We start from the raw sequence: 224,868 nt of genomic DNA, 5'->3' as shown, positions 1-224,868 counted from the left end.
GAAGATCAACCCGCTGGTGCCGGTCGACCTCGTCATCGACCATTCGGTCATCGTCGACGAGTTCGGCACGCCGATGGCCTTCAAGCGCAACGTCGATCTCGAATACGAGCGCAATGGCGAGCGCTACCGCTTCCTGAAGTGGGGCCAGCAGGCCTTCCAGAACTTCCGCGTCGTGCCGCCCGGCACCGGCATCTGCCACCAGGTCAACCTCGAATATCTCGGCCAGACCGTCTGGACGAAGGACGAGGACGGCGAGACGGTGGCCTATCCCGACACCTGCGTCGGTACCGATTCGCACACCACCATGATCAACGGTCTCGGCGTGCTCGGCTGGGGCGTCGGCGGCATCGAGGCGGAGGCGGCCATGCTCGGCCAGCCGGTCTCCATGCTCCTGCCGGAGGTCATCGGCTTCAAGATCACCGGCAAGCTCAAGGAAGGCGTCACCGCCACCGATCTCGTGCTCACCGTCGTGCAGATGCTGCGCAAGAAGGGCGTGGTGGGCAAGTTCGTCGAGTTCTACGGCGAGGGCCTCGCCAACATGACGCTCGCCGACCGCGCCACCATCGGCAACATGGGTCCGGAATATGGCGCCACCTGCGGCTTCTTCCCGGTCGACAGGGAGACGCTGAACTACCTCACCGTCTCCGGCCGCAAGGCCGACCGCATCGCCCTCGTCGAGGCCTACAGCCGCGCGCAGGAGATGTTCTGGATGCCGGGCGCCGTCGAGCCGGTGTTCACGGATACGCTGGAACTCGACCTCGGCACGGTCGTGCCGTCGATGGCCGGCCCGAAGCGTCCCGAGGGCCGCATCCCGCTCGAAGACATCGCCTCGGGCTTCGCTCAGTCGCTGGTCAAGGAGTACAAGAAGGACGCCTCCGAGGCCGACAGGCGCTGGAAGGTCGAGGGCGAGGATTTCGACCTCGGCCATGGCGACGTCGCCATCGCGGCGATCACCTCCTGCACCAACACGTCGAACCCCTCGGTGCTGATCGGCGCCGGCCTGCTCGCGCGCAACGCCAACCGGCTCGGCCTCAAGCAGAAGCCCTGGGTGAAGACCTCGCTCGCCCCCGGCAGCCAGGTGGTCGCCGAGTATCTCGAGAAGTCGGGCCTGCAGAAGGAGCTCGACCAGATCGGCTTCAACCTCGTCGGCTTCGGCTGCACCACCTGCATCGGCAATTCCGGCCCGCTGCCGGCGCCGGTATCGAAGACCATCAACGACAAGGGCCTGATCGCCGCCGGCGTGCTGTCGGGCAACCGCAACTTCGAGGGCCGCATCTCGCCCGACGTGCAGGCCAACTATCTCGCCTCGCCGCCGCTGGTCGTGGCCTACGCGCTCGCCGGCACCGTGGCGAAGGACCTGACCACCGAGCCGATCGGCCAGGACCGCGACGGCAAGGACGTCTTCCTCAAGGACATCTGGCCCTCCAACCAGGAGATCCAGGAGTTCATCCACAAGCACGTCACGCGCGATCTGTTCGAGCAGAAATACGCCGAAGTGTTCCAGGGCGACGAGAACTGGCAGGCCGTGCAGGTGCCGGCCGGCGAGACCTATGCCTGGGACGACGACTCGACCTACGTGCAGAACCCGCCCTACTTCGTCGGCATGGGCCAGAAGGCCGTCGACGTCGGCGACATCAAGGGCGCGCGCATCCTCGGCCTGTTCGGCGACAAGATCACCACCGACCACATCTCGCCGGCCGGTTCGATCAAGGCCGCCTCGCCGGCGGGCAAGTACCTGACCGACCACGGCGTCGGCGTCGCCGACTTCAACCAGTACGGCACGCGGCGCGGCAACCATGAGGTGATGATGCGCGGCACCTTCGCCAACATCCGCATCCGCAACTTCATGCTGGGCGAGAACGGCCGCGAGGGCGGCTACACGATCCACTATCCCTCGAAAGAGGAGATGTCGATCTACGACGCCGCCATGCAGTACAAGCAGGAAGGCGTGCCGCTGGTCATCTTCGCCGGCGTCGAATACGGCAACGGCTCCTCGCGCGACTGGGCGGCCAAGGGCACCAACCTGCTCGGCGTCAAGGCGGTCGTCGCGCAGTCCTTCGAGCGCATCCACCGGTCCAACCTCGTCGGCATGGGCGTCATCCCCTTCGTCTTCGAGGAGGGCACCTCCTGGGCCTCGCTCGGGCTGAAGGGCGACGAGACGGTGACGATCGACGGGCTGGAGACGATCAAGCCGCGCCAGACCATGGCGGCCAAGGTCACCTATGCGGACGGATCGACGCGCGAAGTGCCGATCGTCTGCCGCATCGATACGCTGGACGAGCTCGACTACTACCGGAACGGCGGCATCCTGCAGTACGTGCTGCGCGATCTCGCGGCCTGACCGGCCGAAACGTCGGGACCATCGCGGCCGCCGGGAGCAATCCCGGCGGCCTTTTCTTGTGCTGCGGTCAGGCTGCAGCCGGCACGCGGTCGGCGGCAGGGCTGCCGCCCGGCCGGCCGTAGCGGGCGACCGAGGCGAGCAGCACGCCGAGCATCAGCCCGTTCAGCAGGTGCCAGAGGAAATGCGTGCCGATCGGCAAAGCCTCGCACAGGGCGGCGTCCACCGAGCGGAAGGCCGCCGAGACGACGAAGATCGCGGCGGCGGCGAGGTCGTACCATCCGGCCGGGTGGCCCCTCAGCACCAGCAGGACGCCGAAGAAGGCGAGCGCCAGGAAGGCCGGCAGGTAGCCCGACGTGCCGTTGCTCGCCTCCCGCACCCCGTCCGGCAGCGCCGCGGTCAGAACTGCGGCCACCGCATAGAAGGCGACGAAGGCGAAGAGGGTCGCCGGGCGCGACAGGCCGACGAACCGGCGCAGGTTGAAGACGGTCAGCGCCAGGGTGAAGACGGCGATGGGCACCACGTCCATCCACACGGTCAGCACGTTGGCGAAGGTGTGGAACAGCGCCGACCCGACGCCGATGGCGATCACCCACCAGGCCAGCACCTCGGCGAACGCGCCGGCACGGTGCCGCCGAACCTCGCGGAGCCCCCACAGGCCGGCCAGGATGAAGGCGAGGTTGGAGACCGCGTTGAGCGGTTCCGACCAGATTTCCGGGCCGGTTCGCTCGCAGTAGGAATCGATAGCCGTGAGAAGCGTTTCCATCCGGTCCTCGCCACGTGCGGGCGCAGTATGCCCGATCATCGTCTCACCGCAACGTGACTTCCTGTTGAACTTGCCCGCCGACTATTGTCTGAATGCGCTGGAACGGGACAGCGATCGTCCCGGAAGCACCGAGATCGACATGACACTCAGCCGTCGCCTCAGGCTGGCGCTTGCCGCCGCCACCCTGCTCGTCACGCATTCCGCAGCAGCGGAGGCTGGCGAGAGGCAGCGCGGCGTCGTCGAGCTCTTCACCAGCCAGGGCTGCAGTTCCTGCCCGCCGGCCGACGCCAATCTCGCCGGCTACGCCCAGCGCGACGACGTGATCGCGCTCGCCTATCACGTCGACTACTGGGACTATCTCGGCTGGAGCGACACACTGGCGAGCCCGGAGAACACGCAACGCCAGCGCGATTATGCGACGGCGCTGGGAAACCGCACCGTCTACACGCCGCAGGTGATCGTCAACGGCATGGCCCACCGCAACGGCGCCGACGGACCGGCCATCGAGCGGCTGCTCGCGGAGACGACGTCGCAGTCGATGCAGGTCGACGTGTCGATCCGCAAGAGTGACGACAGCATCGTCATCGAAGCGAGGGAGGGCGCGCCCGGAACCGCTGCCGCGGTCAAGGCGAACCTGCTCCTCGTGTTCTTCGAAGCGAAGACGGTGGTGAAGATCCTGCGTGGCGAGAATGCCGGCCGCGATGTCGTCTACTGGAATGCGGTGACCGGCATCCAGGCCGCCGGCATGTGGCACGGCGAGGATCTTCGTCTCGAGATCCCGATGAGCGAGGTTCGGCGCAAGGGCTCCGGCGGCTGCGCGGCGCTGCTCCAGACGCTCGGAAAGGACGGCACGCCGGGCCGGATCATCGGTGCTGCCGTCCTCAGGAACCCCGGCATGTAGCCTGGAAGAGGGCGGGCCCGTCGGCCAGAGCGCCCGAAAATGGGTTGTTGCCGAGTGGTTCGGCCCGACGAGGGCACCGTGGGCGGGGGGCTTGGGGGTTACGGAACCACCGCCGAACCGAACCGTCTCAGGCAACGATCGGATGTTCGCCCCGCATTGGGGCTGCAAGCGGGACAATTCGGGGCGGGAATGTGGCGGTCGATCACCAATTCGGTCCCTGTGTCCTCCAACGTGACCGAAGGTCCCCCAGTCCTCTCTTGCATCCGGAGAAGCGGCTTCCCAGAGCGGAGGGACGCCATGCGCCGGTCGTTCGGCGCAGGGGTTGAAATCGAGCACCGAAAGGGCAAACTTCGTCCTGTCGCAGAACTGTCATGGAAGGGTGCCGCATGGTCGATCGCGCGAACGGGTCGGAGGACGGCGAGGGGTCCGCGATGCTGATCCCGCTGCAGGCCGTCCGCCGCGAGCGGGAGGCTGTTGCGGTGACCTTCGACAGGCGGGAGCTCGACCAGATCCTGCGCATCTACGGGCGCATGGTGGCTGCCAACGAGTGGCGCGACTATGCGATCGACCACCTGCAGGACCGGGCGGTGTTCTCCGTCTTCCGCCGCACCAGCGAGGTGCCGCTGTTCCAGATCGTCAAGGACCCCAAGCTCGCACGCAAGCAGGGCGCCTATTCGGTGGTCGCCGCCAGCGGCCAGATCCTCAAGCGCGGGCACGAACTTGCCCGCGTGCTCAACGTCTTCGAACCGACGCTGCGGCTGGTCGGCGCCTGACCACGCGGCTATCTGCCCGCGGCAAAACTGCGCTCGGGCAGGGAGAGCGGGTCGGGCGGCGCCGTCGTGCCGCCGTTGAGCGACAGCTGCATGAAGACCGTGTCCAGCCAGCGGCCGTGCTTGTAGCCCGAGCCTTCGAGCAACCCGGCATGGCGGAAGCCGGTCGCTTCGTGCAGCCGCACGGATGCCTGGTTGCGCGCGCCGTCGCCGATGACGGCGACCAGCTGGCGGAAGCCGAGCCGCGTGCATTCCCCGATCAGCGCCGACAAGAGCAGACGCCCGGTCCCGCGGCCCTGCGCGGCCGGGGCGAGGTAGATCGAATCCTCCACCATGAAGCGATAGGCGCGGCGCGGGCGGAAGGGTCCGGCATAGGCATAGCCGACGACGCCGTCCGGCGACTCGGCCACGAGATAGGGAAAGGAACCGGCGGCGAGCGCGTCGAAACGGGCGGCCATCTCCGCCTCGGAGGGCGGGTCGAGTTCGTAGCTCGCGGTGCCGGTCGTCACGGCGTGGGCGTAGATGACCGTGATGGCCGGAACGTCGGCGCGCGATGCGGGACGGACTGCGATGAGGCTCATGGGCTTTCGGACAGGCGTGTCGACGGCCAAATGTGACGCGGAAGGACCCCCGACGAAAAGGGGCGGCCCGAAGGCCGCCCCCGACATTCCGTTGGTCCAGGACCCGTTATTCGCGGTTGCCCAGGAACTGCAGCAGGAACATGAACAGGTTGATGAAGTCGAGATAGAGGCGCAGGGCGCCCATGATGGCCTTGCGGCCGGCGACGACGTCGTCGTCACCCTCGAAATACATCTCCTTGATGTTCTGCGTGTCGTAGGCGGTGAGGCCGGCGAAGACCAGCACGCCGATGCCCGAGATCGCGAACTGCAGCGCCGACGACTGCAGGAAGATGTTGACCACCATCGCGATGATGATGCCGAACAGCCCCATCACCATGAACGAGCCGAGACCGGTCAGGTCGCGCTTCGTCGTGTAGCCGTAGAGCGACAGCGAGCCGAAGGCGGTGGCGGTGATGAAGAAGGTCTGGACGATGCTCTCGCCGGTGTAGACGAGGAAGATCGTCGACAGCGACAGACCGACCAGGGCGGCATAGGCCCAGAAGGTCGCCTGGGCGGCGGCGACGCTCATCTTGTGCACGCGGAACGACAGGAAGAAGACCATCGCGAGCGGGGCGAGGATGACGACCCAGCGGAAGGCGCTGGCGTAGATCAGCTGGCCGAAGCCGGTCAGCTGCCCGTCGGCGACGGCCAGGTTGAAGCTCCCCCAGGCGGCCAGGCCGGTGATGGCGAGGCCGAGCGCCATGAGGTTGTAGACCTTGAGCATGTAGCTGCGCAGGCCTTCGTCGATTCCGGCATCGGCGCGGGTGCCGGCCCCGGCGACGCGCGCATTGTAGTTGCGGAAGTCAGCCATGTTTACCTCTTACAGCCTCTCGTCCCGTCCGGTGTCGGGCGGCCCCGGCTCTCGCGCAGGACCCCAGGCGCCGCTGGCGGGACTCCAGCTTGCCTGCGCATGAATATGATAGCAGATGCCAACCGGGACAAGGCCCGTTTCGGCCCCCAATCCGTCGTGAGGCAATCCGGCGGAGCGGGAAGCCCCCGCGGTACGGCGCCGGGGCGGTTCTCCTAAAGATTGCGCAGGACCGGCGCGGCCTTGTGGCCGAGGACGCGCCAGGTGCCGAGCAGGCCGAAGCCGACCGTCAGCACCAGCGCGATCACGACCGTCGAGGCCGCGACCTCGGGCAGGAAGCTCGCCGGCAGGCTCATGATGCGCGCCACGACGAACCAGGCCGCCACACCGCCGGCCGCGAGCGCGAAGGTGGCGGTGGCGAGGCCGATCAGCATGTATTCGAGGGTGAAGGCGCCGATGAGGGTGGTCCGCGTTGCCCCCAGCGTCTTCAGCACCACCGCATCGTGGACCCGCGCGCGGTTGCCGGCCGCGAGCGCGCCGGAGAGGACGAGCACCGACGCGATCAACGCCACGGCGGCCGCCGCCCGGATGGCGGTGGCGAGCTGGCCGACGAGCTGGTTGACGATGTCGAGCGCGTCCTTCACGCGCACCGTCGTCACCGCCGGGAAGGCCCGCGTCACCTCGTTGAGGATGCGCGCCTCCTGCTCTGCGGTCGAGCCCTGGTCGAGCAGCGTCGCCAGCCAGGCGTGCGGGGCGCCCGCAAAGGTGTTGGGCGAGAACACCATGACGAAGTTGATGCCCATCGATTCCCACTCGACGTTGCGGAAATTGGCGATGCGGGCGGTGATGTTGCGGCCGAGCACGTTGACGGTGATGGTGTCGCCGAGCTTCAGGCCGATCTCGGCACCTTCCTCAGCCGAGAAGGAGACGAGCGGCTCGCCCGTATAGTCCGCCGGCCACCATTCGCCTTCCGAGAGCGTCGAGTTCTCGGGGACGTTCTTGGCATAGGTGATGCCGCGGTCGCCGCGCAGCACCCAGCGCCCCTCCGGCGGCACCTCGATCTTCTGCACGTCGACGCCGTTCAGCGCCATGACGCGGCCGCGCAGCATCGGCACTTCGACCAGCTTGCCGTCGGGCGCGAGACCCTCGACGAGGCGCGAGAAATCGTCGATCTCGCCATTCTGGATGTCGACGAAGAAGAAGTTGGGCGCGCGCTCGGCCAGGCTGCCGCCGATCTGGTTGCGCAGGTTGCCGTCGACGAGCGCCAGCGTCACCAGCAGCGTCAGGCCGAGACCGAGCGACAGCACCACCGACGGGGTGAGCGCGCCCGGGCGATGGATGTTGCCGATGGCGAGCCGGAGGGCGGTGGACCGCACGCGCGGGCTGCGGCGGGCGAGCGACTGGACGAGCGAGGCCACCACCCGCAGCACGAGGAAGGCCGCGGCGGTGGCGACGATGAAGATGGTGGCGATGCGGCGATCGGTGGAGAAGCCGATCGCCAGACCGGCGAGCGCGAGCGCGATGACGCCGGCGGCGGCCATGTAGGCGAAGCGGGGCAGGCCGCTCGCCTCGAAGCCCATCTCGCGGAACAGCGCCGTCGCCGGCACGTCGCGGGCGCGGCCGAGCGGCAGAATGGCGAAGGCCAGCGTCACGAGGAGGCCGAACAGCGCGCCCATGCCGAGCGCGTCCCAGTAGATCGACGCCTGGGCGGGCACCGGCAGGACGCCGGCCAGCGCCGCACTGGCCGCAAAGGGCAGCAGCGCGGCCAGCACGAGGCCGACGACGATGCCGACGGCGGCGATCAGCAGGATCTGCACGAGGTAGACGGTGAAGACGAAGCTGCCGGAGGCGCCCAGGCTCTTGAAGGTGGCGATGACGCCGCGCTTGCCTTCGAGATAGGCGCGGACCGCGTTGGCGACGCCGACGCCGCCGACGACCAGGGAGGTGAGGCCGACCAGCGTGAGGAACTGCGAGAAGCGCTCGATGTTGGCCGACAGCGCGGGCGCGGCGTTGGTGCGCGAGCGGATGCTCCAGCCGGCCTCCGGGAACTCGGCGGCCGCGCGGTCGCGGATGTCCTGGATGACGCCTTCGCCGGCACCGGCGGGGAGCCTGATCTTGTAGGCATATTCCACCAGGCTGCCGGGCTGGACGAGGCCGGAGGCGGTCAGGCCCTCCATCGACACCATCAGGCGCGGCGCGAAGCCGAAACCGTCGGAGACGAGGTCCGGTTCGGTCCCGATGACGGCACGCAGCTCGAAGACCTCGCCGCCGAGCCGGATGCGGGTGCCGGGTTCGATCCCCAGCCGGTCGAACAGCAACTGCGGCGCTACCGCGCCCCAGGCGCCGTCGCGCTGCCCGAACAGCGCCGCATGGTCGAGCGCGGGCGTGGTCTCGAGGCTGCCGTAGAGCGGGTACAGGCCGTCGACGGCCTTGACCTCGACGAGCGTCTGGTCGGACCCGTCCTCCAGCCGCGCCATCGAACGCATGTTGGCGCTTTCGGCGACGGGACCGAAGCTGCCGAGGAAACCGGCCTCGGTCTCGGTGACCTGCCGGTGGACGAGCTCGAAGCGGACGTCACCGCCGAGCAGGGTCTGGCCTTCGCTGGCGACGCCGGTGGTGATGGAGCGGGCGACGGAGTTGACGCCGCCGATCGCGGCGACGCCGAGCGCAATGCAGGTGAGGAAGATCAGGAAGCCGGAGAGGCCGCCGCGCATCTCCCGCAGGGAGAAGCGCCAGGCGAGATCGAGGGTGCGCGTGACGCTCATCGCCGCCGCCTCACGCCGGAACGGCGGGGATCTGGCCGCTCTCGATGCGGCCGGACCGCATGGCGATCTGGCGGGCGCAGCGGTTGGCGAGCGCAGGGTCGTGGGTGACGAGCACCAGGGTCATGCCGCGCTCGGCCGCCTTGGCGAAGAGCAGGTCGGCGACCTGCCGGCCGGTGGCCTGGTCGAGATTGCCGGTGGGCTCGTCGGCGATCAGGATCTTGGGGTCCGGCGCGAGCGCGCGGGCGATGGCCACACGCTGCTGCTCGCCGCCGGACAGTTCGCCCGGGTAGTGGGTGACGCGCTCCTTCAGGCCGACGGCCGCCAGTTCGCGCGCGGCGACCTCGAAGGCGTCGCGGCGGCCGGCGAGTTCGAGCGGGACGGCGACGTTCTCCAGCGCCGTCATGTTCGGGATCAGGTGGAAGGACTGGAAGACGATGCCGACGTTGCGGCCGCGGAAGGCGGCGACGGCATCCTCGCTGCGGCCGGTCAGCACTTCGCCGGCGATGCTCACCGTTCCCGAGTCGGTGCCCTCAAGACCGGCGATGACCATCAGCAGGGTGGACTTGCCCGAGCCGGACGGGCCGACGATGCCGGTCGTCTCGCCGGCCGCGACCTGCAGGCTGACCTCCTTCAGCACGTGGACGCGCGAGGCGCCCTGGCCGAGCGTCAGCGAGACGTTCTTCAGGTCGATCACTGCTTTTGTCACCGGAAGCGGACCCTATATGGTTGGAGAAGACGTGGTTCGGATGCGGCGGCGCGAGCGGTCGGCCCGGTCAGATATGGGTGGTCGTCAATGGCTTTCAAACAGATGCTACGCGTTTTCGCCGCTGCCGGATTGGTCTGGGCGGGTTCGGTTCTCGCGGCCGCGGCCGAACCGGTGGAGATCGTCGGCTTCGGCGACAGCCTGATGGCGGGGTACCAGCTCGATGCCGGGCAGTCCTTTCCGGAGAAGCTGGAAGCGGCGCTGCGCGCGAAGGGCCATGACGTGACGGTGGCCAATGCCGGCGTCTCGGGCGACACGACGAGCGGCGGCCTGTCGCGGCTCGACTGGTCGGTGCCGGACGGGACCGATCTCGTGATTCTCGAACTGGGGGCCAACGACATGCTGCGCGGGATCTCGCCGGAGATCACCGAGCGCAATCTCGACGCCATGATCGCGCGCCTGAAGGAGCGCGGCATCGCCGTCCTGCTCGCCGGAATGGTGGCCGCGCCCAATCTCGGCCAGGACTTCATCGCCTCCTTCAACGGCATCTTCCCGCGGTTGGCGGAGAAACACGGGCTGATCCTCTACCCGTTCTTCCTCGACGGCGTCGCAGCCAACGGGTCGCTGCTCCTCGACGACGGGATGCATCCCAATGCCGAAGGCGTCGACCGCATGGTCGAAAAGGCCCTGCCCACCGTGGAGCAGGCGCTGGCGGCGCTCGACTGACGCATCGCCGCCGCCGCGGCTTGTGTGGAGCGACGGGGAAATCCGGGACAGCTTTGGTACCGAATTCGGGCGAGGGGGGCCGGCGATCCGGATGGCGCTGAACCGAGGGGGAAACGCAGGGACGTTTTCTCGAATTCGGGCGCCGGGGGCTGCCGTTTCCGACGGACGACCCCCAATTCCGGAAACCGTCCCCGCTTTTTCGCCAACACCTGCGGGCCGGGAGGCGGCTTTGCCGCCCGGCCTGTCGGGGTGCGGGGATCTGCGGGGCTGCCGGCGCAGGGACGGTCATGGCCCTGGCCGCGGCGCGGCCGGCGCAAGGACGTGTCGGGCGCCCGCGGCGGAACGGCTCGCCTTACGACGTGTCGGGTGCCCGCGGCGGCAGGACGGGCGCGCGTTCGAGCGTGAGCGCGCCGGTACCCGGGCCGCAGGCGGTCCGGCCGGGCACCCGGTCGCGGCCGCCGGAGCGTTCGAGCAGGGCGCCGAGCACCATGGCGAGCCAGCGCAGGCGCCAGGCCATCAGGACGGCATCCATCGGGCCGGCGTCGCCGGGGCCGGCCGCGGGCGCGAGTTCGGCCGCCAGAACCGCCGGCTTGACGCCGAGCTCCCAGGCGACGTGGTCGAGCGCGACGCGTTCGCCGCGGCGCAGGAAGAACAGCACCAGCCAGCGCACGGGATGGGCGCGGCCGGCGGCGGCGTCGGCGAGGCCGGCCAGCGCGACCAGCGTCGCGATGATCCGTCTCAGCTTCCGTCCATCCCCCCGCGACCCGCCCACGTCGTCGTCCTCCTTCGACCGGGGTGCAGTATGGGGCCAGGGGTCGGGGGTGTGGAAAGAGCGGCCGAAATTTCGTGCAAGCGGTTGATTTCGCTGGCGGTGACGCGGACGTTTCTTCCTGCACGCCACGTCCGTCGTGCCGGACGTCGACCGTCCCGGACTGGTCCGGCGCGGTCCCCCCCTCCGCCTCGCTGCGCTCGGCACCTCCCCCCCACTGCGTGGGGTTGGAGGATGGGCGGCAGCGCTGGCGGCGGGCTATCCTCCACCCCACGCAGTGGGGGCGGAGGTGGCGTCGCGCAGCGACGACGGAGGGGGGGCGCGAGGCTGGCGGATGCGGCGACGACGGTGACCACGGCGACGACCGTGGACGGCGCCGGCGGTCGGCGGCGTATGCCTCGTCGTGCACCGGATCGCGGGGCGCGGCCGGCGAGGCATGGATCCCGGATACGGCGTCCTGCGCTGCGCTTGGACGCCGTTCCGGGATGACGAAGGTGGGGGGTGTTGAGGGCCTTGGGTCACGGGACGGCGGGGCGGCGGTGGGGGAGTGGCGTGTGCGGTGCAGCATGAATCGCTGCGCGGGGCGGGGGCGGGGCTTGCCGTGGGGGGCGATCGGTGGTTCGCTGGGTCGACGGAGCGATTCGAGGAGGCTGCCATGCCGCGACTTTTCACCGCCCTCGAGATCCCGCGCGACGCGGCTCTCTCCCTGTCGCTGCTGCGCGGCGGCCTTCCCGGAGCCCGCTGGATCGACGTCGAGAACTACCACGTCACGCTGCGCTTCATCGGCGACGTCGAGGGTCACGTCGCCGACGACATCGCCAACGGCCTCGACCGGATCAGCCGCGCCCCCTTCGAGATCAGGCTGTCGGGCGTCGGCGCCTTCGGCAACAGGAAGCCGCATGCGCTCTGGGCCGGCGTGGCTCCCTCGGCGGAACTCGCCGCGCTGCAGGGCGAGATCGACCGCATCTGCCTGCGCAACGGCGCCCCGGCCGACGCGCGCAAGTTCACGCCGCACGTGACGATCGCACGGCTGCGCAACATCAGCCCGGCCGAACTCGCGCCCTACCTCTCCGGGCATGGCGGTTTCGCCAGCATGCCCTTCAAGGTCGGCAGATTCGTGCTGATGTCGTCGCGCGATTCGGTGGGCGGGGGTCCCTACGTGGTCGAGGAGGCCTGGCCGCTCGACGGCGCCCGGTCGGGAACCGGCAGCGCCCATGCCGGGGGCGAACCCCATCAGGTGTGGCGCTGAGATGGCGTCCGCCCGGCTGGACGACGCCGCGATCGTGCAGGCGCTCACCGAACTCGACGGATGGAGCCTGGTCGAGGGGCGATCCGCGATCACCCGGACCTTCACCTTCCGCACCTTCAACGAGGCCTTCGGCTTCATGAGCCGCGTGGCGCTGGCGGCGGAGAAGATGGACCACCACCCGGAGTGGTCGAACGTCTACAGGACGGTTCAGGTAACGCTCTCCACCCACGACGCCGGCGGGATCACCGAACTGGACGTCAGGCTCGCACGCAAGATGGACGGATTCGCCCGGACCTGACGCCCCCGTTCTTGCGCGCGAAATGCGGCGTCCCCACATCATCCGCATGACCGGGACCCTTGATCAGGAGCGCATCGCCGACATCCTCGCCCCCGTGCCTGCCGCCGAGGAGCGCAGGCGCGAACGGCGCGTCCGCGAGGGGCTGTGGCGCACCGTGCGCCGGGCGGCCGGCCGCATCCCCTTCATGGACGAGGTCGTGGCGGGCTATTTCTGCGCGCTCGACGAACGGACACCGACGCGGGTGCGCGGAACGCTGCTCGCGGCGCTCGCCTATTTCGTGCTCCCGCTCGATTTCCTGCCCGACTTCATCCTCGGCCTCGGCTTCACCGACGACATGTCGGTCCTGCTCGCCGCGCTCGGCGCGATCCGCGCGCACATCCGGCCGGCCCACCGGACGGCCGCGCGCGATTTCCTGGAGGATCTGGCGCGGGACGAAAACCCCGGCAGCGGCCCGCGGTAGCGGATCAGGCGTCGACGTCGACCCTGGGATCGGCCTCGATCGCCTTGCGCAGCCGGCCGAAGGCGAGCCGGATGCGCGACTTCACGGTGCCGAGCGGCAGGCCGGTCTGGTCGGCGATCTGGCTGTGGGAGAGCCCGACGAAGAAGGCGAGCCGGATCAGCTCGACCTGCTCGCCCGGCAAGGTGGCGATGGCGACGCGCACGCGCTCGTCGCGCATGCCGGCGTCCATGGCGACGTCGGGCGCCTCCTCGCCCTCCGGGTGGAGGATCGGGTCGTCGGGATCGATCAGGTGCGAGCGGTCGCGGCGCAGCCCGTCGATGCGCCGGTTGCGGGCGATCCGGAACAGCCAGGTGGCCAGCGAGGATTTCGACGGATCGAAGAGATGCGCCTTGTGCCAGAGCACGGCCATCACCTCCTGCGCGACGTCCTCCGCCGAGCCGCCGTCCATGCCCAGCCGCTGCAGATAGCCGTTGATGCGCGGCGCGAAATGATCGAACAGCGCGGCGAACGCCTCGCGGTCGCGCCGTTCCGCAACCAGGGCCGCAAGGCGTGCATATTCTTCTCGCGGCCCAGTCATCGTCCTCAGGCTCTTGGCCCGGTCGCCGGGCAGTCGTTTCGCCTGAAACTACGTAGCTCGACGCCGCGGCGCAATACGGCTTCTCCGAGCGGACCGGAATCGGGGCCGGTCACCGGCCCGGCGCGGGGACAAACTGTTGCCGTTTTCATCCGTTTCACATTTCGTGAAGGCCGTTCAGCCCGTGCGCATCCTGCGCCAACCAGGCACCGGCAATCGCGGAATCGGGATGATGAGCATGAAGTTCACCATTTGGTAACCGCGATTAATTCAATATGAAGCGAGTCGGTCCCGGGGGGACGCCTTCGGATTCGCTCGATCAGGACACACCAGAACAACGGCAGGACAAAATGCGTGCACTGATTTCGATCACAGCTGGCATCGTGGCGATGGCCGTGGCGGGGCCTGCCCTGGCGCAGTCGGCCACCAAGGTCGGGCAGTACAACGACTGGGGCACCTATTCGTACCAGGCCGACGCGGGCAAGGTCTGCTACGTGCTTTCGGTCCCGAAGGAGAAGCAGCCGTCGACGCTGGACCATGGCGACATCTTCTTCTTCGTCAGCCAGAAGCCCGGCCAGAACGTCGCTTTCGAGCCGCAGTTCATCGCCTCCTACGCCTTCCGGGAGAACTCGAAGGTGACGGTCAAGGTGGGCGACAAGTCGTTCCTGCTGTTCACCAAGGGGAAATCGGCCTGGCTGGAGAATGCCGCCGAGGAGCCGCAGCTGGTCGCGGCCATGAAGTCGGGCTCCGCCATGCAGGTGAGCGCCACGTCCGGCCGCGGCAATCCGACGAACTACTCCTTCTCGCTGCGCGGAATCTCCGCGGCGCTCGATTCGATCTCGGCCTGCAAATAGGCAGCCGGCCGCCCCGGCGCGGGCGAGCGGTCGGGCGCCGCGGCTGGCGACCGGCCCGTCCGGAAGATGAGCGGGGCCCGCCCGACCCATGTCGGCCGCCTCGGCCGAGCGCCTGACCGGAATCCTCCCCGACGTGGCGCAGGATCGGCCTCGGATCGCGAAAGCGAACGCGCGTGACCGGAACCGGATGAATCGAGGCCGACGGGCTGCCTCCGGGCGGCGCCCGAGCGTCGTCCGCGGCGGGCGTGACCGGCAGGACATTTCCTGCTAGAAGGCCCGCCACATTGGCATTCGGCTGCGGCCGACCTTATCTCAGCGCGACCATGGCCCTCTCGTTCGACCTCACTTCCGCCGAGACGCGGAACGCCCTTCGTCCCGCCACGAAGGAGAAGCCTCCGCTGATCGGCCTGTCGCGCCAGGAACTGGCCGACACGCTGGTGGCCTCCGGAATCGTGCCGGAGCGCCAGGCGAAGATGCGCGCCAGCCAGCTCTGGCACTGGCTCTATGTGCGCCGCGTCTCCGACTTCTCCGAGATGTTCAACATCTCGAAGGATCTGCGCGCGGCGCTGGATGCGCATTTCTCGGTCGCCCGTCCGGAGATCGTGGAGGAGCAGATCTCGTCCGACGGCACGCGCAAATGGCTGTTCCGCTTTCCGCCGCGGGGGGCGGGGCGCCCGGTGGAGGTCGAGACGGTCTATATCCCCGAGGAGGGGCGCGGCACGCTGTGCATCTCGAGCCAGGTCGGCTGCACGCTCACCTGCTCGTTCTGCCATACCGGCACGCAGAAGCTGGTGCGCAACCTGACGGCCGAGGAGATCCTGACCCAGCTGATGACGGCGCGCGACCGGCTCGGCGACTTTCCCGACCGCGACACGCCGGCCGGTGCGATCGTGCCGGCGGAGGGACGCCGCATCACCAACATCGTCATGATGGGCATGGGCGAGCCGCTGTACAATTTCGAGGAGGTCAAGAAGGCGCTGCTGATCGCCTCCGACGGCGACGGGCTGTCGCTGTCGAAGCGCCGCATCACGCTGTCGACCTCGGGCGTGGTGCCGGAGATCGCCCGCACGGGCGAGGAGATCGGCGTCATGCTGGCCATTTCGCTGCACGCGGTGCGCGACGACCTGCGCGACATGCTCGTGCCGATCAACAGGAAGTATCCCCTGAAGGATCTGATGGACGCCTGCCGCGCCTATCCGGGCCTCTCCAACGCGCGGCGCATCACTTTCGAATACGTGATGCTGAAGGACGTCAACGACAGCCTGGCCGACGCACGCGAACTGGTGCGGCTGCTCAGGGGCATCCCGGCCAAGATCAACCTGATCCCGTTCAACCCCTGGCCCGGCACCAACTACCAGTGCTCGGACTGGGAGACGATCGAGAAGTTCGCCGACGCCGTCAATGCGGCCGGCTACGCATCGCCGATCCGCACGCCGCGCGGTCGCGACATCCTCGCCGCCTGCGGGCAGCTGAAGTCGGAATCGGAGCGGATGCGCAAGAGCGACCGGCTCGCGCTCGAGGCGATGATGATCGCCGGGCACGGAGAGGCTTGAGCCGCATCGGGCTCGTCCTCGTCCGTCTCTGCCTCATCGTCGCCGGCTATGGCTGCGCCGCAGTCGCGGCGAGCGCCGTGCTCCACGTCGCGCTTTTCGCCGTCGCCGGCTTCGGGGTCGCCGAGGCGCCCTGGGTGGCGGCAGGCAGCGTCGTCTTCTCGGTGCCCTTCGTCGCGCTGTTCGTCGCCTATGTCGCGTTCGTGCCGGCGGCCGTGGCCATCGGCGTGGCCGAGGTCGCGGGCTGGCGGAGCCGGACGATCCATGCCCTCGCCGGCGGTGTCGTCGCGATCGTCGCGCTGCCGGCGTTCTGGAGCGCCCGGCTCGGCGAACGCCCGGACGGTCCGGGAGCGCCGCTCGGGGCCGCCGACGGCGTGTCGGAACCGCTTCTGGCGGCAGCCCTCCTGGTGGCCGGAATCGTCGGCGGCCTCGCCTACTGGCTCGTCGCCGGTCGCACCGCCGGCGGCTGGCGCCGGAGCCGCCGTCCGCAGTCCCCGCGGGCGTCTTGACCGCGCCGGTCGCCGGCGCCATACCGCAGCCATGCCGACCGAGCCCCGCCCGCCCCGCCCGACGCCGATGCCGCAGCGCGGGGGGATGCGGCGCGCATGCCCGTGGCTGCGGGGACGACCGACGTCGACGGGCAGTGGTTTCAGGCTTGCCGCTTCGGCGGGATCGCTCGCGGACCGGGAGGCGTCATGAGTCAGGTCCTCGCCCTGATGGGGCGGCTCTTCGCCATCCTGATCGGTTATGCCGCCGCGACCTTCGCGGCGAGCGCTTTCCTGCATCTGGTCTGGTCCAGCGGCGCGGACCTCGGCGGCGAGGCCTCGGGCTTCGTGATCGGTTCGCTCGCCGTTTCGGCCGGCATCCTGGCGGTGATGTTCGCCAATTTCGCCTTCTTCCCGGCAGCGGTCTTCATCGGCCTCTCGGAACTGGCCGGCTGGCGGGACTGGCTGGCCTATGCGCTGGCCGGTGCCGCGGTCGCGATCCTGGTGACGGCGGCGGGCCGTTACGGGGTCGATGGCACCGTCTTCATCGAACCGCCCGGGCCGCCGCGGCCGCGCGAAGGCCTTCCGGGCGGACCCGGAGCCCTCGTGGAGACGGTTGCGGCCGGCATGGTCGGCGGCATCGCCTACTGGCTGGTCGCCGGCCGCGGCGCGGGGAGCTGGCGGCGCCCGCCGCGTGCCCGGATCCCGCCCCTGCCTTGACCCGGCCGGCTGCGGGCGGCATATCGCCAACATGCCCAAAATGCCCAAACCGCCTCGCCAGATGCCGCTCGTGACGCCGCTGGCGGCGATGAAGCTGAAGCCCGTCGCCGTCGACCGGAGCGGAGCGCTCGTCCGGCTCCAGACCCTGCGCGCTGACGCGGTCACTCCCGGCATCGCCGAATGGCTGAGCGATCCGGCGATCATGGAGGGTCTGAACGCCCCACAGAGCGCCATGGGGCTGGATGCCTTCCGGGCCTATGTGGCCAGCTTCGACAACCTGCGCCGCAATCTGATCCTCATCAGCGACCTGGCCGGCGGCAAGCCTCTCGGCCTGCTCTTCGTCGACGTCGACCTCCGCCACAGGCTGGGATCGGCACATGTCGTCATCGGCGAGGGAGAGCACCGGCGGATGGACGTCGTCTACGACGCGACGCGGGTGCTGATGTGGCACGTCTTCACCGAGCGCAAGCTGGAGAAGCTGACCTTCGCGCCCCTGTCGCGCAACCGCGCCGCGGTCGCCGCCTGCCGGATCGGGATGCTGCGGCTGGAAGGCGAGCTGAAGTCGCACCGCATCGACGGGCGGACGGGAGAGCGGGTCGACCAGATGCTCTTCGCGATGACGCTCGACGAGTTCCGGCAGCGCATGACCGCCATGGTCGAGCCGCCGGTGTTCACGGGACCGGGGGTGGCCTCCCGCCACGTCGTCGACCATCTCACCGCGGCCGGCTGGAAGCCGGCCGGTTCCCGCTGAGGCCGCGGCCTCAGAATCGGCAGGGATGGCCGAACTTCACCAGCGGTAGGCGAGGCCGAACTTCACCGCGTCGAGCTTCGGATTGAAGACGGTGTCGGGGACGCCGTCGCCACCGAAGGTGAACGACTCGAATTCGTAGTGGAGATACTCGACCTTCAGCGTCCAGTCGTTCGGGAGCGCGTAATCGATGCCGGCACCGAGGACGCCGCCCAGCTTGACGCCGGAGTAATCCGCGGCCGAGGGCGAGCCGAAGGTCGGGTAGGAATAGCTCGTCGCCTCGAAATGCCCTGCCGCCATGCCACCGGTGCCGTAGATCAGCAGGCGCTCGGTCGGCGCGTAGCCGAGCCTGGCGCGGGCCGTGGCGACCCAGTCCATGTCGTAGGTGTAGGCCTCGCCCTTGCCGCCGGTGAGCGCATCCGGATCGCCGAAGGCGAGATCAGCCGAATGGACGGCATCGACATCACCGACCAGACCGTAGACGAAGCGGCCGAACTGCCAGTCGTATCCGGCGAAGACGCCGCCGATCATGGCGTCCCCGTCATGATTGCCGGCGTAGTCGGTAGCGGACGCATCGAAGCTGACCGCCGAGCGGCCTGCCCCTATTTCGGCGCCCAGATAGAGGCCGCTCCATTCGTAGCTCTGCGCCTGCGCGCCCGAGGCGAGCGCGACCAGTGCCGCCGAGGCACACAAAAGTTTCAGCATGTTAACTCCTCGAATCCCGCCGCAGGTCGTTGGTAGCAGGACAGCGGGCGTCCAACAAGTTGCATGACTGCAACATGTGCCGGGGACGGGAGAACGCTACCGCGCCTGGGCGGTCAGGATCTTCAGCGCGAAGGCCGAAAAGACGCCCGCGAAGAGCCAGTCGATCACGCGGGTGACGCGCGGGCTGCGGGAGAGCAGGCCGGCGAAGCCGTCGGCCGCAAGCACCATGGGGATGGTGACCGGCAGCGAGAGCGGGATGAAGGACAGGCCGAGGAACAGGAGCTTTCCGGCCGCGTGCGGGTCGTCGGCCGAGACGAACTGCGGCAGGAAGGTCATGAAGAACAGGATGATCTTGGGGTTGAGAAGGTTGATGCCGATCCCCGTTGCCCAGTTCCGCCAGAGCGGCCGCGCCTTCCGCCGGTGCATGTCCGGCGAGAAGGCCGAGCCTTTGCGGATCGCCTGCCATGCGAGCCAGATCAGATAGGCCGCGCCGACGATCTTCAGGACGAGGAAGGCCTGCGGCGACGCGACGATGAGCGCGGAAAGGCCGAGCGCCACCAGGGTGGTGTGGATGGCGCAGCCCGTCAGCGCGCCGGCCATGCAGGCGAGACCTGCGGCCCGGCCCTCCGACAGCGCCCTGCCGACGAAGAGCGTCATGTCAGGGCCGGGCGTGATGGCGATGATGAAGGTGGCGACCGCGAACTGGGCGAAGACGGCGGCATCCGGGAGAAAGGCCATGGCGAAGGGTGCTCCTACTCACAAAGCGCGGAATCGGGAGAAAGCCTCTGGATCAGGAACGACGTCTGGCGGGTGTAGGGCAAGAGCGGCGCCCACCAGTCGACGGTCAGCTCCTCGTCGGGGAGGAGCGGAAGTCCGCGGCCGGCCATCGCGTCGGCGAGCCGGTCCTGTCCGCGCGACGTCGCCTCCCAGACCAGAAGACAGTCGCCGCCGCCGCGGGCGGGCGGGCGGTAGGGATGCTCCTCCAGCGGCAGGGTGCGTGCTCCCGGCACCGCAGCCCGCAGATAGCCGGCGTCGACGGCGGAATAGCCGACCAGCGTGGGGGACGGCCCGTAGCGGGCCTCGAGCGCATCGCCGAGCTGCTGGTAGGGGATGCTGGGGCGGCAGCTGCCGCAGAGCGCCTCCGAGGGCGCCAGCCGCGACCCGACGTAGATGGCCACGACGACGCCGGTGATGACGGCCGTTGCCGTCAGGAACGACCGGAAGGCGCGCGGCGGATGGGCGGTACGGTCGAGCAGCATCATGAAGAAAAGCGGCGCCGGCAGCCAGACGCCGTGCATGTAGCGCGACCGCAGCTGCGTGCTGCCGACGACGAAGGCCCAGACGATCATCGCGAACATGGCGATGAGGAGCATGATGCCGAGCAGGCGCAGGAAGGGATCTCCGGGTCGGTGCGGCGAGGGCGGCGCGGTGTCCCGCAGGAAGAACGCGCCGCCGTAGACGACCAGAAAGGGCAGCAGATAGCCGACCAAGGCGGCGGCAAGCGCTGCCAGCTTGTCGATGAAGGGGGCCTGCGTTCCCGTCTGGACGACCCCGTCGACGGTGGTGGCGATGGTTCGAAGCTCGTCGGCGTAGAGGCTCGCCAGGACCGCGAAAGGCGTCGCCGCGACGAGGAGCGTCAACAGGAAGCGCGGATCGAGGATCACGCGCCTGTAGTGGCTCTCCAGCAGGGCTGCGGCGACCAGTGCGCCGAAGAACACGCCATAGGCATATTTCGCGAGCATGCCGACGACGAAGAGCAGGCCGAGCAGCAGATATCCCGCCACCGTCCGTTTCCGTCCCAGCGCGTGGAGGGTGAGGAGCGTGGCCGCGATGACGACGATGTTGAGATTGGTGTGGGTGAGGATGCGATGGCTGTCGTAGGCAACGACCCACAGGAGCGCCAGGGAATAGACCGAAAGCGCCTGCAGGCGCGGATCGGCGAGCACGTGCCGGGCGAGCCTGTAGAGCAGGAGCGCGCAGGCCAGTATGGAGGCGTAGTTGAGAATGGCGACCGACACGAAGGGCGATCCGGTGGTGCCGTTCAACCCGTAGAGCATCCAGTCGTAGAGCGCGGGGTTGCGCGCCCGGTAGAAGAGTTCCAGCGACTGCGACTGGTAGACCTCGAGTGCATCGTCGTTGCCGATGTTCGACCGCAGGATCGTCGCGATGAACAGGAAGGCCCCCGTCCAGAGGCCGGCGAAGAACACCACGCCCGACGGGCGAGCCCAGAAGGGAAGCGCGATCGGGGAATCGGCGGTACCGCCCGTCGCCGTCATGACACGACCGCCCCGCGGTCTGCACGCACATCCGCCACGATGTTCGCCGTTGCGCCGGTCCCCACGGGCGGTCTGCAGGACAGTGCGAATGGAGGCAGGACCATGGCGACGGCTTTCGATCGCAGGGAGCGCCGTCTCTCCTACCGTTTCGCCGGCACGAGCGCCATCGCTAACCGGCGGCGGTCGATCGGCCGGCGCGTCGGCGGCAAATCCGCTGCCACCGTAATCCGGCCATCATCCCGATGTCATCGGTGTCTCCTATCGTTCAGTCGAACCGGGGAGAATGCGTGTTGGCGGATGAGGGTGTCGTCGAACCATCGAAGCCATCGTTCGCCCGGATTCCATCCGGCGGCGGGCGACGCATCCTCCACGACTGGGGGGTAGGTCTTCGGCGGCAGGCCGTTTCCATCCGCGACGGCGTCCTGCGCGAGCCGGTGCGTTTCCTGGCCTACGGACTGATCGCGGCGAGCTTCCTCTTCGTCGCCCTGCCGTCGATCGATCTTGCCGTTTCCAGCTGGTTCGCCTCCCCGAGCGGTGCCTTCCCGCATGCCCGGGACCCGATCCTGATCGCAATCCGCGACATCAACCGGCAGATCCCGCACATCGTCCTGACGGCGATGGCGGCGATCCTTCTCGCCCGCGCCTTCGGCGCGCGTTCCATCTGGCTGCCGAGATCCCACCTCGCTCTCTACGTGGTCGGCGTCTACGCCATCGGCTCGGGCCTCGTCGTGAACCTGCTCAAGGAGGTCGTCGGTCGTGCCCGCCCGCAGGACATCGTCCCGTTCGGTGGCGCGCAACCCTACACCCTTCCCTGGCAGATCGTCGATGCCTGCGCACGCAACTGCTCGTTCTCCAGCGGCGAGGCGGGTTCGGCGGCCGCGATGCTGTCCTGCGTGATGCTGGCGCCGGCCTCGATCCGCACGCCGCTGTTCTGGTCGCTGGTTCCGGTCGCCATCCTCTTCTCGATGCTGCGGGTCGCGTTCGGCAAACACTTCCTCTCGGACGTCGTCGTGTCGTGGCTCATCGTGGCGCTGGTCGCGGTGGCGCTGTGGCGGTGGATGCGACGGAATGCGCGCGCCATCGACCGCAGGATCGAAGGCAGCGGGCTGCCGCTTGCGCAGGCCGCGTCGCGGTGGGTTCGACGGCTCGTCGGCATGTGATCGCGCGCGGTGGCAGGCGTCTGCCCGCCGGTCCCGGTGCGGGCGGCGCCTGCGGCTTCGCCAGGCGACCGGCATCCGCAACCTTGCCCGGCGCCGCTTTCCTGCTATTAGTTCCGGCGATTTCAACGGGCGCGACGGGCGCCCTCATCGCGAGCGACCGGCAGACCCATGAGCAAGTGGAAAGACGTCAAGAAGGTCGTGCTCGCCTATTCGGGCGGGCTCGACACCTCCATCATCCTGAAATGGCTGCAGACCGAGCTCGGCGCCGAGGTGGTGACCTTCACGGCCGACCTCGGCCAGGGCGAGGAGCTGGAGCCGGCGCGCCGCAAGGCCGAGATGCTGGGCATCAAGGAGATCTTCATCGAGGACGTGCGCGAGGAGTTCGTGCGCGACTTCGTCTTCCCGATGTTCCGCGCCAATGCCGTCTATGAGGGCGTCTACCTGCTCGGCACCTCGATCGCGCGGCCGCTGATCTCCAAGCATCTCGTCGAGATCGCGGAGAAGACCGGGGCCGACGCGATCGCGCATGGCGCGACCGGCAAGGGCAACGACCAGGTGCGCTTCGAACTGTCGGCCTATGCGCTCAACCCCGACATCAAGATCATCGCGCCCTGGCGCGACTGGAGCTTCAAGAGCCGCACGGATCTGCTCGATTTCGCCGAGAAGCACCAGATCCCGGTCGCCAAGGACAAGAAGGGCGAGGCGCCGTTCTCCGTCGACGCCAACCTGCTGCACTCGTCCTCCGAGGGCAAGGTGCTCGAGGATCCGTCGGTCGAGGCGCCGGAATACGTGCACATGCGCACGATCTCTCCGGAGGCCGCACCCGACCGGGCCACGGTCATCAAGGTGGGCTTCGAGCGCGGCGACGCGGTGTCGGTCGACGGACAGCGGCTGAGCCCGGCTGCGCTGCTGGCCAGGCTCAACGACCTCGGCCGCGACAACGGCATCGGCCGCATCGACCTCGTCGAGAACCGCTTCGTGGGCATGAAGAGCCGCGGCGTCTACGAGACGCCGGGCGGCACCATCCTGCTTGCCGCCCACCGCGCCATCGAGAGCATCACGCTCGACCGGGGAGCGGCGCACCTGAAGGACGAGCTGATGCCGCGCTATGCGGAGCTCATCTACTACGGCTTCTGGTTCTCGCCGGAGCGCCAGATGCTGCAGGCGGCCATCGACCTGTCGCAGAAGGACGTCGAGGGCGAGGTGACGCTGAAGCTCTACAAGGGCAACGTCATGGTGATCGGCCGCGAGAGCCCGAAGTCGCTCTATTCCGACAAGCTCGTCACCTTCGAGGACGACCAGGGCGCTTACGACCAGAAGGACGCGGCCGGCTTCATCAAGCTCAACGCGCTGCGCCTGCGCACGCTGGCGGCGCGCAACCGCCGCGGCTGATCCGCGTTTCCCCGGGCGGCTGGACCAAAGGGTTTGGCCGCCCTTGTCTTTCGCTGCGATCTAAATCGATTTAAAGAAGCTGCGACCTACGGAGCCCTTCCTCATGACGCCCGACGATCGCATGCAACAGGCCATCCGCGGCCGGTGGGCCGTTGCCGCCGTGTTCCTCGTCAACGGCTTCCTGATCGGCAGCTGGGCGCCGCAGATCCCGGTGACGCGCGACCGGCTGGAGATCAGCGAGTTCTCGCTCGGGCTGCTCATCCTGGGATTCGGACTCGGTGCGCTGATCGCCATGCCGGCCTGCGGCTATCTCATCGGCCGCATCGGCTCGCGTGCCACCGTGAAGCTGTTCGGCCTCGCCAGCACCTTCGGCCTGCTGGTCGTCGCGCTGGCGCCGGGCATCGGGACGGCGGCCGCCGCGCTCGTGCTGCTCGGCGCGCTGATCGGCGGGACCGACGTGGCGATGAACGCCAATGCGGTGGAAGTCGAAAAGCAGATGCGCCGCGCCATCATGTCGTCCTCGCACGGCTTCTGGAGCGTCGGCGGCTTCATCGGCGGCGGCGCGGGCGGCGCGGTCATCCAGGCCACCGATCACCGCGTGCATGCCGTGATCGTCACGGCGATCGCGCTCGTGGCGATGCTCGCGGCAGTCCGCTTCATGGTCACCGAGCCGCGGCCGGAGTCGCATGCCCCGCACCGGTTCTCGCTGCCGCGCAATCCCGTCGTCTATCTCGTCGGGCTGATCGCGCTGTTCTCGATGATCCCCGAAGGCGCCGTGCTCGACTGGGCCGCGATCTATCTACGCGAGGAGCGCGGCGCGGATCTCGCAACGGCCGGGCTGGGCTTCGCCGCCTTCTCGGCGACCATGGCGGTGATGCGCTTCGTCGGCGACAAGGTGCGCAACCGGTTCGGCGCAGTGCGCACGCTGCGTGCCTCGAGCCTCGTCGCGGCTGCGGGCATGCTGGTCGCCGGCTTCTCGACGGAGCCGTGGATCGCCATCGCCGCCTTCGGCTTCGCCGGTCTCGGCATCGCCAACATGGTGCCGATCGCCTTCTCGGCGGCGGGAAACCAGCCGGGAAGCTCGTCCGGTGCCTCCCTCAGCACGGTGACGCTGATGGGCTACTCGGGCATCCTCGTGGCGCCTTCGGCGATCGGCTTCGTCGGCGAACGCTTCGGCTTCGCGCCGGTCTACGTCGCCGTCTCGGTCCTGCTGGTGGTGGTCTGCCTGATGGCGGGTCTGGCGCGGGCCGCGGAGTTCGAGGCAGCCGGCGAGAGCGGACGCCCGGCGCAGTAGGCCTTCAGATACTCCATCAGGAAGTCCGCGACACGGCGGATGCGCACGCTCGACCGCAGGTCGCGGTGCATGGCGATCCAGCACGGCAGCAGCGGTATCTCCAGTTCGGGCAGGAGAATCTCGACCTCGGGGGCCCGCTCGACGATCGGCCGCTGCTGGAAACTGACGCCCGCGCCGGCACGCGTCGCCTCCCAGATCACCGCGTGCTGGTCGCAGCGGATATGGAAGGCATGCCTGTCGATGGGGATGCCGGCATTGCGGAAGCCGTTGATGATGTCCATCGCGCGATCGAGCCCGATCATCTGGTGCTGCAGCAGCTGCGAGGGATCTTCGGGTCTGCCGCGGCGCGCGATGTAGCTCTTCGCCGCGCAGACGACGATCGGGATGTCGGCCGCCTTCCTGGCGACGAGATCGAGCTGCGACGGCTCGATCATCCGGATGGCGATGTCGGCATCGCGGCCGAGCAGGTTCTCGACGAGGTTCGAGGCGACGATCTCGATCTCGATGCCCGGTTCCTCGGCGGCGAGGAGGGCGAGCATCGGCGGCAGCACGTAGATGGCGACCATCTCGCTCGCCGCGATCCGCACCGTGCCGGCGACTTCTTCCGTCGCACCGAGCGCGAGCCTCGAGAAGGCTTCCGCCTGTTCGCGCATCTCCAGGGCGCGGCCGAGAAGCTCGACCCCCTGCCTGGTGAGCTTGTAGCCGGCGCGGCCGCGGCGGAAGAGCGTCACGTCGAGCACCTGCTCCAGCTCCGTGATGTGCCGGCCGAGCGTCGGCTGGCTCGCCCGCAGTTTCCGTGCGGCAGCGGACAAGCTGCCGGTCTCCGCCACGGCGGCGAAGCTACGGATCAGGTTCCAGTCGATGTCGAGCATGACCCATTCATTTCTGAACATCCAAGATGCATGATTGGGACATTATCATTCAGGAGCGAAAAGACTACCACTCCCCGTGTGTGCGCGGGAAAAGGGAAAGTTCGTGAAGACGATCGTCATCCTGGGAGCTGCCGGCCGTATCGGCGACGCTGCGAGCCAGGCTTTCGTTTCGGCCGGATGGCAGGTCAAGGGTCTCGCCCGGGGCCGCAAGGGCGCGCAGCTGCCCCTGGACGTCGAATGGATCAGGGCCGACGCGGCGGATCGCGCCGCGCTCATCGAGGCCTGCGCCGGCGCCGACGTCGTCCTCAACGCGCTCGACCCGGACAATACGGACTGGGAACAGAAGGCGATGCCGCTGGCGGAGAACGTCATCGCCGCCTGCGAAGCGACGGGCGCCACCCATCTCCTGCCCGGCAACATTCACAATTTCGGCCATGGCCTCCGATTCGGGATGACGGAGGAGATGCCGCAGGTCGCCTCGACGTCGAAGGCGCGTGTGCACATCGCGATGGAGAACCTGTTCCGACGCCGTTCCGAAGCGGCGGGCGTGCAGACGCTGGTTCTGCGCGCGGGCGATTTCTATGGCGGGACGAAGCTGGGGAACTGGCTCGAGCTCTTCATCCTCGGGAAGCTGCAGAAGGACGTCTTCACCTGGCCGGGCCCGATGGATGCGCCGCGCGCCTTCGCCTACCTGCCCGATCTCGCCCATGGCTTCGTGCGTCTGGCACAAGCGAGGCGCAGACTACCGGCCTTCGACGTCTTCCATTTCGCCGGGCACACGTTGAACGGAGCCCAGGTGATGGCAGCCACCGAACTCGCGCTGGGACGGCGCCTGCAGCGGCGCGGCGTTCCATGGCCGCTGCTGCGGGCAGGGGGACTCTTCATGCCCATGCTGCGCGAGGTCGCGGCCGCGTCCTACCTGTGGACCACGCCGCATTCTCTGGACGGACGCAAGTTCGAGGCGCTCGTGGGTCGTTTGCCCGTCACCGATCCGGTGCAGGCGATCCGCCGAGGGCTGGTGGAGCAGTATCTCGACGGATCGCCGGTTTCGAGCGCGGCCTGACAGCCGTCGGCGCGGCGCGCCGACGGCCGCCGCCGTCAGATTCTGCCCATCAGGAGCAGGATCAGCAGCACGATCACGACCACGCCGAGCAGGCCGGAAGGTCCGTAGCCCCAGCTGCGCGAGTGCGGCCAGGTCGGGATCGCCCCGAGCAGAAGCAGGATCAGGATGATGATGAGAATGGTGCCGAGCGACATGACTTGAGCCCTCCGGGACAGCGGTGCAGATGCTGCCCGGAAATGCGCCAGTAACCTGCGGGTTCCATTCGTCCGCCGCTTCGAGCGGGTTTATTCCGCGGCCTTCGGGAAGCTGCCGCGGCCGTCCGCTCCCGCTGGTTCCTCGTCGGGGCGTCCTTCCGGTGAGGCGGCCGAACGCCTCCGGCGCCACGGCAGAATCCGGCCGAGCCTTGCCGACAGGCGCGACTCGTTGCTTCGGGTGACGATCATCAGCAGGGACGGGGTCACGACGAGCGTCAGCACCGTGGAGAAGGCGAGGCCGTAGACGATCGCGCTGGAGAGCGTGATCCACCACTGTGTGGACGGCGCGCCGTAGGTGGTCTCGTGATTGAGGATCTCCAGATTGAGCCCGAAGGCGATCGGCAGGACGCCGAGGATCGCGGTGACGGCGGTGAGCACCACGGGGCGCGCGCGTTCGCGGCAGGTCTGGAGCACCGCCTCGAGCTTGTCCATGCCGGACTGGCGCAGCACGTCGTAGGTCTCGATCAGAACGATGTTGTTGTTCACCACGACGCCAGCGAGCGCGATGATGCCGATGCCGGTCATGACCACGCCGAAAGGCTGTCCCATGATCATGAGTCCGAGGAACACGCCGATGGTGGACATGACCACCGCCGATAGAACCAGCGCCACCGACATGAAGCTGTTCAGGAGCGCGAGCAGAACAACGAAGATCAGGAAGATCGCGGCGCCGAAGGCCTTCGACAGGAACTCGCCGGCCGCCTGTTGCTCCTCGTCTTCGCCGGCCAGCCGCCAGCGGATGCCCCGTTCGTCGAGGTTCATGCCCTCGACGTTGGCGATCACCTGTTCGCGGACCGGATTGGCCTGAACGCCCTCGCGGATGCCTGCGGCGACGATGACGGTGCGAACGCCGTCGATGCGGCTCAGGGTTCCGGTGCGCGGCGCCGGATTGCGCTCGACGAAGTTCGAGATCGGCACGGCGCCGAGCGCGGTCTGCACCCGGAGCTGGTCGAGTTCCGACAGCGTGCGCCGGTCCTCCGGAAGCCGCAGCCGGATGTCGACCGCATCGTCGGATCCCGCGGGCCGGTATTCGGTGAGCTTCAGCCCGGTGGTCACCAGCTGGACGACGGTTCCGACGGAGCCGGGGCCGATGCCGTACTGCGCGGCCCTCGTGCGGTCGACGTCGAGTTCCCAGTCGATGCCGGGCGGCGGCAGGCCGTCGGAGATGTCGATGACGTCCGGGACGGTCTGCAGCATGGCCGCCGTTTCACGGGCGGCCTCGTCGAGTCCTGCGGGATCGACCGCCGAAAGGCGGAGCTGGATCGCCTTGCCGGTGGGCGGCCCGCTCTCGGGCACCGAAACCTCGATCTCGGCGCCGGGAATGCCGGTCATGGCGATGCGAAGGTCGTCGAGAATCTGGCTCGCGGGCTTGCGCTCGCGCCAGTCGACGAACTCGTACTGGATCACTCCCACCACGTCCTCGTCGAGCTGCGCCCCGCCGCCCTGGGTCTGGCCGACGCGGGTGTAGACGGTCTCGATGCCCGGCCAGCCGAGGATGCGTTTCTCCGCCTGACTGACGATCGCATCCTGCTCGGCGAGCGAGAGGTTGCCGCGGGCGTGGACGTAGAGCAGGCCGTATTCCGGCTCGACGCTGGGGAAGAACTCGACGCCCTTGCCGAACTGGACATAGGCCGCCGGAACGGCGACGAGCGCCGCCAGCGTCGCGAAGGTGACGATGAAGGGGTGGCGCACCGCATGGCGCACGAAGCGCATGTACCAACCGTCCCGGTGCTCCGCCTCGACCGTCGGCTTGGCGATCAGCGCGCCGAGCGCGGGCGTGAACAGCAGCGCGTAGATCAGCGACGACGACAGCGTGACGATCAGCGTGATCGGCATGTACTTCATGAACTCGCCGACGATGCCCGGCCAGAACAGCAACGGCGAGAAGGCGGCGACGCGGGTGGCGGTGGCGGCGACCACCGGGCCGGCCATGCGGCGGGCGGCGAGCGCGAAGGCCTCGCGCTTGTGCATGCCCTCCGACATGCGGCGCTCGGCGAATTCGGTGACGATGATGGCGTCGTCGACCAGCATGCCGACCGCCAGGATGAGGGCGAACAGGACGACGATGTTGACCGTGTAGCCGGCGAGCGACAGCCAGAGAATGCCCATCAGGAAGGAGGCCGGGATGGCCATGCCGATCAGCATCGAGGCCCGGCCGGACAGCGAATAGAGGATGACCACGAAGACAAGGATCACCGCGGTGAGAACGCTGTTCTCGAGATCCCCCAGGAGCTGGCGGATGACGGTGGACTTGTCCTGGCTGAAGGCGACGGTCGCGCCCTCCGGCAGGAGCCGCTGGAAATCGGTCGCGGCCGCCTTCACGGCGTCGACGGTCTCGACGAGATTGGCCCCGGTGCGCTTCGACACCTCGATGGCGATGGCGGGCTTGCCGTCGAGGCGCGTGATCGTCACCGGGTCCTTGAAGGTCGAGCGGATGGTGGCGAGGTCGCGCGCGCGCGCCACCGCATTGCCGCTGGCGACGATCGGCAGGTTGGCGACGTCCTCCACCGTCTCGATCAGGGCGGGGATCTTGACGGCGTAGCGGCCTTCCTCTCCCTGAAGCTGTCCGGCCGCGACCAGCGAGTTGCTGGCCGCGACCGCGCCGACCAGCTGGTCGAGGCGCAGGTCGTAGGAGGAGAGCTTCACCGGATCGATGATCACCTCGACGAGATCGTCGCGGGCACCCTGGAGGGCTGCGTCGAGCACACCCGGCACCTCCTCGATGCGGTCGCGCAAGGCGCGGGCGGCGGTCGTCAGGGCGCGCTCCGGAACGTCGCCGGCGAGCGTCACGACCAGCACCGGGAATTCGGAGATGTTGACCTCGTTGACGCTCGGCTCGTCGACGCCCTGCGGCAGATCCTGCTCGGCGTCCGACACCTTGTTGCGGACGTCCTCCAGCGCCTTGTCGAGATCGGCGCCGGCCTGGAACTCGACGATGACGTTGCCGCCTCCCTGGTAGGCGGTGGAGCGCATCTCCTTGATGCCGGTGATGGATTTCAGCCGCGTCTCGACCGGCCGCAGCAGCAGTCGCTCGGCATCCTCCGGCGAGATGCCCTGGTAGGAGAGGCTGACATAGATGATCGGGATCTGGACGTCCGGCTCGGCTTCCTTGGGGATGCCGCGATAGGCGAGGGTGCCCGCGATCAGGAAGAACAGCAGGATGGAGATCGTCAGCCGCGCATGGCGTATGGAGTACTCGACGAGGCCCATGGTCAGCGCGCGTCCGTCAATTCGTCGTTCCCATGGCCTCGCCGACCAGGCGGCGAACGGTCTCGGCGTCCGCCTCCACGGGCTTGACCGTCTCGCCTTCCACCACGAGATCCTGTCCCGCGACGATGATGCGTGCGTCACGGGGCACGCCGCCGAGCACCAGACCGCGCGGCGTGTCGTCGATCAGGTCGATCGGCACGAAGCCGACCACGTCGTCCGGGCCGACGATGCGGATGCCGAGATCGCCCGCCTGCGACAGGGTCACCACGGACCGCGGCAGGAAGACCGCATCGACGGGATCGGATCGCAGCGTGATCTCGGTGGTCATGCCGGCCGGGATCGAGCGGTCGGCGTTGGGCACCGACACCTCGATGGCATAGGTGCGAGTCTGGACGGAGGCGTCGCGGCTGACATAGCGCAGGGTGCCTTGCACCACCTTGCCTCCGACCAGGCGTATGTCGGCCGCTTCGCCAAGCTTCAGGTCGTCCAGATCCTGCTCGTTCACCTGGCCGACTGCCAGAACCGGATCCAGGTCGAGGACGGTGGCGACCTCCGCCCCCTGCGCGATCGCGCTTCCCTCCTCGACCGAAACGCGATCGACGAGGCCGTCGAACGGCGCGCGAAGGAAATATCTGTCGAGTTCGGCATTGGCGGAATCGAGCTGTGCCTGAGCGGTCGCGAGGGCCGCGCGGGCGCTGTCGAGCTGCAGCCGGGCCACGTTGCCGGTCGAGGCGAGCCTTTCGGCGGCATCGAGTTCGGCCTGTCGCTGTGCCAGGACGGCGGTGGCCATCTCGACCGCCGAACGCTTGTCCTCGCTGTCCAGACGCATGACGATGTCGCCTGCGGATACCATCGTCCCCTGACGAGCAGGCAGTTCCGCCACGATGCCTGCGGTGCGCGACGCGAGCGTGGAGCGGCGGTTTGCCTCCGTGGTGCCGGAAATGCGGATGGCACGCGCATGCTCGCGACGTGGCGGCGTGACGACGCCGACGGTGCGGATGGGGCGCTGTCCTGCGTCCGGCGTGTCGGGGCTGCCCGCCGCCGGGGGCGAGTTCCCGGACTGGGCGCTTCCGACGGAGGAGAACTCACCGGTCAGGATCCACGCGGCGGATGCCCCCAGGACGACGAGCGCCGCCAGTTTGTGCAGACGTACTTTCGGCATGTCCCGTTCCTGCGCGGCCTGCGCAACCGGCGTTCCTTCGACGCATGCGCCGCCCTCATGTGGGGCCGAAGACAGTCGCGTTCAATCCGCAACCGCCGCGGTCACTTTCGTGGCGCTGTGTACTCCAAAGTGGAGACGGGAAACAGTCAGTTTTCTTGATCGAATACTCATTCGACCGGGCAGGGCGCTCCGGCCGCGTTCCATCGCTCCAGCGCGGCGAAGGTTTCCTGCGCCGAACCAGGGGCCGGTTCACGACCCGGTCCCGGCGCCCAGCCCCAGCCGACGAGGGCGTCGTCGCGCACGTGCACGGCCACGTCCGCCACGGACCGGCCGCCATTGCGCTGCGGGTCCTTGATCTGGGCGCAGATCTGAGCCGAACTCTTGCCGAACCAGGCCATTTCGACCGGCGCCAGATGCCAGCCCGGGGCTCCCGGCGGGCCGTGCAGGACGCTGGAATTGCTCTCGAAATGGCAGGTCGTGCAGCGCAGGCCGGGATTGCCGAAGCCGGATCCGTCGGCACCGCGCATCACGTTGAAGGCATGCACGCGGGTCGCGCCGTAGTGGGCGCCCGACCAGCGCGGACGCTCGTCCTCGACGTGGCAGTTGGCGCAGCGCGGATGGGACAGGACGGCATGGATCTCTTCCCAGGCGGCAAGTCCGGCGGCAGGATCGACGGGGGACGCCTCGACGGTCGGCATCGGCGCGGGTGACGCCGCTTCCTGGGCGCCGGCAGCGCCCGCGAGCAGGATGGCAGTGACTGTCAGCAATATCGCGCGCCTCATGCGAAGGCGACCTCCTTCGACAGCGGCAAGCTGCGGATGCGTTTGCCCGTCAGGGCGAAGACGGCATTGGCGAGAGCAGGGAGAGCCGGCGGCGTGCCGATCTCGCCGACGCCACCCATCCTGTGGAAGTTCTCCAGGATCGCGACCTCGAAGTCCGGGCACTGGTGCATGCGCATGGCATCGTGGTCGTGGAAATTGGACTGCTCGACCATCCCGTCGGCGAAGGTGATCTCCTGGCCCATGGCGGCCGAGAGGCCATAGACGGCGCCGGAGACGAGCTGCGCCTCGATGATGCCCGGGTCGAGTGCGGTGCCGACGTCGGCCGCGATCCAGACCTTGTCGATGCGCAGTCCGGCGCCGGTCTGCGACACCTGGACCACTTCGGCCACCCAGGAGCCGAAGGACAGGGTGAAGGCGAAGCCCTTCGCCGTGCCTTCAGGAAGCGGTGCGCCCCAGGCCGACATCGCTGCCGCCTTGTCGACGACGGCGATCGCAGCCGGGAAATCCTTCATCAGGCGTCGGCGCAGTTCGACCGGGTCGAGGCCCCCCCGAACGGCAATCTCGTCCATGAAGCACTCGTGGAAGAAGCCGTTGAAGGAGTTGCCGACGGCGCGCCAGAAGCCGACCGGCACGCCCAGTTCCGCCTCGATGCCGGTCACGCGGTAGTGCGGGATCGTGTAGGGCTGGTTGCAGGCGCCGTCGACGATCGCCTTGTCCGGTCCCATCGGCGAGATCGACGGGAAGGTGCGCCGCAGGATGCCGGCGATGACGGAGGGCGAAGCGATCCGCATGTCGACCGCCTCGGGCAGGCCGTCGGCGCCGAGGCGGGCGCGGAAGCGTCCGGCTGCGGCCGGACGGTAGGCATCGTGGCGGGTGTCTTCCTCGCGCGTCCAGGTGACCTTGACCGGACGGCCGTCGGCCTCCCGGGCGAGGGCGGCAGCGTAGAGGGAGAAATCCATCTCGCCGCGCCGGCCGAAGCCGCCGCCGAGCGAGGTGGTGTGGATGTTGACGCTTTCGGTCTCGACACCCGCGACGGCCGCGCAGAGCTGCCGCGTCATCGTCGGAAACTGGTTCGGCGACCAGACATCGAGAACGCCGTCCTTCAGGCGCGCCGTGGCATTCATGGGCTCCATGCACATATGGGCGAGGAACGGCACCTGGTACTCGGCCTCGACCAGCCGCTCGCCCGGCGCGTCGGCGAAGGCGGTGTCGACGTCGCCATCGTCCCGGGCGGCGTTTCCGCCGGGGCTGGCGAGCGCCTCGATCAGGCGTGCGGTCATGGCGGCGCCGTCGACCGGGTAGTCGGCTTCGCCCCACTCCACCTCGATCGCCTCGGCAGCCTTGAAGGCGGCCCAGGTGTTGTCGGCGATGACGCCGAACCCGCTGCCGTAGGTGGTGTCGATCGGCACGATCCTGACCACGCCCGGCATCGCCTGCGCCTTCGACAGGTCGACGCGCGTGGGTTTCTGCCAGAAACGCGGGCTCATGCGCACCGTGCCGAAGAGCATGTCCTGCTGCATGACGTCGACGCCGAAGATCGGAGCGCCGGTGACCTTGTCGCGCATGTCGACGCGGTTCTGAGCTCTGCCCAGGATCGTCCAGTCCGCCGGCCGCTTCAGCACCACGTCCGCAGGCGGGTCGAGCCTCGCAGCCGCGACCGCCACATCGCCATAGCCGAGGGAGCGGCCCGAGGCGGCATGGGAGATGCGGCCGCCGCCGGTGGCAAGGTCGCGGGCGGGGACGCCGAGCGACGTCGCAGCGGCCGCGACAAGCATCTGGCGGGCGGCTGCTCCCGCCTGCCGCATCCGGTCGAACCCGTCGCGCGTGGAGGAGGAGCCGCCGGTGCCCTGCAGGCCGAGCACCTTGCCCACGCCACCCATGGCCCCGCGAACGGCCTCGGACATGATGCTCTCGTCCCAGAAGGGGAAGGGTCCGCCTTCCGCCAGCATCTCGGAATTGTAGTAGGCATAGGAGGCGGGACCATGCTCGACGGTGACCGCCGCGAGCGGCACGTCGAGTTCTTCGGCCACAAGGGCTGCCAGGGTGGTGGAGATGCCCTGACCCATTTCTGCGCGCGGAGCGATGACCGTGATGCTGCCGTCCTGCGCGATCTTCACATAGGGGTTGAACGTCGCCTCGCCCGCGGCGAGGTCGTCTTCCAGCGGATTGGGATAGGGTCGCCGGTAGTAATAATAGCCGACGGCGATGCCGCCGGTGACCGCGGCGGCGCCGATCAGGAAGGCGCGGCGGGTGATGGTGCCGAGGCTCGCCATGGTCAGGCCCTCGCCAGTCTGGTCGCCGCCGCGCGCCTGATGGCAGCGCGGATGCGCGGATAGGTGCCGCAGCGGCAGAGATTGCCCGACATGGCGTTGTCGATGTCCTCGTCGGTCGGGTTCTCGATCTCGTCGAGGAGCGCCGTCGCGCTCATGATCTGGCCGGCCTGGCAATAGCCGCACTGGGCGACCTGCTCGTCGAGCCAGGCCTGCTGGACCACCGAAAGCGTGCCGTCCCGCGCGAGCCCCTCGATCGTCGTGACCTCGCCCTCGACGCTGCCGACCGGCAGGACGCAGGAGCGGACGGGCGATCCGTCGATCAGGACGGTGCAGGCGCCGCAGGCCGCGATGCCGCAGCCGAACTTCGGGCCGAGCACGCCGGCCAGGTCGCGCAGCGCCCAGAGAAGCGGCATTTCCGGGTCGGCATCGATCTCGATCGGTCTGCCGTCGACTGTCAGGCGCATGAGGGATACCCTTCGTTGTCGTCTCGTGCGGGGCCGTTCTCCGGCCCTGGATGAGGATACATGTTGACAAAAATCGTCATTTTGTCAATGAGGGTCATGGACGATCAGGGAACGTGATGGACAGCAGTGCCGGCCCGCCGGAGACGGGCAATCGCGAGGCCGACAAGCGTGCCCGCATCCTCGACGGGGCGATGTCGGTGTTTCTCGCCTACGGATACCAGCGCACGACGATGGACGACATCGCGCGGGCAGCCGAGATGTCGCGCCCGGCGCTCTACCTCTCCTTCCGCAACAAGACGGACATCTACCGCGCGATCGCGGCCGACATCATGGACCAGTCGGTGGCGGCCGCCGAACGGGCGCTGGCGCAGCCGGGCGACCTCGGCGAACGGCTCACCGGGCTGATGGAGGACGCGGTCTTCTCGCTGCACGAGCGGCTGGCCGGTTCGCCGCATGCGGGCGACATCCTCGACATGAAGAACAACCTCGCCGCCGATCTCGTGGCGCGCTGGAAGGATGGGCTCTGCCGGGCCATCGGCGGCGCGATCGCGGAGGAGGTGGCGCGCACGGGCGTCGACCTCGCCGCGCGCGACCTGTCGCCGACCCTCCTCGCCTCGCTGACGATCGACGGCCTCGAAGGCATGAAGCTGCGCATCCCCGACCCCCAGCAGCAGCGCCGCGCCGCGCGCGGGCTGGTGCGGGTGGTGACGCTGGCGGTGGAGGGGTAGGAACGGGGCGGAGGGCAGGCCGGAGCGTGAGCCTAGCGGCCTGCTATGGACCGACGCGGTTTGCGACGGTCGCGAACCAGTCCGCTCCGGCGTAGGTGACGCTCACGATGAAAACCGCCTGTGCCTCGTCGTCGACGACGAAGGCAATCACGCCTTTACGCGCCGTCGGTATCGCCCGAAGCCCGGGATGGATCTCGTTCCGGATCGAACCGATGTGCGGGTTCTCGCCGAGGCGACGAAACGACCGCTCGATCTCGCCGAGCTTGCGAAGCGCCACCGCCGTGCCGGCTTAGCCGGCGACGAAGTCCTCGATGGCGCGCAGGTCGCGTGCCACGTCGGGATGACGGAACAGGCGGTAGACCATTCCGGCTCATCGGGCCGCGAGACGCTGCCGTGCCTGCTCGAAAAGGTCATCCTCCTCGAGGTCGATCCATTCGTCTCGCGGAAGGGACATGCGTTGCGTGATCGTCTCGCGCATCGCATCGAGGGCGATCTCCCGCTCCTCCTCGTCGTGCATGATCTGCTCGATTCCGGCGGCGACGACGCTGCTGATGGACGCGAACCGCCCTTCCTTCACCTTCGCCAGTGCGAAGGCATGGTGGCGCTCGGTCAGGCTCACACCGGTCTTCACGGTCATGATGGCGCTCCTGTCGTCCGTATAGTCGTCCTGCCGCCCACCATCGTCAAGATGCACGCAGGTGCCGTCCCGGACCGGGACGATCCCGCACCTGACCCTCGACGCGGGAACGGCGGGCCGAGGCCCGCCGTTCGCACGTCCGGCCGGGGTGGTCGAAGATCAGGAAGCGGCTTCCTCGGACGCGGCGCGCTCGGCGGCCATCTTGGCGGCGAGCGCCTCCTCGGTCTTCTTCAGCATCGCGGCGCGCTCCTGGGCCTTCTTGCCCGGCTCGGCCTTCTTCGGGTTCGAGCGGGCCGGGCGCTTGGCGATGCCGGCCTCGTCGAGGAAGCGCAGCACGCGGTCGGTCGGCTGGGCGCCCTGCGCGATCCAGTGCTGGGCGCGCTCGGCGTCGATCTTCACGCGCTCGCCGTCCTTCGGCATCATCGGGTTCCAGGCGCCGATGGCCTCGATGAAGCGGCCGTCGCGCGGCGAGCGGGCGTCGGCGACGACGACGTGGTAGTAGGGGCGCTTCTTGGAGCCTGCGCGGGCCAGTCTGATCTTCAGCGACATTGTTCTTTCTCCTGATGTCCTGTCTGTCTTCGATGGCCTTGCGGCCGGTTCGTCACGCGCCCGCGGGGGCGCTGTCCTGGTCGGCCGAGGCCGAGGCCGCGGCGATCATCTCGTGGTGGCGGATCACTTCCTTCACGATGAAGGCGAGGAACTTCTCCGCGAAGTCGGGGTCGAGCTGGGCATCCTTCGCCAGCCGGCGCAGGCGCTCGATCTGCTGCTGCTCGCGGCTCGGATCCGCGGGCGGGAGGCCATGCTCCGCCTTCAGCACGCCGACGGCCTTGGTGCAGCGGAAGCGCTCGGCCAGCATGTGGATGAGCGCGGCGTCGATGTTGTCGATCGAGGCGCGGTAGCCGGCGAGGATCTCGCGGGCGCGCGCAGCGGTATCGTCGGTGTGGTGTGCGTGGCTCAAGCCTTCCTCCCGCTCACTTCTTCTTCGGCAGGCCGGGGAAGCCGCCGCCGAGACCCGGCAGGCGCGGTCCGCCCGGCAGACCCGGAAGGCCGCCGCCGCCGATGCCCGGAAGGCCCTTCGGCAGGCCGCCGAGACCGGCCGCTTCCGCCTGCTTCTTCAGCTGCTCGAGCTGCTTCGGATCCATCTTCGACAGGTCCGGCATTCCGCCCATCGGGCCGCCGCCCATCAGGCCGCCGAGGCCCATCTTCTGCGCCATGCCGCCCATCAGGCCGCGCATCATGCCGCCGCCCTTGCCCTTGCCGCCCATGGCCTTCATCATGTCGGCCATCTGGCGGTGCATCTTCAGGAGCTTGTTGATCTCGGCGGCGTCGGTGCCCGAGCCCGCCGCGATGCGCTTCTTGCGCGAATGCTTCAGGATGTCCGGATTGGCGCGCTCGGCCTTGGTCATCGACGAGATGATGGCGAGCTGGCGCCCGAACATCCTGTCGTCGAGGCCGGCCGAGGCCATCTGGTCCTTCATCTTGCCCATGCCGGGCATCATGCCCATGATGCCGCCCATGCCGCCCATGTTCTGCATCTGGCGCAGCTGCTCGGCGAGGTCGTTCAGGTCGAACTTGCCGGACTGCATCTTCCTGGCCATCGCCGCCGCCTTCTCGGCGTCGATGGTCTCGGCGGCCTTCTCGACGAGCGAGACGATGTCGCCCATGCCCAGGATGCGGTCGGCGATGCGCTTGGGATGGAACTCCTCCAGCGCGTCCATCTTCTCGCCGACGCCGATCAGCTTGACCGGCTTGCCGGTGACGGCGCGCATCGACAGCGCCGCGCCGCCGCGGCCATCGCCGTCCATGCGGGTCAGCACGAGGCCGGTGATGCCGACACGCTCGTCGAAGTTGCGGGCGAGGTTGACGGCGTCCTGGCCGGTCAGCGCGTCGGCCACCAGCAGGATCTCGTGCGGCGACGACACCTTGCGGATGTCGGCCATCTCGACCATCAGCGGCTCGTCGATGTGGGTGCGGCCGGCGGTGTCGAGGATGACGACGTCATGGCCGCCGAGCTTGCCGGCCTGAACGGCGCGCCTGGCGATGTCGACCGGCGACTGGCCGGCGATGATCGGCAGGGTGGCCACCTTCACCTGCTCGCCGAGCTGGCGCAGCTGCTCCTGCGCGGCCGGGCGGCGCGTGTCGAGCGAGGCCATCAGGACCTTCTTGCCCTGGCGCTCGGTCAGCCGCCGGGCGATCTTGCCGGTCGTCGTCGTCTTGCCGGAGCCCTGCAGGCCGACCATCATGATGACGACCGGGGCCGGCGCGTTGAGGTCGATCGCCTTGCCTTCCTCGCCGAGCATGGCGACCAGTTCGTCATGGACGATCTTGACGACCATCTGGCCGGGCTTGATGGACTTCAGGACCGCCGCGCCGACCGCCTTCTCGCGCACCTTCTCGACGAAGGAGCGCACGACGTCGAGCGCCACGTCGGCCTCGATGAGCGCGCGGCGAACCTCGCGCAGCGCCGCCGAGACGTCCGCCTCGGAGAGGGCGCCGCGGCCGGTCAGCCCGTTCAGGATGGAGCCAAGGCGCTCCTGGAGGGATTCGAACATCCGGTTTCCTCAGTCTCTTGCATCGGCACGATGCCCGAGAGGTAATGCGTCCGCGCCCGGGATGAAATGCCGGAAACAGGCGAACTGTCCCCGTACCGAACCGCCCAAAGCCAAAAAGCACCCGGGGGCGCTTCGCGCTGCCGGGTGTTGGCCTCCGGGATCGATCTATGCCGCTTGGCGTCCCGGTCGGCTGCTCGGAGTCTTCAACTCGTCGCGGATTTGCGAGGGTCTAGACAGCAAAACGGGCCGGGAGTCAAGTTTTGCCGGTTCTTCCGTTCGCAAGGCAGTGGTTCCTGCCCCTCCGCCGGCGAGGATCAGCGCGGCGGCGCGGCCGCCAGCCACTCGGCCACGATCCGCGCATCCTCCTCGCCGATCAGGTGGCCGGCAGAGATGGACCGCGTGTCCACGACGGCGCCGCAGCTTTCCAGAAGAGTCTCCAGCGCCGGCGCGAACGGCGCATAGGTGCGGTCGGCCTCGCCGGCGATCATCAGCAGGCTGGCACCCGTGAGCGGCGGCGTCGGCGGCTGGTCGAGCACGGACATCGGACGCAGGAGGGCAGCCTTGCGCACCAGTCCGGGATGCAGCAGGGCAGTCGCTGCGATCAGATTGGCGCCGTTGGAGTATCCGAGGAAGATGGTCCGGTCGAGGTCGATGCCCAGCGCCGGCGCGGTGCGACTCAGGAAGCCGGCGAAAGCCGCGGATTCGGCCCTGATGTCGGCCTGGTCGAAGGTGACGGGGGTCAGACGCCGGTACCACCGCGACCGGCCGTCCTGGACGACGCGGCCGCGGACCCCGAGCAGCGTGGCGCGGGGCGCGATGCGCCGGGCGAGATCGACGAGGCTCGTCTCGTTGCCGCCCGAGCCGTGCAGAAGCACCATGGTTCGGCCGTCCGGCCGCTCCGGCCGAACGATCTCGAAAGCGAAATCGACCGCCTTCGTGAGCCGGGATGCGGACGCAGGTCCATCCGGATGCGCCGGCGTGCCCAGCATTGCCGTCGCGATCGCTTCCGCGGTCCCTTGGACCTTCGGCCCGGCTGCCGTGCCTGCGGTTGCCGCGACCAGAACCCAAAGCGCCAGAAGCGCCGTCCGAGCATGTCGTGCCATGGATCTCGCCCAACGATGGATCGTCGGACGGAGCGTCTCAGTCCTCGCGGGCGAGCGCTAGGACCGGACTGCAACAGTGCCGCCCGATTCGACCGGACGCCGGTTCACCGCTGCCGGTCGAGGAGCAGGCGGACATAGTCGAGCTTCCGCGCAACGGCCGGCGCGATCACGAAGGGGTAGAGGTCGGGCACCCCCATGCAGCGGTTGATGCCGTTGACCACTTCGGTCAAGGCCAGCCAGCGCCGCAGGACGTCGTCGATGCCGTCGCGGGGCGGTGGAGCGTCGGCATTGGCGGCGGCGTCGATCCGGTCGATCGGAATGGCGAAGGCGTCCGCCATCTCCAGCGTGTCGGCGATGTGGAGATAGTGCGCCCAGGTCTCGGCCCAATCCTCCCAGGGATGGCTGGCGGCGTAGGGCGTGACGTGATCGTCCTGCCAGCCGGCCGCCGGACCCTGGTCATAATGCCGGCGAAGAGCATCGCCGTAGTCGGCGCGCTCGTCCCCGAACAACGCCCGGAAGGCTTCCAGTTCGGCGGGGTCGTCGCGGATCAGCCGTTCCCAGTAGTAGTGACCGACTTCGTGGCGGAAATGGCCGAGGAGCGTCCGGTAGCGCTCGCCCATGGCAAGGCGCATGCGCTCGCGCTCGGCAGGGTCCGCCTCGATGACGTTGAGCGTGATCAGGCCGCCGTCATGCCCTGTGAGCACGCGTTCGCCCGGCAGATCGGCGAGGAATTCGAAAGCCAGGCCGGCGGCATCGTCGGGATCCGCCTTGGGGCGGACCTCCAGACCGAAACCGAGCAAGGCGTAGACCAGCCTCCGCTTGGCGCGCTCGATCCGGGCCCAGCGGTCCCGGTTGCCGTCGACCACGAGGTCGGGGATGGTGCGGTTGAGGGCGCAGGCGCGGCAATAGCCGTCATGCTCGGGCGCGGCGATCCAGTTGCAGCCGCACTCGGTCGCATTGCGGCATGCGGGCGCCTCGACGCCGACCGCGACGAAACGGGACTCTTCGGGCGCGAACGCGACGTCGGTGCCGCAGGCGAGACAGCGGACGTTCTCGAAATAGAGGCGGCTGCCGCAGGCCGGGCAGGAGAACAGTTTCATCGCAGGCTCCAGGGAAGGGGACGGCGGGCAACGCGCGACCGTCGAAGCGGTTCCGGGCGTATATGGTTGACAAAAGCAACCATCCCGTGCCTGATCGTTCGAAGAGCGGAGGTGACGGATGGTCGTGACGGAGGATGCCGAGGGCATCGCGGAGATCCGCAGCTTCAACCGGTTCTACACCCGCCTGCTCGGCGCGCTGAACGAAGGGCTGCTGCGATCGCCCTACAGCCTGCCGGAAAGCCGCCTGCTCTACGAACTGGGGAGCCGCGGCCGCACGACGGCGGCCGACCTCGCGGCGGATCTCGGCATGGATCCCGGCTATCTCAGCCGGCTGCTGCGGAAGCTGCGCGACGGTGCGCTGGTGGAAAGCGTCTCCAGCCCCGACGACGGCCGCGCGCAGATCCTGTCGCTGACACCGGCCGGCGTTGCTGCCTTCCAGACGCTCGACAGAGCCTCGCACGAGGAGGTCGCAGCGCTGGTCGCGCCGCTCGCAGGACGAGAGACGGACGCGCTGGTGGGAGCGATGCGCACCATTCGACGTCTTCTCGATCCGGTCGCCGTGGCGGAGCCCGTGATCGTCAGGCCGTTCCGGATCGGCGAGATCGGCCACATCATTTCGCGGCATGGAGTCCTCTATCACGAGGAACACGGCTGGGACGGAAGCTTCGAGGGCTTCGTCGCCGAGATCGCGGGCGCCTTCGTGATGAAGCACGACCCGATGCGCGAAGGTTGCTGGGTGGCCGCCCGCGGCGGCGAGGTGCTCGGGTCGGTCTTCGTCGTCGATGCCGGCGAGGGCACGGCGAAACTGCGCATGCTCTACGTCGAGCCGGCGGCCCGCGGCCTCGGTGTCGGCAGGAGGCTGGTCGGCCAGGCGATCGGCTTCGCCCACGGGGCCGGCTACCGCCGCATGACGCTGTGGACGAACGACATCCTGCATTCGGCACGGCGCATCTATGAGGGGGCCGGCTTCAGGCTGGTCGCCGAGGAGCGGCACCGCAGCTTCGGTCGGGATCTCGTCGGGCAGAACTGGGATCTCGACCTCGATTTCTCCCGGGATACCGCGACCGCAGCCTCCTGACCGTTCGCCGCGCTGCCCCGCACGGACGCAGGCGCCTCGCGGCAGCTGCGACGTTGCCGTTCTTCTTCGCGGCAGAGTTCTTCATGGTGGCGGCTGCGGTGTACCAGGCCCGATCACAACTGCGTCAACATCGCCCATTTCCTAACCCGGCGTTAACGCGTCAAAGAATAGTCTAGCTTTTGATCTGCTACTGATGTCGGCGGATTCGGTACCGTGCGTCTCCGGGCCCTGCCGGCCGGCCGCGCGCTTTTCCGATTCACCGATGGTCGCTCTCGAGAAGGAGATGGAAATCGATGCCGAATGGCAAACTGATCGCGTCGGCTCTGCTGGCGGTGGTGCTGGGGACCGGTGGCGCTCACGCAGCGCAGTGCGGGAACACGTCGTCGGGCTTCGACGCCTGGAAGCAGTCGATGGCGCAGGAGGCATCGAGGGCCGGTGTCGGCCAGCGCGGCCTCGCGGCCCTCCAGGGCGCCAGCTATTCCAGCTCGACGATTTCGGCGGATCGCAACCAGAAGAGCTTCAAGTATTCGCTGGAGAAGTTCATGCAGGTGCGCGGCGCGGCGACGATCGTCTCGCGCGGGAAGAAGCTGAAGGCCCAGAACGCGCAGCTGTTCTCGAACCTCGAGGCCCGATTCGGCGTGCCGGCCGGTCCGCTGCTGGCGATCTGGGGCATGGAGACGGCGTTCGGCGGCTACATGGGCGACACCAACCTGATTTCGGCCACCGCGACGCTGGCCTATGACTGCCGCCGCTCGGAATTCTTCACGGGTCACCTGATGGCGGCGCTGCAGCTCGTCGACCGCGGCGTGGTGTCGACCAGTTCCGTCGGCGCCAAGCATGGCGAACTCGGTCAGACGCAGTTCCTGCCGGGCAGCGTTCTGCGCTACGGCGTCGACGGCGACGGCGACGGCAAGATCGATCTCGTCCGGTCCCGCGCCGACGCGCTCGCATCCACCGCGAACTTCCTGCGCGCCCACGGCTGGCGCGCCGGCGCCGGCTACCAGCCCGGCCAGCCCAACTACGGCGCGATCCAGGGCTGGAACGCCGCCAGCGTCTACCAGCAGGCGATCGCCATCATGGGCAAGCAGATCGACGGGTGAACCCGCGCCCGCCGAGGCGCGACGTCCGTTTCGGGAGGGCCGCCATCGCGCGGCCCTTTGCCTTTCAGGCGGCGTAGACGACCAGCAGGTCCTTGGCGTCGATCTGGTCGCCGGCGTGCACCAGAACCTCGGCGACGGTGCCGTCGCGTTCGGCGTGCAGGGCCGTCTCCATCTTCATGGCCTCGATCGACAGGAGCACGTCGCCGGCCATGACGGCCTGACCCGCCGCGACGGCGAGCGTCGAGACGACGCCGGGCATCGGCGCACCGACATGGGCCTCGTTGCCGGGCTCGGCCTTGCGGCGGACCTTGCCGCCGCCGGCGCCGTGCGCCCGGTCCGGTACCTTGACGCGGCGCGGCTGGCCGTTCAGCTCGAAGAAGACGGTGACCATGCCCTGTTCGTCCGGCTCTCCGATGGCCAGGCAGCGCACGACCAGCGTCTTGCCGCGCTCGATGTCGACGAAGATCTCGTCTTCCGGCGCCATCCCGTAGAAATAGACCGGGGTCGGCAGGACGCTGACCGGGCCATAATTGTCCTGTGCGGCGGCGAAGTCGGCGAAGACCTTCGGATACATCAGCGAGGAGGCGAACTCGAACTCGTCGATCGCGCGTCCGAGCTTCGCCTCAACCTCCTTGCGGATGGCGGGAAGGTCGGCGTCGGCCAGCAGCGATCCGGGCCGGACGTCGATCGGCGCGTCGCCCTTCAGCGCCTTCTTCTGCAGGGCCGCCGGCCAGCCGGAGGGCGGCTGGCCGAGATCGCCGCGCAGCATGGAGACCACGGAGTCCGGGAAGGCGATGTCGCGGGTCGGGCTCTCGACGTCGGCGACCGTGAGGTCCTGGCTGACCATCATCAGCGCCATGTCGCCGACCACCTTGGACGACGGCGTCACCTTGACGATGTCGCCGAACATCAGGTTGACGTCGTGATAGGCCTGCGCCACCTCGTGCCAGCGCGTCTCCAGCCCTAAAGAACGCGCCTGCTCCTTCAGGTTGGTGAACTGGCCGCCCGGCATCTCGTGCAGATAGACCTCGGAGGCCGGCCCCTTCAGGTCGCTCTCGAAGGCGGCGTACTGGTTGCGCACCGCCTCCCAGTAGAAGGAGATGCGGCGGATCCAGGCCGGGTCGAGACCGGGATCGCGGTCGGTGCCCTTCAGCGCCTCGACGATCGAGCCGAGGCAGGGCTGCGAGGTGTTGCCCGACAACGCGTCCATCGCCGCGTCGACGGCGTCGACGCCGCTCTCGACCGCGGCAAGGACGGTCGCGGCCGCGATGCCGGAGGTGTCGTGGGTGTGGAAATGGATCGGCAGCCCGGTCGCCTCGCGCAGCGCCTTGAACAGCACGCGGGCGGCGGCGGGCTTGAGCAGCCCCGCCATGTCCTTCAGCGCGATGATGTGGGCGCCGGCGGCTTCCAGCTCCTTCGCCAGCGAGACGTAGTATTTCAGGTCGTACTTGGCGCGTGCCGGATCGAGGATGTCGCCGGTGTAGCAGATCGCGGCTTCGCAGAGCTTGTTCTCCTCGATCACCGCGTCCATCGCGACACGCATGTTCTCGACCCAGTTCAGGCAGTCGAAGACGCGGAACAGGTCGATGCCGCCCGCCGCCGCCTGCTTCACGAAGTGGCGCACGACGTTGTCGGGATAGTTGGTGTAGCCGACGCCGTTGGCGCCGCGCAGCAGCATCTGCAGCAACAGGTTCGGCGCGCCCTTGCGTACCAGCGCGAGCCGCTCCCAGGGATCCTCGGTCAGGAAGCGCATGGCGACGTCGAAGGTGGCGCCGCCCCAGCATTCGAGCGAGAGCAACTGCGGCAGGGCGCGGGCATAGGCGCCGGACACGCCGGCGATGTCGTGCGTGCGCATGCGGGTGGCGAGCAGCGACTGATGGCCGTCGCGCATGGTCGTGTCGGTCACCAGCACCTGCGGCTGCGCGCGCATCCATTCGGCGAATTTCACCGGACCGAGCGCGTCGAGGCGCTGCTTCGTGCCGTCCGGCATCTCGCCGCCGACGAAGGGCACGACGGGAGCGGCTGCGTCGGCCTTCGGCTTCGGCCGGCCACGCGCCTCGGGATGGCCGTTGACGGTGACGTCGGCAAGATAGTTGAGAAGCTTGGTCGCGCGGTCGCGCCGCTTCACCTGGGTGAAGAGCTCCGGCGTGGTGTCGATGAACCGCGTCGTGTAGCTGTTGTCGCGGAACTTCGGGTGCGAAATGATCGCCTCGAGGAAGGTCAGGTTCGTCGCCACGCCGCGGATGCGGAACTCGCGCAGCGCGCGGTCCATGCGGGCGATCGCTTCCTGCGGCGACGGCGCCCAGGCGGTGACCTTCTCCAGCAGCGGATCGTAGAAGCGGGTGATGACGGCGCCCGAATAGGCCGTGCCGCCGTCGAGGCGGATGCCGAAGCCGGTCGCGCCGCGATAGGCGGTGATGCGGCCGTAGTCGGGGATGAAGTTCTGCTCGGGATCCTCGGTGGTGATGCGGCACTGCAGGGCGTGGCCATTGAGCCAGATCTTCTCCTGCGGCGGGACGCCCGACTCCGGCGTGCCGATGGCGTGGCCGTCGAGGATGTGGATCTGCGCCTTGACGATGTCGATCCCGGTCACCTGCTCGGTGACGGTGTGCTCCACCTGGATGCGCGGATTGACCTCGATGAAATAGAACCTGCCGGTGTCGGCATCCATCAGGAACTCGACGGTGCCGGCGCCGACGTAATCGGTCGCGCGGGCGATCTTCAGCGCGTAGCCGCAGAGTTCCTCGCGCCGGGCGTCATCGAGATAGGGTGCCGGCGCGCGCTCGACGACCTTCTGGTTGCGGCGCTGGATGGAGCAGTCGCGCTCGAAGAGATGCACGACGTTGCCGTGCGTGTCGCCGAGCACCTGGACCTCGACGTGGCGTGCACGCTCGACGAGCTTCTCGAGATAGACCTCGTCCTTGCCGAAGGCGGCCTTGGCCTCGCGCTTCGCCTCCATCACCTCGCGGGCGAGGTCGGCCTCGGACCGGATGGCGCGCATGCCGCGGCCGCCGCCGCCCCAGGAGGCCTTGAGCATGACCGGATAGCCGATCGCGGCGGCCATGCGGGCGACCTCTGCCATGTCGTCGGGCAGCGGCTCGGTTGCCGGAACGACGGGAACGCCCACCTCGACGGCGAGATTGCGCGCGGCGACCTTGTTGCCCAGCCGCCGCATGGTATCGGGCCGGGGACCGATGAAGACGATGCCGGCCGCCGCGCAGGCCTCGGCGAATTCCGGGCTTTCCGAAAGCAGGCCGTAGCCCGGATGGATCGCGTCGGCGCCGGACAGTTTCGCGACCCGGATCACCTCCTCGATCGACAGGTAGCTCTCGATCGGGCCCATGTCCTTCGCCAGATGCGGGCCTCGCCCGATCGGATAGGATTCGTCCGCCTTGAAGCGGTGCAGCGAGTATTTGTCCTCCTCGGCCCAGATGGCGACGGTCCTGATGCCGAGTTCGTTGGCGGCGCGGAAGATTCGGATCGCGATCTCGGATCGGTTGGCGACGAGGATCTTGGATATGGGCAAGGTCCGGCTCCGGGGGGAAAAGAGGGGAGGGATCGCGGCGCATGATGTGCCGGAAAATGTTGCAGTGCAACCATCGGCCGCCGTGCCGGCCAAAAAAGAAAGGCCCGGCGCATCGCTGCGCCAGGCCTTCCGCCGAAGGGGCGGTCGTCCTTACTGGACGAGGTAGTCGTACTTGCCGTCCTTCCATTCGTAGAAGACGTAGCCCGGCAGGGTCACGTCGCCCTTGTCGTCGAACTCAAGCGAGCCGAGCACGGTGTTGAACGTGCCCTCGTCGAGCGCCTTCACGACGGCGTCGAACTCGACCGAGCCGGCCGTCGAGGCGGCCTGTGCCCAGGCCTGGATGGCGGCGTAGGTGTAGAGCACGTAGCCCTCCGGCTCGACGCCCTTGGCGCGGAACTTCTCGACCAGGGGGGCTGCATCCGGGTTCTTGCGCGGATCCGGCGAGAAGGTCATCAGCGTGCCTTCGCCGGCATCGCCGGTGATCGCCCAGTACTCGTCGGTGACCAGCGCGTCACCGGAGACGAGAATGGTATCCATCCCCTGCTCCTTCATCTGGCGCGCCATCAGGCCGGCCTCGGTGTGGTAGCCGCCGACGTAGAGCACGCCGATGCCCTCGGCCTTCAGCTTGGAGACGAGCGCGGTGTAGTCCTTCTCGCCTGCCGTATAGGCTTCGTAGAGCGCGGGCTTGCCGCCGGCTGCCTCGTAGGCCGCCATGGTGGCATCGGCGAGGCCCTTGCCATACGCGGTCTTGTCGTGAACGAAGGCGACCTTCTTCTCGGCGAAATTCTCCACGAGGAACTTGCCCGCCACGTCGCCCTGCTGGTCGTCACGTCCGCAGACGCGCATGATGCCGGGGCCCGGACGCTCGTCGGTGAACTTCGGGTTGGTCGATGCCGGGGAAATCTGGACGATGCCTTCCTCCGCGTAGACGGCCGATGCCGGGATCGACGAGCCCGAGCAGAAGTGGCCGGCCATGAAGACCACGCCGCTGCCGGCCATCTGGTTGGCCACGGCGACCGCCTGCTTCGGGTCGCAGGCGTCGTCGCCGATCTCGAGCTTGAGCATCTCGCCGTTGACGCCGCCGGCGGCGTTGATGTCCTCGACGGCCTGCTCGGCGCCAGCCTTCATCTGTGCGCCGAAGGACGCATACTGGCCCGTCATCGGACCCGCGGTGGCAATGACGATGTCCGCATAGGCGGCCGTCGACATGGCGAAGGTCATCGCGACCCCAGCAAAGAGTGCCTTCTTCATGGTAACTCCCTCAAACACCTTGGAATTCTGGGAACCGGCCGGGATGGTGTTCTGGCGTCCCGGTCCGGTCGTGTGCGGGCGTTCCCTTTCCCGCTTGTCGACATCAAAGCCCAATTCCGCACCGAAATAAAGGCTTCGCATCGAACTTCGTCGCTGGCCCGCCGGCCAGATATCGTCCCTATGCTCAGCGCTTCTTCCAGCCGAGCACGCCGCTCCTGTCGTAAGCGAAGCGATACTGGGTCGCCATCTGTCCGGAGCGGGTCACACGCATGCCGATGAAGGCGATCACGAGGATCACGACCAGATCCACCACATAGTAGTAGAGCGACAGGAGCGACCCGGAGAAGAGCGCGAAATGGATGAACCGCGTCGCGGCCGCCAGCAGCACCATGTAGATCACGAGCTGCCAGTTCGGCATCCAGCCGCGCGCCGCCGCACGACCGGTCATGTAGGCGGCGCCGCCGGCCAGGATCATCGTCACGAAGACGAATTCGGAGGCCGAGACTTCCCACAGGAGACCGAATTCCTTTTCCATGATCAGTGTCTCCCGCCTTCGAGATAGGCCGCGCGCACCTCTTCGCGCTTCAGGAGCTCCGCGCCGGTGCCGCTCATGGTGATGTTGCCGTTGACCATGACGTAGCCGCGATGGGCGAGTTTGAGTGCATGGAAGGCATTCTGCTCGACGAGGAAGACCGTCAGCCCGTCGCTGCGGTTCAGTTCCTTGATGACCTCGAAGATCTGCTTGACGATCAGCGGCGCGAGACCGAGCGAGGGCTCGTCCAGCAGCAGCAGCTTCGGGCGCCCCATCAGGGCCCGGGCGATGGCGAGCATCTGCTGCTCTCCGCCCGACAGTGTTCCGCCCCGCTGCCCGGCGCGCTCCTTCAGCCGCGGGAAGAGCTCGAAAATGCGTTTCAGGTCGGCATCGAAATGCTCGGGGGCGACCAGCGACGCACCCATCTGCAGGTTCTCCATCACGGTCATGCGCGGGAAGATACGCCGACCTTCGGGAGATTGTGCAATGCCGAGCCGCATGATCTCGTGCGTCGGCATGGCGGTGATGTCCTGCCCGTCGTAGACGATCCGCCCGGTGCGCGCCTGCGGGCTGCCGCAGATGGTCATCATCAGCGTCGACTTGCCGGCGCCATTGGCACCGATCAGCGTCACGATCTCGCCGGGATGGACATCCACGTCGACGCCGCGCAACGCGACGATCTTGCCGTAATAGGTCTCGACGCCGCGGACGCTGAGGAGGGGCTCCTGTCCGTTCATGCCATGCCCCCGTCCTGCCCGGCCTGCCTTTCAGCGGCGGACAGATCTTGCTTCACTTCGGGAATGTCGATCTCGTCCTCGTCCTCGACGCCGAGATAGGCGGCGATGACCTTCGGATCGTTCCTTACCTCAGAGGCGTCGCCGTCGGCGATCTTCACGCCGTAGTCGAGCACCACCACGTGGTCGGAGATTTCCATGACGACTCCCATGTCGTGCTCGATGAGCAGGATGGAGGTGCCGTGCTCGGCGCGGATGAATTTCAGCAGCGCGTTCAGTTCCTGCGATTCGCGCGGGTTCAGGCCGGCCGCCGGCTCGTCGAGGCACAGAAGATGCGGCTCCGTGCACATCGCGCGGGCGATTTCAAGCCGGCGCTGGTCGCCGTAGGGCAGGTCGGCGGCGGGATCGTCGGCCCGGTCGATCAGTTTCGTCCGCTCGAGCCAGTATACCGCCTTCTCCCTCGCCGCCTTCTCGGCCACCCGGTACCGGGGTAGCCCGAGAAGACCGCCGATGGTGAAGACGGACGCCTTCATCAGCACGTTGTGCTGCGCCACCATCAGGTTCTCGAGAACCGTCATGCCGCCGAACAGGCGGATGTTCTGGAAGGTGCGGGCCACCTTCGCATGGTGCGAGATTTCGAAGTCGGGCATGCGCTCCAGCAGGAAGACGGCTCTGTCCCCCTTCTGCACAGAGCGCAGACCGCCGGCGGTCACTTCCTCAACGAGATCCTGCAGCAGGCCTTCGCCGTGGCGCATCACGGTGCGGCCCTCGGTCGGCTTGTAGAAGCCCGTCACGCAGTTGAACACGGTCGTCTTGCCGGCGCCGTTGGGGCCGATGAGCGCGGTGATGTCGCCGCGCCCGACGTTGAAGGACAGGTCGTTGACCGCGACCAGGCCGCCGAAGCGCATGGTCAGGTGTTCGACGGTGAGGACAGGGTCGACGTCCCAGTTGCGGGGCGCGCCGTGCATCGGCGCGGCTGCAGCGGCAGCGCTCTGACTTGCGGAAACCATCAGTGACCTTCACCCTGTGCGACCATGTCGGCGCCGATGCGCTTCTTCTCCTTGAGCACGGCGGTGGGCTCGCGCGTCGAGACCAGCCCGCGCGGCTTCCACACCATGATCAGCACCATGGCCACGCCGAAGATCAGCATGCGGTACTGGGTCGGTTCGAAGCCGGGCCCGAAGACCTGGGTGAGGAAGCCGAGATTGCGCAGCATCTCGATGCCGCCGATCATGACGACCGACGCGATCACCACGCCGATCTGCGACCCGAGACCGCCTAGGACGACGATGGCGAGGATGATGGCCGACTCCAGGAAGGTGAAGCTTTCCGGCGAGATGAAGCCCTGCCGGGTTGCAAAGAAGGATCCGGCGAGGCCCCCGAACATCGCGCCGAGCGCGAAGGCCGTCAGCTTCGTGTTGGTGGTGTTGATGCCCAGAGAGCGGCAGGCGATCTCGTCCTCGCGCAGCGCCTCCCAGGCGCGGCCGACGGGCATCTTGCGCAGGCGCAGCGTCACCAGGTTGGTGATGATCGCCAGGATGAAGATGATGTAGTAGAGGAAGATGAAGCGGTGGATGTTGTCGAAGGGGATGCCGAAGAAATCGGCGAAGCCGCCTTCGCCGCGCTTGAACTCGAGCCCGAACAGCGTGGGCTTGGGAATGCCGGAGATGCCGTCGGGTCCGCCCGTGAACTCGTACCAGTTCAGCAGCACGACGCGGATGATCTCGCCGAAAGCGAGCGTCACGATGGCGAGATAGTCGCCGCGCAGGCGCAGCACCGGGAAGCCGAGGATGATGCCCCAGAAGGCGGCCAGCAGACCGGCGAGCGGAAGCGCCATCCAGAAGCCGATGTCGAAATACTGGGCGAGCAGCGCGAAGGAATAGGCGCCGACGGCGTAGAAGGCGACGTAGCCGAGATCGAGAAGGCCGGCGAGGCCGACGACGATGTTCAGCCCCCACCCGAGCATGATGTAGGTCATGATCAGGATGGCGAGGTCGATGTACTGCCGGCTCTGGCCGGGGAAGAAGCTGGTGAAGAAGAAGGGCAGGACCAGCGCGAAGGCGAAGAGCGCGCGGCCGAGCCACTTGCCCAGTCCCGAAGCGGCACCCGCAGACTTGAAGCTCATCCCCATGCGCTGGGTCAGCGGCTGCTTCGTGCGGAACACGAGGAGGTTGAGCAGCAGGCGCGCGACGAAGATGATCGCGACCGCGATGAAGAGCAGGCCCCAGCGGAACTCCAGCGCCAGCCCCCCCGGCGCGATGTCGGAGCGCACGCCGAGGAAGAAGAAGCCGAGCACGAAGGTGAGCGCGGCGGCCATGGCAGCGTCGCGCACCGAACTGGCCATCGAATTGGGGTCGTTGGCGGGCGCCACGACGGGCGCGTCGCCGCGTTTTTCCAGGCTGCGCTGCGCGCCTTGCGGGCGCATGTCAGACGTGGGGGCGGCGGGCGTTCCGGCAGCCATCAGACCTTCTCCACTTCCGGCTTGCCGAGCAGCCCGGAGGGCAGGAAGATCAGCACGATGGCGAGGATCGAGAAGGCGGCGACGTCCTTGTACTCGATGGTGAAATAGCCCGACCAGAAGACTTCGATCAGGCCGATCAGCAGGCCGCCGAGCATGGCGCCGGGCAATGAGCCGATGCCGCCGAGCACGGCCGCGGTGAAGGCTTTAACCCCTGCGAGGAAGCCGATGTAGAAGTCGATCACGCCGTAGAGCAGGAGGAACATCAGACCGGCCACGGACGCGAGTGCTGCACCCATGACGAAGGTCAGCGAGATGGTGCGATCGACGTTGACGCCGAGCAGTGCCGCCATCTTGCGGTCCTGCTCGCAGGCGCGCTGGGCGCGGCCGAGCGGGGTCCGGTTGATCAGGAGCGTGAAGCCGATCATCAGCAGCACGGTGGTGACGATGATGATGATCTGCATGTAGGAGAGCTGTACGGCGATCGGGCCGTTCTCGGTGACGCCCTCCATGATGGTGACGCCGCCCTGGATCTGCGGAGGGATCGGCTTGTTGCGGGCGCCCTGGGTGACCTGGACGAAGTTCTGCAGCACGATCGACATGCCGATGGCGGTGATGAGCGGCGCCAGGCGGAACGAGCCGCGCAGGGGCCGGTAGGCGAGCCGCTCCACGGTCCAGCCCCAGGCGGAGGTGAACAGCATCGCCACGATCAGCACGATCAGCAGGATGACGGGCAGGAAGACGAAGCCGAACACGGTTGTCAGGATCAGGAAGGTCGCCAGCGCGATGAAGGAGCCCACCATGAAGATGTCGCCATGGGCGAAATTGATCATGCCGATGATGCCGTAGACCATCGTGTAACCGATTGCGATCAGCCCGTAGATCGACCCCAGCGTCAGCCCGTTGATAAGCTGCTGGACGAAATATTCCATCGTCTCTGTGACTCCCCTGGCGCTGGCTGCGTGGCCCGCACCTTGTTGATGTTCCCCTAGTCGTAGCCCCAAGAATCGCGATTGCAACGGGAAATCACCCGCCTGCCTTTGCGTCCGTAGCGGCTGGACCAGCGCGGACCCTAGCACTGGCCCATGGCAATGTCCTTGCCTAAAAACGTCGCAGCGAGCGGAAAGTCGGAAGAAAAGCCTGCAGCCGACGTCGTCCTTCGAAGAAGATTGCGTGCGGTGGCCCGATTGTGGCGCCCGCATGACGGGCGCCCGGTCCTCACGCCACGACGAATCCGCGGGCGAAGGGGTCGCGGTCGTCGATGAAGATGGTGTTGTAGCCGGTCATCCGCGCCCAGCCGCCGACGGAGGGGATGATGGCCCTGCGGCCCGCGAGGTCGAGTTCGCGCTCCGCACGTCCCTTGAACAGCGAGCCGATGATCGACTCGTGGACGAAGTCCTCGCCGACGGCGAGCCGGCCGGTGGCATGAAGCTGCGCCATGCGGGCCGAGGTGCCGGTGCCGCAGGGCGAGCGGTCGATCGCCTTGTCGCCGTAGAAGACCGCGTTTCGGGCATGCGCGCCTTCGACGGTCGGCCGGCCCGTCCACAGGATGTGCGACAGGCCGCGGATCGACGGATTCTCCGGGTGCTCGAAGGCGTAGGCCTCGTTCAGCCGCCGGCGCAGCACCGGGCTCCAGCCGATCAGCTGGCCCGCCGTGTGGTCGGCCATGTCGCGGTAGTTCGCCTGCGGCTCGACGATGGCGTAGAAATTGCCGCCATAGGCGACGTCCACCGTCAGGGTGCCGAGGTCGGGACAGTCCACCGTCAGGCCCTGCGAATGCAGGAAGGACGGGACGTTGGTGATGCGCACCTCCTCGACATATTCGCCCTCCTGGCGGTATTCGGCGACGACGAGGCCGGCCGGCGTGTCGAGGCGCAGCACGCCCGGGGTCTTCGGGCGGACGAGGCCGTGCTCGATCGCCATCGTGACGGTGCCGATGGTGCCGTGGCCGCACATCGGCAGGCAGCCCGACGTCTCGATGAACAGGATGCCGACGTCGCAGTCCTCGCGGGTCGGCGGATAGAGGATCGATCCCGACATCATGTCGTGGCCGCGCGGCTCGAACATCAGGCCGGTGCGGATCCAGTCGAACTCGGCCAGGAAATGCGCGCGCCGCTCCATCATCGTGGTGCCCCGGAGCAGCGGCCCGCCGCCCGCGACGAGGCGGACCGGGTTGCCGCAAGTGTGGCCGTCGATGCAGTGGAAGGAATGGCGTGCCATGGGCGGACTCGCGGAGGTTCGGTTGCGGGATCGTCTCAGAAGCGGTGCGGGCTGAAGGGCGACAGGTCGAGCGCCGCCGGCCGGCCTGCGGCGAGGTCGGCGACGAGGCGGGCGGTGGCGGCGGCCTGGGTCAGGCCGAGATGGCCGTGGCCGAAGGCGTAGAGGACGTGGGTGCTGCGCGACGCGCGGCCGATCACGGGCAGCGAGTCGGGGAGCGAGGGGCGAAAGCCCATCCATTCGCGCCCGCCCTCGGTGCGCAGGCCGGGCAGGAAGCGCTTCGTCTTCTCCAGCATGGCTTGCGCGCGGGCGTAGTTCGGCGGCGCGTCGAGGCCGGCGAGTTCCACCGCGCCGCCGATGCGCAGGCCCGTCTCGAGCGGCGTGACGACGAAGCCGTGGCCGGAGAAGATGAGCTGGCGCCGGACGTCGAAGGCGCCGGAGGGAAGCGTGGTGTTGTAGCCGCGTTCGGTCTCGAGCGGGATGCGGTCACCGAGCTGGCGGGCGAGGCGGTGCGACCAGGCGCCGGCGGCGATCACCAGCTTCGATGCGGCGATCACGGTGCCGTCGCGCAGGGTCAGCCGGGCGCCAGACGGTCCCGCCTCGACGCCCGTTGCCTCGCCCGGGCGGAAGTGGACGCCGAGGCTCTCGGCATGCGCCCACAGCGCCTTGCCGAGCAGCTTCGGGTCGGCGACCGTCTTCCAGCCCGGCACGAAGGTGCCCCGGACGAACTGCGGCGAGAGGCCGGGCTGCAAAGCGGCGAGATCGGCCCCGTCGACGTGGCGGAACTCGATGCCGAAGCGCTTGCGCGCCGCCCAGCCGGGCAGGCTGGCGGCGAATTCGGCCTCGCTCTCGTAGAGTTCGAGCGAGCCGTCCTCGCGCAGCATGGGACGCGTGCCGCTCTCGGCCATCAGCGCCATCCATTCGGCCTCCGCGAGCGTCATGAGAGAGGCCTGCGCGGCGAGCGCCGGTTCGTAGACCGCGGCGCGGCCGGCGCGCCAGAAGCGGACGAGCCAGGGGGCCAGGCGCGGCAAATAGGCAGGCGGGATGGCGAGCGGCCCCAGCGGATCGGCCAGCCAGCGCGGCAGGTTGCGAATCATGCCCTTCTGCGCCAGAGGAAGGACGTCGGAGAAGGCAAAGGCGGCGGCGTTGCCCGAACTCGTCTCCTCGCAGATGCCGGTGCGGTCGATCACGGTGACGGCGGCGCCCTGGCCGGCGAGGCGGATGGCGGTGCAGATGCCGACGATGCCGGCGCCGACGATCACCGTGCCTGCCGGCGCTGCGGCCGGGCTTCTCGCATCCATGACTTTCGCACCCGGTCCCGGTTTGATATATCACTGATATATCTGGCGTATGACCCGCCGTCAAACACCGGGCGCCGCCGTGGAGCAAGGGGAGCAGGACGACAGCCCATGCCTCGGACCCGCGATCCCGCCCGGCAGACCGCTGCGCTGCGCGCCTATCGCGCGCTGGAACGGATGATCGTGATCCTCGATCTGGCGCCGGGCGCCACGACGACGGAGGGCGCGCTGATCGAGCGGCTGCAGCTCGGCCGCACGCCCGTGCGCGAGGCGATCCAGCGGCTGGCCTGGGAGGGGTTGCTCGAGATCCGGCCGCGCGCGGGCATCGCGGTGGCGCCGCTCGATCCGGGCGACTGGCTGCGCGTGGTGGAGGCGCGCGAAGGCGTGGAGGTGGCGATGGCACGCGCCGCCGCCCGGCATGCGACGCGGGAGGCGGCGCTCCTGTTCTCGGAGGCGGCGAGCGCCATGCAGCGCGCGGTGGTCAGCGGCAACGTCATCGCCTTCATGGAAGCCGACAAGAGCCTCGACGAGGCGATGGCGCTCGCCGCCGACAATCCGTTCGCGGCGCGGATCGCCGCGCCGCTGCAGACGCACAGCCGCCGCTTCTGGTTCCGCTACAAGGCCGAGACGGGGCTCGCCGTCGCGGCCGAGCGGCACGTGGCCGTGATCCGCGCCATCCTCGACGGCGACGCGGACGAGGCGGGGCGGCAGGCGGGCCGGCTCATGGCGCTGATCCGCGGCCATGCCGAGGCTGCGGCGCGCCGCTGAAGGCGCGCTCCGCGTTCGCGCCGCGTGGGGGTGTGTGAATCGAGGATGCGACAGAGTGTCCACTGAAATCCTCGAAATCGCCGGGTCGACTGCGCGGAAGCGGGCGTTCTCTCACATCCTCTCAGGCGCCGACGCCCAGCACGCGCGGGGCAGCCGCGTCGAAACCTTCGCCCACTGCCATCACGCAGGACAGGCCGTCGGTGCCGGTGGCGAGGATCGTCCAGGTGCCCGCGGCCGAAACGAAGATCTCCATCACCGCGTCCTCGTCGACCAGCCCGGAGGCGAGCGGCAGCTCGTGGAACTCGCGGTCGAGATCGCGCACCATCCGCTCGCGCTCGCCGCAGAGGTTCAGGCTCGATGCGGGCGGGGCGGGGACGGACGGGGCGGCCGTCTCGGTGTAGGCGAAACGTTCGGGCGACGGCTCGCCGACGGGGCGGGCGTCGTCCTGCGCGGCAATGGCTGCGGCGCTGACGGCGACGATGGCGGTGAAGGCGGCGGCGATCGTGAGGTGCTTCATGGGACAGGTCTCCTGTCGCCGCGCTTGTGTGCGGCGTCGCGGCGCCGTCCGGCGCGGTTGCGATTCAGTCTGATTCCATTCGCCGTGGCGGCGAGTTGCCCCATCAAGTCGCGACCGGCCCGCACCGTTCCATCGGCGCGTTCACGAATTGATGACGCATGGACATGGAACCGGGCTGCAGCCCGGCGGCGCAGGGCTCACGCGCTGCCTTCCGGGCTGTTGCCGGCACCGGCCAGCCGCCGCTTCAGTTCGTCGATCATCCCACCGTCAGTCGGCGCCAGCCGGCCCGCGCCCTGCAGTTCCTCGGCGATCGCCAGCGCGGCTCGGTATCGCTCGGCGGGCCGGTCGCCAGCTTCGGCGAGCTTGACGTTCGAGATGATCAGATCGCGCTGCCACTCGGTATTCGCCGGGTCGCGGCGGGCGAGCGCCTCGGCGATGGCGAGGCCCTTGCGGAAGACGTCGCGGGCGGCGTCGGCGTCTCCGAGCCGAAGCTCGACGTCGCCGATCTTGTTAAGGCTTATCGAGAGATCGCGCTGCCACTCCGTGTTCGCCGGGTCGCGGCGGGCGAGCACTTCGGCGATAGCGCGGCCCTTGCGGAAGGCGTCGAGAGCGGTGTCGCCGTTGCCGAGCCGCAAATCGAAATCGCCGATCCGGTTCAGGCTGACCGAGAGATCGCGCTGCCACTCGGTGTTCGCCGGGTCGCGGCGTCCGAGCGCTTCGCGGATGGCGAGGCTCTTGCGGAAGGCGTCGAGGGCGGCGTCTCCGTCGCCTAGCAGAAGCTCGACGTCGCCGATCTGGGTCAGGCTGACCGAGAGATCGCGCTGCCAGACGGTGTTCGCCGGGTCGCGGCGGGCGAGCATCTCGCGGATGGCGAGGCCCTTGCGGTAGGCGTCGAGGGCGGCGTCGCGATTGCCGAGCCGAAGCTCGACGTCGCCGATCTTGGTCAGGCTGACTGAGAGATCGCGCTGCCACTGCGTGTTCGCCGGGTCGCGGCGGGCGAGCATCTCGCGGATGGCGAGGCTCTTGCGGTAGGCGTCGAGAGCTGCGTCGCCGCTGCCGAGCCGAAGCTCGACGTCGCCGATCCTGTCCAGGCTGACCGAGAGATCGCGCTGCCATTGCGTGTTCGCCGGGTCGCGGAGGGCGAGCGCCTCGGCGATGGCGAGGCCCTTGCGGAAGGCGTCGCGGGCGGCGTCGCCGTTGCCGAGCCGAAGCTCGACGTCGCCGATCCTGTTCAGGCTGACCGAGAGATCGCGCTGCCAGTCGGTGTTTGTCGAGTCGCGGAGAGCGAGCATCTCGCGGATGGCGAGGCCCTTGCGGCAGGCGTCGAGGGCGGCGTCGCCGTTGCCGAGTCGAAGCTCGACGTCGCCGAGCTTGTTGAGGCTGACCGAGAGATCGCGCTGCCACTCGGTGTTCGCCGGGTCGATATCGACCAGTCGTTCCGCATCTCGTACGGCGCGGTCGAAATCAACCGCTGCCTGCCGAAGATTGCCGCGGTTGGCATGAACGTCGCCGAGCGTGCCGTGTAGGATCAGCAGCTTGCGACGCAGGCCGGTGTCGAATGGCCCGGCGCTCGCATCGAGGTGTGCGGTGACGGCCTCGGCATGCGGGACCAACAGCGTCAACAGCGGCAGGGCGTCGCTGGCGGTCGAGCCGGAGGCGAATATAGGCAAGAGCCAGTCCAGTACCTCCTTCAGGGCCTCCTCTCGGCGCCCAGCCGGCATTGCGGACCGGCTTTGCTGCTGCACCAGCCGATGCATGCCGACGCCGGGCAGGGTGCCGCCGCTGAGGTCCGTCCGCTTCACCAGCGAGTAGCGCATGAGTTCGTCCCGGGCCTTGCTCGCGCCCCCGGCATCGAAAAGGACGTCGGGAATCGGCTCCGGGGCCATGAAGGCCAGACGCTCCAGCAAGGCCCGGCCGGCGTCCGACAGGTGCTCCACGGAAGTGGCCCATGTGGCCGCGAAACCGACGTCGTGGTTGTAGCTGACCAGCGAGCGATCGAACCATTGGGCGACCTCGTCGCGACGGCTGCGCCACCGATCGAGATACTGGCCGAGCGAGATCCGGGTCACGCAGACGTAGGCGGCGGCCTGGGCGAGGGCCAGGGCCAGCCCGTCCAGTTCCCGTGCGATGTCGGCCGCGCGGGCTCCATCATCCGGGGTCTTCCGGCGGGCGCCTTCGGTCCGGTCGAGAAGGAAGGCCGCGGCCGAATCCGGGTCGAGCACGTCCAGCTCGATCGAGGCCACGCCGGCCGGCCAGGCATTCAGCCTGCCGGTGATGAGCACGCTGCCACCCTTTAGCCTCGGCCGCAGGGCTTCCATCGCGGCCAGCGCGGCCTCGTCGTCCACGTTGTCGAGGATCAGGAGCCAGCCGGGATTGGCGCTCAGCCAGCGCAGGGCGGCATTCGCCCGTCGGGCTTCGTCGGTCTCGTGCTGCTCGGGCAGATCCAGCACGTCGGACCCGGCCAGAGCGGCGAGGCCGGATGCGACGAGTTGCGGGCTGCCGCAAGGAAGGAAGAGCAGCGCGCGATAATCCTCGTCATGGGCATGGGCATACTCGATCGCAAGCTGCGTCTTGCCGATGCCGCCGAGCCCATGCAGCGCATGGCCGGCGATGGCGATGCCGTCGGAGCCGCCGGCCGAAAGGGCCGCGTGGAGGCGCGCCAGTTCGTCCGCGCGGCCCTTGAACAGGCTGCCGAGGGAGGCGAAGGGGAGGTTGCGCGGCTTGTGCGGTGAGGATTTAGCTTCCGCGGCCGCTGCCGGAGCCGTCTTGGCCTTCACGCGCCTGACGCGGGGAGCGGTCCGGAATTCGGCTCGCCATTCGGCAAAGGCCGGATCGTCGCCGAAGAGAATGCCCTCCATCCGAGCGACGTCGTCGGAACCCGGTTTCGTCGCGCCGATTCGCCAGTTCCGGACGGTCCGCTCGTCGACGCCGGACGCCTCCGCGAAGGCCTTCACCGTCCATTCGACGCCCGCCCGGTCGGGCGAGCCGCCGGGGCGGGTTCCGAACTTCAGATGGAAATCGAGGCATTCGAAAAAGGGGGGCGGCGCGGATTCGTCCCGACCCGTCGGCGGTTTCTTCGAGGCCACCTTTCCAAACCTTTCCGAACCGGTCCGTCCCGTTTCCGCCTTTCCGAGGCATGTCTCCCAATCGGTCGCGGCTTCGTATTTCTGGGTGGTCGGCAACTCGAACAGGAAAGGCCGACGACATGCTCTCGCTTCTTCTTTCTCACGACTCCACGCTGTCCGTCTATCTCGCGCTGGCCAGCAACTACATCTTTGCCGCGCAGATCGCCCGCCACGACGGCCATGGCGATTTCTGCCGCATCTATGTCGGGAGTGCGCTGCTCTACCTTCTGCTGGTGCTCTGCCACGTCGCACCGTCCGCGCTCGGCGCGCACTGAGGCCGCGCATGCGTCACGACGACGAACGGCCCGCGGAAGTCCGCGGGCCGTCGTCCCGGTCAGGGCTGACATCGGGGGACAGTCTTACAACCGTCCCCGGGGTAACCTCACTTCATCGTCGGGATGACGAACTCGGCGCCGTCCTTGACGCCGGAGGGCCAGCGGGAGGTGACGGTCTTGGTCTTGGTGTAGAAGCGGAAGGCGTCGGGGCCGTGCTGGTTCAGGTCGCCGAAGGCAGAACCCTTCCAGCCGCCGAAGGTGTAGTAGGCGATCGGCACCGGGATCGGCACGTTGACGCCGACCATGCCGACCTGGACGCGGGAGGCGAAGTCGCGGGCGGCGTCGCCGTCGCGGGTGAAGATGGCGACGCCGTTGCCGTATTCGTGCTCGTTGGGCAGCTTCAGCGCGTCCTCGTAGGTGGCGGCGCGCACGACCGAGAGCACCGGGCCGAAGATCTCCTCCTTGTAGATGCGCATGTCCGGCGTGACCTCGTCGAAGAGGCAGCCGCCCATGTAATAGCCGTTCTCGTAGCCCTGCATCTTGAAGCCGCGGCCGTCGACGACGAGCCTGGCGCCTTCCTGGACACCGAGATCGACGTAGCCCTTGACGCGGTCCAGCGCCTGCTGCGTGACCAGCGGGCCGAAATCGGCGGAACTGTCGGTCGAGGGGCCGACCTTCAGGCTCTCGACGCGCGGGATGAGCTTCTCGACCAGCCGGTCGGCGGTCTCCTTGCCGACGGGCACGGCCACCGAGATCGCCATGCAGCGCTCGCCGGCCGAGCCGTAGCCGGCGCCGATGAGCGCGTCGACGGTCTGGTCCATGTCGGCGTCCGGCATGATGATCATGTGGTTCTTGGCGCCGCCGAAGCACTGGGCGCGCTTGCCGTTGGCGGTGGCGCGGGAATAGATGTACTGCGCGATCGGCGTGGAGCCGACGAAGCCGACGGCCTTGATGTCGGGATCGTCGAGGATGGCGTCGACCACCTCCTTGTCGCCGTTGACGACGTTGAGGATGCCGGCCGGCAGGCCCGCTTCGATGAAGAGCTCGGCGATGCGCATCGGCACGCCCGGATCGCGCTCCGAGGGCTTCAGGATGAAGGCGTTGCCGCAGGCGATGGCCGGGCCGATCTTCCACAGCGGGATCATGGCCGGGAAGTTGAACGGCGTGATGCCGGCGACGACGCCGAGCGGCTGGCGCATGGAATAGACGTCGATGCCGGGGCCGGCGGCGTCGGTGAACTCGCCCTTCATCAGATGCGGGGCGCCGATGCAGACCTCGATCACCTCCAGACCGCGCTGGATGTCGCCCTTGGCGTCGGCGATGGTCTTGCCGTGCTCGCGGGCGAGCAGTTCGGCAAGCGAATCATATTCCTGCTGGACGAGGTCGAGGAACTTCATCAGCACGCGCACGCGGCGCTGCGGGTTCATCGCGCCCCAGGCCGGCTGTGCCGCCCTGGCGTTCTCGACGGCCTGGCGAAGCTCGGCCTTCGAGCCCAGCGCGACGCGTCCGCGGACGGTTCCGTCCATCGGCTGCATGACGTCCTGCTCGCGCCCGCTGGTGCTGGCGACGTGCCTGCCGCCGATAAAGTGGCCTACGACCTGCATGGTGACGCTCCCTCGGAATGCGGATCTTGCGGATTTTTTCTGGTGCGCATTGTCATGCGTCGCGGGCGCGATTGCAATGCGACGGGCAAAGCATCCGTTGTGCACCGAGTAGAGCGCGGGCATTTCTGGACTTGAAGCGGTGCAAATGCTTAGCTCCGCCCACAGGGAGGCGAGGCGATGAACTGGGACGACGTGCGGATCTTCCTGGCGGTCGCGCGCGCGGGGCAGATCCTCGGCGCCGCGCGCCGTCTGGAGCTGAACCACGCGACCGTGTCGCGGCGGGTGGCGGCGCTGGAGGACAGTCTCAAGACCAAGCTGTTCCGCAGGCTGACCACCGGCAGCGAGCTGACGCAGGCGGGCGAGCGCTTCCTGGCCGTGGCCGAGCGGATGGAAGCCGACATGATCGCCGCCCGCGCGGAACTGGCCGGGGAGGGCGACGCGGTGTCCGGCATCGTGCGGATCGGCGCGCCCGACGGCTTCGGCACCGCCTTCCTGGCGCAGCGGCTCGGCCAGCTGACCGAACGCCACCGCGACCTGTCGATCCAGCTCGTGCCGGTGCCGCGCTCCTTCTCGCTGTCGCGCCGCGAGGCCGACATCGCCATCACCGTCGAGCGCCCGACCGAGGGGCGGCTGGTCGCCTCCAAGCTGGTCGACTATTCGCTCGGGCTCTATGCGTCGAAAACCTATGCGGAGACGCACGGCCTGCCTGCCGACGCCGCCGCGCTGGCGGCGCACCGGCTGGTCGGCTATGTCGGCGACCTGACGATCAGCCCCAGCCTCGACTACGCGGCCGAGTTCGATCCCGCCTGGTCCGCCCGGTTCCAGATCTCGTCGGCGCTCGGCCAGACGGAAGCGGTGCGGGCAGGCGCGGGGATCGGCATCCTGCACACCTTCATCGCCCGGATGCATCCCGAACTCGTGCCGGTTCCGGCCGCACCGCCGATCCGGCGCGCCTACTGGCTGGTCTACCACGAGACGGTGCGGCCGCTGCGGCGCATCCAGGCGGTCGCGGCCTTCATCGGCGCAGAGGTGGAGAAGGCGCGCGGCCTTTTCGTCTGATACGCCCCGAAGCATGCATTAAGGTAAAATTCAGCGAATCCGGGCAGCATCGGGCGCTCCAGGGGACTATGCCATGTACAGGTTCGATCCCGCGGCCCGGCGCATCGCCGATCCGCACAACGCGACCGACGACGAGACTCGGCTGCGCGAAAGCCTCGTCAGGCTCGCATCGGCCGGCGAGCGCGCGGCCGCGCAGCTCGGACGCTTCGATCCCATCACCGGCCTGCCGACGCGGGCGCAGTTCATGGACGACTTTGCCGGGGCGGTCGACGACGGCCACCGGTCGCTCGTGCTGGTGACGCTCGCCGACGGGCGGCATTTCAACGAGCTGCAGCGCGCCCTCGGACACGCCTACTCGGAGAACTTCATCCGCGCCGGCGCGGAACGACTGCAGTCGCTGCTGCCGCCGGACACGGTGCTCTACCACGTCAGCCTCCTGACCTTCGTGCTGTTCGGACGGGAGACGGCCAAACCGTCGGCCCCGACCGCGCTGGTGGAGGACATCGTGCGGGCTTTCCGGCCGTCGATCGTCTGCAACAACATCCCCATCGATACCCGGGCCGGCGTCGGTCTCGCCGCGATGACCCCCGGCGCAGCGCCGGGCGAGGTTCTGCGCGCAGCGCTGGCGGCGGCTCAGGAGAGCCGCAAGGGCTTCGACGGCTGGGCGGTCTACGACCGCGGTTCCGATGCCGCGCAGATGCGCGCCTTCCGGCTGCTCTCCGACCTGCCTGGCGCGCTGCGCGGCGAGGGACAGTTCGCGCTGCACTTCCAGCCGCGCATCGCCATGCAGGAGGGCGTGTGCACCGGCGCCGAGGCACTGGTGCGGTGGATGCATCCGGAGTTCGGTCCGGTGCCGCCCGGCGAGTTCGTACCCCTGGCGGAACCCACGGCGTTGATCGGTTCGCTGACGCGCTGGGTGGTGACCCACGGCCTGAGGGCCGCGGCGCACTGGCAGGCGAACGGCCACGATCTGAGACTGTCGATCAACGTTTCGCCGCGCAATCTGGAGGAGCCGCATTTCGTCGACTTCCTCCATGCCGAACTCAATCGCTTCGACGTCGACCCCGCCCTGCTGGAACTCGAGTTCACGGAGGGGGCGCTCGCGTCGAACGCGGGCCTGATGCTGGAACAGATGGCGCGGCTGCGGCGGCTCGGGTTCCAGATCGCGATCGACGACTTCGGCAGCGGCTATTCCAACATGGGCACGCTGGGGGCGCTGCCGGCGCAGGTGCTGAAGATCGACAGGTCGCTGCTGCGCTCACTGGAGACGGACCGGCGCAAGCAGGTGCTGGTGCGCTCGATCATCCAGCTCGCCCACGCCCTCGATTTCGAAGTCGTGGCCGAAGGGATCGAGACGCGCGAGGCCTTCAGGCTGCTCTGCGGCTGGGACTGCGACGCGGGGCAGGGCTACTTCATGAGCAAGGCGCTGGCGCTCGCCGATTTCGACCGCTGGTACGAGCTGCGCGGCAGCAAGCAGGTCTTCTACGACTGAGGCGCCCCGCCGAGGGACCCCCGAGCGCGGCCCCGCCGCGCCCGAGGCCGGTACCGGAGCGCGCTTACGCCGCGCCGGCCGACCGCTGCTTCTCGAAGCGCTTGCGCTCGTTCGGATCCAGATAGAGCTTGCGCAGCCGGATCGACTTCGGCGTCACCTCGACCAGCTCGTCGTCCTGAATCCAGGCCAGCGCGCGCTCCAGCGTCATGCGGATCGGCGGGGTGAGCTTGACGGCTTCGTCCTTGCCGGCGGCGCGGATGTTGGTGAGCTTCTTGCCCTTCAGCACGTTCACTTCGAGGTCGTTGTCTCGGGAGTGGATGCCGATGATCATGCCCTGGTAGACCTTGACGCCCGGGTCGATGACCATCGGACCGCGGTCTTCCAGGTTCCACATGGCGTAGGCCACGCTCTCGCCCTGCTCGTTGGAGATCAGCACGCCGTTGGTGCGGCCAGGCAATTCGCCCTTGTAGGGCTGGTAGGAGTGAAAGAGCCTGTTCATCACCGCGGTGCCGCGCGTGTCGGTCAGGAGTTCCGACTGGTAGCCGATCAGGCCGCGGGTCGGAGCATGAAAGACGAGACGCTGGCGATTGCCGCCGGAGGGGCGCAGCTCGACCATGTCGGCCTTGCGCTCGCTCATCTTCTGGACGACGACGCCGGCATGCTCCTCGTCGACGTCGATGACGACTTCCTCGATGGGCTCGAGCAGCTGGCCGCTCTCGTCCTTCTGCATGACGACGCGGGGCCGCGAGACGGCGATCTCGAAGCCCTCGCGGCGCATGGTCTCGATCAGCACGGCGAGCTGCAGTTCGCCGCGGCCCGACACGAAGAAGGAGTCCTTCTCGGAGGATTCCTCGATCTTCAGCGCGACGTTGCCCTCGGCCTCGCGCAGCAGCCGGTCGCGGATGACGCGGCTCGTCACCTTGTCGCCCTCGGTGCCGGCGAGCGGGCTGTCGTTGACGATGAAGGACATGGTGACCGTCGGCGGATCGATCGGCTGCGCCTGCAGCGGCTCGCTGACGGCCGGGTCGCAGAACGTGTCGGCGACGGTGCCCTTGGACAGGCCGGCGATGGCGACGATGTCGCCCGCCTGCGCCTCGTCGATCGGCTGGCGCTCGAGGCCGCGGAAGGCGAGGATCTTGGAGACGCGGCCGTTCTCGACGAGCGAGCCGTCACGCGCCAGGACCTTCACGGCCTGGTTCGGCTTCAGCGAGCCGGACTCGATGCGGCCGGTGATGATGCGGCCGAGGAAGGGGTTGGCCTCGAGCAGGGTGCCGATCATCCGGAACGGGCCGGGATGGACGGTCGGTGCCGGCACGTGCCTGACCACGAGGTCGAACAGCGGACCGAGGCCCTGGTCCTTCGGCCCCTCGGGATTCGCAGCCACCCAGCCGTCGCGGCCGGAGCCGTAGAGGATCGGGAAGTCGAGCTGCTCGTCGGTTGCGTCGAGCGCCGCGAAGAGATCGAACACCTCGTTGACCACCTCGACATGGCGGGCATCGGGCCGGTCGATCTTGTTGATGACGACGATCGGACGCAGCCCGACCTTGAGCGCCTTGCCGACGACGAACTTGGTCTGCGGCATCGGGCCTTCCGCGGCATCGACCAGCACGATGGCCGAATCCACCATCGAAAGGATGCGCTCCACCTCGCCGCCGAAGTCGGCGTGGCCGGGCGTGTCGACGATGTTGATGCGGGTATCCTTCCATTCGACCGAGGTGGCCTTGGCGAGGATGGTGATGCCGCGTTCCTTCTCGAGGTCGTTGGAATCCATGGCGCGCTCGGCCACGCGCTGGTTCTCGCGGAACGAACCGGATTGCTTGAGGAGATTGTCGACGAGCGTGGTCTTGCCATGGTCGACGTGCGCGATGATCGCGATGTTGCGGAGGTTCATCAAATCACTCGGGGGTGCATGGCGGGCGCGGCAGCGGCGCTCCGCAGTTCGTGTTGGGCGCGCTCATACAGGCTTTTTCGCATTTGCGAAAGAGGCACGCACGAATGCGCTTCCCCTCGCCTGCGTATTTTCTCGGGAGTAGACGGAACATTAACGGTAGCGGGCGGTTAATGGTCACCATGATCAGCAACAGGCTCACCTACCGCCTCGCGGTACTTTCGGTTCTCGCCGCCGGCATTCTTGCCGTCTCGCAGGTGGGCGGCAGCGCGCGGCAGGCCGATGAACCGGCGCGCGACGCACCGTCGTCCGGATCGAAGGGGCTCGACGAGATGGCCTGGGTCGATCCGATCGTGACGGGACCCGTATCGCCCGCCTACCAGCGCCTGCGCGAACGGGCCGGATGCGACAGCGCCGTCTGGCCGAACATCCCGGACGTGTGTTTCCCGAAGTGACCGCAGGGACCGCTGCGCGTCAGCGGGAAGCGACCGCCGCGCGCAGCATCATCAGTTCGCTCACGTTCTCGAAGGTCACGTAGCCGACCAGCCGGCGGTCCGCGCCGACGATGGCGACGGCCGGCGGGCGCCCGGTCTGCAGGGCGGCGAGCGCCTCCGTCAGGCTGCCGCCCTCGGCGAGGGTGGGGATGTCCGTCGTCATGACGTCGAGGACGGGCGTGCCGGGGCCGCCCTGGGCGAGCCCCTGCACCAGCGCCGAACGGGTGAGGATGCCGCGCAGGCGACCGGCACCATCGACCACCGGGAACTCGTGCTGCGTCGTGCGCAGCAAGGCGTCGCCGGCGTCCTGGAGCGTCGCGTCGGGACCGAGCGTCTCGAAGCTGGTGATCATCGCCTCGCGGATGGTCACCGACCGGGCCGCATCCTGCAGGCCGATCGCCTGCGTCTCGGCGGTGGCCGCGAGATAGACGAAGATCGCCACGAAGATCAGCAGCGGGTTGCCGCCGACGAGGCCGAGGAACCCGAAGCCGAAGGCGGCGATCTGGCCGACCGCGCCGGCGATCTCGGTCGCGCGGACGCGGGAATAGCGCGTGGCCAGCAGCGCGCGCAGGACGCGGCCTCCGTCCATCGGGAAGGCCGGGATCAGGTTGAAGAGCACGAGCACGACGTTGACCGAGGCGAGCCGCGCGAGGAAGCCGGCCGAGGGGTTCTCCATGGCGGCCACCGTGTCGCCGGAGACCTGCGCGCCGAGCACGAGGATCAGGATCGCGGCGATGACGACGTTGACCGCCGGCCCGGCCAGCGCCACGACGATTTCCTCGGACGGCTTTTCCGGCATCCGTTCCAGTTCGGCGACGCCGCCGATCGGCAGGAGCGTGATGCGCGGGGTACGGATGCCATAGCGGCGTGCCGCCAGCGCATGGCCGAATTCGTGCAGGACGACGCAGGCGAAGACCGCGACGATGAAGGCGATGCCATCGACGGCCGCAGCCGTGCCGCCGCTCCGGTAGGCGGCGATGCCGATCCAGAGCAGCAGCAGGAAGAAGGTCAGGTGGATCCGCAGTTCGCTGCCGGCGATGTGTCCGATCGGGAATGACCATTTCATGGGGAGGGTGCTCCTGAAACGCAGCGTCCCGCTCGATGCAGGCGATGCCCTTTCTCCACCGGCATTCTGCCTCGAGCAAGGATCTCAGGCGCGCAGGTGTTCGTCGATATGCAGGACGGTATCGGCCAACGCGGGATTTTGTTCAACCTTACGAATGAAGTGGGTGTCCAGCGTGATCATCTTCACGCCGCGTTGAACGGCGAGCGCCAGGTAGAAGCAGTCGTAGACCGGATGTCTCAGATCACTCGCCAATCTCCAGGCCTCGAAGCGCAGCGGCGACGTCGGGGCGATTTCGCTGAACCAGCGCGGAAGGAATTCGATGCCGTCGACGATCCGCTGCGCGAATTCGGGGGCGCGGTTCGCCGTCGTGAACAGGGCATTCGACACCTCGGGAATGATCAGGTCGGGAGCGATCAGTCCAACCTTCGTCGAAAGCAGGCTGACAGCCGCCGCGGTATGGTCGGTAGGGATGGTCCAGTGGTATGCGACACTTGCATCGACGACGACCGGCACGGCCTATCCTTCCGGATCAAGGGGGGCATCCGGTTCAATCATGTCGTCACGGCCCATGCGGATATAGCGAAGAACGTCGTTGTCCATCTTCGGCATCCCCTCACGCAGACGTTCCGAAAGCGCGACGCGCTCTTCGGACGTGAGCGGCGCGGCGGCGGCCAGCGCGACCCGGATGGTCTCTTCCAGCGAGCGGCCGGACATGCGCGCGCGCCATTCGAAGCTCGCCATGACCTCGTCGTCGAGGTTCCTGATCAGAATGTCGCCCATGGATCGGCTCCCTGGTTCCCGGCGATCAGAATAGCGCCGACCGGGACCCGCGGCCAGACCTCAGCAGTAGCTCTCGGGTCCGACCGCCTGCGCGTCCGAATAGCGCGGGCCGTGGGCGAAGCCCGCCGGCAGGATGCGCTCGATCGCGGCCATGTCCTCCGCGGTGAGAACGATGTCGGCTGCGGCGGCGTCCTGCTCCAGGTGGCGGACGGTGCGGGTGCCCGGGATGGGGATCAGGTGGTCGCCGCGGTGCAGCGTCCAGGCGATGGCGAGCGCCGGGACCGACCAGCCGCGCTCCTGCGCGAAGGCGCGGAAGCGGTCGACGAAGCGGGCATTGGCGGAGAAGTTCGGCTCCATGAAGCGCGGATTGGCCTTCCGGAAGTCGGTCTCGCCGAAGGTCGACGGATCGACCGGCGCATCCGAGAAGATGCCGCGCCCGACGGGCGAGAAGGGGACGAAGGCCACGCCCAGCCGCTCGCACGCCTGGATGAGGCCGAGTTCGGGCAGGCGCGTCCACAGCGAATACTCGTTCTGAACGGCCATCACGGGATGCACCGCGCAGGCGCGCTCCAGCGTGGAGGGAGCGATCTCCGACAAGCCGATGCCGCCGATCTTGCCTTCCTCCTTGAAGCGGACGAGCGTCTCCATCGCGTCCTCGATCGGCACCTCCTGGTCGCGGCGGTGCAGGTAGAACAGCTCGACGTGCTCGACGCCGAGCCGCTTCAGCGAGCCTTCCAGCGCCTCCCGAAGGTAGCCGGGCTTGTTGTCGAAGTGGCGGGTCGGCTGCGTGCGGATGCCGGCCTTGGTGGCGATGGTGAAGCGGCCGGGATGATCGCGGACGAACGCGCCGATGATCTCCTCGGACAGGCCGTTGCCGTAGATGATGGCCGTGTCGAGATGGGTGACGCCGAGATCGAGCGCCCGCTCCAGGACAGCCAGGCTCTCGCGCCGGTCGGCCGGGCCGTAGGCGCCCGCGAAGCTCATGCATCCGAGGCCGACCGCGCCGACCATGGGACCGTTCCTGCCGAGTGCGCGCCGTTTCATTCTGTCATTCCCATTGCCGGATTCGTTGGAGGCGACATAGCAGGCGGACGGGTTCACGCAAGCGGCGCCGAGGCGCGGCGGTGCCGTGCCCGCCCCGACCGATCAGGCGAGGCCGCGCTTGCGCATCATCGCCTCCGGCGACGGCATCTTGCCGCGGAAGGCGGTGTAGAGCTCCTCGGGATCGCGCGATCCGCCCGCGGAATAGACGTGCCTGCGCAGCCGCGCCGCCGTTTCCGGGTCGAAGGGGTCGCCGGTCTCCTCGAAGGCCGAGAACGCATCGGCGTCCAGCACCTCCGACCACATGTAGGAATAGTAGCCGGCCGAATAGCCGTCGCCGGAGAACACATGCGCGAAGTGCGGCGTGCGGTGGCGCATGGCGATGGCGTCCGGCATCTTCAGCCGCGCCAGCGTCTCCCGCTCGAAGACGATCGGGTCCGCGGGCGCTTCTGCGGCGGAGTGGTAGGCCATGTCGATCAGCGCGGAGGCGGCGAACTCCACGGTCGCGAAGCCGGCGCCGAAGGTTCTCGAGGCTTCCATCCGCTCCATCAGGTCGCGCGGCATCGGCTTGCCGGTTTCGGCGTGGCGGGCATGCTTCTCGAGGACGTCGGGAACGGTCAGCCAGTGCTCGTAGAGCTGCGAGGGCAGTTCGACGAAGTCGCGCGGGACGCCGGTGCCGGAGACCGAGGGCCAGACGACCTCGCTCAGCATGCCGTGCAGCGCGTGGCCGAACTCGTGGAACAGGGTCCGCGCCTCGTCGATCGAGAGCAGCGCCGCCTCGCCCTTCGGCGCCTTGGCGAAATTCATGACGTTGTAGATGATGGGGCTCGATCCGTCGCCGAGCGACCAGCCGCCGCGCAGCGAACTCATCCAGGCGCCGGAGCGCTTGGACGGGCGGTTGAAATAGTCGGCAAGGAAGACGGCGCGACGGGTGCCGTCGGCATTCTTCACCTCGAAGACGCGCACGTCGGGATGCCAGGCGGCGATGCCCTGCCTCTCCTCGAAGCCGAGGCCGAAGAGGCGGCCGGCGACGTCGAAACAGGCGGCGATGACGTTGTCGAGCCGGAAATAGGGCTTCAGCTGCTGCTCGTCGAAGGCATAGCGTTCCGCGCGCAGCTTCTCCTGGTAGTAGCGCCAGTCCCAGGGCGCGAGGGGCGCGTTGAGGCCGCCCGCGACCGCGATCCGCGTCAGTTCGGCCTGGTCCGCAGCAGCCTTCTCCAGCGCCTTTTCCCAGACCGGGTCGAGCAGGCGCGACACGGCGTCTGGCGTCTTGGCCATGGTGTTGTCGAGCTTGAACGCGGCATAGGACGGATAGCCGAGCAGCCGGGCCTTCTCCTGCCGCAGCCGCAGCATCTCGGCCACGATGCCGCGATTGTCGGTGTCGCCGCCGTTCTCGCCGCGCGCCACGAAGGCACGGAAGGCCGTCTCGCGCAGGTCGCGGCGATCGGAGAAGGTGAGGAAGGGCTCCATGATGGATCGCGACAGCGTCACGGCGAAGGCGCCCTCGCGGCCGCGCGCGGCCGCCGCCTCGGCCATGGCGCGGCGCAGCGAGTCCGGCAGGCCCGCGAGATCGTCTTGCCCGAGGAACAGCGCCCAGGAGCGCTCGTCGGCGAGCACGTTCTGGCCGAAGCGGGCGCCGAGCGAGGCCAGTTCCTCGTTGATGGCGGCGAGACGCTGCTTGTCGGCGTCACCCAGCTTCGCGCCGGACCGGACGAAGCCCTTCCAGGTGAGTTCCAGCACGCGGGCGGTCTCGGGGTCGAGATCGAGGTCGGCGCGGCGCGCGTAGAGGTCGTCGATCCGGGCGAAGAGCCGTTCGTTCATGCCGATCGCGGAATAATGCCGCGCCATGCGCGGCGAAACGGCGCGCTCCAGGGCCTGGATCGTATCGTTCGTATCGGCGCCCGCCTTGCACCAGAAGATCGCCGAGACGCGGCTGAGCGCTTCACCGGCGCGTTCGAGCGCAGCGAGCGTGTTGGCGACGGTCGGTGCCGCCGCGTCGGCCGCGATGGCCTCGATCTCGGCCGCATGCGCCGAAAAGCCCGCGTCGAAGGCAGCCTCGAAGGCGTCGTCGGTGATCTGCGCGAAGTCCGGAAGTCCCATCGGGCCGGTCCAGCGGACGAGCGGAGAGGGGACGGGCGCGGACGCGGTGTCGGTCATGGGGGGTTCCTTCGGGCCAGCCCCGGATGTAAGGCGGTCCCGGCCCGCGCGCAACGGGATTGACGGCGCAGCGCCCGATTGATACGTGCACCTTATTATAAGTTCGCCTTATCAATTTAGGTCTGTCCGACATGACCCTGCCTGCCGATCCCGATTCGCTCGGGTTTCTGATTTCCGACGTCGCGCGCCTCGTTCGCGCCGAGATCGAGCGTCGCATCGCGGCCGCCGGCGTGGCGGTGACGCCGGGAGAAGGACGGGCACTCGCCAACATCGCGCGCTGCGGCGTCGTGCGCCAGAACGTGCTCGCCGAGCGGATGGGCGTCGAGGCGATGACGCTGTCGGGCTATCTCGACCGGCTCGAAGGCCGCGGGCTCGTGACCCGGGCGGCAGATCCGGCCGATCGCCGTGCGAAGCTGGTGGAACTGACGCCCGAGGCCGAGGACGTGCTCGCCGAAGTGCGTTCGATCGGCGCGGCTATCCGCCAGGACCTGACCCGCACCCTGGGCGCCGAGCGGTGGAACGAGCTGATCGGCCTGCTGAAGGCGCTGCGCGAGGATCTGTCCGCAATGAAGGGCGAAGCGCCGCGGCCGGGAGAACCGGCGTGAACGCACCTCTGTCCCGCCCGCCCGTCGTGATGAGCGAACGCCGCGTCGGCCTGATCGGCGCGCTGATGGTGTCTGTCGGTCCGGTGTCGATGGCGCTCTACACGCCGGCGATGCCGGAGATCGTGCATGCCTTCGGCAGCACCGAGGCGGCTGTGAAACTCAGCCTGTCGCTCTATTTCGCGGGCTTCGCGCTGTCGCAGCTCGTGTGCGGTCCGCTCTCGGACGGTTTCGGCCGCAAGCCGGTCGTGCTGGGCTTCATGACGATCTACCTGATCGCCAGCCTCGTGGCGCTGGTGGCGCCGTCGGTCGAGATCCTGATCGCGGCCCGCTTCTTCCAGGGGGTCGGATCGGCCGTCGGCGTGGCGATCTCGCGGGCGCTGATCCGCGACCTGTTCCACGACGACCGGGCGGCGCGCATCATGAATCTCCAGGCGATCGTGCTCGCCGTCGGTCCGGCCTTCTCGCCCACCATCGGCGGCCTCATCATGATCGCCGCCGGCTGGCACGCGATCTTTCTCGCCATGGTGGCGCTGGGCGTGGTCGTCGTGCTGGTGGTCCAATTCGGCCTCAGTGAGACGGTGCCGCGCGACATGTCGCGGATCCGGCCCGCGGCCCTGGCGAAATCCTACGCGACGCTGTTCGGCAGTCCCTACTTCGTGCTGTGCAGCCTCGTCATAGCGGGCACTGTCGGCTCGCTCTACACGCTGGCCACGGTGCTGCCCTTCCTGCTCATGGAACGGGTCGGCCTGTCGGCGACCGAGTTCGGGCTCGGCATGCTGCTGCAGTCCGGAAGCTTCTTCACAGGCTCGCTGATCGTGCGCCGTTGCCTGCAGCTGATGCCGGCGTCGCGGCTGGTCCCTTTCGGCCTCGCCTGCGTCGCCGTCGCCTGCATCCTGCTCGCCGTGCTGCTGCGCATGGCGCCGCCGACATTCCTGTCGGTGATGGCACCGGTCGGGCTCTTCGCCTTCGGCATCGCCTTCATCATGCCGGCGATGATGGTGGCCTCCATCGCGCCGTTTCCGCACATCGCCGGCGCCGCCTCCTCGATCTCCGGGTTCATGCAGATGGCCGGCGGTCTGGTCGGCGGCACGGCGGCGGCGATGATCGGCGAGCCGGTGACGGCCGCCGCCACCGTCATTCCCGCCATGGGGTTCATGGCGATCCTGTCCTGGCTGGTCTGGCGCCTGCTGCCGGAGCCGCCGTCGATTCCGCGCTTCCCGGCATGAGCTGAGCCTGGGGACCTGCGCTTTGCCGAAAGCACGGCGCCGGTGATACAGCGGTCGAACGTCTCCAACACCGCGCGGGATCGATTCGATGATCGGGAAGCTCAAGGGAACGCTCGACGAGATCGCCGAGGACCACTGCGTCGTCGACGTGCACGGCGTCGGCTACGTCGCCTACTGCCCCGCCCGCACCCTGTCCAAGCTCCCCGGCATCGGCGAGGCGGTGGTGCTGCACATAGAGACCTACGTGCGCGAAGACATGATCCGGCTCTACGGCTTCGGCTCCGCCCTCGAACGCGAGTGGTTCCGCCTGCTGCAGAACAACGTTCCCGGCGTCGGCGCGAAGGTGGCGCTGGCGGTGCTGTCGACGCTGACCGCTTCCGAACTCGCCAACGCGGTGGCGCTGCGCGACATCGCCATGGTCGCGCGCGCACCGGGCGTCGGCAAGAAGGTCGCCGAGCGCATCGTCACCGAGCTGCGCGACAAGGCACCCGCCTACACGGGCGAGGCCGCCGCGGCGATGGGCCTGAAGCAGGAGCTGGGCGAAGGCGTGGCGCCCGCGCCGGTGGCCGACGCGGTGTCGGCGCTGGTCAACCTCGGTTATTCGCGCGACGTCGCCGCCACCGCGGTCGCCGCGGCGCTGAAGACGGCCGGCGACGGCGCGGATTCGTCGAAGCTGATCCGGGCCGGCCTGAAGGAGCTGGCACGGTGATGCCTTGCGTGAGCGCTCTCTCCTTACTATCCTGTGCGTGAAAGGAGTTCGGCGTGCATCCCTCGACCACCTTGACTTCCAAGAACCAGATGACGCTGCCGAAGCAGGTGCGCGAGGACCTGAACCTCAGGCCCGGCGATCGGCTCGTCTTCCGCAAGCAGGACGGCCAGTACGTCCTCGAAGCCAGGCCGCGGCGCTCGGCGCTCGATTTCGCGGGCGCACTGCACGATCCCGGGCGCAAGCCGCTGACCCAGGCCGACATCAAGTCGGCAGGGGCGATCGCCGCCATGGAGCGGGACGAGCGGCACCTTGATCGGGATTGACACCAACGTCGTCGTGCGGCTGCTGCTGAGGGACGACGAAGCGATGTTCCAGCGGGCGGCGGCGCTGATCGGGCGGACCTCTCCGGACGACCCGCTCCTCGTGAACGTCGTCGTCGTCGCGGAGAGCCTCTGGGTCCTCGAGAGGAAGGCCGGCGTGGACCGGACGACCGCGCGATCCACGCTTGCCGGGCTTCTCGAAAGCGAGGAACTGCGCGTGCTCGACACGAATCCGTTTCGCCACTGGGCCGACACGCTCGCGAGCGGCCACCGCGACTATTCGGACCTGGTGATTTCGCAGATCAACCTCGAGGCGGGCTGCGATTTCACCTATACGCTCGATGCGCCGGCGGCGAAGGCGGTCCCAGGCATGAGGCTGCTGACATGACCACGTCCCCCCGCCTGATCTCGTCGGAAAAGCGCGGCGAGGACGTCGATTCGACGCTGCGGCCGCAGACGCTCGACGAGTTCGTCGGCCAGGCGGCGGCGCGGGCGAACCTGAAGGTGTTCGTCGAGGCGGCACGCGGCCGCGGCGAGGCGCTCGACCACGTTCTCTTCGTCGGCCCGCCCGGGCTCGGCAAGACGACGCTGGCGCAGATCATGGCCAAGGAGATGGGCGTGAACTTCCGCTCCACCTCCGGCCCGGTGATCGCCAAGGCGGGCGATCTCGCCGCGCTGCTCACCAATCTCGAAGACCGCGACGTGCTGTTCATCGACGAGATCCACCGGCTGTCGCCCGCCGTGGAGGAAATCCTCTATCCGGCGATGGAGGATTTCCAGCTCGATCTGATCATCGGCGAGGGACCGGCGGCACGGTCGGTCAAGATCGACCTCGCGCGCTTCACGCTGGTCGCCGCCACGACGCGGCTCGGGCTCATCACCAACCCGCTGCGCGACCGCTTCGGCATTCCGGTGCGGCTCAACTTCTACACCGTCGAGGAACTGGAACTGATCGTGCGGCGCGGCGCGCGCATCCTCGGCTTGCCGATGAGCGACGACGGTGCGACCGAGATCGCCAGGCGCGCCCGCGGCACGCCGCGCATCGCCGGGCGCCTGCTGCGCCGGGTGCGCGACTTCGCGACGGTGGCGGGTGCGCAGACGGTGACGCGGACGATCGCCGACGAGGCGCTGCTCCGGCTCGAGGTCGACGCGCTCGGCCTCGACAATCTCGACCGGCGCTACCTGTCGATGATCCTGCGGAACTTCGGCGGCGGCCCGGTCGGCATCGAGACCATCGCGGCCGGCCTGTCGGAGCCGCGCGACGCCATCGAGGACATCATCGAGCCCTATCTCATCCAGCAGGGCTTCATCCAGCGCACCCCGCGCGGCCGCGTGCTCACTGCCAATGCCTGGACCCACATGGGCCTGGAGCCGCCGCGCAGCATGGCGGCGGTGCAGGGGCGGCTGTTCGAGGAGGAGTGAATCGGGGGGCAGAATTGCGGGGACAATTTACGCAACTAAGCGTCGGCCTCGACCTTCGGCGCGGCGGAGAACAGCCGAGTTACATAAGCTGTACCCGCAATTCCGCTGGTTCGCTACCGTAGCCCCCGCACCATCTCCAGCACGTCGGGCTCCGCCTTCCGGCCCTCGAATTCCTCCACCACGCCGAACGCACCGCCGTAGCTCCACATCGACCAGGCGAAGCCGTGGCGTTCGGCGTGGGCGATCATGGTTCGGTAGTAGGCGGCGCGGGAGCGGGGGGACATGACGTGGTCGTCCTGCCATTCCTGGCGGATCATGCCGAACTCCCCGAGCAGGACGTCGCCCGGGTCGATGCCGTGCCGGCGGGCCCAGTCCTCGACGATGCGGAAGGGCTCGTCCATCACGGCTTCCAGCTTCTCCTCGGTATCCACGGTGGCGACCTGCTCGTCGAGATAGGCGAGCAGCCCGGGCTGGCGCAGGAGCGGTGCCTCGGCCCGGATCCGGTCGCGGATGGCCTTCAGCGCAGCGTCCAGCTCGGCCTTGCCCGCCGCGTGCAGCGGGAAGGGCAGGCCGGTGATGTAGGGGATGAAGTCGCCCGTCCAGGTCGCGCCCTGGTGGGTGAGCAGGAAGGGCGCGTAGGAGTGGAAGCTCCACAGCACGTTGTCGTCGGGGATCGCGGCCGGGTCGAGCGCAGCCAGACCCTCGGCCGAGCCCCAGCAGCCGCCCGACAGGACCAGCGTCAGGCGCGTCGCCTGGGAGCGGGCGGCTGCGTGGAGGCGGCGCAGGCGCTCCGGCCAGGCGTTCTCTCCCGGCTCGCAGTCGATCACCGGCTCGTTCATCAGTTCCAGCGCCAGCATCGCCGGATCCTCGCGCTTCAGCGTCGCGGCGAGGCGGCGCACCACCTCCAGATAGCGATCGAACAGCGCGGGATCGTCCATGACCTCGCTCATGCCGATCGAGCGGTTGGTGCCGGCCGGGAAGAGATGCAGGTCGACGATCACCTTGAGGCCGGCGCGGTTGACCGTGCGGGCCGCTTCCAGCACCTCCTCGTACAGACGGTCGTGAAACGCCGCCGCAGCCGGCGACAGGAAGGGCGAGGGATCGACCGGCATGCGCATGAAGTCGAAGCCGCCCGCCTTCAGGCGGGCGAGACCCGCTTCGTCGAGGGACCGGCGCCATTCGGGGAAGGGAAGGATGGCGTCCTCCTCGTGCCAGAGGCGCTCCTCCGGCCAGGTGACCCAGATGTCGAGGTTGAGACCGCGCCTGGCCTCGAAGGTGGCTGCGCCGGCGGGCAGGACGAGACCCGCCGCCAGAAGAGCCAGCGCGAGGACCCGGGCGAACCGTGCCTTGATCGAGGAAGACCGAAATGCAATCGAGATCGAATGTCGCAACATGGGGCGACGCATGGCAGAGATGACCTGCGAAGGGAAGCGCGATGGCGGATGATGGTGAGATCGTGACCGGCCTTTCCGGCGAACTGACGCGGGAGGGACACCGTCTCTCGGCGCGGGTCTACTATGCCGATACCGACTTCTCCGGCGTCGTCTATCACGCACGTTATCTGGAGTTCCTGGAACGCGGTCGGTCGGATTATCTGCGGTTGTGCGGCGTCCATCATACGGAACTGGCCGACGGCGCCCATGGCGAGAGGATCGTCTGGGTGGTCCGGCGCATGGAGATCGACTTTCGCGGCTCCGCACGGATGGACGACGTGCTGACCATCGAGACGCGCACAGCGGAGATATCGGGCGCCCGCATCGTGATGGCACAGCGGATCCTGCGCGGCGCGGACCTGCTGATCGAAGCCCGCGTGGAAGCGGCGATCATCGGCATGAACGGCCGGCCGCGGCGCTTTCCCAAGGATTGGACGGGGCGATTCCTGCCGGCGCGGGATTGACCGCGGCAACGGTCTTTCCTAACGGATGATTAACCATAATCATTCATGAATTCGTTCGGGAAAATGCAAGCGGGCGGGCACGCCTTCGTTTGACCAAGATTCACCGGATAAACCCCGAGGCGGCGAAGCCGGGGTGATCGCCGGATCGTCACCGGGAAGGGCTTCCGCAAAGGGGCCGCACCGACCGGCCGCCGCACACACCCTAGGATTGGACGTCGATGGAAACCACCGCTCTCATCGAGCCGCACGCCAACGTTTCGCTCTGGGCCCTCTTCATGCAGGCGGGCCTCATCGTCAAGCTCGTCATGATCGGTCTGCTCCTGGCGTCCGTCTGGACCTGGGCGATCATCATCGACAAGGTCGTCGCCTTCGGCCGCATGAAGGTCGCGCTCAACCGCTTCGAGAAGACCTTCTGGTCGGGGCAGTCGCTGGAGGAGCTCTACCGAACCCTCGCGGACCGCAGCACCAGCGGCATGAGTTCGATCTTCGTCGCCGCCATGCGCGAGTGGAAGAAGAGCTTCGAGAAGGGCGCCCGGGCGCCGATGGGTCTGCAGACGCGCATCGACAAGGCGATGGACCTCGCGCTCACCCGCGAGATGGAGAAGCTGGAGGGCCGGCTGGGCTTCCTCGCCACCATCGGCTCGGCGGCACCCTTCATCGGCCTGTTCGGCACCGTGGTCGGCATCATGACGTCGTTCCAGGCCATCGCCGGGTCGAAATCCACCAGCCTCGCCGTCGTGGCGCCCGGCATCGCGGAAGCGCTGTTGGCCACGGCCATCGGCCTGCTCGCCGCCATTCCTGCGGTCATCGCCTACAACAAGCTGTCATCCGACGCCAGCAAGCTGGGTTCGCGGATGGAAGGCTTCGCCGACGAGTTCTCCGCCATATTGTCGCGGCAGATCGATGAAAAGGTCGCGCAACGCGCCTGACGGAGCAACGCCATGGGCATGTCGGTCGGAACAGGCGGCGGCGGTCGCGGACACAGGCGCCGCGGGCGCAAGCACGCCCTGATGTCGGAGATCAACGTCACGCCCTTCGTCGACGTGATGCTGGTGCTGCTCATCATCTTCATGGTGGCGGCGCCGCTGCTGACCGTCGGCGTTCCCATCGACCTGCCGGAAACGCAGGCGCGCGCGCTCAACGCCGAGACGCAGCCGATCACCGTATCGATCAACGAAGAGGGTCGGATCTTCCTCCAGGAGACCGAGATCCCGATCGAGGAAGTGGTGCCCAAGCTCGAGGCCATATCGAAGACCGGCTACGAGGAGCGCATCTACGTGCGCGGCGACCGCAACGCGGACTACGGCACGGTCATGCGGGTCATGGCGCGCATCTCGGCCGCCGGCTTCCGCAATCTCGGCCTCGTGACGCTGCAGGAGCAGGACAGCTGACGCAGATGCGTTTCGGAGTGGTCACTTCAACGGTCCTGCACGTTCTCGTCATCGGCGCGGGACTGGTGTCCCTGTCGTCGCCCAAGCCGCACGACGTGATCGACGTCGAGTCCCTGCCGATCGACATCGTGCCGATCGAGGAGATCACGCGCGTCCTCGAAGGCGACAAGAAGGCACCCGTCGCGGAGACGCCCGCGCCGACGCCCACCACGCGTCCGTCCGTCGTTCCGGACGCCCAGCGCTTCGGCAACAATTCGCAGGACACGCAGGCGCCGCCGACGCCCGACCCGAAGCCGCGCGAAGTGCAGACCGCAGCGCTGCCGCAGGCGTCGCCGGAGCCCGCACCGCGGCCCGAGCCGGTGGCGGAACCGGCGCCCGCGCCCGCGCCCGTTCCGCCGCCAGCCCCCGAGCCCGCGCCGCCCGTCGAGGCCGCCCCCGTGCCCGAACCCGCGCCGAAGGCGGAACCGACGCCCGAACCCGAGCCCAAGCCGGTCGAGACCGCGGTCGCGGCCGAGCCTGCGCTGCCCGACACGGCACCCCGGCCCGAGGCGCGGCCCCGCCCGCCGCAGCCCGCGAAGGAAGCCGAGCGGAAGGTACCCGAGAAGCCGCAGAAGCCCGTGACGCAGCCGGCGCAGAAGACGGCCGAGAAGGCCGACGACAACGTGCTCGACGACGTGGCGGCGCTCCTCAACAAGGAGAAGGCCTCTGGCGGCGGCGCGAAGCGGTCCAACGAGCAGGCCGCCCTGGGCGGCGAGCGCAGGACGACGGGCGAGAAGCTGTCGCAGAGCGAGATGGATGCGCTGCGCCAGCGTCTCGGCTCGTGCTGGAGCATCCCGGCGGGCGCCGAGGACGGCGATGCGCTGCGTGTCTCGGTCCGTTTCCGGCTCGACCGCTCGGGCAATCTCGAGGGCCGTCCCGAAGTGGTGGCCGGCGGCTCGAGCTCCGGCGCCGGTCGCATCGCGGCCGAGTCCGCGGTGCGCGCGGTCCAGAAGTGCGAGCCGTTCAATCTTCCGGCCGACAAGTACGACACCTGGGCCGAGGTGATCGTCAACTTCGATCCCCGCGACATGTTCTGAGCACGATTCGCGGCTAGTCCGCCCCGCAAGTCACGAATTAAGGTCATGCCATGAATTTCACATTCAAAGCCTTCCTCCTCGCAGCCGCCGTCGCGGTGTCGGTGTCGGGAGTGATGACGGCTCCGGCGCGGGCCGTCCTCGAAGTCGACGTCAACAAGGGCGTCGTCGAGCCGCTGCCGATCGCCATCACGGACTTCCTGTCCGCCGACGCACTCGGTGCCGAGATTTCCGGAATCGTGTCGGCCAACCTGCAGCGGTCCGGGCTGTTCGCGCCGATCGCCAAGGCGGCGTTCATCGAGAAGATATCCAATCCGGACGCCGCTCCGCGTTTCGACGACTGGAAGGTGATCAACGCCCAGGCGCTGGTCACGGGCCGGGTGACCCGGGAAGCGGACGGCCGCGTCCGCGCCGAGTACCGGCTGTGGGACACGTTCGCGGGTCAGCAACTCGCCGGCGAGCAGTTCTTCGCCTCGCAGTCGAACGTCCGCCGCGTCGCGCACATCATCTCCGACGCGATCTACGAGCGCCTGACCGGCGAGCGGGGCTATTTCGACACCCGGATCGTCTTCATCGACGAGTCGGGGCCGAGGAACCAGCGGATGAAGCGCCTCGCCATCATGGACCAGGACGGTGCCAATGCGCGCTTCCTGTCCGACGGCCGGTCGATCGCGCTGACCCCCCGCTTTTCGCCGAGCCGGCAGGAGATCACCTACATGTCCTACGAGGGCGGGCAGCCGCAGGTCTACCTGCTGCAGCTCGAGACGGGCCAGCGGGAACTGGTCGGAAACTTCCCCGGCATGACCTTCGCGCCGCGCTTCTCGCCGGACGGCCAGAAGGTGATCATGAGCCTGCTGCGCGACGACGGCAATTCCAACATCTACGTGCTCGACCTGCGCAGCCGCGCCACGACGCGGCTGACCAATTCCAATGCGATCGACACCTCGCCATCCTATTCGCCGGATGGCTCGCAGATCGTCTTCACCTCCGACCGCGGCGGTCGGACGCAGATCTACGTCATGAACTCGGACGGTTCCAACCAGCGCCGCATCTCGTTCGGCGAGGGCACCTATTCGACCCCGGTCTGGTCGCCGCGCGGCGACCTCATCGCCTTCACGAAGCAGACGGGCGGTGAGTTCCAGATCGGCGTGATGCGCACGGACGGTTCGGGCGAGCGGATCCTCTCCTCGGGCTTCAGCCAGGAGGGACCGACCTGGGCACCCAACGGCCGCGTCCTGATGTTCTTCCGGCAGGCTGCCGGCTCTCCCGGCCCGCAGCTCTACTCGATCGACCTGACCGGCCGGAACGAACAGGCCATCGCGAGCCCGAATTTCGCTTCGGATCCGGCCTGGTCGCCGCTGCTCGACTGACGCCGTGCCGCGGGTGGCGGCGGACGTCCCGCCGCCAAACTCGTTTCGGTTGCGGTTTCCTTCGCGGACGAGGTGCTCTCCGGCGCAAGTCCGCGATTGCGGCGGCGCGGCGTCCCGTTTCCGCCGCAATTGGACCTAGTGTGCCCATGGCGCCACCTTCCGGGAATCGCGCCGCCGGGGCATCGGCAACACTTCGTTAACCACGTTCATTGTGCGCCGGTTAACCCCGACGTGGTTACTGGAAGGTCAAAGGAACAACGCAAATGCGAAGGAGTGGCGCATGCGCCGTATCGCAGCACTGACCCGCAATCCCGCCGTTCTCGCACTGGTCATGGCGCTTGCCGTGACGGGCTGCGCGTCCAAGAAGATTCCCAACAGCGCGGCCGACATCGGCCTCGGCGCCGGGGCCGGCGCAGGCGGCGCGGCGCGGCCGGGAACGCAGCAGGATTTCACCGTCAACGTCGGCGACCGCATCTTCTTCGACACGGATTCGTCCGTGGTCCGCGCCGACGCCCAGCAGATTCTCGCCCGTCAGGCGCAGTGGCTGAACCAGTATCCCTCCTATTCGATCACCATCGAGGGCCATGCCGACGAACGCGGAACGCGCGAATACAACATCGCGCTGGGCGCACGCCGCGCCGCGGCCGCTCGCGACTTCCTGGTGTCGCGCGGCGTCGCCGGCAATCGCCTCAGGACCATCTCCTACGGCAAGGAGCGTCCGGTCGCCGTCTGCGACGACATTTCCTGCTGGTCTCAGAACCGCCGCGCCGTGACGCTGCTCGGCGGCGCCGGAAGCTGATCCGGCCGGCGACCCGGCGTCCCGGGGGCGCCGGGGGCTGCGCGAAGGCATCACGGCCGCGCGCGAAACAAAATTTGGCCGAAGTCGCAAGTCTTGATAGGATCGGAATCCGGGGCGCGCCAGCGCTCCGTCCTTTCGCATTTCCCGAAGCGAGATTCTCGATGAGACTGAAGACACTCTTTCGTGCGGCCGTCGTCGTGCCCCTGCTTTTGACGGGCGGTGCGCATGCCTTTCCCTTCGGCCAGGCCGAGACCGGGACGCAGGGCGGCGGCATCGGCAGCCTGCTTCCACCCAACTGGCTCGGCCGGTCGAACGACACCGCGACCGTTCAGCTCGCCCAGACGGGCGACCCGCGCATCCCGGCGCTCGAGGAGCAGCTGCGCGACCTGACCGGTCGTGTCGAGGAGCTCAACTTCCTGCTCCTGCAGATGCAGGACCAGATGCGCAAGATGCAGGAAGACAACGAGTTCCGCCTGCAGCAGCTGGAAGAGAAGCGGGGCGATGCGGCCGGGAGCACGGGCAGCCGGGTCGCGGCGGCCGACCCGGCCACGCCCGCGGCACCCTCGGTCCAGCCGGACGCACCGGCCCGTGGGACCCCGCCCCGGACGCTGGGAACCGTGACCTTCGACGCCAACGGCAACCCGACCGGCGGCACCCTGGACACCAACGGGGGCGTGGCAGGCGCGGCCGCGCCGATGATGGACGAGGGCGGGGCAGACACGGACGACACGAAGGTGGCGGCACTGCCGCCGACCGACGATCCCGAGGAACTCTACCGGAACGCCTACAACTTCATCCTGTCCGGCGACTATCCGACCGCGGAGGCTGGTTTCCGCGAGCACATCGAACGCTTCCCCAACGATCCGAAGACCTCCGACGCGCGCTACTGGCTCGGCGAGGCGCTGCTCGGCATGGAGCAGTATCGCAGCGCCGCCGAGACGTTCCTGGCGGCCAACCGCGAATTCCCCGACTCGTCCAAGGCGCCCGACATGCTGCTGAAGCTCGGCGTCTCGCTGGCCGCCCTGCAGCAGCGCGACGTCGCCTGCGCGACCTATGCCGAGATCGGCAAGCGCTACAAGAACGTTTCCTCCGCGCTCAAGGAGCGCGTGCGGGCAGAGCAGGCGCTCGCCGGCTGCTGACACGAAGACCGCGCTGCCGCCGGTCCATCGCCGCGCACGCCCGGGACCTGGGTGCTGCAGCGTACCGGCAACCGGCCTGTCGGCAAAAGGAGGGGCGTCCGATCGACGACATCCAGCCCGACCGCATCTTTTCCGGCCTGTCCTTCCCGCCCGGGCGCCCCGTCGTCGCCGCCGTGTCCGGAGGCAGCGACTCGATGGCGCTGCTGGTCCTGCTCCAGGCCTTTCTCGTCCGCCGACCGTTCGGCGACCTCGTGGCGATGACCGTGGATCACGGCCTGCGGCCAGAAGCGGCAGACGAGGCCGATCGCGTTGCCGCCTTCTGTGATTCGCACGGCATTCCTCACCGCACCCTCCGTTGGGAGGGCAGCAAGCCGTCGTCCGGCGTGCCGGCCGCGGCGCGCGAGGCGCGTCACCGGCTGCTCGCCGAAGCCGCACGGTCGCTCGATGCTGCCATGGTGCTCACCGGCCACACCGCGAACGATCAGGCCGAGACGATCGCCATGCGCCGCGCGCGCGGCAGCGGACGCGGGCTGGCCGGTATCGCGCCCGCGACGCTCTACGACGGTGCGACGTGGTTCGTCCGACCGCTGCTTTCGCACGCGCGCTCGGCGTTGCGCGGGATGCTGGCGCGCGCCGGGGTCACCTGGATCGAGGATCCGACCAACGAGCAGACGGCTTACGAGCGCGCGCGGGCGCGCCGCGCGCTCGCGGGTCCGGGCGAGGAAGGGATCGTCGGGGCACTGCTGGAAGAGGGGCGGCTTGCGGCGCTGGAGCGGGTCGACCTCGGGCGGCGCGCCGGTTCGCTGATCGAGCGCCACGCCGGCCTCGCCGCGCCGGGGCTCGTGCGCGTCGATGCCGGACTTCTTGCGGCGCAGGACGCGGCGGCAGCGCGGCTGGCGTTCCGGCTGCTGGTCGCAGCCGTCGGCGGGCGCGAGCATCTTCCGGACGCCCCCCGCGCGCGAGGCCTGTTCGAACGCCTCGCCAGCGGACATGGGCGCGGTTCGCTCGGCGGCGCCGTCGCCGAGCGGCGCAAGGGGGCGTTCTACCTGCACCGGGAGATCCGGGCCGGATGGACCGGGGCTGCCCCCGCCGTTGCGGGCGCCGTCTGGGATGGGCGTTTCCGGCTCGCGGAACGGCCGTTCCCCGCAAACGCGGTCGTGGAGGCCGCGGGCAGGACGCTGGCGGAGGCCAGGGCGCGTTCGTCGGCCGATACCGCGGCGCCACCCGCACTGGTGCGTGCGGCCCTGGCGGCGGAGCCGCTGCTGCACGTGCGCGGAGCGGCAGCCAGCCTCGATCTGTCCGGCTCCCGGCGCGACGGCCTGTTGCTCCGGCGCGTGGCGGCGCCTTATGCGCGCTACCTGCCGAGCTTCGATCTGGCGCCTGCGGAGGCGCTGCGCGCACTGCTCGACGGCCATTCTTTTCCGGCTTCGCCTTGGGACAGTCACAATGCCGCATAAGCTGCTTAACCGAACGGCGGGCTTCTGCTTGGCAAGGTCCCGCACCAACCCTATGTTAAGCCGAGTTCTCCACGATGGACGCGCGCCTCCAGAAGGTGCGTACGGGACCCAAAGATGAATCCGAACTACCGCAATCTTGCGCTGTGGGCGATCATAGCCGTCCTCCTGATCGCGCTCTTCAATCTGTTCCAGACCCCGCAGCAGCGCGGCAACGCCAGCGAGATCGCCTATTCCGAGTTCCTTCAGAACGTCTCGGCGGGCCGGGTGCGGTCGGTGACGATCGCCGGCGAGCGGATCACCGGCACCTACGTGGACAACGGCACCTCGTTCCAGACCTATTCTCCCGGTGACCCCACGCTGGTCTCGAGGCTGGAAGAACGCGGCGTGACGATCAACGCCCGACCGGAGACCGACGGGTCCAATTCGATCCTCGGCTACCTGATCTCGTGGCTGCCGATGATCCTGATCCTCGGCGTCTGGATCTTCTTCATGCGCCAGATGCAGTCCGGCTCCGGACGCGCCATGGGCTTTGGCAAGTCGAAGGCGAAGCTTCTGACGGAGGCGCACGGCCGGGTGACGTTCCAGGACGTGGCCGGCGTCGACGAGGCCAAGGAAGACCTCGAGGAGATCGTCGAGTTCCTGCGCGACCCGCAGAAGTTCCAGCGGCTGGGCGGCAAGATCCCGCGCGGCGTCCTGCTCGTCGGCCCTCCCGGCACCGGCAAGACCCTGCTCGCCCGTTCGGTGGCAGGTGAGGCCAACGTCCCGTTCTTCACCATCTCGGGTTCGGACTTCGTCGAAATGTTCGTCGGCGTCGGCGCGAGCCGCGTCCGCGACATGTTCGAGCAGGCCAAGAAGAACGCCCCCTGCATCATCTTCATCGACGAAATCGACGCGGTCGGCCGTCATCGCGGCGCCGGTCTCGGCGGCGGCAACGACGAGCGCGAGCAGACGCTGAACCAGCTGCTCGTCGAGATGGACGGCTTCGAGGCCAACGAGGGCATCATCCTGATCGCCGCCACCAACCGGCCGGACGTGCTGGACCCCGCACTGCTGCGTCCGGGCCGCTTCGATCGCCAGGTGGTGGTGCCGAACCCCGACATCACCGGCCGCGAGAAGATCCTCAAGGTGCATTCGCGCAACGTGCCGCTGGCGCCGAACGTCGATCTCAAGGTACTGGCGCGCGGCACGCCGGGCTTCTCGGGCGCCGACCTCGCCAATCTCGTCAACGAGGCGGCGCTGATGGCGGCGCGGCGCAACAAGCGTCTCGTCACGATGGCGGAGTTCGAGGACGCCAAGGACAAGATCATGATGGGCGCCGAGCGTCGCTCGACCGCCATGACGCTGGCCGAGAAGGAACTGACCGCCTACCACGAGGCCGGCCACGCCATCACCGCGCTCAAGGTGCAGGCAGCCGATCCGCTGCACAAGGCGACGATCATCCCGCGCGGCCGCGCGCTCGGCATGGTCATGCAGCTTCCCGAGGGCGACCGCTACTCGATGAGCTACAAGTGGATGACCTCCCGACTGATCATCATGATGGGTGGCCGCGTCGCCGAGGAAATGAAGTTCGGCAAGGAGAACATCACCTCGGGCGCTTCGTCCGACATCGATCAGGCGACCAAGCTCGCGAGGGCGATGGTGACCCGCTGGGGCTTCTCCGACAAGCTCGGCCACGTGGCCTACGGCGAGAATCAGGAGGAGGTTTTCCTCGGCCATTCGGTGGCGCGCACGCAGAACGTGTCGGAAGAGACGGCGCAGATCATCGACGCGGAAGTGCGCCGCCTGATCGACGAGGCCTATGTCGAGGCGACCCGCATCCTGACCGAATACAACAAGGAATGGATCGCGATCGCCGAGGGCCTGCTCGAGTACGAGACGCTGTCGGGCGAGGAAATCCGTCAACTGCTCGCCGGCACCAAGCCGACGCGCGACACCGGCGACGACAATCCGCCCTCGCGCGGCTCCGCGGTGCCCAAGGCCGGCACCACGCGCGGCAAGCCGAAGGGCGGGGAAGAGCCCGACGCGCCGCTGGAGCCGCAGCCGCAAGGCTGAGCCTTCGAAGATCCGATGCACTGAAAAGGCCGGGACATGCTCCCGGCCTTTTTTCGTGCGTGCGCCCGTTGCCAGGCCGGTGGCGTGCCGCGCCATCCAGCCGCCGCCGGAGACGCAGGTGCCCCCGACCCCGCACGCGGCTATCGAGCGGATCCGGGGCGGGGTGGCGCGATCTGCTCCGCGCCGTCGAACCGGTCAGCCGTCGGCCGTCCGAGCCGTCGCGTACGACGGCCTCGCGGTGGTCCGGTGTGTCTTCATCCGGCCGGACACCGCGCCTCCGACCGGCGCCCCGGGCAAGCGGAGGACGCCGTTCCTCGCATCGGCGTTCTCGAGAGCGGGGGGACTGGGCGGGGGCGACGTGCGCGACGCGGCCGCGGCGGGCCTCGCGTCAGCCTGCGGGCGTCGGTGAGGATGCGGGAGGACGTCGAAGTGGCGTCGGACGAAAGTGTCCGGCGGGACGACCTGCCGGACGCCGGGACGGCCGACGAAGATGCCGGCCGCGCCGAACCCTTCGGCGTCCCTGACCGCCATAGTGCGTCACTCTTATCCCAGTGCGTTGGGGCCGGGACCAAGGCAACGTCTGCTGCATGTCCATGCCCGGTACGCGGGCGACCTCGTGTTCTCCCGGCCGACCGCGAAGGCCATCATCACGATTTCCGCAACCTCAGCCGGGAAGGGCGTCTGCCGGAGCGAGGTGTCCCCGAGGAAAACAGGGTGGCGACGGCTGCCGAGGCGATGCCCTCCTCCCTGACTTCGACTGGAGATCAAAGAAAAACCGCCCCGAAGGCGGTTTCAGGAGGATGGGCGAAGCGGTCCGCTTCTATTCCGCGGGCGCCGCCGCCTTTCCGAAATTCGGGCTTTCCGGCTCCGCGGGCAGATCGCGGGCGGCGAGGAAAGTGTAGAACATCGGCACCACGAACAGCGTGAACATGGTGCCGACCATCAGGCCGGCGAAGATGACGATGCCCATGGCGGAGCGCGCCGCGGCACCGGCGCCCGAGGCGAGGATGAGCGGGACCACGCCCAGCGCCATGGCCGCGGTGGTCATCAGGATCGGGCGCAGGCGTACCTTGGCCGAGGCGATGATGGCTGCATGCCGGTCATAGCCGTGCGCGTGGCGCTGCTGGTTGGCGAACTCGACCAGCAGGATGCCGTGTTTGGTGATGAGGCCGACCAGCGTGATCAGTCCAACCTGGGTGTAGATGTTCAGCGTTCCGATGCCCAGATTGAGCGGCAGGATGGCGCCGAAGATCGAGAGCGGCACCGACATCAGGATGATCAGCGGGTCGCGGAAGCTTTCGAACTGCGCCGCGAGCACCAGATAGATGACCACGACGGCGAGGGCGAAGGCGATGGCGATCGTGTTGCCCTGCTGGCTCTCCAGTCGGGACTGACCCGAATAGTCGATGAAGAAGCCGTCCGGCAGCAGCGGCCGGGCGATGTTCTCGATGGTGGCGAGGCCGTCGCCGCTGGAGACGGTCGGCAGCGGCAGGGCGGAGATGGTCGCGGCGTTGAGCTGGTTGAACTGCTCGATCGAGGCCGGCGAGGCGTTGGTCGAGACCGAGACAACGGCCGACAGCGGCACCATCTCGCCCGAGACCGAGCGGATGAAAAACTCGCCCAGACGCTCGGGATTGTTCCGGAACGCTTCCGGCACCTGCATGATGATGTCGTAGCTGTTGGAGTCCCGGTCGAACTGGGCGACGGAGCCGCCGCCGACGAGCAGCGCCAGCGTCGTGCCGATGTCGCTGATCGGCAGGGAGAGCGCCGCGGCGCGGTCGCGGTCGATGGTGACCGTGACCTGCGGCGCGTCGAAGGCGAGCGAGTTCTGGACGACGATGAAGCGTCCGGACTTCTGCGCCTCGAGGCGGATCTGCTCGGCGACTTCGTACACGCGCGAGGCGTCGCCGGTCGAGCGGATGACGATCGAGATCGGCAGACCGCCGCCGGTTCCCGGCAATGACGGCGGGGCGAACACCAGGGCCTGGACGCCGGCGACCTTGGACAGCCGCGCCTGGAGGTCGGTCTGAACCTCCTTCTGCGATCTCTCCCGTTCGGACCAGTCCTTCAGTGCCCATACGGCGAAGGCCGAGTTCGTCTGCCCGCCGGCTCCGGCGATGGAGAAGTTCGCGGCCACCTCCGGAATGTCGCTGGTGAGCCCGCGGATCTGGTCGATGTAGAGCTGCGTGTACTCCGTCGTGGCGTAGCGCGGTGCGGTGACGAGCGCGAACAGGGCACCGGAGTCTTCCTCGGGTGCCAGTTCCGTCGTGGTCTTCAGGAACATGAAGCCCGAGACGGCGACCAGCGACACGACCACCAGCAGCGTGACCGGCCGGTACTTGAGCGAGCCGGCTACCCATCGCTCGTAGCCATTGGCGAAACGATCGAAGAAGCGGTCGATCGCCTTCTGAAAGCGGCTGTGGTTGCCGGCCTTGAGAATGCGGGCCGACATCATAGGCGTGATCGTGAGGGCGACGACACCCGAGATGATCACCGCTCCGGCGAGCGTGAAGGCGAATTCGCGGAACAGCGAGCCCGTGAGGCCGCCGATGAACATCAGCGGCGCGAAGACGGCGGCGAGCGTGATCGTCATGGCGACGACCGAGGAGGTGATCTCCGCCATGCCCTTGTAGGCCGCCTGGAGCGGCGACAGGCCTTCCTCGATGTGACGGTGGATGTTCTCGACCACCACGATCGCGTCGTCCACCACGAGGCCGATCGCAAGCACCATCGCCAGAAGGGAGAGCAGATTGATGGAGTAGCCCATCATGTAGAGGAGGAAGCAGACGCCGATGAGCGACAGCGGGATCGTCACGACCGGCATGAGCACCGAGCGGAACGAGCCGAGGAAGAGCAGGATGACGACGATGACGATCGCCACCGCCTCCGCGATGGTCTTGAAGACCTCCTCGATCGAGGCGCTGATGGTTTCGGTCGAGTCGTAGACCAGCTCGATGGACATCCCGTCGGGCAGGCTGGCGCGAATGTCCGGAAGCTCGGCGATGACGCCCGCGGAGGTGTCGAGGGGATTGGCGGACGGAGTCGGGAAGATGCCGACGAAGGTGCCTTCCTGGCCGTTGAAACGGACGACCGTGTCTTCGCTCTCCGCCGCCAGCTCGACGGATGCAACGTCGGCGAGGCGCACGATGCCATCCTCGTCCGACTTGAGCGGCAACCGGCTGAAGGCGGCGGGGTCCTGAAGCGTGGACCTCACGGTGATCGAATTGGCCACGAAGGTGTTCTTGGTCTTGCCCGGGGCCGAGAGGAAATTCGAAGCGCGGATGGCGGCCAGCACCTCGGACGCCGTCAGCCCGCGCGAAGCGAGCTTCACGGGATCGACCCAGACCCGCATCGAGTATTCCTTCGCGCCGAGCACCTGCACCTCGGCGACGCCTTCGATGGTGGACATGCGGGGACGGATGACGCGCTTGATGTATTCGGTCAGCTGCTCGGCCGTCATGTTGGGGTTCTGCAACGCCAGATACATGATGGCGAACTGCTGACCCGTACCCTTGACGATGACGGGATCGTCGGCATCGGAGGGCAGCTGTCCGCGCACCTGGTTGACCTTGGCGATCACTTCCGTCAGCGCGGCGTCGGGGTCGGCGCCGAGCTGCATCTGGACGGTGACGACCGAGGCGGACGGCCTGCTCTGCGACGTGACGTAGTCGATGTTTTCGGTCGTCGAGACCGATGCGGCGATCGGGGCTGTGATGAAGCCCTGGATCAGATCCGCACTGGCGCCCGGATAGGTCGTGGTGACGGTGATGACCGTCTCCTCGACCTTCGGATACTGGCGGACCGACAGGCCGGTGATGCCCTGGAGACCGAGGAGCAGGATCAGGAAGGCGAGGACCGTCGACAGGACGGGCCGGCGGATGAAGATGTTGGAGAAGCTCATTTCGACACCGCCGCTCCCGCGGCCACCGCCTGCGGCTGGACGGTGTTGTCGACGACGACCGGCGCTCCGTTGCTGAGCCGGTTCTGACCGGCAGTGACGACGACGTCGCCTGCGTCAAGTCCGCTGGTGATCTCGACGCGGTCGTCGGACCGCCTGCCCGTCTTGACGAAGACCTGCCGGGCGACGAGACCCTCGGCGCCCTCACCCTCGGCCGGACGGACCACGTAGGCATAGTCGCCGTAGAGGCTGGTCACGATCGCGGTCTGCGGGACAGCGATGACGTCGCTCTCCTCCGGCAGCTGGATGCGCACCTGGATGAACTGTCCGGGAGAGAGTTTCCCTTCGGGATTGGAGATTTCCGCCCGGATCAGGACGAGGCGGGTGGCGGGGTCGACTTTCGGCTCGATGCCGACGATCTCCCCGGTGAAGGGCATGTCGACGTCGGTGACGCCGAAGCGGACCGGCTGGCCGATGCCGACCAGCGCCAGGCTCTGTTCGGGGATGGAAAAGTCGGCGCGCAGGACGTCGAGGTTCTGCAACGTGGCCACGGTGGTGCCAGGCGCCAGGTACTGTCCGACGTCGATCCGGGGAATGCCGAGCGTTCCGGCGAAGGGTGCGACCAGCCGCTTCTGTTCGAGCACGGCTTCCAGCTTCTCCACCTGCGCGGCAGAGGCCGTCGCCGACGCCTGGGCCTGTTCCACGGTCGTCTCGGAGCCGACCCCGCGCTTCTGCAGTTCCTGAGCGCGGGTCAGGTTCTGAACGTCGAGAGCGGCCTGGGCGCGCTGCGCCTGGAGTTCGGCCTGCTGCTGCGTGTCGTCGAGCTGGACGAGCAGTTCGCCTTCCTCGACACGCTGGTTGGCCTCGAAGCGGATCGCCTTCGCGATGCCGGTGGTCTCGACCGTCAGGTCGACGCCGCGCGAGGCGCCGACCGTTCCGATCGCCTGGATGCCCGGCGTCCACGTGATCGGTGCCACCTCGACGGTGGAGACCGGTGACGGCGCCACCGGCATGTTGGCGAAGAACTGGTTGATCGCGTTGTCCCGGAAGAGATTGAAGCCGACGACCCCGCCCACCACGATGGCGAGCAGTACGATGGCGATGAGGAAACGCTTGATCACGAGGGGCTCCGGGCGTGTCGACCGACGAAGGTATTGCTTGTCGGGAGTTAACCTGTCATCTAACAGTGGATGACTACTGTACCGTCTGGACGGTAATGTCAATCGCCGGAGGAGGCCGGGAGGATCGTCTTGAGTTCCCAGAAGGCAAATTCACGTGAACGAATCCTTGAGGCCGCTGCGGAAGTGGCTCGAAACGCGGGTCCCGGACACCTGTCGCTCGACGCCGTCGCTCAACGTGCGGGAGTCTCGAAGGGCGGGCTGCTCTACAATTTTCCGAGCAAGGCGAAGCTCCTGCAGGGGTTGGTCGAGAAACACCTGAGCGAGATGGAGGCGGCACTCGACGAGGCTTCCTCGCGCGGCGAACCGCTGTTGCCGTCCTACCTGCGGGTCATGGAGAGAAGCTCGGCGGAAGAACGTCCCCCGGCGGCCTGGCTGTTTTCCGCGATTGCCGAGGACCCCGGCTTTCTCGAGCCGATCAATCGCTTCCGCGGCAACCTGCTCAAGCGGCTGCGCGCCGAAGGCGGAGATCTCGGCGACATCCTCCTCGTCTTCATGGCGATGGAAGGGCTGCAATGCTTGAAGCTGTTCGACACCGAACTCCTGACCGCGGAGGAACGGGCGATCCTGTTCGAACGCGTCCACGCGGCGGGCTGCGGTCGACAGGCCTGAGCGACGGGCTGAAGCGGGGTGCGCGCTTGACATGGCGAGGGGGCTCCGCCACCTGATGGCTGTCCCTTCTGGTCGAGGAGACCGCCCATGACGATCGCCGCCCCCATGCCCGCCGCCTCCCTGACGGCTGCCAGACCCACCCAGGAGACGGATCGTGCAGGTCCCGCGCCGCGCCGTGCAGCCGTCGGCGTCGACGTCGGCGGCGTGACGGTGGGCGGCGGTGCCGCGATCGTCGTGCAGTCGATGACCAATACCGACACCGCCGACGTCGATTCCACCGTCGCGCAGGTTGCAGCACTCCATCGCGCCGGTTCCGAACTCGTCCGCATCACGGTCGACCGCGACGAATCGGCCGCAGCCGTGCCCCGGATCCGCGAGCGGCTGGAGCGCCTCGGCATCTTCGTGCCGCTGATCGGCGACTTCCACTATATCGGCCACAAGCTCCTGGCCGACCATCCGGCCTGTGCGGAAGCGCTGGCGAAGTACCGGATCAATCCGGGGAACGTCGGTTTCAAGGACAAGAAGGACAGGCAGTTCGCCGCGATCATCGAGACGGCGATCCGGCACGACAAGCCGGTGCGCATCGGCGTCAACTGGGGCTCGCTCGACCAGGAGCTGCTGACGCGCCTGATGGACGACAACCAGGCGAAAGGCTTCCCGCTGACCGCCGACGCCGTGATGCGCGAGGCGATCGTGCAGTCGGCGCTGCTTTCGGCCGAACTTGCCGAAGAGATCGGGCTTCCGCGCGAGAAGATCATCCTTTCGGCCAAGGTCAGCCAGGTGCAGGACCTGATCGCGGTCTACAGCGATCTCGCGCGGCGTTCCAACCATGCGCTGCATCTCGGCCTCACCGAGGCCGGCATGGGCACCAAGGGAATCGTCGCGTCCTCGGCGGCGATGGGAATCCTGCTGCAGCAGGGCATCGGCGACACGATCCGCATCTCGCTGACGCCCGAGCCGGGCGGCGACCGCACGCGGGAAGTCCAGGTGGCGCAGGAACTGCTGCAGACCATGGGCTTCCGCCAGTTCGTCCCGATCGTCGCGGCCTGCCCGGGCTGCGGGCGCACGACCTCGACCGTCTTTCAGGAACTCGCCGAGACCATCCAGGCGGACCTGCGCCGCAACATGCCCGTCTGGAAGACACGCTATCCCGGCGTCGAGATGCTGAAGGTCGCGGTGATGGGCTGCATCGTCAACGGACCCGGCGAATCCAAGCATGCCGACATCGGCATCTCGCTGCCCGGCACCGGCGAGACGCCGACGGCGCCCGTCTTCATCGACGGAAGGAAGGCGGCGACGCTGCGCGGACCCGCCATCGCCGAAGACTTCCAGAAGATGGTGGCCGACTACATCGAGCGGCGCTTCGGCGCGGGCCGGACCGCGGCGGCGGAATAGCCGATGGGCGTCCGGAGAAGCCTCTCGCGGCTTCTTCCAGTCTGTCTCCTCGGCCTCGCGACCGCCGCACAGGCGGTCCCGCCACCGCCGCCGCAGGCAAGGCCCGTGACAGTGGCCCGGATCTGCGCGCTGATCGGCGCCCACGCCGATCGCAACGGCCTGTCGCGCGACTTCTTCGCGCGTCTGATCTGGAAGGAGAGCCGGTTCGACCCGAACGCCGTCAGTCCGGCCGGCGCGGAAGGGATCGCCCAGTTCATGCCCGGCACTGCGGCCATGCGCGGGCTCGACGACAGCTTCGACGTCGCGAAGGCCATTCCCGCTTCCGCGGCCTATCTCGCGGAACTGGCCGAGGGCTTCGGCAACCTCGGGCTCGCGGCGGCGGCCTACAATGCCGGCGAGAGCCGCGTCTCGCGCTGGCTCTCGTCCGGCGGGTTCCTGCCGCTCGAGACGGAGAACTACGTGCTCGACATCCTCGGGGCCCCGGCCGACAGCTTCATCGGCCAGGCGGGCCCGGGGGACGTTCCGCCGCTCGCCGAAGGCAAGGATTTCCAGGAGGCCTGCGAGGCGCTGCCCGCCACCCGCACCGCGACGGTGCCGATGTCGAGCGTCCAGCTGAAGCCCTGGGGCGTCCAGCTCGCCGGCCATTTCCGGCGCGACGTGGCGATCCGGCAGTACCAGCGGGTGAAGGGCCGGTTTCCCGGCCTGCTCGCGGAGCACGAGCCGGTGGTGAGCCGCGTTCGCTCACCGCTCGGGCGGCGAGGCATCCATGCCGTCCGGATCGGCGTGGACGACCGGGCGAGCGCCGACAGGATCTGCCGGGAGTTGCGAGCGGCCGGCGGCTCCTGCATCGTGCTGCGCAACCGGTAGATCGCGGCCGGTCCGGCGGTCAGTGATCGCGCCGGGCGATGAAGTGCGCCGCCGCCCGCAGCATCGAGGCCGTTTCGCCGAACGGCTCGAGCAGTTCCTCGGCCTGCGCCACGAGCCCGTCGAGCTGCCGGCGGGTCCAGTCGACCCCGTGCAGGCCGGGCAGCGTCGCCTTTCCCGCGGCTGCATCCTTGCCGGTCGCCTTTCCCAGCGTCGCGGCGTCGGAGGTCAGGTCGAGCAGGTCGTCGGCGAGCTGGAAGGCAAGCCCGACGGCCGATCCGAACTCGGCCAGTCGCGCCCGCTCGGCCGGATCCGCGCCGCCGACGATGGCGCCGGCCTCGCAGGCGAAGCGGATCAGCGCGCCGGTCTTCATGGCCTGCAGCATCAGGATGCCGGCCTCGTCGGGCGCGTCGCGTTCCGCCGCGAGGTCGAGCATCTGTCCCCCCGCCATGCCGCCGAGGCCCGACGCGCGGGCGAGCGCAGCCACCAGCGCCACGCGGGCGGCGGCCGGCAATTCCGTCTCCTCGCTCGCAACGATGTCGAAGGCATAGGTGAGCAGGCTGTCGCCGGCCAGGATCGCCGTCGCCTCGTCGAAGGCCCTGTGCACCGTCGGCTGGCCGCGGCGGAGATCGTCGTCGTCCATCGCCGGCAGATCGTCGTGGATGAGCGAGTAGCAGTGGACGCATTCGAGTGCGGCGGCGACGCGGAGCGGCGCCTCGCCTTCGACACCGAAGAGCGCGGCACTTTCCATGACCAGGAACGGCCGCAGGCGCTTGCCGCCGTTCAGCACGCCATGGCGCATCGCCTGCATCAGTCGTTCCGGCCGCGCAACCTCGCCATCGCGGGGCCGGCCATCGAGCAGCGAGCGCAGGCGCCGCTCCACGGCGTCGGCGTGGCTCATGCGCGCGGCTTCGAAGAGGGCGAGGGCGTCGGCTTGCATGGTGCGAGCGATGGCTGCAAATTGGTCGCCGGTCAAGCGTGCCGGCGCCCGCGCCGAGATGCGCCGTTGCATGACCAGCCCGCAGGCTCTATTCAGCCTTGGAACGACCCGGTCAGGCTGGATTTGAACACGCAAGACGACAGTTCCATGGCCGCGAAGGGCCGCAGCATGCGCCGGAAGCCGGGCCGGGCGCGCGGCCGTGCCGCCAGATGGCTGCGGCGCGGCGGGCTCGTTCTCGTCATGCTCGTCCTTGCGCCCGTCGTGCTGACGCTGATCGGCCTGCTGCCCTTCGTGCACCCCGTCTCGACCCTGATGGTTCGCGACTTCGTGACGATGCGCGCCTTCGAGCGGCACTGGGTGGATATCGAAGAGATCGAGCCGCTGCTCGTCCATTCCGTCATCATGTCGGAAGACGGGCAGTTCTGCGCGCACGGCGGGATCGACTGGAGCGCGCTGTCGTCGGTCATCGACGACGCGCTGGCGGGTGAACCGACGCGTGGCGCCTCCACCATCTCCATGCAGACGGTCAAGAACCTCTATCTCTGGCAGGGCCGCTCCTTCGTGCGCAAGGCACTGGAGGTTCCGCTGGCGCTGGGTTTCGATTTCGTGGTCCCGAAGCGGCGGACGATGGAAATCTACCTCAACATCGTCGAGTGGGCTCCCGGCATCTATGGGGCGGAGGCGGCGTCGCTGTATCATTTCGGCGTGTCGGCTGCCGATCTGTCGCGACGACAGGCGGCCCTGCTGGCGGTCACGCTTCCCAATCCCCACGAGCGCGATCCGGCCAAGCCTTCAGCCGGATTGAGACGCCTCGCCGACATCATCGAGAGGCGGGCGCGGCAGGCCGGAAGTCACGTCGCCTGCGTGGGGTGAGCCGCCGCAGGCACCAGGATGGCGGAAAAAAATCGATGCCTGCGGCTGGCCAAGCGGCGCACGAGCGTGTATAGGCACGCGACTTTCACAAGACGGCCTGTCGCCTCGGCCCTTCTCCGAGGGCGCGACGGGTCTTTGACCGATGATGGAGCAGGTACCATGGCTGTCCCGAAAAGGAAAACCTCGCCGTCGAAGCGCGGCATGCGTCGCGCGGCGGACGCGCTCAAGGCCCCGACCTATGTCGAGGACAAGAATTCCGGTGAACTGCGCCGTCCGCACCACATCGACCTGAAGACGGGCATGTATCGCGGCCGCCAGGTTCTGGAGCCCAAGGAAGGCTGATCCTCTACCTCAGCCGACGTAGACCGACCGGCCTCGTGCCGGTCTTTTACTTTGCAGAACGACGCTCCGAACGATCGAGCCGGCTTGACGTGGTCGCGCCACCGCGACAGTTTGCGCCACCGCATCAACCGGAAGCCGTGCCATGGCGATCGTCCCGCTGCTCATCATCCCCTTCATCCTGTTCAACCTCGGCCTCACCGGTCTGCTGGGGGGCGGGGAAACAGGTCCGTGGGAGCAGGTGCTCTTTTCCATCCCGATGATGTCGGGCGGTGCTTTCGCGATGACGCTCGGCGACCTGTTGATCGTCGTCGCGCTCTTCCTGCTCTTCTTCGAGATCATGAAGTCGACGCGCACGTCGAATGCTTCCGTGGTCGATCACCTGCTGTCCACCTTCGTGTTCGTCGCCTATCTGGTGGAGTTCCTCCTCGTCGATCAGGCGGCGCACTCGGTGTTCTTCATCCTCATGGTCATCGCCTTCATCGACCTGATCGCGGGCTTCTCCGTCTCGATCCGGTCGGCCGGGCGAGACGTGAGCTTCAATTGACGATCCCGGACGGACAGAGGCCTCCCGTGCGAAACTTCGACCTGCCGGGCCGGTCGCCGGTCATCGCCGAGAACGGCATGGCAGCGACGTCGCATCCGCTCGCCACCGCGACCGCATTGTCGATGCTGCGCGACGGCGGCAACGCGGTCGACGCCGCCATCGCGGCCAGCGCGGTGCTCGCGGTGGTCGAGCCGCACATGACCGGCATCGGCGGCGACTGCTTCGTCATCCTGGCCGAGCCGGACGGCACCGTGCACGGGCTGAACGGGTCCGGGCGGTCGGCGGCGGGCGCGCAGGCGGCCTGGTACCGCGAGCGCGGCTTCCCGAAGGTGCCGGCCTACGGCGCGCACGCAGTCACCGTGCCGGCGGCCGTGAAGGCCTGGGAAGTTCTGGCGCAGCGCTTCGGCACGCGCAGCTTCGACGGGCTCTTCTCCGATGCGATCCGCTATGCGCAGGAGGGCTTCGCCATCCACCCGCGCGTCGCCCGCGACTGGCCGCACCACGTCGCGGACCTCGCCGCGGACGAGGGCGGGCGCAGGCACTATCTCGTCGATGGCCGGGCCCCCGAGGCGTTCACGCGGTTGAAGCTGCCGGCGCTCGCCGCGACGCTGCGGCGGATCGCGACGGAGGGGTCGCGGGCATTCTACGAGGGGCCGATCGCGGCCGAGATCGCCGCGACGGTGCGGGCGAAGGGCGGTTTTCTCGACGAGGCCGACCTGGGGGCCGTCACCGCCGACTGGGTCGGCACGATCACGACCGACTATCACGGCCACACCGTCCACGAGATCCCGCCGAGCGGGCAGGGGATCACCGCGCTGATCATCCTGAACCTGATGACCGAACTCGGCGCCGACCGGCTCGCGCCAGGCAGCGCGGAGCGGCATCACCTGATGATCGAGGCGGCGCGGCTGGCCTATGCCGTGCGCGACCGCGAGGTCGCCGACCCCTCCGCCATGTCCGGTTCGACCGGGCAGATCCTGGCAGGGGACTTCACGCGGGCGCTTGCGAAGGGGTTCGACCCGCAGCGGCGCAATCCCGATCTCTCGCTGCCGCCGCTGCCGCAGGCCGACACGGTCTATCTCACCGTGGTCGACCGCGACCGCCGCGCCGTCTCCTTCATCAATTCCATCTATTCCGGGTTCGGGTCACGCATCGTGACGCCGGAATCCGGGATCGCGCTGCAGAACAGGGGAGCCTGCTTCTCTCTGGAGGCGGGGCACCCCAACGAGATCGGGCCGTCCAAGCGGCCGATGCACACGATCATTCCGGGCCTGGCGACCAGCGACGGGCGCCCGTCGATCGCCTTCGGCGTGATGGGCGGGGCCTACCAGCCGATGGGCCACGCGCTCGTCCTTTCCAACATGCTCGACCACGGCATGGACCCGCAGGCGGCGATCGATTACCCGCGGCTCTTCTGGAGCGACGACGGCGAAGCGCTGGAGGTGGAGACGGGTGTCGCAAAAGCGGTCCGCGCGGGACTGGAAGCCAGGGGACACGCCGTCCGTGCCGCATCCGCACCGCTCGGCGGCAGCCAGATCATCGCCATCGATGACGCGAACGGTTTCCTGGTCGGCGGCTCGGATCCGCGCAAGGACGGCTGCGCGGCGGGCTGGTAGGGACGGTTCGGCCGGCAGAGCGGGAAGAAGCGCTCAGAGTGGGTGAACCGATCGAGGGTGCGAAAGAATGCCCGCTGAAATCCTGGAGATTTTTGGCTCAAGCTGAGCGGGAACGGGCATTCCCTCACATCCTCTCAGCCCAGCCGGTCGATCTTGCGCTGCATCGCGGCGATCTGTTCCTTCAGTTCGCGCAGTTCCTCGCCGCTCTGGCCGGCCGGCCCTCTGGCCGGTTCTTCGGGGGCGGGAGAGCCCGCGCCGCCCTGCGGCGGGAAGGGCGTGAACATGCGCATCGCGTTCTGGAACAGCTCGACGTTGCGGCGGGCCTGTTCTTCCAGCGCCTTCATCGGCGTCGCGACGTTCATCATGTCCATCGGAGTCCGGGGGAGGGCGGACTTCATCTGCTCGCGGAAGCGCTCCTGCTCCCTGGCGAAGGCGATCATGGACTGTTCGAGAAAGCTCGGCACCACCATCTGCATCTGGTCGCCGTAGAAGGAGATGAGCTGGCGCAGGAAGGAGACGGGCAGCATGTTCTGCCCCTCCTTGTTCTCAAGCTCGAAGATGATCTGCGTCAGGACCGGGTGGGTGATGTCGTCGCCGGACTTCGCGTCCTGAACGGTGAAGTTCTCGCCCTTCTTCACCATCTCGGCGAGATCCTCGAGCGTCACGTAAGTCGATGTGCCGGTGTTGTAGAGGCGTCGGTTGGCATATTTCTTGATGACCACCGGATCGTCCTTGGATGCCACGCGACTCTCCCAGTTCTTATCGGTGTGAAGCGCCGGAAGACCGTCACACCCTGTCTGTGGGGCAGGATATGCGCAAAAGCCGGCCAAATGAAAGCGAATTGTGCAGTGCAGGAACCGGCGCGCCCGGGGGGTGGACGGTATCGTCGCGGCAGGGCGAGGAATTCGGCCGCCGGGCGGGTGGCAAAGGGCGGCGCGTCGATTTCCGGTTTGACTCGGATCAACGAACGGGCAAGAAAAGTCGGGACTATACGTGCCGTTCGGGCCACGGTTCGAGCGGCCATCGCCCCATCCACCCAGGGAGTTCTCCATGTCCGCCACACCGTCGATCGTCGTCGCCAGCGCGGCGCGCACCGCCGTCGGCTCCTTCAACGGGGCCTTTGCCAACACGACCGCGCACGACCTCGGCGCCATCGTCATCCGGGAGGTGCTGCAGCGCGCCGGGGTCGACGCCGCAGAGGTGGACGAAGTGATCCTCGGCCAGGTGCTGACGGCGGGCCAGGGCCAGAACCCGGCGCGGCAGGCGTCGATCGCCGCCGGTCTGCCGAAGGAGACCACCGCCTGGGGCCTCAACCAGGTCTGCGGCTCGGGACTGCGCACCATCGCCATCGGCATGCAGCAGATCGCCACCGGCGACGCGGGCATCATCGTGGCCGGCGGGCAGGAGTCGATGTCGCTGTCGCCGCACTGCGCGCATCTGAGGGCCGGCGTGAAGATGGGCGACTACAAGATGGTCGACACCATGATCAGGGACGGGCTCTGGGACGCCTTCAACGGCTACCACATGGGCAACACGGCCGAGAACGTCGCCAGGCAGTTCCAGATCACCCGCGACGCGCAGGACGAATTCGCCCTCGCCTCGCAGAACAAGGCCGAGGCCGCCCAGAAGGCCGGGCGCTTCAAGGACGAGATCGTGCCGGTCACCATCAAGGGCCGCAAGGGCGACACGATCGTCGACCAGGACGAGTACATCCGCCACGGCGCGACCCTCGACGCCATGCAGAAGCTGAAGCCCGCCTTCGACAAGGACGGCACCGTGACCGCCGCCAACGCGTCCGGTATCAACGACGGCGCGGCCGCCGTGCTGCTGATGAGCGAGGCGGAGGCGGTGCGCCGCGGCATCGTCCCGCTCGCCCGCATCGTCTCCTGGGCGACGGCGGGCGTCGACCCGTCGATCATGGGCACCGGCCCGATCCCCGCGTCGAAGAAGGCCCTGGAGAAGGCCGGCTGGTCGGCCGCCGATCTCGATCTCGTCGAGGCGAACGAGGCCTTTGCGGCGCAGGCCTGCGCGGTCAACAAGGGCATGGGCTGGAACCCGGAGATCGTCAACGTCAACGGCGGCGCCATCGCCATCGGCCATCCGATCGGCGCCTCTGGTGCGCGCATCTTCAACACGCTGGTGCACGAGATGAAGCGCCGCGGCGCGAGGAAGGGCCTGGCCACGCTCTGCATCGGCGGCGGCATGGGCGTCGCGATGTGCGTGGAAGCGATGAATTAAGGCAGTCGGGTTTCGGCAGTCGGCAGTCGGAAAAGGGGCAGGAAGTCCAGGTGCCGACTGCCGACTGCCGATTGCCCTAACCGAGGAGGAGACACGGAATGCCAAGGACAGCACTCGTCACCGGCGGATCGCGCGGCATCGGCGCGGCCATCTCGATGGCGCTGAAGGATGCGGGTTACAGGGTCGCAGCCAATTATGCCGGCAATGACGAAGCGGCGGCCAGGTTCACCGCCGAGACCGGCATCAAGACCTACAAATGGTCGGTGGCCGATTACGACGCCTGCGCGGCCGGCATCGCTGCCGTGGAGGCCGATCTCGGCCCGGTGGACGTGCTGGTGAACAATGCCGGCATCACCCGCGACGCGCCTTTCCACCGCATGACGCGCGAGCAGTGGACCGACGTCATGCGGACCAATCTCGACGGCGTCTTCAACATGACGCATCCGCTGTGGAACGGCATGCGCGAACGCAAATTCGGCCGCATCGTCACGATCTCCTCGATCAACGGCCAGAAGGGGCAGTTCGCGCAGGCGAACTACTCGGCCGCCAAGGCGGGCGACCTCGGCTTCACCAAGGCGCTGGCCCAGGAAGGCGCGCGGGTCGGCATCACCGTCAACGCGGTCTGCCCCGGTTACATCGGGACGGACATGGTGATGGCGGTGCCCGAAAAGGTGCGCGAGAGCATCATCGCGCAGATCCCCGTCGGCCGGCTGGGCGAGGCTGCCGAGATCGCGCGCTGCGTCGTCTTCCTCGTCTCGGACGACGCCGGCTTCATCACCGGCTCCACGATCACCGCCAACGGCGGCCAGTACTTCATCTGACGCAGGCGAAGGGATTTGCGGCGGCCGGTTCGCGCGAGCGACCGGCCGCCGCTGTTTTTGCTTGACGCGATTTCGGAGCGGTGCCGGCGGCCATCGCCGCGGCAGGCACAAGTGATTCAAATGATTCACGATATGGTAGGCGCGGGCGACACGACCAACCAGATGATGCGTCGAACAAAGCATGAATCACCCATAGTCAGCGATTCGTCTCCCTTTCGTTCGAGACTCGTTCCAGTTGCAGCGAATCTGGCCGCGGCCTCCGTTTTGCGATTGTCATCGCGGGCCGGAGTCCCTATGTCTCGGCGGCGTGTGGTACCGGTCGTGCCGGACCGGACTCCTGCGGGGGCGCAGTGTAGGGGCTAAGGCACGAAGGGCCGCATCTCCAGTTCATGAACGTGCACCCCTCCAAGTCATCGCCGTTGATCCTGTCGGGCCGGGATGTGACCGCCGTTCTCGGTCCCACGAACACCGGCAAGACCCATCTGGCGATCGAGCGCATGGTGGCGCACCCCTCGGGGATCATCGGGCTTCCGCTGAGGCTCCTTGCCCGCGAGGTCTACGGGCGCGTCGCAGAGAAGGTGGGTGTCGGAAACGTCTCGCTGATCACGGGCGAGGAGAAGATCCAGCCGCCCGGGGCGCGCTATTCCGTCTGCACCGTCGAGGCGATGCCCCGCGAGACGAGTGCCTCCTTCGTGGCCATCGACGAGGTCCAGATCGCCAACGATCTCGAGCGGGGCCACATCTTCACCGACCGGATCCTGCATCTGCGCGGCCGCGACGAGACGCTGCTGCTCGGGGCGGCCAGCATGCGCGGCATCCTGGAGAAGCTGCTCAAGGGCATCTCCGTCGTCACGCGGCCGCGCATGTCGCATCTGGCCTATGCCGGCTCGAAGAAGATCACCCGGCTGCCGCGCCGCTCCGCCATCGTCGCCTTCTCGGCCGACGAGGTCTACGGCATCGCCGAACTCATCCGTCGCCAGCGCGGCGGCGCGGCGGTGGTGCTGGGCGCCCTGTCGCCGCGCACACGCAATGCGCAGGTGGAGATCTACCAGTCGGGAGACGTCGATTTCCTGGTGGCGACGGATGCCATCGGCATGGGCCTGAACCTCGACGTCGATCACGTCGCCTTCGCGCAGAACCGCAAATTCGACGGCTTCCAGTACCGCGACCTGACGGCGGCCGAACTCGGACAGATCGCCGGACGCGCGGGACGTCACCTGCGTGACGGGACGTTCGGAGTGACGGGTCAGGTCGACCCGCTGGACGACGAACTCGTCGAGAAGATCGAGAGCCACGATTTCGAGCCGGTGCGGGTGCTGCAATGGCGCACGGCGCAGTTCGACTATTCGAGCCTCGACGCACTGAAGCGATCGATCGAGACGCCCGCGCCGGTCGAAGGCCTGACCAAGGCGCTGCCTGCGGTCGACGCCCAGGCGCTGGACCACGTCTGCCGCGACGACGACATCCGCAGGCTCGCGGACCGGCCGCAGCGGGTGTCGCTCCTGTGGGACGCCTGCGCGCTGCCCGACTACCGGCGGATCGCGCCGGCGCAGCACGCCGACCTGATCGCGTCGATCTTCACCGACCTCGCGCAACGCGGCCATGTCGACGAAGTCTACATGGCTGAGCAGGTGCGCCGGGCCGATTCCACGGAGGGCGACATCGACACGCTGTCGCAGCGCATCGCCCAGATCCGGACCTGGACTTTCGTCTCGCACAGGCCCGGCTGGCTTGCCGATCCGGCACACTGGCAGGAAAAAACACGCGAGATCGAGGACAGACTTTCGGATGCCCTGCATGAACGGTTGACGAAACGCTTCGTTGACCGCAGGACATCCGTGCTCATGAGGCGCCTGAGAGAAAACACGATGCTTGAGGCAGAAATAAACCCCGCCGGCGAGGTGCTCGTCGAAGGTCACCACGTCGGGGAGCTGCAAGGCTTCCGCTTCACGGCAGACCAGTCTGCCGGCGGCGAGGATGCCAAGGCCGTCAAGGCGGCGGCGCAGAAGGCGCTGGCGACGGAATTCGAAAGCCGCGCCGAGCGTTTCGCCGCTTCCGCCAATGGCGATCTGGCGCTCGGGTCGGACGGGGTCCTGCGCTGGATCGGCGCACCCGTGGCCACCCTGGTGTCCGGCGAGGACACGCTGAAGCCGCGCGCCATCCTGCTGGCCGACGAGCAGCTGACGGGGCCGGCGCGCGATCGCGTGGCCGCCCGCATCGACCGCTACGTCGCCTATCAGGTCGAGAGCCTCCTGAAGCCGCTCGCGGACCTGAAGAACGCCGAGCAGCTGTCGGGCATGGCACGGGGCGTGGCGTTCCGGCTCCTGGAAAATCTCGGCATCCTCAACCGGCGCGACATCGCGGAGGACGTGAAGTCGCTCGATCAGGAGGCGCGTGCGGCGCTGCGCCGGCTCGGCGTGCGTTTCGGCGCCTATCACGTGTTCCTGCCCGCGCTGCTGAAGCCCGGTCCGGCCGGCCTGCTGACGCTGCTCTGGGCGCTCGCCAACGACGGCAAGGACAAGCCGGGCTTCGGCGACGTCGTCAATGCGCTGGCGACGGGACGCACGTCGCTGGTCGTCGATCCCACCTACGAGAAGGAGTTCTACCGTCTCGCGGGCTTCCGGCTGCTCGGCCGCCGCGCGGTGCGCGTCGACATCCTCGAGCGGCTGGCGGATCTGATCCGCCCGGCCCTTTCGTGGCGCCCGGGAACCGGCGCAAGGCCCGAAGGCGGTTTCGACGGCGCCGCCTTCCTGGTCACCCCGGCGATGATGTCGATCCTCGGCGCCAATGCCGACGACATGGAAGAGATCCTGAAGGGGCTCGGCTACCGCGGCGAGGCCAAGCCGGCAGGCGAGGTCAAGTCCAGGCTGGAGAGCCTGGATCAGGCCGCGCGTGCGGCGGCCGCTGCCGAGGCCGCGCGCCGCAAGGCGGCCGCCGAGGCCGCCGCTTCGCCGGCTGCCGAGACCGCCGCCGCCGCGCTCGGCGAGGGTTCGGACGGCGCGCCGCAGTCGCTCGGGGACGTGGCGGCCGACATCGCGGTCGAAGAAGCAGAAACACCGGTGGCTGCTGCAGTCGATGCGGAGACGAGCGACGCCGGGGAGACCGCCCCCGTCGCGTCCGGGGCGGATGCGGCAGCGCCCGCTGCCGATCCGGTCGCCGCAGCGGTCGAACCGCTTGCCGAGGCCGCCGCCGCGGCGCTCGGTGCGGACGCGGAAGGCCCGCAGTCGCTGGGCGAGGCGGCCCTGGACTCCTCCGCCGCGCCGGAACACGCCGCACCCGCAGAGGCCGCTGCGCAGAGCGCCGTCCGGCCGGCTGCTGCAGCGGAGCCGACAGAGGCCGAGAAGCCGATCATGCTCTGGCGACCGGGCCGTTTCGGCGATCGTCAGCGGCAGGACAATCGCGGGCGCGGCCGTCGTGGCCAGCCGCGCGAAGGCCAGGCCCGGGACCAGCAGCCGCGCGAGGGCCAGCCGCAGCGCGACAGGCAGCCGGGCGAGAGGCAGCCGCGAGAGGGGCAGGCCGAAAGGCCGGGCGGGCGCCAGGGCGAAGGCGGCAAGGGCCGGTTCGAGAACCGCTTCAGAGACAAGGGCGATCGTCCGCGCGGGGATCGGCCCGACCGGGGCGGGCCGGGCGGGAAGCCGGAGCGCGACCGTGGCGGGAAGGGGGATCGCGGCGATCGCCGCCCGTCCTTCCAGCAGGCGCCGCGCGAGGAACGGCCCGCCAAGTTCGACCCGGATTCGCCCTTCGCCAAGCTCGCAGCCCTGCGGGATCAGCTCAAGAAGTAGGCGGGATGGCGGGACCGGAACGCCAGCGGCTCGACAAGTGGCTGTTCTACGCGCGGGCAGTGAAGTCGCGTTCGCTGGCTGCGCGGCTGATCCACGCGGGCGCCGTCCGCGTCAACCGCGAGAAGGTCGACCAGCCGGCTCATTCCGTGAAGGCGGGAGACGGTCTGACGATCACGCTCGACCGACGCATCCTTGTCTGGCGGGTGCTCGACACGGGGATGCGGCGCGGCCCGGCGGAGGAAGCTCGCGGCCTCTACGAGGACCTGACGCCGAAGGCGGACGGCGCGGCTGCGCCCATCGCACCCGCGCCGGCCGCGGAACGGGAGCCGGGGGCCGGACGGCCGACCAAGAAGGAACGGCGGCTCATCGACCGCTGGCGCGGCGAGTAGCGCGCGACCTCGGGTAAATCTTTCCGCGAAGCCGCGCCCGCGCGCCAAACGGCCCCTTGCGCCGTTGTCGCAACGGGGCTACCTCAACCGCGTTGGACGCTGGAAGACGCTGCCGGAGCCGCCTGAATGACCTATGTCGTCACCGACAACTGCATCAAGTGCAAGTACATGGACTGCATCGAGGTGTGTCCGGTCGACTGCTTCTACGAAGGCGAGAACATGCTCGTCATCCATCCGGACGAGTGCATCGACTGCGGCGTATGCGAGCCGGAATGCCCCGCGGACGCGATCCGGCCGGACACGGAGCCGGGGCTGGACAAGTGGCTGAAGGTCAATGCCGACTTCGCCGAGAAGTGGCCCAACATCACGGCCAAGAAGGAGCCGCCGGCGGACGCGAAGGACTTCGACGGTGTCGAAGGCAAGTTCGAGAAATTCTTCTCCGCGGAACCCGGAACGGGCGACTGATCGCTCCGACCTGACGCAGCGTCAGTCGGGTTTCGGCTCCGCAGCGCAAGCCGCGGGAGCGGCGCTGCCGTTCGCTTGTGCAGCAAGTTGTTGATTCTTTCGCATATTTATGTTACATAAAAACATCATGCAGGTGAGACAACGTCCGTTTGCGGCGCATACGCCCTAAATCTCGAAAGGTGCGATCAGTTTCCGGTCCAAGGTGACTTGGCTCAGGCTGGAAGGCCTGTGCCTGCGTCGTCTGCAGCTCGACCGGAGATTGTGCGTTCGCGTGCGTGGTTGGCATCCTCGCGGCATTCGGCCGCAGCATGAGCGCGGCCCAAGAGAGTCGCTGCCGAAACTAAGGAGTTCAGGGCGTATGGCAACCCAGCAGAAGAAGACAGCAGCGCGCAACGGCTTCAAGACCGCGGAGTTCATCGTCTATCCGGCGCACGGCGTCGGCCAGATCGTGGCGATCGAGGAGCAGGAAGTCGCCGGCCACAAGCTGGAACTGTTCGTGATCGATTTCCAGAAGGACAAGATGCGGCTGAAGGTTCCGGTCGCCAAGGCGGCGTCGATCGGCATGCGCAAGCTGTCCGAGACGGACTACGTCGACCGGGCGCTGAAGGTCGTCCAGGGCCGGGCGCGCGTGAAGCGCACCATGTGGTCGCGCCGTGCGCAGGAGTATGATGCCAAGATCAATTCCGGCGACCTGATCTCGATCTCCGAAGTCGTTCGCGACCTCTATCGCGCCGACAACCAGCCCGAGCAGTCCTATTCCGAGCGCCAGCTCTACGAAGCCGCGCTCGACCGGATGGCGCGCGAGATCGCGGCGGTCAACCGCATGTCCGACACCGAGGCGGTGCGTCTGATCGAGACCAACCTGAACAAGGGTCCGCGGCGCGGCGTGAAGGCCGACAACGAGGGCGACGACACCGAGCAGGAAGTGGCTGCCTGAGGGCGGCTTCTCCGTACCCGTTCCGAAGCCCGGTCTGGAGACAGGCCGGGCTTCTTCCTTTTCGCGGCTGTCCGCATGACTGGCCGCCGGCGGCCGCGACGTCGGCGGCCGAGGCTGCGCCAAAGCGTGTCTCCCGGACGTGGGACCCGGTCTCGAGCCAGAGACATGCGCGAAAACACAGGCCGAAGACGTGCGGAGCGACTCTGAAAGATTGCGACGCGCTTTGGCGTTGCCGGATCGAAGCCGAGCCCGTCATTCCTCCGGTTCGGTGCCGAAGAGGAGCGGAAATCCCATCTTCCGCCCCGCGTCCGTCGCACGGGTGGCCTTGGTCTCTGCGACGTCCTTGGTGAAGACGGCGACCACGCAGGCGCCGCGCTGGTGGGCGGTGATCATCACGCGCCGCGCCTGCTCGGCGTTCAGCCGGAACTCGGCTTTCAGCACGCTGACGACGAAGTCACGCGGCGTGAAGTCGTCGTTGAACAGGATGACCTTGTGCAGGCGCGGCCGCTCCGTCTTCGGCTTGACGACCGTTCGCGGCGTGGTGACGGCATCGCTCATCGTGGCGGCTCTTCGGCTCGAACGGGGCGGGGGCGGCAATCCGCCGCTTATGCCACGAACCGGCGGAAGCGTAAACGCGATGCACTCAGGCTGCCGGTTCAGCCTTCGGTGAACGGGGATCGACGATGGCACTCGCAAGACTTCTGACGGTGGCCGGCGGATCAAGCGGCGCGGCCGGTGTGGCGTTGTCCGCGGCTGCGGCCCATGCCGGCGGGAGCAACACCGCCACCGCCGCCTCCTTCCTTCTGATGCATGCCGGTGCCTTCCTGGCGGTCGGCCTCATGCGATCACGCCAGCCCCTGCGCATCGCCGCAACAGTCGTCGTCGTCGGGCTGGCGCTGTTCTGCGGCGACCTCCTGATGCGCGACTTCGCGGGGATTCGCCTGTTTCCCATGGCAGCGCCGCTCGGCGGGTCGCTCATGATCCTCGGCTGGCTCGCCGTGGCCGTCGCGGGTGCGGTCTCAGCTTCGCAGTCTCGGGACGGATAGGCGCAGCCGCGGACCGCATGGGCGTCAGAACCATTCCGGCTGCATGGCGAGCGTGGTGTCGTCCAGCGATTCCAGCAGCGCGCGCTGCGTCCGGGCCTTCGGCAATTCGTAGGTGAAGAAGTAGCGGCAGGCGGCGAGCTTGCCGTTGAGAAAGCCGGCGTCGCCCGATCCGCCCGCCAGAAGGCGCGCGGCCGCCGTTGCCTGGCGCAGCCACATCCAGGCGATCACGACGTGGCCGAACATGTCGAGGTAGATGGTGGCGTTGGCGAGAGCCCGTTTCGGATCGTCGGCCGTCGCCACCGCGAGCTTGCGGGTGGTGGCGACCGTTTCGGCCAGTTCCGTCGCCAGCATTTCCGCGAAGGCCTCCAGCGACGCCACCTGGTGCGCGGCCGAGACGTCCGCCATGACGCGTCCGGCCAGCGCCTTGACGCTCGCCCCGCCGCCCATGCCGACCTTGCGGCCGAGGAGATCCAGTCCCTGGATGCCGTGCGTGCCCTCGTGAATGGGGTTCAGCCGGTTGTCGCGGTAGAGTCGCTCGACCGGATAGTCGCGCGTGTAGCCATATCCGCCGAGGATCTGGATGGCGTGCTTGTTGGCTTCGAGACAGAACTCCGACGGCCAGGACTTGGCGATCGGCGTCAGCAGGTCGAGCAGGAGTGCCTCCTCCCTGGCCAGCGCCTCCTCGCGCTCGCCATGGGTACGGTCGACGAGATCGGCGCAATAGAGGCAGAGTCCGAGGGCCCCCTCGACCGCAGCCTTCTGTGCGAGGAGCAGGCGGCGGATGTCGGCGTGCTCGATGATCGGAACCTGGGGCGCGGCGGGGTCCTTGGCACCGGCCGGCCGGCCCTGCGGCCGCTCGCGCGCATAGGCGAGCGAGGCGCGGTAGCCGGCAGACGCCAGAGCCGTCGCCCCCATGCCGACGCCGATGCGCGCCTCGTTCATCATCTGGAACATGTAAGCGAGGCCGTGATGCGGCTCGCCGAGAAGATGGCCGACGCAGGGCCTCTCTTCGCCGAAGTTGAGCAGCGTGTTGGTGGTGCCGCGGTAGCCCATCTTGTGGTTCAGCCCGGCAAGCGTGACGCCGTTGCGCTCGCCCAGCGAACCGTCGGCGTTCACCAGGTGCTTCGGCACGATGAAGAGCGAAATGCCCTTCACGCCTGCCGGGCCGCCTGGAATGCGGGCAAGAACCAGGTGGACGATGGTCTCCGAGATCTCCTGGTCGCCGCCCGAGATCCACATCTTCCTGCCGGTCAGCCGGAACGAGCCGTCCTCCTGCGGATCCGCCCGGGTGGTGATGTCGGCGAGAGACGAGCCGGCCTGCGGTTCCGACAGGCACATCGTGCCGAAGAACCGGCCCGCGACCATCGGGCGCAGATAGCGCTCCTTCTGCTCGGCCGATCCGAAGGATTCGATCAGGCGGGCAGCCCCGACGGTCAGGAAGGGATAGGCCGACGTCGAGATGTTGGCCATCGAAAAGACGAAGGCGGCGGCGACGCGCAGCGTCTCCGGCATCTGCGAGCCGCCCCATTCGGAGTCGAATGCGCCGCCGAAGAAGCCCGCGTCGCGGTAGACGGCGAGCGCGCCGGCCACGGCCGCGTCCATCTCGACCCTGCCGTCGACGAAGCGCGGTTCATGCTCGTCCAGACGCGCCGCATGCGGCAGGAAATGCTCCATCGCGATCCGTTCGGCGGTGTCCAGCACCCCATCGACGGCCGCGCGGTCATAGTCGGAAAAACGCGGCACCGCGCCCAACCTGTCGACCTTGAGGACGTCGTGCAGCTGGAAAGCCAGGTCGGCCCGATCGATGGTTATCATGGAACGTTCTCCGATGGGTGGAGTTTGGGATCAGCTGCAACCGGGCGCCAGGCTCCGGCGGTACGGCGGAAACGGCTCCTCCGCGCTGCGTTGATCCAGTGGTACGGCGCAAGCGTAAAGCGCAGTGAATGCCATCGCAAGTTCAGGAGCGGTCCATGAATGGCGAGCCAGCCGGAACGTCAATGATCAGCGCGGCGCGGAAGGCGCCTTACCTCGACCGGGTCGAGGAACACGAACTGGCGGTGCGCTGGAAAGAAAAACGCGACCAGGAAGCTCTGCACCGGATCACGATGGCGCACATGCGCCTCGTGATCTCGATGGCGACGAAGTTCCGGTACTTCGGCCTTCCGCTCAGCGATCTCATCCAGGAAGGGCATGTCGGGCTTCTCGAGGCTGCCGCCCGGTTCGAGCCGGATCGAGACGTGCGCTTCTCGACTTATGCCACCTGGTGGATCCGTGCCTCGATGCAGGACTACATCCTCCGCAACTGGTCGATCGTGCGCGGCGGGACGAGTTCCGCCCAGAAGGCGCTGTTCTTCAACCTTCGCCGGCTGCGTGCCCGCCTGGCGCAGGGATCGGAGCCGCTGCGCGGGGACGCGGTCTACAAGGAAATCGCCGAGGCGATCGGCGTGTCTGTTTCGGACGTGGCGCTGATGGATTCCCGGCTGTCGGGTCCGGACACGTCGCTCAACGCGCCGCTCTCGGACGATGGCGATGCGGGATCCGAGCGGATGGATTTCCTGGTATCCGATGCGCCGACGCCGGACGAGGTGGTCACGGCTTCCGTCGACGACGAGCGCCGGGTGCTCTGGCTCAACCGTGCGCTGGCGGTGCTCAACGACCGGGAACTGCGGATCATCCGCGAGCGTCGGCTGCGCGACGAGGGCGCGACGCTCGAGTCGCTGGGCGAGAAGCTCGGCATCTCAAAGGAGCGCGTACGCCAGATCGAGAACCGCGCGATGCAGAAGCTGCGTACCGCTCTTCTCAAGATCAACCCCGACATGGCTCCGGCCATGATGTGACGAAGCCTGCAGCCGCTTTGCGGCGGCTACTGATCGGTGATGATCTTGACCTTGTCGCCCGGGGAAACGCTTCCGCCGGGCGGCATCGCATTGAGCAGCCGGAACAGGTCGAGCGCCCGCCCGACCCCGGTCATCCTGGCCGCGATGCTCCCTGCCGTCTCGCCGGGCTGAACCGTGACCACGCGTATGCGCAGAGGCTTGAGTTCCTTGCGTTCGTCCTCGCCGAGCAGGCGGAAGCTCGCCGTCACGGTCGCCGCGGTCGTCTCGAGGCTCGCGCTGCCCCGCGGGGCAGCCGTGAGCACGCGGTAGACCTGCCCGCCGGCCCGAACCACCGCGATGTGGAAGCTCCACTTGTCGGCCTGGGCATAGGCAACGGCCGCTTCGTTGCCGTTGACGGAAACCGTGCGGACGGTCGACGGGTCGAGACCGGCCACCCAGCCGCTGCGGATGTAGTCGTCGAGCTTCTTGTTGCGGCTGAGCGCAACGCCGTCGAACCGCACGGCCACGTCGCCGGGACCGGCTGCGGTGACGGCCGCGGCCGAGTTGTCGATGACGAAGCCTTCAGGAACGCTGAAGGTAACCCCCAGCGTCGGATGCACGAAGGTGCGGCCGCGCACATAGCCCTCCTCCGGCGTGTCGCCGAACAGCATGCCGTCGATGCCCGCGAGATAGGAGTCTCGGTCGCGGCGCCCGGCGCCCGGCGCGCCGAACTGGCGGGCGTGGCGCAGGGCGAGATCGATGCGCTGCGGCGCGTTGGGATGCGAGGCCAGGAAGTCGAGGCTCGCGTCGGTGGCGCCGCTGATGCTGCGGAAATCCGAGTATGAGGCCATCGATTGCAGGAAGCGCGCCGCCGAATAGGGATCGTAGCCGGCGCTGCCGATGGTCTTGATGCCGATCGCGTCGGCCTCCAGTTCCTGGTTGCGCGAGAACTGCGCCAGCCGCAGCTTGCCGCGAACCACCGCCGCGCGCGCCACCTGGTTGTCCGTCAGGACGTCGTCGACCACCTGGGAGGCGAGTTGCTCCTCGGCTTCCTTCTGCTGGCGCTGGATGCCGTGATTGGCCGTGACGTGCCCCATCTCGTGCGCGATCACCGCGGCCAGTTCGGCCGAATCGTTGGCGAGCGCGAGAAGGCCGCGCGTCACGTAGAGAAAGCCGCCGGGAAGCGCGAAGGCATTCACGTTGGGCGAGTCCAGCAGCGTGATCTGGTAGGTCTGATCGGGATTGCCCGAGGCGACCGTGAGGCTGCCGACGACCTTGGCGACCATGCGCTCCAGCTTGGGGTCCGAGTACTCGCCGCCGTAGGTGGCCAGGATGCGTGGATGCTGGGCACGCGCCAGCGCCACCATCCGGTCGTTGCGGGTGACGGTGTCGACAGTCACCGGATTCGAGGATGGCACGAAGCCCTGCTCGCTGACGCCCGGGCTCAGCACCTGGCAGCCGGCGAGCAGCATCGCACCCGCGCCGGCGACCAGAAGCCGCAGCGAGCGTCCGGCGGGGAGAGAAGCGCCCGCGTCGTGCATGGCCTCAGCCTTCACCTGTTTCAGAACCTGATCCTTCCCGGTCTTCGGGGCCGATCGCTGCGATGCCCGAATCACCAGGGCGCCGCCGCCAGCGGGCCGCAGTCCGCCATAGTCGAGGACGACGGTTACCAAAGCTTCTACGCCATTGCCCGAGCGCTGCGGAACAAATATGGCCCGATCCTGGCAATTCTTTGTTATCGCGAGGTTCCTTCTCCCAGATACCGCCCGAGCGCCGGAGAGGACGCGCCCGCGAGCAGATCGCCGGTCGGCCCGGAGGCTGCGATCCGGCCGTCATCCAGGAACGCCGTCGTCTCGGCTATCCGCCGGGCGTCGCCCGGATCGTGCGTGACCATCACTATGGTCATTCCTTTCGATTCGTGAAGATCGACCATGAGGTCGAGCATTTCCTCGCGCAGGGCCGGACCGAGCGAGCCGAAGGCCTCGTCGAGCAGCAGGACCGGCCGGTCGCGCACGAGCGCGCGCGCCAGTGCGACGCGCTGCCGTTCCCCGCCGGACAGTTCGCGCGGGAGCCGGCGCTCCTTTCCGGCGAGGCCGACGCGGGACAATGCCTGCTCGACCTGCGCGCGGTCGCCGGCCGTCAGCCGCAGCGACGGCGAGCGGCCGAGGCCGACATTGGCCGCCGCGTCCAGATGGGGGAAGAGGTTGTTCTCCTGGAAGATCATCGAGACGGGCCGGGCGGCAGGAGCGATCGGCGTCACGTCCGCGCCGCCGATCCGGATCCTCCCGGACAGCGGCGTTTCGAACCCCGCGATCAGGGACAGGAGCGTCGACTTTCCGGAACCGCTCGGCCCCATGACTGCGAGGATCGTGCCGGCCGCCACCGACAGGTCGAACCGCATCGGCCGGGCGCCCGGCCATCCGAACGAGACGCTGTCCAGCACGACATCCGCTCCCCCGGCCGTTCGCGTCATGCCTTCCTCCCGCCCAGCCGTTCGGCCGCCACCATCAGGCACAGGCAGAGAAGCGCCAGGATCAGCGCGAGACCCGCCGCGTCGGCCGTCCGGTAGCTGCCCATGCGCTGGAACAGAAGATAGGGCAAGGTCTGCAGGGCGTCGCTGCCGAACAGGGCGATGACGCCGAGATCGCCCAGCGACAGTGCCATGGCGAAGGCAAAACCGCCGGCGAGCGGACGCCGCAGCGTGGGCCAGTCGATCAGGCGCCAGCGGTCGAAGCCGCGTATTCCCAGCTGCGCGCAGAGGCGGTCGTGACGAGCCGCGGCCTGATCATGGGCCGGGCGGATCGCCCGCATGGCGAAAGGGATCGCCATCGCCGCGTTGACGGCCACCACCATCACCGGCGCGAGCGCGAAGGCGTCGGCAGCGTGGCGCAGCAGGATGAACCAGCCCGCGCCGATGACGATCGGCGGGATCACCAGGATCAGGCTCGCACCGCCGTCGAGCGCCCGCTCCAGGGCGCTGGCGCGGGTTCCTCGCCGCGCCGAGGCGAGCCGGTGGCGCGCGCCGGTCATTGCGAGCGTGAGAACGACGCACAGGCCTGCCGAACCCGTCGCCAGCGCGAGGCTCGTCACCACCGCACCGCGCACCGCACTCTCGCCCGACAGGCGCAGGAGATCCGCCTGCAGCCCGGCCAGCACTATCGCGACCACCGGGCCTGCCACGAAGATCGAGGCGACGAGGACGATGGCGGCGTCGAAGAGGGATCCGATCCGGCTCGGACCGTCGTATCGACGCGACGAGACAGAGGGGACTGCGTCGCCGGCCATGTCCGCTCCCAGCCGCATGAGCAGCGCCAGCACCAGGGCGGTGAGGCCGAGTTGCAGCAGCGTCAGAGCGAGTGCCCGGGCTGGGTCGAAATCGAAGCGGAGCGCCTGGTAGATCGCCACCTCCAGCGTGGTCGCGGCCGGTCCGCCGCCCAACGTCAGGACGATGGTGAAGGAGGCGAGACACAGCATGAACACGAGGCCAGCCACGCCTGGCAGCGTCGAACGCAGCGCCGGCCATTCGATCAAACGCCAGCGTGCGCCGGGGCCCATGCCGAGCTGGCTCGCGAGCCGCCACTGGTCGGTCGGGATGGTATCGAGGGCATTCAGGAACAGCCGGGTCGCGAGCGGCAGGTTGAAGAAGGCGTGGGCCACGAGGATGCCCGGCATCCCATAGATGCCGGGCCACCGGCCGCCGGCAAGCCAGCCGAGGAGTTCGGCGGCGAAGCCGGACCGGCCGAGAAGCGCGAGAACGCCGAGCGCAGCCACCAGCGCGGGCAGCGCGAGCGGCAGAGCGAACAGCATCAGCAGGGCGCGCCGCCCGAAAAAGGTCGGGTGGCGCGAGAATGCCCGCGCCACCAGCATCGCCGGCCCGACAGAAACCAGCGTCGACAGCAGCGCCTGCCAGAGCGTGAACCGCGCCACCCGCAGCAGATAGCCGTCGACGCCCGCGACCGCGCCGCCGAGGTCGCGGGCGCCTTCGATCAGCAGTCCGCCGAGTGCGCCGGCCGCCAGCAGCCCCACGAAACCGAGCGCACCGATCCCGGCTGCGACGGACGACCTGGAGGCGGCGCGCATCGCGGTGGGACGCCCGCTACTCGGTCATCGCGGACAGCCATTCGTCCACCCAGGCCTCGCGGTTCGCAGCCACCGTTTCGGGCGGCAGGATCAGGGTCTTCGTCGGCTCGACGAGACGCTCGAAGGCGGGATCCAGCGGTTGCGAGGTGGCGCCGGCGGGATACATCCAGTTGGCTTCGGGGATCGCGTCCTGGAAGCCGGGGCCGGTCATGAAGGCCATGAAGCGCGTGGCGAGCGGGTTATCGGCACCTTTCGTCGTGATGCCCGCCACCTCCACCTGGAGGTAATGGCCTTCCTCGAAGCTCGCTGCCTGATACCGGTCCGTGCTCTCGGCGATCATGTGGTAGGCCGGCGAGGTGGTGTAGGACAGCACCATCGGCGCCTCTCCCGAGGTGAACAGGCCATAGGCCTCGCTCCAGCCGGGCGTCACGGTCAGAACGCGGTCCTTCAGCTTGCCCCACGCCGCCGCCGCGTCATCGCCATAGACGGCCTTCGCCCAGAGCAGCAGGCCGAGACCGGGTGTGGAGGTGCGCGGATCCTGGATGACGATCTTCTGTTCCGGGTCGCCTTCCACGAGATCTTTCAGGCTCTTCGGCGGCGCTGACAGCGCCTGCGTATCGTAGACCACGGCGAAATAGCCGTAGTCGAACGGCAGGAAGGTGTCGTCGGTCCAGCCGCCCGGCACGTCGACCGCAGAGACGTCGGCGCCGTGCGGCGCAAACAGTCCCGTCGCCTTCGCATCGACGGTCAGGTTGGTGTCGAGGCCGAGCACGATGTCGGCCTTCGTCCGCCCGCCCTCCAGCTTCAGGCGGTTGAGCAGCGCGACCCCATCGGCCACCGAGACGAAGGCGAGGTCGCAGCCGCAGTCCGCCTCGAAGGCCTTCTCGACCTGCGGACCCGGACCCCATTCGGCGGTGAAGCTCTCATAGGTGTAGACGGTCAGGGTTCCGTTCGTCTGGGCGAAGGCCGGCAGGACGGAAAGGGAAGCGGCGAGGGCCGCGGCAGTCGGTATCCATATCGTGCGCATCAGGCGCCTCCTCTGTTCGAATGAAAGGAATTGAGGCGCCATCGGATGAGCGTCTAATCCCTCCGCCGGTACGAGCCGGATCAGGTTCAGCGGGTTGGCCGGGTTTCCCCTTGGCCTCTCAGCCGGCCGGTCAAGCGACCGCCGGCACCCCGTTAGAGCACCTCGACATCTAGGACGGGGAACATCGGGCGGCAAGCGTTTTCGGGCGCGCGGCGCGCGACGGCCCTCCTGCGGCATGAGCGGCTGCCCTTTCGCATGGCGCCCGGCCCGTGATAGAGGCGACGCCCATGAGCACATTCGCGATCCTGCTCGGCGGCGATCTCGTTCGCACGCCACGCCTCGACGCTGCCCTTTCGCAGGCGCGCGTGATCGCGGCCGATTCCGGCATCCGCCATGCCGCGACGCTCGGGCTGACGCCGGAACTGTGGATCGGCGATTTCGATTCCGTCACCGCCGCCGAGATCGCGGAGAATGCGGGGATCGAACGCGACATGCATCCGCCGGAGAAGGACAGCACCGACGGCGAACTTGCGGCGGAGGCTGCGATCGCCCGCGGTGCCACCCGCCTGATCATGGTCGGAGCCTTCGGCGGCGAGCGCGCAGACCATGCCTTCCTGCACATGACCGCCGCCATCCGCCTCGCCGAGAGGGGCCTGCCGGTGCTCCTGTCGAGCGGATCGGAGGAAGGCGCGCCCCTGCTGCCGGGCGAGCATGGCTTCGACTACCCCGATGGCACGCTGTTCTCGATCCTGGCCTTCTCGCCGCTCGCCGGCCTCTCGGTCTCCGGCGCGAAATGGCCGCTCACCGAGGTGGAACTCGCCTTCGGCTCGTCGCTGACGCTGTCCAACGCGGTGCGCGGGCGCCTGCGCGTGTCGCTGCGCCAGGGCCGGGCGCTGCTGCTCGCCCGCCCCGAAACATCCTCCGCCTCGAAGGGCTGACACCGCATGGCGCCTCCCATCCTCCGACTCGACGACATCGGCCTCACCTTCGGCGGCACGCCGCTTCTGCAGGGGGCGTCGATCTCGGTCCAGCCCGGCGACCGCATCGCGCTGGTCGGCCGCAACGGGTCGGGAAAGTCGACGCTGCTCAAGATCGCCGCCGGCTTCATCGAACCGCAGGACGGCGAGATCTTCCGCCAGCCGTCCGCGACCGTGCGCTACCTGCAGCAGGCGCCGGACACGGAAGGCTTCGCCACCGTCCGGGCCTATGTCGAGGCGGGGCTCGGACCGACGGACGATCCCTATCGCGCGACCTACATCCTGGAGAACCTCGGTCTGACGGGCGAGGAGAAGCCGGACACGCTGTCGGGCGGCGAGGCGCGGCGCGCCGCGCTGGCGCGCGTGCTGGCGCCGCAGCCCGACATCCTGCTGCTCGACGAGCCGACCAACCACCTCGACCTCTCGGTCATCGAATGGCTGGAAGAGGAACTGTCGCGCACCTCGTCGGCCTTCGTCGTCATCTCGCACGACCGCCGTTTCCTCGAGCGGGTGACGCGTGCGACCGTCTGGCTCGATCGGGGCGTCACCCGGCGGCTCGACAAAGGCTTCGCCCATTTCGAGGAATGGCGCGACCAGGTGCTGGAGGAAGAGGAGCGCGACCAGCACAAGCTCGGCCGCCAGATCGTGCGCGAGGAGCACTGGCTGCGCTACGGCGTCACCGCCCGGCGCAAGCGAAACATGCGGAGGCTGGGCGAACTGCAGTCGATGCGCGCCAAGTTCCGCGGCCATCGCGGGGCCGAAGGTTCCGCCAAGCTGGAGGCGAGCGAGGCCGCCGAATCGGGCAAGCTCGTGATCGAGGCGAAGTCGATCGCCAAGACCTATGGAGAGGCGGTCATCGTCAGGGACTTCTCCATCCGCGTCCAGCGCGGCGACCGCATCGGCCTCGTCGGGCCGAACGGTGCCGGCAAGACGACGCTTCTGCGGATGCTCACCGGGGAACTCGAGCCTGATTCAGGCTCGGTGCGCCTCGGCGTGAACCTCGAGATCGCCACCCTCGACCAGCGCCGCGCCGCGCTCGACCCGGAGGAGACGCTGGCGCATTTCCTCACCGACGGCCGCGGCGAGACGGTCGTCGTCAACGGCGAGGAACGACATGTCGTCTCCTACATGAAGGACTTCCTGTTCAAGCCGGAGCAGGCCCGCACCCCGGTGCGCGAACTGTCTGGCGGCGAAAAGGCCCGGCTGATCCTGGCCCGCGTCCTCGCCCGTCCGTCGAACCTGCTCGTCCTCGACGAGCCGACCAACGATCTCGACATGGAGACGCTCGACCTGCTGCAGGAACTGGTGTCTGGCTTCGCGGGCACCGTCATCCTCGTCAGCCACGACCGCGACTTCCTCGACCGGACGGTGACCAGCACGATCGCGCCGGACGGCGACGGGCGGTGGGTTGAATATGCGGGCGGCTACAGCGATCTGCTGGCGCAGCGCGGCAGCACGCGCTTCGTCAAGCGCGCCGGCGAGGCCAGGGCGGCTGCCGAGAAAGTTACACGTGAATCCGGTTCCGGCGAGCCGGCGGCCGCCAGGGCTGCAGCGAAGAAGCTGTCCTACAAGCAGAAATTCGCGCTGGAGAGCCTGCCGAAGAAGATGGAGGAAGCGGCGGCCGCCATCGCCAGGCTCGAGGCGACGCTGGCCGATCCGCGGCTGTTCGCCCGCGATCCGAAAGGCTTCGGCAAGACGGCCGAGACGCTCGACAAGGAGCGCGCGGCGCTCGCCGCGATGGAAGAGGAATGGCTCGAGCTGGAAATGCTGCGCGAGGAGATCGAGGGCGGCTGAGCCGGCCTCAGTGATCCTTCGGACGGTTCTGCTCGAACGCCGCCTGCTTCTGCGGCGAGGCTTCCGTCTGGTGCTTCGCCTGCCATTCCGCGTAGGGCATGCCGTAGACGATCTCGCGGCTCTCGTCCTTCGAAAGCTCCACCCCGTCCGCCGCCGCAGCGTCGCGGTACCAGTTCGACAGGCAGTTGCGGCAGAAGCCGGCGAGGTTCATCAGGTCGATGTTCTGGACGTCGGAGCGCGTGCGCAGGTGCTCGACCAGGCGCCGGAAGGCTGCGGCCTCGAAGTCGCGCTGCTGGTCCTTCGTCAGATCGGCCATGCTCGTCTCCTCGTTCGTCGGCAGGTCCTCAACGGTGTTCCGCGACCGGCCCGGTGCGCGATCCGAAGAACCGCACCCGATGGATATCGTCCCGGCGATTGATGTCGTCAAGGATCGGAGCGAGGCGGTCCGCCCAGGCCAGCGCGCCCTGTTCGGTCGCGATCAGGTCCTGGCGGATCTCGATCAGCGCATGCGCATAGCCGCGGGTGATGGCGTGCTGGTACATGGTGTCGCCGCGCAGTGCGCCGTCATAAGGCTCGTTGTCGCCGACCACGAGGTGGGGGTCGGCGCGCAGCGCCGACAGCAGAGGCGCGACGGCGCGGTCGTCGAGATCCCACAACACCCCGACGTGCCACGGGCGCTTCACGCCCTGCATGCAGGGCGTGAAGGAGTGGATGGACACGACCAGGGGCGCGGCGCCGCTCGCGGCATGGACGGAGGCGGTCAGCGCCCCCACCGCGTCGTGCCAGGGCCTGTAGAAGCGCTCCAGCCGCTTCTCGCGCTCCTCCGGCGCGAGCGGATAGTTCGCCTTGATCACCGTGCCGTCATACAGCTGGCGAATCAGGGTAGGATCGTCGTCGCCCCGGTTCGGATCGATCAGCAGGCGCGAGAAGCCGCAGAGCAGCGCCGGTGCGTGCAGCTGCGTTGCCAGCGCGCGGGTGACCATCTCGACGCCGATGTCATAGGCGATATGGCGCTCGAACTCCGCCGCCGGCAGCCCCAGATCGCCGTATTCTTCCGGAAGCGCATTGCGGGCATGGTCGGCGAGAAGCAGCAAGCCCCGGTCTCGTGGGCCATCGACGAGCTCGTAGGGTGGAAAGACGGCGGTACGTTTCATGGTCTCCGGTCGCGGATCGGCGAAATGTCGTGCGCTCGCCGGGCGGGGCGGCGCCTTCCTTCCTTTCATGGCGAAGCGGATGCCGCAATGCCGTCCTTTCGACATTCTCGTGTCGGATGGCTTCGTTGCTTGCGCGATAAACCGATTTGAGCATATCGCCACGGCGCGTTGACATGCGCGCGCGCATTTCCGAAAAGGAGCATCCAAGCAATGTTTCGTCCAGGGGCAGGGGGCACGAGTATGGTACTGCCGGGTGTCGAGGGTGCGTCACGCCTCGCGGCCGCCTGTTCCATCGTCTTTGCCCTGCTCGGAGTCGTGGCGACGACGGGTGCGGCACACGCGGACTTCCGCGTGTGCAACGCCACGCAGACGCTCGTCGGTGTGGCGATCGGCTATCGTGCACCGGCCGGATGGATCACCGAAGGGTGGTGGCACGTGGAAGGCTCGACCTGCAAGACGCTGATCGAGGGTCCTCTGTCATCGCGCTATTACTATCTCTATGCAGAAGATGCCGAGCGCGGCGGGCGCTGGGATGGGCCGATCAACATGTGCATCGCCGAAAAAGAGTTCAAGATCGTGGGGGTCAGCGACTGCATCAAGCGCGGCTTCCAGCGCGCCGGTTTCCAGGAGTACGACACCGGGGAACAGGCCAGCTGGATGGTCCAGCTCACCGACCAGCCCGCCGCCGACGGAACCGCAGCCGTGACGGGAGCGCCGGAATGAAGCGCCAGCGCAACGTCCGCATTCTGGCCACGCTCGGCCCCGCGTCCTCGAGCGAGGAGATGATCCGCAAGCTGCACGAAGCCGGCGCCGACACGTTCCGAATCAACATGAGCCATGCGGATCACGACCTGATGCGCAAGGTCGTGGCCATGATCCGCAACGTCGAGCGCCAGGTCGGGCGTCCGATCGGCATCCTCGCCGACCTGCAGGGGCCGAAGCTGCGCGTCGGCAAGTTCGCCGAGGGCAGCGTGGCGCTCAAGGCGGGCGATGCCTTCGTGCTCGACGACGACACGGCGCCCGGCGATTCCAGCCGCGTGCACCTGCCGCATCCCGAGATCCTCGCTTCGGTGAAGCCCGGCGACCGGCTGCTGATCGACGACGGAAAGCTGCAGCTCAAGGCGGTCCGCAACGACGGCAAGGCGATCGAGACGGTCGTCGTGGCCGGCACGAAGATTTCGGACAAGAAGGGCGTGAGCCTTCCCGATACCGATCTGCCGCTCGGCGCATTGACCGAGAAGGACCGGCGCGATCTCGACGCCGTCCTGCAGGCGGAGGTCGACTGGATCGCGCTCTCCTTCGTCCAGCGGCCGGAGGATCTTGCCGAGGTGCGCAAGATCGCCCGCGGGCGGGCCGCACTCCTGTCCAAGATCGAGAAGCCGCAGGCCGTCGCGCGGCTCGCCGAGATCATCGAGGTGTCGGACGCGCTGATGGTGGCGCGCGGCGATCTCGGGGTGGAGATGCCTCTGGAGGCCGTCCCCGGCATCCAGAAGCAGATAACCCGGGCCTGCCGCAAGGCCGGAAAGCCGGTGGTGGTGGCCACCCAGATGCTGGAATCGATGATCACGGCGCCGGTGCCGACCCGCGCCGAGGTGTCGGACGTGTCGATCGCCGTGTTCGAAGGCGCGGACGCGATCATGCTGTCGGCGGAGTCGGCGGCCGGCCAGTACCCGGTCGAGGCCGTGGCGATGATGAACGCCATCGCGGTGCAGGTGGAGAAGGATCCGAACTACCCGACCATCATCAACGCGCAGCGCACGGCGCCGGAGGCGACGGGCGCCGACGCGATCTCGCTGGCGGCACGCCAGATCGCCGAGACGCTCAACCTCTCGGCCATCGTTACCTACACGGCATCGGGAACCACCGGCCTGCGCGCGGCGCGCGAGCGGCCGCAGGTGCCGATCATCGCGCTCTCTCCCGTGGTCGAGACCGCGCGGCGGCTGTCGCTGGTGTGGGGCCTTCACTGCGTCGTGACTCCTGACGCGAGCGATCTCGACGACATGGTCGACCGTGCCTGTCGCATTACCTATTCGGAAGGTTTCGGCCGGGCGGGCGACCGGGTGATCGTCACCGCCGGCGTGCCGCTGCGCACGCCGGGCGCCACCAACATGCTGCGCATCGCCTATATCGGCTCGGACGGTCTCGGCGGCATCTGATGCCGCGCCGTTGTCCCGTGCGATGCGGCGGCGGTGTGGGCCGAGGTTACTGCTGAAGCGCCGGCGCGGGCGTCGGCGGTCCATCCGCGCAGGCCTCGATCGGACCGAAGGCATCCGCCGCGATGCGGGTCTCCAGTTGCCGCGCCAGATTCTGCAGGTCGCGATCCCGCCCCGCCAGCTTCTCGATCGCCGCGACCGCGAGGCCGGTGGCGATCCAGTCCGGCTTGTGACCGAGGTTCTCGACCCAGAGCAGTTCTGCGCCCGGGATGTCGCGTGCCAGACCGGCGGAATGGATTTCCTCGTAGACGACCGTGTCGCGGTTGCCCGTTATCACCACCGTCGGCGCAGTGATCTCGCCGTAGCGCGGTGCAAGCTTCTCCACGAAATCGAAGAGGCCCGCGACGTCGCGCGCATTGGCACGGAAGGCCGCCGGCCGGAGCACGAGGCGAATCGCGGCATCCTGCGCATAGTTCTCCGGCACGGCGTTTGGCGCGAAGACGCAGGCCGTCGCCGCGTCGAGCCGCATCACGCCGCCCGGCCAGGCGAGCGTCTCCGTGAACAGCCGGCCGATCACCGGTGTTTCCGACAAGTCGTAGTACCAGGACGTTTCGCCGCCGGGCCAGGGGTGCGACGCCGGGGCGAGGAAGACGAGGCCCGCGACCCGTTCCGGGCGCAGCACGCCGAAGGCGCCGAGCACCGCACCGGCGAAGGAGTGACCGACGACGATCGCCTTCTCGATGCCGTAGGCGTCCATCAGCGCGGCGACCGTCTCAGCCTGCCCGGCCGGCGTGTCGTTGACGGCAGGGCCGCGGCCGGACCAGCCGTGCCCCGGCCGGTCGACGAAGAGCATCTCCGCGCGGCCTTCCAGCAGCGGCCGGAAGGGCAGCATCTGGTCGAGCAGGTTGCCGCTGGCGCCGTGGACGAAGACCAGCGGCGGCAAATCGGCGCCCGGTCCCGCGGGCACGTGGACATGGTGCACACGGGTGCCGTTGACGGTGGCGAAGCTGCCGACCGGCGGATGCCGGCGTTCGATCAGCCAGGCGCCGACGCGTGTCGCGCCGGCCAGGATCAGCAGGAGGGCGAGCAGGAATGCGACGAGGGCATAGACGAGGTTCATGAAGGCCGGATGCGGACGGGAGAGGGAGAACGGTCGGCGGCGCGACATGCGGCGTCGGGTCGCGCGCCGGGTTCGGCGTCAGATGCCCTCGCCCGCGAGTTCTTCGGAGAGCGTGGCGACTTCGGACTGGGCGTCGCGCATCATCGGGTAGATGTCGAGGGTGCGTTCGTAGGCGTCGAGCGCGAGTTCCTTGCGTCCCGTCTCCTTGAGGATCGCGGCGAGGCCCGTCAGCGCCCCGAAATGGCGCGGCTCCAGCCGCAGCGTATGCTCGATGTCGGCCATCGACTTCGCATAGTTGTCCATCATGAAATGGACGGTGGCGCGGCGGTTCCAGCCTTCCGCGAAACCGGGCTGCAGCGTGATCACCTGGTCGAGGAAATCGAGCGCCACGTCGAACTTCTTCTTCTCCGCGGCCTCGTTCGACCACTGCAGCATGAGATCCACCGAAGCGCTGCCAGACTTGCGCCACTCGGCCCAGATCTGGCTGGCGATGCGTTCGGCCGCCTTCTCGTTGCGCTCCCGCTTCAGGTCTGCGAAGAGCCGGTCGAGCCGCGAGGCCTCGTCCGTCGGGGCGGCATCCTCGACCGCGGCGGCGGGCGACAGGGAGACGAGGGCGGCGACGAGCGCCGGGATCAGGACATGAAAAACGTTCCGCATGCCGCAGAACCTAATCCTGCGGCGCGGAACGTCAAACTGAAAATGCCGTGATGGGTGTCGGAACCGCAAGCGGTTCCCCACAGGTCAGCCCTGGCGCGCCTTGTAGCGCGGTGCCGACTTGTTGATGATGTAGATGCGGCCCTTGCGGCGAACCATGCGGTTGTCGCGGTGACGGCCCTTGAGCGACTTGAGCGAATTCTTGATCTTCATTGTCTCAGCCCGTGGTGTACGGCCCGCGCGGGCCAGAATTGAAAGACGCGCCAGAAGGCGCGCCGGAAAGGTCGCGCGGTCATAGACGCAAAGGTCGATCGGTGTCAACCAGACGGATCGGACTCGTCGAGCAGCCGCTTTTCCAACAGGAGGATCGAATCGACGACGGCGGGCCAGGCCTTCAGGAGCCTATCGAGGTTCTCGCGAACCTTCTCAGGCTTCAGATCGAAACCGTAGCGATGCCGGACGAGGTGGCGAAACCCCTTCAGCTCACCGAGAGCTTCGTGAAGGACCGGCCCCAACACGGCCGGAGGGATACCGGCAATCGGTGCGGACATCTGGTCGAGAACGTCCTGATGCATGGAAGACCCGCGTGGAACGAGGCCGTCCACATCGTTTGCAAGACTGAGCAGGATGTCCTCAATGCCGTTGTAGACGTTGTGGATACCGAGCGAAACGGCGCCCAGAGCGCCCCATTCTCCGTCTGACAGTTCTTCAGGGTGTGCGGCCGCGAAGCGTTCGAGCTGGCGGAGTTCGTTCTCCGCCCTGTCCAGCTTCAACGACAGCTTCGCAGAGGCGGAATGCCTAAACGTGTTCATGGAGCATGTCCCGCACACGGTTCGGGGTCAGGTCGGATGCGAAGATCAGATCGTAGGCGATGTCCGTCCCGCGAAAATGGTCGGCGACCAGGCGTTCGACCGCCGACCGCATGCCGACGGCCGGCTCGTCATGGACCAGAAAGTCGACGTCGGAATGAAGACGGAAACGATCCTGCGCGAGGGATCCGACGAGGGACACGCGGTAGCCGTTTTCCCGCGCCGCCTCGAGGACCTTCGTCGCGCAAGCCTGTGCCCTCCTGCGATGGTCCTCCGTGCGCCGGCCGATCAAGGCGTCGATCTTCCTCACGTCGCACCTCCGCACCTTCGGTCCTCGGAAAACCATACAGCAATCGTGCGGCGGGGTCATCCGCGCGGGACCGGGGGGCCTGCGGCGACGCGGGCCACGGGTTCAGATCAGCCGGGTGAAGTGCCCCATCTTGCGACCGGGTCGGGTCTCGGTCTTGCCATAGAGATTGAGAAGCACGCCCGTTTCGCCCAGAAGGTCCGGGATGCGTTCGACGTCGTCGCCGATCAGGTTTTCCATGACGCAGGCGGAGTGGCGGCCGTGAGGAGCGAGCGGCAGGCCGGCCACGGCGCGGATGTGCTGCTCGAACTGCGAGACGATGCAGGCGGCTTCCGTCCAGTGGCCGGAATTGTGGACCCGCGGCGCGAACTCGTTGGCCAGCACGCGGCCATCGGGCAGGGCGAAGAACTCGACGCCGATCACGCCGACATAACCGAGCGCGGCCATCAGCGCGAAGGTGGCTTCGCGGGCCCTGTGCTCCATCTTCGGATCGAGACCGGCAGGGACGGTCGAGCGCCGCAGGATCCCGTCGGAGTGCTCGTTGCGGGCCGCGTCATAGGCCATCATCGTGCCGTCGAGGCCGCGCGCGGCGATGATCGAGAACTCGAAATCGAAGGCGACCAGCTCCTCCAGGATCAGCGGGACGCGGCCCATGGCTTCGAAAGTGCCGTCGATGTCGCCGTCCGTCGCGTTGCGCAGCACGCGCTGGCCCTTGCCGTCATAGCCGAGCCGGCGGGTCTTCAGCACGCCGCTGCCGCCGAAAGCCGCGAGCGCCAGCCGGAGATCGGTGTCGTCGTCCACGGATTCGAAACGCGCCGTGTGTATCGCCTGGCGGTTCAGGAAGCTCTTTTCGGCCAGCCTGTCCTGCGCCGTCTCCAGCGCCAGCGGCGGGGGGAACACCGGCACGTGATCGGTCAGGTGCCTGGCCGCGCCCACCGGTACGTTCTCGAACTCGTAGGTCACGACCGCCGAGCGCGCCGCAAGCGACGTCAGCGCCGCGCGGTCGTCATAGGCGGCGAGGATCTGGCCGTTCGCCACCTGCGCGGCCGGGCAGTCCGGCTGCGGATCCAGGATGGCGGTGCGGAAGCCGAGACGGGCGGCCGCCATGGCGAGCATGCGGCCGAGCTGGCCGCCACCGATGATGCCGATCATGTCGCCGGGGACGAGAGGCCGGATCATGCGTCGTCCGACGGCCGCAGGGCGACCTTCCCGGTCTGGGCGGCGCGGTAGCGGTCGAGCCGTGCGGCCAGGGCTTCGTCGGACAGCGCCAGGACGGCCGCGGCGAGCAGCGCGGCGTTGACCGCGCCGGCCCGCCCGATCGCCAGCGTGCCGACCGGAATGCCGGCGGGCATCTGAACGATGGACAGGAGGGAATCCTGTCCGGACAGCGCCTTCGATTCGACGGGAACCCCAAAGACCGGAAGCGGCGTGAGCGACGCCGCCATGCCCGGCAGATGCGCGGCCCCGCCGGCGCCCGCAACGATGACCTTGTAGCCGGCCGCCTTCGCTCCCCTGGCGAAATCGAAGAGCCGTTCGGGCGTTCGGTGGGCCGAAACGATGAGGGAGTCGTGCGTGACCCCGAGTTCGGCGAGCGTGTCGGCCGCATGACGCATGGTGCCCCAGTCCGACTGGCTTCCCATGATGATGGCGACTTCGGGACGTGCGCTTTCCAAGGATCCGACCTTTCCCACCAAAGCCGCGCCTTAACGGAATACCAACCATGCCGCAAGAAAAACGGCGAGTTCGGCCCGGGGCTGCCGCATCAGGCGATGATGTCGGGGATCACGCGGTCCTCGAGATGCGTCAGCCTGTCCTTGATCACCAGCTTCTTCTTCTTCATCCGCTGGATCTGGAGCGGGTCGCAGCCGGTGGCGATCATCGCGTTGATCGCCGCGTCGAAATCGGCGTGTTCCTGCTTCAAGCGCGCAAATTCAAGACGAATTTCGGCCTGTTCCTGTTCCGACATGCATGCTTCCCCGGCGCAGGAGTCCGCGCCCAAATGGCAGGACCGGGCTCTGGCCCGGGCCGCAGCCCTATATCACATTTCGAACCGACAGAAAATGCTACCACGGCACATTCGACAGGGCGGCGCAGTGGTGGCACACTGTCATCGCGTTGTCATGAATCGCGACCTGCGGTGGGACGCGGTTCCTGACGTCCGAACGAGGAAAGGGAGCACCACGCATGTCTCTGACGTCGCACATCGAGGAACTGAAGCGCAAGCATAGCCAGCTCGACCGCGAAATCGCGGAAGCGATCGCACGTCCGTCCACCGACGACATCGAGGTCCGCCAGCTCAAGCGTCGCAAGCTCGCCCTCAAGGATGCGATCGAGAAGCTCGGATCGCATCGCACGACCCACTGACGAGCCAACGCCCGCGCTCCGCGTCCCTGCGCCGGAGCCGGGCGAGCCAAGACCGGCGGATCCTCCTGCCGCCGGTCCCTTCCCCGGGGAAGGTCATTCGGTCCAGAACTGATCGATCCAGATGTTGAGACGCGTGAACCCGTCCGGGCTGAGCGCGTAGATCCGTCGGGTTCCATCGCGGCTCGCGATCACGAGCCCGGCGTCGAGAAGAACTTTCAGATGCTGCGAGACCGCCGGCCGCGAGACCGGCAGTCCCGCGGCGAGCTGATTGACGGTCTTCGGCCCCCGGCGCAACTCCTCGAGGAGGTGGCGGCGGTTGGCGTCGGAAATCGCCATGAACGCGTCGATCGTGACCATGGACTCACGATAGCCGCTCCCCGGGCAAACTCAAACCCGTCCCACGGCCGCGGCGCGCGACGCAGGGCCGCGTCGCACGATCCGCTCGCCAGGCACCCTGTCAGGCTGCGTCCTTCCTGTTCTCGCCGCCGTCCAGGCCGCCGTCGCCGCGCGGATCGAGGCGCAGTACTTCGGGGGTGGTCGCGCGCTCGGGCGGGAGAGAACTGAAGGATTCGCGCTCCTCGACCGGCACGGGGGCACGACGCGTGATGCGCAGGAGCGTGTAGCCGGCGATCAGGAGGTGGGCGAGTGCAGTCGTCAGGAACAGGCTCTCCGGCCGCATCCGGTCCATCAGCGCCCCGCCGACGATGGGGCCGATCATCGTGCCGAAGCCGTAGAGCAACAGGAGACCGCCGGACACCTTCACGAAATCCTCCGGTCGGGCGTGATCGTTGGCATGGGCGACGGCCAGCGAGTACAGCACATAGGCCATGGCGCCGTAGGCAGCGGTCAGAGCGATGACGGTGGTGCCGTCGCGCGCGCCGACGACGAAGATGAGGAGGCCGATGGCGGCGGCCGCGAAGGCGGCGCCGGCCAGAACGTAGCGCCGGTCGGTGCGATCCGAGAGACGGCCGGCGGGAAGCTGGAACACGGCGCCCGCAACGACGGCGAGGCTCATCATCAACGCGATCTGTGCGGTCGAGATGCCGATCTCGGCGCCGAACACGGCGCCGAGCGTTCCCCACGCACCGTTGGCGACGCCCACCAGCAGGCAGCCGGCCGAGGCGACCGGCGAGTTGGCGTAGAGCGCCTTCAGATCGAGCGAGACGCCCACCAGCGGTTTCGGGGTCGCCTGCGTCGAGACCGTGGTGGGAATGAGCGCCAGACAGAAGAAGATGCCGGTGACCATGAACAGCGATGCCGTCGTCACGTCGCCGGCCGCGACGATCAGCTGTCCGCCCATCAGGGACGCGTTCGTTACCATCATGTAGATGGCGAAGACGGTGCCGCGGTTCTCGTTTGTAGCGCTCTCGTTCAGCCAGCTCTCGATCACCATGAAGGCGCCGGCCATGCAGAAGCCGGTAAAGACGCGCAGCGCGATCCAGACATACTGGTCGATGATCAGACCCGTCAGGAGGGCGATGATCGCTGCCGAAGCGGCGAAGGCGCCGAAGGCCCGGACGTGACCGACACGCCGCACCAGCCGGGGTGCCATGAGACAGCCGGCGACGAAGCCCGCCGCCCACGCCGTTCCAAGCAGGCCGAGGGACGTCGTCGGGAACCCTTCCGCCTGGCCACGCAAGGGCAGAAGCAGGCTGTGGAGCCCCGACGCCGCCAGCAGGAAAGCAGTGCCGCGCAGCAGCGACAGGATCGGTCTGTAGCTCGCGAACATGGGGACCTTCCGGTTGGTGTCGAACGAATCGCGGGACGGTTTCGAAGCGGTACGACAGCTTCGGCCGCCGGGCAGCGTGGTCAACCCGTCAAATGCGGCGGAAAAGCGCTTCGGCGGCCTGCTTCGTCGATCCTTTCGCCTTCAGCTCGGATTCAAGGCGTCCGATCTCGGCGCGCAGCAGACCGATGCGTTCCTCCAGATCGGCAACGGACAGCAGGGACAGATCCTGGCCGATCTCGTGTGGCCGGGCCTTGCGCGGCCTTTCTTCATCGAGAATACCCATGAACCGTCTCCTCAGGTTGCCGTTCGTGGCGGGGAGGATACAGTCGCGCGGGGTCGGGAATCAAATCGCCGGCTCCGGACCGCCGATCCACAGGAGATCCCATGGCAGACGCCCTTCCAGAGACGATGACAGCCATCGCCATCAGCGAACCGGGCGGCCCCCGCGTGCTGAAACCGGAAACGCGCTCCGTACCGAGGCCAAGCGGCAGCGACATCCTCATCCGCGTACGCGCCGCGGGCGTGAACAGGCCGGACGTGGCGCAGCGGACCGGTGCCTATCCGCCGCCGCCCGGCGCGTCCGACCTGCCGGGCCTGGAGGTGGCGGGCACGGTGGCCGCCGTCGGGCCCGAAGCCCGCCGCTGGCGCGTCGGCGACCAGGTCTGCGCGCTCACCCCCGGTGGCGGCTATGCGGAGTACTGCCTGACCGACGAGAGCAATGCGCTGCCCGTGCCGCACGGTTTCACGCTGACGGAGGCGGCCGCCCTGCCGGAGACCTACTTTACCGTCTGGCACAACGTCTTCCAGCGCGGCGCCCTGAAGGCGGGGGAGACCTTCCTCGTGCATGGCGGCTCGTCGGGCATCGGCACGACGGCGATCCAGCTCGCCTCCGCCTTCGGCGCCACGGTGCTGGCGACGGCCGGTTCGGCCGACAAGTGCGCGGCCTGCGTGACCCTCGGCGCCGCGCGCGCGATCAACTATCGCGAGGAGGATTTCGTTTCGGTAGCGAAGGAAGCGACCGCCGGCAAGGGCGTGGACCTGATCCTCGACATGGTCGGCGGCAGCTACATCGACCGCAACTACGAGGCCGCCGCCATCGAAGGGCGGATCGTCCAGATCGCCTTCCTGGGAGGCGCGAAGGCCGAGGTGAACTTCGCCAAGCTGATGATGAAGCGGCTCGTCCACACCGGCTCGACCCTGCGGCCGCGCACCGTCGCGTTCAAAGGCGCGGTCGCGGCCGAGCTCGAGCGACTGGTCTGGCCATTGCTCGGCGAGCGCAAGGTGGCGCCCGTCATGGACATGATCTACCCGCTGCGCGACGCCTGGCGGGCGCATGAGCGCATGGAGGAGGGCGACCACATCGGCAAGATCGTCCTCGACGTCGGCTGAGGGCGGCGGGCTCCGTCAGCCTTCGTGCGCTGCGCGCCGGCGAAGCGTGGCCGCATCGTGCGGCGCCCGTTCTTCCATCTGGCGATAGAAATCGGCGAGCTGTTTGCCGCGCTCGTGCCGAAAGTTCCGGTCCGCCGGTGCGAGGCGGGTGATCCGGTCGATGCGGAAGGCTCGGAAATCCTCGCGCAGCTCGCACCATGCGACGAGCGTCCAGACCTTGCCCCAGAACCACAGGCCGAGCGGGCGCACGTCCCGGACGGAGTTCTTGTCGGCCTCGTCCTGGTAGTCGAGCGTCAGCACGGTGCGAAGCTCGATCGCCCGCTCGATGGAATCGATCTTCTCCCGGTCCGGCTGGCTCACCACGTAGAGCGGCGCATGGATTTCGGTCCGCGCGATGCGGTCCTTCTCGGCGTCGGGCAGCACCGCGGCGATCTTGACCAGCGCCTCCTCGGCAGAGCGCGCCATGGCCGCCCCGCCGAAGGCCCGCACCATGCGGGCTCCGGCGACGAGCGCCACGATCTCGTCGCGCGTGAACATCAGCGGGGGGAGGTCGTAGCCGGAGCGCATGAGGTAGCCGACGCCGGCTTCCCCGTCGATCGGCACGCCCGTCGACTGGAGGTCGGCGATGTCGCGGTAGATCGTGCGTTCGGACACTTCCAGCCACTCGCCGAGCATGCGCGCGGTGACGAGCCGTCCGCCGCGCAGATGCTGGACGATCTGGAACAGGCGGTCGGCTCGTCGCATGGCGGATACTCTTTCGTCGAGCAGGTCAGGTGGTGAACAGGCCGATGGAGTTGCCGTCGGGATCGAGGCAATAGGCGAAGCGGCCGGCGGGGATCTGGATCGGAGGCGATACGACCTGGCCGCCATTGGCGGTCACGCGCTCCATGGCTTCCTCCAGGGGCGCGGCGACTGCGAGATGGATGGTGCTGCCGCTTCCCGCTGCGGCCGGCTTGCCGGGATAGATGTGGCCGGAGACGGCGGCGCTTCCGGCCGATACGAACATGGCCATGGGATTCGGGCCGCCGGTCTCGTCGGCCAGCTCGTTCTGCAGCACGGCGCCGTAGAAGGACTTGGCGCGCGCCATGTCGGTGACCGGGATTTCGAACCACACGATGGAATTCTGCGGAGTAAAGGACATCGGCATTTCTTTCTTGCTGGATTAGACAGTGGCACGGTGCTCCTGACAACCTGCTGTCAGGAGATGTCAGTTCAAGGACGAACGTCCCGACGAACGGTTCAGGGCGGCCGCAGGGCCGCGGCGACCGGGAGGGAACACTGCGAGGAAGACCCGCCCGGCGCATCGGACGTGCGCGTCACTTGCCGTCGACGAGTTGGCCGCGCCAGCCGGTCTGATGCGAGACCGCATCCGGCCAGCCGATGTCCCGGCGAAGCGACGGCGACAGCCGGGCGATCGCCCGTTCCGTCCGGACCCTGTCGCGGGTCGCGCGCCATCTCTGCGCCCAGCGGCCGAGCAGCGAGGTGGGTAAGGGGGGCATGGTTCTCTCCATCGGCTGACTTGCGATGGAGACACTGTGCCATCCCCCTCCTGACGACATCGCGTCAGGAGCGATCGGCGAGCCCGCTCATTGCGCCGGGACGGGAACCGTGTAGTTCAGCGGCAGGCGGCCGCCGTCGGCATAGATCGTCTGGCCGGTGACGTAACTGGCCTCGTCGGAAGCGAGGAAGACGGCGATCGCGGCGATCTCGGAAGGATCGCCGATCCGCCCGAGCGGCGTACGGGACAGGATCCGCTCGCGGGCGGCGGGATCGGCGTTGACGCTCGCCAGCATGTCGGTCCGGATCGAGCCGGGGCCGATGGCGTTGACGCGGATGCCGTGGGAGGCGAGCGACAGCGCCATCGCCCTGGTGAGCTGGGTGACGCCACCCTTCGAAACCGAATAGGGCAACTGGCTGGCGATCGCGACCACGGCGTTGATGGACGACATGTTGACGATCGATCCCGCCGGTCCGCCCGCGTTCACGCGCTCGACCATGTGCCTCGCCACCGCCTGGCCGGTGAGGAAGGATCCTTTCAGGTTGACGGCGAGCACGCGGTCGAAATCCTCCTCGGTCACGTCGAGGAAATCCGCCCCGTGCGCGATGCCGGCATTGTTGACGAGAATGTCGATGTCTCCGAACGAATCGATCGTCGCGGCGACGAGATTGTGCACGTCGAGCCGCCGGCCGACATCGGCCTTGACGAACTGCACGTCGCCGTAGCGGGCGAGGTCGCGCTCGGCGCGCGCACCCTTCTCCGTATCGATGTCGGCGATCACCACCTTGGCCCTCTCGCGCGCGAAGCGCTCTGCGATGGCATAGCCGATGCCGCCTGCGCCTCCCGTCACGATGGCGACTTTCCCGTCGAGTGGCATGGCGCGCTCCTGAGCCTGATGGAGCGTCGCTTATAGACCTCGGCGGATTGGCGGACCAGAGGGCGGGTGCCGTCCGGCTCAGCCGAGGCCCTTCGTCTTCAGCGCCTCGGCGATTTCCTCGAGGATCGCGGGATCGTCGATCGTCGCCGGCATCTTCCATTCCTCGTGGTCGGCGATCTTCTGCATCGTGCCGCGCAGAATCTTGCCCGAGCGGGTCTTGGGCAGCCGCCTCACTGGCACGACGGTCCTGAAGGCGGCCACGGGACCAATCCGGTCGCGCACCAGCGCCACCACTTCCTTCTCGAGTTCGGCGGGATCGCGCGTGACGCCCGCATTGAGCACGACGAAGCCGCAGGGCACCTGTCCCTTCATCGCGTCGGCGATGCCGATGACGGCGCATTCGGCCACGTCGGGATGCTCGGCCAGCACCTCCTCCATCCCGCCCGTGGAGAGGCGATGGCCGGCGACGTTGATGATGTCGTCCGTGCGGGCCATGATGAAGAGGTAGCCGTCGTCGTCGATGTAGCCGGCGTCGGCGGTCTTGTAGTAGCCGGGGAACTCGGCGAGGTAGGCGTCGCGGAAACGGCCGTCGGCATGCCACAGCGTCGGCAGGGCGCCGGGCGGCAGCGGCAGCTTGACCACCACGTTGCCGAGCGTGCCGCGCGGCACTTCGTGCCCGGCATCGTCGACGACGTGCATCTCGTAGCCCGGCATCGGCACGGCGGGCGAGCCGTACTTCACCGGCAGCCGGCCGAGTCCGATCGGGTTCTGGCTGATGGGCGCGCCGGTCTCGGTCTGCCACCAATGGTCGATCACCGGCACTTTCAGCTGGTTCTCGGCCCACTTGATCGTCTCGGGGTCGGCGCGCTCGCCGGCGAGGAAGAGCGTGCGGAATCTCGACAGGTCGTACCCGGCGACGAAATCTCCCTTCGGGTCCTGGCCCTTGATGGCGCGGAAGGCGGTCGGCGCGGTGAACAGCGCCACCACACCGTGCTCGGCGATGACCCGCCAGAAGGTGCCGGCATCCGGCGTGCCGACCGGCTTGCCCTCGAAGAGGACCGTCGTGCAGCCGTGCAGCAGCGGCGCGTAGACGATGTAGGAGTGGCCGACCACCCAGCCGACGTCGGAGGCCGCCCAGAAGACCTCGCCGGGCTTCACGCCGAACTCGTTCCACATCGTCCAGGCGAGCATGACCATGTGCCCGCCATTGTCGCGCACGACGCCCTTGGGCTGGCCTGTCGTTCCCGACGTATAGAGCACGTAGAGCGGGTCCGTTGCCGCCACGGTGATGCAGGGCACGGTGCGGCCCGCCGCCTTCGCCGCGCCGACGGCCGCGGCGTAGTCGATGTCGCGGCCGGCCACGAGGCCGCAGCGCTGCTGCTCACGCTGGAGGATGACGCAGGCGTCGGGCTTGTGCCGGGCGATCTCGATCGCGCCGTCGAGCAGCGGCTTGTAGGCCACCACCCGGCCGGGTTCGATGCCGCAGGAGGCGGAGACGATGAGCTTCGGCGTGGAATCGTCGATGCGGGTGGCCAGTTCGCGTGCCGCGAAGCCGCCGAAGACGACGGAGTGGATCGCGCCGATGCGGGCGCAGGCGAGCATGGCGAACACCGCCTCCGGCACCATCGGCATGTAGAGGATGACACGGTCGCCCTTCGTCACGCCCTGGTCGTTCAGAACGGCGGCCAGGGCTTCGACCTCGGCCTTCACCTGGGCGTAGGTGAAGGTCCGCTTCGAACCGGTGACCGGGCTGTCGTAGATCAGGGCCGCCTGCTCGGCACGTCCGTTCGCGACGTGGCGGTCGACGGCATTGTGGCAGGTGTTGCAGGTCGCGTCCGGAAACCAGCGGCCATAGACGCCCGCGGTCGCATCGAAGATCTGCTTCGGCGGCGAAACCCAGTCGATGGCTCCGGCCGCTTCGGCCCAGAAGCCTTCGGGATTGCGTTTCCAGCCTTCGTAGACCTCGTGATAGCGCGACACCATGACATCCTCCCTGTCGTCGGTGCGCGAGTTCTAGCGGCAACGGCCGTCGCGCGTCCACCGGACAATGTGTCGATAGGCGCCGCTTGGGGAAGAGGCTTTGACTTCCGTCAAGCAGGCTGGTCAATGGGGTATCGGGGCAACTCGCCCGAAAAGCAGGAGCCGTCCGACGGCATGACCAAAGCCCTCTCGATCGTCATCATCCTGCTCATGGCCGTACAGATCATCAAGCCGCTCGGATTGCCGGGACTGCGCCGGCGCAGCGATTTCTGGAAGCTTGCGCTCGGCGCGCTCGCGCTGATCTCACTGACGGTCGTCCTCAGCCACGGAAGCTGAAGCGAGTGCCTCGGCCGCAGGCAGTTCGATCAGCGGCAGAAGGTGCTCGGCCCAGGCGCGGTAGCCTGCCTCCGAGGCGTGGAAGCCGTCGGTGGAGAAACCGCGCGCCGGGTCCTCGACCGGCAGGCGGCTGGCCGGCACGGCGCCGCGTTCGTGGCAGAGGCGCGTGCCCATGGCGTTGATCGCCTGGGCGCGGACTTCCAGGATGCGGGCGAGCAGCGGCGGCAGGGCCGGGACGGTCGTCATGTCGATCACCGGCGACCAGACGATGCGCGCGCCGGGGAACTTCGCCCGCAGGGCATAGAGCAGCCCGCCGAAATCGCGCTTGAAGCGGGAGACGGTGTGGAAGTTCTTGGCATCGTTCGTTCCGACGGAGACCACGATGTGGGTCCAGTCGTCATGGGCGAGGTTGGGCACGACGACGTCGCGCAACTGCGTGGCGGTGGCGGAATTGAAGCCGGCGGCACGCCACGTCACCGGACGTCCGGTGTCGCGCGCAAGCATGCCGGCCAGCAACGCCGCCATGCCCGCGTCGGTGCGGGCGATGCCGACCGAGGCTGCCGAGGAATCGCCCAGGACGAGGAGGCGAACCGCCACGCCCTGGCCGGGGATCGTATGCGTCACCGGTCCCTCGGCAGGCAGCAGGCGCTGCGTGCGCAGCCGGACGCCGATGCCCTGCCAGGCGTAGATCGGGAAGGCGAGCCAGGACAGGAGCGGAAGCAGAGGGGACATGGCGTTCGCTGCGGCGCGTTGTCGATCGCACTCCCCTACAGCCATTCAAGCGGAATGGAAAAGGCCCCGCTGAACACGGAGCCTCTTCGAGCAGGCCGGATGTCAGGGCCTGCGTTGGTCAGGCCGCGGCCTTGTCGGCCCGCGACGCCTGGAAGATGCTGTCGATCGTGGCCGCAAGCGTGGCGTTGAAGTCGGCGTCGCTCTGGCCGGCCGACAGGCCCTCGGTCAGCGCGCGCGAGAAGCTGGCGATCAGGCCGTCGTTCTCCCGCAGTTTCGCGTTCGCCTCGTCGCGCGTGTAGCCGCCCGACAGCGCCACGACGCGCATGACGCGGGGATCGTCGATGAGCGGCTTGTAGAGGTTCGGCTTCGTCGGGATGGTCACCTTGAGCATGATCTTCTCGCCCGCCGGCAGATCGTCGAGGTGTTTCCGAATCTCGGCCAGCAACAGGTCTTCGGCCTCGGCCTTGTCGGCGATCGAGATCGTGACCTCGGGCTCGAGGATCGGCACGAGGCCGTGCGCCAGGATCTGGCGGCCCACCTCGAACTGCTGGTCGACGATCGCCTTGATGCCTGCCGGGTCGGCGGCGTCGATGACCGAGCGCATCTTGGTGCCGAAGATGCCCTTGGCCACGGCCCGCTTCAGCAGGTCGTCCAGCCCGCCGATCGGCTTCATCAGCTTGACGCCGTCCTTGCCGTCGGCAAGGCCCTTGTCGACCTTGAGGAAGGGCACGACGCCGCGCTTCTCCCAGAGATACCGGGCGGTCGGAACGCCCTCGACGGTGCGGTCCATGGTCTGCTCGAAGAGGATCGCTCCCATGACCTTCTCACCGGTGAAGGCCGGGGACGTGATGATGCGGGAGCGCATCGCGTGGATGAGGTCGTACATCCCGTCCTCGGTCGACCACGCGTCTTCGGAAACGCCGTAGAGCTTCAGCGCCTTCGGCGTGGAGCCGCCGGACTGGTCGAGAGCGGCGATGAAGCCGTCCTTGCCGGCGACCTGGGCCGCCATGTCCGCACGCGCCGATTTCGCCACCCCGTTCGGTCCTTCGCTCATCTGATCCTCCTGAAACATGGTTGTCCGGCCTCTAACAGAAGCGTCGGGCAAACGGAACGCTGCTGCAAACCATTGAACCGATTGAAAAATATTCAATCGGTTTAGCGGGAGCGAACCCCTTCGTCGGAGTGTTAAGCAGTTAACGGAACGCTGGCGCGCGGCGCGATAGGTTGGCTCCATCAGCAACGTCCCCGGCCTGCTTTCAGGCAGGCCAACGAACATATGCAGACCGGGTCCGTCCCTGTCTGGGAGCTTTCCGATGTCACCAGTCACCACTGCCCTTTTCGGTTCAGGCGCGGCCGTCGTCTACGTCGTCGCTACCTGGGTCCTCGAGCCGCTCGGCGGCTCGCCCTATCTGATCCTGATACCGCTGGCGGCGGTGACGATGCTTGCCAGCGCATGGATCGAGACCGCATCGCCCAGCCGGTTCCGCTTCGGGCCAGTCGTCGCTCTGGTCATCGCCGTCGAAGTCTCGATGGCCGTCGTCGCGACCATCCTCTCCCTGAACGAGATCTATCCGGGGCGCGAGGTTCTTGGGGCCGTCATCGCCTTCGCCGGGCTCGCCCTGCTCGGTACGCGTGCCGGACGAGCCGACTGAGGCAGCGGGCGGCCCGTGCTGCCGCCATCTATCTCTTCAGCACGTCGACGCCGGGCAGCGGCTTGCCCTCCATCCATTCGAGGAAGGCGCCGCCGGCCGTCGAGACATAGGTGAAGGCATCGGCAACGCCGGCATGGTGCAGCGCCGCCACCGTATCGCCGCCGCCGGCCACCGAGACGAGCCGGCCTTCGCCGGTCTGTGCGGCGGCGAATTTCGCCGCCGCCACCGTCGCGGCGTCGAAGGGCGCGATCTCGAAGGCGCCGAGGGGGCCGTTCCAGACGACGGTCGCCGCGCGATCGATCCAGGCGTTGACGGTCTCGACGGTCTTCGGCCCAACGTCGAGGATCATGGCGTCGGCGGGGACCGCGTCGATGGCGACCGTCTCGCTCGCCGCGCCGGCCTTGAACTCGCGTGCCACGACGCCGTCGACGGGCAGCACCACGGCACAGCCGGCGGTCGCCGCCTCGATCATGATCTGCTTGGCGGTCCCTGCGAGGTCGTGCTCGCAGAGCGATCTGCCGACGTCGGTGCCGCGCGCGGCGAGGAAGGTGTTGGCCATGCCGCCGCCGATCACCAGCGCGTCGACCTTCTTCACCAGGTTCATCAGGAGATCGATCTTGGACGACACCTTGGCGCCGCCGACGATCGCCACCACCGGACGGCGCGGATTGCCGAGGCCTTTTTCAAGTGCCTCCAGTTCGGCCTGCATGGTGCGGCCGGCAAAGGCCGGCAGCAGGTGTGCCAGTCCCTCGGTCGAGGCGTGGGCGCGGTGCGCGGCGGAGAAAGCATCGTTGACGTAGACGTCGCCATTCTTCGCCAGCGCCTGGATGAACCCGGGCTCGTTCTTTTCCTCGCCCTTGTGGAAGCGGGTGTTTTCCAGAAGCAGGATGTCGCCGCCGGCCATCGCTTCGACGGCGCTCGTCGCCACGTCGCCAACGCAATCGGGCGCGAAATGCACACGCCGGTCGAGCACTGCCTCGGTCGCGGCGGCGACGGGTGCCAGCGAGAGGGCCGGGTCCGGCCCGTCCTTCGGGCGGCCGAAATGGGCGAGCAGGATCACCTTCGCGCCCTTGTCCGACAGTTCCGCGATGGTCGGCGCCACCCGCTCGATCCGGGTCGCATCGGTCACCACGCCGTCCTTCATCGGCACGTTCAGGTCGACGCGCAAGAGGACGCGCCTGTCGGTCACGTCACCGATGTCGTCGAGGGTCTTGAAGTCGGACATGGCCATCTCCCTGGTGCAATCGGCGGGACCATACATTTTGCCCCGCCGCGCGCAAGGGAGCGTCACTCTGGCTCGCGCGGCAGGATCACGTCGGGAGCGCGTCCAGCATCCGCCTGGCGCGCGGCCTCCACTTCGCTCTTGCGCAGCCTGGCTTCCCGCCTGCGCGCGCGCCAGCGGCGCAGGGCATCGACCGCGCGATCGCGCATCTCGCCGGCGCTGAGGAAGACGGGAACCTGCGGTGCGGCGTGGTGCGGCTCGGTCGACAGGCCGACGGATGCCAGCGTGCCGTCGTCGCCGACGTCGCGGACGATCAGTTCGATCGGGCCGACGATGACGCGGTCGGCATATTCGGCGCGGCCGCCCAGGCGGGCGATGACGAGTTCGGCGATGGTCAGCCTGGCCTCGTCGTCCGAGAGGCCTATTCCGTAGGCGGAGTCGAGGTCGGAGGCCGGGCGGCTCGCGTCGATGGCGAATTCGCCGAAGAAGTCGGCGTCGTCCTCGTCGAGATCGGCGCGGCTGGCGAACAGCCGGTCGAGCAGCGGCGGATAACGGTCGGGAACGAAGATGTAGACATTGTCGTCGACCGCCAGTCGACCCGCATACTGGTAGGCCATCGAGCGCCCCTCGCGCACGACCAGCGACGGTCGTGCCCAGCGAGGGATGCGCACGCCGCGCGCGACCGGGCTTCCGGCAGCCACGCGGTAGGCGAGGAGTTCGTGGTGGGCCGCGCCCGGCAGTTCGAGTTCAACCTTGTCGAGCGGCCCGATCCGCGGCGGCACGACGAGCCCAAGCCGTCGCGCCAGCGGCCCGATGGTCCAGCCCTGAACCACGAGGGAGACGAGGACGATGATGAAGGCGCTGTTGAAGACGTAGCTGCCGTTCGGCAGGTCGTCGAGCAGCGGCGTCAGGGCGAGCAGGATCGACACGGCGCCGCGCAGACCCACCCAGGAGACGAAGGCGGTTTCGGCGCGATCGAACCGGAACGGGATCAGGCACAGCCAGACGGCGAGCGGACGCGCCACGAAGATCAGGAACAGGCCGAGGCCGACGGCGGGCAGGGCGATCGCGCCGAACTGCGACGGCGTCGCGAACAGGCCGAGCACGAGGAACATGATGATCTGCGCCAGCCAGGTGATCCCATCCTGGAAGCGCTTCAGCCGGGCCGCGGACCGGATGCGGGAATTGCCGACGATCATGCCTGCGACGTAGACGGCAATGTAGCCGGAACCGCCGATGGCGCCACCCACGCCGAACAGCAGCAGGGCGAGCGTGATGACGAAGATCGGCATCAGCCCGATATCGAGTTCGAGCCGTTCGATCAGCCGCGCCATCAGGAAACCGCCCGTAACGCCCGCGGCCAGACCGAGGCCCATCTGCACGGCAAAGCCCCGCAGGATGTCCACCAGCAGCCAGTCCGCCTCGGTCGAACCGCCTGCCGCGATGACGGAGACGAGCGTGATGGTGAGGAAGATGGCGATCGGGTCGTTCGAGCCCGATTCGACCTCGAGCGTCGAACGCACGCGGTCGCGCAGGTTGAGGTTGCCGACGCGCAGCAGGAAAAACACGGCCGCCGCGTCGGTCGAGGCGATCGTGGCACCGAGAAGGAAGGACTCGAGCCAGGACAGCGGCGTGATGTAGTAGGCCGCGACGCCGAAGACGCTCGTCGTCAGGACGACGCCGACCGTCGCCAGAGAAAGCGCCGGCATGGCCGCCTGGCGGAAGGCGGAGATCTTCGTGCCGAAGCCCGAATCGAACAGGATGACCGCGAGAGCCAGCGAGCCGACGAAATAGGCGACCGGGGCGTTGTCGAAGTTGAGCCCGAGACCGTCCACTCCTGCGACCAGGCCGATGCCGAGGAAGACGAGCAGCAGGGGCGCACCGTATCGGAGCGCGATCAGACTGGAGAAGGCGGCGGCAAGAACCAGCGCCGTCCCGATCATGATCGCCAGATAGATGCTGTCCATGCCGATGTCCCGAACCCTCCTTCGTGCTCTCCACGCACAGTGCGGCGAAGGCATGGCAGGGGCAAGTCCGGCATGCTCGGAAAAGCTGCGGAGCGACCTTCGGAAGGCGCCCGCCGGAGGGCTTGCGGAAAGCAAGGCGGGCGGCCGCAGAAACGGCCGGCCGCCAGCCGCCGCCTAAAGCGTGTCGCGATCTTTCAGATTCGCTCCGCACGCTTCAGGTTTTTGTCCGCGCGCCTGTCCTTCACCCGAAAACCGGTGCCCACTTTCGGGAGACATGCCTTAGCGGCCGTCGTCGCTGGCACCGCCGTCGCCGGGGCCCTGGCCCGAACCGTTCTCGAGGAAGCCGGGTAGCGGCCCCGGTCTCGCGGGCCGTACGTCGACGCCGCCGCCGTCCCGACCCCATCGCGGGGCACCGGTACGTTCGCGGCGGCGACGCGCCTTCCGGATCAGGGCGAAGGCCGCCAGCAGGGCGGCCACGCCGAGAAACAGCCAGAACGGTTGGTTGCCGTCCATGGCGATCCGCAGATCAGGCGATGGTCTTGGCGAAGGCCGCGGCCGTGTCCGACATGCGGTTCGAGAAGCCCCACTCGTTATCGTACCAGGACATCACGCGCACGAGGTTGCCCTCGATCACCTTGGTCTGGTCGAGGGCGACGGTCGACGAGGCGGCGTCGTGGTTCATGTCGATCGAGACGAGCGGATCATGGGTGTAGGCCAGGATGCCCTTGAGCTTGCCGTCGGCGGCCGCGACGAGGGCGGCGTTGACTTCCTCGATGGTCACGTCGCGCTTCGGCACGAACTTGAAGTCGATGACCGAGACGTTCGGGGTCGGCACGCGGATCGAGACGCCGTCGAGCTTGCCCTTCAGCTCCGGCAGGACGAGACCGACCGCCTTGGCGGCACCCGTCGAGGTCGGGATCATCGACATCGCGGCAGCGCGGGCGCGGTAGAGGTCCTTGTGCATCGTGTCCAGCGTCGGCTGATCGCCGGTGTAGGAGTGGATGGTGGTCATGAAGCCCTTCTCGATGCCGAAGGCGTCGTTGAGCACCATGGCCACGGGGGCGAGGCAGTTGGTCGTGCAGGACGCGTTGGAGATGACGACGTGGTCCTTCGACAGCTTGTCGTGGTTGACGCCGTAGACCACGGTCAGATCGGCGCCGTCGGCGGGGGCGGAGACGATGACGCGCTTGGCGCCGGCCGTCAGATGGGCGGAAGCCTTGTCCTTTGAGGTGAAGATGCCGGTGCACTCCATCACGATGTCGACGCCGAGCTCGCCCCAGGGCAGCTTCGAGGGGTCGCGCTCCGCGAAGACCTTGAAGGAGTCGCCGCCGACATGGATCTCGTCCCCCTTCACCGTGACCTGCGAGGGGAAGCGGCCGTGCACGCTGTCGTAGCGCAGGAGGTGCGCATTTGTCTCGACCGGGCCGAGATCGTTGATCGCGACGATGTCGATGTCCTTGCGGCCGGATTCGTAGATGGCGCGGACGATGTTGCGGCCGATGCGGCCGAAGCCGTTGATGGCGATCTTTACCGACATGCTGGATACCTCCTGGAGGGAAACTGCGGGCGTGCGAACGCCCTCGCTTGATGGTTGCCGCTTCTTAACGACGCGGCGGCCAAGAATCCAGCCGCGCCACCGCGGCGCCGCCGGCAAATCCGTTCGGCCAGGCCCGTGTCAATCGACAAACACCGGCAGGTCGCGGCCGGCAGCGACGCCATCGGAGTTGCCGGGCGCCGCGCGCGGACGCTCAGGCCGCTTCGTGCAGTCGTTCCTCGACGGCCTTCACCACCGCTTCGGCGGTGATGCCGAAATGGGCGTAGAGATCCTCGTAGCGGCCGCTGGCGCCGAAGCTCTTCATACCGACGAAGATCCCGTCCTGCCCGATCAGCGCGTCCCAGGGCTGGCGGATGCCGGCCTCGATGGCGACGCGGATCGGTGCATTGCCGACGATGGCGGTGCGATACTGCCTGGTCTGCATCGCGAAGCGCTCCATCGACGGAACCGACACGACGCGGGTGGGGTGGCCGTTCGCCTCGAGCTTCTTGCGGGCAGCCAGCGCGATCTCGATTTCCGAGCCCGTGGCGAAGATCGTCACCACGGCATCGTCGCTCGCCGTCTCCAGTTCGTAGGCACCGAAGCCGCAGAGATTTTCCTCGACGTGCTCGGTGCGCACGGCGGGCAGGTTCTGGCGGGTCAGCGCCAGAACCGAGGGACCGGTGGTATCCTCGAGCGCCAGCTGCCAGCACTCTGCCGTCTCGACCGCGTCGGCCGGGCGGAAGACGCGCAGGTTGGGGATGGTGCGCAGCGCGGCCATGTGCTCGACCGGCTGGTGCGTCGGGCCGTCCTCGCCGAGACCGATCGAATCATGCGTCATGACGTAGATCACGCGCAGGCCCATCAGCGCCGACAGGCGGATGGAGGGACGGCAGTAGTCGGTGAAGACGAGGAAGGTGCCGCCATAGGGAATGACGCCGCCGTGCAGCGCCATGCCGTTCATGGCCGCCGCCATGCCGTGCTCGCGAATGCCGTAATAGACGTAGCGTCCGGAATAATCTTCCGCTGAGAAAGGCTTCGTCTGGCTGGTCTTGGTGTTGTTCGAGCCGGTCAGGTCCGCCGAGCCGCCGATCGTCTCCGGAATCGCCGCGTTGATCACCTCGAGGGCGTTCTCCGAGGATTTGCGCGTCGCCAGCTTCGGCTTCTCGGCGGCGAGCTTCTTCTTGTAGTCGGCGATGGCGCTCTCGAATCCGCCGGGCAGTTCTCCGCGCATGCGGCGCTCGAACTCGGTACGAATCTCGCCGCTCGCTGCGGTGAGGCGTGCGTCCCATTCCTTGCGCTCCTTGGTCGAGCGCAGACCGGCCAGCCGCCACATGTCGAGGATGTCGGAGGGCACGACGAAGGGTTTGGCGTCCCACCCGAGCGCCTTGCGCGCACCGGCAATCTCTTCGGCACCGAGCGGCGAGCCATGTGCCTTGTTCGAGCCGGCGCGCGTGGGAGCGCCGAAGCCGATCGTGGTCTTGCAGGCGATCATCGACGGCTTGTCGGACGCCTTGGCCGCTTCGATCGCACGGGCGATCGCTTCGGCGTCGTGGCCGTCGCAGCGCTGGACGTGCCAGCCGGATGCTTCGAAGCGGGCGCACTGGTCGGTCGAGTCGGACAGGGAGATCGGGCCGTCGATGGAGATGCCGTTGTCGTCGAACAGCACGATGAGTTTCGACAGCTTGAGGTGCCCGGCCAGCGCGATCGCCTCCTGGCTGATGCCCTCCATCAGGCAGCCGTCGCCGGCCAGCACGTAGGTGTGATGGTCGACGAGATCATCGCCGAAGCGGGCGTTCATGATGCGCTCGGCCATCGCCATGCCGACGGCGTTGGCGAGGCCCTGGCCCAGCGGGCCGGTCGTCGTCTCGATGCCGGCGGCATGGCCGAACTCGGGATGGCCGGCGGTCCGGGAACCGAGCTGGCGGAACTTCTCGATCTCGCCGATCGTGATGTCCTCGTAGCCCGTCAGGTAGAGCAGCGAATAGAGCAGCATGGAGCCGTGGCCGGCCGACAGCACGAAGCGGTCACGGTCGGGCCAGTGCGGGTGATGCGGGTCGTGCTTCAGGAAGCGCGTGTAGAGCACGGTGGCGATGTCGGCCGCCCCCATCGGCAGGCCGGGATGTCCCGAATTGGCCTTCTCCACGGCGTCCACGGACAGGAAGCGGATCGCATTGGCCATGCGGGCATGATGATCGGAAACGGGCATGGTGGCTCTCTCGTCGCGAAACGGCTGGGTCGGACCACGCAAAGGCCCGCGAAATGCCCCCGAAAAGGCGAGGCGACACATAGCAGGTGCCATTTGCGAGTCAACAAATCCCGGCTCGGCGCGGGGCTGCGTCTGCAGCTTTGGGGCGGAGCGACCCATGCCTGTCGGCGCCTTTGCTGGGGACCGGGACGCGGAGTTTGTTGACGCCCCTTTCATGCGGCGTCTAATCTTTCACGGGTAACGCGCTCGCAACGCGCACGATTCGGGTTCTCCGCGCAGGAACGGCCGTGGAAGCGACACTGAAAGAGGTCATCAACCGGCTCGGCAAGGCCATGGACGTGCTCGAAAACGCGGCGATGGCGCGGATCGAGCAGGGCCAGGACTATGCCGAGGCGGAGGCCGAGGTCCAGCGCATGAACGCCGACCGTTCCCGGCTGGCGCAGGAGCTCGATGCTTCGGAGGCACGTGCCGAGCGTCTGCAGGACGCCAACAAGGAAGTGTCGCGCCGGCTGGTCACCGCCATGGAGACCATCCGAGCCGTCCTCGACAGGTAGGGGTCCAATGGCGCAGGTCACCGTCGTCATCGACGGAAAATCGTACCGGATGGCCTGCGACGAGGGCCAGGAGGATCACCTTCTGGACCTCGCCCAGAAGTTCGATCGCTACGTCGGGCACCTGAAGGCGTCCTTCGGCGAGATCGGCGACCACCGGCTGGCCGTGATGGCGGGCATCATGGTGATGGACGAGTTGTCGGAGCTGCAGCATCGCGTGAAGGGTCTCGAGGCCGAAGTCGCCACGCTGCGCAAGACCCGCGACGAGGCGCTCGCCAAGGCCGATCGCACCGACGCGGCCGTGATCGGAGCCCTTGCCGGGCTGGCGGACCGAATGGAGGCGCTTTCGTCCCGACTGACGACGAAGGATGTGCCCGCCGGCTGAGCTGAACGCCCTGCGGCTTGCCGCATTTGGCCGGCTTCGGGCTTTTGATCGCCGGGCGGCTTGACCCTTCAGACAGCCTGATGCATCGAGACGCCTCGATTTCAGGCGCCGCCCGCACAGAGTCGCGGCGCCATCTTCAAAGCGGAGCACCGACATGGCCGACGAGATCACCGAAGAATCCTCCCAGACGATCGCCGCAGGCCAGCTGCGCGCCTTCATCGAGCGCATCGAACGCCTCGAGGAGGAGAAGCAGACGATCGCCGACGACATCAAGGACGTCTATGCGGAGCTGAAGGGAACCGGCTTCGATGCGAAGGCGGTGCGCACCATCATCCGGCTGCGCAAGAAGGACGCGAACGAGCGGCAGGAAGAAGAGGCGATCCTCGATCTCTACCTCGCCGCGCTCGGCATGGCTTGAACGGCGGTCCGGGCACTGCGGTCGCCCGGCTCTTGCCCGGCTGCGCAGGCAGATGCGCGTGACGACGGGCGGGCATGCCTACGGGTCGTCGAAGGTCCGGCCGAGCCACGCCCTGCCCGACCTTCGCGTCGCAGCGTCGCCCTGACGCTGCGCAAAGTCGGGTCCCGGCCTCAGGCCAGGATGCAGGCCTCGTCGAAGGCCAGCCGCGGCAGCCGGGCGAAATTGCCGGTATCGTCGCCGTAGCCGATGTTGATCAGGAAGTTCACCTTCCAGGTCGTGCCGGCGAAGAAGGCCTCGTTGACGAGATCGGCCTTGAAGCCCGACATCGGCCCCGTATCGAGGCCGGACATCCGCGCCGCCATGATGAGATAGGCCGCCTGCAGCGTGCCGTTGCGGAAGGCGGTCTCCTCGGCGAAAGCCGGGCTCGACGTGAACCAGGGCCTTGCGTCGACATGCGGGAAGAGCTGCGGCAGCTTGTCGTAGAAGGTGGTGTCATGGGCCACGATCGCCGTCACCGGCGCCGACATGGTCTTTTCAAGGTTGCCCGACGACAGCGCCGGCCTGAGCTTCTCCTTGCCTTCGGCCGTGCGGACGAAGACGAAGCGCGCCGGGCTGCAATTGGCCGAGGTCGGGCCCATCCGGGCAAGGTCGTAGATCGCTGGGATCTGCGCGTCCGTCACCGCCCGGTCCTGCCACTTGTTGAAGGTTCGTGCCCTGGTGAAGAGCAGTTCCTCCATGCCGGCTACTCCGGCGTCGATCATCGCGTCCATGATGGTATTCCTTTCGGTCTGCTGTTTCGGGGACTTAGGCGTCGTGGGCCGGTCGCGTAAAGCGCGGCAACGGTGACGCACTGTCCATTTCTTGCGGTCTCATGCCGACGTTCCCCCGGTCGCCTTCGCCTTGCCGACATGGGCGGAAAGCAGCGGCGCGAGGATCGCGGCGCGGGCAATCAGCGCCTTGTCGTCGAAGCGCTGCGCCAGCGCCGTCACCCCGACCGGCATCCCGCCACCCGCGCCGGCAACGGGGAGGTTCAGGCAGGGCACGCGCAGCAGCGTCCACATCGCGTTGAACAGCGGGTTGCCCGGCACTCGGCCGACGGGCGCGATGCCAGGCGCGCTCGGCGCGAGCACGAGGTCGTAGCCGGTGGCGATCGCGTCGAAATCGACCTGCGCCCGCGCGGCGCCGTCATAGGCGGCCTTCAGGTCGGCCAGCGAACGGCCGTCGCGGTTCTCCACCCGATGATGGAAGTCGTCGTGCAGCGCCGCGCCATGGCGGAGCGCGAGATTGCGGAAGGCCTGTGCGCCCTCCCGGTGCAGGATCGTGCGGTGCCAGAGGTCGAGCTGGTCGAAATCCCGCGGCAGGTCGATCCTGGTGACGGCATGACCGGCCTCGCGCAGCCGATCGGCCGCGAGGCCCATCGCGGCGACCGATTCCGGCTCGAGTTCGTCCGCATGCGGCCCGAAGGTCATCGCCACGGAGAGCCGCGCACCCGGTGCAGGCAGCGGCGTCAGCGGCTCGACGATGCCGTAGGCGGTGGCGAGCAGTGCGATGTCGTCGACGCTGCGGCCGTACCAGCCCACCGTGTCGAAGCTGATCGCATAGAGCTTCACACCCTCGCGGCTCACCAGCCCCGCGGTCGGCTTGAAGCCGTAGATGCCGCAGAAAGAGGCCGGGCGGATCGTCGAGCCTCCGGTTTGGGTAGCCAGCGCCAGCGGGACGTGGCAGTCGGCCACCGCCGCGGCCGAGCCCGCGGACGAGCCGCCGGAGGTCCGCGACAGGTCGTGCGGATTGGCGGTCGCGGCGTTTCGGCCGGCCGCTGCGAATTCGGTGGTGTCGGTCTTGCCCAGCACGATGGCGCCGTGCGACCGCAGGATGTCGACCGAAGGCGCGTCGGCTGCCGGCCGGAAACCCCGGTAGAGCGGCGAGTTGTGCGTCGTCGGAAGGTCGGCTGTGTCGAACACGTCCTTCACGCCGACCGGCAGGCCGTGCAGCAGGCCGCGCCTTTCGGCGGAAAGCGCGTCGAGGCGGTCCGCCTGTTCCAGCGCGTCCTCACTGATCGCCAGCCAGGCGCGCAGGTCGCCGTCGCGCGCCGCGATCCGGGCGAGGCAGGATTCGACCAGCGCCCGTGACGTCAGGCTGCCCTCGGCGAGGCGGGCCAGCGCCCCGGTGGCGGTCAGGCGGAACGGCTCGATCATGACCGGAGCCGCGGCGGCAGCGTCTTGTGGTGTGGGGTCGCCGCCTGGAAGGCCACGCCGGCGGCGAGGCACACGGCGTCGGCGCCCGGACGTCCGACGATCTGCAATCCGGTCGGCAGACCCATCGCACCGAACCCCGAGGGCAGCATGAGCGCCGGAAAGCCGGTCAGGTCGAAGATCATCGTGTTGCGCGACAACACCTGCTGGAAGCCGTGCGCGACGCCGTCGACGTCCAAGGTCAGCGTGGCGAGGTCGCCGGGCTCGCCGCCGAGGCCGGGCGTGGCGATCAGGTCGGCGCCCGCCCACTCCATGGCGGCGAGGAAGGCCTCCTGCGCCCGGCGGCGGGTGGCGAGGGCGCGTCCATAGGCGCCGGCGGAGATGTGCATCCCCTGCTCGAGCCGGGCGAGCAGCCCCCTGTCGAAGAGATGGCCCTGCGGATGTCGGGCCTCGTGGTGGGCGGCGAGTTCGGAGAGAAGGATCGTCCAGCCCGCCTCGTGCATCGGCGCGACGTCGACCGGCGGCAGGTCCACGAGTTCCGCGCCGAGCGCCGCCAGGACGTCCAATGCGGCGCGCCAGTTCGCGAGTACCGGGGCGGAGACCAGATCGGTGAACCAGTCTGCGGGCACGCCGATCCGCGGGCCGGAGAGGTCGGGCGTGTCGGTGACGAGTTGCGCGCAGCGCGCGGCGAATGTGGCGTCGGGTGCAGCCACCATGTGCGGCAGCACGAGCGCGATGTCGCGGGCGCTGCGGGTCATCGGCCCGACATGGTCGAGCGTCCAGGACAGCGGCGCCACGCCAGTGCGCGAGACCCGTTCGCGCGAGGGCTTCAGGCCGGTCGTGCCGCACCAGCAGGACGGCACCCGGATCGATCCGCCGGTATCGGTGCCAAGGGCAAAGGGCACCAGCCGTGCCGCCAGCGCCGCGCCCGAGCCGGTCGACGATCCGCCGGTCCAGCGGGAGGCGTCCCACGGGTTGGTGACGGTGCCGTGGCGCGGATTGTGGGGCGAGCCGCAGGCGAATTCGGTCGTCGCAGTCATCGCATAGGGGATCGCGCCGGCGGCGCGCAGCCGCGCCACGACGTCGGCATCCTGTGCGGCGATGCGCTCGCCGGTGAAGAGGGAGCCCGAAGTGACCTTCGCCCCGGCGACGTCGACGATGTCCTTGATCCCGAAGGGCAGCCCCTCGAGTGGCCGCGGCCGGCCCTCGCGCCAGCGTCGCTCGCTGTCGCGCGCCAGATCCGCCGCATCGGGGGCCACGCAGAGGATCGCCTCGGCGCCGGACGGATCGACCGCGGCGGCGGCGGCGAGGTCGGACAGCACGGCGGCGGGCGTCAGCGTGCCGGAAGCATAGGCGGCCAGCAGGTCGGCGCAGCCTGCCATGCGCGCCGGCACCGCGAGCGGTGCCGGCGGCAGGTCGACGGACGCGGAGGGACGACCGTCCGGTGCGGGATCGCAGCGATACGGCCTGTCCGCCAGCGTCGGGTCCACGAGGTCGAGCGGCTCGAACCGCTCGACCCCGGGCAGCGGACGCATAGCGGTCATGCCGACCTCGCTTCAGCTGGGTTCGCTTCGGCGCTGGCTCACTCTGCGGCGAGCGCCGCCGGCGTGCGCGAGACCATCAGCGGCTGGATGTACTGGCCGAACTGGTCGAGCCCGATCAGGAAGTCGTCGAAGGTCAGCATGATGCCCTTGGTGCCCGGCACGGTGCCTGCCTCATCGAGCAGTTTCGCGATCGTGGCGTAGGAACCCACCAGCGTGCCCATGTTGAAATTCACGGCTCCTTCGGGGAGGTTGATGGTCTTGGCGGTCGAGGAGTCGGCGGCCGACTGATCCTTCGACCCCTGGTCCGCCATCCAGGCCAACGCGTCCACGTCCGCCCCGGCCCGGTACTTCTCCCACTTGGCGCGGGCGAGTTCGTCGGTCTCGTCGGCGATGACCATGAACAGCACGTAGGAGCCGACGTCGCGGCCGGTCCTGGCGGCGGCTTCGAGAAGCCGGTGGTTGCTCTCGGCATGCGCCGTCGGGGTGTTGATGCCCGTCCCGAGAATGAAGTTGTAGTCGGCGTACTCGGCCGCGAAGGCCATGCCGCGCGGGCTCTGGCCGGCGGCGACGATCTCGATCTTGTTGGAGGGCGTGGGCTTCATCATGCAGTCCTTCATGGTGAAGTGCTTGCCCTCGAAGGTGCACGAGCCCTTCTCCCAGAGCTCCTGCATGACGTGGACGTATTCGCTCGAATAGTCATAGCGGTAGCCGAAATAGGCATCGCCCGGCCAAAGGCCCATCTGGTCGTACTCGGCCATCTGCCAGCCCGAGACGATGTTGACGCCGAAGCGGCCCGGCGCGATCGAATCGATCGTGGTCGCCATGCGCGCCACGATCGCCGGCGGCAGGGTCAGCACGGCCGTGGAGGCGAAGAGCTTGATGCTCCTCGTGACGGCCGCCAGACTCGCCATCAGCGTGAAGGATTCCAGATTGTAGTCCCAGAACTCCGCCTTGCCGCCGAAGCCGCGCAGCTTGATCATCGACAGCGCGAACTCCAGCCCGTAGCTCTCGGCCTTCTGGACGATCTGCTTGTTGAGCTCGAAGCTCGGCTTGTACTGCGGCGACTCGGTCGAGATCAGCCAGCCATTGTTTCCGATCGGAATGAAGACACCGATGTCCATGGTCAGTTCCCCTTGGTCTCGTGCGGGCGGTGGTGCGAAAGCCAATATGTACGCACTAATGCAAATCTCGCTCCGCGAGTCCAGACGAAATCTGACGTAATTTTGTGCCGTGCCTGCAAAATGGGCAGTCGCTTGTGCGATGCACAACGGGTTGCTGAAGCCGTGGGCGGAGGGGTGACGGAGAGCCCCGGACGATGCGTGCCGGCGCCGGGCTCGCGAGGCGACCGGCGGAATGGAGTCGCCGGCCGTGGCTGCGGCGGGCGCCCGGGATGGTCGGCCGGTCAGGTCCCGGCGCGAAGCGTCGTGGTGTAGGTGAAGCGGTCGGCCGGGAGAATCTGGAAGGCGTATTCGATCAGCCTGCGCCCGGAGCCGTAGTAGCGGCGCGTGACCTGCAGTGCGAGATCGCCGTCGGCGCAGCCGAGCGCTGCGGCGACATGACCCGTCATCGCCACCGGTCTGATGTCCTGCTGGATCTCCTGGATCTTCTCGCCAGTGTATTCCTCGATCAGGTGGAAGATCGCCGACTTGGCGACCGAGAGGTTCCTGACGGCCGGTGCGAGACGGGCGTCGACATAGACCTCGTTCCAGGAGAAGGCGCGCTGCCGGGTCGGTGGGTAACGGACGCCGGTCATGTGAAGAAAGCGCCGGCCGGGCCGGCAGCCGAGCTCCACGGCAAGCTTCCCCTGCGCGGAGATCTCCTGCTTGCTCGAGAAAACGAGCTCCGTCTCGCTGGCGATCTCGAACAGCTCCGATCGGGAATGAGCGATGAAACGCTTGCTTCCGAGGTCGGCGCCCGCCTCGACGCGCGTGCCGACGCCCTTGCGGGCCGACAGGCGGCCGCGGCTGCGCAGGAGGCCGATCGCCTGACGTACCGTCTGCCGGCTGACGCCCAGCGATACCGCCAGGTCGTTCTCGGTGGGCAGCAGCGAGCCGATGCCGAACTCGCCGCTGGCAATGCGCGCTTCCAGATGATGCGCGACCTGGAGGTAGAGCGGAGCCGTGGTGACCTCCGGCTTCCAGCTGCCATCGTCGCGCGGTTCGCTGTCATGGGCTTGCGCCGCCGACGTCTCCGCTTCCGTCATTCCGTCCTCCCGGCTGACGTGTTGACCAGCTTTCGGGGGCCGGCGCAATTCAAAATGGGTACGAGTGTCCGTTTCGATCGGCCCTGTTGCAGTTTGCGGCCCCTTCGGTTAGTACGTACTTATACCGAAGACATGGTTTGCAGGCACTCTTCTCATGGCCGAAATCACCGCCGGCAGCGCGGACAGTGCGCGCGCGTCACGGCTTCTGCCGGTGCTGGGAGCTGCGACTCTCGTTCAGGTCGCGGCCACCGCGAGCGTGCTCGCGCTGACTGCCATCGCGCCGGCCGTCGCCGGGGATCTCGGCGTCGGCGCGCACTGGATCGGCTACCAGATCAGCCTGATCTACACCTCCGGCATGATCGCGTCGGCGGTCGCCGGCGGCCTCGTGCGGCGGCACGGGCCGGTGCGGGTGGAGCAGATGGCGCTCGTCTGCTTCATCCTCGGTTTCCTCGGCATCGCGACCGGACGCTTCCCCGTCATCGTTCTCGCGTCGCTTCTGATCGGCGTCGGTTACGGCCTCAACAATCCGGCGGCGTCGGAATTGCTCAGCCGCGTCACGCCACCGGAGCGGCGCAACATCGTTTTCTCGATCAAGCAGAGCGGCGTGCCGCTCGGCGGCATCCTCGCCAGCTTCGCGCTGCCCTTCCTGACCAGCCTCCTGGGCTGGCACGCCGCGCTCATGATCGGTGCCGCGGCGCCTGCCTTCGTGCTGGTGCTCTGCTTCACGCTCACAGCCGCCGAGCCGCTGGCGGCCGGCGCGGGGGAGTGGGGCAGGGGCCTGCTCGCCGAGCAGAGGCTGATCTGGCGCGATCCGGGCCTGCGCGCGCTCAGTCTGCTCGGCTTTGTCTATTCCGCTCTGCAGCTGTCCATCTCGGCCTTCGCCGTGGTGACCCTGGTCCATGACAGCGGCTGGCCGGTGCTGGCCGCCGGGTCGCTCGCCGCCGTGATGCAGTTCGCCGGCGCCTGCGGCCGCATCTTCTGGGGCGGCGTCGCGAACAGGATCGGCGGCGGCTTCCTGACGCTCGGGCTGCTCGGCCTGATCGGTGGTGCGGGCTGCGCATCGCTCTACTGGCTCGGCGCAATGCCTGCGTCGCTTCAGGCCGCGCTTTTCCTGCTGATCGGCTTCGTCTGCATCGGCTGGAACGGCGTGTTGCTGGGGGAGCTCGCCAATGCCGCGCCGGCCTCCGGCGTCGGCGCCATCACGGGCGCCGCGCTGGTCTACACCTTTCTGGGCGTCATCGTGGGACCGTCCAGCTTCGCGACCCTCTACACGCTCCTCGACCATTATGGCGCAAGCTTCCTCGTCTTCTCGCTCTTCGGCTTCGCGGGCATGGCGATCGGCTTTGCGGCGCATTTCCGGCAGTGCCGTCGCCGGATGTCGTCCCTGCAGGAATAAGTCCGTACAAAGCATCCGGCGACCGATGCTGCGCTGCGGTAGCCGTGCGTCTCTTGTGCTCTCCGTTGTCGTCCGTATCTTCGACGTAGCCCGCATCTTGAGCCTGCCTTACGGCATCTGCCCGTGATTTGTGCAGTGCAAAAATTGCATTCAGATCACGTTGACTCGTTGCGGTTTATGTACGTACATTGTCAGACATCACGTTGCACTACAGCCGTACAACAGCCCGATCAGGGGCGGGGAACAGGGGAATACTCATGCGTTCGTTTGTCTTCCATGCGGCCTTCGCCCTGGCGGGGGCAGTCGTTCCGGCCGTACCGGCCCTTGCCGATCCGATGGCGGATGCGCTGGCGCTCATCGCCGAACACGAGAGGATGCCGGCCTTCGAGGCGCCGGGGGATGCCTTCGACGCCAAGGCCTGCATGGCCGGCAAGAAGGTCCTGTCGATCCCGATCTCCATGACCATCCCGTTCAACGTGGAACTGCAGAAGGCGATGGCCTCCGCGGCAGCGGAAGTGGGCTTCACCTATACGACCTGGGACAACCAGCTGAAGGTCGACCAGTGGATCCAGGGCGTCTCCCAGGCGATCAGCCAGAAATACGACGTGGTCGACATCGCCGGCGGGCTCAACCCGGAATGGCTCGGGCCGCAGCTGAAGGAAGCGCGCGACGCTGGCCTGAAGGTCACCACGACGCATCTCTACGACGTCACGCAGGAGCAGATCGCCGCCGTCGACTATTCGGCCAAGGTCGACTTTACCGGTGCCGGTGAACTGCTGGCCGCCTGGGCCTTCGCCAAGACCGACGGCAAGCCGAACGTGCTGATCATCGGCTCTTCGGACGTGCTGCCGTCGATCCCCTTCGTCGAGGCGATCCAGAAGAAGCTCACGGAACTCTGCCCGGACTGCAAACAGAAGCATCTCGACGTGCCGGTCTCCGAATGGGCGACCAAGATCCAGCCCGGCGTCCAGTCGGCGCTGCTCGCCGATCCCGGCATCAACTACATCCTGCCGATCTACGATTCCATGTCGCAGTTCGTCATCCCGGCGTTGCGCATCACCGGCTCGGAAGAGGCGGTCAAGCTCGCGAGCTTTAACGGCACGCCCTTCGTGCTCGACATGGTGCGCGACGGCCAGGTGCAGATGGACATCGGCGAAAGCCTCGGCTGGGCCGGCTATGCCGCCATCGACAACATCATGCGCATGATGTGCGGGCTGCCTTCAGCGGCGAAGATGAACGTGCCGCTGCTGATCTTCGACGAGCGCAACGTCGAGACCGCCGGGGTGCCCGCCAACTTCAACGACGGCTACGGCGACGCGCATCTCGACGGTTTCCGCAAGCTCTGGAAGCTGCAGTAGCCGCGGCAACACCCCGAACGGTCCCTTTCCGGAAAGCGAGACCATGACCCGGAACGCCGTGCTGGACATGAACGACATCCGGATGCGGTTCGGCAGCCACTACGCGCTGAAGGGCGTGTCGCTGTCGGTCCGCCGCGGCGAGGTCTTCGGCCTGCTCGGGCAGAACGGCTCGGGCAAGTCCACCATGATCAAGGTGCTCGCCGGTTTTCACCAGCCCGAGCCGGGGTCGCAGATCGTGTTGTGGGGGCGCCCCATGCCCCTGCCGCTCGATCCGGTGGACATCAAGCGGCGCGGCGTGGCCTTCGTCCACCAGCATCTCGGCCTCGTACCCTCGCTGACGGTCGTGGAGAACATGCGCGTGGCGGCGCTCGGGCAGAAGACGCCCTGGTTCGTCTCCTGGCGCAAGGAAGGCGCGCGGGTGGCGAAACTCTTCGCCGAGTTCGGCCTGTCCATCGATCCCTTCGAGACTGTCGCCAACCTGCCGCCCGTCGAGCGCGCCTTCGTGGCCATCATCCGCGCCTTCGAGGATCTGCGTGCGTCCGATGCCGGCCATGGCGGCGAGGGCATCCTGATCCTCGACGAGCCGACGCCCTTCCTGCCCGCGGCCGACGTCCAGCGCCTGTTTTCGCTGATCCGCTCGATCGTGAAGACCGGCGCCTCGGTCATCATCGTCACCCACGACATCGACGAGGTGCTCGACATCACCGACCGCGTCGCGATCCTGCGCGACGGCGAACTGGTCGACGTCCTCGACACCGGCACCACGCAGCGCCAGACCATCCTCGACACGATCGTCGGCCTGCGCGTCGACGCCTTCGCCAAGGCGCGGATGGCCGAGGGCCGGGCCGCCGCGGCGGTCGAGGTGCGTGGGCTGTCGGACGGGCGTCACCCTCCCTTCGATCTGACGATCCGCGAGGGCGAGACGCTCGGCGTCACAGGCCTCATCGGCTCCGGCTTCGCGGCGGTGCCCTATCTCCTCTACGGCGCCCGGCGCGGCGTCGGCACGATCTCAGTCGGCGGGGCTACGGCCAACCTGGCGCGCATGACGCCTCACACGGCGCAGGGCCTCGGCATCGCCTTCCTGCCGGGCGACCGGCTGGGCGCGGCCGGCGTCGGCACGCTCGACGTCACCGACAACATCACGCTGCCCGTGCTGCCCGCGCATCTCTCTTCTCTGGGACTCGACCGTCGCGGCATGGGCCGCGAGGCGCTGCGCCTGTCGCGGGAGCACGACGTGCGCCCGCTCGACCCCGGCCTGCCGCTCGGCGCGCTGTCGGGCGGCAACCAGCAGAAGGTGCTGCTGGCGAAATGGCTGCAGCTCGGGCCGAAGCTGCTGCTGCTCGACGAGCCGACCCAGGGCGTCGACTACGGGGCGCGCCAGCAGATCTTCAAGGCGCTGGACAAGGCCGCCGCGCAGGGCACGGCGATCCTCTGCGCCTCGACCGACAACGAACAGCTGGAGCAGATCTGCGACCGCATCATCGTCTTCGCCCGCGGACGCCCGGTGGCGGAACTGTCGGGCGACGCGATCACCCGCAAGGCGATCGCCGAAGCCTGCTTCAACAGCGAAGCCCCTCTCACGGAGGCCGCCGAATGACGTCGATCGATCTTCCCACGGACAAGCCCTTGGCCGGCACCGCGTCCCGGCGCGCCTTCAACTGGAAGAAGGAGACCGAGCGTTTCGCCCTCGTCGGGGCCTGGCTGCTGCTCGTCGTCATCTTCGGCATCCTGATGCCGGACTCCTTCCTGAGCTGGCGCAACTTCTCCACCATGTTCGGCTCGCAGGCCGTGCTCGTCATGCTCACGCTGGCGCTGGTCGTGCCGCTCACCTCGGGCGACTTCGACCTGTCGGGCGCCTCGATCCTGACCATGAGTTCGATGCTGATCGCCGTGCTCAACGTGCGCGAGGGGATGCCCATCGTGCCGGTGATCGTCATCGCGCTGTTCGCCGGCGCGGTGATCGGCGCCGTCAACGCCTTCTTCGTGCTCTGTTTCCGCATCCACTCGCTGATCGTGACGCTCGGCATCGGCACCTTCGTCAACGGCATGGTGCTGTGGCTCAGCGCCTCGCAGACGATCTCGGGCGTCTCGATGGACCTCGTCTCGTGGGTCATCATCTACCGCCTGTTCGGCATCCCGCTCGCCTTTTTCTACGCCCTGATCCTGGCTGCCGCGATCTGGTACGTGCTCGAATTCACCATTCCCGGTCGCAAGCTGCTCTTCGTCGGGCGCGGGCGCGAGGTGTCGCGGCTGAGCGGCATCGACGTCGACCGCGTGCGTGCCGTCTCCTTCGTCGTGTCCGGCGTGATCGCGGCGCTGGCGGGCGTCATGTATGCCGGCATGACCGGCTCGGCCGACCCGCTGTCGGGGCTGAGCCTCCTTCTGCCGGCTTTTGCCGCCGCCTTCCTCGGCGCCACGACCATATCGCCGGGGCGCTTCAACGCCTTCGGCGCGGTGATCGCGGTCTATTTCCTCGTCACCGGCATCACCGGGCTCACCATGATGGGCGCCGACGCCTATGTGCAGAACCTCTTCTACGGTGGCGCGCTGGTGATCGCGGTGGCCCTCTCGCAGCTGGTGCGCAACCGCCAGCCGCAGGACTTCAGCTGAGGCGCAGCGCCATGACACCCGACATCTGGACCGCCATCTGCCGGCTGCATCTCGGCCGCGATCCCAACCCGGCCGAAGAGGGCGCCATGGCCGGCCAGGCCGAGCGCGCCGCGCACCGGATCGGCGGCTGGCGCGCGGGGAGCGACAATCCCCTCTTCGCCGTCGAGCCGGCGCACTGGGTCGCCGCGATGCGGGAGCGGGCGAAGCCATGACCGCCGCCGCCGTCGCCCCGGGCGAACCCGCGGGCCTCGCCGAGGCCACCGCCGCGATCCGCGAGCGCCGCATCTCGTCGGTCGAACTGACGCAGGCCGCGCTGGCGCGCGCGCAAGCGCTGCAGCCCGCGCTCAACGCCTTCATCGCCATCGAGGCGGAGGCGGCACGCGCCGCCGCGCAGGTGGCCGACGAGGCCGTGGCCGCCGGCCGGCCGCTCGGCGCCCTGCACGGCGTGCCGTTCGCCCACAAGGACATGTACGACCGCGCCGGCCGGATCACCGGCTGCGGCTCGGCGATCCGCACCGGACATGTCGCGTCGACCACCTCGACCGCCATGACGCGGCTGGAGGCGGCCGGAGCCATCAGCATCGGCCGGCTCAACATGTCGGAATTCGCCATGGGACCGACCGGCCTCAACGCCCATCATGGCCGAGCCTGCAACCCCGCCGATCCCGAGCGCGTGACCGGCGGCTCGTCGAGCGGGTCGGGTGCCGCCGTCGGCGCGGGCATCGTGCGCGCCGCGCTCGGCTCCGACACCGGCGGCTCGATCCGCCTACCCGCCGCCTGCTGCGGCGTCGTCGGCATCAAGGCCACGCAAGGGCGCGTCAGCCGGCATGGCGCGATGCCGCTCTCCTTCAGCCAGGACTGCATCGGCCCGCTCGCCGCCTCGGTGGCGGACGCCTGGCTGGTGCTGCGCCTGATCGCCGGACCCGACGGCCTCGACCCGACCTGCATGGATGCGGCCCCGCTCGGCGCGCTGCGCGAGGATTTGTCGGACCTGCACATCGGCATCGGCGGAGGCATGTTCGCCGAAGGCCTCGCGCCGGAGGTCGCCGCGGCCATCGCGGATGCCGCGCGGGTGCTTTCGCCGCTCGCCGCCACCGTCGCGCCGGTCGGGATGCCGGACCTCTCGGCGGTCGCCGAACTCGCCAACGTGGTGGCCATGTCGGAAGCCGCCGCCGTGCATTTCGACTGGCTGCGCGACCGGCCGCAGGATTACGGCCCGCAGCCGCGCATGCGGCTCGCGCAGGCGCTCGCCATTCCCGCGCCGCTCTACGTGCGGGCGCTGCAGATCCGCGCCGTGATGCTGTCCGAGTTCATCGACACCGTCTTCTCGCGCTGCGACGTGCTGGTGGTGCCGGCGATGCCCTTCCTGCCGCCGCTGTCGGCCGAGGTCGACGTCGGCGACGATCCGCGCATGAACGCGGTGGTCTCGGCGATGACGAGCTTCACGCGCCCCTTCTCCTATCTCGGCCTGCCGGTGGTGACGCTGCCCGGCGGGCGCAGCGCCGGCGGCCTGCCGGTCGGGCTGCAGATCGTCGCCGCGCCCTGGCGGGAGGACCTCGCCGCATCCGTGGCGGCAAGGCTCGAAACCGCGCTGGCGCTCGGCAGCTTCGCGCGCCCGCTGACGCTGCGGCCGGCGGCCTGAATCTCTCACCTGTGGACTGAAGGACATGACCATGAACTCAATGCCCGATCCGAAGTCGCTCGAGACGACGACCCCGGGGATCGACGCGGCCGCGTTCCGCAACGCGATGGCGCGGCTCGGCGCGGCGGTGAACATCATCACCACCGACGGGCCGGGCGGCAAGGCCGGCTTCGCGGCCTCGGCGGTGACCAGCGTCACCGACGCGCCGCCGACGCTGCTCGTCTGCCTCAACCGGTCGGCCTCGGTCTATCCGGCCTTCTCGCGCAACCAGGCGGTCTGCGTGAACACGCTGCGCGGCGGCCAGGAGGCGCTGTCGGGCCTGTTCGGCGGCAAGACGCCGGTCGAGGAGCGTTTCGCGGCCGCCAGGTGGACCACCGGCGTCTCCGGCGCGCCGATCCTCGAAGGTGCGATCGTCTCCTTCGACTGCATCGTCGCCAGCAGCGTCGACGTGGGCACCCATCAGGTGCTGTTCTGCACCGTGCTCGACGTGCGCGAGGGCGGCGAGGACCCGGCGCTGATCTACTATCGGCGCGGCTACCACACGGTCGGCCAACCGCAGCCTGAAGAAGCTGCCTGACGAAATCGACGAGGCCGCCGCCGACACGGGTGTGTCCGTTCGAAATCCTGGAGCCTGGGGTTGTCCGACGTGTCGACCGTGAAGCCCTCGACCGCCCGAGCCGGGCGATGATGACGTTCGAACGGGAGATGGACTCCGGACCGGTCGTCTTCGCGGTCCCCGGGACCCTCAGGACGGTCGCCTGGCAGGCGGGTTCTGGTGCAGGGGAATCGTCAGCACGAACTCCGCGCCGCCGCTGGCGGGGCTCGCCAGGTCCAGCGTGCCGCCGAAGCGCTCGACGATCTGGCGGCTGATCGCCAGCCCGAGCCCGGCGCCGACCTGGCGCGGCATGGGACCCCTGGCGAACTTGGCGAAGATCCGTTCCCGCTCTCCCTCGGGAATGCCGGGGCCGTTGTCGGCGATGCGGGCCTCGTAGACGCCCTTGCGCAAGGCTGTGGTTACGGTCACCTGCGGGCTGGCACTGGTGTTGTAGCGTATGGCGTTCGAGATGAGATTGATGAAGACCTGCGCCAGCCGGTCCTCGTCGCCGTCCACGACGGCCTTTGTCGCGCGTGCGCGCCGCCTCATCGCCACATGGGCCGCCTGTGCCAGTGCCTCGCAGCTTTCCATCGCCCGGTCCAGTGCGGCCTCAGGATCGAAGGGCCTGCTGTCCCAGCCCAAGGCGCCGTTCTCCAGCCGGTTCAGATCCAGGATGCCGTCGAGCAGGCGCGTCAGCCGCAGGCTCTCGTTCTGGATGATGCGCAGGTAGCGGTCCATGTCCGCGGCCGGAAGGTCCGGGTTCGACAGGAGGATATCGCTGAAGGAGCGGATCGAGGTCATCGGCGTGCGCACCTCGTGACTCACATGGCTGAGAAAGTCGTCCTTCTGCGTGTCGATTTCGCGCAGCCGCGCGTTGGCGCGGGTCAGTTCGGCGGCCGCAGCCTCCAGCTGCCGGGAATTGCGTTCCAGTTCGGCGGAGTAGGCGCGAATCTGCTCGGTCTCGTCGGCGAGACGCCGGAGTTCGTCGACGCTGATGCTCTCGCTGGACACCACGCTCGAGACCAGTGCGCGCGCCGTCGCGGCGCCCACGCTGGCGCCGAGCCGGTGTTCGACCTGCGAAATGAGATCGTCGCTGGCGACCGCATGGGGGTCGCGCGTCGTGCCGGCGGGAAACAGCGCGAGGGCCTCGGATGTCCCGAGGACCCTGTCGGCGATCTGCCGGAGTTCGGCGACGCGTGCGATCCGCCGGATGACGCTGATCTCGCCTTCGGTCTGGCGGCGGAAGACGTCGATGAAGAGACGCGACTGATAGCGGGCGAGCGGCGTCGGCTCGGTCGCCATGGAGACGCCGACGAAGAGGGTGACGTTGGCCAGCATGCTCCAGATGACGGCGTGGACGAGGCTGTCGAAGCGGTCGAGCCCGAACAGGGCGTGCGGGCGGAGCCACTCCAGTCCCCAGGGTCCGTCGCGGATCATCGTCGCACTCATCACGAAGCTGTCGCCGAAGCTCGGCAGGAACAGGGCGTAGAGCCAGACGGCGAAGCCGGCCGCGATGCCGGCGATGGCGCCGCGCTCGGTTGCCCGGCGCCAGTACAACCCGCCCACGAGGCTCGGAAGAAACTGCGCCACCCCGCAAAACGAGATCAGGCCGATGGCCGCCAGCGCCTCGGAAGTGCCGCTCAGCCGGAAGTAGAGGAAGCCGAGCAGGATGATGAAGACGATGCTCGCACGCCGGGCGCCGAGGATGAAGCTGCGCATCATCTGCGCGCTCGCCTCGGGCACCAGCGAGAATCGCAGCGCGAGCGGCATGACGAGGTGGTTCGAGATCATCGTCGAGAGCGCGATCGACGAGACGATGACCATCGAAGTCGCCGACGAGAAGCCGCCGAGGAAGGCCAGCATGGCGATCGTCTCCTGCCCCGCGCTCAGCGGCAGGGTCAGGACGAAGAGGTCGGGGTTCGACCCCGCGGGCAGGCGGCCGAGGCCGGCCAGCGCGATCGGCACGACGAAGAGGCAGATCAGGAAGAGGTAGGCGGGAAACAGCCATGAGGCGGTGCACAACTGGCTCTCGCTGGAATTCTCCACCACGGTCACCTGGAACTGGCGGGGCAGACAGATCACGGCGGCACCGGCGAGGAAGCACAGCGTCACCCAGCGCGTGCCGAACGTGTCTTCCGGATCGAGCAGGCTCACCGGCGCGTGCGCGAAGGCGCCCGCGGGCAGGTTGCCGACGCTGGAGACGACCCACACGCCCACCACCAGCAGCGCGACCAGCTTGACGACCGCCTCCAGCGCGATCGCCGCCACGACCCCCTGGTGCCGTTCGTTGACGTCGATGTTGCGCACGCCGAAGACGATCGAGAAGACGCACAGCCCCGCGGCCACCCAGAAGGCGGTGGAATAGTCGGGCGCGAGCGGGATGTTGGCGGCGGTCACCGCTCCGGCGTGAAAGGTGATGACCTGGTAGCTGGCGGTCAGCGCCTTGAGCTGGAGCGCGATGTAGGGGGCGGTCGCGACGAGGGCGACGACGGTGACGAGGGCTCCGAGCACGGGGTTCTTGCCGAAGCGCGCCGAAATGAGGTCGGCGATCGACGTCGTGTGGTGGATCCGGCCGATGGTGACCAGCTTGCGCAGGAAGACCCACCAGCCGACGAAGACGATCGTCGGGCCCAGATAGATGGTGACGAACTCCAGACCGTTGCGCGCGGCCGAGCCGACCGCGCCGAAGAAGGTCCAGGACGTGCAGTAGATCGAGATGGAGAGCGTGTAGACCAGCGGCGAGGAAAGCCAGCCGCCCTGGTCCTTGCGGGCGCGGCGGTCGCCGGCGAACGCCACCGCGAACAGGATCAGCACGTAGACGAGGCAGACGAGGATGACGACGTCGGCGGGCAGCATCATCGCCTGCCAGCCGTGCCCGCCGGGTCTGCGGGTTCGTCGCCCTCCGGCTGCAGCCGCCGGGAGACGATCCAGGCAGCGAGTATGATGGCGGCCCACACTCCGAACAGGTAGAGCACGATCAGCGGCACGCCAGCGACGGATACCGGCGCCGCGAAGATGTAGACGATCGGCGGAAACAGCAGGACGACGCTCACGAAGGGCAGGATCGCCGCGGCGTCGCGCGCACCCCGGTTCTCCCGCTCGAGGGTCTTCATGTCCTGATCGCCAGGTTCCGCACCTGCGCCACCACGTCGGCATTGGCGAAGGGCTTGGTGATGAAGGCGCTTGCGCCCATCTCCTCGGCGCTCTTGCGGTCCGTCGCCTGCCCCTTCGCCGTCAGCACGATCACCGGGAGCCCCGATAGTCCTGGATCGGCCCGGACGGCCTTCAGCACGTCGAAGCCGTTCAGTCCCGGCAGCATGACGTCGAGCACGACTGCATCGTAGTGACCGCTCCGCATTCGCCGCAGAGCGTCCGCGCCGTCGCCCGACACGTCCACCGCAAATCCTGCCTGGGCCAGAATGAACCGCAGCGACTCGACGATGTTCGGTTCATCCTCGACGACCAGGATTCTCGCCTGTGTCAAATCCGTCATGCCCTCCCAAGCTCGTCTAGCAGTACAACCTGCGAGAGGCGACTGCCATAGGTCTTTCGTTCCGGCGCCTGACCGCTGCTCAGGCGATCAGGGGCGCCTCCTGCCTGGCACCGCATTCGAGCCGTGCGCAGAGACGGCAGATGGTGCCGACGGGAACCATGGCGGTCTTCCTGTCCAGCCCGTCCCCGTAGACCACCTGCGCTGCATCGGCGGCCGAACAGGCGAGCATGATGGAGAGGAGGTGGCGCGGTCGTCCAATCACGGCCGGGCTTTTCTCCACCGCACGGGCGAAGAACAGGAACTGCTCGCCCCCGGGCAGTTCGCCGAAGCTGCGGACCGTCGCTCCCGGCGACTGAAAGGCTCCGTAGATCACCCAGAGCGGGCAGGCCGTTCCATAGCGCGGCAGCGGCAGGCCCGACAGCGGCAGGCGCTTGGTCACGAAGCCGGATGGATCGGAGCGCATGTACGCGAAGCGGACGCCCTCGGCGCCCGGCTTGCGCAGCGTGGCGAGGCGATGGGCTGCCTGTTCGTAGGAGACCCCGTACCGGGCGCTCAGCCTGTCGAGATCGTAGCGGCAGGCGCGGGCTGCGCCGAGGAAATCCTCATAGGGCATCAGCACCGCTGCCGTCGCGTAGCTGGTCAGCGCGGAGCGGGCGAGGTCTCGCGACTCGGGCGACGGAAGCGCCGGATGGCTCGAGACGATGCGCCCGATCTCGCCTTCGACGCCCGGTGCGACCATGCTGCGTACGGCCTGAAAGCCGCGGCTCGCGGGGTTCCATATGGCGCCGTCCGTCGCGACCGCCCGGTCGCGCTCCGCCGCGGCGAGGGGCGTCTCGCCAGGACGGAAACCCGCCCGGATCTCCGCCGCGGCCATCTCCAGGGAACCGAAATAGTTGTTGGTCTCGAAGATGAAGGCGTCGACATGCTCCATCGTCGTTGCCGACCGCACACGAATGCCGGTGTCGTCGAAGAAGGCGAGGAGAGATCGGGCTGCGTCGGATAGCTTCGCGCTGTCGGAGGTGACGATCGAAAGAAAGCGGTCGCGGTCGGCCGGGTCGAGCGGTGCCGGCCCCGCCAGAATCTCCGCGGACGATCGAATGGACGTGACGTGGTTGAGGACGCGGTGGACGCTTTCGCCGAGAAAGGGATCGTGATTGAGCCGGTCCGCCAGCGCGAGCACCGACTGCCGCTGGTCCTGATAGGCGCGATAGAGGCGCCGGATCAGCTCGGCCCACCCGGGATCCCGGCCGACCAGTTCCTCGGCGCTGCCGGCCGTCATCGGCGTCTGACCGAGGATCGGGTCGACCACGATCTCGCCGATCTCTTCCGAAAGGCGGCGTTCCGCATCCCCGTCGAGTTCCGAACGGTCAACGTCGAGGGCCTCGGCGATACGGGCGAGGATGGCCGCGGTGGCGCGCCGCTTGTTTCGTTCGATCAGGTTCAGGTAGGGCGCCGAGAGACCCGTGCGACGCGCGAGTTCCGCCTGCGACAGGCCCGCCGACAGGCGGGCGTTCCTGATTTTCCATCCTCTGAGAACGCTGCCCATGGTCGCCGCCTCCCTTCGCAGCCAACATTTTGTAAAACATTATCACACACGGGACTGCAAACGTGCAAACAATTACAAAATTACGTTGTTAAACCAAAGGCTTATTGCCTGCTTTACAAGCGTCCCCGATAGTGTCCCAGGCGCCGCTCGCGTCGCCGCGTCCGTTTCACGTTTCGAAGCGACACCCAGGGAGGACTTCCATGAACTTCGACAAGATGAACCGCCGTTCGTTCCTGCGCAGCAGCGTACTCGCGGGCGCCGGCCTCGCCATGCCCACGATCTTCACCAGCCGCGCCTGGTCGCAGGAATTCTGCAACGCGCCGACGGGCTCCAGCGTGGTGCTCGGCTTCAACGTGCCGCAGACCGGTCCCTATGCCGAAGAAGGCAAGGACCAGCTCAAGGCCTACCAGCTCGCGGTCAAGCACCTCAACGGCGAGGGCGACGGCGGCATGCTCGCCACGTTCAAGGGCTCTGCCCTGAAGGGCAACGGCATTCTCGGCAAGAAGGTCGAGTACGTCACTGGCGATACGCAGACCAAGTCCGACGCCGCACGCGCCTCGGCGACGCGCATGATCGAGCGCGACAAGGCCATCATGATCAGCGGCGGCTCGTCCTCCGGCGTGGCGGTCGCCGTGCAGTCGCTGTGCCAGGACATGGGGGTCATCTTCATGTCGGGCCTCACCCATTCGAACGACACCACCGGCAAGGACAAGAAGGCGAACGGCTTCCGCCACTTCTTCAACGCCTACATGTCCGGCCAGGCGATCGCGCCGGTGCTGGCCGACGCCTATGGCAAGGACCGCCGCGCCTACCACCTCACGGCCGACTACACCTGGGGCTGGACCCAGGAGGAGTCCATCAAGAACGCCACCGAAGCCCTCGGCTGGCAGACCGTCACGGCCGTACGCACGCCGCTCGGCGCCGCCGACTTCTCGCAGTACATCACGCCGGTGCTGAATTCCGGCGCCGACGTGCTGATCCTCAACCACTACGGCAACGACATGGTGAACTCGCTGCGCCAGGCGGTGCAGTTCGGCCTCCGGGACAAGCAGGCGAACGGCAAGAACTTCGAGATCGTCGTCCCGCTCTTCTCGGAACTCATGGCGCAGGGCGCCGGCGACGCCATCAAGGGCATCTACGGCACCGCCAACTGGGACTGGCAGCTCGACAATGACGGGACGAAGGCCTTCACCAAGTCGTTCGGCGAGGAATACGGCACGCCGCCCTCGCAGGCCGCGCAGACCGGCTACGTGCAGGCGCTACTCTACGCCAATGCCTGCGAGATGGCCGGCACCTTCAATCCCGAAGGTGTGGTAAAGGCGCTCGAGGGCTTCGAGTTCGACGGTCTCGGCAACGGCCCGACCCTCTACCGCGCCGCCGATCACCAGTGCTTCAAGCCGGTGCTCGTCGTGCAGGGCAAGGAGAACCCGCGCGACAAGTACGACCTGCTCCAGGTCGTCAAGGAAGTGCCGACCGACGTGGTGACCTACGATCCGTCGATCTTCGGCGGCGAACTCGGCCCCGTCTCCAGCAAGTGCTGAACCGCTGAACGCAGGCGGCCGGCCGGTCAGGCCGGCCGCCTGCGGACGGCGCGCAGCCTCTCCCTCTCCCCGCACGGGGCGGAAAGATCATGGACCAATTCGTTCTGCAACTGCTCAACGGCCTCGACAAGGGCGCCGCCTATGCGCTCATCGCGCTCGGCCTGACGCTGGTCTTCGGCACGCTCGGAGTCGTCAATTTCGCGCATGGCGCGCTGTTCATGATCGGCGCCTTCTGCGCCGTCGTCTTCAGCCGCCTGCTCCAGCTCGAGACCGTGACCGTCGATCCCGAGAAGCTCACGCCCTGGGGCTCGCCGATGGAGATCCGCACGCCGCTCGTCCAGGCCTGGCTCGGCGATTTCGGCGCCTTCCTCGTCCAGTGGTCGGTGCCGCTGTCGATCCTGTTCGCGATACCCGTGATGCTGCTGATCGGCATCGCCATGGAGCGCGGCCTGATCCGCTTCTTCTACCGTCGATCGCATGCCGAGCAGATCCTGGTGACCTTCGGCCTCGCCATCGTGCTGCAGGAGATCGTCAAGGCGAATTTCGGCGCCAACCCGATCCCGGTCGCGACTCCGCCGGCGCTCTCGGGCAGCGCCGACGTCGGCTCGTGGATCGGCCTCGGCAGCATCTACTATCCGTGGTGGCGGCTGATCTATCTCGGCTTCGCGGTCGTCGTCGTCGGCCTCGTGATCTCCTTCCTCCGCTTCACCACCTACGGGATGGTCGTGCGCGCGGGCATGGAGGACCGGCAGACGGTCGGCTTCCTCGGAATCGACATCCAGCGGCGGTTCACGGTGGTGTTCGCCATCGCCGCGGTCGTGGCGGGCGTCGCGGGGGTCATGTACACGCCGATCGTGCCGCCCAACTACAACATCGGCATGGACTTCCTCGTCCTGTCCTTCGTCGTCGTGGTGGTGGGCGGCATGGGGTCGGTGTCGGGCGCCGTGCTGGCAGGTTTCCTGCTCGGTATCCTGCAGTCCTTCGCGGCCATGAACGAGATCAAGAACATCATCCCGGGGATCGACCAGGTCATCATCTATCTGGTCGCGGTGATCGTGCTGCTGACGATGCCGCGCGGTCTCCTCGGGCGCAAGGGCGTGATGGAGCGCTGAGATGGCGATACTTCGCAACGACCTCGTCCGGCTGGCACTCTTCGCGCTCGTCGTGCTGACCATGCCGGTCTGGCTCGCGCCCATCGGCGCGGCCTATCCCGACCTGATGCAGAAGATCGCGATCTACGGGATCTTCGCCATCGGCTTCAACATCCTCTTCGGCATGACCGGCTACCTGTCCTTCGGCCATGCCGCCTTTCTCGGCGTCGGTTCCTACGCCGCCGTCTGGTCGTTCAAGCTCCTGACGATGAGCGTCATCCCGGCCGTGCTCTTCGCGGTGGTCGTGGCGGGGCTCTTCGCAGCCGCGATCGGCTTCGTCAGCCTGCGCCGGTCGGGGATCTACTTCTCCATCCTCACGCTCGCCTTCGCGCAGATGTCCTACAATCTCGCCTATTCGGTGCTGACGCCGATCACCAACGGCGAGACCGGCCTGCAGCTCGCGCTCGACGACCCGCGCTACCTCGACGCCGCGTTCGCGACCGCGGGGCCGGGCATCCCCCCGCCCAACCTCTTCGGCGAGCAGCTCGGCGGGCTGAGCGGCTTCTTCTTCTGCGCCGTCCTTCTCATTCTCGGCTTCTACCTCGCGATGCGGATCGACCGGTCGCCCTTCGGGATGATGCTCAAGGCCATCAAGTCCAACCAGACCCGGATGGCCTATACGGGTTTCAACACCCGGCCCTACACGCTCGCCGCCTTCATCATCTCGGGCATGTATGCGGGGCTCGCGGGCGGGTTGCTCGCCGCGACCGATCCGCTCGCGGGCGCGGAGCGCATGCAGTGGACCGCATCGGGCGAAGTCGTGCTGATGACCATCCTCGGCGGCGTCGGCACGCTGGTCGGCCCGGTCGTCGGCGCCGGCGTCATCAAGTACTTCGAGAACATCTTCTCGGCCTTCCACGAGGCCAAGCTGCACGAGGCCTTCTCCTTCCTGCCTGACGGGCTCGAAGACTTCCTCGTCACCATCACCGCACCCTTCGTCGGGGAGGGCTGGCACCTGACGCTCGGTGTCGTGTTCATGCTGATCGTCATCTTCCTCCCGGGCGGCCTGATGGAAGGCGTGCGCAAGATCAGAAACGCCTTCAACCGCAAGCCGGCCGGTCGGGAAGAGACCGGCAGGCTCGCTCCGGCAGAATGAGGACGGAACCCTGATGGCAAACGCTGTTCTTCACGTCGCCGACGTCCACAAGAGCTTCGGCGGGCTGAGAGCCCTGTCCGACATCGACCTCCAGGTGATGGAGGGGACGACTCATGCCATCATCGGTCCGAACGGCGCGGGCAAGTCGACCCTGCTCAACGTCTGTATCGGCCGGATCGCGCCCGACACCGGTGCGGTCGTCTTCGACGGTCAGGTCATCACGGGCAAGCAGCCGCACGAGATCAACCAGATGGGCGTGGTGCGGGTGTTCCAGACGCCGGAGATCTTTCCCGATCTCTCGCTCCTGCACAATGTGATGGTTCCCGCCTTCGCCAAGCGGGACGGCTCGTTCCGCCTCAACGCCCTGCAGGCGACGTCGCGCCAGACGGCGATCCGAGAGGAGGCCGAGCACTGGCTGGAGGATGTCGGACTCTACAAGCAGCGCGACACGCTCGCCGCCAGCCTGTCGCGCGGCGACAAGCGCCGGCTGGAACTGGCGATGGGGCTCGTCCAGCACCCGCGCCTGCTGCTGCTCGACGAGCCGACCGCCGGCATGTCGCGGCACGATACCAATTCCACCATCGATCTCCTGCGCAAGTTCAAGGAGCGCGGCATGACCAAGGTGATCATCGAGCACGACATGCACGTCGTGTTCTCGCTCGCCGACCGCGTCACCGTCCTCGCCCAGGGCCGGATCATCGCCGACGGCAAGCCGGACGAGGTCCGCGGCAATCCGGTCGTCCAGGAAGCCTATCTCGGGGGAGCGCACTGATGAACGCCATGACCATGCCGGCTCCGGCGGCCGCCGCGACCGGTGCCCGCCCCTTCTTCAGCGTTCGAGACATCCACGCCTATTATGGCGAGAGCTACATCGTTCAGGGCGTCAGCTTCGACGTCCAGGAGGGGGACATCGTCGCGTTGCTGGGACGCAACGGTGCCGGCAAGACCTCGACGCTGCGGACGCTGGCGCGTGCGCTCGATCCGCAGCTGAAGAGCGGCGAGATCTGGCTCAACGGCGAGGCGATCCACAAGCTGCGCGATTTTCAGGCGGCGGGGAAGGGCATCCAGCTCGTCCAGGAGGACCGGCGCATCATTCCCGGCCTGACCGTGGAGGAAAACCTGAAGCTGGCGCAGATCGCCGAGCCGAAGGGATGGTCGATCGAGAAGATCTACGATCATTTCCCGCGCCTGGCCGAACGCCGCCGTCAGGACGGCGTGACGCTCTCCGGCGGCGAGCAGCAGATGCTGGCGGTGGCCCGCGCGCTCGCCCGCGACCTCAAGCTGCTTCTGCTCGACGAACCCTATGAGGGGCTCGCTCCGGTCATCGTCCAGGAGATCGAGCGCATCGTCGAGCAGATCAAGGCGCTCGGCATCACCACCATCATCGTCGAGCAGAACGCGGTGGCCGCGCTCGAACTGGCAAACCGGGCGCTGATCCTCGACATGGGACAGATCGTCTTCGACGGCACGGCGCAGGCGGTGCTCGACAATGTCGAGCTGCGCAACGAATACCTGGCGATCTGAGCCGGACGAGCGGGTCCGCGCGTCAGCCTTTGTCGGGGGAAGCGCGCAGCATGGCCTGCAGTTCCGCGAGGCCGCTTTCGCCCGAGGCGGCGGCATTGGCCTCGAACCGGCGGTAGAGTCCGAGCACCCGCCTGCCTGTTCCGGTCAGCACCGCGCCGCCGCCGTGCGGGCCGCCGCGCGTGCTTTCGACCAGCGGTTCGCGAAACATGGCGTTCAGAGTCTCCACCAGCATCCAGGCGCGCTTGTAGCTCATGCCCATCTCGCGGCCGGCCGCCGAAATGGAACCGGTGCTTTCGATCCGTTCGAGGAGATCGGCCTTGCCGGGGCCGATCATCTCGCCCTCTCCGAAGACGATGCGAATCCTGACGGCGGGTTGCTGTGCGGCGCTCTTCATGCCGCCATCTTCGACCGCCGGAACCGTCCCGACAAGCCGCCCGACGGTCAGAAAGCGGCCGCCTCGGGCAGGCCCTTCGCCGCCATCTCGGCCCGGACCGCACCGGCGAAGACCCTGGCGGCGGCGAAGAAGGCTTCGGTCACCTGTCCGGCGTCGTCCCGCGGCGAAAACACCACCTCGTCGTAGAGACGTTCCATCTCGCGCACCGGGATGCGCCGGATCGCATCCGTCCGGCCGGTGCCTTCGCGCCACATGAAGCCGACGCCGATGCCGTTGGCGACCGCCTCGTAGACGCCGTCGCGCGTGTCGAGGGTGAGCAGCGGGACGGGGTTCAATCCCGCTGCGCTGAACGCCCGATCCACGACACGCTGGGTCGAGGATCCCCGTGTGCGAAAGACGAGCGGTGCGGCGATCAGCTGCTCGCAGGTCAGAAACGCCTCCGTCGCCAGTTCGCTGTCGGCGTTGACGATCGCGACGACCTGCTGGCGCACCAGCAGTTCGCGCCGGAAGCGTCCGTCGTCCGGCAGGTTCGGCAGCACGCCGACGTCGACGCGGCGGGTGATGACGGCGGTGGTGATCTCTTCGAAGGAGCCGGTCTGCACCGAGATCGACACCGACGGGTGGCGCCTGTTGAACAGCGCGATCAGCGCCATGCCGGGCATCGAATTGCCGAGCCCGACCGACAGATGGCCGTCGGCGAGCGCGTTGCGGCGGGTGAGGATGCGGGTCGCCGCGCTTTCCGCCTCCGTCAACCGCTCCGCCACGTCGCAGAGTTCCAGGCACAGGGGCGTCGGGTGCAGCGCCCCGTTGCGGCGCAGGAACAGGCGCACGCCGAACTTCTCCTCGATCCCCTTCACATGCTGGGAGACCGCCGGCTGGGAGATCCCGAGCAGACGCGCCGCTGCGGCGAAGGAACCCGATGCGGCGACGGCGTTCACGGCGCGGATGCGGGTGGGCGAAACGGACAAGGAAAATCTCCCTCGGCACAAGCGTGGCTTTGATCGAACCCAAGTCTAGCTGTCGTCTGTAAAGCCTGTGTCACAGAGAAGGCCCAGTTTGCAGATGCAGCGGGCGACGTGCCGGCTGCTCAACAGACCCGGGGCGGACGGGACGAACCCGACGCGGCGCGCTTGCGCCGACGGACGGTTTCGTCGTGCCCGCCGGCAGCGGAGCCGACACGTGACCGACGAGACGATCAGGATAGGAGACATCGCACAGGCGTCCGTCGATGGATGCGCCGCGATCTTCTGCGACCTCGACGGATGCCTCGTTTCGGGCGGACATGTCTATCCCAACGTCCGGGACTTCGTCACCCGCCATTCCGACCGCCTCTGGATCGTGTCGAACAATTCGTCCGACACCGCCGATACGCTGTCGGCGCGGATGCGCTTGCTCGGGCTTGAGGTCGGTGCGGGCCGCATCCTGCTCGCCGGGGAGCAGGCGGTGCGGCGGATCGCGGCGCGGCGGCCGGGTGCGGCCGTCCTGGTCTATGCCGAGGCGCCGATCCGCGATCTCGCCCGATCGCTCGGGTTGCGGATCGAGACCCGCAGGCCCGACTTCGTGCTTCTGGCACGCGATCCCGGCTTCAGTGTTCGTGACCTCGCCCGGCTGATCGACGAGGTCCAGGACGGCGCGCGCCTCGTCGTCACCAACGTCGACACCGTACATCCCGACGACCGGGGCCGACCGGTTCCCGAGACCGGAGCGATCGTCGCGGCGGTCCGGGCCTGCGTTCCGTCGATCCGCTTCACCAGCATCGGCAAGCCGGCGCCGGACCTGGTCGAACTCGGGCTCCGGCTCAGCGGCGCTATACCCGCCGCCTGCGTCTTCATCGGCGACAATGCGGGCACCGACGGGGTCGCGGCTTCGGCGGCGGGCGTCCGCTTCGTCCATCTGCGGCGCATGACCGCGAACGGACCGCCGGCTGCCGGTGCGCTGGCGATGCCGGACGCGGCCGCCGCCGGGGGATCGATCTGATGCTGCGCCACGTCGCCCGCACGCTCGTCAAGATGGTCGTCACGCTGTTCGTGATCGTGACGCTGGTCTTCTTCGCCACGCGCCTCTCGGGCGATCCGATCGATTACGTTGTGGGGCAGGGGATCACGCAGGAGGACCGGGAGCTTCTGACGCGCTACTACGGTCTCGATGCGTCGATATGGGAGCAGTACGTCCGCTTTCTCGGCTCCTTCGTCGACGGCCAGTTCGGCCTGTCCTTCGTCGAGCGGCGGCCGGTGGCCGACATCGTCGCGGAACGCCTCTGGCCCTCGCTGCAGCTGCTCCTGTCGGGCGTCGGCCTCACCATCCTCGTCGCCGTCCCGCTCGGCATCCTCGCGGCGATCCACAGGAGCAACTGGATCGGCAGCACGGTGATGACCATCGCCTTTATCGGCTATGCGGTGCCGAACTTCGTGCTCGCCGTCTTCATGGTGCTGGTCTTCGCCTTCACGCTGAACTGGCTGCCCGTGGTCGGCAATGCGACGCCGTGGCACTTCATCATGCCCACCATCACGCTCGCCGCCGGGCTGATCGCGGCGCTGACACGCTTCACGCGCAACGCCATGCTCGACGTGCTCAGCCAGGACTTCATGCGCACTGCCCGAGCCAAGGGCCTGCCCGAAGCCGTCGTCATCCTGAAGCACGGCTTCTCCAATGCCTCGATCACCATCCTGTCGGTGCTCGGGTTGCAGATCGCGGGACTGGCTGCGGCCGGCAACGTCGTCGTCGAGGCGATCTTCGCCTGGCCCGGCATCGGCGACCTGCTCGTCAACGCGGCGATCCTGCGCGACTTCCCGGTGCTGCAGTTCGCCGTGCTCGCGGTCGCCTTCGCGGTGGTCATCGTCAACGGGGCGATCGACATGGCCTATGCCTATGCCGATCCCCGCATCCGGCTGGGGAGGGCATGATGGCCGAGGCAGCGATCGGAACGACCGAGGTCGGCTCCCGTCTCCTTTCAGGCCCACGGCGGGTCTGGGCGGAAGCGAACGGAATCCAGCGCGCGGCGATCATCGTCGCCGTGCTCCTGCTGATCGTGGCGGCCTTCGCATCGGTCATCGCGCCGCACGAGCCGACCGCGCAGAGCCTGATCGCGCGGCTGCGCCCGCCGCTCGGTTTCGAGCGCTACAAGGACGGCTATCTGCTCGGGACCGATGAACTCGGCCGCGACGTGCTTTCGCGCTCGCTCCATGGCCTGCAGCTCACGCTGATCCTCGCGGCCCTCGGCGCCACCATCGGCCTCCTGCTCGGCGGAACGCTCGGCCTCGTCTCGGGCATCGCCGGCGGGATCGTCGACGACGTGATCATGGGCGCGGTCGACGCCCAGATCGCCATTCCCTTCACCCTCATCGCGCTCCTGACGCTGGCGATCTTCGGCTCTTCCATAGAGGTCATGGTGCTGGTGCTCGGCCTCTACGGCTGGGAGCACTATGCCCGCATCCTGCGCGGCGAGGTCCGGCGGCTGATGGCGATGCCTTTCATCGAGGCGGCGCGCGCGGCCGGCGCATCGGGCACCCGGATCGCATTCCGGCACGTGCTGCCCAACGCGGTCTCGCCGCTCGTCGTCCAGTTCACCCTGTCGATCTCCAACATCGTGCTCCTCGAATCGACTCTCTCGTTCCTCGGCATGGGCGTGCAGCCGCCGACGGCGACGCTCGGATCGATGGTCGGCATCGGCCGCGACTACCTGCCGACGGCGCCGTGGATCGTGATCGTGCCGGCCGTGACCATCCTCCTCGTCACCTTCGCCGTCCAGATCCTCGGCGACTGGCTGCGCGACCGGGCCGACGTGCGGCTGCGCGGCAGATGACCCGCTTCCCCTTCAAGAAGAAGAGGCCTTCGAGGCCCGCCGATCCCACACCCAACCGTCCTTTCAGGAGGCATGACATGACCAGGTTCCTTGCGACGACCGCAATCGCCACCGTGCTCGCGGGCTCGGCCTTCGCCGTCGAACTGACCGTCGGCGCGGCCAACGTGACCGGCTTCATCGATCCGGGCCGCGACCATTCCAACGTCGGGTCGCAGTTCTACTACAACAGCTTCGACACGCTGGTGGAGAAGAACTACGACAAGCTCCAGGGCGAGTTCCGCCCCGGACTCGCCACCGAGTGGCGGCTCGTCGAGCCGACCGTGATGGAGTTGAAGCTTCGCCAGGGCGTGACCTTCCACAACGGCGAGGCGATGACCGCCGCCGACGTGGTGTTCTCGCTCAACCGCATGTACCAGGCGACCTTCCCGCCCTACCAGGTGCGGGCCCGCGACCGTCTCGCCAATTTCGACAAGGCCGAGAAGATCGACGACTACACGGTGCGCATCCACGCCAAGCGCGAGGAGCCGCTGTGGGAGACGCTGCTCAACCTGCAGCAGGTGATGATCATTCCGGAAGAGTACACCAAGGGCCTCACCGGTGATCCCAAGGTGGCGGAGAACGACGATTTCGAAGCCTTCTCGCTGAAGCCGGTGGGCACCGGCCCCTATGCGATCACCCAGCTCGTTCCCGGCGAGACACTGGTCTGGGAGCGCTTCGACGGCTTCTGGGGCGAAAAGGCGCCGCTGGACAAGGTGACCGTGAAGCACATGCCCGAGACCGCCTCGCGCATCACGGCGCTGAAGACCGGCGAGGCCGACCTCGTCACCAACATCGCACCCGACCAGCTGTCGCTGATCGAGTCCGATCCGGCGCTCAAGGCCGCCGGCTCGGCCACCGCGCTGTTCCACGTCATGATCATGAACGTGAACAATCCGGTTCTGAAGGACCCGCGCATCCGCCAGGCGATGAGCCTCGCCGTCGACCGCGACACGCTCAATGAGGCGCTGTGGCTCGGCAAGGCGATCGTGCCGTCGACCCACACGATGGAGGAGTTCGGCGAACTCTACATGCCGGAGCTGACGACCTTCGAATATGACCCCGAGAAGGCGAAGCAGCTGCTCCAGGAGGCGGGCTACAAGGGCGAGGAGATCGTCTACACGAGCTTCCCGACCTACTACACCAACGGCCTGCTCGCCGCGCAGGCGATCGTCGAGATGTGGAAGGAGGTCGGCATCAACGGCAAGGTCAACGTGGTCGACAAGTGGACCGGCGGAGATGCCGACATGATGGCCCGCAACTGGTCGAACCCGATGTATTTCGCCGACCCGTTCGGATCATTCGGCGTGATGTGGGCGCCCAACGGGCCGTCCGAATCGGAAGGCCGCTTCAACACCGATGCGGCCTATGCGGAGAGCTGGGAGCGCTTCCGCTTCTCCAAGGACGTCGAGGCGCGCAGGGCGGCCTATGCCGAACTGATGGAACGCATCCGTCAGGATCCGCCCGTGCTGCCGCTCTACCGGCCGTTCGAGTCCTGGGCGATGAACAAGAACGTCAACTGGGCGCCGAAGCCCGGCCACATCCCCTACGTGCTCGATTTCCGTGCCGGTTCGATCTCCTTCGCGACGAACTGACGCCCGTCATCGAAGCGCCGCCGGCCCGTGCCGGCGGCGTCCTCCACTTGTCCAGCCGAGAAACGGAACCAAACCCATGTCCGTCCGCATCTGCGTCGTAGCCGACATCCACCACGGAAAACCGTCCGCCACGAAGCGCGGCGATGCCGCGCTGTCCCTGATGGCGGAATTCGCCCGCTTCACCGGCGATGCCCGCCCCGATCTGGTGCTCGACCTCGGCGACCGGATCTCCGACGAGAACCGGGAGACCGATCTCGTCCTCCAGAAGGAGGTGGCCGACGCGTTCCGCCCGGTCGCGGCGCCGATCCACCACATCAACGGCAACCACGACCGCGACCACCTCGACGTCGTGGACAACGAGACCATCCTCGGCCAGCCGATGAAGTCGATGACGCTCGACGTCGGCGGCTGGCGCATCGCGCTGTGGCGCGCGGACGCGAAGATCCATCGCGATCCGGCGAACCAGGGATTCGTCCTGCGCGAGGAAGACCTCCTGTGGCTGTCGCGCACCGCGCAGGCCGCCGACCGGCCGCTCCTCGTCGTCAGCCACGTGCCGATCTCGGGCCACGCCCAGACCGGCAACTATTACTTCGAGCGCAATCCGTCGGTCGCCACCTATCCGATGGCCGAGCGCGCGCGCGCGGCGCTGGCCCAGGCCCGCGTGCCGGTCGTCTGTCTCGCCGGCCACGTCCACTGGAACACGATCACCACGGTCGACGGCATCACCCACCTGACGCAGCAGTCGCTGACCGAGAGCTTCACCACGCAGGGAGAGCCGGCCGGCGCGATGGGGCTGCTCGAACTGGGAGAGACCGTGAACTGGCAGGTCACCGGTCGCGATCCCATCGCCTTCGGCTTCGCGCCATCGGCGACGCGGTGGACGCCGCCGCTGCCCGTCTTCGCCGATCACCCCGAGATCGGAGCGCGAATGCGGAGGGCGGCTTCGTGACGCCGCTCCTGTCCGTCCGCAACCTCAGGGTCGGCTTCGGCCAGACGGAGGCGGTGCGCGACCTCTCCTTCGACGTGCCGAAGGGCGCGACCCTGGCGCTGGTCGGCGAATCGGGCTCGGGCAAGTCCGCCACCGCGCTGTCGATCCTGCGGCTGATCGAGCGCGAGGGCGGGCGCATCGCCGGCGGCACCATCACGCTGCACGAGGACGACGGCCCCGTCGACATCACCGCGCTCGACGACCGGCATTTGCGGGGGCTGCGCGGCAACCGCATCTCGATGGTCTTCCAGGAGCCGATGACCTCGCTCAATCCGGTGCTGACGGTGGGCAATCAGGTCGCCGAGGTGTTCGTCCGCCATCGCGCGATGGACGGCAAGCAAGCCCTGGCGGCCGCACGGGACGCCCTCGACGGTGTCCGGATTCCGGAACCACAGCGCCGGCTGTCGCAGTATCCGCACGAGCTCTCCGGCGGGCTGCGCCAGCGCGTGATGATCGCCATGGCGCTGGCCTGCCGGCCGAAGCTGCTGATCGCCGACGAGCCGACCACGGCGCTCGACGTCACCACCCAGGCGGAGATCCTGACCCTGATCCGCGAGCTGCAGGCCGAGATCGGGATGGCGGTCCTGTTCATCACGCACGACATGGGCGTGGTGGCCGAGATCGCCGACCGGATCGTGGTCCTGCGCGAGGGACGGAAAGTCGAGGAAGGCACGGTCGCCGAGGTCTTCCGCGCGCCGAAACATGCCTATTCGCAGCAACTGATGGCGGCGACCCCGAAACTGGGGGCTGGTTCGCCGGCCGCGCCGGCGGGGGGCTCGAAGCTTCTGGACGTTCGCGACCTCACCACGCGCTTTTCGATTCGCAGCGGCTTCCTTGCCGGACGGCGCAGCATCGAAGCGGTGCGCGGCGTCTCGCTCAGCCTCGGCAGGGCCGAGACGCTCGGCCTCGTGGGCGAATCCGGTTGCGGCAAGTCCACGCTGGCGCGTTCGATCCTGCGGCTGATCGAGCCGTCGAGCGGCGCCATCCTGCTCGACGGCCAGGACGTGATGCGGGCGGACCGCTCCTCCCTTCGCACCATGCGCCGGCACGCGCAGATGATCTTCCAGGATCCCTATGCCAGCCTCAACCCGCGTCTGCCGGTGCACGATCTCGTCACCGAACCGGCGCGGATCCACGGTGTCGTGTCGGCGCGCGACCAGCGCGGCCTCGCCGCGCAGCTGCTGCGCTCGGTCGGGCTGGGGGAGGATGCCGTGGACCGCTTTCCGCACCAGTTTTCCGGCGGCCAGCGCCAGCGGCTCTGCATCGCGCGTGCGCTGTCGGTGAAGCCGAAGCTCATCGTCGCCGATGAGCCGGTCTCGGCGCTCGACGTCTCGATCGCCCGCCAGGTCACAGACCTGATGCTCGACCTGCAGCGGCGCGAAGGCATCTCGTTCCTGTTCATCAGCCACGACATCGCCGTCGTCGAGCGCGTCAGCCACCGCATCGCCGTCATGCACCGCGGCGAGATCGTCGAGACGGGGCCATCTCAATCGGTGCTGCGCGATCCGCGCCATGCCTACACCCGCCGGCTGCTCGCCTCGGTGCCTCGCCCCGATCCGTCGGGCCGGCGCAGGGCATCGGAGCCCGTCCCGGCCGTTCCCCAAGCGCGGCCGGAAACGCGCCTCCTCGAAGCGGCTCCGGGCCATTTCGTCCGGGACAGCGCGGCGTAGCATCGGATCCGCTGCGCCGCGGCGCGGTCGAGCCCCTGCTGCCGCGCCGGCCGAGGCGCCGACCCTTCACGAAGGACCTCGTGTCGGCGTTCGGAGAGCGACGAATGGTCCGCCCCGCCGGGCGGACCGTTCTCCCGGCCTCAGCTTCGCGCGTCGAGCCAGCGATAGTATCGCACCGAGGCCGCGAGGAACCAGGGGTTGCCGGTGTAGAGCGGTCGGGTCTGGAAGCGCGCGGCGTCGAAGCCGGTGCGACCTTCCTTCAGGCCCAGCACCTTCTGGCCAGTGCGCATGCCGAGATAGCTCGCCATCGAGACGCCCGAGCCGCAATAGCCCATGGCGTAGTGCATGCCGTCATGGCTGCCGGTGTGGGCCAGCGTGTCGAAAGTGTAGCCGACAAAGCCCATCCAGGAATGGCTGATGCGGGTCTTTTCGAGCTGCGGGAAGAGCCTCGCCATCTCGGCACGCAGCAGCGGGCCGCTGACGCGCGGGTCGGTCTCGGCGTGGCTGACGCGACCGCCGAAGATCATGCGCGTGCCGTCGGGCGACAGGCGGTAGTAATAGACCACCTTGCGGGTGTCGGAGACGATGCGATCCCGGGGGATGACCGCCTGCATGGTCTCGCGCGGCATCGGTTCTGTGGCGATCACGTAGCTGCCGATCGGGATCACCCTGCGCCGCAGCCAGGGGGTCACGGCGCCGGTGTAGCCATTGGTGGCGATCACCACCTCCCGCGCAGCGATCCGGCCGCGCGGCGTGACGACGACGAAGCCCTTGCCGTCGCGCTCTATGCCGGTGGCCGGACAGCGCTCGGCGAGGGCCACGCCCGCCGCGCGGACGCGGGCGAGCAGGCCGGCATGGTAGCGGCCGGGATCCAGCACGGCGTGGCGCTTGAGCACGATGCCGCCGTGATAGGCGTCGGTGCCGATCTCGGCGTGCTGTTCGGCGCGCGGAACGACGTCGAACTCCACCTCGAGGCCGGGCGTCTGCTGCTTCGCGTCACGGGCCATGACCTCGAAGGCGTTCGGCGAATGTGCCGCATGGAAGCGGCCGCAGACGGCGAAGCCGCAGTCGATGCCTTCGTCCCTGGTGAAGTCGCCGATCCAGCGCAGCGCCTCGCGTCCATCCATCAGGATCGCGCGTGCGGTGTCGGGCCCGTGCCGCTTCGACAGTTCGGCGAAGGAGGGCTTGACGCTGGTGCTGATCTGGCCGCCGTTGCGGGTGCTGCAACCTTCGCCGACGCGGTCCTTCTCCAGGACGAGCGTCGACCGCCCGCCGCGCGCGGTCACCAGCGCGGCGTTGAGGCCGGTGTAGCCGGAGCCGACCACCAGCACGTCGACGCTCTTCGGCAGCGCCGTTTCGGGCAGGTCGGGGCGTGGCGAGGCCTCCCACCAGTAGGGATCGGTCTTGAAGTCCGGGGTGAAGGTTTCGACTGCGGCCATGGCGGTCACCGGCCGGACGACACGCGCGCGGCGACGCTCTTCAGCTTCATGTAGGTGCGGACGGCGTCGACGCCCTTCTCCCGGCCGAAGCCCGACATCCTGTTGCCGCCGAAGGGAAGCGCGATCCCGCCGGCGAAATACTCGTTGATGTAGACCTGACCGGCGTCGATCCGGCGGGCGAGATCGTGCGCGGCCGAAAAGTCGCGCGTGTAGACGCCGGCCACCAGCGCGAAGCGGGTCGAATTCGCCACCGCGAGCGCTTCCTCGGCATCCTCCACCACCTGCACCGCCAGCACGGGACCGAAGATCTCCTCCTGCGCGATCGGATCGTCGACCGGAACGCGGTCGATGATGGTCGGCTCGTAGAACCAGCCGAGACCGGTCGCCGGGTCCGTCACGGCGTGCCCGCCGGTGGCGATTTCGAGACCTCGCGCGCGGGCGCCATCGACGAAGGCCGCGATCCTGGCGCGCTGCTCGGCGGAGGTGATCGGTCCCATGTCGGGGCGGCGCAAGCCGTGGCCGATGCGGATCGCGCGGGCACGGGCGACCAGCCGTTCGAGCATGTCGGCGTGGACCGCGCGCTCGACCACGAGACGCGAGCCGGCCGAACAGATCTGGCCGGCATTCTCGAAGATCGCGCCGATCACGCCGTCCACCGCGGCATCGAGATCGGTGTCGTGCAGCACGACCACCGGCGACTTGCCGCCGAGCTCCGGCAGCACGCTGGTGACGTTGCGCGCCGCGGCCCGCATGACCTCGATGCCCGTCGCGGTGGAACCGGTGAACGTGACCTGGCGAACCAGCGGATGGGCGACCAGCGGCGCGCCGGTTTCGACGCCCGTTCCGGTCACGACGTTGAGCACGCCCGCCGGCAGGCCGGCCTGCATCAGGATCTCGGCCAGCATCAAGGCCGTCAGCGGCGTCTGCTCGGCCGGTCTGGCGACGACCGTGCAGCCGGCGGCGAGCGCCGGCGCGATGCCGCGCGCGAAGGTCGACAACGGATAGTTCCAGGGAATGATGTGGGCGGTAACGCCGATCGGTTCCCAGCTCGTGTAGCCGAGATGGTCCGGACCGAGCGGAAGGGTGCGGCCCTCCAGCTTGTCAGGAAGACCGGAATAGTACTCGAAGCAGCGTGCCGCGCCCTGCACGTCGCCTTCGGCTTCCTGCAGCGGCTTGCCGCTGTCCAGCGTTTCGGCGAAGGCGAGCCGCGGGCCGGCCTCGCGGATCAGGATGGCGGCGCGGGCGAGCACGGCGCCGCGCGCGGCAGGCGACACGCGGCTCCAGGCGCCCTTCAGCGCGGCATCAGCGCTGCGCACCGCGCGGTCCACGTCTCCGGCGTCGCCGGACGCAAACCTGTGAAAGGGCTGGCCCGTGCCGGGGTCGAGGCTCTCCATCGTCCGGCCGGACGCCGACGGGCTCCATTCGCCGCCGATGAAGTGTCTCGCCGGCAGTCCTTCGACCCCGCCGCCGGCCCGGTAGCGCGCGACGAGCGTTTCGAGTTCCTCGGTCATGCGTCCAGCCTGCTTGCCTGATAGGTGGCGTTTTCGAGCCATTCGGGGGAGATCTCCAGCCCCCAGCCCGGCGCGTCGGAGATGCGGACCCGACCGTCCTCGACCCGGTAGGGATCGTTCCGGAACAAGCCCTGCTCCCAGGGATAGTAGTCCTCGCCCTCGATGGAAAGTTCCAGGTATTTGCCGGCGTTCGGGATGGCGGCGAGGTAGTGCATGGTGAAGATCGTCACCATGCTGCGGTTGGCGGCGTGCGGCGTCACCGGCATGTCCGCGGCAGCCGCCATCGCGGCCAGCCGCATCGACCGCGCCATTCCGCCCAGATAGAGGATGTCGGGCTGGACGATGTCGACGACGCGGTCGCGGATGATCTGCTTCCAGACCGAGAACTCGCAGTCCTGCTCGCCGCCGGTGACGTCGATGTCGAGCGTTTCGGTGACTTCCCGCGTCTGTTCCAGTTCCCAGTAGGGGCAGGGTTCCTCGTAGTGCACCATGCCATGTGCCTCCATCAGCCGGCCCACCTCGATGGCGCGGGCCGGGGAATAGCAGCTGTTGGCGTCGGCGAGCAGGTCGACCCCGTCGCCCAGCGCGCGGCGGATCGTCGGGATGATCTCCTCCGTCCGTCCGGGCCACTCGTCGGCATTGCGCCCGACCTCTGCGCCGACGCGGAACTTGAAGGCGTCGAAGCCGTGCTCGCCCTGCAGCCTGCGAAAGCGTTCGGCCTCGTCGGCCGGCGTGATGTCGCGCTTCATCGACGAGGCGTAGGCGCGCAGCGTGGTGGGCTTGCCGCCGAGGAGTTCGACGACCGGCTTGCCGGCCAGCTTGCCGCGCAGGTCCCACAGCGCGGTGTCGAAGCCGCCCATGGCGCGGCGCAGATGCGAGCCCGGGAACTTGTGCTCGCGCTCGCCCACGAGGTCCATCAGGTCGTCGAGGTCGCAGTCCACCTCGGTGCCAAGCACCCAGGGTGCGACCTGCCGGTGCAGGACGAGCGCGGAGAGGTCGGCATGGTAGGGGGCGATCTGGCCCCAGCCGGTCGAGCCGTCTTCCGCGGTTACCCTGACGAAGGCCACGTAGGGGCTGGAAAAGCTCTCTAAGATCTTGATCTTCATATGAAATGATCCACGCAACCTGTCATGCCCGAAATGGGGGACGGCGCGACGCTCCCGGCCGCGCCGCAGCATCGTTCGCCTTGGCGTCCCGAACTATTCCGTTCATATTGGTCTGCCGATAAGAGCCACTTTGAATATTCTGGAGGGCCATTTGAGACCGTTCCGTTCGATCGCGCATCGACATTCCGTGTGGTGAAGGCATGAAATATGCCGGGGGCGCCCTTCTGCCCACGCTGCGTGTCGACCGCGAGTCCGGGCGGCCGATCGCCGTCCAACTCGTCAGCGCGATCCGCGAACTCGTCCTGTCGGGGGTTCTCGCGCCGGGGCAGCGGCTGCCGTCCAGCCGCACCTTCGCGCACGATCAGGGCATTTCGCGCACAACGGCCATCAGCGTGTACGAGTCGCTGACGGCCGAAGGACTGCTCGTCTCGCGCGTCGGCTCCGGCTCCTATGTCAGCGACGTGCTGAAGGCGAAGGCAGTCCAGCCGGACAGTGCAGGCGACGTCAAGCAGCCGACAAGGCTGGCAAGCCTGGCGAGCCGCGCGTCGGAGCAGTTCTTTCCCCGCCTCTCGCATCCCACGAAGCCGCGACCCTTCGTGACGGGGCTGCCCGCGCTGGACATGTTCCCGATGCCGCTGTGGGCCAAGCTGACGGCACGCCACTGGCGTTCCGCCCGCGGCCACATGCTGGGCTATCCGGAGCCGGGCGGGTTGCGCGAACTGCGCCAGGCCATCGCCGCGCACCTGCGCGCCAACAGGGGCATCGTCTGCGACCCGGAGGAGGTGTTCATCGTCAACGGGGCACAGGAGGCGTTCAACCGGATCGGCAGCACGCTGCTCGATCCCGGCGACGCGGTCTGGTTCGAGAATCCGGGAGCGATCGGCGCGCGCAACAGCCTGCTGGCCTGCGGCGCGAAGCTGGTGCCGGTGCCGGTGGACGACGAGGGCGTCGACGTCGCCGCCGGGCTGGCGACCGAGCCGAACTTCCGGCTCGCCTTCGTCACGCCGTCGCACCAGCATCCGCTGGGGGCGGTGATGAGCCTGCAGCGGCGCTTCGAACTGCTCCAGGCGGCAGACCGGGCCGATGCCTGGATCGTCGAGGACGACTACGACGGCGAGTTCTACTATTCCGGCCACCCGCCCCCGACGTTGAAGAGCGTCGATACCGCCGGACGGGTGATCTATGTCGGCACCTTCTCGAAATCGCTGTTCCCAGCCCTGCGCATCGCCTTCATGGTGGTGAGCGCGCCGCTGTCGGACGTGTTCGCCCGCATCGCCGGTGCCGCATTCCAGGGCGCCTCCACGATGCTGCAGTCGGTGGTCGCGAGCTTCATCGAGGAAGGGCACTTCGCCAGCCACATCCGGCGCATGCGCAAGGTCTACACGGAGCGGCACGAGGTGCTTGTCGAGGCGGCCGCGCGCCGGCTCGCGGGCGCGGTGGCGGTCAAGCGTACCGAAAGCGGCATCCAGACGGTGGGCCATCTGCTGACCGCCCATGACGAGGCGTCGGTGGCCGAGGCTGCTGCTGCGCGCAACGTCATCGTCGCACCGCTGGCCCGCTTCTGCATCGCGCCGGTGGCGGCGAAGGGCTTCGCCATCGGCTTCAGCACCTCGCCGCCGTCCGAGATCCGTGCGGGCGTCGAGCGCCTCGCCGAGGCGATCGACTCGCTCGGGGCGTGAATGGTCTCGTCGCGTTTCCAGAATGGCCGCTGCGCAGGCGGCGCCCGACGCCGTAGAACCATGGGATGGACAGCTACGACTTCGTCATCGTCGGCGCCGGTTCGGCCGGCTGCGTGCTCGCGAACCGCCTCACGGAAAGCGGGCGCCACCGCGTTCTTGTGCTGGAGGCCGGCGGCAGCGACCGCAATTTCTGGGTCCGTATGCCGATCGGCTACGGCAAGACCTTCCACCACCCGACGCTGAACTGGCGCTATGTCAGCGAGCCGGTTCCCGGGCTCGGCGACCGCGAGACCTACTGGCCGCGCGGGAAGGTGCTCGGCGGGTCGAGCGCCATCAACGCCATGGTCTTCATCCGCGGCCAGCGCGAGGATTACGAGTCCTGGGAGGCGTCGGGAAATCCCGGCTGGGGGTGGCGCGGCGTCGGCGACATCTTCCGGCGGATGGAGGACAATCTGGCCGGCGAGGACGAGCATCGCGGCAGGGGAGGGCCGCTCGCGGTCACCGGCATCGCCGGCTCGGAACATCCGACCTGTGATGCCTTCATCGCGGCCTGCGAAGCGGTGGGAATTCCCCGCAACGCCGATTTCAACGGCGCCACGCAGGAAGGCGCTGGTCTCTACCAGATCACCACGCGAAACGGCTTTCGCGCTTCGTCGGCCTCGGCCTTCCTTCGTCCGGCGATGCGGCGACCGAACCTGCGGGTCGTCACGCATGCGCACGTGACGCGCATTCTCTTCGAGGGGCGGCGCGCGGGGGGCGTGGAGTACCGGATCGGCGACCGGATCCACCGCGCCTCGGCCGGCCGCGAGGTGATCCTGTCGGCCGGCGCGGTCAGTTCCCCGCACCTCCTGCAACTGTCGGGCGTCGGGGCTGGCACCCTGCTCCAGTCCCGGGGCGTCGCGGTGGTGCAGGCGCTGGCCGGCGTCGGCGAGAACCTGCAGGACCATCTCTGCATCGACCATGTCTACCGCGCCAACAGGCCGACGCTGAACTCCGTGCTGCGGCCCTGGTGGGGACGCCTCGCCGTCGGACTGCGATATGTGCTGACGCGGACCGGCCCTCTGTCGCTCAGCGTCAACCAGGCAGGCGGCTTCTTCCGCTCCGATCCGTCGCGGCCGCGGCCCAACATGCAGCTCTACTTCTCGCCGCTCAGCTACACCCGGACGACGCCGGGCAAGCGGCAGCTGATGCTGCCGGACCAGGAACCCGGCTTCCTGCTCGGCGTCTCCAACTGCCATCCGAAGAGCCGGGGCCACGTGCGGCTGCGCTCGTCGGATCCCTTCGCCGCGCCGTCGATCCAGCCCAACTATCTCGCCGAACGCGCGGACGTGGACGAACTGCTCGACGGCGCCGTCATGCTGCGGCGGATCGCGGCCGCCGGCCATCTGGCGGAGATCATCGAGCGCGAGCTGTGGCCCGGACCGGAAGTGGTCGCCCGCGCCGCGCTGGAGGCGGATCTGCGCGCACGGGCGGGCTCGGTGTTCCATGCGAGCGGGACGTGCCGGATGGGTCCGGACCCGGCGCGCGACGTCGTCGATGCGCGGCTGAGGGTGCACGGTCTCGGCGGCCTGCGCGTCGTCGACGCGTCGATTTTTCCTCTCCTGCCCTCCGGCAACATCAACGGCCCGGCCATGATGACGGGCTGGAAGGCCGCCGACCTGATCCTCGCCGACCATGGCTGAACGGCTCGAGGGCCAAGTGGTCTGCCCGCCAATTCAGAATGGCACTGGAATGGCGACCAAATTAACTCAGACTGATGCTACGGTCCTGCGAAGCCCAAGAGCCGCAAGCGGCCGAAACGACAATGGGAGAGTGACATGCTTGAGCGGAAACTGCTGAACTGCACCGTCGCGCTCGCGGCCCTGCACGCTGCGACCGTGTTCGCGCTGCCGGCGCTGGCGGAGGAGATCACGGTCGTGTCCTTTGGCGGCGCCTACCAGGAGGCGCAGAGCAAGGCGCTGTTCCAGCCCGCAGCCAAGGCGATGGGCATCACCGTGCGCGAGGAGACCTATGGCGGCATCGCCGACCTGCGCCTGCAGGTGAAATCCGGCGCCGTCACCTGGGACGTGGTCGCCAGCGGATCCGGAAGTGCGGCGCGTGCCGGCGCCGAGGGCATCCTGGAGCCGCTCGACTATTCGGTGATCGACGTATCGACCTTCCAGAAGGGCCTCTACCAGGACTTCTGCGTCGGCGGCGACGTGTTCTCGACCGTGCTCGCCTGGAACACCAAGACCTACGGCGACAACGGCCCGCAGAACTGGGCGGACTTCTGGAACGTCGAGAAGTTCCCCGGCAAGCGCGCCTACCGCAACTCGGTTGCCGGGGCGCTCGAGCCCGCGCTGATGGCCGACGGGGTGCCGGCCGATCAGGTGTACGAGGTGCTTTCGACGCCGGAGGGCCTCAAGCGCGCGCTGGACAAGATCCGCGAACTGAAGCCGCACATCGCGGTGTGGTGGTCCTCGGGCGCCCAGCATGCCCAGCTGATGGTCGACGGCGAGGTCGACATGGTGACCGGGTGGAACGGCCGTTTCGACGTGGCCGCCAAGAACGGCGCGGCGGTCAAGTACACCTTCAACCAGGCGCTGCTCGACTACGACTGCTACGCCATCGCCAAGGGCGCGCCGAACAAGGATCTGGCCATGAAATTCCTGGCCGAGATCTCGAAGCCGGAATATCAGGCCGACTTCACCAACTACATCACCTACGGCCCGACCAACGTGAAGGCCTACGAACTCGGCCTGATCAAGGACGACTACGCGCGCCTGCTGCCGTCGCATCCCGACAACGCGGCCAAGCAGCTGCCCATCGACCTGCAGTGGTACATCAAGAACGAAGCGGAGGCTTCCGCGGCCTACCAGGACATGCTGACCGAGTGACGTCGGGCGATTTCACGACACCATAGTCCGAAGGCGGTGCCGCTTGCGACATCGCCTTCGCAGTTCCAGCAGAATGTGACCGGGGCGGACAACGGGCATGAACCGGGGCGGCGCACTTCCGATCAGCGTCAACAAGGTCACGAAGACCTACGGCCGCTTCCACGCGCTCGACAGCGTGGACCTCGATGTCAGGAGCGGCGAGTTCCTGACCCTGCTCGGCCCCTCCGGCTCGGGCAAGACCACGCTGCTGATGGTGCTTGCCGGCTTCAACCGGCCGGATTCCGGCAGCGTCCTGTTCGGCGACCGAGAGGTCGTGCGGCTCGCGCCCCACAAGCGCGACGTCGGCATGGTGTTCCAGAGCTACGCGCTGTTTCCGCACATGGACGTGGCCGGCAATATCGGCTTTCCGCTGCGCCTGCGGGGCGTCGCCAGGGGCGAGATCGCTCGGCGGGTGGAGCAGGCGCTGGAGACGGTGAAGCTCGGCGGCTACGGTTCGCGCCGCATCGAGCAGCTGTCGGGCGGCCAGCGCCAGCGCGTGGCGCTGGCACGCGCCATCGTCTTCGAGCCGCGCATCCTCCTGATGGACGAGCCGCTGTCGGCGCTGGACAAGCAGTTGCGCGAGCACATGCAGGTCGAGCTCCGGCAACTGCACGAGAAGCTCGGCATGACGACTGTCTACGTCACCCATGACCAGCGCGAGGCGTTGACGATGTCGGACCGCATCGCGGTGATCGACAAGGGCCGGATCATGCAGCTCGACACGCCGCGCCGCATCTACGAACGACCCTCCTGCCGCTTCGTGGCCGAGTTCGTCGGCGAATCCGCGTTCCTTCCGGTGGCGGTTTCGCAGGGCATCGCCACGCTCGACGGCGCGCCGTTGAAGCTCGGCGATGGCGTCGAGGCACCGGATGGCGCCATGTTCCTGATGGTGCGGCCCGAGAAGCTGCGCATCCTCCCGGGCGGGCAGCAGAGCGGACCCGACGTCAACGTGCTCGCCGGCCGCGTCGCCCGCTTCATCTATCAGGGTGAGAGCTTCGTGCTCGACGTCGACCTGCCGTCGGGCAAGGCGGTCAGCGTCCGCGGCATGACGTCGAGCGCGGCGATGGCCTCGCTGCCGCAGACCGGCGATCCCGTGCAACTGGCGCTCGATCGCGGGGACACCTTCCTGGTTCCGCTGGAGGAGAACCCGGCGTGAACGGCATCCCGACCACGCAGGCGCCGAATGCCGCGCTGCTTCACCGCGACGGGGTTCGCGAGCACTGGACGCTGTTCAGCCTCGGCCTGCCGGCCCTGCTGCTCGTCTTCGTCATGCTCGTCGTGCCGATCGGCTGGCTGTTCTGGCTGTCCTTCCTGTCGGATGCAGGCGCGTTCAGCCTCGAGCATTATCGCCGCCTGGCCAGCCAGGCCTCCTATGCGCGGATCTTCCGCACCACCTTCGAAGTCAGCCTCATCACCACCGGGCTGTGCGTCCTGCTCGGCTATCCGCTCGCCTACCTGCTCGCACAGCTGCCGCGGCGGATCGCTGCGCTGTGCATGATCGCGGTGCTCCTGCCGTTCTGGACGTCGGTGCTGGTGCGCACCTACGCCTGGCTGGTGCTGCTGCAGCGCCAGGGCATCGTCAATGACTGGGGCATGGGCCTCGGCCTGTGGCAGGAACCGCTGCCTCTGGTGCACAACCTCGCCGGGACGCTGATCGGCATGACGCACATCATGCTGCCCTACCTGATCCTGCCGCTCTACGGCTCCATGCGCGCGATCGACGGCGACTATCTCAAGGCTGCGGCCAATCTCGGCGCCTCGCCGAGCCGGGCCTTCTGGTCGGTCTATCTGCCGCTGTCTCTTCCCGGGCTGGTGGCCGGCGCGACCATCGTCTTCATCCTGTGCCTCGGCTTCTACATCACGCCGGCGCTGCTCGGCGGCGGGCGCGTCATCCTCGTGTCGATGCGCATCGCCACCGACATCGAACTGTTCTTCAACTGGGGGGCGGCCAGCGCACTCGGCGTCGTCCTGCTCGTGCTCACCGTGGCACTCCTCTTCGCCGCTTCGCGGCTTGTCGGCTTCGACCGGCTGGCAGGAGGCGCGAAATGACAGGCTGGCTCTCCCGTCCCGCCTCCGAGACCCAGATCACGCACGGCCGGAGGCTGTGGCTCTATGCCGTCGGCGGCGCGGTCATGCTGTTCCTGGTCCTCCCCTCCCTGATCGTCATCCCGATGTCCTTCTCGGACTCGCAATATCTCAGCTTCCCGCCGCCGGCCTGGTCGCTGCGCTGGTACGAGAATTACTTCGGTTCGCTCGAATGGATGCAGGCCACCTGGACGTCGCTGAAGGCCGGCCTGCTGACGATGCTGGTGGCGACGCCGCTCGGCACGCTCGCCGCCTACGGGCTGCACGTCTCGCGCACCCGCCTCGGCGGCCTCGCCATGCTGGTTCTGGCGATGCCCATCATGATGCCGCTGATCCTGATCGGCATCGGCGTCTTCAACGTCTACGTCCAGTTCGGCCTGCTCAACACGCTGGCGGGCGTCGTGATTGCCCATTCCATGCTGGCGCTGCCGCTGGTCGTGCTCGTCGTCGCCTCCGGACTGAAGAGCTACGACATGAACCAGGAGCGCGCCGCCTGCAGCCTCGGCGCGTCCCGGCCGCGCGCCTTCCTGCTGGTCACGCTGCCGCAGATCCGCTTTTCCGTGGTCACGGCGGCACTGCTGGCCTTCCTCACTTCCTTCGACGAGGTGATCGTGGCGCTGTTCGTCTCGGGCGGCCAGAACTCGACGCTGACGCGCAACATGTTCCTCGCGCTGCGGGACCAGATCGACCCGACGATCGCGGCCATCTCGACGGTAATGATCGTCCTGACGTCGCTGCTGCTCGCCCTGTCGCAACTGTTCGGACGCTCCGATCGATGATTGCATTCGGTGGTTCAGCTGGGGCAGGACCAGATCGCCGAGCAGGTTTCCAAACTGAAGGACGTCCGATGATCGAGTTTCTCTTCAACGAAAGCCTGGGCGCGCTCGACCTCGGTGCGCCCTCCCGCAAGCCCACCTCGATCGACTGCGAGCAATGGGAGGCGGCGCGCGAACTGTTCCGCTCTGCGGACGGGCTCATGAAGATCGGCGTCTGGGAATGCACGCCCGGCCGCTTCTCGGCCGACCGACAGGCCGCGTCGGAAACCTGCCACCTGATCTCGGGCAGGATCACCCTGCACGGTTCCGACGGGCAGAGCCGCGACCTGGCGGCGGGCGACATGCTCGTCCTGCCGCGCGGCTGGCGCGGCGAGTGGACGCTCCACGAGACGACGCGCAAGCTCTACGTGCTCCACGCCGACGGCGGCGCCTAGCAAACGGCCTTTCCTGCAGCGTCCATTCCAGCCGCTGGACATCCGGCCGGCGCGGCGATTTCATCCGGACTGCCTTTGCCGTAAAGCGCAAGGGCATTTTTCGGATAACCCGCATGGCCAGGCCTCCCAGCATCCGACCCGTCCCACGTCCGGAACGTGGGTTCTTCGCCCGCCGCTGGTACGGCGAAATCGACTTCGGCACGCTGTTCTGGCGCGATACCATCCTTGTCGCGACGGCCATCAACATCGGATTTGCCGCCGCGTCGCTGCTCCTGCTGGCGGCCGACACGCCCGGCGCCGTGGCGTTCGCGGTCTACATGCTGCCGGTGCCGTACAATCTGTTCCTGTTCGCCTGCGTGTGGCGGCAGGCGGAGAATCTCGGGCCGCTCGCTTCGCTGGCGACCCGATGTGCGGTGCTCGGCTGGCTGGCGCTGTCGATCCTGCTGTGACGCCCTTGCGGTTATGCCGGCTCGAAGGCCAGCGCCACGCCGTTGATGCAATAGCGCTGATAGGTCGGCGGCGGGCCGTCCGGGAAGACGTGTCCGAGATGGCTGCCGCAGGTCGCGCAGTGGCATTCCGTGCGCACCATGCCGTGGCTGCGGTCGATGGTGGTCGCGACCGATCCCGGAACGGGATCGTTGAAGCTCGGCCAGCCGGTGCCGCTCTCGAACTTGAGCTTGGATTCGAAGAGCGGCGAATCGCAACCCACGCAGCGGAAAGTGCCCGCGCGCTTCTCGTAGAGCAGCGCGCAACTGCCCGGCCGCTCGGTGCCGTGCTCGCGCATGATGTAATACTGCTCGGGCGTCAACCGCGCGCGCCATTCGGCGTCGGTGCGGGTGACGGGATAGGTGTGGACGTCCATGGGGGTCTCCCTGCGGTGTTTGCACCAATGTAGTGCGGCGATCTCTGCTTGTCGAAGGCGCGCGCCCGGCAACCATGCCCGTGTCATATTGGAAGGTGAACCGCGCGGAGCGCGGTGAAGCCTGTCCGGCATCCATTCCCTGACGTATGCGATGTCGCGCCGCCTGCCGCGGCGGTCGCGGACGGGAGTCCGGCTCCGGATACCTTCGCTTCGGTCGCCACCCGGCCCGAAAGGACGCGGGTCAGTGCTTCCGCGACAGTTCCTTCGTCGCGCCTTCCAGGCCCGCCAGCGTCAGAGGGTACATGCGCTCGGCGAAGATCTCGCGGATCATGCCGATCGAGTGCGTGTAGCTCCAGTGCTTCTGCTGCACGGGGTTGATCCACACCGCGTTCGGCCACTGGTCGATCACCCGCTTCAGCCATGCGATGCCGGGCTCCGCGTTCCAGTGCTCCACCGAGCCGCCGGCATAGGCGATCTCGTAGGGGCTCATCGAGGCGTCGCCGACGAAGATGACCTTGTAGTCGGGACCGTATTTGTGCAGCACGTCGTAGGTCGGGATCACCTCGGAGTGGCGGCGGCGGTTGTCCTTCCAGACGCCCTCGTAGAGGCAGTTGTGGAAGTAGAAATATTCCATGTGCTTGAACTCGCCGCGCGCGGCCGAGAACAGCTCCTCCACCACCCTGATGTGGTCGTCCATCGAGCCGCCGACGTCGAAGAACATCAGGAGCTTCACGGCGTTGCGCCGTTCGGGCCTGGTCTTCACGTCGAGATAGCCGTGCTCCGCCGTGGCGTGGATGGTGCCGGGAATGTCGAGTTCCTCGTCCGCGCCCTGGCGGATCCAGCGTCGCAGGCGCTTCAGCGCCACCTTGATGTTGCGCGTGCCGAGTTCGACGCTGTCGTCGAAATTCCTGAACTCGCGCTTGTCCCACACCTTCACCGCGCGGCGGTGGCGGCTCTCGTGCTGGCCGATCCGCACGCCTTCCGGATTGTAGCCATAGGCGCCGAAGGGCGAGGTGCCGGCCGTGCCGATCCACTTCGAGCCGCCCTGGTGGCGACCCTTCTGCTCCTCCAGCCGCTGCTTCAGCGTCTCCATCAGCTTCTCGAAGCCGCCCAGCGCCTCGACCAGCTTCTTCTCCTCGTCGGTCAGGTGCTTTTCGGCGAGCCGCCGCAGCCATTCCTCCGGAAGGTTCGCCGGGTCGATCGCGCTCTCCCCGCCGATCGCTTCCACGCCCTTGAAGACATGGCCGAACACCTGGTCGAAGCGGTCGATGTGGCGCTCGTCCTTCACCAGCGCCGCGCGGGCCAGATAGTAGAAGCCCTCGACGTCGTAATCGACGAGATGGGCGTCCATGCCTTCGAGCAGCAGCAGGTATTCGCGCAGCGAGACGGGGACGCGGGCGGCTTTGAGTTCGAGGAAGAAGGGAATGAACATGGGTTAGATGGACAACTGCTTGAATCGGCCGGTGAAGTTGATGCTCAGCTCGAACATGAAAGGTGGATCGAACCGCTCGATAGTTTCAAGCAGCCGAGGCCATTGGTCCACGATGACTGCGCAGCACCGGTTCATTGGTGTCTTCTGATAGGCGGGAGCGAGAACAATTCCGCGCAAACGAGCACGTCGGAATGCTTCTGATTCTGCCCTGTTCTTTCTGATCTTCTGATCTCCTGTGAATACAAGCCACTCCTCTCCTGTTGTTGAAATGTGTTCGATCCATTCGATGTCCTTCGGATGGGAGAGCGGAAGTTGTCGAACATGTATTGCGGAATGTCCTGAACTGCGAATGAATCCGTCAAGTGTCGATGCCATGACCGGCGGAGTGCAGTTGTCAAACAGCACCTTCATGCGGCTGCGAGCAGTTCGGTCTCAAATTTTATCGCGCGCTTTATAGATGGAACCGAAACCTGCCAAAGGCTGGCGGCAATCTCGGAACTTTGCTCGGCCTTTGCCGCTGCCGCAAGAACAGCGGTAGGCACGCCAGATTCCGCCTCTATGGGTTGACCAAACGCTCTTTCCGGATCAACGAGAATCTTCTGAGCTTTTGTCATTGGCCACCATCGTGAAGGTGCTGCGCCGTCGAACTCCACATCTTTCAGGCTCGCCTCCATGATACGTTTGAAGGCGTACTGTCGCTCGAACAGATCAAGTAATTTTGGGTCGCCACTTTCGTCCACGATCTCAAGGAAGATCGATCTGCCGTCCGTAAAGAATTTTTTCGTAGATAGCGGGCGCTCGTCATCGATAAGGTTTTTCGCCTCATCGATTGCTCGACGTACCATGAACGCGCTTAGTCCAGCCTGCATGAAGGCGTTCACGGTTCTCATCTCCATCAGATCACGGAAACCGAGATAAACCTTGCCATCCGCGAGGTCCACTTGCGGCCGCCAGAGCCGATCGTACCACTTCCCTTTCACTTCATGTCCCCGTAGCCAGCGCGTGATCTTGCCGGCAGGGATGCGCAACAATCTTGCCGCCTCTGCTGGCGTATAGAGACCTACGCCAATGAGTGCGGTCATCGCTGGTTCATGGGTTCGCTTATCCATAGCGTCACCATATCAGTTCTAGTCTGAGAGCAGAATCCCCCTCACCCCACATCATACTCGATGAAGCCCGTCCGCCGCGCCACGCGGTCGTAGAGCCTGCGGGCGGTGGCGTTGGTCTCGTGGGTCATCCAGTAGACGTTTGTCACGCCGATCGCGTTCGCCTCGCGTTTCACCGCCTCGATCATCACGCGGCCGAGGCCGGTTCCGCGCAGATCCGGCTCGACGAAGAGGTCCTGGAGATAGCAGTTGTTGGCGGGCGACCAGCAGGTTCGGTGATAGATGTAGTGCACGAGCCCCACCGGCTTCGTCTTCACCACGGCCAGCATGCATTTCGGCTCGAATTCGCCGCCGGCGTGGATCCGCTCCCAGGTGAGACGATAGACCTCCTCCGGCACCTTCGTCTCGTAGAAGTCGAGATAGGCGGTCCACAGGCGCCGCCAGTCGGCCTCGTCGTCCCGGGTCGGGACCCGCAGTTCCATGCCTTCCATGATACGCTCTCCTGCCTCGAAACGCCGAAGCTAGCGACAGGACCGGTTTTTGCCAGGGCCACGGCCCGGCAGTCATTGCTGCTGTCCTGATGTCTCCGGCGCGGGCGTTGCTTCAGCCCGCCACCGTCGGCAGGGCTTCCTTTTCCAGCGCCGCCTTCGTCTGCGGCAGGGCTTCGACGCGTGCCATCAGCGCGGCCATGCCCGGAAACGCCTCCGCCACCTTGATCGGCGTCGCCGCGCCCCAGCGGCCGTAGACGTAGATCATGTAGTCGACCGCGCTCGGCGCGGCGCCGAGAGCGAAACCGTCCGCCGGAAGCCGCGCCTCGATCTGCCGGTATCCGTCGGCCACGGTGGCGAGGCTCTGCGCCTGCACGTCCTTCTGCGCCTCCTCGCCAGACGCGAAGCGCTGCGGCCGGAAGAAGGGGCCGAAGCCAGCGGCATGGACGTGGGTGGCGAGTATGGACAGGAAGGAGATCGCCCGCGCGCGCGCCATACCGGCAGGCGGCAGGAGGCCGGCCTCGGGGAAACGCTCCGCGAGCCAGGCGAAGATGGCCACGAGTTCGCCGAGCGCATCCGCCTCGCCCGGGATCGCCAGCGCCGGGACGCGGCCGGCCGGATTGACCTTCAGATAGTCCGGCGCCTGCGCCTCGCCCTTGCGGATGGCGACGCGGGTGTCCCCGTAGTCGGCCCCTGCCGCTTCCAGCGCGATGCGCACGCCCAGCGAACAGGCGGCGCGGTCGTAGTAGAGATTGAGCTTGGTCTTCATAGTGTGTCCTCCTCATAAGTCCGGGGGGAGGGCATAGCGAATTCACTGGCAAAATCCAGTGCGCCTGCAACCTGTCCTCAGATCGGATGGGATTTAAGGCGAGTTAACAGACATGGTTTACGAATCCTTGACGAATCGGATTCGAGGCAATATCTAGGGATTCGTCACGCAGATGCACAAGATAGATGGTTAACGAATCGCGTATCAGAGAGAGGGATCTCGTTCTACCGGTTCTCCAGCTTATCAAGGAGTTTGGAGACCCGAACTCAGGGCTCGCAATAACCGAGATTACTAAGTATCTACGAAAGCGGATTGATCTATCAAACGAAGATCGTGAAATCTTAAAAGGAAGAAAGGACGATCGATTTAGCCAAGTTGTTAGGAATCTTGTAAGTCATCGAACTCTTGAGAAGGACGGTTTGGCTATTTATCGGCGCGGGGAGCGCTTTGGAAAAGGCTCATACCTCTTAACTCCTAGGGGGGATAGTCTTGTAGGCGAAAGTGAACGAACTCAGTTGGACCTGTTTCGTCGCTGACTGAAATGTAACGAATGAGGTTGAAATGGAAAGACGAACCACGTGAAGCCCGGAGGCCCACGTGGTTCAGATCCTCAGCGAAGCGCTGGCTCGAAATTCGAAACCAAGCGAACACTGACCTAGCAATTCAAGATTCGCATGGTTTCGGCTCCCGTTCAATATCGAATCCGATATGGAGGCCGAAATGGCTCAATACTATATGAATGCAAACGCGCAGGCGAATGGCGATCACGAGGTCCATCGTGAATCCTGCCACCGTCTCCCTGCACTTCACAACCGTAGACCGCTTGGAGAGCACTACTCGTGCCATTCGGCTGTCTCGACTGCCAAGCTCTATGACTATATGGCTGATGGTTGCTATTGGTGCTGCAACGAGTGTCACACTCGGTAGTGCAACCTACGCGGGCGGCGCTAGCGCCGCCCGTTCACGCTCACCCCTGCCGGCGCGCCATGAAAGCCAGCCGCTCGAACAGATGGACGTCCTGCTCGTTCTTCAGAAGCGCCCCGTGCAGCTTCGGCAGGGCATTCTTGGCCTCGCCACGCAGGTCGGCCGGGTCGACGTCGTCGGCCACCAGCAGGCGGATCCAGTCGAGCGCCTCCGAGGTCGAGGGCTTTTTCTTCAGCCCCGGCACCTCGCGCACCTCGTAGAACTGGGTCAGCGCGGCGCGGACGAGATTCTGCTTGATGCCGGGATAGTGCACCTCGACGATCTTCTGCAGCGTCTCGGCCTCCGGGAAGCGGATGTAGTGGAAGAAGCAGCGGCGAAGGAAGGCATCCGGCAGTTCCTTCTCGTTGTTGGAGGTGATGATGACGATCGGCCGCTGCACCGCCTTCACCGTCTCGCCGGTCTCGTAGACGAAGAACTCCATGCGATCGAGTTCCTGCAAGAGGTCGTTGGGGAACTCGATGTCCGCCTTGTCGATCTCGTCGATCAAAAGCACCACCTTGCGGCCGGCCGCGAAGGCCTCCCACAACTTGCCGCGCTTGATGTAGTTGCGGATGTCGTTGAAGCGCTCGTCGCCGAGCTGGCTGTCGCGCAGCCGCGACACGGCGTCGTACTCGTAGAGGCCCTGCTGCGCCTTCGTGGTGGATTTCACGTGCCACTCGATCAGGTCGAGGCCGAGCGCGCCGGCCACTTGGCGGGCGAGTTCGGTCTTGCCGGTGCCCGGCTCGCCCTTGACCAGAAGCGGCCGTTCCAGCGCGATGGAGGCATTCACCGCCACCATCAGATCCTTGTCGGCCACATAGGCTGCCGTGCCTTCGAAACGCATGCGTGATTGTCCCGGATGATTGTTCAGACTTGTCGCAAACCGTAGGGAACGAGACCGACAGGCGCAAGGGTGCACCCGGTCAAGACGGCGGTGCGAAACTTCGCCGCTCCCGTCGCCGTTCACCCTGCATGACACAGAGAGCCGGGAACGCCCCCGACGCCATCGCGACAGGCAAAGACGCGACCGCGCGGCGCGCGCTGCAGGTCTTCATCGCCGTCGCAGGCTGCCTGCCCGTCTTCGCCGGCGCGGCGGGCATCGTCGCGGGGCCTCGCTTCCTCGGCGCAACGTCACCCTGGCCGGTCGATCTCGACAGCCATATGCGCTTCCTGTCCGGCGTCTTTCTGGTCGTCGGCCTCGCATGGTGGAGCTGCATTCCGTCGATCGAAACGAAGGGTGAGCGGCTGCGCCTGCTGGCGGCGATGACCTTCGCCGGCGGACTCGCGCGGCTCGCGTCGCTCGGTCTGGCCGGCGCGCCGTCGGCCGGGCACCTCGCCGGACTGGCCATGGAACTCGTCGCCGTGCCGTTCGTCGTGCTCTGGCATGCGCGGGGCGTTCGAATGGGATGGCGCAGGCCCGGGTGACGTCCTATATTGGTATCGGCGGTCTGCGCTTCGCGGCAGGAATAACATTCCCCGGGGCCTTACTGATCCCAAGGGAGCTGTCCCTGGGAGGACCCGTGGGTCCTTCCATACGGCGCCCACCTACGTTGTAGGCACCCGGGATCAACCTTTCCACCGGTTGTCGTGGATCGTCATCTATCCGTCGCCTGCCGGGTTGAACCCGGGGCCGTCATCGTCCAAAGCTTGGCGATGACCGAAGAACACCACTCCTCCAATCGTGAATTGAAGAAGGCCCTTCGGCTCGAATCGCTCGCCCGTCGTGATGCGCTCGATCCGCACCGGCGCATCGAGGCTGCGCTGGTGATCGCCGAGGCCGGTCTTTCGGCCATCGGCGTCGAGCCCGGCGACGTGGTCTCCGGCTTCATGCCGATCCGCAGCGAGATGGACACGCGACCGCTTCTGGCAGCCCTCGCGGAGAAGGGTGCGCGGGTCTGCGTTCCCGCGATCCTCGACAAGACAACCATCGTCTTCCGCGAACTGGTGCGAGGCGCGCCACTGGTCGACACCGGCTTCGGGACCGTCGGTCCGGCCGAAGACGCCGCGGTGCTCGATCCGACGATCATGCTGGTGCCGCTCGCGGCCTTCGACGCGCGCGGCCACCGCATCGGCTACGGCGCCGGCCACTACGACCGCGCCATCGCGCGGCTTCACGCGCGGGGACTCCATCCGCGTCTTTTCGGGATCGCCTTCGACTGCCAGGAGGTCGAACGGGTGCCGGCCGAGGCGCACGACGTGCCGCTTCCGGCGATCCTGACGGAAAGTGGCTTGCGGCGGTTCGAGATCGAGGGATAAAGCTCAATTCATGAGACTTCTCTTCCTCGGTGACATGGTTGGCCGCTCCGGCCGCACGGCCGTCTGGCAGCGCCTTCCCGGGCTCATCTCGGATTTCCGGCTCGACTTCGTCATCGTCAACGGTGAGAACGCGGCGGGCGGCTTCGGCATCACGGAAGACATCTTTCGCTCGACGCTCGACGCCGGCGCCGACGTCGTCACCACCGGCAACCACGTCTGGGATCAGCGCGAAGCCCTGCAGTTCGCGCCGCACGAGGAGCGTTTCCTGCGCCCGGTCAACTTCCCGCGCGGCACGCCCGGCCGTGGCTCCGGCCTCTACGTCGCCCGCAACGGCGCGCGCGTGATGGTGTCCAACATCATGGGCCGCGTCTTCATGCATCCCGAGCTCGACGATCCCTTCCAGGCGGGGGAGCGCGAACTCGCCGCCTGTCCGCTCGGCGAGCAGGCGGATGCGGTGGTGATCGACTTCCACGCCGAGGCGACCAGCGAGAAGATGTGCTTCGCCCATTTCGTCGACGGCCGCGCGAGCCTCGTCGTCGGCACGCATACGCACCAGCCGACGGCCGATCACCAGATCCTCAACGGCGGCACGGCCTACATCTCGGACGCCGGCATGTGCGGCGACTATGATTCCTCGCTCGGCATGGACAAGGAGGAGCCGCTCAACCGCTTTCTGTCGAAGGTGCCGCGCGGCCGTTTCGAGGCGGCGAGCGGACCGGCGACCATCTGCGGGCTCGGCGTCGAAATATCCGACCGCACCGGGCTGGCCGAGAAGGTCGCTCCGCTCAGGCTCGGGCCGCGGCTGCAAGAAACCGTGCCCGTCTTCTGGAACGGCGGTTGACCCCAGCCGTTTAGCGGCGCAACCGTGCCTTCACCGCGCTCGAAGGATCCCCGTCCCATGCCGTTCTCCGACGTTCTCGCCTCGCATCTCGACTGGTTCGCCGACCCGTCCGCCTGGGTGGCGCTGGCCACGCTCGTCGTGCTCGAGATCGTGCTTGGCATCGACAACCTGATCTTCATCTCCATCCTCACCAACCGGCTTCCCGCCCACCAGCAGAAGAACGCGCGCCGCATCGGAATCGGCGCCGCGCTGGTCCTGCGCCTGATCCTGCTCGCCACCGTCTCCTTCATCGTGACGCTGACGACCCCCGTCTTCACGCTGTTCGACCACGGCTTTTCCTGGCGCGACCTGATCCTGATCGCCGGCGGCCTGTTCCTGGTCTGGAAGGCCACCAAGGAAATCCACCACACGGTCGATCCCGAGGACCCCAAGGAAGACATCGTCGGCCGCGCCGTGTCGATGTCGATCGGCGCCGCGATCGTCCAGATCCTGCTGCTCGACCTCGTCTTCTCGATCGATTCCATCATCACGGCCGTCGGCATGACGGACGAGATCGCGATCATGTACATCGCCGTGATCTGCGCGGTGACGGTGATGCTCATCGCGGCCGAGCCGTTGTCGCGCTTCATTGCCAAGAACCCCACCATCGTGATGCTGGCGCTGGGCTTCCTCCTGATGATCGGCATGACGCTGATCGCCGACGGCATGGGCTTCCATGTGCCGAAGGGCTACATCTACGCGGCGATGGGCTTCTCGGCGCTGGTCGAGACGCTCAACATGCTGGCGCGGCGCAAGAAGGCGGCAGACAAGGCGCGCGGCATCGGCGACGCCGGGCACTGACCCGCCCGCCGATCCGCACGCGCGCTCCCGGCGCGTGCGGCGGTCACACGCCCTGCAGGATCAGGATCGTCGGGCGGCGGGGCAGGTCGCGCAGCGAGATCGTGAAGCTGCGCTCCGCACGGTAGTCGACGGCGTAGCTGTTGCCCATCATCGCCAGAAACTCTCCCATCGGCGTCGAGTGCCGGTGCATCGGCAGCACGATCGAGGAGGAGAGACGCGTCGTGATCTCGCTCATGTTGGCGAGCGACTGCGTCATCCCGCCGTCGACGGGCACCATCACGATGTCCAGCCGGCCGATCGCGCCGTAGTGGGCGTCCGTCAGGGCGTGATGCAGGTGGCCGAGATGGCCGATGCACAGGTCCGCCACCTCGAAGATGAAGATCGAATTGGCGTTCTCCTCCATCGTGCCGAAACGGCGGATGTCGGTCGTCACGTTGCGGATGTAGACGTCGTCAACCACCACCGCGTGGCGCGCCGGTTCGCCGCCGTCCGGGTTCCAGCCCGGCAGGACGTGCTCGATCGCTGGATCCGGGCTCGTGGTGAAGTGGGTCGTGTGCGCCTTGTTCATGGTCACGACGCGCGGCAGCGGGTCGCGGCCGTAGATGCCGGAATAGTCTGTGGCGACCCGGACGCCGCCGGGCGATTCGATGACGTAGGTCGAGTGTCCGGCATAGGTGATCGTCACCTCGCCGGACGTGCGCGTCGCCTGCGCCGGCACGTAGCTCGCATAGGTCACGGACGGCAGCGCCTGCGCGATGGCGAGGCACTTCGACGGCACGGGGTCGGTCTGCGCCTGCGCCCGGGCCGCTCCGGGCGCCGCGGCGAGCGGCAGCGAAAGCAAGACTGCGGCAAGCAGGGCGGCGGCGCGGGGGAGGGGCATGGCGGTCTCCTTCGTCGTCGTGGGGCAGAGCGCATTACGACACGCCGGACCGCCCGGCCGGAGTCACGATTTCGCGAGTGCGGAAAAGAGCCGCGGATCGTCCGCGGGCGGTTGCAATTCCCGCCGGAGCCGTCTATATCGCCCTCATCTTGGACGCGCCCATCGTCTAGCGGTCAGGACGGCGCCCTCTCACGGCGCAAACAGGGGTTCGATTCCCCTTGGGCGTACCAGCTTCCCCCTTCTTCTGCATAAGTGTTCGTTCTCCACAGGCGAGTTCGCTTGCACTCCCTCCCAGCGGGCATGGCCTGCTCTGTCGCTTGGACCCCTCACCGTCCTGCTCATCTTCCCGGGGATCGCGACCTGGCTCTATCGCCCGGCCGGACGCTTCGACGGCCTGCGCATCCGACACCGGGCTCGGAGCCCCGCCCGCTGCCTCCGTGGAGACGGCGCTCCGGGATCTTCAGCCGCAGACGTTGACGCGCCTGCGGGGCTGCCACGGCCATCGATGGCTCATGTCCGGAAGGCCGTGGCAGGTCCCCGCGGCCAACGCGCGAAGCGGTTTCCGGCGGGAGCCTGCGTCTGACGCTGCGCCGCGCGTTGCGTCAGAGACGCTTCTCGAACCGGAACATGCCGTCATCGTCCGGCAGGTCGGGCTCCTCCGGACGGTTGGGGTCGGGATGACCGGCGTGGTGATACTCGACGATATGGAAGCCGCAGACGTTGACGTAGAAGTGGATGTTGCGCTTCTCGAAGTAGGGCGTGTGGGTGATCCAGACCTGCGTCTGCGGATACTCCGCCTCGATGGCGGCCCAGGCCTTGCGGCCGATGCCACGGCCGATCTCGCCCGCGCGGACGTAGAAGAAGTCGAGCGAGTTCCGCTGCGTCTCGCCATCGATCGAAACGACAGCGCCGCCGACCCACCTCCCGTCTTCGAGAATGCGGTGCACGACCGCGCCGGGAGCCTCGAAGGACGCGGCCACGTCTTCGTCCGACGGGATCGGCCCCTCGTCGACCGACCCGAAGGTCTCGACGACGGCGACCGCAAAGGCGGCCTGAAGTTCCTCGCGGAAACGCGGCAGGTCAGCCTCGGTCGCGATGTCGAGGGTCACGTGGCCCGTGGCAAGTGCGGTCTTCATCGGTCGTCTCCTGCATGAATGGTGGAAGGGCAGGTGCCCGGCATGGGCAGCACGGCTTCGCGACGGATCGGCGTCCTCATGACGTCACCGCCTCGGTCGCCCGGCGTGCCGTCGCCCATTCGGCCAGCCGCGTGACCAGCGTGAAGAAGACGGGCACGAAGAGCACGGCCAGAACCGTTGCCGAAATCATGCCGCCGAAGAGGCCCGTGCCGAGCGCGTTCTGCGTTTCCGAGCTGGGACCCTTGGCGATGACCAGCGGGACGATGCCGAGCGTGAAGGCGAGCGAGGTCATCACGATCGGCCGCAGCCGCAGGCGGGACGCCTCGATGGCCGCATCGCGCAGGCTCCAGCCGTCAGCGCGCAGCTTGCGCGCGAACTCGACGATCAGCACCGCGTTCTTGGCCGACAGACCGATCAGCGTGATGAGGCCGACCTTGAAGAACACGTCGTTCTCCAGCCCGCGCAGGTTGACCGCGACGACCGCGCCCACGATGCCGAGCGGCACCACGAGCATGACGGCCAGCGGGATGGACCAGCTCTCGTAGAGCGCAGCCAGCACGAGGAACACGACGAGGAAGGAAAGCGCCACCAGGATCGGCGCCTGCGTGCCCGCCTGGCGCTCCTGGAACGACTGTCCCGTCCACTCCACGCCGAAGCCGGTCGGCAGTTTCGAGGCCAGGCGCTCCATCTCGCTCATCGCGACGCCGCTCGAAACGCCTGCGGCGGCATTGCCGGAGATGCTGAGAGAAGGATACCCGTTGTAGCGGTTGAGTTGGAGCGGGCTGACCGACCATTTCGGCGTGACGACCTCGGCCAGGGGAACCATGCCCCCCTTGTCGTTGCGGACATGAAGCCGCAGCACGTCCTCCACCTGCATGCGGTCCTTGGCCTCGGCCTGAAGGATGACCTGCTGGAGGCGGCCGGCGCGCGGAAAGTCGTTAACGTAGGTCGAGCCCATCGCCGTCGCGAGCGTGTCGCTGATCGTCGAGAAGTTGACGCCGAGCGCGCCGGCCTTCGCGCGATCGATGTCGAGCCGCACGCTCGGGCCGCTGGGCAGGCCATCGACGCGGACGTCCCGCAGGAGCGTGCTGCGGGCGGCAAGCCCGATCAGTTCGTCGGCGGCCGCCCGCAAGGCGTCAGTCCCCTTGCCGCCTCGATCCACGAGGCGCATGGCAAAACCGGACGTGGTGCCGAGCTCTTCGATGGCGGGCGGCTTCATGACGAGGATCTCTCCCTCCGTCGCTTCCGCCATCGCAGCCGCTGCAGCCTCCACTTCCGCGTCGGCGCTGCCTTCGCGTTCGCTCCAGTCGCGCAGCGTCGTGAACGACATGGCCGCGTTCGCCCCGGACCCGGAGAAGCTGAAGCCCATGACGGACAGGTTGTTGGCGACGTCGGGACGCGTTGCGGCGTGGCGGTCGAAGCGCTCCACGATCGCCTTGGTGCGGTGGGCCGTCGCATCGGCCGGAAGGGTGAAGGACGTCATGAAGGTTCCCTGATCTTCGTCGGGCACGAAGGCGGTCGGCAGGGCGCTGTAGCCGAAGGCCAGCGCGACCACGATCCCGGCATAGACGAGCATGACCCTCGCTCCCCGCTTCACCAGCGAGCCGACCCAAGCGGTGTAGCGCACCGTCAGCCGCTCGAACCCGCGGTTGAACCGGGCGAAGATCCCCTTTCGTTCGTGATGAGGCGCGACAGGCTTGAGGAGCGTTGCGCAGAGCGCCGGCGTGAGGCTCAGGGCGAGGAAGGCCGAAAAGAGGATCGAGACCGCCAGCGAGACCGTGAACTGGCGATAGATCGCGCCCACCGAGCCGGTCGACAGTCCCATCGGAAGGAACACGGCCGTCAGCACCAGGGTGATGCCGATGACGGCGCCGGTGATCTCCCCCATGGCGCGGCGCGTGGCATCGCGGGGCGAAAGCCCCTCGGTGACCATCAGTCGCTCGACGTTCTCAACCACCACGATCGCGTCGTCCACGATGATTCCGATGGCCAGCACCATGCCGAACATGGTCAGCGCGTTGATCGAATAGCCGATGGCCCACATCACGGCGAAGGTGCCGAGCAGGGCGATGGGCGCGACGATCGCAGGAATCAGGGTGTAGCGCACCTTCTGGAGGAAGAGCAGCATGATGAGGAACACCAGCACCATCGCTTCGGCGAGCGTCTGGACGACCTTGGCGATGGAGAGCTTCACGAACGGCGCGGTGTCGTAGGAGACCGCGTAGGTGACGCCGGACGGCATCGAGGGTGCCAGCTCGGCCAGCCGGGCGCGGACGTTCGCGGACGTGCTCACAGCGTTGGCGCCGGGCGACAGCTGGATCGCCGCCGCCGTCGCCTGCTTGCCGCCGTCGAAGATGGAGAAGCCCGAGGACTGGGGGCCGACCTCGATCCGAGCAACGTCGCCGAGCGTCAGCTTGGAGCCGTCGGGATTCGAGCGCAGCACCACCGCCGCGAACTGCTCCGGCGTCTCCAGCTGACCGCTGACGCTGAGCGGCACGCTGATCCTCTGACCGGGGACGGCCGGCTCCTCCCCGAGCCTTCCCGGCGCCACCTGGATGTTCTGCGTCTGGATCGCCTGGACGATCTCCGTCATCGAGAGCGAGTAGGAAACGAGCAGCGCGGGATCGATCCAGACGCGCATCGCGGCCTCCGAGCCGAACGACTGGACGCGGCCGACTCCCGGAACACGCTTCAGTTCCGGCGAGAGCCCGCGGGCGAGATAGTCGTTGAGAGCGATGGTGTCGACGGCACCGTCCGTGGACCGCAGCGAAACGATCATGAGAAATCCCGATGACGCTGCTTCGACCGAAAGGCCGCCTCGCCTGACCGGTTCGGGCAGGCGGGTCTCGACCGCCTTCAGGCGGTTCTGCACGTCGATCTGCGCGAGTTCCGGATCGGTCCCCGGCTTGAAGGTGACGGTGATGGTGGCGTTGCCGGTGGCATCCGCGGTGGACTCGGAGTAGAGGACGTTCTTCACCGCCGTCAGTTCGCGTTCGATCGGGCCGATCACGCTGTCGGTCACCGTCTGGGAATTCGCGCCGACATAGCTCGCGCTGATGCTCACGCTGGGCGGCGCGATCACGGGAAAGCGCGAGACCGGCAGCTGCGGGATCGCGGCGAGGCCCGCCATCGTGATGAAGATGGCGATGACCCAGGCGAAGATCGGGCGGTCGATGAAGAATTGGGGCATGGCGGCGTGCTCTACTTTGCGTCCGTCTGGGCGGCGGGCTTGTAGGCCACCGTCTGAAGTTTCGTTCCCTCTGTCGCGCGATCCTGACCCTCGACGACCACCTCGTCGCCTGCCGCGATGCCGGACAGGATGACGTAGCGACGGTCGGTCAGGGGGCCGAGCTCGACCGCGCGGCGCGAGGCGGTCCCGTCCGCCGCCACGACGGTCAGCTGCGGCCGGCCGGAACCGTCGCGTACGACGGCTTCCTGCGGCACCGTCAAGGCGTCGGGATGAACGGAGCGGGGCACGCGCGCGCGCAGATACATTCCGGGCAGCAGCTGGTCATGCGGATTGGGCACCTCGACCCGGATCGAGATACTGCCCGTGCCGGGATCAACGGTGCTGTCGGAGAACCGGATCCGGCCCTGGAACTCATACGGCTTGCCGGTGACCGTCAGGATGTCGACGGGCACCCCGCGCGCCTCGTCCCCCTGCCCGTTCGCCAGCGCCTCCTCGAGCCGTTCGCGCCCCATCGAAGGCTGGCGGACGTCCAGGAAGAGGCGATCGAGCTGCTGGACGACGGCCATGGCGCCGGTGGCGCCCGCCGTGGCAAGCCCCCCTTCGGTGATCAGTGCCTGACCGACGCGGCCGGCGATCGGGCTGGTGACCGTCGCATGCGCCAGTTCCAGCTTGCGGCGGGCAAGATTGGCCTTCGCCTCGGCCACGCTCGCCCGCGACTGCGCCAGCGCCGCCCGCGCGTCGCCCAGCGCTGCGGCAGTCGCCGTGCGGTTCTCCGCCAGGGTCCTGATCCGGTCGAACTTGAGGGAGGCATTGAGTTCGTCCGCCTCGGCGCGCGCCAGCACGGCCGAAGCCGCCTCGACATCGACGGCGAAGGGTGCGGGGTCGATCTCGAACAGCGGCTGTCCGGCCGAGACTTCCGAGCCTTCCCTGAAGAGCACCTTGCGGACGATGCCGCTGACCTGAGGGCGGATCTCCGCGGTCCGCAGCGCCGAGACGCGCCCGGGCAGTTCGTCGTAGACGACGACGTTGTGGGGCTGGACGGTCATGGTGGCGACGCGCGGCGCAGCCTCCTCGGCATTTCCGGGCAAGCCGGCGGCCTCGTCAGCGGCCCCCTTCACGTTGTCCGTGCAGGCGCCGACGGCCAGCACGGCAAAGCCGAGGACGGCGCAGGCGAAACGGCGGCGGGCAGGCATCATGGAGACATCCCTCATAGGCGAGCAGTCGCCGGGGCGACGGTGTCCCTATCGATTCCCGGCGTTGCCGAAGCGTGGAGGGTGTGTGGAGATCTGATGGAGGCGGAATCGAAGCTCTCGACGGTCGCCGCCGCCGATGGCATTCCTTCTTCAGGAGATCACCATGGCCGCACTTGTTCTCATTGCCGAAGACGACGACGAAATCGCATCGATTCTCGATGCCTATCTCCAGCGCGAGGGTTTCAGGACCGTACTCGCCCGCGACGGCCGCACTGCGCTTGATCTGCACCTTGCCTTGAAGCCGGACCTGGTCCTGCTCGACGTTACCATGCCGCGGCTTGACGGCTGGGAGGTCCTGGCCGAGCTGCGCCGGCGCGGCACAACCCCCGCCATCATGATCACCGCGCTCGACAAGGATATCGACCGCCTTCAGGGGCTGCGGATCGGAGCCGACGACTATGTCGTCAAGCCGTTCAATCCCATCGAGGTGGTGGCGCGCGCCAAGGCGGTGCTCCGGCGCTCGGGGCTCGCCAGCGCCGGAGGGGTCCTGCGCGTCGGCGACCTCTCCATCGACCTCGACGGCTACCAGGCGAGTTTCGGGACCGGCAGTGACGCACGGCCGCTGGCGCTGACCCTGACGGAGTTCCGCATCCTGGCGCATATGGCGCGCAATCCCGGCAGGGTGTACATGCGCAGCGAGCTCGTCGATGCCTGCCTGCCCGGCTCCGACGCACTCGACCGGACCGTGGACAGTCATGTGAGCAAGCTGCGCAAGAAACTCGAACAGGCCGGCGCGCACGGTCTTCTGCCCGGGGTTCGCGGGATAGGCTACAGACTCTCGGCGTGACGATGGAGACGCGCGCCGGGCTGAGCCGCCAGATCCTCCTCGCCATGTCGGCGATCACGGTCCTCGCAGGCATTCTCGTCTTCTTCGGGACCTTCCTCGTCTACACGGCGATCGTCGCCGTCTATCCGCTGCCCGAAACGGACGAGTGGTTGACGTCTCTCGACCTCGTCATCTTCGCGTCGCTGATCCTCGTCACGCTGCCGATCGCCGCATTCGTGGCGCTGCGCCTGGCGCGCCGCATTCTCGATCCGCTGGAATCGCTTGCCTGCAGCGCACGCCGGATCGCCGCCGGCGATCTCTCCGCCCGTGCGGCGGCAGGCGAGAACGCGCTGGGCGAGACCGCTTCGCTCGTAGGGGACTTCAACACCATGGCACAGCGGCTTCAGGATATGGCAGCCGACATGGCACTCTGGAACGCCACGATCGCACACGAACTGCGAACGCCGCTGACCATCCTCAAGGGACGCCTCCAGGGTATCATCGACGGGGTCTTCGAGCCGGACGAGCGTACGCTTCGCCGGCTCATCCTGCAGGTCGACGGCCTGGGGCGGCTGGTCGAGGACCTGCGCACGGTGACCCTCGCCGACAGCGGGCACCTCGATCTGCGGATCGTGCCGGCCCGTCTGGCCAGAGAACTCGAGGAAGTCGCGGAGCTGATGGCGCCCGATCTGGCCGCCGGAGGCTTCGACCTGAGGCTCGATCTCGACGACATCGTCGTCGAGGCGGATGCGACGCGCGTGCGCCAGGCGATCCTCGCCCTCGTCTCGAACGCGCGGCGGCACGCCAGCAGGGGCACGATCACCATGAGCCTGAAGGCGGTCGACGCGACGGCCGTGCTCGCCATCGCCGACGAGGGGCCGGGCGTCGCCCCCGAACTCGCCGGTCGTGTTTTCGAGCCCTTCGTGCGCGGCGACCCCGAACGGGCCAGGGAAGCCGGAGGCAACGGGCTCGGTCTGTCGGTCGTGCGCGCGATCATGGAAGCGCATGGCGGGAGCCTCCGCTACAGAACCGCGCCGAAGGGCGGTGCCCAGTTCGAGATGGTGTTCCGGATGCCGCGGTCCCCTGCACCGTCGGCCCGCGATTAAGCCGGACACTGCGGCGTTCCGGCGCGCCGCACCACGGGTCGGGCAGTCTCCACGAACCCTCCATGCGTCCGCAACGTGCCGGCGACGCACGTCCTCCAGGCGTTGCCGGTCAACCGGAGCGAATGATGACGCCGCTGCGCCTTGCCGCCTGCCTTCTGATCCTGTTCTTCGCCGCGGTCCCGCCCGTTCCGCATCCCGCCCGGGCGGCGGGCGTGTCGATCGACGCGCCGGGGGTTCTGGACATGGAGGCGCGGGAGCTCGAATCCATCCGCGCGCTCCTGCTCGGGTCCGGAAAGGTCGGCGAGGCGGGTTCCGATCCCGACTACGAGTCGCTGCGCCGTCGTGCGCTCGACGTCGCCACCAGGGCGGAGACCGCGGTCGAGGAACTTTCCGGCCGCCTTGCCTCGATGCGGACGGCACTGGACGCCCTCGGCGCGGCGACCGACGGCGAGCCCGCGGACCTGCGCAGCCGGCGCTCCGACCTGATTGCGGAGCGCGACACGCTGCAGACGACGCTGAAGCGGGCGCGTCTGCTGGCGGTTTCGGCGAGGGCGAGCGTGGACCTCGTCGATCAGGCCGGCGCCAGCACGTTCCGGCGCGACGCATTCGAGCGCGTCGCCCCGCCATTGTCCAGGCGGTTCTGGAGCGAGCTCGATGCTGCGCTTCCCGAGGATAGGGCGAGGCTGGCAGGGCAGGCGGCCCAGGCCCGCGACCGCTTCGTCGGCGCCATGTCCCATCGGGGCGGCGCGATTCTCGCAGCCGGACTCGTCGTCGCATTCCTGCTGGCTTTCCCGCTGCGAAAGCGCCTGCGCGAGATGGGCCGCTTCCACGCCACGCACTGCGCACCCGAGACGCGAGCCCGGCGGTCCTGGCTCGCGGTCTGGTCCGTCGTCGTGGATTCGTCCACGACCATTGCGGCGGCCGCTTCGGTCGTGCAGGCCCTTCTCTGAGCGGGCGCTCTGACAAGACCGGCGACGGAATGCGCCGAAGCTCTGATCGCATCGATCGCGTTCGGCGCGATCGTCGCGGCGCTCGGCGAGGCGCTGCTCTCGGTCCGGCGGGGATCGTGGCGGCTGCTGCCCATCAACGATCGTGACGCCGCGAGCCTGAGGCCGCTCCCCATCCTGTCGGCGCTGGTCATCGCCCTGGGCGGCGGATCGATGGATCTCGTCGGCATCATGGGCATGAGTCCGATCGCCAGCACCGTCGCCGCACTCGTCTTCTCCGTCCTGCAACTCGCACTCCTTGCGCGGCTGCTGATCGTTCTGGGGAGGCTGCGGCTCCTTCGCGACCGCGATGCCGGAAACGTCACGAGCAGACATCCGCTGGCCAGCGCCTTGATGCTCGCCGGCTGGATCGTGATCGCGCTCTGCATCGGCCTCCTCGTTCGGGGCAACGTTACGCTCGTCGTGATGATCTGCGTCCAGTCGGCATGGATGTTTACCGTTGCCACCGCCGCCTACCTCACCGCTTCGGCGCTGGACGGCCTTGCTTCGAGCGCCCTATCGCGGTCGGGCCGCGTCGGCAGGTTTCTGAGCCGCGGCTTCAACGTTCCCGAGCGGCGTCTGACCCAGGGAGGGCTGCTGATCTCCGCCGCGATCAGGATCCTCGTCTTCTGCCTGGCGATCCTCCTCGTCCTCGCACCCACGGGGCGAGCCGTCGTCCCATCGCTCGCGGATCTGCCCGAACTCGTCACCCGCACGGTCAAAGCCCTCTTCCCCGACATCGGGGCCGGACTGCGTGGCGCAGGCGTGCTGGTGGTCGGACTGGTGTCCCTGCGCCTTGTATCGAGCTGGCTCCGCGACACGTTTCTGCCGACGACGCGGCTCGATGAGGGCACACGCACGTCGATCAGCACGATCGTGCGGTATGCAGGGTTCGCGGCCGTTCTCGTCTGGGCGGCATCCACGATCGGCCTCGGAATGGATCGGATCGGCCTCGTCGCGAGCGCGCTCTCCGTCGGCATCGGCTTCGGCCTTCAGGCGATCACCCAGAACTTCATATCCGGCCTCATCCTCCTGGCAGAACGGCCGGTCAAGGTCGGCGACACGATCCGGGTGGGCGAGGAGCAGGGGGACGTCCGGCGCATCAGCGTCCGCTCGACGGAGATCCGGATCGCGGATCATTCGACGCTGATCATTCCGAACTCCGAGCTGATCACCAAGAGCGTGCGCAACATGTCGATGGCCGACCCGCTTGGCCGGGTCCGCGTCGAGTTCTCGACGCCTTCGAGCGAGGACGCCGACGAGGTCATCGCGCTGGTCCGGACGCTCGTGGCCGCCCATCCGCGCGTTCTCGCGGAGCCCCGTCCCGACGTCAGGCTCGAGTCGCTCGTCGACGAGAAGATACTGTACGTCGTGACCGCCTTCGTCTCCTCCCCCCGCATCGTCGCCGACGTGCGCAGCGACATTCTCGTCGGACTGGCGAGGCTCCTGCGGATGCGCGCCGTTCCGGTCGCAGCGCGGGCGGGCCCTGCGCTCCCCGTGGCCGGGCCGGGGAGGCAGCCGCCGGAGGCGGCGCCGATGCTCCGCTGACGCGCCTGACGAGTGCCATCGGAAAACTCAGGTGAGGACGCTCATCGTCCTTCGAGATAAACCCACAGAAGTGCCGCAAGCATGCCGCTGAGCAGACCGATCGCGATAGCCTCCGGGGTCATCGATGTCAGATCCTCGCGTCCGGAACCTCGCGTCGCGGGCTTGCGGTCACGCCGCAGGTCATGTCCATGGCCGAGGAAGCCTCCGGCTGCGGTTCCTGATCACGCATCGCGGTGCGGCGCGGGGGCAGGAGCTCTCCCACCCGCAAACGACAGAATGGTCGCGAGGGCCTGCTGGTCCTGGCGGTCGGGAACCGCCCCGAGTTTGGCCAGGTAGCGCTCGATGAGCCGCGGCGAAGCGTCTCCCGCCCGGCTCGTCGAAGAATCTTGGCCGAGAAGCTCTTCCGCCGTTCGCTCCAGGATCGTCTGCTCCGCCCGTTCCATGAGGAGCTCCGCGTCAAGCACCGTCCTGTAGAGGGCTTCCGCCTCGGTCGCCGGCAGGGAGGGGTGGCCGCGCTTCACCGCCTTGCGTGCCGTCCGCAGCGGACGCACCACGTCGTGGTTCCATCGCGTCGCCCGCTGCACGATCGTTGCGAATGCTTCCTCGCCGATGTCGCCACGGCCCGTCGTGCTCCACCAGACACAGAACAGAAGCAGGTTCACGTCGACCCCGAGGTTGTCCTGCAGGACCAGGCAGGCCCTGGAGACGCCCGGACGGCCGTACAGGTCGACCGAGAAGTCCCAGAGCGTGGGCGGGCTGTCGGCGGAGGTCATCGATCGCTGGTTCCTTCATCGGGAAACGCATTTATCGCTGGACGTGAGAGGGCGTGTCCAATTATAGATGTACATACCGAATGTAGCTAATGAGCAAACATAACTCATGAATGCAAGGGTCAATCGCCGCGGGTCGGCGCAGGAACGGCTCGCCGAGAGTCTGGCGCGCATCGCCGATCCGGCTTCGGAGGGAGCGCGCGCCTGCGTCAGCGTGTATGAACGGAGCGCCCGCGCGGAGGCGGTTGCCGCAGACGAACGCAACCGTCTCGGCCTGTCTCTCGGTCCGCTCGATGGCGTGATCGTTTCCATCAAGGACCTGTTCGACGTCGCCGGCGACATCACGCGCGCCGGATCCGCCGTCGTGCAGGCGGAAGGGAAGCCGGCCCCCCGCGACGCGGAGGTCGTGCGCCGGCTCCGCGCCGGCGGGGCGATTGTCGTCGCCAAGACGAACATGAGCGAGCTCGCATTCTCGGGTGTCGGGACGAACCCGCACCTCGGCACGCCGGGAAATCCTCTCGACCGCTCTCTCGTGCCCGGCGGCTCGTCGTCGGGCGCGGCCGTCGCGGTTGCCGACGGGTTCTGCGAGGTCGCGATCGGCACGGACACGGGCGGCTCGGTGCGGATCCCGGCTGCTCTCTGCGGCCTGACCGGTTTCAAGCCCTCGCGGGCCGCGGTGCCGACGGACGGCGCGTTCCCGCTGTCGGAAACCCTTGACGCCATTGGCCCGATCGCCCGCAGCGTGGCCGAATGCGCGGCCGCCTACGACGTGTTGTCCGGCACGAGCCGCGACATCGACGCGCTGGAACCGGAAGGCCTGAGGCTCGGTATCGTCACGGGTCTTCCGTTCAGGGACATCGCGCCCGAAGTGGAGGCGGGCTTCGCGAGCGCGATCGCGGCCCTGTCGTCCGCCGGCATGCGGATCGTGTCGCTGGACCTGCCCGAGATCGAGGAGATGCGGCTGCTGAATGCACGTACGGGCGGCCTCGTCGCGGCCGAGGCCTATTCGGTCCATCAGGGTCGCGCTGCGAGGTTCGCGGATATGGATCCGAACATCGCGGCTCGGATCGAGAAGGGCGCAGCCGTCTCCGCGGCGACCTACATCGAGCTCCTGCGAGAGCGTCGCAGACTGATCGCGAGCTTCGAACGGCATTGGGAGCGCTTCGACGTGCTGGCCATGCCGACCGTGCCGATCACCGCGCCGACCATCGCAGAAGTGGCGGATCCGGCCCGTTTCGCCGACCGGAACCTGCTGCTGCTTCGCAACACCGCCATCGGCAACTTCTTCGACTGGCCGGCCATCTCGCTTCCGATCTCTCACGCCGGCACCGTTTGCGGAATCTCGATCATGGCGCGACCCGATGCCGACCGGCGTCTGCTGGCGGTGGCGACAGGCGTCGAGGCCGCATTGGCCGGGACGGGCATGCTCTACAAAACCGGAGACTGGAAATGATACGCAAGCGCCAACTGGACCCGCGTGCGATAAGCCACCTGACGATAGCCGGCTGGACCGGCCGCAACAAGGAAGCGCTCGAGAAGCATATCCGCGAACTGGAGGAACTCGGTGTCCCGCGCCCTGCATCGACGCCCATCTTCTACCGCGTGGCCGCACCATTGCTCACGACCGCCGACCGGATCGAGGTCATGGGCGAGGAGTCGAGCGGCGAGATCGAGCCGGTCGTCCTCATGCTGGACGATGCTCTCTGGGTCGGGGTCGGTTCCGATCACACCGACCGCAAGGCCGAGACGATCGGGGTCACCCTGTCGAAGCAGCTTTGTGCGAAGCCGGTCTCGAGCACGCTGTGGCTCTACGAGGACGTCGCTGACAGATGGGATACGCTCGAGCTGCGATCGCATGTGGTGGTCGACGGCAAGCGGCGCCTCTACCAGGAGGGCACGCTGGCGAACATGCGGCCCCCGCACGAACTGATGCGCCTCGACCGCGGTGCCGACCGGATGCCGAACGGTTCTGCGATGTTCTGCGGCACGCTCGCCGTGCATGGCGGAATAGCGCCCGCTCCCCGCTTCGAGATGGAACTGCGCGATCCGTCCACGGGCGAAGCGATCCTGGCCGCCTACGATACCATTTCCCTTCCTGTCCGAGGCTGACGATGATCTTCGAGAAAAAGCACGACGAGTTTCACACGCTCGACATGACCGAGGGCTGGCACGTGCCGGAGGGCTATCCGGCCGGCATCCAGCAGAAGATCATCGCCGGCGGGCTGGACGAGGCAGGGAAGAGGGGGAACAGGACCCGCCTCCTGCGTTTCGATCCGGGCGTCTATACCACGGTTCCATTCGTCCACACCTACTGGGAAGAGGTCTTCCTGCTCTCGGGCGACCTGATCGTCGGCAATGACGAGCACGGCCAGGGCGGGGAGAAGTTCGTGGGCTATACCTACGCCGTCCGTCCGCCGGGTGCCTATCACGGTCCGTTCCGATCCGAGACGGGCTGCCTGCTTCTCGAGACGCACTACTTCCAGCCGTGACCGAAGGGAGACAGGCACAATGCTGAAGCTCGCGGTCCCCGACCTCGTTTCCAACTCCTATTTCCCGGCCGAGGCGGCGATCGAACTCGGCTTCTTCCGCGCCCAGGGCCTGGACGTCTCACTGGAGCTGATCTTCCCGGTCGACCGCTGCTACGAGGCGCTTCGCGACGGCACGATCGACATCGTGGCGGGCTCGGCGCATTCCGCGCTCGCCGCGTTTCCCGGCTTCGAGGGAGTGAGGCTCCTCTGCGCGCAGGCGCAGGGCATGTACTGGTTTCTGGTGATGCATTCCGACTTCAAGGCCGTTCGTGGCGACCTGTCCGTCGTCAAGGGCAAGCGCATCGGCGCCGCGCCCTGGGTGGAGATGGGTCTGCGGCGGACGCTCGTGGAGGCGGGCATCGACCTCGAGGCCGACGCGGTGTCGATCGCGCCGGTGCCGGCTCCTGCCGGCAAGACGGTGAACTTCGGCCTCAACGCCGCGAGGGCGCTCGAGGAGCGGAAGATCGACGGTTTCTGGGCCAACGGCATGGCGGCCGAGATCGCCACGCGCCGGGGCGTGGGTACGGTCGTGCTGGACACCCGCCGCGGTGACGGACCTGCGCGATCCTTCCATTTCACGATGGCGTCCATCGCTTCGCGCGCCTCCTTCGTCGAGGAACAGCCCGAGGCGGCGCGTGGAATAGTCGCCGCCATAGCGGCGACGCATGCAGCGTTGCGCGCGGATGTGGGGCTCGCACGCAAGGTCGGCGATGCCCTTTTTCCGCCCGGCGAGGCGGAACTGATCACCGACCTGATCCGACGCGATCTCCCGTTTTACGACACGGCGATCTCGCGGGATTCGATCGCCGGAATGAGCGGATTCCTCCGGGAACTCGGTCTGATCGAAAAGGACCTGCGTTACGAAGACGTGGTACACCCGGGCCTCGCCCGCGAACCGGCTGTATGAACGCACGCGACCATGGCCGGGACGAGAACGGCCGGCGGACGAAGATCTGACCTGCTCTCGCAGCCACTGCGCGACGCGGCGACGCGTCCGCGACCCTTTCCGCCGTCCGGCATGACGCCCGCTTCGACGCCTCCCCTGGAGATCAGCGAGGATGCGACCCGGCGTGACGGGCGGATGACCGGACCCGTCCGGCGCAGCCCACGGTCACGGCCCGGCCGTTCCCTCCGACATCGCGCGGATCAGCCCCACCCCTTCTCGTCCCGCTCCGCGACCTTGAGCTCGGCAATGGCGAACTCGCTGTTTCGCGACAGTCGATTGAACATGCTTTCCGCGTTGTCGATGTCGGCCGCGACAATGCCCTGGAAGAGAATGTCGTTCACGCGGCGGACGAACACGCTGACGGTGTTGACCGTGTCCTGACCTTCCGCGGTGAGGCTCACCAGGACGCTTCGCCGGTCGTCGCTGTCGGCGCACTTCGAAAGAAGTCCCTTGCGAATCAGGCGGCCCACCTCCGTCGTCACGTGGGTCGGTGCGAGATGAATGTACTGGGCGAGCTTCTTGATCGTCACGCCCTGCTCGCCCTGCCTGTAGGCGACCCCGACCAGGACCGCGAACTGCGAACCGGTGAGTCCGATCGAACGGCCGAACGCCTCCCGGCACATGTTCATGCGACCGAGGACCTCGACGAAGAGATAGATCATCTGGCGAAAGCGGTCATCGCTCCCGTTGACCAGGAGATCGGCGTGCGAAACCGTCAGCGGCGGCGTGAACGATCTGTCGAGGGTACGCGGCTGCCTGGCCGATCCGGTCGTTCCAGCCGCTCGGCTCCGCTTCTTTTCGGGCGTGGATGTCGCCATGTCTCTGCCTGCCTTCGCGTGCGCGTCACCGCCCGTCCGTTCGACCCGATCCGACCGGGAGCGGGACCGTGACTGCGGTCACGACGGATAGATACAGGGGAAAGCTATGCGATTGAAGGGTCAGGGCCCGTAAATATCGCCCCCGCGCGGCGAAGGGCCGCTGATCGACGAGACGCCCCCGCGACGGCCGGCGTCGGCCCGGCCTGCCTGACCGGTTGCGCCGGGCCGGAAAAAACCACTCCGCGCGCCTGGAGTTGCGATCTTGACAGGTCCTGCGAAATATACAACATGAAGCTACTTGTTGTAGCTAAATGTCGGCCAGCCGACCAGGTCAGGGAGCAGATAATGAACGCGAACATCCGCGCCGTCAGGGTTGCCGCCGAGGCGCCCGCCGCCGCGCCGGCCTCCATGCGCACCGGCGAAGAATACCTCCGCTCCCTGCGCGACGGGCGCGCCGTCTTCGTCGACGGCGAGCGCGTCGCCGACGTCACCACCCATCCCGCCTTCGCGGCGGCCGCCCGCTCGGCGGCGAAGCTGTTCGACATCGCCGCCGATCCGGCCAATGCCGAGCGCATGACCTTCACCTCGCCCAGTTCCGGCAAGCCCGTCCTGCGCGCCTACCAGATCCCCCGCACCCATGCCGACCTGCGCGCCCGGCGCCTCGCCTCCGAGATGTGGTCGGAGGCCTCCTTCGGCATGATGGGCCGGACGCCGGACCACGTCTCCTCCTTCTTCTGCGGCTTCGCGGCCGTGCCCGAGGTCTTCGCCGCCGGCGGCGCCGAATATGGCGAGCGGGTGGTGTCCTTCCACGAGAAGCTGCGCGAGAACCATCTGTGGGCCACCTATGCCATCGTGCCGCCGCAGATCGACCGCTCGAAGCCGGCCCACCGGCAGTCCGATCCGGAACTCTATGCCGGCGTGGTCAAGGAGACCGATGGCGGCATCATCGTGTCGGGCGCCCAGCAGCTGGCGACCGCGGGGCTCTATTCCGACTATCTCTACCTGTCCTGCATCCATCCGCTGCAGCCGGGCGACGAGAACTACGCCATCGGCGTCGCCATCCCCATGAACGCGCCCGGCCTCAAGCTCTATCCGCGCCGCCCCTTCGCGCTGCAGGCGTCGAACGTCTTCGACCACCCGCTGAGCAGCCGCTTCGACGAGTCCGACTGCTTCGTGGTGCTCGACAAGGTGTTCGTGCCCTGGGAGGAGGTGTTCATCTACCGCAACCTCGAGGTCTGCCGCGACCAGTGGTGGAAGACGCCGTCGCATCTCTACGGCAATCTCCAGGCCCAGGCGCGCTACGCCACCAAGCTGCGCTTCCTCATCGGGCTGGCGGCGAAGATGAACGAGACGACCGGCAACGCCGCGCTGCCGCCGGTGATGGGGCAGATGGGCGAGCTGGCCGCGCTGATCTCGATCGTGGAGACCATGCTGGAGGCGCAGGAGACCGTCGCCACCGTCGATGCCAACGGCGTGCTGTGGCCCAGCCGGCAGGCGCTCTACGCGGTCATGGCGCTGCAGTCCGAGATCAACCCGCGCATGATCGAGATCGTGCGCGAACTCACGGGCGCCGCCATGATCAGCCTGCCCTCCTCGCAGAAGGACCTCGACAGCCCGCTCACCGCGCCCGACATCGAACGCTACATGGCGTCCGGCACCGGCTCGGCCCGCGACCGCATCAAGCTCATGCGGCTGGCCTGGGACTTCATCGGCTCGGAGTTCGGAAACCGCCACCAGCAGTACGAGAAGTTCTACGGCGGCGCCTCCTTCATCGTGAAGCAGAACATGTTCCGCAACTACGACATGAAGCGCGCAAAGGCCCTCGTCGACGGCGCCCTCGACATCGCCTGAAACGCCATGACCTCATCAGCGAAACCGAAAAGCCAAACAGGCGGCGGGCGGTCCATGGGTACGGAAATCGATATCGACGACACGCGGCAGCTGCGTGATGCCTTCGGTCGTTTCACGACCGGCATCGTCATCGTGACGACCGACGTCGGCGGCGAGCGCATCGGGGCGACCGTCAGTTCGTTCAACTCGGTATCCCTCGCGCCGCCGCTCGTCTCCTTCTGCATCGCCCGCAACGCCCGGGCGATGGCTGCCTGGGAGACTGCGCCGGGCTTCGCCGTGAGCGTCCTGTCCCGTACCCAGTCTCATCTTTCGACGCAGTTCGCGCGGAGCCTCGGAGACAAGTGGAGCGGGGTGGGCACGCGCCCCGCGTCATGCGTCGACGCTCCCCTGATCGAGGGGGCGCTGATGTGGTTCGAATGCGAGACCTATGCCCGCTACGATGGCGGCGACCATCTCATCATCCTCGGCCGGGTCGTTGCCGCGGAAGCCGGCCGCAGCGTCGAGCCGCTGCTGTTCTTCGGCGGGGCGTACCGCCATCTCGCGCCTCGAATGGAACACGAGCACGTCTCGCGGGACGACATGTGGCTCCACGCCTGGTGAGTGGCCCGGAGCGACGGATCGGCACGTCGCCCCCCGCCGCCGCGTGCCGCCGGGCGGAGCGTCGCTCAGCCCGGCTGGGTCTGGCCGGCTTCAGCGTCCTGAACCGGGCGGGCGGCCTTCCGGGCCGAAGCATTCGCGGTCCTGCGGACGAACGACATCGCTTCCTGCGAGTTGCCGACCACCTGCCTTGCGAAGACGTGGGCGTTGACCAGCCGGTTCAGCTTGACCCCGCGGAAGAGGATGTCGTTGACTTCGCTGACCACGGGCGTGATCCGCTCGATCTCCGCCCGTCCCTTGGCCGTCAGCGAGACCAGAACGCTGCGCCGGTCGCTGGCGTTGCTCCTCTTCACGAGGAGGCCTTTCGCCTCGAGCCGGCCGATCTCGGTCGTCACGTGCGTGGAGGCGAGCGCCACGTGCTCGGCGAGGTCCTTGATCGTGACGCCATCGCTGTGCTGCTGGGAAGCCACGCCCATGAGGACCGCAAACTGGGACGACGTCAGACCCAGGATCCGGGCGAACGCGCTCCTGCACTTGAGCAGGCGGTCCGCGCTCAGGACCCAAGTATAGATCGCTTCCCTGAAAAGCTGGTCGGTGCCGTCCTTGAGGAAGTCTTCACGCGAAGTGGTGAGGGGCGGCTGATAGTCCTGCATCCACGATCCCTTATTGGCCGGCAAGGCATCCTGTTCGGTTCTGCCTCCGGAAGACATTTGCCCGGTTTACCTACCATCCCGGACTCCGCCCGGCAACACGATCCAGCCGCACTGTTCAAAAAATGCATACAAGAGTTAGGCAAAAGCGCGCTTCGTAGGCATCCTCAATCGCCGTAAAATAGGGCGTTCCGGCGCGCTTGACAGGCCTGAAAAAATATACAGAATGTATATGAAATCTGGTGAACACGGCGGGCGCGACCGGTGTCGGCCCTTAGACGAAGACTTGCCGTTCCGGCCATTCCGTCCGCCGATGCACCCGAAGAAAAGACCGGCGAAAACTCGCCGGCCGATCGTCCGGCGCTGGGCCCGGCCGGTCGGTTGACAACCAAAAGAGGTACAGAGATGTCTGACAAGTCTGCCGGCGAGCCGATCTGGAACGCCTTCCTGACGGAGCGCGACAAGCAGGTCTTCGACGCTTCCGGCTACGGTGCGAAGGGCGGCTTCGGCAGCCGTCCCGCGCTCCTCATCATCGACGTCAACTACGGCTTCGTCGGCGACCGGCCGGAGCCCATCCTGGAGTCGGTGAAGCGCTGGATGAATTCCTGCGGCGAGGAGGGCTGGGCTGCGGTTGGCGTGATCAGGCAGCTGCTGGATGCCGCTCGCCCGAAGGGCATCCCGGTCATCTACACCTCCGGACTGCGGCGGGCGGATGCCTGGGACCAGGGCGCGTGGGCCTACAAGAACAGCCGCGTGAACCGCGATTATCTCGGCAAGTCGCCGGCGACGCTGCGCTCCAACATCATCGTCCCCGAGATCGCGCCCGGACCGAGGGATCTGGTGATCGGCAAGCAGAAGCCGAGCGCCTTCCACGGGACGCCGCTCCTCGACTATCTGGTGCACCTGCGGTGCGACAGTCTGCTGGTGACCGGCACGACGACGTCCGGTTGCGTCCGCGCCAGCGTCGTGGATGCCTTCAGCTACAACTACCGGGTGGCGGTCGTCCAGGACGGCTGCGCCGACCGCTCGCAGGCATCCCACGCGATCAACCTGTGCGACATGAACGCGAAGTATGCAGACGTCGTCTCCAGCCCCGAGACCATCAGCTACATCAACGGCCTGCCCGACGGGCTCTTCGACCTTCCGGCCGGCGATCCCGCCGCCGGCAAGCTGTTCGCCCACGACTAGGTCCAGGATCTCGAGCGCGAGGTTGAAGCCTCGCGCGCCAACGATCGCCAACAGGGGAAGGCAATGAGCGTCGACAAGGACATGTTCGATCTGTTCCGGATGGAACTGGAACTCTGCAAGGTGAAGCCGGGCGAGCGCGTCGGCATCCTGTCGGAAGATCTGATCCGCAGGGATTACGCGATGGCTTTCAGCGCCGCAGCCGAGGACCTCGGGGCGCATGTGCTGCACGTCAATATCCCGAAGCGGCCGGGTAGCTTCTTCGGGCCCGGAAACTCGCTGCGCGGCAGGCCGGCCGCCATCGAGGCCCTGAAGAACACCGACCTGGTCATCGACCTCATCGGACTGCTCTGGTCGAAGGAGCAGGACCAGATCACGGAGGGTGGGCCGCGCATGCTCCTGGTCCTCGAACCGATGAGCGTCCTCTCGCGGCTCCGGCCCTCGCCGGAGTCCCGGACGCGCGTCGAGGCGGCCCACCGTCTCATCGCAGGGTCCCGGGAGCTGCGGGTGACATCGCCCGGCGGCACGGACGTCACCTACAAGATCGGCAAGCTCAGGACGGTGAGCCAGTACGGCTACACGGACGAGCCCGGACGATGGGATGCCTGGGCCGGGTCGTTCGTGTGGACCGGCGGCGACGAGGACGGCGTCGACGGCACCGTCGTCATCGATGCCGGCGATCTGCTTCTCGATCCGATCCTGCGCTACGTATCGGAGCCGATCGTCCTGACGATCAGGAAGGGTTACATCACCGAAATCGCCGGCGGCGGCGCCGAAGGCGCCATCATGCGTGACTTCATGGCGGGATTCCGCGATCCGAAGGCCTATGCCGTATCGCACATCGGGTGGGGGCTGGACGAGAACGCGCGCTGGACGTTCCTCGCCACGAGCCCCGACGCTTCGCAGAGCCTCGGCGTCGATGGTCGCTGCTACTACGGCAACGTTCTGTTCTCGACGGGACCGAACACGGAGCTCGGCGGAACCAACAACACCGAATGTCACCTCGACATCCCTCTGAAGAACTGTTCGCTCTTCCTCGATGGCCGGCAGATCCTCAGGGACGGCGAGATACTGCCCGCCGAAATGCGGGTACCGGGCCGCTGACGTCGTTCACCATGCCGACGGGGGCGAAAGTCCCGCGGCTGCAGGCACAGGGAGATCACAATGCCACTCGTGCAAGTCCAGCATCTGGCCGGCGCCTTCACGCGCGATCAGCAGACGGCACTCATCCGCGACATCACGGAGGCGTTCGTGCGCGTGTCGGGCGACGGCATCCGGAACAACGTGCTCGTGACGGTGACGGAGGTCGCGAGCGGTCTCTGGGCCACAGGCGGCGTTCCCCTGACCATCGAGGACGTGGAGCGGCGGCGACGCGAAAGACAGGCCTCCCAGGGCTGAGACTGCCGGCGACCTCTGGAAGGTCGCCGGCGGGTGCGGGGGCGGAGGCGGGAGACCGCCCGGGTCACCGCAGGCCGGTCCAACGTCCTTTCGCGATCGGCGATTGACAAGGGACCGAACCCCAGGGAGCATACAGAATGTATATAAATTACGGGTCCGGTCCGGCGACTTCGTCGCCTTGCTGAGGTGCCAAAGGTGGAGAAGGGGTATCCCGACATGTCGACAAACGCAGCTTCCTTTCCCGTTCTCGAGGGTTTCGATCCCTTCGGTCAGGACTTCCTCAGCGATCCTGCCGCCACCATAAAGCGCGCTCACGAGACAGCGCCGGTCTTCTACTACGAGCCGCTCCGCATGTGGGTGATCACGAAGTACGACGACATCTGCCGTGCGGCGCGCGACGCCGAGACCTTCTCGTCGGACGCCACGGGATTCGTCCCGCCGCCGGACGACATCAAGCCGAAGATCCCCGACACCTTCCTGGCGGATCACTTCATCTCCCAGGACGGACCCGAACACACGCGCAGCCGGACCGCGATCGCACGCCAGTTCCTGCCGCGGGAACTGCAGAAGCAGGAAGAGAACATCCGTCGCATCGCCAATACCCTGATCGATGCGTTCATCGACAAGGGTCGCTGCGACCTGATGCAGGAGTTCTGCTACCCGCTGTCGCTCAACGTCATCATCGGGCTCATCGGAATGCCGCCGGAGCGCGCCGAAGACTACCGCCTGTGGACGGAGGACCTGTTCTCGGTGCTCACGCCGAAGGCGAAGGACGCCGTCAGCAAGCCGATGGGCGAGGACGAGCGGCGGGAGCGCTGGACCCGGCTGGCCGAGGGGCAGGGTTTCCTCGAGAACTTCGTCGCCGAGCGCGCCCGGTGTCCCGTTGGCGATCTTGCGAGCGTCATGCTGCAGGCGAAGGATCAGGCGGGCAGCCTGGCCATGACGCAGCACGGTGTCGTGCGCAAGCTGCACGAACTCATCGCGGCGGGGAACGACACGACCGCCAATCTCATGGCCCACATGCTCGTCTACATGGGCGAGCATCCGGAGCAGGATGCGCAGATCCGCGCCGACAAGGCGCTTCTGCCCAAGGCCATCGAGGAGACGCTGCGGCGCCGCGGGACGTCGCCCGGATTGTTTCGCGTCACGACCAGGGATGTCGAGTTCGGCGGCGTCTCGATACCGCAGGGTTCGCTCGTGTGGCTGCTCTTCATCGGCGGCGGTCTCGACGAAAGCCATTTTCCGAACGCCCAGGCATGGGACATCCACCGTCCCAACAGCGACAAGCATCTCGCCTTCGGTCACGGACGTCACTCCTGTCTCGGCAATCCCCTGGCCCGCCTGGAGGCGCGCGTCGCTTTCGAGGAGCTGCTCCGGAGGATTCCCGACATCCGCGCGGTGCCCGGCCAGAAGCTCGACTACCTGCCGACCCTCACCGTCACGACCATCAATCACCTCATGGCCGAATGGACGCCCCCGGTCAGGGCGTGAGGCAAGCGCATGGAACTGACGCTGCTGCAATCGTCGGTGTCGACCGACGCGCCGCGCGATGCCGTACCTGGAGCCGCCGTCATGAATGATCCGAGGGACCAGGTTCTCAGCATCGAGCGCGTCACCTTCGAGACGTCGGATGTCGTCGTCCTCGAACTGCGCCGCGCGGATCGCGGGATCCTGCCGTCATGGACGCCCGGGGCTCATGTGGACGTGATCCTGCCTTCGGGCAGGATCCGCCAGTATTCGCTCTGCGGAAACCCTGCGGATCGCAGCCGGTATCGGGTGGCGATCCTGCGCGAGCCCGCCGGCCGCGGCGGCTCCGCCGAGCTCCACGACATCGCCAGGGAGGGCACCGTGGTCACCGTCCGGGGGCCGCGCAACCATTTCGAACTCGTTCCGGCCGACCGTTACCTGTTCGTCGCCGGCGGCATCGGCATCACGCCGATACTGCCGATGATCCTCGCGGCGGAGGCGGCCGGCGCAGCGTGGCGTCTCGTCTACGGCGGCCGTACGCAGGCGACGATGGCGTTTCTCGGCGAGATCGGCCAGCGCATGGGCGGCGAGGTCCAGCTGCTGCCGGAAGACCTGTCCGGCCGACCCGATCTGGACGCGCTGCTCGCCGGCGTCGGGGAGGGCGAGATGGTCTACGGCTGCGGGCCGGCCGGCATGCTCGGCGCGCTGGAAGCCGCGGCCGAGCGCCATGGCAGGTCACGGGTGCTTCATGTCGAGCGCTTCGGCGCGGCGGAGGATGCCGTCCCGGCGGCGGGTCTGGCTGGGGACGCGGCGTTCACGGTGGAGCTGCGGCGGTCGGGCCTGAGCCTCGACGTTCCGGCGGACCGCAGGCTGGGGGACGTTCTGCTCGATGCCGGGGTGCCGGTGCCCTTCTCGTGCCAGGAAGGTTACTGCGGAAGCTGCGAGACGGCCGTTCTCGAAGGCGTGCCGGATCATCGCGATACGATCCTGACCGATGAGGAGAAGGCTGAAGCCCGCATCATGATGGTCTGCTGCGGGCGTTCGAAAACGCCGCGCCTGGTGCTGGATCTCTAGTGCGCGGCGCGTCCGCGGGCCGGTGCCGGAACCGGTCATCATTCAATTCCCGACGCCGTCATGGCGTCCGGCAAGTCTAGGCGCGAACGCGCGGAGGTACGGATGGAAAACGCATT

The 224,868-nt window shown here is 67.9% G+C and carries 215 protein-coding genes, 1 tRNA gene, 1 other RNA gene and 1 riboswitch (2 of these 218 only partly in view); of the genes, 112 read left to right on the top strand and 105 right to left on the bottom strand.

Going from position 1 to position 224,868, the window contains the following annotated elements:
• On the top strand, positions 1-2,341 hold the 3' portion of the coding sequence (gene acnA, locus IAI54_RS18860; protein WP_187968657.1) for an aconitate hydratase AcnA. It extends 353 nt beyond the left edge of the window; the window shows 2,341 of its 2,694 coding nt (coding positions 354-2,694); its start codon lies beyond the left edge, outside the window; it ends in the stop codon at positions 2,339-2,341.
• 67 nt (positions 2,342-2,408) lie between these two features.
• Here the strand turns inward: acnA and IAI54_RS18855 are convergent, their stop codons facing one another.
• Entirely contained in the window at positions 2,409-3,104 is a 696-nt protein-coding gene (locus tag IAI54_RS18855) for a ceramidase domain-containing protein (RefSeq protein WP_187968656.1), read from the bottom strand.
• A 139-nt stretch (positions 3,105-3,243) separates the two neighbouring features.
• Between IAI54_RS18855 and IAI54_RS18850 the strand changes: the two genes are divergently transcribed.
• Both IAI54_RS18850 and IAI54_RS18845 read left to right on the top strand, forming a co-directional pair.
• On the top strand, positions 3,244-4,005 hold the full coding sequence (locus IAI54_RS18850) for a DUF1223 domain-containing protein (protein WP_187968655.1): 762 nt from the start codon (positions 3,244-3,246) through the stop codon (positions 4,003-4,005).
• 386 nt (positions 4,006-4,391) lie between these two features.
• Positions 4,392-4,778, top strand: coding sequence for a DUF2794 domain-containing protein (locus IAI54_RS18845; protein ID WP_187968654.1), 387 nt, complete (start codon positions 4,392-4,394; stop codon positions 4,776-4,778).
• 8 nt (positions 4,779-4,786) lie between these two features.
• On the opposite strand, the gene IAI54_RS18840 is transcribed toward IAI54_RS18845, so the two are convergent.
• The 4 genes from IAI54_RS18840 to IAI54_RS18825 form a co-directional block, all read right to left on the bottom strand.
• Entirely contained in the window at positions 4,787-5,356 is a 570-nt protein-coding gene (locus IAI54_RS18840) for a GNAT family N-acetyltransferase (RefSeq protein WP_187968653.1), read from the bottom strand.
• 106 nt (positions 5,357-5,462) lie between these two features.
• Entirely contained in the window at positions 5,463-6,206 is a 744-nt protein-coding gene (locus tag IAI54_RS18835) for a Bax inhibitor-1/YccA family protein (RefSeq protein ID WP_187968652.1), read from the bottom strand.
• Positions 6,207-6,418: 212 nt separating this feature from the next.
• On the bottom strand, positions 6,419-8,968 hold the full coding sequence (locus IAI54_RS18830) for an ABC transporter permease (RefSeq protein WP_187968651.1): 2,550 nt from the start codon (positions 8,966-8,968) through the stop codon (positions 6,419-6,421).
• A 10-nt stretch (positions 8,969-8,978) separates the two neighbouring features.
• A complete protein-coding gene (locus IAI54_RS18825; protein WP_187968650.1) occupies positions 8,979-9,674 on the bottom strand; it encodes an ABC transporter ATP-binding protein in 696 nt (231 codons plus the stop codon).
• Between the two features lie 87 nt (positions 9,675-9,761).
• On the opposite strand from IAI54_RS18825, the gene IAI54_RS18820 reads away from it, so the two are divergent.
• The gene (locus IAI54_RS18820; RefSeq protein ID WP_187968649.1) at positions 9,762-10,397 is read left to right on the top strand and encodes an arylesterase; all 636 of its coding nucleotides are present in this window, start codon (positions 9,762-9,764) and stop codon (positions 10,395-10,397) included.
• Between the two features lie 352 nt (positions 10,398-10,749).
• Here IAI54_RS18820 and IAI54_RS18815 read toward each other — a convergent pair whose 3' ends face one another.
• Entirely contained in the window at positions 10,750-11,169 is a 420-nt protein-coding gene (locus tag IAI54_RS18815) for a hypothetical protein (protein ID WP_187968648.1), read from the bottom strand.
• 652 nt (positions 11,170-11,821) lie between these two features.
• Here IAI54_RS18815 and thpR point away from each other — a divergent pair.
• The 3 genes from thpR to IAI54_RS18800 are packed head-to-tail and all read left to right on the top strand — an operon-like array spanning position 11,822 to position 13,173.
• A complete protein-coding gene (gene thpR, locus IAI54_RS18810; protein ID WP_187968647.1) occupies positions 11,822-12,415 on the top strand; it encodes an RNA 2',3'-cyclic phosphodiesterase in 594 nt (197 codons plus the stop codon).
• A gap of 1 nt (position 12,416) precedes the next feature.
• Positions 12,417-12,713, top strand: coding sequence for a 4a-hydroxytetrahydrobiopterin dehydratase (locus tag IAI54_RS18805; protein ID WP_187968646.1), 297 nt, complete (start codon positions 12,417-12,419; stop codon positions 12,711-12,713).
• A gap of 46 nt (positions 12,714-12,759) precedes the next feature.
• Positions 12,760-13,173 carry a YkvA family protein gene (locus IAI54_RS18800; protein ID WP_187968645.1) on the top strand — a complete coding sequence of 138 codons (414 nt, stop codon included), beginning with the start codon at positions 12,760-12,762 and terminating at the stop codon, positions 13,171-13,173.
• Between the two features lie 4 nt (positions 13,174-13,177).
• On the opposite strand, the gene IAI54_RS18795 is transcribed toward IAI54_RS18800, so the two are convergent.
• On the bottom strand, positions 13,178-13,750 hold the full coding sequence (locus tag IAI54_RS18795) for a sigma-70 family RNA polymerase sigma factor (protein ID WP_187968644.1): 573 nt from the start codon (positions 13,748-13,750) through the stop codon (positions 13,178-13,180).
• 347 nt (positions 13,751-14,097) lie between these two features.
• Here IAI54_RS18795 and IAI54_RS18790 point away from each other — a divergent pair, with 347 nt between their 5' ends.
• From IAI54_RS18790 to IAI54_RS18770, 5 genes are all read left to right on the top strand, one after another.
• Positions 14,098-14,601 (top strand): invasion associated locus B family protein, encoded by a 504-nt coding sequence (locus IAI54_RS18790; RefSeq protein ID WP_187968643.1) that lies wholly within the window; start codon positions 14,098-14,100, stop codon positions 14,599-14,601.
• Positions 14,602-14,924: 323 nt separating this feature from the next.
• Complete coding sequence (gene rlmN / locus IAI54_RS18785; RefSeq protein WP_187968642.1) at positions 14,925-16,154, top strand: dual-specificity RNA methyltransferase RlmN; 1,230 nt, start codon at positions 14,925-14,927, stop codon at positions 16,152-16,154.
• Entirely contained in the window at positions 16,151-16,660 is a 510-nt protein-coding gene (locus IAI54_RS18780; RefSeq protein ID WP_187968641.1) for a hypothetical protein, read from the top strand. The genes rlmN and IAI54_RS18780 overlap by 4 nt, the downstream gene beginning before the upstream one ends.
• A gap of 186 nt (positions 16,661-16,846) precedes the next feature.
• On the top strand, positions 16,847-17,356 hold the full coding sequence (locus tag IAI54_RS18775) for a hypothetical protein (protein ID WP_187968640.1): 510 nt from the start codon (positions 16,847-16,849) through the stop codon (positions 17,354-17,356).
• Between the two features lie 40 nt (positions 17,357-17,396).
• Complete coding sequence (locus IAI54_RS18770) at positions 17,397-18,107, top strand: GNAT family N-acetyltransferase (RefSeq protein WP_187968639.1); 711 nt, start codon at positions 17,397-17,399, stop codon at positions 18,105-18,107.
• 36 nt (positions 18,108-18,143) lie between these two features.
• Here IAI54_RS18770 and IAI54_RS18765 read toward each other — a convergent pair whose 3' ends face one another.
• From IAI54_RS18765 to IAI54_RS18755, 3 genes are all read right to left on the bottom strand, one after another.
• Positions 18,144-18,809, bottom strand: coding sequence for an outer membrane protein (locus IAI54_RS18765; protein ID WP_187968638.1), 666 nt, complete (start codon positions 18,807-18,809; stop codon positions 18,144-18,146).
• A 96-nt stretch (positions 18,810-18,905) separates the two neighbouring features.
• Positions 18,906-19,547 carry a LysE family translocator gene (locus IAI54_RS18760; protein ID WP_187968637.1) on the bottom strand — a complete coding sequence of 214 codons (642 nt, stop codon included), beginning with the start codon at positions 19,545-19,547 and terminating at the stop codon, positions 18,906-18,908.
• 14 nt (positions 19,548-19,561) lie between these two features.
• The gene (locus IAI54_RS18755) at positions 19,562-21,085 is read right to left on the bottom strand and encodes a glycosyltransferase family 39 protein (RefSeq protein WP_187968636.1); all 1,524 of its coding nucleotides are present in this window, start codon (positions 21,083-21,085) and stop codon (positions 19,562-19,564) included.
• A gap of 290 nt (positions 21,086-21,375) precedes the next feature.
• Between IAI54_RS18755 and IAI54_RS18750 the strand changes: the two genes are divergently transcribed.
• The 3 genes from IAI54_RS18750 (at position 21,376) to IAI54_RS18740 (ending at position 24,931) form a co-directional block, all read left to right on the top strand.
• On the top strand, positions 21,376-22,245 hold the full coding sequence (locus IAI54_RS18750) for a phosphatase PAP2 family protein (RefSeq protein WP_187968635.1): 870 nt from the start codon (positions 21,376-21,378) through the stop codon (positions 22,243-22,245).
• Positions 22,246-22,413: 168 nt separating this feature from the next.
• Positions 22,414-23,637, top strand: coding sequence for an argininosuccinate synthase (locus tag IAI54_RS18745; RefSeq protein ID WP_187968634.1), 1,224 nt, complete (start codon positions 22,414-22,416; stop codon positions 23,635-23,637).
• Between the two features lie 103 nt (positions 23,638-23,740).
• A complete protein-coding gene (locus IAI54_RS18740; RefSeq protein WP_187968633.1) occupies positions 23,741-24,931 on the top strand; it encodes an MFS transporter in 1,191 nt (396 codons plus the stop codon).
• On the opposite strand, the gene IAI54_RS18735 is transcribed toward IAI54_RS18740, so the two are convergent.
• Positions 24,826-25,803, bottom strand: coding sequence for a LysR family transcriptional regulator (locus IAI54_RS18735; protein WP_187968632.1), 978 nt, complete (start codon positions 25,801-25,803; stop codon positions 24,826-24,828). The genes IAI54_RS18740 and IAI54_RS18735 overlap by 106 nt on opposite strands.
• 103 nt (positions 25,804-25,906) lie before the next feature.
• Between IAI54_RS18735 and IAI54_RS18730 the strand changes: the two genes are divergently transcribed.
• Complete coding sequence (locus IAI54_RS18730) at positions 25,907-26,866, top strand: NAD-dependent epimerase/dehydratase family protein (RefSeq protein ID WP_187968631.1); 960 nt, start codon at positions 25,907-25,909, stop codon at positions 26,864-26,866.
• Between the two features lie 35 nt (positions 26,867-26,901).
• Here the strand turns inward: IAI54_RS18730 and IAI54_RS18725 are convergent, their stop codons facing one another.
• The 6 genes from IAI54_RS18725 to IAI54_RS18700 form a co-directional block, all read right to left on the bottom strand.
• Positions 26,902-27,060, bottom strand: a complete 159-nt coding sequence (locus IAI54_RS18725) for a DUF3309 family protein (RefSeq protein WP_187968630.1) — start codon at positions 27,058-27,060, stop codon at positions 26,902-26,904.
• 90 nt (positions 27,061-27,150) lie between these two features.
• A complete protein-coding gene (locus tag IAI54_RS18720; RefSeq protein ID WP_187968629.1) occupies positions 27,151-30,330 on the bottom strand; it encodes an efflux RND transporter permease subunit in 3,180 nt (1,059 codons plus the stop codon).
• A 16-nt stretch (positions 30,331-30,346) separates the two neighbouring features.
• Positions 30,347-31,492, bottom strand: coding sequence for an efflux RND transporter periplasmic adaptor subunit (locus IAI54_RS18715; RefSeq protein WP_187968628.1), 1,146 nt, complete (start codon positions 31,490-31,492; stop codon positions 30,347-30,349).
• A gap of 167 nt (positions 31,493-31,659) precedes the next feature.
• Positions 31,660-32,259, bottom strand: coding sequence for a hypothetical protein (locus IAI54_RS18710; RefSeq protein ID WP_235679096.1), 600 nt, complete (start codon positions 32,257-32,259; stop codon positions 31,660-31,662).
• An 11-nt stretch (positions 32,260-32,270) separates the two neighbouring features.
• Positions 32,271-34,547 carry a xanthine dehydrogenase family protein molybdopterin-binding subunit gene (locus IAI54_RS18705; RefSeq protein WP_187968626.1) on the bottom strand — a complete coding sequence of 759 codons (2,277 nt, stop codon included), beginning with the start codon at positions 34,545-34,547 and terminating at the stop codon, positions 32,271-32,273.
• 2 nt (positions 34,548-34,549) lie between these two features.
• Entirely contained in the window at positions 34,550-35,011 is a 462-nt protein-coding gene (locus tag IAI54_RS18700; protein WP_187968625.1) for a (2Fe-2S)-binding protein, read from the bottom strand.
• 116 nt (positions 35,012-35,127) lie between these two features.
• Between IAI54_RS18700 and IAI54_RS18695 the strand changes: the two genes are divergently transcribed.
• Positions 35,128-35,739: a TetR/AcrR family transcriptional regulator gene (locus IAI54_RS18695; protein WP_187968624.1), complete on the top strand. Its 612-nt coding sequence runs from the start codon at positions 35,128-35,130 to the stop codon at positions 35,737-35,739.
• Between the two features lie 43 nt (positions 35,740-35,782).
• Here the strand turns inward: IAI54_RS18695 and IAI54_RS18690 are convergent, their stop codons facing one another.
• The 7 genes from IAI54_RS18690 to IAI54_RS18660 form a co-directional block, all read right to left on the bottom strand.
• On the bottom strand, positions 35,783-36,016 hold the full coding sequence (locus IAI54_RS18690) for a type II toxin-antitoxin system RelE/ParE family toxin (RefSeq protein ID WP_210321148.1): 234 nt from the start codon (positions 36,014-36,016) through the stop codon (positions 35,783-35,785).
• A 93-nt stretch (positions 36,017-36,109) separates the two neighbouring features.
• Positions 36,110-36,376 carry a ribbon-helix-helix domain-containing protein gene (locus tag IAI54_RS18685; protein WP_187968623.1) on the bottom strand — a complete coding sequence of 89 codons (267 nt, stop codon included), beginning with the start codon at positions 36,374-36,376 and terminating at the stop codon, positions 36,110-36,112.
• A gap of 159 nt (positions 36,377-36,535) precedes the next feature.
• Entirely contained in the window at positions 36,536-36,925 is a 390-nt protein-coding gene (gene rpsP / locus IAI54_RS18680; RefSeq protein ID WP_187968622.1) for a 30S ribosomal protein S16, read from the bottom strand.
• A 52-nt stretch (positions 36,926-36,977) separates the two neighbouring features.
• Entirely contained in the window at positions 36,978-37,334 is a 357-nt protein-coding gene (locus IAI54_RS18675; protein WP_187968621.1) for a chorismate mutase, read from the bottom strand.
• Between the two features lie 13 nt (positions 37,335-37,347).
• Positions 37,348-38,928, bottom strand: a complete 1,581-nt coding sequence (gene ffh, locus IAI54_RS18670; RefSeq protein WP_187968620.1) for a signal recognition particle protein — start codon at positions 38,926-38,928, stop codon at positions 37,348-37,350.
• Positions 38,929-39,242: 314 nt separating this feature from the next.
• A complete protein-coding gene (locus IAI54_RS18665; RefSeq protein WP_187968619.1) occupies positions 39,243-40,031 on the bottom strand; it encodes an alpha/beta hydrolase in 789 nt (262 codons plus the stop codon).
• Between the two features lie 104 nt (positions 40,032-40,135).
• Positions 40,136-41,131, bottom strand: a complete 996-nt coding sequence (locus IAI54_RS18660; RefSeq protein ID WP_187968618.1) for a zinc-binding metallopeptidase family protein — start codon at positions 41,129-41,131, stop codon at positions 40,136-40,138.
• A gap of 118 nt (positions 41,132-41,249) precedes the next feature.
• Here IAI54_RS18660 and IAI54_RS18655 point away from each other — a divergent pair, with 118 nt between their 5' ends.
• Both IAI54_RS18655 and IAI54_RS18650 read left to right on the top strand, forming a co-directional pair.
• The gene (locus IAI54_RS18655; RefSeq protein ID WP_187968617.1) at positions 41,250-42,209 is read left to right on the top strand and encodes a bifunctional helix-turn-helix transcriptional regulator/GNAT family N-acetyltransferase; all 960 of its coding nucleotides are present in this window, start codon (positions 41,250-41,252) and stop codon (positions 42,207-42,209) included.
• 293 nt (positions 42,210-42,502) lie between these two features.
• Positions 42,503-43,309, top strand: a complete 807-nt coding sequence (locus IAI54_RS18650; protein ID WP_187968616.1) for a lytic murein transglycosylase — start codon at positions 42,503-42,505, stop codon at positions 43,307-43,309.
• Positions 43,310-43,373: 64 nt separating this feature from the next.
• On the opposite strand, the gene pyc is transcribed toward IAI54_RS18650, so the two are convergent.
• The 9 genes from pyc to IAI54_RS18605 form a co-directional block, all read right to left on the bottom strand.
• The gene (gene pyc / locus IAI54_RS18645) at positions 43,374-46,835 is read right to left on the bottom strand and encodes a pyruvate carboxylase (RefSeq protein ID WP_187968615.1); all 3,462 of its coding nucleotides are present in this window, start codon (positions 46,833-46,835) and stop codon (positions 43,374-43,376) included.
• Between the two features lie 150 nt (positions 46,836-46,985).
• Complete coding sequence (locus IAI54_RS18640) at positions 46,986-48,086, bottom strand: branched-chain amino acid ABC transporter substrate-binding protein (protein ID WP_187968614.1); 1,101 nt, start codon at positions 48,084-48,086, stop codon at positions 46,986-46,988.
• 184 nt (positions 48,087-48,270) lie between these two features.
• Positions 48,271-48,621: a DUF6867 family protein gene (locus IAI54_RS18635; protein ID WP_187968613.1), complete on the bottom strand. Its 351-nt coding sequence runs from the start codon at positions 48,619-48,621 to the stop codon at positions 48,271-48,273.
• 2 nt (positions 48,622-48,623) lie between these two features.
• Positions 48,624-49,355, bottom strand: a complete 732-nt coding sequence (locus tag IAI54_RS18630) for an ABC transporter ATP-binding protein (RefSeq protein WP_187968612.1) — start codon at positions 49,353-49,355, stop codon at positions 48,624-48,626.
• Positions 49,352-50,362 (bottom strand): ABC transporter ATP-binding protein, encoded by a 1,011-nt coding sequence (locus IAI54_RS18625; RefSeq protein WP_187968611.1) that lies wholly within the window; start codon positions 50,360-50,362, stop codon positions 49,352-49,354. Before IAI54_RS18625 ends, IAI54_RS18630 begins: the two co-directional genes overlap by 4 nt.
• Positions 50,362-51,813, bottom strand: coding sequence for a high-affinity branched-chain amino acid ABC transporter permease LivM (gene livM, locus IAI54_RS18620; RefSeq protein WP_187968610.1), 1,452 nt, complete (start codon positions 51,811-51,813; stop codon positions 50,362-50,364). The genes IAI54_RS18625 and livM overlap by 1 nt, the downstream gene beginning before the upstream one ends.
• Positions 51,813-52,742 (bottom strand): ABC transporter permease subunit, encoded by a 930-nt coding sequence (locus tag IAI54_RS18615; RefSeq protein WP_187968609.1) that lies wholly within the window; start codon positions 52,740-52,742, stop codon positions 51,813-51,815. Before IAI54_RS18615 ends, livM begins: the two co-directional genes overlap by 1 nt.
• 286 nt (positions 52,743-53,028) lie before the next feature.
• Positions 53,029-54,030, bottom strand: a complete 1,002-nt coding sequence (locus tag IAI54_RS18610) for a 4-hydroxyproline epimerase (protein WP_187968608.1) — start codon at positions 54,028-54,030, stop codon at positions 53,029-53,031.
• 35 nt (positions 54,031-54,065) lie between these two features.
• Positions 54,066-55,328 (bottom strand): NAD(P)/FAD-dependent oxidoreductase, encoded by a 1,263-nt coding sequence (locus tag IAI54_RS18605; RefSeq protein WP_187968607.1) that lies wholly within the window; start codon positions 55,326-55,328, stop codon positions 54,066-54,068.
• A gap of 108 nt (positions 55,329-55,436) precedes the next feature.
• Here IAI54_RS18605 and IAI54_RS18600 point away from each other — a divergent pair, with 108 nt between their 5' ends.
• Positions 55,437-56,093 (top strand): GntR family transcriptional regulator, encoded by a 657-nt coding sequence (locus IAI54_RS18600; protein WP_187968606.1) that lies wholly within the window; start codon positions 55,437-55,439, stop codon positions 56,091-56,093.
• 121 nt (positions 56,094-56,214) lie between these two features.
• Here IAI54_RS18600 and IAI54_RS18595 read toward each other — a convergent pair whose 3' ends face one another.
• From IAI54_RS18595 to IAI54_RS18585, 3 genes are all read right to left on the bottom strand, one after another.
• A complete protein-coding gene (locus tag IAI54_RS18595; protein ID WP_187968605.1) occupies positions 56,215-56,610 on the bottom strand; it encodes a hypothetical protein in 396 nt (131 codons plus the stop codon).
• A gap of 197 nt (positions 56,611-56,807) precedes the next feature.
• Entirely contained in the window at positions 56,808-59,987 is a 3,180-nt protein-coding gene (locus IAI54_RS18590) for a tetratricopeptide repeat protein (protein ID WP_187968604.1), read from the bottom strand.
• A gap of 130 nt (positions 59,988-60,117) precedes the next feature.
• The gene (locus tag IAI54_RS18585) at positions 60,118-61,614 is read right to left on the bottom strand and encodes a CoA-acylating methylmalonate-semialdehyde dehydrogenase (RefSeq protein WP_187968603.1); all 1,497 of its coding nucleotides are present in this window, start codon (positions 61,612-61,614) and stop codon (positions 60,118-60,120) included.
• A gap of 177 nt (positions 61,615-61,791) precedes the next feature.
• Between IAI54_RS18585 and IAI54_RS18580 the strand changes: the two genes are divergently transcribed.
• Entirely contained in the window at positions 61,792-62,673 is an 882-nt protein-coding gene (locus tag IAI54_RS18580) for a LysR family transcriptional regulator (RefSeq protein WP_187968602.1), read from the top strand.
• Positions 62,674-62,746: 73 nt separating this feature from the next.
• Positions 62,747-64,165: a putative bifunctional diguanylate cyclase/phosphodiesterase gene (locus tag IAI54_RS18575; protein ID WP_187968601.1), complete on the top strand. Its 1,419-nt coding sequence runs from the start codon at positions 62,747-62,749 to the stop codon at positions 64,163-64,165.
• Between the two features lie 64 nt (positions 64,166-64,229).
• Here the strand turns inward: IAI54_RS18575 and typA are convergent, their stop codons facing one another.
• Entirely contained in the window at positions 64,230-66,056 is a 1,827-nt protein-coding gene (gene typA / locus IAI54_RS18570) for a translational GTPase TypA (protein ID WP_187968600.1), read from the bottom strand.
• A 179-nt stretch (positions 66,057-66,235) separates the two neighbouring features.
• On the opposite strand from typA, the gene IAI54_RS18565 reads away from it, so the two are divergent.
• Positions 66,236-66,508 carry a hypothetical protein gene (locus tag IAI54_RS18565; RefSeq protein WP_187968599.1) on the top strand — a complete coding sequence of 91 codons (273 nt, stop codon included), beginning with the start codon at positions 66,236-66,238 and terminating at the stop codon, positions 66,506-66,508.
• Between the two features lie 19 nt (positions 66,509-66,527).
• On the opposite strand, the gene IAI54_RS18560 is transcribed toward IAI54_RS18565, so the two are convergent.
• The 5 genes from IAI54_RS18560 to IAI54_RS18540 form a co-directional block, all read right to left on the bottom strand.
• Positions 66,528-67,613: a site-2 protease family protein gene (locus IAI54_RS18560; protein ID WP_187968598.1), complete on the bottom strand. Its 1,086-nt coding sequence runs from the start codon at positions 67,611-67,613 to the stop codon at positions 66,528-66,530.
• Positions 67,614-67,697: 84 nt separating this feature from the next.
• Positions 67,698-68,126, bottom strand: coding sequence for a type II toxin-antitoxin system VapC family toxin (locus IAI54_RS18555; protein WP_187968597.1), 429 nt, complete (start codon positions 68,124-68,126; stop codon positions 67,698-67,700).
• Positions 68,127-68,129: 3 nt separating this feature from the next.
• Entirely contained in the window at positions 68,130-68,393 is a 264-nt protein-coding gene (locus tag IAI54_RS18550; protein ID WP_187968596.1) for a FitA-like ribbon-helix-helix domain-containing protein, read from the bottom strand.
• A gap of 60 nt (positions 68,394-68,453) precedes the next feature.
• Positions 68,454-69,437, bottom strand: coding sequence for an aldo/keto reductase (locus tag IAI54_RS18545; RefSeq protein WP_187968595.1), 984 nt, complete (start codon positions 69,435-69,437; stop codon positions 68,454-68,456).
• A gap of 102 nt (positions 69,438-69,539) precedes the next feature.
• Positions 69,540-71,591, bottom strand: a complete 2,052-nt coding sequence (locus IAI54_RS18540; protein WP_187968594.1) for a M3 family metallopeptidase — start codon at positions 71,589-71,591, stop codon at positions 69,540-69,542.
• 131 nt (positions 71,592-71,722) lie between these two features.
• Here IAI54_RS18540 and IAI54_RS18535 point away from each other — a divergent pair, with 131 nt between their 5' ends.
• The 6 genes from IAI54_RS18535 to ruvB all read left to right on the top strand — a co-directional run bounded on the left by IAI54_RS18535 (position 71,723) and on the right by ruvB (position 75,873).
• Positions 71,723-72,196 (top strand): MarR family winged helix-turn-helix transcriptional regulator, encoded by a 474-nt coding sequence (locus tag IAI54_RS18535; RefSeq protein ID WP_187968593.1) that lies wholly within the window; start codon positions 71,723-71,725, stop codon positions 72,194-72,196.
• The gene (locus IAI54_RS18530) at positions 72,193-73,422 is read left to right on the top strand and encodes a multidrug effflux MFS transporter (RefSeq protein ID WP_235679095.1); all 1,230 of its coding nucleotides are present in this window, start codon (positions 72,193-72,195) and stop codon (positions 73,420-73,422) included. The genes IAI54_RS18535 and IAI54_RS18530 overlap by 4 nt, the downstream gene beginning before the upstream one ends.
• 88 nt (positions 73,423-73,510) lie before the next feature.
• A complete protein-coding gene (ruvA, locus tag IAI54_RS18525) occupies positions 73,511-74,131 on the top strand; it encodes a Holliday junction branch migration protein RuvA (RefSeq protein WP_187968592.1) in 621 nt (206 codons plus the stop codon).
• A gap of 89 nt (positions 74,132-74,220) precedes the next feature.
• Positions 74,221-74,454, top strand: a complete 234-nt coding sequence (locus IAI54_RS18520; protein WP_210321147.1) for an AbrB/MazE/SpoVT family DNA-binding domain-containing protein — start codon at positions 74,221-74,223, stop codon at positions 74,452-74,454.
• Positions 74,441-74,839, top strand: a complete 399-nt coding sequence (locus IAI54_RS18515) for a PIN domain-containing protein (protein WP_187968590.1) — start codon at positions 74,441-74,443, stop codon at positions 74,837-74,839. The genes IAI54_RS18520 and IAI54_RS18515 overlap by 14 nt, the downstream gene beginning before the upstream one ends.
• Positions 74,836-75,873, top strand: a complete 1,038-nt coding sequence (gene ruvB, locus IAI54_RS18510) for a Holliday junction branch migration DNA helicase RuvB (RefSeq protein ID WP_187968589.1) — start codon at positions 74,836-74,838, stop codon at positions 75,871-75,873. Before IAI54_RS18515 ends, ruvB begins: the two co-directional genes overlap by 4 nt.
• A gap of 113 nt (positions 75,874-75,986) precedes the next feature.
• Here ruvB and IAI54_RS18505 read toward each other — a convergent pair whose 3' ends face one another.
• Complete coding sequence (locus tag IAI54_RS18505; protein WP_235679094.1) at positions 75,987-77,279, bottom strand: glycoside hydrolase family 5 protein; 1,293 nt, start codon at positions 77,277-77,279, stop codon at positions 75,987-75,989.
• 29 nt (positions 77,280-77,308) lie between these two features.
• On the opposite strand from IAI54_RS18505, the gene ybgC reads away from it, so the two are divergent.
• The 9 genes from ybgC to ftsH all read left to right on the top strand — a co-directional run bounded on the left by ybgC (position 77,309) and on the right by ftsH (position 87,051).
• Positions 77,309-77,770 carry a tol-pal system-associated acyl-CoA thioesterase gene (gene ybgC / locus IAI54_RS18500; RefSeq protein ID WP_187968587.1) on the top strand — a complete coding sequence of 154 codons (462 nt, stop codon included), beginning with the start codon at positions 77,309-77,311 and terminating at the stop codon, positions 77,768-77,770.
• Between the two features lie 218 nt (positions 77,771-77,988).
• Positions 77,989-78,699 carry a protein TolQ gene (tolQ, locus tag IAI54_RS18495; RefSeq protein ID WP_187968586.1) on the top strand — a complete coding sequence of 237 codons (711 nt, stop codon included), beginning with the start codon at positions 77,989-77,991 and terminating at the stop codon, positions 78,697-78,699.
• Positions 78,700-78,711: 12 nt separating this feature from the next.
• A complete protein-coding gene (tolR, locus tag IAI54_RS18490; protein ID WP_187968585.1) occupies positions 78,712-79,161 on the top strand; it encodes a protein TolR in 450 nt (149 codons plus the stop codon).
• 5 nt (positions 79,162-79,166) lie between these two features.
• Positions 79,167-80,237, top strand: coding sequence for a hypothetical protein (locus IAI54_RS18485; protein ID WP_187968584.1), 1,071 nt, complete (start codon positions 79,167-79,169; stop codon positions 80,235-80,237).
• 50 nt (positions 80,238-80,287) lie between these two features.
• Complete coding sequence (gene tolB / locus IAI54_RS18480) at positions 80,288-81,604, top strand: Tol-Pal system beta propeller repeat protein TolB (protein ID WP_187968583.1); 1,317 nt, start codon at positions 80,288-80,290, stop codon at positions 81,602-81,604.
• A gap of 280 nt (positions 81,605-81,884) precedes the next feature.
• Positions 81,885-82,403, top strand: a complete 519-nt coding sequence (gene pal / locus IAI54_RS18475) for a peptidoglycan-associated lipoprotein Pal (RefSeq protein WP_187968582.1) — start codon at positions 81,885-81,887, stop codon at positions 82,401-82,403.
• 161 nt (positions 82,404-82,564) lie between these two features.
• Complete coding sequence (ybgF, locus tag IAI54_RS18470; protein WP_187968581.1) at positions 82,565-83,542, top strand: tol-pal system protein YbgF; 978 nt, start codon at positions 82,565-82,567, stop codon at positions 83,540-83,542.
• Between the two features lie 194 nt (positions 83,543-83,736).
• Positions 83,737-84,999, top strand: a complete 1,263-nt coding sequence (gene tilS / locus IAI54_RS18465; RefSeq protein WP_187968580.1) for a tRNA lysidine(34) synthetase TilS — start codon at positions 83,737-83,739, stop codon at positions 84,997-84,999.
• Between the two features lie 114 nt (positions 85,000-85,113).
• The gene (gene ftsH, locus IAI54_RS18460) at positions 85,114-87,051 is read left to right on the top strand and encodes an ATP-dependent zinc metalloprotease FtsH (protein WP_187968579.1); all 1,938 of its coding nucleotides are present in this window, start codon (positions 85,114-85,116) and stop codon (positions 87,049-87,051) included.
• Between the two features lie 820 nt (positions 87,052-87,871).
• Here the strand turns inward: ftsH and IAI54_RS18455 are convergent.
• Together IAI54_RS18455 and IAI54_RS18450 are read right to left on the bottom strand one after the other, a co-directional pair.
• A complete protein-coding gene (locus IAI54_RS18455; protein ID WP_187968578.1) occupies positions 87,872-90,952 on the bottom strand; it encodes an efflux RND transporter permease subunit in 3,081 nt (1,026 codons plus the stop codon).
• Complete coding sequence (locus IAI54_RS18450; RefSeq protein ID WP_187968577.1) at positions 90,949-92,070, bottom strand: efflux RND transporter periplasmic adaptor subunit; 1,122 nt, start codon at positions 92,068-92,070, stop codon at positions 90,949-90,951. Before IAI54_RS18450 ends, IAI54_RS18455 begins: the two co-directional genes overlap by 4 nt.
• Positions 92,071-92,253: 183 nt before the next feature.
• Between IAI54_RS18450 and IAI54_RS18445 the strand changes: the two genes are divergently transcribed.
• The 3 genes from IAI54_RS18445 to IAI54_RS18435 all read left to right on the top strand — a co-directional run bounded on the left by IAI54_RS18445 (position 92,254) and on the right by IAI54_RS18435 (position 95,001).
• Positions 92,254-92,739, top strand: coding sequence for a TetR family transcriptional regulator (locus IAI54_RS18445; protein ID WP_235679093.1), 486 nt, complete (start codon positions 92,254-92,256; stop codon positions 92,737-92,739).
• A 105-nt stretch (positions 92,740-92,844) separates the two neighbouring features.
• Complete coding sequence (ispG, locus tag IAI54_RS18440; protein WP_187973232.1) at positions 92,845-94,134, top strand: flavodoxin-dependent (E)-4-hydroxy-3-methylbut-2-enyl-diphosphate synthase; 1,290 nt, start codon at positions 92,845-92,847, stop codon at positions 94,132-94,134.
• A gap of 3 nt (positions 94,135-94,137) precedes the next feature.
• A complete protein-coding gene (locus tag IAI54_RS18435) occupies positions 94,138-95,001 on the top strand; it encodes a lytic transglycosylase domain-containing protein (RefSeq protein ID WP_187968575.1) in 864 nt (287 codons plus the stop codon).
• A gap of 19 nt (positions 95,002-95,020) precedes the next feature.
• Here the strand turns inward: IAI54_RS18435 and IAI54_RS18430 are convergent, their stop codons facing one another.
• Complete coding sequence (locus IAI54_RS18430) at positions 95,021-95,899, bottom strand: polyprenyl synthetase family protein (protein WP_187968574.1); 879 nt, start codon at positions 95,897-95,899, stop codon at positions 95,021-95,023.
• A gap of 207 nt (positions 95,900-96,106) precedes the next feature.
• Between IAI54_RS18430 and mtgA the strand changes: the two genes are divergently transcribed.
• The 4 genes from mtgA (at position 96,107) to IAI54_RS18410 (ending at position 99,313) form a co-directional block, all read left to right on the top strand.
• Positions 96,107-96,811 carry a monofunctional biosynthetic peptidoglycan transglycosylase gene (gene mtgA, locus IAI54_RS18425; RefSeq protein ID WP_235679092.1) on the top strand — a complete coding sequence of 235 codons (705 nt, stop codon included), beginning with the start codon at positions 96,107-96,109 and terminating at the stop codon, positions 96,809-96,811.
• Positions 96,812-96,970: 159 nt separating this feature from the next.
• A complete protein-coding gene (rpmF, locus tag IAI54_RS18420; protein ID WP_187968572.1) occupies positions 96,971-97,153 on the top strand; it encodes a 50S ribosomal protein L32 in 183 nt (60 codons plus the stop codon).
• Positions 97,154-97,295: 142 nt separating this feature from the next.
• Positions 97,296-97,697: a hypothetical protein gene (locus tag IAI54_RS18415; protein WP_187968571.1), complete on the top strand. Its 402-nt coding sequence runs from the start codon at positions 97,296-97,298 to the stop codon at positions 97,695-97,697.
• A gap of 26 nt (positions 97,698-97,723) precedes the next feature.
• The gene (locus tag IAI54_RS18410; protein WP_338021470.1) at positions 97,724-99,313 is read left to right on the top strand and encodes a gamma-glutamyltransferase family protein; all 1,590 of its coding nucleotides are present in this window, start codon (positions 97,724-97,726) and stop codon (positions 99,311-99,313) included.
• Positions 99,314-99,447: 134 nt separating this feature from the next.
• Here IAI54_RS18410 and phaR read toward each other — a convergent pair whose 3' ends face one another.
• Complete coding sequence (gene phaR / locus IAI54_RS18405; RefSeq protein WP_187968570.1) at positions 99,448-100,056, bottom strand: polyhydroxyalkanoate synthesis repressor PhaR; 609 nt, start codon at positions 100,054-100,056, stop codon at positions 99,448-99,450.
• A gap of 307 nt (positions 100,057-100,363) precedes the next feature.
• Between phaR and IAI54_RS18400 the strand changes: the two genes are divergently transcribed.
• From IAI54_RS18400 to IAI54_RS18375, 6 genes are all read left to right on the top strand, one after another.
• Positions 100,364-101,551 carry an acetyl-CoA C-acetyltransferase gene (locus tag IAI54_RS18400; protein WP_187968569.1) on the top strand — a complete coding sequence of 396 codons (1,188 nt, stop codon included), beginning with the start codon at positions 100,364-100,366 and terminating at the stop codon, positions 101,549-101,551.
• Positions 101,552-101,649: 98 nt separating this feature from the next.
• Positions 101,650-102,372 carry an acetoacetyl-CoA reductase gene (phbB, locus tag IAI54_RS18395; RefSeq protein ID WP_187968568.1) on the top strand — a complete coding sequence of 241 codons (723 nt, stop codon included), beginning with the start codon at positions 101,650-101,652 and terminating at the stop codon, positions 102,370-102,372.
• A gap of 389 nt (positions 102,373-102,761) precedes the next feature.
• Positions 102,762-106,154, top strand: coding sequence for a helicase-related protein (locus IAI54_RS18390; protein WP_187968567.1), 3,393 nt, complete (start codon positions 102,762-102,764; stop codon positions 106,152-106,154).
• A gap of 5 nt (positions 106,155-106,159) precedes the next feature.
• Positions 106,160-106,543 (top strand): RNA-binding S4 domain-containing protein, encoded by a 384-nt coding sequence (locus IAI54_RS18385; protein WP_187968566.1) that lies wholly within the window; start codon positions 106,160-106,162, stop codon positions 106,541-106,543.
• A 126-nt stretch (positions 106,544-106,669) separates the two neighbouring features.
• Positions 106,670-107,008 carry a ferredoxin FdxA gene (gene fdxA / locus IAI54_RS18380; RefSeq protein WP_187968565.1) on the top strand — a complete coding sequence of 113 codons (339 nt, stop codon included), beginning with the start codon at positions 106,670-106,672 and terminating at the stop codon, positions 107,006-107,008.
• Between the two features lie 358 nt (positions 107,009-107,366).
• The gene (locus IAI54_RS18375; RefSeq protein ID WP_187968564.1) at positions 107,367-107,945 is read left to right on the top strand and encodes a CarD family transcriptional regulator; all 579 of its coding nucleotides are present in this window, start codon (positions 107,367-107,369) and stop codon (positions 107,943-107,945) included.
• A 252-nt stretch (positions 107,946-108,197) separates the two neighbouring features.
• On the opposite strand, the gene clpS is transcribed toward IAI54_RS18375, so the two are convergent.
• A complete protein-coding gene (gene clpS, locus IAI54_RS18370) occupies positions 108,198-108,503 on the bottom strand; it encodes an ATP-dependent Clp protease adapter ClpS (protein ID WP_187968563.1) in 306 nt (101 codons plus the stop codon).
• Between the two features lie 125 nt (positions 108,504-108,628).
• On the opposite strand from clpS, the gene IAI54_RS18365 reads away from it, so the two are divergent.
• On the top strand, positions 108,629-108,991 hold the full coding sequence (locus IAI54_RS18365; protein WP_187968562.1) for a DUF423 domain-containing protein: 363 nt from the start codon (positions 108,629-108,631) through the stop codon (positions 108,989-108,991).
• Positions 108,992-109,015: 24 nt separating this feature from the next.
• On the opposite strand, the gene IAI54_RS18360 is transcribed toward IAI54_RS18365, so the two are convergent.
• A complete protein-coding gene (locus tag IAI54_RS18360; RefSeq protein WP_187968561.1) occupies positions 109,016-110,806 on the bottom strand; it encodes an acyl-CoA dehydrogenase in 1,791 nt (596 codons plus the stop codon).
• 155 nt (positions 110,807-110,961) lie between these two features.
• On the opposite strand from IAI54_RS18360, the gene IAI54_RS18355 reads away from it, so the two are divergent.
• Entirely contained in the window at positions 110,962-111,828 is an 867-nt protein-coding gene (locus tag IAI54_RS18355; protein WP_187968560.1) for an RNA polymerase factor sigma-32, read from the top strand.
• Between the two features lie 26 nt (positions 111,829-111,854).
• On the opposite strand, the gene IAI54_RS18350 is transcribed toward IAI54_RS18355, so the two are convergent.
• The 4 genes from IAI54_RS18350 to thiB form a co-directional block, all read right to left on the bottom strand.
• The gene (locus tag IAI54_RS18350; protein WP_476726962.1) at positions 111,855-113,348 is read right to left on the bottom strand and encodes a M48 family metalloprotease; all 1,494 of its coding nucleotides are present in this window, start codon (positions 113,346-113,348) and stop codon (positions 111,855-111,857) included.
• A 194-nt stretch (positions 113,349-113,542) separates the two neighbouring features.
• Positions 113,543-114,280: a thiamine ABC transporter ATP-binding protein gene (gene thiQ, locus IAI54_RS18345; RefSeq protein WP_187968559.1), complete on the bottom strand. Its 738-nt coding sequence runs from the start codon at positions 114,278-114,280 to the stop codon at positions 113,543-113,545.
• On the bottom strand, positions 114,277-115,887 hold the full coding sequence (gene thiP, locus IAI54_RS18340; RefSeq protein WP_187968558.1) for a thiamine/thiamine pyrophosphate ABC transporter permease: 1,611 nt from the start codon (positions 115,885-115,887) through the stop codon (positions 114,277-114,279). The genes thiQ and thiP overlap by 4 nt, the downstream gene beginning before the upstream one ends.
• Before the next feature lie 16 nt (positions 115,888-115,903).
• Positions 115,904-116,914, bottom strand: coding sequence for a thiamine ABC transporter substrate binding subunit (gene thiB / locus IAI54_RS18335; protein ID WP_187968557.1), 1,011 nt, complete (start codon positions 116,912-116,914; stop codon positions 115,904-115,906).
• 40 nt (positions 116,915-116,954) lie between these two features.
• Positions 116,955-117,076: riboswitch (TPP riboswitch) on the bottom strand.
• A gap of 125 nt (positions 117,077-117,201) precedes the next feature.
• Between thiB and IAI54_RS18330 the strand changes: the two genes are divergently transcribed.
• Both IAI54_RS18330 and IAI54_RS18325 read left to right on the top strand, forming a co-directional pair.
• Positions 117,202-117,852 carry a thiamine diphosphokinase gene (locus IAI54_RS18330; RefSeq protein WP_187968556.1) on the top strand — a complete coding sequence of 217 codons (651 nt, stop codon included), beginning with the start codon at positions 117,202-117,204 and terminating at the stop codon, positions 117,850-117,852.
• Between the two features lie 6 nt (positions 117,853-117,858).
• Positions 117,859-119,685: an ABC-F family ATP-binding cassette domain-containing protein gene (locus IAI54_RS18325; protein ID WP_187968555.1), complete on the top strand. Its 1,827-nt coding sequence runs from the start codon at positions 117,859-117,861 to the stop codon at positions 119,683-119,685.
• 7 nt (positions 119,686-119,692) lie between these two features.
• On the opposite strand, the gene IAI54_RS18320 is transcribed toward IAI54_RS18325, so the two are convergent.
• On the bottom strand, positions 119,693-120,001 hold the full coding sequence (locus IAI54_RS18320) for a DUF1244 domain-containing protein (RefSeq protein WP_187968554.1): 309 nt from the start codon (positions 119,999-120,001) through the stop codon (positions 119,693-119,695).
• Between the two features lie 28 nt (positions 120,002-120,029).
• Positions 120,030-120,839: an N-formylglutamate amidohydrolase gene (locus tag IAI54_RS18315; RefSeq protein ID WP_187968553.1), complete on the bottom strand. Its 810-nt coding sequence runs from the start codon at positions 120,837-120,839 to the stop codon at positions 120,030-120,032.
• A gap of 240 nt (positions 120,840-121,079) precedes the next feature.
• Here IAI54_RS18315 and IAI54_RS18310 point away from each other — a divergent pair, with 240 nt between their 5' ends.
• Complete coding sequence (locus IAI54_RS18310) at positions 121,080-121,562, top strand: DUF1036 domain-containing protein (RefSeq protein ID WP_187968552.1); 483 nt, start codon at positions 121,080-121,082, stop codon at positions 121,560-121,562.
• Positions 121,559-122,995, top strand: coding sequence for a pyruvate kinase (pyk, locus tag IAI54_RS18305; protein WP_187968551.1), 1,437 nt, complete (start codon positions 121,559-121,561; stop codon positions 122,993-122,995). The genes IAI54_RS18310 and pyk overlap by 4 nt, the downstream gene beginning before the upstream one ends.
• A gap of 46 nt (positions 122,996-123,041) precedes the next feature.
• Here pyk and IAI54_RS18300 read toward each other — a convergent pair whose 3' ends face one another.
• The 8 genes from IAI54_RS18300 to IAI54_RS18265 form a co-directional block, all read right to left on the bottom strand.
• On the bottom strand, positions 123,042-124,112 hold the full coding sequence (locus IAI54_RS18300; RefSeq protein WP_187973229.1) for an alpha/beta fold hydrolase: 1,071 nt from the start codon (positions 124,110-124,112) through the stop codon (positions 123,042-123,044).
• 78 nt (positions 124,113-124,190) lie between these two features.
• On the bottom strand, positions 124,191-124,769 hold the full coding sequence (locus tag IAI54_RS18295) for a tetratricopeptide repeat protein (RefSeq protein WP_187968550.1): 579 nt from the start codon (positions 124,767-124,769) through the stop codon (positions 124,191-124,193).
• Positions 124,770-124,853: 84 nt separating this feature from the next.
• Positions 124,854-124,979, bottom strand: a complete 126-nt coding sequence (ykgO, locus tag IAI54_RS18290) for a type B 50S ribosomal protein L36 (protein WP_126701392.1) — start codon at positions 124,977-124,979, stop codon at positions 124,854-124,856.
• 104 nt (positions 124,980-125,083) lie between these two features.
• Complete coding sequence (locus IAI54_RS18285) at positions 125,084-125,578, bottom strand: ribonuclease toxin HepT-like protein (protein ID WP_235679091.1); 495 nt, start codon at positions 125,576-125,578, stop codon at positions 125,084-125,086.
• Positions 125,565-125,885 carry a nucleotidyltransferase family protein gene (locus tag IAI54_RS18280; RefSeq protein WP_210321146.1) on the bottom strand — a complete coding sequence of 107 codons (321 nt, stop codon included), beginning with the start codon at positions 125,883-125,885 and terminating at the stop codon, positions 125,565-125,567. The genes IAI54_RS18285 and IAI54_RS18280 overlap by 14 nt, the downstream gene beginning before the upstream one ends.
• A 102-nt stretch (positions 125,886-125,987) precedes the next feature.
• The gene (locus IAI54_RS18275; RefSeq protein ID WP_187968548.1) at positions 125,988-127,061 is read right to left on the bottom strand and encodes a 5-(carboxyamino)imidazole ribonucleotide synthase; all 1,074 of its coding nucleotides are present in this window, start codon (positions 127,059-127,061) and stop codon (positions 125,988-125,990) included.
• Positions 127,058-127,522, bottom strand: coding sequence for a 5-(carboxyamino)imidazole ribonucleotide mutase (purE, locus tag IAI54_RS18270; RefSeq protein ID WP_420838310.1), 465 nt, complete (start codon positions 127,520-127,522; stop codon positions 127,058-127,060). The genes IAI54_RS18275 and purE overlap by 4 nt, the downstream gene beginning before the upstream one ends.
• A gap of 122 nt (positions 127,523-127,644) precedes the next feature.
• Positions 127,645-127,848, bottom strand: coding sequence for a YdcH family protein (locus IAI54_RS18265; RefSeq protein ID WP_187968546.1), 204 nt, complete (start codon positions 127,846-127,848; stop codon positions 127,645-127,647).
• Between the two features lie 218 nt (positions 127,849-128,066).
• On the opposite strand from IAI54_RS18265, the gene IAI54_RS18260 reads away from it, so the two are divergent.
• A complete protein-coding gene (locus IAI54_RS18260) occupies positions 128,067-128,246 on the top strand; it encodes a YdcH family protein (RefSeq protein WP_187968545.1) in 180 nt (59 codons plus the stop codon).
• 93 nt (positions 128,247-128,339) lie between these two features.
• Here the strand turns inward: IAI54_RS18260 and IAI54_RS18255 are convergent, their stop codons facing one another.
• The 3 genes from IAI54_RS18255 to IAI54_RS18245 all read right to left on the bottom strand — a co-directional run bounded on the left by IAI54_RS18255 (position 128,340) and on the right by IAI54_RS18245 (position 130,258).
• Positions 128,340-128,603, bottom strand: a complete 264-nt coding sequence (locus IAI54_RS18255) for an ArsR/SmtB family transcription factor (protein WP_187968544.1) — start codon at positions 128,601-128,603, stop codon at positions 128,340-128,342.
• A gap of 100 nt (positions 128,604-128,703) precedes the next feature.
• Positions 128,704-129,975, bottom strand: a complete 1,272-nt coding sequence (locus IAI54_RS18250) for an MFS transporter (protein ID WP_187968543.1) — start codon at positions 129,973-129,975, stop codon at positions 128,704-128,706.
• A gap of 88 nt (positions 129,976-130,063) precedes the next feature.
• On the bottom strand, positions 130,064-130,258 hold the full coding sequence (locus IAI54_RS18245; RefSeq protein WP_187968542.1) for a DUF1192 domain-containing protein: 195 nt from the start codon (positions 130,256-130,258) through the stop codon (positions 130,064-130,066).
• Positions 130,259-130,359: 101 nt separating this feature from the next.
• Between IAI54_RS18245 and IAI54_RS18240 the strand changes: the two genes are divergently transcribed.
• Complete coding sequence (locus IAI54_RS18240) at positions 130,360-131,364, top strand: NAD(P)H-quinone oxidoreductase (protein WP_187968541.1); 1,005 nt, start codon at positions 130,360-130,362, stop codon at positions 131,362-131,364.
• Positions 131,365-131,379: 15 nt separating this feature from the next.
• On the opposite strand, the gene IAI54_RS18235 is transcribed toward IAI54_RS18240, so the two are convergent.
• The 5 genes from IAI54_RS18235 to IAI54_RS18215 all read right to left on the bottom strand — a co-directional run bounded on the left by IAI54_RS18235 (position 131,380) and on the right by IAI54_RS18215 (position 135,722).
• On the bottom strand, positions 131,380-132,108 hold the full coding sequence (locus tag IAI54_RS18235) for a helix-turn-helix transcriptional regulator (RefSeq protein ID WP_187968540.1): 729 nt from the start codon (positions 132,106-132,108) through the stop codon (positions 131,380-131,382).
• 25 nt (positions 132,109-132,133) lie between these two features.
• Positions 132,134-132,505, bottom strand: coding sequence for a VOC family protein (locus IAI54_RS18230; RefSeq protein ID WP_187968539.1), 372 nt, complete (start codon positions 132,503-132,505; stop codon positions 132,134-132,136).
• A 175-nt stretch (positions 132,506-132,680) separates the two neighbouring features.
• Positions 132,681-132,863, bottom strand: coding sequence for a hypothetical protein (locus IAI54_RS18225; RefSeq protein WP_187968538.1), 183 nt, complete (start codon positions 132,861-132,863; stop codon positions 132,681-132,683).
• Between the two features lie 87 nt (positions 132,864-132,950).
• Positions 132,951-133,739 (bottom strand): SDR family NAD(P)-dependent oxidoreductase, encoded by a 789-nt coding sequence (locus tag IAI54_RS18220; RefSeq protein WP_187968537.1) that lies wholly within the window; start codon positions 133,737-133,739, stop codon positions 132,951-132,953.
• A 78-nt stretch (positions 133,740-133,817) separates the two neighbouring features.
• Positions 133,818-135,722 (bottom strand): propionyl-CoA synthetase, encoded by a 1,905-nt coding sequence (locus tag IAI54_RS18215; RefSeq protein WP_187968536.1) that lies wholly within the window; start codon positions 135,720-135,722, stop codon positions 133,818-133,820.
• A gap of 171 nt (positions 135,723-135,893) precedes the next feature.
• Between IAI54_RS18215 and IAI54_RS18210 the strand changes: the two genes are divergently transcribed.
• Positions 135,894-136,055 (top strand): hypothetical protein, encoded by a 162-nt coding sequence (locus IAI54_RS18210; protein ID WP_187968535.1) that lies wholly within the window; start codon positions 135,894-135,896, stop codon positions 136,053-136,055.
• On the opposite strand, the gene IAI54_RS18205 is transcribed toward IAI54_RS18210, so the two are convergent.
• Entirely contained in the window at positions 136,023-136,787 is a 765-nt protein-coding gene (locus IAI54_RS18205; RefSeq protein WP_187968534.1) for an SGNH/GDSL hydrolase family protein, read from the bottom strand. The genes IAI54_RS18210 and IAI54_RS18205 overlap by 33 nt on opposite strands.
• A gap of 118 nt (positions 136,788-136,905) precedes the next feature.
• Complete coding sequence (locus IAI54_RS18200; RefSeq protein WP_239026222.1) at positions 136,906-137,841, bottom strand: fructose bisphosphate aldolase; 936 nt, start codon at positions 137,839-137,841, stop codon at positions 136,906-136,908.
• Positions 137,842-138,100: 259 nt separating this feature from the next.
• Here IAI54_RS18200 and IAI54_RS18195 point away from each other — a divergent pair, with 259 nt between their 5' ends.
• On the top strand, positions 138,101-138,439 hold the full coding sequence (locus IAI54_RS18195) for a hypothetical protein (protein ID WP_187968533.1): 339 nt from the start codon (positions 138,101-138,103) through the stop codon (positions 138,437-138,439).
• A gap of 28 nt (positions 138,440-138,467) precedes the next feature.
• Here IAI54_RS18195 and IAI54_RS18190 read toward each other — a convergent pair whose 3' ends face one another.
• The 4 genes from IAI54_RS18190 to tkt form a co-directional block, all read right to left on the bottom strand.
• On the bottom strand, positions 138,468-139,664 hold the full coding sequence (locus IAI54_RS18190) for a phosphoglycerate kinase (RefSeq protein ID WP_187968532.1): 1,197 nt from the start codon (positions 139,662-139,664) through the stop codon (positions 138,468-138,470).
• 62 nt (positions 139,665-139,726) lie between these two features.
• Positions 139,727-141,628: a potassium/proton antiporter gene (locus IAI54_RS18185; protein ID WP_187968531.1), complete on the bottom strand. Its 1,902-nt coding sequence runs from the start codon at positions 141,626-141,628 to the stop codon at positions 139,727-139,729.
• A 526-nt stretch (positions 141,629-142,154) separates the two neighbouring features.
• Positions 142,155-143,165 (bottom strand): type I glyceraldehyde-3-phosphate dehydrogenase, encoded by a 1,011-nt coding sequence (gene gap, locus IAI54_RS18175; protein WP_187968529.1) that lies wholly within the window; start codon positions 143,163-143,165, stop codon positions 142,155-142,157.
• 211 nt (positions 143,166-143,376) lie between these two features.
• Entirely contained in the window at positions 143,377-145,371 is a 1,995-nt protein-coding gene (gene tkt / locus IAI54_RS18170; RefSeq protein ID WP_187968528.1) for a transketolase, read from the bottom strand.
• A 332-nt stretch (positions 145,372-145,703) separates the two neighbouring features.
• On the opposite strand from tkt, the gene IAI54_RS18165 reads away from it, so the two are divergent.
• The 3 genes from IAI54_RS18165 (at position 145,704) to IAI54_RS18155 (ending at position 146,725) form a co-directional block, all read left to right on the top strand.
• Positions 145,704-145,925 (top strand): DUF4164 domain-containing protein, encoded by a 222-nt coding sequence (locus IAI54_RS18165; RefSeq protein WP_187973226.1) that lies wholly within the window; start codon positions 145,704-145,706, stop codon positions 145,923-145,925.
• A gap of 7 nt (positions 145,926-145,932) precedes the next feature.
• Positions 145,933-146,307 (top strand): cell division protein ZapA, encoded by a 375-nt coding sequence (locus tag IAI54_RS18160; protein ID WP_187968527.1) that lies wholly within the window; start codon positions 145,933-145,935, stop codon positions 146,305-146,307.
• Positions 146,308-146,461: 154 nt separating this feature from the next.
• Entirely contained in the window at positions 146,462-146,725 is a 264-nt protein-coding gene (locus tag IAI54_RS18155) for a DUF2312 domain-containing protein (protein WP_126701369.1), read from the top strand.
• 170 nt (positions 146,726-146,895) lie between these two features.
• On the opposite strand, the gene IAI54_RS18150 is transcribed toward IAI54_RS18155, so the two are convergent.
• The 5 genes from IAI54_RS18150 to IAI54_RS18130 all read right to left on the bottom strand — a co-directional run bounded on the left by IAI54_RS18150 (position 146,896) and on the right by IAI54_RS18130 (position 152,664).
• Entirely contained in the window at positions 146,896-147,486 is a 591-nt protein-coding gene (locus tag IAI54_RS18150) for a malonic semialdehyde reductase (protein WP_187973225.1), read from the bottom strand.
• 108 nt (positions 147,487-147,594) lie between these two features.
• Complete coding sequence (locus IAI54_RS18145) at positions 147,595-148,920, bottom strand: amidase (RefSeq protein WP_187968526.1); 1,326 nt, start codon at positions 148,918-148,920, stop codon at positions 147,595-147,597.
• Positions 148,917-150,461, bottom strand: a complete 1,545-nt coding sequence (locus IAI54_RS18140) for an amidase (RefSeq protein ID WP_187968525.1) — start codon at positions 150,459-150,461, stop codon at positions 148,917-148,919. Before IAI54_RS18140 ends, IAI54_RS18145 begins: the two co-directional genes overlap by 4 nt.
• A gap of 38 nt (positions 150,462-150,499) precedes the next feature.
• Positions 150,500-151,582, bottom strand: coding sequence for a pyrimidine utilization protein A (gene rutA, locus IAI54_RS18135; protein ID WP_187968524.1), 1,083 nt, complete (start codon positions 151,580-151,582; stop codon positions 150,500-150,502).
• A 281-nt stretch (positions 151,583-151,863) separates the two neighbouring features.
• Positions 151,864-152,664 carry a GntR family transcriptional regulator gene (locus IAI54_RS18130; protein ID WP_187968523.1) on the bottom strand — a complete coding sequence of 267 codons (801 nt, stop codon included), beginning with the start codon at positions 152,662-152,664 and terminating at the stop codon, positions 151,864-151,866.
• 154 nt (positions 152,665-152,818) lie between these two features.
• On the opposite strand from IAI54_RS18130, the gene IAI54_RS18125 reads away from it, so the two are divergent.
• The 7 genes from IAI54_RS18125 (at position 152,819) to IAI54_RS18095 (ending at position 160,247) form a co-directional block, all read left to right on the top strand.
• Positions 152,819-154,060, top strand: a complete 1,242-nt coding sequence (locus tag IAI54_RS18125) for an MFS transporter (RefSeq protein WP_187968522.1) — start codon at positions 152,819-152,821, stop codon at positions 154,058-154,060.
• A gap of 257 nt (positions 154,061-154,317) precedes the next feature.
• The gene (locus IAI54_RS18120) at positions 154,318-155,418 is read left to right on the top strand and encodes a sugar ABC transporter substrate-binding protein (RefSeq protein ID WP_187968521.1); all 1,101 of its coding nucleotides are present in this window, start codon (positions 154,318-154,320) and stop codon (positions 155,416-155,418) included.
• Positions 155,419-155,461: 43 nt separating this feature from the next.
• The gene (locus IAI54_RS18115) at positions 155,462-157,015 is read left to right on the top strand and encodes a sugar ABC transporter ATP-binding protein (RefSeq protein ID WP_187968520.1); all 1,554 of its coding nucleotides are present in this window, start codon (positions 155,462-155,464) and stop codon (positions 157,013-157,015) included.
• Positions 157,012-158,028 carry an ABC transporter permease gene (locus IAI54_RS18110; protein ID WP_187968519.1) on the top strand — a complete coding sequence of 339 codons (1,017 nt, stop codon included), beginning with the start codon at positions 157,012-157,014 and terminating at the stop codon, positions 158,026-158,028. Before IAI54_RS18115 ends, IAI54_RS18110 begins: the two co-directional genes overlap by 4 nt.
• 11 nt (positions 158,029-158,039) lie before the next feature.
• Positions 158,040-158,240: a hypothetical protein gene (locus IAI54_RS18105; RefSeq protein WP_187968518.1), complete on the top strand. Its 201-nt coding sequence runs from the start codon at positions 158,040-158,042 to the stop codon at positions 158,238-158,240.
• Positions 158,237-159,670 carry an amidase gene (locus IAI54_RS18100; protein ID WP_187968517.1) on the top strand — a complete coding sequence of 478 codons (1,434 nt, stop codon included), beginning with the start codon at positions 158,237-158,239 and terminating at the stop codon, positions 159,668-159,670. The genes IAI54_RS18105 and IAI54_RS18100 overlap by 4 nt, the downstream gene beginning before the upstream one ends.
• 25 nt (positions 159,671-159,695) lie before the next feature.
• Entirely contained in the window at positions 159,696-160,247 is a 552-nt protein-coding gene (locus IAI54_RS18095; RefSeq protein WP_187968516.1) for a flavin reductase, read from the top strand.
• A 168-nt stretch (positions 160,248-160,415) separates the two neighbouring features.
• Here IAI54_RS18095 and IAI54_RS18090 read toward each other — a convergent pair whose 3' ends face one another.
• From IAI54_RS18090 to IAI54_RS18075, 4 genes are all read right to left on the bottom strand, one after another.
• A complete protein-coding gene (locus IAI54_RS18090; RefSeq protein WP_235679090.1) occupies positions 160,416-163,124 on the bottom strand; it encodes a sensor histidine kinase in 2,709 nt (902 codons plus the stop codon).
• On the bottom strand, positions 163,121-163,378 hold the full coding sequence (locus IAI54_RS18085; RefSeq protein ID WP_187968515.1) for a hypothetical protein: 258 nt from the start codon (positions 163,376-163,378) through the stop codon (positions 163,121-163,123). The genes IAI54_RS18090 and IAI54_RS18085 overlap by 4 nt, the downstream gene beginning before the upstream one ends.
• On the bottom strand, positions 163,375-163,758 hold the full coding sequence (locus tag IAI54_RS18080) for a response regulator transcription factor (protein WP_187968514.1): 384 nt from the start codon (positions 163,756-163,758) through the stop codon (positions 163,375-163,377). The genes IAI54_RS18085 and IAI54_RS18080 overlap by 4 nt, the downstream gene beginning before the upstream one ends.
• Before the next feature lie 79 nt (positions 163,759-163,837).
• Positions 163,838-165,304, bottom strand: a complete 1,467-nt coding sequence (locus IAI54_RS18075; RefSeq protein ID WP_187968513.1) for a helix-turn-helix domain-containing protein — start codon at positions 165,302-165,304, stop codon at positions 163,838-163,840.
• A 200-nt stretch (positions 165,305-165,504) separates the two neighbouring features.
• Here IAI54_RS18075 and IAI54_RS18070 point away from each other — a divergent pair, with 200 nt between their 5' ends.
• The 5 genes from IAI54_RS18070 (at position 165,505) to IAI54_RS18050 (ending at position 170,616) form a co-directional block, all read left to right on the top strand.
• Positions 165,505-166,845 (top strand): substrate-binding protein, encoded by a 1,341-nt coding sequence (locus tag IAI54_RS18070; RefSeq protein WP_187968512.1) that lies wholly within the window; start codon positions 165,505-165,507, stop codon positions 166,843-166,845.
• Between the two features lie 89 nt (positions 166,846-166,934).
• Entirely contained in the window at positions 166,935-167,957 is a 1,023-nt protein-coding gene (locus IAI54_RS18065) for a branched-chain amino acid ABC transporter permease (protein WP_187968511.1), read from the top strand.
• A 1-nt stretch (position 167,958) separates the two neighbouring features.
• Positions 167,959-169,092, top strand: a complete 1,134-nt coding sequence (locus IAI54_RS18060) for a branched-chain amino acid ABC transporter permease (RefSeq protein ID WP_187968510.1) — start codon at positions 167,959-167,961, stop codon at positions 169,090-169,092.
• A gap of 13 nt (positions 169,093-169,105) precedes the next feature.
• A complete protein-coding gene (locus IAI54_RS18055) occupies positions 169,106-169,864 on the top strand; it encodes an ABC transporter ATP-binding protein (protein ID WP_187968509.1) in 759 nt (252 codons plus the stop codon).
• Positions 169,864-170,616, top strand: coding sequence for an ABC transporter ATP-binding protein (locus IAI54_RS18050; RefSeq protein WP_187968508.1), 753 nt, complete (start codon positions 169,864-169,866; stop codon positions 170,614-170,616). The genes IAI54_RS18055 and IAI54_RS18050 overlap by 1 nt, the downstream gene beginning before the upstream one ends.
• A 22-nt stretch (positions 170,617-170,638) precedes the next feature.
• Here IAI54_RS18050 and IAI54_RS18045 read toward each other — a convergent pair whose 3' ends face one another.
• Both IAI54_RS18045 and IAI54_RS18040 read right to left on the bottom strand, forming a co-directional pair.
• Complete coding sequence (locus tag IAI54_RS18045; RefSeq protein ID WP_187968507.1) at positions 170,639-171,010, bottom strand: winged helix-turn-helix domain-containing protein; 372 nt, start codon at positions 171,008-171,010, stop codon at positions 170,639-170,641.
• 47 nt (positions 171,011-171,057) lie between these two features.
• On the bottom strand, positions 171,058-171,978 hold the full coding sequence (locus IAI54_RS18040) for a LysR family transcriptional regulator (RefSeq protein ID WP_187968506.1): 921 nt from the start codon (positions 171,976-171,978) through the stop codon (positions 171,058-171,060).
• A 211-nt stretch (positions 171,979-172,189) separates the two neighbouring features.
• On the opposite strand from IAI54_RS18040, the gene IAI54_RS18035 reads away from it, so the two are divergent.
• The 6 genes from IAI54_RS18035 to IAI54_RS18010 all read left to right on the top strand — a co-directional run bounded on the left by IAI54_RS18035 (position 172,190) and on the right by IAI54_RS18010 (position 179,101).
• A complete protein-coding gene (locus tag IAI54_RS18035; RefSeq protein ID WP_235679089.1) occupies positions 172,190-172,987 on the top strand; it encodes an HAD-IIA family hydrolase in 798 nt (265 codons plus the stop codon).
• Complete coding sequence (locus IAI54_RS18030) at positions 172,987-173,913, top strand: ABC transporter permease (protein ID WP_187968504.1); 927 nt, start codon at positions 172,987-172,989, stop codon at positions 173,911-173,913. Before IAI54_RS18035 ends, IAI54_RS18030 begins: the two co-directional genes overlap by 1 nt.
• Positions 173,913-174,812, top strand: a complete 900-nt coding sequence (locus tag IAI54_RS18025) for an ABC transporter permease (protein ID WP_187973223.1) — start codon at positions 173,913-173,915, stop codon at positions 174,810-174,812. The genes IAI54_RS18030 and IAI54_RS18025 overlap by 1 nt, the downstream gene beginning before the upstream one ends.
• A gap of 77 nt (positions 174,813-174,889) precedes the next feature.
• Complete coding sequence (locus IAI54_RS18020) at positions 174,890-176,443, top strand: ABC transporter substrate-binding protein (RefSeq protein ID WP_187968503.1); 1,554 nt, start codon at positions 174,890-174,892, stop codon at positions 176,441-176,443.
• Positions 176,444-176,519: 76 nt separating this feature from the next.
• Positions 176,520-177,392, top strand: a complete 873-nt coding sequence (locus tag IAI54_RS18015; RefSeq protein WP_187968502.1) for a metallophosphoesterase family protein — start codon at positions 176,520-176,522, stop codon at positions 177,390-177,392.
• Positions 177,389-179,101: an ABC transporter ATP-binding protein gene (locus IAI54_RS18010; RefSeq protein WP_187968501.1), complete on the top strand. Its 1,713-nt coding sequence runs from the start codon at positions 177,389-177,391 to the stop codon at positions 179,099-179,101. Before IAI54_RS18015 ends, IAI54_RS18010 begins: the two co-directional genes overlap by 4 nt.
• 140 nt (positions 179,102-179,241) lie before the next feature.
• Here IAI54_RS18010 and IAI54_RS18005 read toward each other — a convergent pair whose 3' ends face one another.
• The 3 genes from IAI54_RS18005 to IAI54_RS17995 are packed head-to-tail and all read right to left on the bottom strand — an operon-like array spanning position 179,242 to position 183,157.
• A complete protein-coding gene (locus IAI54_RS18005) occupies positions 179,242-180,540 on the bottom strand; it encodes an NAD(P)/FAD-dependent oxidoreductase (protein ID WP_187968500.1) in 1,299 nt (432 codons plus the stop codon).
• Between the two features lie 5 nt (positions 180,541-180,545).
• On the bottom strand, positions 180,546-182,051 hold the full coding sequence (locus IAI54_RS18000) for an aldehyde dehydrogenase family protein (RefSeq protein ID WP_187968499.1): 1,506 nt from the start codon (positions 182,049-182,051) through the stop codon (positions 180,546-180,548).
• Positions 182,048-183,157 (bottom strand): mandelate racemase/muconate lactonizing enzyme family protein, encoded by a 1,110-nt coding sequence (locus tag IAI54_RS17995; protein WP_187968498.1) that lies wholly within the window; start codon positions 183,155-183,157, stop codon positions 182,048-182,050. Before IAI54_RS17995 ends, IAI54_RS18000 begins: the two co-directional genes overlap by 4 nt.
• Before the next feature lie 200 nt (positions 183,158-183,357).
• Here IAI54_RS17995 and pdxR point away from each other — a divergent pair, with 200 nt between their 5' ends.
• The 8 genes from pdxR to IAI54_RS17955 all read left to right on the top strand — a co-directional run bounded on the left by pdxR (position 183,358) and on the right by IAI54_RS17955 (position 191,495).
• Complete coding sequence (gene pdxR, locus IAI54_RS17990; RefSeq protein ID WP_187968497.1) at positions 183,358-184,836, top strand: MocR-like pyridoxine biosynthesis transcription factor PdxR; 1,479 nt, start codon at positions 183,358-183,360, stop codon at positions 184,834-184,836.
• Between the two features lie 65 nt (positions 184,837-184,901).
• Complete coding sequence (locus tag IAI54_RS17985; RefSeq protein WP_187968496.1) at positions 184,902-186,518, top strand: GMC family oxidoreductase; 1,617 nt, start codon at positions 184,902-184,904, stop codon at positions 186,516-186,518.
• Between the two features lie 135 nt (positions 186,519-186,653).
• On the top strand, positions 186,654-187,712 hold the full coding sequence (locus IAI54_RS17980) for an ABC transporter substrate-binding protein (RefSeq protein ID WP_187968495.1): 1,059 nt from the start codon (positions 186,654-186,656) through the stop codon (positions 187,710-187,712).
• Positions 187,713-187,809: 97 nt separating this feature from the next.
• On the top strand, positions 187,810-188,907 hold the full coding sequence (locus IAI54_RS17975) for an ABC transporter ATP-binding protein (protein ID WP_187968494.1): 1,098 nt from the start codon (positions 187,810-187,812) through the stop codon (positions 188,905-188,907).
• Positions 188,904-189,800: an ABC transporter permease gene (locus tag IAI54_RS17970; RefSeq protein ID WP_235679088.1), complete on the top strand. Its 897-nt coding sequence runs from the start codon at positions 188,904-188,906 to the stop codon at positions 189,798-189,800. The genes IAI54_RS17975 and IAI54_RS17970 overlap by 4 nt, the downstream gene beginning before the upstream one ends.
• Positions 189,797-190,615 carry an ABC transporter permease gene (locus IAI54_RS17965; protein WP_187968493.1) on the top strand — a complete coding sequence of 273 codons (819 nt, stop codon included), beginning with the start codon at positions 189,797-189,799 and terminating at the stop codon, positions 190,613-190,615. Before IAI54_RS17970 ends, IAI54_RS17965 begins: the two co-directional genes overlap by 4 nt.
• A 68-nt stretch (positions 190,616-190,683) precedes the next feature.
• On the top strand, positions 190,684-191,046 hold the full coding sequence (locus IAI54_RS17960) for a cupin domain-containing protein (RefSeq protein ID WP_187968492.1): 363 nt from the start codon (positions 190,684-190,686) through the stop codon (positions 191,044-191,046).
• Between the two features lie 113 nt (positions 191,047-191,159).
• Entirely contained in the window at positions 191,160-191,495 is a 336-nt protein-coding gene (locus IAI54_RS17955; RefSeq protein ID WP_187968491.1) for a hypothetical protein, read from the top strand.
• Positions 191,496-191,506: 11 nt separating this feature from the next.
• Here IAI54_RS17955 and msrB read toward each other — a convergent pair whose 3' ends face one another.
• The 7 genes from msrB to IAI54_RS17920 form a co-directional block, all read right to left on the bottom strand.
• A complete protein-coding gene (gene msrB / locus IAI54_RS17950) occupies positions 191,507-191,908 on the bottom strand; it encodes a peptide-methionine (R)-S-oxide reductase MsrB (protein ID WP_187968490.1) in 402 nt (133 codons plus the stop codon).
• A 241-nt stretch (positions 191,909-192,149) separates the two neighbouring features.
• Positions 192,150-193,340, bottom strand: a complete 1,191-nt coding sequence (locus tag IAI54_RS17945) for a vWA domain-containing protein (protein ID WP_187968489.1) — start codon at positions 193,338-193,340, stop codon at positions 192,150-192,152.
• Between the two features lie 3 nt (positions 193,341-193,343).
• Positions 193,344-193,751 (bottom strand): PIN-like domain-containing protein, encoded by a 408-nt coding sequence (locus tag IAI54_RS17940; protein WP_187968488.1) that lies wholly within the window; start codon positions 193,749-193,751, stop codon positions 193,344-193,346.
• Positions 193,748-194,422 (bottom strand): helix-turn-helix domain-containing protein, encoded by a 675-nt coding sequence (locus IAI54_RS17935; RefSeq protein ID WP_187968487.1) that lies wholly within the window; start codon positions 194,420-194,422, stop codon positions 193,748-193,750. Before IAI54_RS17935 ends, IAI54_RS17940 begins: the two co-directional genes overlap by 4 nt.
• 68 nt (positions 194,423-194,490) lie before the next feature.
• Entirely contained in the window at positions 194,491-194,937 is a 447-nt protein-coding gene (locus IAI54_RS17930) for a GNAT family N-acetyltransferase (protein WP_187968486.1), read from the bottom strand.
• Between the two features lie 112 nt (positions 194,938-195,049).
• Positions 195,050-195,703, bottom strand: coding sequence for a glutathione S-transferase family protein (locus tag IAI54_RS17925; protein ID WP_187968485.1), 654 nt, complete (start codon positions 195,701-195,703; stop codon positions 195,050-195,052).
• A 967-nt stretch (positions 195,704-196,670) separates the two neighbouring features.
• A complete protein-coding gene (locus IAI54_RS17920) occupies positions 196,671-197,510 on the bottom strand; it encodes an AAA family ATPase (protein WP_187968484.1) in 840 nt (279 codons plus the stop codon).
• A gap of 128 nt (positions 197,511-197,638) precedes the next feature.
• Here IAI54_RS17920 and IAI54_RS17915 point away from each other — a divergent pair, with 128 nt between their 5' ends.
• The 5 genes from IAI54_RS17915 (at position 197,639) to IAI54_RS17895 (ending at position 200,603) form a co-directional block, all read left to right on the top strand.
• Positions 197,639-198,091 carry a DUF4345 domain-containing protein gene (locus IAI54_RS17915; protein ID WP_187968483.1) on the top strand — a complete coding sequence of 151 codons (453 nt, stop codon included), beginning with the start codon at positions 197,639-197,641 and terminating at the stop codon, positions 198,089-198,091.
• A 17-nt stretch (positions 198,092-198,108) separates the two neighbouring features.
• Positions 198,109-198,264, top strand: a non-coding RNA gene (gene ssrS, locus IAI54_RS17910) — 6S RNA.
• 55 nt (positions 198,265-198,319) lie between these two features.
• Positions 198,320-198,922, top strand: a complete 603-nt coding sequence (locus tag IAI54_RS17905; protein WP_187968482.1) for a 5-formyltetrahydrofolate cyclo-ligase — start codon at positions 198,320-198,322, stop codon at positions 198,920-198,922.
• 10 nt (positions 198,923-198,932) lie between these two features.
• A complete protein-coding gene (locus IAI54_RS17900) occupies positions 198,933-199,763 on the top strand; it encodes a TIGR00282 family metallophosphoesterase (protein WP_187968481.1) in 831 nt (276 codons plus the stop codon).
• Positions 199,764-199,820: 57 nt separating this feature from the next.
• Positions 199,821-200,603, top strand: a complete 783-nt coding sequence (locus IAI54_RS17895; protein ID WP_187968480.1) for a TerC family protein — start codon at positions 199,821-199,823, stop codon at positions 200,601-200,603.
• Between the two features lie 43 nt (positions 200,604-200,646).
• On the opposite strand, the gene IAI54_RS17890 is transcribed toward IAI54_RS17895, so the two are convergent.
• The gene (locus IAI54_RS17890; RefSeq protein WP_187968479.1) at positions 200,647-201,483 is read right to left on the bottom strand and encodes an MBL fold metallo-hydrolase; all 837 of its coding nucleotides are present in this window, start codon (positions 201,481-201,483) and stop codon (positions 200,647-200,649) included.
• Between the two features lie 155 nt (positions 201,484-201,638).
• On the opposite strand from IAI54_RS17890, the gene IAI54_RS17885 reads away from it, so the two are divergent.
• Positions 201,639-201,713, top strand: a tRNA-Glu gene (locus IAI54_RS17885).
• Between the two features lie 372 nt (positions 201,714-202,085).
• Here the strand turns inward: IAI54_RS17885 and IAI54_RS17880 are convergent.
• From IAI54_RS17880 to IAI54_RS17870, 3 genes are all read right to left on the bottom strand, one after another.
• Positions 202,086-202,619 carry a GNAT family N-acetyltransferase gene (locus IAI54_RS17880; protein ID WP_187968478.1) on the bottom strand — a complete coding sequence of 178 codons (534 nt, stop codon included), beginning with the start codon at positions 202,617-202,619 and terminating at the stop codon, positions 202,086-202,088.
• A gap of 76 nt (positions 202,620-202,695) precedes the next feature.
• The gene (locus IAI54_RS17875; RefSeq protein ID WP_187968477.1) at positions 202,696-205,809 is read right to left on the bottom strand and encodes a multidrug efflux RND transporter permease subunit; all 3,114 of its coding nucleotides are present in this window, start codon (positions 205,807-205,809) and stop codon (positions 202,696-202,698) included.
• Positions 205,810-205,820: 11 nt separating this feature from the next.
• Positions 205,821-207,005 (bottom strand): efflux RND transporter periplasmic adaptor subunit, encoded by a 1,185-nt coding sequence (locus IAI54_RS17870; protein WP_187968476.1) that lies wholly within the window; start codon positions 207,003-207,005, stop codon positions 205,821-205,823.
• Between the two features lie 160 nt (positions 207,006-207,165).
• On the opposite strand from IAI54_RS17870, the gene IAI54_RS17865 reads away from it, so the two are divergent.
• The 4 genes from IAI54_RS17865 (at position 207,166) to IAI54_RS17850 (ending at position 211,468) form a co-directional block, all read left to right on the top strand.
• Positions 207,166-207,849 (top strand): response regulator, encoded by a 684-nt coding sequence (locus tag IAI54_RS17865; protein ID WP_187968475.1) that lies wholly within the window; start codon positions 207,166-207,168, stop codon positions 207,847-207,849.
• 2 nt (positions 207,850-207,851) lie between these two features.
• The gene (locus IAI54_RS17860; RefSeq protein ID WP_187973221.1) at positions 207,852-208,934 is read left to right on the top strand and encodes an ATP-binding protein; all 1,083 of its coding nucleotides are present in this window, start codon (positions 207,852-207,854) and stop codon (positions 208,932-208,934) included.
• A gap of 125 nt (positions 208,935-209,059) precedes the next feature.
• Positions 209,060-209,884, top strand: coding sequence for a DUF3772 domain-containing protein (locus IAI54_RS17855; RefSeq protein WP_210321144.1), 825 nt, complete (start codon positions 209,060-209,062; stop codon positions 209,882-209,884).
• 210 nt (positions 209,885-210,094) lie between these two features.
• Positions 210,095-211,468 carry a mechanosensitive ion channel family protein gene (locus tag IAI54_RS17850; protein ID WP_187968473.1) on the top strand — a complete coding sequence of 458 codons (1,374 nt, stop codon included), beginning with the start codon at positions 210,095-210,097 and terminating at the stop codon, positions 211,466-211,468.
• A gap of 221 nt (positions 211,469-211,689) precedes the next feature.
• Here IAI54_RS17850 and IAI54_RS17845 read toward each other — a convergent pair whose 3' ends face one another.
• Positions 211,690-212,241 (bottom strand): TIGR02444 family protein, encoded by a 552-nt coding sequence (locus IAI54_RS17845; RefSeq protein WP_187968472.1) that lies wholly within the window; start codon positions 212,239-212,241, stop codon positions 211,690-211,692.
• Positions 212,242-212,347: 106 nt separating this feature from the next.
• Between IAI54_RS17845 and IAI54_RS17840 the strand changes: the two genes are divergently transcribed.
• From IAI54_RS17840 to IAI54_RS17825, 4 genes are read left to right on the top strand one after another with little or no spacing between them, the layout of a single operon-like run.
• A complete protein-coding gene (locus tag IAI54_RS17840; RefSeq protein WP_187968471.1) occupies positions 212,348-213,691 on the top strand; it encodes an amidase in 1,344 nt (447 codons plus the stop codon).
• Positions 213,688-214,347: a DUF2848 domain-containing protein gene (locus tag IAI54_RS17835; protein ID WP_187968470.1), complete on the top strand. Its 660-nt coding sequence runs from the start codon at positions 213,688-213,690 to the stop codon at positions 214,345-214,347. The genes IAI54_RS17840 and IAI54_RS17835 overlap by 4 nt, the downstream gene beginning before the upstream one ends.
• A gap of 2 nt (positions 214,348-214,349) precedes the next feature.
• The gene (locus IAI54_RS17830; protein ID WP_187968469.1) at positions 214,350-214,727 is read left to right on the top strand and encodes a cupin domain-containing protein; all 378 of its coding nucleotides are present in this window, start codon (positions 214,350-214,352) and stop codon (positions 214,725-214,727) included.
• Between the two features lie 19 nt (positions 214,728-214,746).
• On the top strand, positions 214,747-215,673 hold the full coding sequence (locus tag IAI54_RS17825) for an ABC transporter substrate-binding protein (RefSeq protein ID WP_187968468.1): 927 nt from the start codon (positions 214,747-214,749) through the stop codon (positions 215,671-215,673).
• A gap of 239 nt (positions 215,674-215,912) precedes the next feature.
• Here the strand turns inward: IAI54_RS17825 and IAI54_RS17820 are convergent, their stop codons facing one another.
• Positions 215,913-216,530 (bottom strand): MarR family winged helix-turn-helix transcriptional regulator, encoded by a 618-nt coding sequence (locus IAI54_RS17820; RefSeq protein ID WP_187968467.1) that lies wholly within the window; start codon positions 216,528-216,530, stop codon positions 215,913-215,915.
• Positions 216,531-216,875: 345 nt separating this feature from the next.
• On the opposite strand from IAI54_RS17820, the gene IAI54_RS17815 reads away from it, so the two are divergent.
• Entirely contained in the window at positions 216,876-218,381 is a 1,506-nt protein-coding gene (locus IAI54_RS17815) for a 4-hydroxyphenylacetate 3-hydroxylase family protein (RefSeq protein WP_187968466.1), read from the top strand.
• Between the two features lie 54 nt (positions 218,382-218,435).
• On the top strand, positions 218,436-218,981 hold the full coding sequence (locus IAI54_RS17810; RefSeq protein WP_187968465.1) for a flavin reductase family protein: 546 nt from the start codon (positions 218,436-218,438) through the stop codon (positions 218,979-218,981).
• A 65-nt stretch (positions 218,982-219,046) separates the two neighbouring features.
• On the opposite strand, the gene IAI54_RS17805 is transcribed toward IAI54_RS17810, so the two are convergent.
• Positions 219,047-219,688, bottom strand: coding sequence for a MarR family winged helix-turn-helix transcriptional regulator (locus tag IAI54_RS17805; RefSeq protein ID WP_187968464.1), 642 nt, complete (start codon positions 219,686-219,688; stop codon positions 219,047-219,049).
• 345 nt (positions 219,689-220,033) lie between these two features.
• Between IAI54_RS17805 and IAI54_RS17800 the strand changes: the two genes are divergently transcribed.
• The 6 genes from IAI54_RS17800 to IAI54_RS17775 form a co-directional block, all read left to right on the top strand.
• Entirely contained in the window at positions 220,034-220,816 is a 783-nt protein-coding gene (locus IAI54_RS17800) for an isochorismatase family protein (protein ID WP_187968463.1), read from the top strand.
• A gap of 63 nt (positions 220,817-220,879) precedes the next feature.
• Complete coding sequence (locus IAI54_RS17795; protein ID WP_187968462.1) at positions 220,880-221,917, top strand: 2,5-dihydroxypyridine 5,6-dioxygenase NicX family protein; 1,038 nt, start codon at positions 220,880-220,882, stop codon at positions 221,915-221,917.
• Between the two features lie 60 nt (positions 221,918-221,977).
• Positions 221,978-222,211, top strand: a complete 234-nt coding sequence (locus IAI54_RS17790; RefSeq protein ID WP_187968461.1) for a tautomerase family protein — start codon at positions 221,978-221,980, stop codon at positions 222,209-222,211.
• A 216-nt stretch (positions 222,212-222,427) separates the two neighbouring features.
• Positions 222,428-223,702 carry a cytochrome P450 gene (locus IAI54_RS17785; RefSeq protein ID WP_187968460.1) on the top strand — a complete coding sequence of 425 codons (1,275 nt, stop codon included), beginning with the start codon at positions 222,428-222,430 and terminating at the stop codon, positions 223,700-223,702.
• 9 nt (positions 223,703-223,711) lie between these two features.
• Positions 223,712-224,752: a PDR/VanB family oxidoreductase gene (locus IAI54_RS17780; RefSeq protein WP_210321143.1), complete on the top strand. Its 1,041-nt coding sequence runs from the start codon at positions 223,712-223,714 to the stop codon at positions 224,750-224,752.
• 102 nt (positions 224,753-224,854) lie between these two features.
• Positions 224,855-224,868, top strand: the beginning of a protein-coding gene (locus IAI54_RS17775) for an aldehyde dehydrogenase family protein (protein ID WP_187968459.1). 1,423 nt of this gene lie beyond the right edge of the window; the window shows 14 of its 1,437 coding nt (coding positions 1-14); the start codon lies at positions 224,855-224,857; its stop codon lies off the right edge, out of view.

The sequence above is a fragment of the Aquibium microcysteis genome (assembly GCF_014495845.1).
Classification (GTDB): Bacteria; Pseudomonadota; Alphaproteobacteria; order Rhizobiales; family Rhizobiaceae; genus Aquibium; species Aquibium microcysteis.
This window is presented reverse-complemented; position numbering and strand designations above follow the sequence as displayed.

Coding starts and splice junctions, on each gene's coding strand:
- IAI54_RS18000 (WP_187968499.1), bottom strand. CDS start 182,051: ATGACCGAGGAACTCGAAACGCTCGTCGCGCGCTACCGGGCCGGCGGC.
- IAI54_RS18820 (WP_187968649.1), top strand. CDS start 9,762: ATGGCTTTCAAACAGATGCTACGCGTTTTCGCCGCTGCCGGATTGGTC.
- livM (WP_187968610.1), bottom strand. CDS start 51,813: ATGGCTGCCGGAACGCCCGCCGCCCCCACGTCTGACATGCGCCCGCAA.
- IAI54_RS17915 (WP_187968483.1), top strand. CDS start 197,639: ATGACACAGAGAGCCGGGAACGCCCCCGACGCCATCGCGACAGGCAAA.
- IAI54_RS17870 (WP_187968476.1), bottom strand. CDS start 207,005: ATGATGCCTGCCCGCCGCCGTTTCGCCTGCGCCGTCCTCGGCTTTGCC.
- IAI54_RS18520 (WP_210321147.1), top strand. CDS start 74,221: ATGACGCTGCCGAAGCAGGTGCGCGAGGACCTGAACCTCAGGCCCGGC.
- IAI54_RS18605 (WP_187968607.1), bottom strand. CDS start 55,328: ATGGATGCGAGAAGCCCGGCCGCAGCGCCGGCAGGCACGGTGATCGTC.
- ispG (WP_187973232.1), top strand. CDS start 92,845: ATGCCCGCCGCCTCCCTGACGGCTGCCAGACCCACCCAGGAGACGGAT.
- IAI54_RS17860 (WP_187973221.1), top strand. CDS start 207,852: ATGGAGACGCGCGCCGGGCTGAGCCGCCAGATCCTCCTCGCCATGTCG.
- IAI54_RS18745 (WP_187968634.1), top strand. CDS start 22,414: ATGAGCAAGTGGAAAGACGTCAAGAAGGTCGTGCTCGCCTATTCGGGC.
- typA (WP_187968600.1), bottom strand. CDS start 66,056: ATGAACCTCCGCAACATCGCGATCATCGCGCACGTCGACCATGGCAAG.
- IAI54_RS18375 (WP_187968564.1), top strand. CDS start 107,367: ATGGCAACCCAGCAGAAGAAGACAGCAGCGCGCAACGGCTTCAAGACC.
- IAI54_RS17790 (WP_187968461.1), top strand. CDS start 221,978: ATGCCACTCGTGCAAGTCCAGCATCTGGCCGGCGCCTTCACGCGCGAT.
- IAI54_RS17930 (WP_187968486.1), bottom strand. CDS start 194,937: ATGGAAGGCATGGAACTGCGGGTCCCGACCCGGGACGACGAGGCCGAC.
- IAI54_RS17905 (WP_187968482.1), top strand. CDS start 198,320: ATGACCGAAGAACACCACTCCTCCAATCGTGAATTGAAGAAGGCCCTT.
- tkt (WP_187968528.1), bottom strand. CDS start 145,371: ATGCCCGTTTCCGATCATCATGCCCGCATGGCCAATGCGATCCGCTTC.
- IAI54_RS18310 (WP_187968552.1), top strand. CDS start 121,080: ATGGTACTGCCGGGTGTCGAGGGTGCGTCACGCCTCGCGGCCGCCTGT.
- IAI54_RS17960 (WP_187968492.1), top strand. CDS start 190,684: ATGATCGAGTTTCTCTTCAACGAAAGCCTGGGCGCGCTCGACCTCGGT.
- IAI54_RS18070 (WP_187968512.1), top strand. CDS start 165,505: ATGAACTTCGACAAGATGAACCGCCGTTCGTTCCTGCGCAGCAGCGTA.
- IAI54_RS18240 (WP_187968541.1), top strand. CDS start 130,360: ATGGCAGACGCCCTTCCAGAGACGATGACAGCCATCGCCATCAGCGAA.
- IAI54_RS18065 (WP_187968511.1), top strand. CDS start 166,935: ATGGACCAATTCGTTCTGCAACTGCTCAACGGCCTCGACAAGGGCGCC.
- IAI54_RS18580 (WP_187968602.1), top strand. CDS start 61,792: ATGAACTGGGACGACGTGCGGATCTTCCTGGCGGTCGCGCGCGCGGGG.
- IAI54_RS18575 (WP_187968601.1), top strand. CDS start 62,747: ATGTACAGGTTCGATCCCGCGGCCCGGCGCATCGCCGATCCGCACAAC.
- IAI54_RS17875 (WP_187968477.1), bottom strand. CDS start 205,809: ATGCCCCAATTCTTCATCGACCGCCCGATCTTCGCCTGGGTCATCGCC.
- IAI54_RS18215 (WP_187968536.1), bottom strand. CDS start 135,722: ATGGTGTCGCGCTATCACGAGGTCTACGAAGGCTGGAAACGCAATCCC.
- IAI54_RS17985 (WP_187968496.1), top strand. CDS start 184,902: ATGGACAGCTACGACTTCGTCATCGTCGGCGCCGGTTCGGCCGGCTGC.
- IAI54_RS18545 (WP_187968595.1), bottom strand. CDS start 69,437: ATGAAACGGCGCGCACTCGGCAGGAACGGTCCCATGGTCGGCGCGGTC.
- IAI54_RS17855 (WP_210321144.1), top strand. CDS start 209,060: ATGACGCCGCTGCGCCTTGCCGCCTGCCTTCTGATCCTGTTCTTCGCC.
- IAI54_RS18275 (WP_187968548.1), bottom strand. CDS start 127,061: ATGATCCGGCCTCTCGTCCCCGGCGACATGATCGGCATCATCGGTGGC.
- IAI54_RS17965 (WP_187968493.1), top strand. CDS start 189,797: ATGACAGGCTGGCTCTCCCGTCCCGCCTCCGAGACCCAGATCACGCAC.
- IAI54_RS18390 (WP_187968567.1), top strand. CDS start 102,762: ATGAACGTGCACCCCTCCAAGTCATCGCCGTTGATCCTGTCGGGCCGG.
- IAI54_RS18835 (WP_187968652.1), bottom strand. CDS start 6,206: ATGGCTGACTTCCGCAACTACAATGCGCGCGTCGCCGGGGCCGGCACC.
- IAI54_RS18770 (WP_187968639.1), top strand. CDS start 17,397: ATGCCCAAACCGCCTCGCCAGATGCCGCTCGTGACGCCGCTGGCGGCG.
- IAI54_RS18190 (WP_187968532.1), bottom strand. CDS start 139,664: ATGTCCGACTTCAAGACCCTCGACGACATCGGTGACGTGACCGACAGG.
- IAI54_RS18830 (WP_187968651.1), bottom strand. CDS start 8,968: ATGAGCGTCACGCGCACCCTCGATCTCGCCTGGCGCTTCTCCCTGCGG.
- IAI54_RS18005 (WP_187968500.1), bottom strand. CDS start 180,540: ATGGCCGCAGTCGAAACCTTCACCCCGGACTTCAAGACCGATCCCTAC.
- IAI54_RS18660 (WP_187968618.1), bottom strand. CDS start 41,131: ATGAAACTGTTCTCCTGCCCGGCCTGCGGCAGCCGCCTCTATTTCGAG.
- tilS (WP_187968580.1), top strand. CDS start 83,737: ATGGCGCTGCTGGTCCTGCTCCAGGCCTTTCTCGTCCGCCGACCGTTC.
- IAI54_RS17900 (WP_187968481.1), top strand. CDS start 198,933: ATGAGACTTCTCTTCCTCGGTGACATGGTTGGCCGCTCCGGCCGCACG.
- IAI54_RS18650 (WP_187968616.1), top strand. CDS start 42,503: ATGCCGAATGGCAAACTGATCGCGTCGGCTCTGCTGGCGGTGGTGCTG.
- IAI54_RS17850 (WP_187968473.1), top strand. CDS start 210,095: ATGGATCTCGTCGGCATCATGGGCATGAGTCCGATCGCCAGCACCGTC.
- IAI54_RS18845 (WP_187968654.1), top strand. CDS start 4,392: ATGGTCGATCGCGCGAACGGGTCGGAGGACGGCGAGGGGTCCGCGATG.
- IAI54_RS17955 (WP_187968491.1), top strand. CDS start 191,160: ATGGCCAGGCCTCCCAGCATCCGACCCGTCCCACGTCCGGAACGTGGG.
- IAI54_RS18595 (WP_187968605.1), bottom strand. CDS start 56,610: ATGAAGCACCTCACGATCGCCGCCGCCTTCACCGCCATCGTCGCCGTC.
- IAI54_RS17920 (WP_187968484.1), bottom strand. CDS start 197,510: ATGCGTTTCGAAGGCACGGCAGCCTATGTGGCCGACAAGGATCTGATG.
- IAI54_RS18550 (WP_187968596.1), bottom strand. CDS start 68,393: ATGGGCGACATTCTGATCAGGAACCTCGACGACGAGGTCATGGCGAGC.
- IAI54_RS17780 (WP_210321143.1), top strand. CDS start 223,712: ATGGAACTGACGCTGCTGCAATCGTCGGTGTCGACCGACGCGCCGCGC.
- IAI54_RS18230 (WP_187968539.1), bottom strand. CDS start 132,505: ATGTCCTTTACTCCGCAGAATTCCATCGTGTGGTTCGAAATCCCGGTC.
- IAI54_RS17935 (WP_187968487.1), bottom strand. CDS start 194,422: ATGACCGCACTCATTGGCGTAGGTCTCTATACGCCAGCAGAGGCGGCA.
- IAI54_RS18610 (WP_187968608.1), bottom strand. CDS start 54,030: ATGGCACGCCATTCCTTCCACTGCATCGACGGCCACACTTGCGGCAAC.
- IAI54_RS18615 (WP_187968609.1), bottom strand. CDS start 52,742: ATGGAATATTTCGTCCAGCAGCTTATCAACGGGCTGACGCTGGGGTCG.
- IAI54_RS17890 (WP_187968479.1), bottom strand. CDS start 201,483: ATGCCCCTCCCCCGCGCCGCCGCCCTGCTTGCCGCAGTCTTGCTTTCG.
- IAI54_RS18020 (WP_187968503.1), top strand. CDS start 174,890: ATGACCAGGTTCCTTGCGACGACCGCAATCGCCACCGTGCTCGCGGGC.
- pdxR (WP_187968497.1), top strand. CDS start 183,358: ATGAAATATGCCGGGGGCGCCCTTCTGCCCACGCTGCGTGTCGACCGC.
- IAI54_RS18560 (WP_187968598.1), bottom strand. CDS start 67,613: ATGAAATGGTCATTCCCGATCGGACACATCGCCGGCAGCGAACTGCGG.
- IAI54_RS18225 (WP_187968538.1), bottom strand. CDS start 132,863: ATGCCCCCCTTACCCACCTCGCTGCTCGGCCGCTGGGCGCAGAGATGG.
- ybgF (WP_187968581.1), top strand. CDS start 82,565: ATGAGACTGAAGACACTCTTTCGTGCGGCCGTCGTCGTGCCCCTGCTT.
- ybgC (WP_187968587.1), top strand. CDS start 77,309: ATGGCGGATGATGGTGAGATCGTGACCGGCCTTTCCGGCGAACTGACG.
- IAI54_RS18260 (WP_187968545.1), top strand. CDS start 128,067: ATGTCTCTGACGTCGCACATCGAGGAACTGAAGCGCAAGCATAGCCAG.
- IAI54_RS18775 (WP_187968640.1), top strand. CDS start 16,847: ATGAGTCAGGTCCTCGCCCTGATGGGGCGGCTCTTCGCCATCCTGATC.
- IAI54_RS18030 (WP_187968504.1), top strand. CDS start 172,987: ATGCTGCGCCACGTCGCCCGCACGCTCGTCAAGATGGTCGTCACGCTG.
- IAI54_RS18205 (WP_187968534.1), bottom strand. CDS start 136,787: ATGTCCCCTCTGCTTCCGCTCCTGTCCTGGCTCGCCTTCCCGATCTAC.
- IAI54_RS18130 (WP_187968523.1), bottom strand. CDS start 152,664: ATGACGGAAGCGGAGACGTCGGCGGCGCAAGCCCATGACAGCGAACCG.
- mtgA (WP_235679092.1), top strand. CDS start 96,107: ATGCGCCGGAAGCCGGGCCGGGCGCGCGGCCGTGCCGCCAGATGGCTG.
- IAI54_RS18685 (WP_187968623.1), bottom strand. CDS start 36,376: ATGACCGTGAAGACCGGTGTGAGCCTGACCGAGCGCCACCATGCCTTC.
- IAI54_RS18050 (WP_187968508.1), top strand. CDS start 169,864: ATGAACGCCATGACCATGCCGGCTCCGGCGGCCGCCGCGACCGGTGCC.
- IAI54_RS18155 (WP_126701369.1), top strand. CDS start 146,462: ATGGCCGACGAGATCACCGAAGAATCCTCCCAGACGATCGCCGCAGGC.
- IAI54_RS18105 (WP_187968518.1), top strand. CDS start 158,040: ATGACACCCGACATCTGGACCGCCATCTGCCGGCTGCATCTCGGCCGC.
- IAI54_RS18015 (WP_187968502.1), top strand. CDS start 176,520: ATGTCCGTCCGCATCTGCGTCGTAGCCGACATCCACCACGGAAAACCG.
- IAI54_RS18140 (WP_187968525.1), bottom strand. CDS start 150,461: ATGACCGCTATGCGTCCGCTGCCCGGGGTCGAGCGGTTCGAGCCGCTC.
- IAI54_RS18740 (WP_187968633.1), top strand. CDS start 23,741: ATGACGCCCGACGATCGCATGCAACAGGCCATCCGCGGCCGGTGGGCC.
- IAI54_RS18585 (WP_187968603.1), bottom strand. CDS start 61,614: ATGCAGGTCGTAGGCCACTTTATCGGCGGCAGGCACGTCGCCAGCACC.
- msrB (WP_187968490.1), bottom strand. CDS start 191,908: ATGGACGTCCACACCTATCCCGTCACCCGCACCGACGCCGAATGGCGC.
- ruvA (WP_187968592.1), top strand. CDS start 73,511: ATGATCGGGAAGCTCAAGGGAACGCTCGACGAGATCGCCGAGGACCAC.
- IAI54_RS18045 (WP_187968507.1), bottom strand. CDS start 171,010: ATGAAGAGCGCCGCACAGCAACCCGCCGTCAGGATTCGCATCGTCTTC.
- IAI54_RS18700 (WP_187968625.1), bottom strand. CDS start 35,011: ATGCGCCTGACAGTCGACGGCAGACCGATCGAGATCGATGCCGACCCG.
- IAI54_RS18765 (WP_187968638.1), bottom strand. CDS start 18,809: ATGCTGAAACTTTTGTGTGCCTCGGCGGCACTGGTCGCGCTCGCCTCG.
- thiQ (WP_187968559.1), bottom strand. CDS start 114,280: ATGACGCGAACGGCCGGGGGAGCGGATGTCGTGCTGGACAGCGTCTCG.
- IAI54_RS18085 (WP_187968515.1), bottom strand. CDS start 163,378: ATGAAGACCCTCGAGCGGGAGAACCGGGGTGCGCGCGACGCCGCGGCG.
- IAI54_RS18630 (WP_187968612.1), bottom strand. CDS start 49,355: ATGAACGGACAGGAGCCCCTCCTCAGCGTCCGCGGCGTCGAGACCTAT.
- rpsP (WP_187968622.1), bottom strand. CDS start 36,925: ATGTCGCTGAAGATCAGACTGGCCCGCGCAGGCTCCAAGAAGCGCCCC.
- IAI54_RS18695 (WP_187968624.1), top strand. CDS start 35,128: ATGGACAGCAGTGCCGGCCCGCCGGAGACGGGCAATCGCGAGGCCGAC.
- IAI54_RS18195 (WP_187968533.1), top strand. CDS start 138,101: ATGTCACCAGTCACCACTGCCCTTTTCGGTTCAGGCGCGGCCGTCGTC.
- IAI54_RS18635 (WP_187968613.1), bottom strand. CDS start 48,621: ATGGAAAAGGAATTCGGTCTCCTGTGGGAAGTCTCGGCCTCCGAATTC.
- IAI54_RS18285 (WP_235679091.1), bottom strand. CDS start 125,578: ATGAACACGTTTAGGCATTCCGCCTCTGCGAAGCTGTCGTTGAAGCTG.
- IAI54_RS18210 (WP_187968535.1), top strand. CDS start 135,894: ATGACCAAAGCCCTCTCGATCGTCATCATCCTGCTCATGGCCGTACAG.
- IAI54_RS17865 (WP_187968475.1), top strand. CDS start 207,166: ATGGCCGCACTTGTTCTCATTGCCGAAGACGACGACGAAATCGCATCG.
- rpmF (WP_187968572.1), top strand. CDS start 96,971: ATGGCTGTCCCGAAAAGGAAAACCTCGCCGTCGAAGCGCGGCATGCGT.
- ftsH (WP_187968579.1), top strand. CDS start 85,114: ATGAATCCGAACTACCGCAATCTTGCGCTGTGGGCGATCATAGCCGTC.
- IAI54_RS18315 (WP_187968553.1), bottom strand. CDS start 120,839: ATGAAACGTACCGCCGTCTTTCCACCCTACGAGCTCGTCGATGGCCCA.
- IAI54_RS18110 (WP_187968519.1), top strand. CDS start 157,012: ATGACGTCGATCGATCTTCCCACGGACAAGCCCTTGGCCGGCACCGCG.
- IAI54_RS18295 (WP_187968550.1), bottom strand. CDS start 124,769: ATGCGGAACGTTTTTCATGTCCTGATCCCGGCGCTCGTCGCCGCCCTC.
- IAI54_RS17945 (WP_187968489.1), bottom strand. CDS start 193,340: ATGTTCATTCCCTTCTTCCTCGAACTCAAAGCCGCCCGCGTCCCCGTC.
- IAI54_RS18095 (WP_187968516.1), top strand. CDS start 159,696: ATGACCATGAACTCAATGCCCGATCCGAAGTCGCTCGAGACGACGACC.
- thpR (WP_187968647.1), top strand. CDS start 11,822: ATGCCGCGACTTTTCACCGCCCTCGAGATCCCGCGCGACGCGGCTCTC.
- IAI54_RS18665 (WP_187968619.1), bottom strand. CDS start 40,031: ATGGCACGACATGCTCGGACGGCGCTTCTGGCGCTTTGGGTTCTGGTC.
- IAI54_RS18600 (WP_187968606.1), top strand. CDS start 55,437: ATGCCTCGGACCCGCGATCCCGCCCGGCAGACCGCTGCGCTGCGCGCC.
- IAI54_RS18655 (WP_187968617.1), top strand. CDS start 41,250: ATGGTCGTGACGGAGGATGCCGAGGGCATCGCGGAGATCCGCAGCTTC.
- thiP (WP_187968558.1), bottom strand. CDS start 115,887: ATGCGCGCCGCCTCCAGGTCGTCCGTCGCAGCCGGGATCGGTGCGCTC.
- pal (WP_187968582.1), top strand. CDS start 81,885: ATGCGCCGTATCGCAGCACTGACCCGCAATCCCGCCGTTCTCGCACTG.
- ffh (WP_187968620.1), bottom strand. CDS start 38,928: ATGTTCGAATCCCTCCAGGAGCGCCTTGGCTCCATCCTGAACGGGCTG.
- IAI54_RS18090 (WP_235679090.1), bottom strand. CDS start 163,124: ATGATGCTGCCCGCCGACGTCGTCATCCTCGTCTGCCTCGTCTACGTG.
- IAI54_RS17825 (WP_187968468.1), top strand. CDS start 214,747: ATGCTGAAGCTCGCGGTCCCCGACCTCGTTTCCAACTCCTATTTCCCG.
- IAI54_RS18795 (WP_187968644.1), bottom strand. CDS start 13,750: ATGACTGGGCCGCGAGAAGAATATGCACGCCTTGCGGCCCTGGTTGCG.
- IAI54_RS18385 (WP_187968566.1), top strand. CDS start 106,160: ATGGCGGGACCGGAACGCCAGCGGCTCGACAAGTGGCTGTTCTACGCG.
- IAI54_RS18150 (WP_187973225.1), bottom strand. CDS start 147,486: ATGATCGACGCCGGAGTAGCCGGCATGGAGGAACTGCTCTTCACCAGG.
- IAI54_RS18255 (WP_187968544.1), bottom strand. CDS start 128,603: ATGGTCACGATCGACGCGTTCATGGCGATTTCCGACGCCAACCGCCGC.
- IAI54_RS18025 (WP_187973223.1), top strand. CDS start 173,913: ATGGCCGAGGCAGCGATCGGAACGACCGAGGTCGGCTCCCGTCTCCTT.
- IAI54_RS18485 (WP_187968584.1), top strand. CDS start 79,167: ATGCGTTTCGGAGTGGTCACTTCAACGGTCCTGCACGTTCTCGTCATC.
- IAI54_RS17820 (WP_187968467.1), bottom strand. CDS start 216,530: ATGGCGACATCCACGCCCGAAAAGAAGCGGAGCCGAGCGGCTGGAACG.
- rlmN (WP_187968642.1), top strand. CDS start 14,925: ATGGCCCTCTCGTTCGACCTCACTTCCGCCGAGACGCGGAACGCCCTT.
- IAI54_RS18755 (WP_187968636.1), bottom strand. CDS start 21,085: ATGACGGCGACGGGCGGTACCGCCGATTCCCCGATCGCGCTTCCCTTC.
- IAI54_RS17830 (WP_187968469.1), top strand. CDS start 214,350: ATGATCTTCGAGAAAAAGCACGACGAGTTTCACACGCTCGACATGACC.
- IAI54_RS18325 (WP_187968555.1), top strand. CDS start 117,859: ATGGCGCCTCCCATCCTCCGACTCGACGACATCGGCCTCACCTTCGGC.
- pyk (WP_187968551.1), top strand. CDS start 121,559: ATGAAGCGCCAGCGCAACGTCCGCATTCTGGCCACGCTCGGCCCCGCG.
- IAI54_RS18120 (WP_187968521.1), top strand. CDS start 154,318: ATGCGTTCGTTTGTCTTCCATGCGGCCTTCGCCCTGGCGGGGGCAGTC.
- IAI54_RS18505 (WP_235679094.1), bottom strand. CDS start 77,279: ATGCGTCGCCCCATGTTGCGACATTCGATCTCGATTGCATTTCGGTCT.
- IAI54_RS17980 (WP_187968495.1), top strand. CDS start 186,654: ATGCTTGAGCGGAAACTGCTGAACTGCACCGTCGCGCTCGCGGCCCTG.
- tolR (WP_187968585.1), top strand. CDS start 78,712: ATGGGCATGTCGGTCGGAACAGGCGGCGGCGGTCGCGGACACAGGCGC.
- IAI54_RS18125 (WP_187968522.1), top strand. CDS start 152,819: ATGGCCGAAATCACCGCCGGCAGCGCGGACAGTGCGCGCGCGTCACGG.
- IAI54_RS17795 (WP_187968462.1), top strand. CDS start 220,880: ATGAGCGTCGACAAGGACATGTTCGATCTGTTCCGGATGGAACTGGAA.
- IAI54_RS18080 (WP_187968514.1), bottom strand. CDS start 163,758: ATGACGGATTTGACACAGGCGAGAATCCTGGTCGTCGAGGATGAACCG.
- IAI54_RS18300 (WP_187973229.1), bottom strand. CDS start 124,112: ATGAACCTCGTCTATGCCCTCGTCGCATTCCTGCTCGCCCTCCTGCTG.
- IAI54_RS18455 (WP_187968578.1), bottom strand. CDS start 90,952: ATGAGCTTCTCCAACATCTTCATCCGCCGGCCCGTCCTGTCGACGGTC.
- tolQ (WP_187968586.1), top strand. CDS start 77,989: ATGGAAACCACCGCTCTCATCGAGCCGCACGCCAACGTTTCGCTCTGG.
- IAI54_RS18415 (WP_187968571.1), top strand. CDS start 97,296: ATGGCGATCGTCCCGCTGCTCATCATCCCCTTCATCCTGTTCAACCTC.
- IAI54_RS18400 (WP_187968569.1), top strand. CDS start 100,364: ATGTCCGCCACACCGTCGATCGTCGTCGCCAGCGCGGCGCGCACCGCC.
- IAI54_RS18435 (WP_187968575.1), top strand. CDS start 94,138: ATGGGCGTCCGGAGAAGCCTCTCGCGGCTTCTTCCAGTCTGTCTCCTC.
- IAI54_RS18735 (WP_187968632.1), bottom strand. CDS start 25,803: ATGCTCGACATCGACTGGAACCTGATCCGTAGCTTCGCCGCCGTGGCG.
- IAI54_RS17925 (WP_187968485.1), bottom strand. CDS start 195,703: ATGAAGACCAAGCTCAATCTCTACTACGACCGCGCCGCCTGTTCGCTG.
- IAI54_RS17975 (WP_187968494.1), top strand. CDS start 187,810: ATGAACCGGGGCGGCGCACTTCCGATCAGCGTCAACAAGGTCACGAAG.
- IAI54_RS18100 (WP_187968517.1), top strand. CDS start 158,237: ATGACCGCCGCCGCCGTCGCCCCGGGCGAACCCGCGGGCCTCGCCGAG.
- IAI54_RS18235 (WP_187968540.1), bottom strand. CDS start 132,108: ATGCGACGAGCCGACCGCCTGTTCCAGATCGTCCAGCATCTGCGCGGC.
- IAI54_RS18625 (WP_187968611.1), bottom strand. CDS start 50,362: ATGGTTTCCGCAAGTCAGAGCGCTGCCGCTGCAGCCGCGCCGATGCAC.
- thiB (WP_187968557.1), bottom strand. CDS start 116,914: ATGCGCACGATATGGATACCGACTGCCGCGGCCCTCGCCGCTTCCCTT.
- IAI54_RS18360 (WP_187968561.1), bottom strand. CDS start 110,806: ATGATAACCATCGATCGGGCCGACCTGGCTTTCCAGCTGCACGACGTC.
- IAI54_RS18725 (WP_187968630.1), bottom strand. CDS start 27,060: ATGTCGCTCGGCACCATTCTCATCATCATCCTGATCCTGCTTCTGCTC.
- IAI54_RS18200 (WP_239026222.1), bottom strand. CDS start 137,841: ATGAGCGAAGGACCGAACGGGGTGGCGAAATCGGCGCGTGCGGACATG.
- IAI54_RS18185 (WP_187968531.1), bottom strand. CDS start 141,628: ATGGACAGCATCTATCTGGCGATCATGATCGGGACGGCGCTGGTTCTT.
- tolB (WP_187968583.1), top strand. CDS start 80,288: ATGAATTTCACATTCAAAGCCTTCCTCCTCGCAGCCGCCGTCGCGGTG.
- rutA (WP_187968524.1), bottom strand. CDS start 151,582: ATGGACATCGGTGTCTTCATTCCGATCGGAAACAATGGCTGGCTGATC.
- IAI54_RS18565 (WP_187968599.1), top strand. CDS start 66,236: ATGATCAGCAACAGGCTCACCTACCGCCTCGCGGTACTTTCGGTTCTC.
- IAI54_RS18075 (WP_187968513.1), bottom strand. CDS start 165,304: ATGGGCAGCGTTCTCAGAGGATGGAAAATCAGGAACGCCCGCCTGTCG.
- IAI54_RS18355 (WP_187968560.1), top strand. CDS start 110,962: ATGAATGGCGAGCCAGCCGGAACGTCAATGATCAGCGCGGCGCGGAAG.
- IAI54_RS17835 (WP_187968470.1), top strand. CDS start 213,688: ATGATACGCAAGCGCCAACTGGACCCGCGTGCGATAAGCCACCTGACG.
- IAI54_RS17880 (WP_187968478.1), bottom strand. CDS start 202,619: ATGAAGACCGCACTTGCCACGGGCCACGTGACCCTCGACATCGCGACC.
- IAI54_RS18115 (WP_187968520.1), top strand. CDS start 155,462: ATGACCCGGAACGCCGTGCTGGACATGAACGACATCCGGATGCGGTTC.
- IAI54_RS18850 (WP_187968655.1), top strand. CDS start 3,244: ATGACACTCAGCCGTCGCCTCAGGCTGGCGCTTGCCGCCGCCACCCTG.
- IAI54_RS18640 (WP_187968614.1), bottom strand. CDS start 48,086: ATGAAGAAGGCACTCTTTGCTGGGGTCGCGATGACCTTCGCCATGTCG.
- IAI54_RS18760 (WP_187968637.1), bottom strand. CDS start 19,547: ATGGCCTTTCTCCCGGATGCCGCCGTCTTCGCCCAGTTCGCGGTCGCC.
- IAI54_RS18430 (WP_187968574.1), bottom strand. CDS start 95,899: ATGAGCCACGCCGACGCCGTGGAGCGGCGCCTGCGCTCGCTGCTCGAT.
- clpS (WP_187968563.1), bottom strand. CDS start 108,503: ATGAGCGATGCCGTCACCACGCCGCGAACGGTCGTCAAGCCGAAGACG.
- IAI54_RS17815 (WP_187968466.1), top strand. CDS start 216,876: ATGAACGCGAACATCCGCGCCGTCAGGGTTGCCGCCGAGGCGCCCGCC.
- gap (WP_187968529.1), bottom strand. CDS start 143,165: ATGTCGGTAAAGATCGCCATCAACGGCTTCGGCCGCATCGGCCGCAAC.
- ruvB (WP_187968589.1), top strand. CDS start 74,836: ATGACCACGTCCCCCCGCCTGATCTCGTCGGAAAAGCGCGGCGAGGAC.
- IAI54_RS18840 (WP_187968653.1), bottom strand. CDS start 5,356: ATGAGCCTCATCGCAGTCCGTCCCGCATCGCGCGCCGACGTTCCGGCC.
- IAI54_RS18250 (WP_187968543.1), bottom strand. CDS start 129,975: ATGTTCGCGAGCTACAGACCGATCCTGTCGCTGCTGCGCGGCACTGCT.
- fdxA (WP_187968565.1), top strand. CDS start 106,670: ATGACCTATGTCGTCACCGACAACTGCATCAAGTGCAAGTACATGGAC.
- IAI54_RS18790 (WP_187968643.1), top strand. CDS start 14,098: ATGCGTGCACTGATTTCGATCACAGCTGGCATCGTGGCGATGGCCGTG.
- IAI54_RS18055 (WP_187968509.1), top strand. CDS start 169,106: ATGGCAAACGCTGTTCTTCACGTCGCCGACGTCCACAAGAGCTTCGGC.
- IAI54_RS18855 (WP_187968656.1), bottom strand. CDS start 3,104: ATGGAAACGCTTCTCACGGCTATCGATTCCTACTGCGAGCGAACCGGC.
- purE (WP_420838310.1), bottom strand. CDS start 127,522: ATGGGAAGCCAGTCGGACTGGGGCACCATGCGTCATGCGGCCGACACG.
- IAI54_RS18265 (WP_187968546.1), bottom strand. CDS start 127,848: ATGTCGGAACAGGAACAGGCCGAAATTCGTCTTGAATTTGCGCGCTTG.
- IAI54_RS18705 (WP_187968626.1), bottom strand. CDS start 34,547: ATGGCGAGCCTCGGCACCATCACCCGCCGCGCCTTCCTGATCGGCGCC.
- IAI54_RS17840 (WP_187968471.1), top strand. CDS start 212,348: ATGAATGCAAGGGTCAATCGCCGCGGGTCGGCGCAGGAACGGCTCGCC.
- IAI54_RS18145 (WP_187968526.1), bottom strand. CDS start 148,920: ATGATCGAGCCGTTCCGCCTGACCGCCACCGGGGCGCTGGCCCGCCTC.
- IAI54_RS18060 (WP_187968510.1), top strand. CDS start 167,959: ATGGCGATACTTCGCAACGACCTCGTCCGGCTGGCACTCTTCGCGCTC.
- IAI54_RS18165 (WP_187973226.1), top strand. CDS start 145,704: ATGGACGTGCTCGAAAACGCGGCGATGGCGCGGATCGAGCAGGGCCAG.
- IAI54_RS18805 (WP_187968646.1), top strand. CDS start 12,417: ATGGCGTCCGCCCGGCTGGACGACGCCGCGATCGTGCAGGCGCTCACC.
- IAI54_RS17800 (WP_187968463.1), top strand. CDS start 220,034: ATGTCTGACAAGTCTGCCGGCGAGCCGATCTGGAACGCCTTCCTGACG.
- IAI54_RS18715 (WP_187968628.1), bottom strand. CDS start 31,492: ATGCCGAAAGTACGTCTGCACAAACTGGCGGCGCTCGTCGTCCTGGGG.
- IAI54_RS18720 (WP_187968629.1), bottom strand. CDS start 30,330: ATGGGCCTCGTCGAGTACTCCATACGCCATGCGCGGCTGACGATCTCC.
- IAI54_RS18330 (WP_187968556.1), top strand. CDS start 117,202: ATGAGCACATTCGCGATCCTGCTCGGCGGCGATCTCGTTCGCACGCCA.
- IAI54_RS17805 (WP_187968464.1), bottom strand. CDS start 219,688: ATGTCTTCCGGAGGCAGAACCGAACAGGATGCCTTGCCGGCCAATAAG.
- IAI54_RS18540 (WP_187968594.1), bottom strand. CDS start 71,591: ATGACCGACACCGCGTCCGCGCCCGTCCCCTCTCCGCTCGTCCGCTGG.
- IAI54_RS18535 (WP_187968593.1), top strand. CDS start 71,723: ATGACCCTGCCTGCCGATCCCGATTCGCTCGGGTTTCTGATTTCCGAC.
- IAI54_RS17810 (WP_187968465.1), top strand. CDS start 218,436: ATGGGTACGGAAATCGATATCGACGACACGCGGCAGCTGCGTGATGCC.
- IAI54_RS18365 (WP_187968562.1), top strand. CDS start 108,629: ATGGCACTCGCAAGACTTCTGACGGTGGCCGGCGGATCAAGCGGCGCG.
- IAI54_RS17845 (WP_187968472.1), bottom strand. CDS start 212,241: ATGACCTCCGCCGACAGCCCGCCCACGCTCTGGGACTTCTCGGTCGAC.
- IAI54_RS18160 (WP_187968527.1), top strand. CDS start 145,933: ATGGCGCAGGTCACCGTCGTCATCGACGGAAAATCGTACCGGATGGCC.
- phbB (WP_187968568.1), top strand. CDS start 101,650: ATGCCAAGGACAGCACTCGTCACCGGCGGATCGCGCGGCATCGGCGCG.
- IAI54_RS17940 (WP_187968488.1), bottom strand. CDS start 193,751: ATGAAGGTGCTGTTTGACAACTGCACTCCGCCGGTCATGGCATCGACA.
- IAI54_RS18350 (WP_476726962.1), bottom strand. CDS start 113,348: ATGCACGACGCGGGCGCTTCTCTCCCCGCCGGACGCTCGCTGCGGCTT.
- IAI54_RS18220 (WP_187968537.1), bottom strand. CDS start 133,739: ATGCCACTCGACGGGAAAGTCGCCATCGTGACGGGAGGCGCAGGCGGC.
- ykgO (WP_126701392.1), bottom strand. CDS start 124,979: ATGAAGATCAAGAATTCGCTCAAGTCGCTCAAGGGCCGTCACCGCGAC.
- IAI54_RS17995 (WP_187968498.1), bottom strand. CDS start 183,157: ATGAAGATCAAGATCTTAGAGAGCTTTTCCAGCCCCTACGTGGCCTTC.
- IAI54_RS18800 (WP_187968645.1), top strand. CDS start 12,760: ATGACCGGGACCCTTGATCAGGAGCGCATCGCCGACATCCTCGCCCCC.
- IAI54_RS18245 (WP_187968542.1), bottom strand. CDS start 130,258: ATGGGTATTCTCGATGAAGAAAGGCCGCGCAAGGCCCGGCCACACGAG.
- IAI54_RS17785 (WP_187968460.1), top strand. CDS start 222,428: ATGTCGACAAACGCAGCTTCCTTTCCCGTTCTCGAGGGTTTCGATCCC.
- IAI54_RS18320 (WP_187968554.1), bottom strand. CDS start 120,001: ATGGCCGATCTGACGAAGGACCAGCAGCGCGACTTCGAGGCCGCAGCC.
- IAI54_RS17895 (WP_187968480.1), top strand. CDS start 199,821: ATGCCGTTCTCCGACGTTCTCGCCTCGCATCTCGACTGGTTCGCCGAC.